The sequence below is a fragment of the Exiguobacterium sp. BRG2 genome (assembly GCF_031844245.1).
In the GTDB taxonomy this organism is placed as follows: Bacteria; Bacillota; Bacilli; order Exiguobacteriales; family Exiguobacteriaceae; genus Exiguobacterium_A.
The window spans coordinates 1-230686 of record NZ_JAUZUW010000001.1 but is presented as its reverse complement, the minus strand read 5'-3'; the positions used below and the strand labels follow the sequence as shown (position 1 = coordinate 230686).

Here is a 230686-nt window from a genome sequence, read left to right as displayed (position 1 = left end):
AAGTTCGCCAGTCTTCGGATCATACGTATACGTCTCCTGATCACAGACGAGGGCATTCGGTTTATCGGCGGTTCCCCGATTGATCGTCTGGAGCGATTCCGGGTATTTTTTCTCTTTCGCATAATAGAGATTGACCTCCGACCGAATGACTCGAATGTTCGCCTCACAACTTACACCTTTCGCCTGATCCTTTCCACTTGTCATCGTTGGAATCAAAACGAGTAGTAATAATGAAATGATCAATAAGACGGCTGCCATCTCCAGTAAAGTGAATCCGTCCTGTCTTTTTAAGAATTGTTTCATCGTATCGTCTCCTCTGTTTAAAATGGAAGCTGCTGTATCGCTAGCTGAATCGGATAATATAAGATGAGAAACAATGTTCCTGTCATGATCGTCAATCCGCCGTACAAAATCGGCTCGATCCATAACAACTTTTTCTCTAACTCCTCTTCCATCGACTCATGCAAGAGCGTCGCTTGTTCAAGCAACAACGGACCAAGATCTCCACTTTCTCGCGCTAAATGGACGATTCCAATCGTCTCGGCTTCGATGATTTCATCTTCGCCAAGCGCTTCTGCAAGTGGTTCCCCCGCCTGTTGTTTAGCATGCAAACGAGCGTACAAATGACCTTTTTTATTCGCTTGTCCTTGCTCTAGATGACGAAAGGTCTCTTCGAGCGAAAAGCCAGCATCGATAAATGATCCTACTTCGATCGTGAATAAATAGCTGTAGTAGAGACGAATCAAACGCTGTAGCGGTTTCAGTCGTAAAATACGGTTTAATGGAAAGAAGCGAAAGAAGAGGTAACCGGAGGTTAACAAAATAACGGGAATACTTGCGAGCATATATTTCGCAGAGGGGTGAAGAAGAAGATGAAGAAATGAGGGGAGAGTTTTCGGGTCCGACATCTCGAGGAGAGATGGAAATACGTAGAGGGCGTAAAAGAAGAACAGCAGGAATAGACTGGTCGCTAGAACAAGCGGATATCGGATCATCTTCCAAAACTTCGATCGCATTTCTGTTTCGAGGTCGAGCAGTTTCACGATTTGGCGAAGAACAAGCAACGGTCGCTCTGTCCTTTCTCCAACAAAAAGAAGTCGTTTTAAGGTATTCGTTAACGCAAGCGGTTCAAGGGATGCTGCAAAGGAGTCTCCTTTTTCAAGACGTTGCTCCATTTCTCCGACCACTTCCGAGAACGGATGACGCTCGAATCGTTTTAAAATGAGTAGTGTCTCTTTCGCGGAAATTCCTTTTGATAACAAGCGATGATATCGTTTTAAGAACCGACTTTGATCGCGGCTTGTAAGTTTCTGACGGTACAGCGGACATCCTCTCCTTTTCGCTCGAGATGAATGATGCGTTGACAGACAGCTAGCTCTGACTCTTCGATACCTAAACTGCGCAATCGTAATCGCGCTTCATCAATACTACCAGCGTGTAGCGTGAACAACACGACGTGACCACTAAGGGCGGCATTCATCGTCAAACGTGCTGCCTCCCTTGTCCGCACCTCACCAAAAGCAATCCAATCTGGATCCGCTCGCAGTATTTCCTCAAAACATCGCGTAGCAGTGAAGCCTGCTTTTTCATTTAGTTCCAGTTGTAAGACGTTTGGTACCGTACATTCCACCGGATCTTCAATCGAGATGATTCGTTTTTCTTCCATTGCACTCATCAAGGAATATAACATCGTCGTCTTTCCTGCACCTGTGGATCCGGAAATGACGATACACCCATGTCGTTGTTCAGCTAACCATGCGAAGTCCAATTGATCATGTAACGTTTGCAAAGCCGTTTCTCGAGAGACCGTCGAACGATAAAAACGCCACGACATCGCATCCCCTTGTCGACTCGGTAACAACGAGACACGCATTCCCTTTTTCCCATGTGGATACAAGCCACTTTGCGGAATTCGTTCATTTTGTTCCTTTAAGTTCGCCTCATAGCGAATATGGCTGACAAGCGTCCGGTAACGTGTCAGTTCTACGTCATCTTGTTCACACAGCCCATCGCTCGTTCGACAAACGATTCGGACGCGAGTCTCGTTCGGAACGAAATGAGCATCTGTTGCACCGAGTGCTTCGAATCGTTCCATGAGTTGTGTCGTCCATTCCTTCATTTCTACTCACCTCCCTACAGCAAACAATACACAAAAAAAAGAAGCCGACCAAACCGGCTTCTTTACGATACGTGTGCTATTGTCCGATGTTTACGCTTCGCTAATGTCTCAAGACCCGGTTTATCATACCCAATAACGAGTTGTTTTCCATCAGTGATGATTGGGCGGCGTAACAATTTCGGGTTATCACTCATGAGGCGTAATAACTCACTGAGTTTCATGTCTTCAATATCAATGCCGAGATCTTTGAAGGCTTGACTGCGTGTTGCGAGCAAACTTTCAATCCCGTCTGTCGATAATTTTAACAGTTCCATGAGTTCATCAACTGTTGGAGCATTTCTGAACAGATGACGTTCCTCTACATCAACATGTTCCTCTTTTAACCATGATTTCGTTTTACGACATGATGTACAGCTTGGATATGTGAAAAAGACTAACTCATTCGCCATTTTTGCTCCTCCTCTCAAAGTGTGGGGTTTCATTACAGTTACTATAGCACGACATTTTGACTTTGTACACCTTTTGTACAACTATTGTACAACTTTTTTTGAAACTTCATCTTTTGTTCACAGTTATTCCTTAACAATCACTAGAACAGGATAGACGAATGATTGTTTGCTTGGTAAAATAAGTACGTATATTGACTATCTGTCGGATTTAGGGGGTTATAGGAATGGGGAGAATGTACCGCGTACTCGGTTTCTGGACTGGTATCATCGCAGTCATGGCATTTATCGGCGCATTGGGTGGCGATGCAAGCTCAAGTGAGCATACGGATTCATTTTTAGTCATGGGCTTCGTCTTCTTGGCACAAACTGTCTTTTTTGCAGCGCTTGGTTACTTGCGTTTAACTGAAAAAACGTATGTCTATATCTTTGGAGCTTACTTAACTGTATTTTTCATCGTCTTTACGTACTGGTCGAACTTCCAGATGTAATGAAAAAACTCGTCATCCTCTTGGATGGCGAGTTTTTTTGCTTATAGAAACGGATTGGTTTTCATCTCTTGTCGAATCGTCGTATTTGGACCGTGACCCGGATAGACTGTCGTGTCTGCTGGTAGTTCCGCAATGAGTCGATCAAGCGAACGCATCAATACGTCTTGATTCCCACCATAAAGATCCGTTCGTCCGACGCCTTGTTGGAATAGGAGATCCCCACCGAATGCGATTCGTTCTCCCTTGAAATAGAACGTCACACTTCCTGGTGAGTGTCCTGGCGTCTCAAGTACATGCATTGAAAAGTTACCGATTGCCAATCGTCCTGGTTGTAACAGATGATCGGCTGGCTTCATGCGCATCGGCGGCATGCCGAATTTTGCCGAACCATTCCATTCTGGATTACCAAGCCAGCCTGCCTCTTCCGCATGAACGTAGACAGGAGCTTCCGTGAAGCGTCGTAACATATCCACACCACCAATGTGGTCAAAGTGAGCATGGGTCAAAAGGATTCCTTTTAAGGTTGCTCCTCGACTTTCAATTTCATCGAAAAAACGCATATCTTCTGTTCCTGGATCAATGACGAGACACTCCTTGTCCTTAAATAACAAGTAGCCATTCTCAGATGCCATACCAGAAGTGATCATGACGATTTCCATTCTATAAAACCCCTTTTCAATAGACTCTTCCCCTACTATACACGAAATTGTCGAAAGTTCCTGCAACGCCCTCTCGACTTTATCCCGAGAGTCGGATAAACTAAAAAGTGAGATTTAAGTGAAATCTTCGTGAAATTCATAATGTGATTGTTTAAGGGGGAGTACGTCATGCATTTGGATCAACCAATCGGTTGGCTTTTCTTCTTCGTCGCACTCGTCGGTGTTTGGGCCGTCGTTCGTTCACTTAAGAAACGCCAAATGTTTCCACTCGTATTCGCGGCCCTAACTGTCGTCTTATTCGGCTGGTTTGGGATTGCGACATTGATTTACGGTGGTATTCCATCGTAATCAGAGTACGCTAAAAGAGAGGTGCCTCGAGCATCTCTCTTTTTTGTTATTTTATAAAAAGAGTAGACCTACTAGAACGTAGACCTACTCTCAGTATTATCTTACTTATTTTGAAGTTTGAAGGAAACGTAGCAAGTCGCCATAGATGACTTTATCTGAGAGTCCTAATTCTTTCTCAGATTGTTTCGTAGATTGTTTACACATTTCCGCTTGTTCCCCGTCCTTCACTTCTTCTCCTGTCTTACGGTCATAACATGTTTCTTGCGTGTAGACCGTCTTATCTGTTACGACAGAACCGTCACGGAACAACGCATAGTCTTTATGTTGTTTTGAGAAGAGATCGGTACCGAACAAGATCTCATTCTTGAAATCATGACCTAACAGGTGAAGCAATGTTGGTTTGATATCGATTTGACTCGCAACATTTTCGTGTTTGACACCTTTCGTTTGACCCGGTAAATGAATGACGAACGGTACACGTTGCAGTTGCGCAACATCATACGGAGTCAACTCATCTTTGTTCATGAGTTCTGCCATCGCAGCATTATGGTTTGTTGAAATACCGTAATGGTCACCGTATACCATGAAGATCGTATCATCCCACGTACCATCTTTTTTGAGACCTTCGATGAACTTACCGAGTGCCATATCTTGATACGCTAGCGCCTGAACGTAGTGGTTCAGTGTCGTAGAACTCGTTTCTAGCGGTGGTACGAGTTCATCTTCTGGTTTTGGCATCTCAAATGGATAGTGGTTCGTTAACGTAATGAATTTCGAATAAAACGGACGTGGTAAATCTTTTAACATCGGAAGTGACTGTTCAAAGAACTTGTCATCGAGTAAGCCCCACTCCGTCAAATCTGCCGGATCCCCTAAATCATAATCCGTCTCCGAGAAGAAACGATCTACGCCGAAACTGTTGTAGACGATGTCCCGGTTCCAGAATGACTTGTTATTCGCATGGAAAACAGCTGAGTAATAGCCATCTTCTTTCAACATCTCAGGTGTTGCACGGAATTCGTTCTCTCCGTTCGTAAAGAATGCAGATCCACGACCAAGTGGATAGATCGAATTCTCAAGAATGAACTCAGCATCTGACGTTTTCCCTTGTCCTGTGTTGTGATAGAAGTTATCCCATGAATGGGATTCCTTGATCAATTTATTCAAGTTCGGTGTAATTTCTTGACCGTTTGGTGCTTTTAAACCAACGGCAAATGATTGAGCTGACTCAAACGAGATGACGATGACGTTCTTACCTTTATACTTGCCGAACATCGCCGGATTGGCTGCAGCATGCTTCGAATCGATGAAGTTTTGGACTTCTGATAACTCAGAGCTATCCGCAAGTGCTTTTTGCGCAGATGTCTTCGACTGGATGAGTGCGTCATACATATGGAAGTTAAATGTTCCGATGTTCTTAACGAGTAATTCCCGGTCAAAGGCACGTGTCAATAATTCTGGACGTTCTGTCTCAGCAAGCGTCAAGTTTCCAAGGAAGACGACGACTGCTGCGACGAATGCAAGAATCGCGCGTCCACGTGACGCGACGTTTTTAGACATATCCATTTTCCGTAAGAAAAATGGTAAGATGATCAAATCGCCGACGATCAGTAAATCAGCCCAACTTAAAAGCGATGCGAGTGAAGCTGAAACCGTCTCCGCATTCGAAGTTTGGAACAATACTGGCAACGTCAAGTAATCATTAAAGAAGCGGAAAAAAATGATGTCCGCATATAAAATGATGGTTGCGACGAACAGTGTACCGTAAATGAACCATTTTTGAACATTTCCTCGGAAGAAGAAGCTAAATCCAAACATGAAGAGCGCTGAACTAATAGGATTAATTAGTAGAATGAATGCTTGCGCGGAGTTCGTTACGGGAACGTTGAAGAAAAGTGTATACGCTAAATACGTTTTTAACCAAATCAATAAGGTCGCAATCCAAAAAAGCTTATGCTCTTTATAAGTACTGCGAACGCCTTGACCCATCTTTAGGCGCATTCGCGACCAGATGTTTGCGTCTTGCTGCATAAAAACCTGCCTCCTAATTTACATGTGCTTTCTGCTTTCAGTTCACACAACTTACATCATAATGTACATATACCCATATCACGTGAAAATTTTACGCTTAGTTTTACAAAAATGCAACCGGAATCCGGAAGATACTTAACAATCACACAATTACTATACGTTTGTAAACAAAAAAAAGATTCGCCGGAGCGAACCTTTCATTGAAATTGAATATTATCATTTTTTCAAGAACATTTGCTTAGCAAGCCATGCACAGCCGATGACTCCAGCATCGTTTCCGAGTTCAGCGATCTTGAACGTCGTTGATCCAAAGACACGGGGTAACGCAAACCGTTCAAATTGCTGACGTAGTGGTGCAAGCAGTGTTTCACCTGCTTTCGAGACACCACCACCGATGACGATGATTTCCGGATTGATACTATTTGCTAGATTCGAAATCGCAAGTCCGAGGTGGAACGTCACTTCCTCTACGACATCCGTTGCGATACGATCGCCTTTCTCATATGCTTCAAATACATCTTTCGCTGTCACTGCTTTAATGTCATTCAGTAGTGTTTCTTGTCCTTTACGTTTCTCAAGACCAAGACGGGCGATACCCGTTGCTGAAGCAATCGTCTCAAGGCATCCTTTACGTCCACATCCACATAGGACGCCACCTTCAGGCAACATCGTGATATGACCGATTTCTCCTGCCATTCCGACCGTACCGTGAACGATTTGTCCGTTCGTGATTAGACCACCACCAACACCCGTACCAAGTGTGACAGCGAGTAATTCTGTTGCGCCACTACCGGCACCTTTCCACATCTCACCGATCGCTGCTGCATTTGCATCATTTTCAAGTACTGCCGGTAAACCTGTCAAACGTTCGAATTCACCGACGAGTTCAAAATTATGCCAACCGATGTTGACCGCCTTTTCGACGACACCTGTATTGAAGTCGATGAATCCCGGCGCGCCGATTCCCGCTCCGACGAAATCCTCTGGTCGTTTATCGCTTTCTTGACACTTCTCAAAGAATGATTTTGCAATATCTCCTGGAATTTGTGCCCCATCATTCAGGATCACCGTCTCAATCTCCCATTTTTCCACGATGATGCCTTGTAAATCCAAAATTGCCATCTTCACTGTCGTTCCACCGATATCAATGCCGAGTAACCATTTCATTGCTCTGTCTCCCCTATGCTCATATAATGTCTACTTGTTCATTTTAACGGACACACTCGTATTGCGCAAAGGGTTGCGCAACCTTAAACATTATCGGATTGTGAACGTTTTAACTCATGTCGTAAGATGAGTTTTGCTGAATCATACTGACGTTGCTCTAAAACGCCTGCTTCTTGCAATTCATCAAGTTCGAGCATCATCATCGCAATATCTGATGCTCGATCTCCTAGATAGATGAATGTTCCGTACGTCTTAAGTAACTGTTGTACATCATACAGTGTCTTCATCGACCATCGGCTCCTTTACATACGCATGTAGCAAATCATAGGTCGCTTGTAATGACGTCTCATGTGTTCGCTCGTAAGAATGGCTCGATTCAATCCCCGGACCAAATAGTCCGTGTCGAACATCATGGCCCGCACGCACTGCTGCCGAAGCGTCCGAACTATAGAACGGATAAATATCAACTTTATATGGGATACTATTGCGTTGTGCTAGACGTGTTAGCTGATGACGTAACCCTAAGTCATACGGACCGGAACCGTCTTTTGCACAAATCGAGACCGTGAATTCGTCAGAGTGCTGACCATCTCCTAACGCACCCATGTCGACCGCGATATATTCTGCGACTTCTTCCGTGAATCCAGCATTTCCACCGAACCCAACCTCTTCGTAATTTGAAATCAGGATCTGGACCGTGTGTGGCAGGTCGATGGTTTTCCATTCTTTAATCAATTCGAGCAACAAAGCAACCGATGCTTTATCATCGAGATGGCGCGATTTCACAAACCCAGTTTCCGTATAGAGGAAACGCGGATCAAACGTCACGACGTCTCCTACTTCAATCCCCGCGACCCGCGTCTCTTCTGCTGTCGTCGAACGAATATCAAGTCGGACTTCGATATTATCAGCGGACCGTTCCGTTTTATTCGTCTCGCGTGACGTATGGACACTTGAATGATGGAAAACAATCGTACCGGAAATCGTTTGACCGTCCATCTTATGAATGAGACAGTTCTCTCCTTCGATCGCTGTCCAAGCATACCCACCTAACTGTGATAAACTGAGTCGCCCCGTTGGCAAAATCTCTTTTACCATTGCACCTAACGTATCGACGTGTGCCGTCAGCAATCGTGTTCGGTTTGAAGCGCCAGGCAAAGTCGCTAAGATCGCTCCCTTTTCAAGTTTGCGATACGTGATCCCGTCTGCAACCAAACGCTTTTCTACATATGTAATCGCTTCTTTCGTCGAACCTGTCGGACTTGGAATCGAGACCAGCTCTTCAATCGTACGTATGACTTCTTTCATGTTCATTCGCTCCCTTTCAATCGGACTACACCGTACTATCCGCTTTGTTTTCATGATAACAAATATTCATTCTTTGTCGGTACTGATATCCTATATGCACTACGCGAAAAAGCTGTAGCACTTTTTTGCTACAGCTTTTTGTCCACACCATATAATGAACTTAGACGTATTTTTTCATCCAAATATCATCGCGGTATGTGCCGTCTTCTAATTTTACAGAGTCTGGATCTTCGGCATATACTTCAAAGCCGAGCGATTCGTAAAGACTTTGCGCTGCTTCATTTCCTGACAATACGGCAAGAATGACTTGCTCAACGTCTGGTAACTTCTTCGCCTCGTCGATCAAGGCCTCCATTAGAGCACGACCGGTCCCTCCACGATATTCAGGCGAAACATATACTCCGGAAATCATCGCTTTGTGCGACTCACGTGACAGTTCGTATGGCTTGACCTGACCAAACCCAAACAATACATCGCCGTCGAACATACCGAGCCAAATCTCATCGGAGTCGGGTTCTCCTTCTAGACCTTCTCGTACTTCGCGGAGCGGGGTTTGCTGTTCATCGTCAAACGAATGACCGAAAGCATCTGGATGATTCTTTAATCCCTCAAGGCGTAGATTCCAGTATTGTTCTGCATCCTCTTTAGTTAATTTTCGAAAAGTATACATGACTGTCGATTCTCTCCTTTTTTGGGTTTCATGACGTACAAAAAATAACGGAAAAACGCTTCTATCTCTTACTTAACCTTTTTCTAGTAAAATAAAACCTAGATTTTTTCTCTTTAATTTCACTTAAATACAGTAGTGATGTTTGCCTCTTCTTTTTTCTCATAACAAAAACTCAAAGGTGGACACTAAGATACAGGATCACCATTTGAGTTTTTAAGCTCTCTATTTATGAGGTTTTCGTCATGCTTCGCGCCGTTAACCTTGCAAGACAGGTTCGAGCGTCTGACGCAATACATCAGCAGAATGATGAAACTTCTTCATTTCTTCTTCCGTCAACGCGACTTCAATGATTTCCCGCACACCTTGACGATTGATGATCGCCGGTACTCCGATGTGAATGCCGGAAATCCCGTACTGCCCATCCACATATGCCCCGACCGTCAACAAACAGTTCTCGTTCCCAAGGATGGCACGCACGATTCGAACAAGTCCAAGTCCAATCGCATAATAAGTTGCTCCTTTACGTTCGATGATATGGTAGGCAGCATCCCGAACGTTGATATAGATTTGATCAAGGTCTGCTTGAGAATAACGATTGTCCTCAGCAAGCAGTTCATCAATCGTTTTTCCGTAAATACGGCTATTACTCCAGGCAGCGAATTCCGTATCTCCATGTTCTCCAAGAATGTAGGCATGGGCATTGCGAGAATCGATGTGAAAGTATTCTCCAAGCATTTGACGCAGACGTGCTGTGTCGAGTACCGTTCCTGATCCAAATACGCGTGATTTTGGAAGACCGGAATACTTCCAAGCCAGATGTGCCATGATATCGACAGGATTGGAAGCCACGACGATGATACCGTCAAAACCGGAATCCATAATCTGACGAATCATTTCTTTCATGATCAATGCATTCTTTGCGACGAGATCAAGTCTCGTCTCACCTGGTTTTTGAGGAGCTCCCGCCGTGATGACGACGACCTCCGCCTCTCGGCAGTCCATATACTCTCCAGCCCAGATTCGCATCGGTGAAGAGCTAAATGGTGTTCCGTGGTTTAAGTCCATTGCCTCGCCTTCTGCTTTGGCTTTGTTGACATCAATGATGACAAGTTCTTCACAAAGTCCAGCTGTTGACATCTGATAAGCAAAGCTTGAACCAACTGCACCAGCTCCAATGAGGGCTACCCGTGTCACTTTCGCATGTAATTCCATATCGTTATGTCCACCCTTTCATTCGTCCTAAAAGTTTGTTAACTATCTCACAAATAAATTGTAACATCTTTCACATTCTTTGTATCATGTGAAATTAATCACATTTGTCCATTTTGTGTCATTGATATCCTAACATAAGGAATTACACACTCATATACTTTCCAGTTACCAGAATCGAATGATGATAAACCCGATTCCACTCGCTAAACCACTTGTTAAGACATTGACAGCATCATTCCCTAAAAGTCGAATGCCTGAAACGTAAACGGTCGGTTGACCATGGTGTTCTCGCTTTTCCGTGTATTCCCCACAAACCGAACATCGGTAAACGCGTTGCCCTACTGCTCCAAATAGTGTATCCAGTAGGCTCCCGAGTACACCGATGCTTGTTACGAGTAAGACGTCTCTTAAAGAAAGAGAAAATATCCAATGCGCTGCTACCGCAATGAATGCAGCTCCTGCAATCGTACCGACCGTTCCAATTAGCGACATCGCTCCACTCGTCCCTGCTGGTACCCGCTGTAACGTTTTGAGCGACCACGGATCACGTCTTGAGAGCGGCCCGATTTCGGATGCCCACGTATCAGCATTCGATGCTGCGATGACGAATAGAAATAACAAGAGATACGCAAAATCCATCGTCATGGCATACGCTAAGGCAGCAACGAACGCTACCCCTCCATTCGCAAGAACCTGCCATCCGTCACGCGCGCCATCTTTCTCAACGATGGAGTCGACCGATTGTTTTCTGGATCGTCCAACCTTCGATAACAAGCTCGAGCTACCAAAGAATAGTAAGAGTACTACTAATCCTTGCCATCCAAATCCAAATGAGACACCACTACCGACGAGCAGGGTCATGATCGCACCACTTGTCGTCAATAAATGAAAAGATCGTCCGGTCCAAGCAAGCAATAGACAAAACAAAATGGTCGCGCTCAGCATCGGATGACCTCTAAATCAGTGACGATCAGGTCAACGGGGATATCAAAGGCTTCTACTTCAAAATCGGAAAGAAGTTGTTCGGAAAAGGCAATCGATACTTTACATCCTGCATAGGTCACGAGTGCACGATCGTAATAGCCTCCTCCCCACCCTAAACGATATCCGTTCCGTCGATAGGCACGACCCGGAACGAGACAAAGCTCTGCTTGAGCAAGTGAAGCCCGACGTGCTGAAGCGGTCGGTTCAGCAATTCCCATCTGATTTGCTTGAAGTTGATCTTCTGGTCCATGTTCATAAAAGACCATCTCGTCTCCCACTACTTTTGGTATCAAGACCGTCTTGCCCTCTTGCCACGCCTGTTCAATCAGCATTCTTGTATCACATTCATTTCGAAAAGCTAATGTGATCGCGACACATGTCGCTTGTTGCCACTCAGGCAACAACAAAACATGTTCGTAAATCAACCGTTCCTTCTCCGTACGATTCTCCATTACATCTAATCTTTCTTTGATCAGACGGCGTACTTCTTGTTTGTTCATGACTGTCTTCCTTTCCACAAAAAAAGCCATCACACGAAGTGACGGCTTCCATCTCAATTATTTCACTTCACGGTGAAGTGTGTGCTTACGGAGACGTGGGTTGTATTTCTTCAACTCAAGACGCTCTGGGTTGTTACGCTTGTTCTTTTTAGTGATATAAGTACGGTCACCAGTTTCAGTGCAAGCTAATGTGATTTTAACGCGCATGGGATTCCCTCCTATCTAGCTCTCGATGTATCAAGTGATTTTGCTTTACATAAGGTTAAGCATACTCAAGTATCGTACCAAGAAAGGAAAGGAATTGCAACTGTTCATCCGTTCTTTTTCGGATTCGTCACGTGTTGATATGGTTTTTCAAGGTTCTCTTCAAAACGCAGTGGCTTCTTTTCGACGTGATACTCTTGTTCCACCCCGTGACGTGACTCTTCTCGTTCTAGATAAACGACCGCTGATTGGCGCAACGCATCTCCTTCAAGTCGTTTTAAGGCAACGACCAGACCACCTGAACGATCAGGAGAACGCTCACTTTCGACATCGTAGACGTTACTTACGAGTGGCAACTCTTTCATCTTCGCGATAGCTTGGGCAGCTGATGCGGTCTCCATGTTGAAGTTGTGGATGACTGCGAAATCAACGATCTTACTCAAGGCTTGCGCTTGGCGTAAGAATGCTAAATTTAGTGCCGCCAGTTGGTTATAGGTCTGAACGAGCGGTAGACCCGTCACTTGCACTCCGTAAACATGAACACCTTCTTCAAATCGATACGCTTCTGGATGTTCCGTGACGACATAGACATTCTCACCAGCAGCAGCAAGTCGTCGAGCGAGCTCCGAAGCCGGCCGGTCTGACGCATCATATTGTCGGACGAACAACAAGATGGCGTCCGTATTCCAAGATTTCTCACGCTTCACTGCCACGTAGTAATCATGTGCTGTCAAGAAGACATCCGGTTCAATATCTGAATCTTGAAGGAAAGGATATTCGCGATATCGATCATCCAACCATTCCACCGTCAGCTCCTCAGCATCCAGGCGACGCTCCGTTTCTTCAAAACGTAGGATGTGCTCCCGGAAACGATTCGCAGCATATTGAGCTGTCGTCTGTCCATCGAGGATGAACGGCCAGTCGCTCGAGACAGCGAGGAGGTATTCTCGAATGAGTTGACGCTTTGCTTTGACAGTCAACGCATCTTGATGACGATTTCGGGCTACGACACCTGCTAGTCTCTTCTCAAGTTGATGGAGATGACGAATCATCCAGTCATTCCGTTCATTGATCCAGACTTCCGCGTAGCCTTTTCGTCCCCACGTTCCCATCGCGACATGTGCCGTGTCGATGTCTTGGAAGTGACGTTCGAGGAAGATCGCCGGTGAAATCGACTCAATTCCTTGATCTTCTAAACGTTCCATCGCTTTACCGAGGAAGTCGGGACCTTCAAACCACCAGTGACCGAACAATTCGGCATCAAATGGTGCTGTGACAAGGAATGGTGGGAAGTTTTGTCCTTGATGCGCATCTAAATGTTCACCGAGTGCTTGTGCGAAGTCTGCTGCGTGCTCACTTGTCCGTTGCCATGCCCAATCACGGACGTAATAGTCTTTTTGATCCGTTTCTCCTGTTACGCGATGTAATTTCAACCCTGTATCATAACGTAGTCCCTCTGGGTGCATGAACTCAGCGATTTGATCCCACTCTCGATCGTACGCAAGGTCACGATAAAACTCGCGGTAATCCGGATGACCCGGGTATCCGATGACAGAGCTCCAGATTTTTCCGGAAATGATTTGATCACGCGGGAAGAGTGCCACACCGTGCGGCGAATAGACGGGTGCTCCGATTCCGTGTTTCGGTGACGGATCCGCGTTTAAGATTGAATGTTCGTCAACGAATGTATAACGAATGCCCTCTTCGTACAAAATACGGTCAAGTCCTGGCGTATACGCACACTCTGGCATCCAAAGACCAGTTGGACGGAATCCGTAATGACGTTCAAAACAGTTCAATCCTGTCTGAATTTCAGAACGTGCCGCTTGTTCGGACAACATGTGCGGACTGAATCCGTGCGTCGCCGTACAGGTAATCAAATCAAGATAACCTTGCTCCTTGTAATGACGGAATGCGCGGTTCAAATCTTTTTCCCAGTGAAGGAACGTATTCAATAAGTCTTGATAACGGTCTTGATAGAAAAGAAGCGCATCTCGTTCCTTTTGAGCAAGCTCTCGTTTTAGTTCCTGGCGAATCAAACGTAACGTATCCTCGATATGCTCGATATACCGCTCTTGAATCAATGGATCGGCAAGCATCTCGATGACGGGTGGCGAAATGCTGACCGTCCAGTCGAGCGGACGTGACAAGCGATCGACCTCCCACAATAATGGGATGTAGGTTTCTGAAATCGCTTCATACATCCACCGTTCTTCTAGACGATGCGCCTCTTCATGACGGATATATGGTAAATGTGCATGTAAGACGAGTGAAAAATATCCTTTTCGCATAGCTTCTCTTCCTTTCCCTCTCTCTAATTCCATTACCGGACGCGATCGAAATAGGAATAAGGACGTAATACCTCGACCCATTCCGGTTGTTCGACCTCTCCGTATTGCCAATGATGCACGACTTCCGCGAACCGTCCATCCGTGACCGGTTCGTCGCGTGGCGTCTCGACTGGTTTTGAACGCAGTACTGGAACAAAGTCCCCGTCGATCGTTTGAATGCCCCATTCAATGATGTATGTAGTATTCGGGGCGACTGGTCGAACGAACCAAGCATTCGTCATTTCCGGTAGCTCGAATTGATACGTCCGATTTGCCTGTCCTTGTTCGTATTCAACAAGCGTGACATCAATGATGCGTAATTCTTTACGAAACGAATCAAACGTCGTGTGATAGTGCGTCTCTAGCAACTGTTTCGACAGTTCAGATAATTCCCAGTAGACGTATAACGCTGTCGGTGACTGAACGATGGCATGGAGGATATCATCCTCGTAATGTGTCGCCATTCCAAACGCGTCGCGTTCGAGCGAAGGTACCACTTGCACAGACGGTACGACGTCTAATACCGGTGCAGTCGACTTTTTCGTCTGCTTGACCGTTTTTGATTTTACTTTCGGCGCTGCTACAGAAGGTTGTTCTGTTAACGATTTACGATATTTGGTCCAAGCATATTTGATTTTTCCTTCAGTCGTATCCAATTGAGCTGCGATTTGTTTTGTTGTCAGCCCTTGTTCCTTCATTTTAATGATTTGCTCAAGCATTCCCATTCCCAATCACCTCTCTGTCATTATTCACTTCTTTCCTATTCTACAAACGTGTTTCGAATCCCTTTACAAAAAAAGTAGGCAGAGGAAATTCCTCCTGCCTACTTGATTCATCCGTTTAAATCATAATGTTTTCCTTTTTCGAGATAGATCAGATGCTCTCCGACGTTCGTCAAATGATCACCCATCCGCTCGATGTAGCGGCAAATATTCGTGAATTGCATGACTTCATCGACGACGATCGGCTGAAGTGACATATGACGCATGTACTGGCGAAGTGCCTTATATGTCGTCTCATCAATGACGTTATCGAGATCAGACAGTGCTTTTGCTTTTTCGACATCTCCATCACGATAGGCGACGATTGCAGTTTCCGTCATATCCAGTAATGTCTCGAACGCTTCCTTCAACAACGAGATATCGATGACATACGGGAATGTTTCGACACGTAGAACCGCTTTTGAGATATTCCCCGCATAATCTGCAATCCGTTCAAGATCCGATGAAATCTTCATCGCCGTGATGATCCGTCGTAAATCCGTCGCAACTGGTTGTTGCTTCGCGATTAAGAGGATCGCATCATCGTTGATTTCGAGTTCAAGATCATCGAGTTCATTGTCGTTCGCAATGACACCACGTGCGATATCTTGATCATATTTTTCGAGCGCCTCTGCTGTCGTTGCGATTTGTTGCATCGTTTTTCGTGCTAGTAAAAAGACTTTTTGATCGAGTATTGCAAGGTTTTCTCCAAAAATTGTACGGTTCGCTGCCATTCGTCTCGTCTCCCCTTCTTATCCGAATCGTCCTGAAATGTAATCTTCCGTCCGTTTGTCGGTCGGATTTCCAAAGATCCGGTCTGTTTGATCGAACTCGACGACTTCACCATTCAAGAAGAATGCTGTTTTGTCAGATACACGTGCAGCTTGCTGCATGTTGTGCGTGACGATGATAATTGAGTAGTCCGATTTCAACTCTTGGACGAGTTCTTCTACTTTTAATGTAGAAATCGGGTCCAGTGCCGATGTCGGCTCATCCATCAAAATGACATCCGGCTCGATCGCGAGGCAACGAGCGATACAGAGACGTTGTTGTTGACCACCCGAAAGACCATAGGCATTTTCATTTAAGCGATCTTTGACTTCATCCCAAATCGCTGCTCGGCGTAAACTACGTTCCACGATCTCATCAAGGATTTTTTTGTTTTTAACGCCATGGACACGTGGACCATATGCGATGTTATCGTAAATTGATTTTGGGAATGGATTCGGTTGCTGAAAGACCATTCCGACAGACGTCCGTAATTCTTCAACACCATACTCTTTTTCAAAGATATTACGTCCGTGATACTCAATGACACCATTCGTCCGCACGATCGGAACGAGTTCGACCATCCGGTTCAATGTTTTGATGAATGTCGATTTACCGCATCCTGACGGTCCGATAATTGCCGTAACTTCATTTTTTTTGATATCAAGATTGACATCTTTAAGCGCGTGATCGTCACCGTACCATAAATTTAAATTTTTAACGTTATAGACGCTCTCGCGTGCTACTACTGGTTGGTTCATACGCTCTGCCCCTTCTGTGACGACTGATTTCGTATTCAGCTTCGTATCCATCATCTGTCTTCCTCCTTAAAAGAAATCCCTTCTATCTCGTTCGATTAATAGCGTTTAGAAAATCGGTTCCGGATCCAGATCGCAAGCGAGTTCATCGTCAAGAGAATGACCATCAAGATGATGATTCCTGCTGCTGCAAGACCTTGGAAGTCCGCTTGTGGACGACTTGTCCAGTTGTAGATTTGAATCGGTAATGCCGTGAACTCTGAGAAGATCCCTTCTGGCGCACGGGCGATGAAAATGGCAGCTCCGACCATGATCAACGGTGCTGTCTCACCGATCGCTCGGGATACAGCTAAGATGATTCCTGTAATGACTCCCGGAAGTGATGCCGGAAGAACGACTTTGAACGTCGTTTGCCATTTCGATGCACCGAGTGCGAGTGATGCATGGCGCATCGCTTGTGGCACGGCGCGAATTGCTTCTTGAGAAGAAACGATGACGACCGGAAGACTCATCAATGCGAGTGTCAAAGCTCCAGCAATCAACGTCGAACCGAAGCCCATATTACGGACGAAGAACGTTAATCCGAGTAATCCGAAGACGATCGACGGAACACCTGCGAGGTTCGAGATATTGACCTCGATGAACGATGTCATCCGACTCTTTTTTGCATATTCTTCTAAATAAATTGCTGCTCCAACACCAATGATGAAAATCATCGGGATGATCAGGAGCATCAAGAAGATCGATCCCATTAACGCTGGATAGATTCCGGCACGTTCCGCACGACGAGATGGTGCGTTTTGTAGAAATTCAAGTGATAACCACGAAGCACCGTCACGGATGACGCCGAATAGGAGAATACCTAAGACGACGAGACCGAAAAACAGACCGACGAGGAAAATGACTTTCGTTACATTGTTGACGACGAGGCGTTGGCTAATGGATTTCTTAACTGCGACCGGGTCGATGAATTTTTTTGTGACAAGTTGTTTTTCTGGTAAGGCCATCTTAATACTCCTCTCTGAAGCGGCGTGTGATCCAGTTCGCGAGTAAGTTCATCAATAACGTAAAGACGAACAAGAGCGTACCAACCGCATAGATACTGTAATATTCAACTGTTCCAAATCCAGCATCGCCTAAAGCGACCTGAACGATATACGCAGTCATCGTCTGGACCGGCTCGAGTGGATTAACAGCAGCTGTCGGATTCGAACCACCAGCGATCGTCACGATCATCGTCTCACCAATTGCCCGAGACATTCCGAGTACGATTGAAGCAATGATTCCGGACAAGGCAGCGGGAACAACGACTTTTAATGCGACTTCAAGACGTGTCGAACCAAGAGCGAGCGCACCGTCACGAATTTTTTTAGGAACAGAGCTCATCGCATCCTCAGAAATCGAGGCGATCATTGGAATGATCATGATTCCGACGACGATCCCCGGACTGAGCGCATTGTAGATTTGAATGCCTGGAATTAATTTAACGAGTAGTGGTGTGACGAACGTCAACGCGAAGAATCCGAAAACGATCGTCGGAACACCAGCTAAGACTTCTAAAATCGGTTTTAAGATACGGCGTGCACGGTCTGACGCATACTCACTTAAATAAATCGCAGACGTGAGGCCGATCGGCACGGCAACTAGCATCGCAATCACGGTAATCTCAAGTGTACCGACGACAAGCGGCCAAATCCCATACTCTGGTTGAGAGTTCAGTGGATACCAGCTCGTACTGCCGAAAAATTCCTTGAACGGAACGACTTCAAAGAAATGCTCGGTTTCAATGACTAACGTGAGAATGATGCCGATGGTCGTAACGACCGAGACGAACGCACACAGAAATAAAACGATCGGCATGATGCGTTCCATGACGTTTTTCACACTGAATTTTTGCTGTCGGTTCTGTTGAATCAGCTCGCGAACCGATTTATTGGGTGTTGAATTCATCCTTCTTCGCTCCCTACTCCTTCTTGACATGAGAACGGGACCCAACCGGTACAGACTTCCCCGGTTGGGCCATCCTCATGACTCGATGATTATTTCATTGCATCTTCGATTGCTTTTGTGTTTTCATCGTAACGATCTTGTGGCATTTTGATATAACCGACTTCTTCAGCTAAATCTCCAGCGTTTTCGTTCGCGAATTTCACGAAGTCTGCCACCTGTTTTTTATCGTTCAATGATTTGTTGTTGACGTACGTGTAGATTTCACGTGACAACGGGTAAGATAGATCTTTGATTGTTTCTGGTGTTGGATCGACAGCATCTTTTCCTTCAGCTGAAAGTGGTACTTCTTTTAACTTATCTTTATTTTCAGCGTAGTAGGCATAACCGAAGTAACCGATCGCACCTTTCGTTCCTTCAACCCCTTTGACGAGTACGTTATCGTCCTCAGACAGTTGAACGTCTTTACGCATGTCTTTCTTCTCAAGTACTTTCTCAGAGAAGAAGTCGAATGTTCCTGAATCTTTCCCTGGGCTGAAGAACTTCAGTGGTTCAGCCGGATAAGAAGAATCAACATCTTTCCAAGTCTTAACGTTTGGGTCGAGCCAAATCTTTTCGAGTTGATCAAGCGAGAGTTCTTTTACCCATGTATTATCTTTGCTGACTGCAACAGTTAGACCATCATATGCAAGTGAAAGTTTTGTATATTCGATGTTGTTTTTCTTAGCTTCAGCTGCTTCTTCTTCTTTAATTTCACGCGATGCGTTCGAGAGATCCGTTTCACCGACGACGAAGCGTTTGAATCCGCCACCCGTACCAGAGACACCGACTGTGACATTTACGTCAGGTTGTTCCGTTGAATATTCTTCACCGACAGCTTCCATGATCGGGAAGACTGTAGAAGAACCGTCGATTGCGATTTTCCCTTTTAAATCAGATGAACTAGCAGAACCGCCTTTATCGTTACCACATGCTGCCCCCACTACTGCGATTGATGCTACCGTTGTAATGAGTGCTGTTTTTTTCATCCAAGACATGATTAATTTTCCTCCTCGAAAGTATGTCGCTGACGATGCTACGACTTTTTATCCGTTTTCCTTACAAGACTTATACTACGGATGAACTATTAAAACGAAATGAATCCAACGTAAAAGAATTGTAAAGGCGTGTTTTTTAGTGTTTACAATTCGAAATCCATTACAAAAAAAGGTCAATACAAACAAAAAAAACGAGAGTGATTGCTCACTCTCGCTTAGTTTCTAGTTAATTTGGCTTAGTTTGCCACGGTACGTCCTTAACGTTGAAGTACGCTTTGACAAGATCATGACCGATTTTCGAGTTAACAGTCTCTTGCTCCATGTAAGGAAGGAACACGGCCCACGCCATCTCTGGATTGTCATATGGTGCCCAACCGACAAGATTCGAGTTCAATGAACGAACCGGTTGCCCGCTTCCGTCACGTAAGGCGATTCCGTCATCCCCATAGACACTGACCTGTGCAGTACCTGTTTTTGCTGCAGCATCGATTCCAGTTTGTGCGATAACTTTGGCTGTACCACGCTCACCTTTTACAACACGGTGCAACCCTTCCCGGACATGATCAATATTATCTTGACTGACTTCAATCCGGTTCAGATAATTCGTTTTAAAGCTGTAATCGACTTTTTTCGTACCCTTTTCAATCGAGTTCGACGCCAATACTTCTTTTAAGAAGTGAGGCTGAACTCGATAACCACCGTTGGCAAGTGTTGAAATGTACTGCGCGACTTGAAGCGGCGTAAAGGCATCGTACTGACCAATGACTCGGTCCATCAACAACGTGACACGGTCTGGCGTCCCTTGAACACCTTTTGCTTCGTAAGGCAAATCAACACCTGTCGTCACCCCAAGACCGAACTGACTATAGTAATTCTGCATGATGGCAGCTGCTCCATCCACGCTCGCACCAGCAATCCCATTGCTCGGATATTTCGCCATCCGCATCGCAATGTTAAACATATAGACGTTCGACGAGCGCTCAAGCGCCGTTAAATCCGTAATCGGTCCCATGTTAACATATGATCCTTTTTTTGTACCTCCGATTGTGATCGGCGCATCGTTGATGACTTCGTTTTGACGAATGACACCTTCCTGTAGTCCCATCGCAACTGTCGCACCCTTGATCGTTGAACCGATTTGAAGAGACGTCAAGACATTATTAATCGCTACATCCGTGAACTTCCCAGTCGAAGGATCAAGTTTTTGACCTGACATCGCTAAAATCTCACCAGTTTGTGGATTCATGACGACGGCATATCCTTCTTTTAAATAACGACTACCCATGCCACGACCCATTTTGATCGCTTGTTGCATGATTTGATCTACTTTTTTATTGTATTCCGCATCAACGGTTAGAACGAGGTCCTTCCCGGACTCGCCTTCTTCACGTTTTGGATCACCGACCGGTTCTCCATTAAACGTTTCGTACACATCGTATGCCGGTTTCCCGCGCAGAAGATCTTCGTACTGTTGCTCAAGGAACGAAGTCCCGACACGATCATTCAAACTATATCCTTTTGCTTTGAACTCCGCTTGTTGTTCTGCCGGAATCTTCGAGTACTTTCCGAAGATATTGCGAAGTGTTCCTTCATACGGATAAGAGCGTTCGTAAAACGGTTCAACCGATACACCTTTCAAATCTTCTAAATTTTCATCGATGATTGCCATCTCTTTTGCAGACGCACCGAGCTTGACGAGTTGTGGATCAAGTGCGTAACCGACTTCCATGTTATGTTTGATCGCAATGACTTCCATTGTCTTGTCATCATAATCAATATCTTTTTTCGTGATCGCATCCAGACGGATTTGATCTTGTTCCGCAATCGAAAGCTTACTTTGTGCTTCCGTTGAAGGATACTTCTTTTTCACTGCTGCTTGATAACGACGATCCGACTCTTCCGTGTTCGTCGCGACCCAAAAATCCTTGATATCACGTTCCGTGACTTTCCAGTCTTTTTTAGGCAGATCAATGATTGCTGCAAGACGCTGCGCGATTTCAATACGTTCATCTACTTTCGTCGATTGTGCGCGACGATATACAATGGAGTATTTAGAAATTGTGTCGACAAGCAGGCGACCATCCCGGTCATAAATCTTACCACGTGGTACTTCATATTTTGATGCAGTCATCTCCGTTTTTTGGACTTCCCGCGAAATTTTTTCACCATTGACGATTTGAACGACTCCTAGACGGAAAATCAAAATCGCAAACAATAAAAAAACGACGAAGAACATTAAATTCAGACGAAGCGGCAGATGATTACGCCGTCTTCCTCGTACGGTGATTCGTTTAGCCATGGCGTACTCCCCTATCGTTCAAAAGTCATCTTGTTTCATTATATAGAAGGAAACTTTCCATAACAACCTATCCCATGATTTTCCGCATTAAAAAAAGTGTATCGTTCACAATTGAACGATACACTTCTTTCCATTACTTCGCGTCAGCGTAAAGCTTCGCTACGTGGTCCCAATCAACGACGTTGAAGAATGCATTGATGTAATCCGGACGACGGTTTTGATAGTTGAGATAGTATGCATGTTCCCAAACATCAAGACCGAGGATTGGCGTTTTGCCTTCCATGACTGGTGTATCTTGGTTTGGAGTCGAAACGACTGCCAATTTTCCACCGTCAACGATCAACCAAGCCCAACCAGAACCGAAACGAGTTGTTGCTGCTTTTGCGAACGCATCTTTGAATGCATCAAATGATCCGAATGCTTCGTCGATTGCTGTTGCAAGTTCCCCTGTTGGAGCAGCGCCATCGTTTTTCTTCAACAACTTCCAGAAGAATGAGTGGTTCCAGTGACCGCCACCGTTGTTACGGACTGCAGTTTGAATGTTTGCTGGGAGAGCATCCAAGTTTTGAAGAAGTTCTTCAAGTGACTTTCCTTCATGTTCTGTACCCTCAAGCGCCGTATTTACGTTCGTGACATACGTGTTGTGGTGTTTCGTGTGGTGAATCTCCATCGTACGAGCATCGATATGTGGCTCAAGCGCATCATAAGCGTAGCCGAGTTCTGGTAATTCAAATTTTGACATGTTCATGTCCCCCTTTGTGCTATTTTCGAAAACTTCAATACCCTTTAAGACTAGCAAAAGTATCTGTGTTGACGCAAGTCAAGACCCTCGGATTCACTCGACTTCTCGCGGAGCAAAAACAGAGACGCCTCCGCCCGGAACCGGGAAGACACCAAATCCTTCTTCGTCGATCACGACTGGATGATCTTGATGGTTCGTATAGTCGAACCATTCTTGACCCGCACGCTCTTCACCGACGAACATGCGTTTCTCGCACATGTCGGCGTTCGAAAGCAACACGGCACAACCTGAGTTCTCGATTTCATCGACACCAAGACGGACCCAGCCTACACAGTGCGGATCATCGAAATAATCCTGTTGTTCTCCGTATGCTTTATGATAGCGCGTATAGAGCAGGGCATTGATCATCTCTTTTTTCCCTTCGACAGGGGTCGGTCCTTGGACGCCATAGTAATCCCCATAAAAGACACATGGATATCCGTCCTTACGTAACAAGATCGCTGCATAGGCATGTTGCTTGAACCAGTCATCCACCCATGATTCTAGCGACTCGCCAGGCTGTGAATCGTGATTGTCGACGAACGTCACGGCATTCGTCGGATGCGACTCGACGAGCGTATCCGCAAACAATGTCGTTAAATCAAATTTTTCTCCCTGCTTGGAAGCTTCATGGAATTTATAATGAAGCGGAACATCAAACAAATCGATCGTGTAGTCGACACTGTCCAGGAAATGACGGCAATCGTCGAGATCTGACTTCCAAAACTCGCCGACCATGTAAAAATCGCCTTCGCTGCTTTCCATCATCGATTTCGCGAATTCACGGACAAATTCATAGTTGATATGCTTGATCGCATCAAGACGGAAGCCTTGGCAATCGATCGTGTCCTTGAACCAGTGTCCCCAACGGATCATTTCTTCCCGTACCGTCGGATGATTGTAGTCGATGTTTGCAAACATGAGATAGTCATAATTGCCGAACTCATCATCTACTTGGTTGTTCCAATCTTTATTGTTTCCGGAAATCTTAAAGATCCCTGTTTTTTCTTCGCGTGCGTCAAAATCCGTTCCATTGAAGAATTCGTGCGTCCAGACGAAATCCGAATACTTTCCATTACGACCTGGGAAAGTAAACTTCGTCCACGCATCGATTTCAAACTCTTCTGAAATTTCTTTCGATCGATCTTCTGGATTGACTTCCACTACTTTAATCGTCTCGAGTTCGTCTGCTGCAGCTTTATGGTTCATGACAACATCCGCATAAACAGCGATATCGTTCTCATGGGCAACTTCGATTGCTTCGACCAGCTCATCCTTTGTGCCATATTTCGTCCGGACCGTTCCTTTTTGATCGAACTCGCCTAAGTCGTAGACATCATAGATGCCGTATCCTGTATCTTCATCCGACTGACCTTTCGATGCTGGAGGAATCCACACGGACGTGATGCCGGCAGCACGCAATTCAGGCGCTCGTTCTTTCAAACGTTGCCAGTGCTTTCCATCATTCTCTACATGCCACTCGAAAAACTGCATCATCGTATGGTTACGTTCCATCTCTCTTCGCTCTCCCTTAGTTACTATAGTATGAATATTATTACAATACCTTTACTATTCCCTGAGCGAACAAAAATAAACGCTTCCCGTTTTTCAACGAGAAGCGTTCCACCAAATGGACCCTGCAGGACTCGAACCTGCGACCGGACGGTTATGAGCCGTCAGCTCTAACCAGCTGAGCTAAGGGTCCTTAAGTAATAGTAGCGGCGGAGGGAGTCGAACCCACGACCTCACGGGTATGAACCGTACGCTCTAGCCAGCTGAGCTACACCGCCATGATGTATGTTTCTTACTCTTATTAGATTACGAGATGTGACGAAACTTGTCAATATGCTATTTCAAAAAAATAAACAGCTGATTTCATTTTTTTCGAAATCAGCTGTTATAAAATACGTCTACGCTTAGTTCGTTAATGCTGTCCGCTGTTCAAGGACGAGATCCGTGATGTTCACAGCGTGATCGCCGATTCGTTCAAGGTTTGAAAGTAAGTCAACGAAGATCATTCCCGCCTGTCCTGTACATTCACCAGCATTCACGCGAAGTACATGATGTTTACGGAATGAACGTTCGAGTGCATCAAGTTTCCCTTCAAGTTCAAGAACTTTTCGTGCAAGCGTGACATCATCTTCTTCGACGGCGCGAATCGCACAAGCGACGATCTCTTGTGTCAGGACATACATCTCATCAAGCTCTCGCTTCGCAGATGTGGTGAACTGAATCCGGTTGACGATCTGGAAGTCGATTAATTCAACGATATTCTCGACATGATCACCGATCCGCTCGAAGTCATTGACAGCATGCATCAGTAGCGAATGATCATTTGATTCACGCTCTGATAAATCATGTGCGGCTACTTTGACAAGATAACTCGTGACTTCTGTATTTAAGTGGTTGATCGCGTATTCAATCTGCTCTGATTCCGATACATCCTTCTTATCATGCGATTGCGTGTAACGGTGCGCTTTCGCAAGTGCGTCTTTCGAGAATTCACCCATACGCAAAACTTCAAGTTTCGCTTGGTTTAAGGCAAGCGCAGAAGATTGATTTAAGATGTTTTGATCGAGATGACGCGGTTTTGAATCGATCGTCGTATCCGTACCTGGTACGATTTTTTGAACGAGCCATGCGATTTGTGCGATGAACCAACATTGAATCAATGTGTTGACGACATTGAACGTTCCGTGTGCAAAAGCAATTTGCATTTTCGGTTCTAAACCAAGCGCGTCTGTAATCCATGCGATGAAGCTTGAGAACACTGGTAATGCGATCAAGAACAAAATTGTTCCGATGATATTGAAGATGACGTGTGCGGCGGCTGTCCGTTTGGCTGCGATCGACGCACCAAGTGCTGCAAGTACTGCCGTAATCGTTGTTCCAATGTTATCACCGAACAAGACCGGTAGTGCCGCTTTGATATCGATCATGCCACCAGCATACAACTCCTGTAAGATACCAATCGTCGCAGATGACGACTGAACAAGAACTGTAAAGATAGTTCCCACGAATACACCAAGCAATGGGTTATCCGACATCGAGACAGTCAACTCTCGGAACCAGGCACTTGATTCGAGCGGAGCCATCCCGTCCCCCATCAATGTGAGACCGTAAAACAATGCACCGAAACCAAAGAAAATCTGTCCGATATACTGAACACGTTCTTTATTGAAGAAGAAGATCAAGAAAGCACCGATGGCGATTGCCGGAAGTGCCGCTTCTTTAACGTTGAAGCCGATGATAAAGGCCGTGATCGTCGTACCGATGTTCGCTCCCATGACGACACCAATTGCTTGTCGTAAATTCATCAGACCTGCACTCACGAGTCCGACGACGATGACAGTCGTACCGGATGACGATTGAATCAATATCGTGACGACGATACCTGCTAAGATACCTAATAGTGGATTCGTCGTATACTTATCGAGGATATAACGTAATCGGTCTCCCGCTGTTTTTTGGAGACCATCTCCCATATACTTAATACCGAAAAGGAAAATCCCAAGTCCACCGATGAAGGTAAAAATCATTTCCTGCAAATCATAGTTCATCTTGCCAGCTCCTTTATTTGATGTGGATTGATGTGTTTGTAAAGTTTATTTTTTCGACTCCCCTATTATGTAAAGGTCCAATGAACTTGTAAATAGTTTTCCCGACATCCAATTATTAAGGTTTTATTAATCTGTACCACTACAATATTTCCTTTATTCATCAACAAAAAGTCAACCAAAAAAACCTGTTATAAAACAACGGAAAGAGTGATATTCTTGTCTTTTTTACGTCAACTAATTAATTACTTACACACTTCGCTAATTCCAAATCGCTCATTTTTACGCCTTCGCCTAGCAGATGTTTCTTTGTATTTTTGTGGATTAGCTTGGATTTCACTGTGGACGACGATTATTGATTCCTTCTTTTTACAAAAAGATATCCCAATCGTGATTTGGTTCGTTCTTCACTTCATCTTCATCGCTATTGCCGTCTTGCTGTATTTGCTCTTGATGGCATATCTGACGAAAGGATTCGTTCGTCTGTTACTCCCCCGCACATGGGCATATCGTCAGACGTTCCCTTACACAGTTGCAACGAATCTATGGACCTTCCCCCTTGGCATGCTTCTTTACCAATTGGGGCATCATCAAATAGGAGTCGCTTTACTTATCCTCGGGCACTTCGTTTACACGTTGGCGCCATTATGGATCGCCCGTTCCCCGAAACCTCGCGCGTCACGTAAATCTCGATGAGTATCAAAATCAGGCGTCCGACGGATTGACGGACGCCTTACTTTCATTAAACAATTGTAAATGTTCGATTTTCGTTCTTGTTTCTCGATTTTTAGGGAATAGTTCGATATGATAGAAAAGGTAAACATAAACAATATGGCGGTATGCCACAAAAGGAGATTTTCGATATGCCGAAAATGGTCCATCGCTCTAAGACTCGTCCCGTTCGTGTAGGGGACCTTGTCATTGGTGGAAATAATGAAGTCATCATCCAAAGTATGACGACAACTAAAACACACGACGTCGAAGCGACAGTCGCTGAAATCCTACGTCTTGAAGAAGCTGGTTGCCAAATCGTCCGCGTCGCTTGTCCAGAAGAACGTGATGCGCTCGCACTTGCAGAAATCAAAAGCCGAATCAACATTCCGCTTGTCGTAGACATCCATTTCAACTATAAACTCGCGCTCATGGCGATCGAAGCTGGCGTCGATAAAATCCGGATCAACCCAGGTAATATCGGTCGCCGCGAAAAAGTCGAAGCCGTCGTGACAGCAGCAAAAGCGAAAAACATCCCAATCCGGATTGGGGTAAACGCTGGTTCACTCGAAAAGCACATTCTCGAAAAATACGGTTATCCAACAGCACGTGGTATGGTCGAGAGTGCCTTGCACCACATCAAGATCCTTGAAGATCTCGACTTCCATGACATCATCGTTTCATTGAAAGCATCAGACGTTCAGTTGGCGCTTGAAGCATATCAACTTGCTTCTGAATCGTTTGACTATCCACTTCACGTCGGGATTACGGAATCGGGTCCACTTCGTTCTGGTTCATTAAAATCAGCAGCAGGACTTGGAGCGATCCTCTCACGCGGAATCGGAAACACGGTTCGTGTATCTCTTTCAGCAGACCCTGTCGAAGAAGTAAAAGTCGCAAAAGAAGTCTTGAAATCATTTGGTCTCGCAGCCAACGCGGCGACATTGATCTCATGTCCAACATGTGGTCGGATCGAAATCGATTTGATGTCGATCGCTGCAGAAATCGAAGACTACATCGAAAATATCCAAGCGAACATCAAAGTTGCTGTTCTTGGTTGTGCAGTCAACGGTCCTGGTGAAGCACGTGAAGCCGATATCGGTATCGCCGGCGCTCGCAACGAAGGATTGTTGTTCCGTCACGGAGAAATCATTCGTAAAGTACCAGAAGCAACAATGGTCGAAGAATTGAAAAAAGAGATTGATGCCATCGTCCTCGAAAAACAGGCTGAAAAAGAAGCCGAAAAAGCAAATCACGTATAAGATAGGGGCTCCTCTTTGATGAGGAGTCTTTTTTCGTATCTCGATTTCGACTATGTTATACTAAGTGAAGAAAAATTCTTAGAACGTGGGTGACTGTAAATGAAAATTGGAATCGACATCGATGGAACGATCACACATCCATCCTCTTGCTTCACTTACATGAATAAACATCTCGGAACGTCGATTGACTTCAATCAGGCGTCTGAATATGAATTGCATACGTATACGGATATGAATCAAATCGAATTTTGGGACTACATGGTGAACTCCGGTCACGAGACAGGAATTTATCGTGAGTCCATCCCTCAAGAACATGTTCGCCACCACTTATGGAATTTGCGGAAGCAATATGATCTCCATTACGTGACAGCACGATCGGAACTCGTTCGTCCTGTAACTGAAGAGTGGATCAAACAACATGAACTTCCTCTTGATTCCTTAATCATGACGGGATCACACGACAAAGTACAAGTCGTCCGTGATTTATCACTCGATTTGTTTATGGAAGATCGATTAGAGAATGCTGTGCAGATCGCAGAAGATACATTCATCCCTGTGATTTTGTTCGACGCACCTTATAACCGTAAAGCCGTACCGAATAATGTTATTCGTGTCGCTTCATGGAATGAGGCCGTTCAAGAGATTCAAAAATTTGCACCGATTCGTTAAAACAGCCGATTAGGCTGTTTTTTCCATTTTTTACGTTATTGAACTCTGAGATATCTTACAATGCTTTTCGTTTTAAATTTTAAACTAGGAAGTGCTTCATGATGCTTGCTACAGTGAATATCTTTTTTATTAATATTTGTATTATTTTTCTCGTTTCTACGTTCGCCTTTTATCTGCTTCGTGATCGTTTACCGATTCAACCCGACTCGATGATGTCTACTCGGCTGTATTTTGGTTTTGCTAATGGGATCACCGGTATTCTTCTTATGCATCATGCGATCGATTTAAACGGCGCACTGATTGACTTGCGTTTGTTACCTCTCGCTTTATCCGCTTTATTCGGTGGTAACATCAGTATCACAGTGACGGAATTAATGCTTCTGATTTATCGTTTGTTAATCGATAATGGCGATTCTATAAATGCCCTACTTAGTTCTGTCATGACGCTACTCGGTTTTTTGATGCTGTCATTTATTTGGCGTCGGTTCATTACACGGCAAGGATATTTTTTTACCGCCATCGTGACAGTCGGTTCTCTACTTGTTCTTTGGCGACTGATTACGAGTAATTCCCCTGTAGATGCCTGGAGGACGATTTATATTCCTTATTTCATCTTAACGATTGGCGGAGCCGTTTTGTTTTATCGTTTGTCACTACTCCTGCAACAACATTTTGTTCTTTACTCTTATCAATCCTATCTCGCTTCGACCGATCAATTAACAAGGCTTGCGAATCGACATGTCATTTTGGAAAAGGTCACGACGCTTGAAAAAAACAGAGCTTCTTGGGGCGTCATCTTGTTTGACTTAGATCACTTCAAGAGTGTGAATGACACGCATGGTCACGCCGGCGGCGACGCCGTCTTGCGCCATTTTTCGATTGTATTGAATGAACGTTGTCCCGCACCTGTTACAGTTGGTCGATATGGCGGTGAAGAGTTCATCGTCATCATTCCAGATTGTGACCTTTACGAACCTATTCATTTAGCAGAAACAATCGTGGCAGCCGTTCAACAAACGCCATTTGTCATGCAGGATCACGCTGTATCGATCACGGTATCTGCTGGAATTGCTTACGCTCATCATCAACCCGCTGAAACGGTCTTCAAGCAAGCAGATGCTGCTTTGTATGAGGCAAAAACACAAGGTCGAAATCAATATCGACTATATCAATCATAAATACTGTATGAAAAAGCCACTTCTCTCCGAAAGATTCGGACTGAAGTGGCTTTTTAGGGATTAATGAATCGTTCCTTCATTCGTTTTTTGTAGCAGACAGATGATTTCTTCGAGTGGTACAGGTTTAGCGAAGAAGTAGCCTTGGAATAAATGAATCCCGATTTCTTTGGCAATGCGTACTTCTTCTCCCGTCTCTACCCCCTCGACGATACATTCGACATGCATTGACTGACTCAATTGAAAAATCGACTCAAGAATTGATTGTCGTTTCTCTGATGCTCCGATTTGTTCAATGAATTGCTTTGGAATCTTTAATTGACGTAACGGTAATAAACGTTCGAGGACGTGATACGAGGCATGACCAGTCCCGAAATCATCAAGAGAAACTGGAAAATCGAGTGTTTTGATGCGTTTGAGCGCTCGATGAATCGATTGACTCTCAAAATCAAGCGACTGACTTTCCGTGATCTCGATCTTAATCTGTTGCGGCTTTAGTGCATACTTGAGTAGCGTTCGTTCAATGAATGGCATGAATGACTCACTCGTCAATTGTCGTGGCGATACATTAACCGATAAGGTAAATTCATCCGGAACGAGACCGATCAATGCTTTACGCGTCTTACACCCTTCCTCAAAAATCCATTCTCCTAGACGAATCATCAAGTCACTTTTTTCAGCAATCGGGATGAAGACGGATGGTCGATCAGCTCCTTGCAACGAGGTCTTCCAGCGAACCAATGCTTCAAGACCAATGAATTGCTCTGATCGAACATCGTACTGCAATTGATAGACGAGGTGAAAGTCCGTTTCAATATTAGCCTGTGCTAATGATTGTGCTGCTTTGACTCGCAATTCTTGATCCTTTCGCCAGGCTTGGTCAATGCACATCACACGTTCATTTTGTTGAGCGGCTTCCTGTAGCGCAGTCAATAACTGCTGTACTCGACGCTTCCGATTGTCCGTCGCCCCTTCTCCATTATCGATGACGATGGATATGTTGACGTAGACATGATGCCCTTCGATTTCGTAAGGTATGGAAATTTCTTGACTCAATTTTTCCATCACTTCCTTACATGCCACCTTGTCCGGCTTTTCCATGACGATCAATAACGTTCCTGCTTCGATTCGAGCAAACGCTTGATATGGAGGTAGTTTTCGCTTGAGCCGTTCGATACATGCCCGTAACACTTGTGACTGAATGTCTTCTCCAAAATACCGTGCCAACTCATAATAATTTTCTAAATGAATACCGACAAAAATGAGCTGTTTTTCAGGTCTTGGGAAATCGACTTCGTTCAATCCTTGACGATTCAAAATACCTGTTTCTTCGTCACAGCGTGCCGTATCGTGTAGTTGTATCGCCAAATCATTCAAACGATTTAAATTACGGATATGCAAGTGATTGATGACAAGGGCGATTGAAACACCAATTATAATCATGCCAATTCGTCCATAATGATCAGTCGGATCAATTTTCACCGTCACGGTATCGGCATTCCACATGACGTAAAAACTAGTTGCGATGGCAATGATGATGGCGTACCACATCATGATTCGTTGATACGAAATCAAAGCGATCATTAAAAACAAAAAACTGCTAACCCAAACGGTGACCGCCGCATAAGGTAAAAAACTAATCGAAGTGATTGGAACAACGAGCAACATCAAGGACAATAAGTGGGTTTGCAACACCACGTCCATCTTACGACGACTGATATAAAAAATAAAAATCCCCATGAGGACTAAAAATGAAATAATGACAGAACGACTTAAATATGCATTCTTTATCGTCTCTTCCGTCGTCGTATAAATGATTAAAGCGCCAACAAGCATCATGAAAAGGGCAAAATTTCCGATCCACCATTGTTGTTTCCGAACAATGTCCTCCATGTATTTCCCTCCTTTCCATTAGTTTTTTCGTATATAGGTTTCGACATCGCTTGATGATACTCCTATCGTATCGAACGTGTCAATTCTTTCCTAAAAAGAAAAGTCTTCCCTCATACGTGTCGCGGAAGACTTTTCTCTAACAATTATTGTCCTATAACCCAAATCGTCCTAACTCTTCGATGACATCCGTTGCTAACAAACTACTTGGATGTAATCGTCGTTCAACTTGTTTTGAAGCACGCGCATACCACTCTGCTCCTAGCGCTAGCGTTCTTTCGACATCTCCTGATGGATGTTGCGCAAGGAGACTCGTTAAAATTCCAAACAAGGTATCCCCGCTCCCTCCCTTTGCGAGACCACTCGATGCACCAGAGATGACAAACCCACCTCCATCTGGTTTAGCGATTAAAATGACATGGGATTTCAAAACGACAGTTACTTGATGCAAGACGGCATACTCAGTTGCTTGACCGAATAGATTATCTTGAATACTTGCAACAGTCTGATTCGTCATCCGAGCGAATTCGCCAATATGCGGTGTGACGATGATCGGCGCGGTTCGTTCTGGGTAACTTTCTTTTATTAGTGCTCCGGCATCTAACACTACCGGTAGATCACTTTCAAGTAGATGATCCACCCATGTTTCGGCTACTTCTTGCGATAAACCAGGACCGATTCCAACTGCTGATATGGAAGATAGCACGTTCTGAATCGCCGGTAACGTCTGGTCCATGACCATCGCTTCCGGTGCTTGAACGATGATCCCCTGTTTCGCAAGTGACGTCGTCGCGACTTGTAGTTTACCGACTCCCGTTCTTAAGGCTGCCCGCGTCGCGAGTTGGATGGATCCCGGCATCGTGTCACTTCCTCCAATCAATAATGCCGTTCCGTATGTCCCCTTGTGACCGTATGGTTCCCGCTTAAACAAGGAAGCCAGATCCTTAGGTGAGACGCGCCATTCACCAAAAGCCGGTAATCCGATATCTAGCGTTTCTGATTCTCCATAAAACGGTGCCGTCCGTATCAAAAAGGTAGATCGTTTCATCGCATGCAATTGAAATGTCGCATCTGCTCGAATCGCTATTTCTTTGAATCCTATAGTATGGTCCGTCGGCACACCGCTCGGAACATCTATTGCATAGATGCGTGCTCCTTGCTGCTTTTGTTCCGATACGAATGCACACTGCGCCTCGAATTCCGGATTAATCCGACCTGGATCAAATCCAGTACCGTATAAGGCATCCAAAATGACATCATATCGACCACATGGTTTTTCGGCTACAAGTCCGAACGCTTCTGCATAATGAGTATGCATCGCCGCACTATCCGAACGACTCTTTCCAAACGGAGTGAATAGCGTGACATCGAATCCGTCACGTATCAGTTCGCGACCAATGACATAACCATCCCCACCATTATTACCGGTTCCACACAAAATCAGTATTCGTTCTGCCTTCGAATGGCGCGTTTTAATCTGTGTTGCGATCTGACTTCCGGCTCGCTCCATTAACACCTCGAGCGGTAGCCCAGATGTCCGTGCCCACTCATCAATTTGTCGTGCTTCCTGTGTATCATAAATCATCATCTCATCACCTCTGTTCGACTATTCCCGTTTTAATCAGGACTAGTCGTATAAAAACAAAAAAGAAACGTCCCGAATGGACGTTCCCTTCTATTTAAGACGTCAAGCGTTGACAATTCGCACAACGTCCATAGATTTCGAATTTATGATCTTCGACTTCAAAACCAGTCTCTTGAGCGGGTGAAATCCACTCCATCGGGCAGACATTCAACGTCTCCGTCTTGCCGCAGATTCGGCATATCAAATGATGATGGTGATGACCGGAAGCACAAGCAGCCCGATATTTCATCTCACCGTCTAATTCCGTCACTTCTAATAAGTCGATTTCCGAAAAATCATTCAAGTTTCGATAAATCGTATCATAACTTAACGAAGGATGAGACGTCCGGAGAGCTTCTGCCACTTCCCGCGCACTGACATACCGATTCACTTCAAACAGATACGATAGCAAATCCAGACGTTTCGGCGTCATTTTAAACCCCGAAGCCTTCATTCGTTCACGCGCTTGTTCGATGTTCGTCTTCATGTGTTTTACCTCCTATCCAAAAACGTTCTAACAGCATGACGATGATCAGTTCGAGCACGGCAAGTAGGACAATCATTCCGCCGGGTGCTAAATCAAACTGATAAGCCAGGATGAGTCCAAGTACTGTTGCAATCTCACCGAAGATGATAGCTAAAAAAATCGTCGTCTTAAAACTTTTGGCAATTCGAAGTGCTGCCGCAACCGGCAACGTGATTAAGCTTGAGACAAGTAAAATTCCGACGATTCGCATACTAATCGCGATCACAAGCGCAACGACAATCATAAAGAGAATGTGAACTAAACGAAGTCGAATTCCCGAGACACGTGCCTGTTCCTCGTCAAATGAGAGGAACAACAATTCCTTATAAAAGGCAAAGACGAAGATGACGACCACGACCGTCACGATAAGAATCGTATACACATCCGTTAAGGCAACAGCCGAAACCGTTCCAAATAAGAAGGAGACGAGATCCATTGAAAAGCCGTTCGCAAGACTAATGAATGTCGCACCGAGCCCCATCCCTGTTGCCATGATGATTGGAATCGCGAGTTCTTGAAAATGCTTATATTTAGCGCGCAACCAATCAATCGTCAGTGCCGCGATGACCGACGTCACGATTCCTAAGTACAGTGGATTTAAGTCCGCTAATTGCGCGACCATACCAGAAATCAAGAGACTGAGTGCAATCCCAGCTAACGTGACGTGCGAAAGTGCATCTGCGATCAGGCTCATCCGCCGGACGACGACGAACGAGCCAATCAATGGGGCCGTGAATCCAATTAAAATGGCAGCTACTAAAGCATACTGTAAAAATTTCAACGTCATGAATGCTTCGATCATTGGACACTCTTCCCTTCGTGAACGAGGACACGTCCCGGAACTGGATAGAGGGAGCGGATCGTCTGTTCATCTAGTTCCCAATACTCTTTAATGCCACAGTTACAACCTAAGCGTCCATCGACCAAATGAATGACGTCCGTGACGAGTTTGCTGACGAAATGGATATCATGTGTCACAAGGACGAACGTTCGCCGTTTATCTCGACGCAGTTCTTCAAGAATTTCATAAAATTCTTTCACGTATCGCTGATCGACACCAACAGTTGGTTCATCTAAAATCATTAAGTCTGGATCGTTGACGAGCGCACGCGCGATGAAGACGCGTTGTTGTTGACCGCCGGACAAGTCGCCGACTTTTGAATCACGGCGTTCCCACATCCCGACTGTTTCAAGGGCAGTCCGTACTTTGTCTCGATCATCGCGTGACAAACGACGAAAAAGTCCTTTTTTAGCATACAACCCCATCTCGACGACTTCTGCGACAGTTACCGGGAAACCCGAGTTAAACGAAGCTGCTTTTTGCGAGACATAGCTGATTCGCCACCATTCATTGAATTGCGATTGGGGTTGTCCGAATAAGCGAATCGTTCCTTTCGGTTGCAATAAACCTAAGATACATTTGATCAGCGTCGATTTCCCAGATCCATTTTCCCCGACGATTGCTAAGAATTGTCCTTGTTGAACCTGAAACGAAACTTGATTCAATACCCGGCGATCTGGATAATCATAACTGACTTGATCAATCTCGATGATTGGTGTTTCCATTTATTTTCACTCCTTCCGTTTTCGTAAAACGGAATAATTACGTCTTAATCAACTGTCTTATTATAGCGTTCGCTAATTATTGGTGCAACTCTAGCAACTTCCTATCCTCCTTTGAAAAAAATCAAGGTACAATAAAGACAGAAACTAGCTGTTTCCGGCTTGTTCAGGAAGGGAAATCTTTTTAATGCACGCATCGCAGAGAGGAGTCGAGGTCACTTGAAACAAGAACTTGCAGTCATCGATATCGGTTCCAACTCAATTCGTTATGTCATCTTCCATCCGATCGCTTCTGGTCGTTACATCGAGAAGATTAACATTAAAGTCGTCGCGCGTTTATCTGCTCATATCAATAAAGACGGAGCACTTGACGACGCAGGCATCTCGTTACTCGAAGAAACGTTACATCGATTTTACGAAGTCGGTGTCACCCATGAGGTCGAGGAGACGATTTGTGTCGCGACCGCTGCTATTCGTAATGCGACGAATCGAGAAGCAATTGTTAAATCCGTTACTGAAAACACACCTTTTTCCATTCAGGTTCTAACAGACGAACAAGAAGCATACTATGGTTATTTTGCTATCATCAATTCTACCTTCCTGACAGATGGGTTTTCTGTCGACATCGGCGGTGGTTCCATGGAAGTCACCTTGATCGAAAATCGCGAGATGGTAGCGTATCATAGCTTTCCATTTGGCGCCGTCACATTGACACGGCAATTCGTTTCCGACGAGACACTTAGTGCAAGTGATAAGAAGAAGTTGGTGAAATTCTTACGGGAACAATTCGAATCGATACCATGGCTAAGTGATAAAAAGCTTCCTTTAATCGGTGTCGGTGGTTCTGCCCGAAACTTCGTTCGTATCCATCAATCCAATCAGGATTATCCGCTTCGGAGCGTTCATCAATATCAAATCAAGGCGAAGGAACTCGCGAAGATGGTCGATGATCTGGAAGGGAAATCAGCGAAACAGCTATCGAAAATCGAAGGGTTATCAAAGGATCGAATCGATATTTTCCTGCCGGCATTGATTGCGATCCAAGGGTTAGCTCAACACATCGAAGCGGAAGAATTCATCATGAGCAATCTCGGTCTTCGTGAAGGTCTTGTTTACGAGTTCGACGTGCAGGACGAAGCATACCGCCGGATTGAAAACGTACGTGAGCAGAGCCTCTATCAGCTTGAAAGTGATTATAAGGTCAATCGTGATCGTGCGTCGTATATCGGAACACTTGCTAAATCGATGTACCGTCAACTCGTCACGTTAGACCTGGTATCAGAACGAGCGTCCGATTTACGCCTCCTCGATTCCGCAAGTCGTTTGTTTTATTGCGGTCAATACATTAATCCGGATACGCGATCAGACCAAACGTTTTATTTGTTGACGAACACCGAAATGAATGGCATGACGCACAAGGATCGCGTTGCGCTCTCCCTTGTCAGCTCCTATTCTTCAGCGAAACGGATGCAACAATTAGCAAAGCCGTTCAAAGAATGGTTCACGGAAGAATCACTGGACCGCTTCGACTTACTCGGTTCTTTACTCAAGTTAAGCCATGCCCTCGACGTGACGGAACGAAAAGCTGTCGATCATTTGGAACTGTTCCTTAAAAAGGACCAACTCCAATTCGTCCTCGATACAGGCGATCACGATTATGGATTTGAAGTCGAAAAAGCCGAAAAACAAAAGAAACACCTGGAACGAATCATTGATTGTACGATTACCTTCGAAACGAAAGGAGATCTTCCTTCATGAAGCTCGACATACCGGAACATTTCAACAATCGTGAGCTCAGCTGGCTCCAGTTCAACGAACGTGTACTGGCTGAAGCTTTTGACACACGCAATCCATTAATGGAACGTTTTAAGTTTCTCGGTATCTTTAGTTCCAATTTAGACGAGTTCTATATGGTAAGGGTCGGTGGCTTAAAGGATGAAGTGCTCGCCGGGTTCAATAAACCGGAAAATAAACAACAGATGACACCTAAACAACAGTTACGTGCGATCGCGTTGAAAACAAAAGAGTTAGTCGATCGGCAATACGAAGCATTTCAAGCAATCAATCAGACGTTATCCGATGAAGGCATTACATTCTTAAAATACGACGCCCTGACTTCAGAACAAACGACCTATGTAAAATCCTTTTTCCGTGAACAAGTTTTTCCGGTACTCACGCCTGTTGCTGTCGATGCCTATCGTCCGTTCCCGATGTTGTCTTCAAAATCACTTAACATCGCAACGGTTCTTGAAGCAGAAGACGGGACGAAACGAAATTTGGCACTCGTACAAGTACCTGCTGTTTTACCGCGATTCGTCGATTTACCGGTAGAAGATGACGAGACGACGGCTGTCATCTTACTCGAAGACGTCATCATCGCCTTCATTGACAGTTTATTTAAAGGCTATCGCGTGTTGTCTGCCATGCCATTTCGGATCACCCGAAATGCCGACCTTCCGTTTCACGAAGAAGGGACACACGATTTATTGAAGTTAATCGAAAAGGAATTAAAAAAACGGCGTTGGGGGGTAGCAATTCGACTTGAAGTCCAAAAAGCTGCCATCAATACTGAACTAGTCAACATGCTACGCGATGTACTTGATTTGCAGGAACGCGATATCTTTGCTGTGGATGGTCCGATTGATTTGACGTTCTCCTTCGCCTTCTACAGTCAAATCGGTGTTGAATATGATCATTTGATCTATCAAACGATCATGCCGGTCGACCCACCCGCACTCGATAGTTCAAAAAATCTGTTCAATCAATTACTCGAACGCGACTATCTCTTGCATCATCCGTATCATACGTTTGATCCGATCGTCCGGTTCATCGTCCAAGCGGCGAATGATCCGAACGTCCTTGCCATCAAACAAACCCTTTACCGCGTATCTGGTGACTCACCGATCATTAAAGCCTTAAAAACAGCAGCCGAGAACGGGAAACAGGTCACTGTCCTCGTCGAACTCAAAGCTCGATTCGACGAGGCGAAGAACATCGAGTGGGCAAAGCAGCTAGAAAAAGCCGGCGCTCATGTCATCTACGGATATAGTGATTTAAAGACGCACTCGAAGATCACGCTCGTCGTCCGACTCCACGAAGGAAAGATTCAGCGTTTCGTCCATCTTGGCACCGGCAACTATAATGATTCGACGGCGAAACTATACACGGACGTCGGATTACTGACCGCTCGAGAAGAAATCGCCGAAGATGCGACAAACTTCTTCAACTGGTTGTCCGGATACGGGGAACAACCGGAATGGAACGTCATCCAAACTTCACCGAACGCGATGCTTGAGAAGTTCCTGTCATTGATTGATGAAGAAATCCATCATCATCAAAAACACGGAAACGGTCGAATCGTCGCCAAGATGAATAGTTTAACAGAGAAAGACATCATTTTACGTCTTTATAAGGCATCGCGCGCCGGTGTACAAGTCGAACTTATCGTTCGTGGCGTCTGTTGTCTGCGTCCTGGCATTCCAGGTGTTTCGGAGAACATTCGCGTCATCTCGATCGTTGATCGTTATTTGGAACATTCACGCATCTTCTACTTCCATCACAACGGGCAGGATTTGATGTATGGGTCAAGCGCTGACTGGATGACACGCAACATGCGAAAACGGATTGAAATCTTGTTCCCGATCATGGACGAAGAACATAAACAATATCTAAAGGATTGTCTCGCCCTCGCCCTTGCTGATAATGTCAAAGCGCGTGAGCAGACAGCCGCTGGATCTTATCATTACGTTAAAGACGGAAAACAGAGGTGTGAATCACAGTTGCTGATTCTAGATTATACGAGTGGCAAACTAAAACAAAAACCAAGTTTTACAGCTCCATTGAAACAAAAGTGGATCACAATCGAAAAGAAGGATGACAAAGTCATTCTTGATCAAAATGCCACCTGACATTTAAGATATACTTTACTTCAAATGCTGATTACAGTAGAAAGGACGAAATGTATGCTTCAGCAAATCTTGTTATCCCTTCTCGCAGGCATCATCTGCGGAGTCGTGTTCACCGCATTGAAATTACCAATCCCTGCTCCACCCGTTTTCCCAGCCGTCGTCGGAATCTTTGGTGTCTTCCTTGGGATGAAAATCTATCTATTTTTAGTAGAACGCTTTTTCTAATCCAAACAAAAACCGTTCTCTGACTGCCCGAAGCAGAAAAGAGAACGGTTTTTAATTATTTTTTTAAGGCTTCTGCGATCACACGATCCCAGTTGACCTCATCGCATGCCGTCTCACACGTCGGCTCTACTTCACATGTCGCACATTTTCCTTTTTTCGCTTTTTTCGTAAAGCGAACAAGTGAAAACCCTGCATAACCAAAGACGATCAGTCCGATGAGTATATCGATGAAATGCATCTGTTCTCCCCCTTAAGCGAATCCTAACCATTGTCCTGTTTGATAAATGATGAACGCCACCCCGTAAGCAACGAATAAGCCATATAAACTAGCAATCCACGTCCACTTCGCACTTCCGACTTCACGACGAATGACAGCGACCGTTGCTAAGCACGGGACGTAAAGCAAGACGAAGACCATGAAACTATACGCGCTGAGCGGTGTGAACTGTTGCGCGATATGACGTCCTAGTTCCGATTCATTGACAGCATAAATGATTGCCATCGTTGAGACAACGACTTCCTTCGCAAGAAATCCGGTAATGAGGGCAGCACCTGCCTGCCATGTTCCGAATCCAAGCGGTACGAGCACGGTAGCAATGATGCCACCGATCATCGCAAGAAAACTATCATTCATATTGACGTCCAGTCCACCTGGCCCAGTATAAGCAAGCAGCCAAATGACGACCGATCCCCCAAAGATGAACGTTCCCGCCTTTCGAACAAACCCTTTTCCTTTTTGCCATGTACTCCGCCACAAAGTCAACCCTTGCGGAATCCGGTATGGTGGTTGTTCGACTAAGAACAAGCTCGTCGCATCTTCTGCAGCTAAGACTTTTGAAAAGACTTTTGCTGCAATGAGGGCTAGTACAATCCCAAGGATATAGAGCGATAAGACGACGAGTGCCTGATTCGTCGCAAAGAAGCTTCCCGCAAAAATAGCGTAAATCGGTAAACGAGCAGAACAAGACATGAATGGCGAGATAAAGATCGTCACTAAGCGCTCCCGTTCTTCTTCTACAGAACGAGCAGCCATGATCCCTGGTACATTACAACCGAAGCCAATGATCATCGGAATGAAGCTTTTCCCGTTTAAGCCGACCATCTGCATGAATCGATCCATGACGATCGCGACACGTGCCATGTAACCCGAATCCTCCAAAAATGAGATGAAGAAGAAGAGGACGAAGATTTGCGGGACGAATACAAGTACCCCACCAACCCCAGCCACGACACCTTCAACAAGTAAATCTTGAATGAACGGTGAGGCACCAAGCGTACTCAATAGACTAATGAGCCCTTTTGAGAGTGGTCCAGCGATGAATCCATCCAGTAAATCCGACATTGGCGATCCAATCCAGTTGAACGTCACATGGAACAAAAGATAAAGAATCGCAAAGAAAATGGGTAATCCTAAAATCGGATGTGTGACGACCGCATCAATCCGTTCCGTCCAGTTCGTTCTTGTCGTCTGTTCCTCCGTGACGACAGCGGCTCTCGTCGCCACTGCCCAGTGCCGGCGACACTCCGTGATATGCGCATGAACGAATCGTCCTAGCTGTTGTTCTAGCTGTTTACGAATCGTTGCGACCTGTGGTGTCCGTTGCTCTAGCGCATCAACAAAAACACGGTTCCCCGCTAAATATTGAACAGCCATCCATCGTTCCATCTCCGGCATGTCGACGATTTCGAGGATATCCTCAATCGCCTGTTCGGTCTCTGAACCGTAATCGATTCGAAGGACGGGCTGTGGTTCCTGTTGTAAGGAAGATAATAATACATCACATCCATCACCCGTTCGGGCGACGATCGGGAAAACATCAACCTGTAACACACTTGCTAAACGTACTGGATCGACTTTCATCCCACGATGATCGGCTACATCCATCATGTTCAGCCCAATTTGAAGAGGTTTTCCGATTTCCAGTAACTGAGCAGTTAATTGTAGATTTCGCTCAAGCTGGGACGCATCGATGATGTTGATCATCGAGTCAAATGAGTCTTCCATTAAAAATCGAGCAACGACTGCTTCATCTGCAGACAATGGATCTAAGTCATATACACCCGGTAAGTCAATCAATTGCCCGCGATTTCCACGCAACTGTCCGATTTTTTTGTCCACCGTGACCCCCGACCAGTTCCCGACATGAGCATAGGAATTCGTCAATCGATTGAACAAAGACGTTTTTCCGGTATTCGGATTTCCGAGTAATGCAATGCGTTGTGTTGTCATGGTACATACACCTCGATTCGTTTTGCATCACTGCGACGGATAGCAACCATTTGGTGATGATCCTGTTGCTCAATCGTCATAGGACCTTGAAATATCGCTTTTCGTCGCACGATGATCGGACATCCTTCATAAAAACCAAGTGCGAGTAATCGCCGACGTAATCGATCATCGATATGATTCATGTTCGTCATCACGACAGGCTGGTTCATTGGAACCGTAGCTAAATCCATCATAGCTGCTCCCCCATCTATCTTTACATTCATTGATAACAATTATCATTCCTGATTATAACACCATCACTTCCTTAGTTACATAGGAATTCACCAAATGAATCAACCGAATGTGTTTGTATCGACAAAAAAGCTCTACTTTCCTGAACAACGTCAGGAGAAAGCAGAGCTTTTCTTTATTCATGTTCTTCCGTCGCGGCCGCCGTATCCACGGCATGGAGCATCTGTTGATGCAACCACCGGTGGCATGTCGGACACACCGTCTGGTATCCTTCTGGTGTCAAATGCCATTCAAGTAATGACTGCCGAGACTCCTCACAATGAACACATTGACGCGCAATTTGTTCTAGATGATTTCGCTCCTTGAAGCGCTCGATTCGACGTTGTTTAGATTGTTCGAGTGTCAGTACATCCGTTTCGAAATACCCATATTGCCATGAATCAAGTAGACGTGTGCGAAACGCGCCTTCGACTGGTCCGGTTTTAATCCCGAGTTGATCGAGTGGTCGTCCAAGTAACGGATGTCGTAAATCCACACTGATGAGATCAAGACATACATAAGATCCTTCCGAATCGTCAGCAACGGTCAACCAAAACGGATCCTCTGGACGTGTCGTATACTCCGTGAACAAGGCTTCTGCATACGCAATGATTCCATCAGACGTCCCAAGAAATACTTCTTCTCCCTCTGCCAGATCTGCCGGCAAATAAAACGGTTCCTTTGTTTCATAATAGTGGACAACAGCTTGTCGTATCGCAAAATTAGTCTCATCGACGACGAGTATATGACACATCACTGACACCCCTTCATGTGTTATTCGACCGGTGCTCCTAGAATCGGTAGACGCCAGTCTGCATCAAATGCACCCGAACGTAACATATCGATTTCTTGTTTATACGGTGCTACTTTTTTCTTTGGATCGAGACCAATGTAAGGTGTCTCTAGAATTTTGGGTAAATGAGCCAGAGCAGGATGATGCACGACACGGTGTAAGGCATCAAATCCAATCTCACCAAAACCAATATTTTCGTGACGGTCCTTCCGCGCACCGCGGACATTTTTCGAGTCATTCACATGGATGACACCAAGACGATCCAGTCCGACGATTCGGTCGAATTGTTCGAGAACACCATCTAGGTCGTGCACGATATCGTATCCCGCATCATGCACGTGGCATGTATCAAGACAGACGGACAGACGATCATGATGTGTGACGCCTTCGATGATCTGAGCAAGTTCCTCGAAGGTTTTTCCGATTTCCGATCCTTTTCCAGCCATCGTCTCAAGCGCGATCTTCACCTGTTCTTCGCCTGTCAATACTTCATTGAGTCCTTCAACGATCCGTTTGATTCCAACCTCTTCCCCGGCACCTACATGCGCACCTGGATGCAATACGATGTGTTGCGCCTTTTCAAGCGCTTCTGCTCGTTTGATCTCAGCTCCTAAAAATGAAACCGCGAGTTCGAATGTCTCGGGTTTTGTCGTATTTCCCAGGTTGATGATATACGGTGCGTGTACGACGATTTCTTCAATTCCATTCGCACTCATATGTTGCAACGCTTCCGGAATTCGTAACTCTTCCATCGGCTTACGGCGTGTATTTTGAGGTGCTCCTGTATAGACCATCATCGTCGTTGCACCATAAGACGCTGCTTCCTCACTGGCACCTAACAGCATTTTTTTCCCCGAAACGGAGACGTGTGAACCTATTTTCATGTTGTTTTCCACCTTTCTCTTTTTACAGTGTACCAAATCTTGAAAACGACAAGACACCCGAAAAATGTTTTTTCATTTCAAGGGTGTCATCAATGGAGTTATTTTGATTTGCGGGCGTTTTCTTTACGTTGCGCGCGACCGACACCACGTTGTTCTTTGATGCGTTCACGTTTTGCTGTTTCTTTCAGCTTATATTGATGTTTCTTCTTATAACCTGGTTTAACACGTTTTTTCGCTTTTGCTGCTTCACCCGAAAGGCGACTATGCGCTGTCTTCGAGACGGCAGTCTTCATGTGCGGTTTCGCACGGCGACGTTCTTTGACTTCGACGATTTGACTGCCTTTGACATCGACGTTCGTAAATTGAATGCCACGGTCCTCTAAGCGATTGATCATACCGTTCTCATGATCTTCAAACAGCGTGTACGCCAATCCATCTTGATCGACACGACCTGTCCGACCGACACGGTGAACGTAGAAGTCCAAATCTTTCGGAATACCATGATTGATGACGTGTGAGACACCTGAAATATCGATTCCACGTGCAGCAAGATCCGTCACGATAACATATTGATACTTCGCATCGTTGATTTCCTTGATCGCTTGTTTACGACGACGTGCTGGAAGATCACCGTGAAGGGAACCAACATTCAATCCTGCTTCTAGGAACAAAGCTTCGACTTCGATTGCTTCTGCTTTTGTATTCGTAAAGATTAGACAGATATACGGATTCAGTGCTTTCGCGACTTTCAACGTCAATTGTGAGCGCTCACGATGCTTGACCGGAATCGTATGGTGAACGATTTTCTTCGCTGTCTGTTGTTTCGGATCCACATGCGCATAACGTGGGTTGTTCATGTATTTTTTCAAGAACGGTTGTAATTTCTCAGGAATCGTTGCTGAGAAGACCATCATCTGTAGCTGTTCAGGAAGAGCTTGAGCAATCCGGTCAACTTCTGGCAAGAATCCCATGTCGAGCATTTGATCCGCTTCATCGATGACGTAGTGCTTCACGAAATGCGGTTTTAAAGCCTGTTCTTTGAATAGGTCTAAAATACGTCCCGGTGTTCCGATGACGATTTGGGGTGAGACTTTCACACGACCGATTTGACGTTCACGATCCATTCCACCTGTGATAAGACTCGTTTTGATGAAATCTGGTTCCTTCACGAGTAATGATTTCAGTTCTTCATGAATTTGCCATGCAAGTTCGCGCGTTGGAGCAACGATGATTGCTTGTAATTCTTGAAGCTTTGGATCGACATTTTGAACGATCGGAAGAAGGAACGATAACGTTTTACCTGTTCCGGTTTGTGATTGACCGATAATATCGCGTCCCTTTACTGCAGCCGGGATGATTCGCGACTGAATATCGGTCGGTTTTGTGATGCGGGCGTCATCGAGTGCTTCGATGACGAACGGGTGTAATTGATAATGGCTGAATCCATTCATGAATTGACACCGTCCTTTCCTTATTTGCTGAGGCATCTGCCTCTCGATTAGTTCAACATGGTTATGGGTCTACTACCGTCATACAGATAGGAGTACGTATAAAAACGAGTTGGAATCTTTTTGTTTTTCGTATGAAGCTTCAATGCACTGAAGGCGACTTTCATCATCTCATCAGCACTCTGGACGACCGTCGCATCCATCGATTTCATGTCAACAGCTTCTAATATAGCACGATTCCCGTCTATGCCGACAATTATTTTTCCTTTAATGCCTGCTTTTTTCAATGCTTCGAGGACACCGAGCGCGATATCGTCGTTATGACAATAGATGGCATCAAACGGAATGCCCGACTCAATGACATGCGTCATGACCTTTTCTGAAGTGACGGGGTCGTAATCCCCATTCACGGATTCGACAATCTGAAGTTCCGGCTCACGCTCAAGACCGGTCAAAAATCCCCGATGCCGTTCATTCGTCGTGTTGACGTTTGCTGTACCTGCGACTTCAATGATGTTGGCGTTAGCTCGTCCTGTCTGCTTGATACGTTCGTGTTTAATGAACGATGCAAGCTGCTCCCCGATCAATTGGTTATTTGAAGTGATTGAACTGACGACTGCATCGGAACGAATCAATCGATCGATGGCAAAAACCGGAATCCCGGCACGAGCCGCTTCTTCTAATGCATTAGCGATATAGACGTCATCTAGTGTCGTCACGAAGATCGCATCGACTTTCATCCGAATGAACTCTTGAATCTGCTCCCGTTCATTGATGCGTGAGTTATGGGAAGTCGTGACGACCGCTTCGTATTTATTGATTTTTGCTTGCGTTTTAAACGCATCTACGAGCCGTTGTGCGAACTCATGCTTATCATTGACGATCGTAAATCCAACGAGATGACGTTGTGGACTAGGATCTGGATTGACGAACAAGTTGGAAATGAACAGAACGGATGAAATCCAGACAAGCAGGACGAATAACCAGGCCTTATTGAATTTCATTCCGTTTGCTCCTTTCGTGGCAAGTGAACTTGAATCGTCGTACCGACGCCCGGCTTACTATCAAAGATCATTTTCCCTTTATGATCACGGACAATCTGTTTCGACATGAAGATCCCAAGTCCATTTCCATCGACTTTCGAAGTTTTGAACGCTTGACCGACATGATCAATTTGATCACCGTCCATTCCGATTCCGTTATCTTGCACAATGAAGACGACTTCTTCCGGATAAACATGGACATGCAGATGACATATCCCGTCCGGTCCTTTAAACGCAACAGCTTGCAGGGCGTTTCGGACACAGTTCGCTAAAATCTGCAAGATTCCCTCTTCCGACGCATAAATCTTCGGCATGAAGGATGGTGTATAGATCTTGCAATCCGCCTCGTAATGATGGGCTTCAGCTTCGAGGATATATGTCAACTTCTTCATTAAATCATTCATATCGATCGTCGTTTTTTGAAGGGCATTATTCTCACCTTTCGACAGATCGAGCATCGTTTGAATCATACCATTTGCTCGATCGAGTTCTGATAAGGCAAGCACAAGCATTTCAGGATCACGATCTTTTTCCGCCGCTAACAACTGTAAGGTCATCTTGACAGGCGTTAATGGATTACGGATTTCATGCGCGATCCCGGCTGCTAATTGACCGAGTGATGCTAATTTTTCTTGATGTAACATCGTTTGTTGCTGACTCAATTGCTCAAGACGCGCATTTTCCATCCGTTGTGCGTACTCGTTATAAGCGGCAACGAGTGTCTTGACCTCATTTGATCCCGCTCGCTCAAGGACGATCGGTTTGGGTGAGGTGCTTTTCTCGATCTTATTCACAAGTTCAAGCATCGGTGCAGTCAACTGCTTCGACATCAAGTAACCGACAATCAGACTGAGGACAAGTGTCAAAGCCGCGATGATCAAATATTGTTGTCGTGTCGTATAGACCGGTTCATAAAAGACGTTGCGCGGCGTTCGAACGAGTATTTTCCAATCCGTCACTTTTAAATCTTTCGCAAAGTAATACATATCTTGATTCGTACTAAAAATCTCGGAAGGTTCTAGCGATTTAAAAGCACGGTCAACCACACTTCTCGATAATACGCGCTCTTCATCTGTCACGAGATTACTGGATGTGGCTAACAATTGTTTTTTACTATTGAAAAGGTAAGCAATGGTCTGATCGTCGAACGATTCAAGTGAATTTCGAAAAACAATCGAATTCATGATGCTTAATCCACCACCAAAGACTCCGACACGCTCATTGCCGTCTCGAATCGGGATGAACATGTACGTGACAGCATCTGACTCCATCGTATATAGCTTGCTCATATGAAAATCCGTACTCGTCAACGTTTGCACAAAATCATCGTCTTTTAGGATGGTACTATTCTCCACTCGACGATCATCGCTTGAGAACCAGGTGATTTGTTTCGTCTTTCGGTCAAAATAAAAGAGACTTTTAAACCCTGTATCAATGTCTAACAATTTAGACTCCTCAATTTTCCGACTCAACTTTTTAGGGTTTTTGACATTCAACTGCAAGCTCATGATTTCTTCATGCAAATTCCCGACATTGTCGCGAATCGCATTTCCAGAGACTTCAACACTTTTTTCACTCTGTTTCTCTGTTTGTTGTTCGACTCGGGAAATCGTGACCCGGTCCGCAGTGAAGGCAAGCGCTGAAATGACAAGACAAATCAGGATGAATAAGACGGCGGTGATTTGGAAAAAATACGACCGCATCATTTTCTTTGACTCCATCCCTTCGCCTCCCTTTTGAATAATTGACAACTTCATTAGTATAGCATGTTCTGTGGCTGAAACAGACTCCTCTATTTTCATTCAGCTTCAATCAATGGTACACTCTAACTAATCATTCTTTTTCACAAAGGGAGAATCTACAACTATGCTAGTAAAAAAAATCAGCCCCCGCGGCTATTGTTACGGTGTCGTCGACGCAATGAAACTTGCACAACAAGCGGCATTGAATAAAGATTTGCCACGCCCGATCCATATTTTAGGGATGATCGTCCACAATGCTCACGTTACACGTGAGTTCGAAAACATGGGCGTCATCACTGTTGATGGTCCTGATCGCCTCGAAGCCTTAGAGACGATTCAAAAGGGAACGGTCATCTTTACAGCACACGGTATTTCACCTGCTGTTTATGCTCGTGCTGCAGAGAAGAACTTACACGTCGTCGATGCGACGTGTCCTGACGTAACGCGTACCCACGACTTGATTCGTCAAGTCGTCGCAGATGATTACGAAGTCATCTACGTCGGGAAACATGGACATCCGGAGCCTGAAGGTGCCGTCGGCGTAGCGCCGGAACATGTTCACCTCATCGAAAAAGTCGAAGATATCGATGAACTTCCTCCTCAGCTTGCTCATAAAAAAATCATCGTCACGAACCAGACAACGATGAGTCAATGGGATGTCCAAGCTTTGATGGAACACGTTCGGAAAAAATATCCGCATGTGGAAGTACACAATGAAATCTGTAACGCAACACAAGTCCGACAAGAAGCGGTAGCGGATCAAGCAGGAGACTGTGATCTCGTCATCGTCGTCGGTGACCCACGTTCGAACAACTCGAACCGTTTGGCGCAGGTATCCTTTGATATCGCAGGAACTCCTGCACATCGAATCGGCGATTTAACGGAGCTTGATTTATCATGGCTTGAAGGTGTACAGCAAGTCGGCGTCACATCAGGTGCATCGACGCCAACACCGATCACGAAAAAAGTCATCGACTTCTTACAACAATATGATCCTACTGATATTAGTACGCATGACAAGACACCATTCCTTGAACTAAGACGGATTTTGCCTAAAGTCAAAGTACTTTAATCCTAACAATCGATACAGCAAAACCGAGTCGCGATCGTCATTCGCGACTCGGTTTTTTATTACTAAATACGACGGTAGCATCGACGTATTCCATTCGATTCATCATAAAAACTGAAACGGATTCGTATTCGCTGTTGAAATCAGCAGTTCGACGTCGATTTTTTTCTGTTCGAATCGACGCTTCAATTCGTTGACGACGCCTTCCTTCATGACCGACTCTACATGATGTCCGGGATCAACGACCGCTAGTCCAAGTGCCATCGCATCATGGGCGACATGAAAATAGAGATCACCCGTGACAAGGACATCGGCTCCGGCAAAAGCTGCTGTCGAGACATATTTATTCCCATCGCCACCGAGAACAGCGACTTTATTGATCTCCCGTGATTCGTCTCCAACGAAACGCAAGTTTTGAACACCAAACACCGTCCGAACATGCTCTGCAAATGCTCGCAACGTCATGGGTTTCGGCAATCGACCTATCCGTCCGAGACCAAGTGGCGCTGCCGGACATTCCTGCTTTATGAGATCATAGGCTACCTCTTCGTAAGGATGTGCCTGCTTCATCGCTCGAATGACTTGTTTCTGATCCAATTCCGTCACGATCGTCTCAATTCGGACTTCAGAAACCCGCTCGAGTTGATTCGCTTCACCGATATATGGCGTAGCCTCAGGCGACGGTCGGAATTGCCCAGTTCCATTGACATGAAACTGGCAGTCACTATAATCCCCTTCTTGCCCGGCTCCTGCTTTTGCAAGTGCTGTCGAGACACGCTCTGCAGCTTCTGTTGGTACAAAAACGCTCAACTTGTAGCGCGTATTTTCAAATGTGGGGGCGAGAACTTCACATGACTCAAGACCGATTGCCTCTGCCATCCAATCATTGACCCCTCCTGGTGTCACATCAAGGTTCGTATGCGCAGCATACACCGCAATATCGTGCTTGATACATTTTGTGACGATGCGTCCTGTTGCGGAACGATCCGTCACATTCGCTAACTTGCTAAAAATCGGTGGATGATGCGCGATGATGAGATCAACCTTTTTTTCAATCGCTTCATCAACGACAGACTCCAAGACATCAAGTGTCACGAGCACACGTTTTACGTCCTTGTTCAACGTTCCAATATGCAAACCGATCGGATCACCCTCGAGCGCGAATTTTTTCGGAGCGAATGCTTCAAACTGCTCAATGACATAATTCCCATTCGCCATCAGCTTGTCACCTCTTCCATCTTTTGAATCAATCGTTCGATCGCTATGATTTTTTCAGATAAGATTTCCGTAGTTTGTCCTTGTTTCATCTGCTCCAAAATATACTGACGTTTTTGTTTTTCCATTTGCCACTTTGCAATGAATTCTGGCGCTCGCTCTCGCATCAACTGAGGACCAAAGAAGAGTTCCCATTGTCGTGTTGTTTCATCTTCCGAATATAAGGTTTCTTCGCCACGTTCCGCGACAAGGATTTCATAAATCTTCCCATTCTCCTCGACGATGGCTTCTGACAATAAGGCATACGAATGTGCGAGTAACCAGTTTCGGACATCGACTGCATCGACATTCGGTTGTAGAATCAAACGCTCTTCTCCCGACAATCGATCTTTCCCTTCTTCAAGGATTGAGGCAATCAATGTTCCACCCATTCCCGCGATCGTGATTGCTGTCGCTTCTCCCGGTTTCAATACCGATAGACCACTCCCGAGACGGACATCAATTTGGGACTCGAGTCCTACAAGTGCCACTTGTCCTTTTGCGGCTTCCATCGGTCCTTCATTCACTTCCCCCGCGATGGCGCGTTCGATTTTATTTTGTTGGATACAAAAACACGGTACGAATGCATGATCCGAACCAATATCTGCAAGGATGGCTCCTTGTGGAATATACGACACGACTTTTTGGAGTCGTTGATCCAATACGACGTTCATTTGCATCTTCTTCATCCTTCCTATTTTCCGAAAAACTCTCTTTTAAAATAGCGGATTTACAGTAAAAAAGAAACCATCCGCCCATAAAAAAACATCCATCTCGTAACGAGATAGATGCTCTTGTTCTTATTTCTTAGCAGCTAACCATTTAGCTAGAACAGCTGCTTCTTCGTCATTCGCAAGACCGCCAGGCATTTGCCCTTTACCGTTCATTGCGATGTCCTTGATTTCATCTTCTTTCAGCTTCGCGCCGATCTTTGTTAAGTTCGGACCAACGCCGCCTTCTAAGTTTCCACCGTGACATCCTGTACATCCTTTAGATGCAAACAAGTCTTCTGGCTTCATTTCTGCAGTTGACGGCCCTTTGCGAGCTTCCTTCACCTGATCGACCCCAAAGTAAGACAATGAAATCATAGCGATGATGGCGATGACTGCGATCGCCGCGAACGGTACTAATGGATTACGCATTTGGATTCCCCCCATATTCTATACCCAACCAAGTTGGTGACTGAATGGTATTCCCCGTTACTATTCTACTGTAAAAAAAACAGGGAAGGAAGAAAAAAACGAAACTTTTTTCTTCCTTCCCACTAAAATTTCATATATTCTTCACACTTTGAATTAATCGAGGAAATCTTTCAAGCGTTTTGAACGACTCGGATGACGTAACTTCCGAAGTGCTTTTGCTTCGATTTGACGAATCCGCTCACGTGTAACGCCAAATACCTTTCCGACTTCTTCAAGTGTCCGTGTCCGACCATCGTCAAGACCAAAACGAAGACGAAGGACGTTTTCTTCACGATCCGTGAGTGTATCTAACACATCTTCGAGTTGCTCTTTTAAGAGTTCATATGCAGCAGCATCCTGTGGTGCTGTCGCATCTTGATCCTCGATGAAATCACCGAGGTGTGAATCGTCTTCTTCCCCGATCGGTGTCTCAAGAGAAACCGGCTCTTGCGCAATTTTCAGGATTTCACGGACTTTTTCCGGCGTGATTTCCATCTCTTTCGAAATTTCTTCCGGTGATGGTTCACGTCCAAGATCTTGCAAGAGTTGACGCTGGACACGAATCAATTTATTGATCGTTTCAACCATGTGAACCGGAATTCGGATCGTCCGCGCTTGGTCAGCAATCGCACGTGTGATCGCCTGACGAATCCACCACGTTGCATACGTCGAGAATTTATATCCCTTCGTATAGTCGAATTTCTCGACCGCCTTGATCAGACCCATGTTACCTTCTTGAATCAAATCAAGGAACAACATACCGCGTCCGACATACCGTTTAGCGATCGAAACGACGAGACGTAAATTTGCTTCCGCTAATCGTTTTTTCGCTTCTTCATCGTTTTGTTCGATTCGTTTCGCGAGTTCGACTTCGTCTTCTGCATTCAACAGATCAACGCGACCGATTTCTTTTAGATACATCCGGACAGGGTCATTGATCTTAACGCCGGGTGGAACAGACAAATCGTTCAAATCTGCCTCTTCTTTTTCGTCCCCTGTACCGTCATTGTTAACCTTGATACCTTCTGTTTCAAGCAATTGAAGGAATTCCTCGAATTGCTGAGCATCCATTGATTCGAAGGAACTCAGTTTGTCTTCGATTTTCTGGTGCGACAATTCACCATTCTTATGTCCGAGCGCGATGAGTTCCTCTTTCGCGAGACGGAGTAATTCAGCTTCTGATCTTGCTTTTTCTGCCATCGAACCATACACTCCTTCCACATCATGCAGCAGGTCATCGATCTTTTAAACGACGCTTTCGTTCAATGATCGCCTGCATCAGTTCCGCTTGGGCACGGATATCTGTTTGTTGATTCAATCGTAATTTTTCTTCTTCGAGCAATCGACGTTGCTGTTCGTTCTGGACGGCACGAATGTAATGACTGAGTAAGTCAGGATCATATTCAGGCATCAGCATGAACTCTAGATCCACTACGATTCGTTGCAGGGAAGCATCATGGAGCATCGTCAAAAAACGATCTGGACTTCCTTGCGTACCTGTCCCATAAAATTCATATAACTTGCCGGCAATCAATTGATGTGCCGGATCATTGAATTGGACACCCAGCTGCTCACGCACTTCTAGACATACTTCTTCGGAACGGATCATGTAGGCAAGCAAGAAGCGTTCAGCCTTTTTCCAGTTCGCGAACGTTCGATCAGGAGGTGCTGTCGGTACAGCAGTCGGGCGATCGGAAACGATTTGTTCTCTTTTCGGTTGTTGGACGGTTGGACGCACTTGTGAGATCAAAGAATCTTTCGAGAGTTTAAATTCCTCAGAAAGTTTTCCTAAATAGATGTCCCGTAACAACGGATTGGATGTTCGACCAATCTCTTCAAGCATAGTTTCAATATATCGAACGCGTTCTCCTTCTAATCGCAAGTTTTTTCCTTGTCGAAAATAAAAAGATTTAAATTCAAGACTTGAAACCCGTTTTTGTTCGATCCAGTGTAAAAACGTCTCTTCTCCCTGATTCCCAATAAAGGAGTCAGGGTCTTCGCCATCCGGTAAGCGGATGACGGAACAGTCGACGGCAACGGCTTCAAGCAACTGTAAGGCTTTTAGCGTCGCAGCGCGTCCTGCTTTGTCTCCGTCATAACAAACAATGACTTCATCGACGATGCGTGCCAGGTTTTGGGCATGAACAGACGTTAACGCTGTTCCTAAAGAAGCTACCGTATAAGGTATACCCGCTTGAGCAACACGCACAACATCAAGATTTCCCTCAACAAGGACGACTTGTTTGATTTTACGCATCGCCCCTCGTGCTTGAGCAAATCCAAATAACAGTTCACTTTTATTGAACAAAGGGGTTTCCGCTGTATTAACATACTTTGGGTCACGACCGTCAATCGAACGGCCACTAAATCCGACGATCGTGCCATCACGATCGGAAATAGGGAACACGACCCGACCGTTGAATCGATCTCGATAATCACCATCACGTCCGATTGAAATCAATCCCGCTTCGACCATCTCATCTAAATCAAACCCACGTCGTGCCAAGGAATCCACTGTAAAACGATCTTGATCCGGTGCATACCCGAGTCGAAACTCACGCATCGCCCCCTCGCGTATACCGCGATTTTCTAAATAGATTCTTCCGGCGTCGCCTGCTTCCGTTTGAATCAGCACCTCGTGATAGAGCTCGGTGACGATTCGATGCGCTTCGCGCATGCGGAACTTCTTTTCCTGTTCAGGCGTCGATTCCGACTGCTCGAATCGGTCCGGTTCTAGCTCTGGAAGTGTGACGTCGCTTCGGTCGGCTAATTTCGAAACGGCTTCCTTGAAACTCATTCCTTCTGTTTCCATGACGAAAGTAATTGCATTTCCTCCTGCACCACATCCAAAACAGTAGTACATTCCTTTATCAGGAGAAACAGAAAAGGAAGGTGATTTCTCAGAATGAAACGGGCAAAGCCCTGAATATCGATTCCCTTGTTTTTTTAATTCTACACGTTCTGAAATCAATTCGACGATGTCCGTTGCTTGGCGGACCTGATCGACGATTTCATCAGGAATTCGCTTCATTCCGTCCTCTCCCCTTTCCTCGAGAACTTATCCTTACATGACCATACCCGCAATGAAACGGAACGATGACTCGTTCCGTTTCATTAGAAAAAGGGCATTATCTCATTTATCAGCTAAACAAGTATACTATGTTCCTGACTGCTTGACTAGTCATGCGCTTTCCCGGAAATTCCGGTCAAAATCAAATTCGCCGTCTCTTCGACTGCTTTATTCGTCACATCAATAATTTGGCATCCGATTCGTTCATATAAATTCCGTGCGTATTCAAGTTCCCGATTGATTCGGTCCATCTGCGCATAGGCTGCTTCAGGTTTGAGTCCTAATGAACGCAATCGTTCCATTCGGATATCGATCAACTTTTCCGGTGAGATGAGTAGTCCAAAACATTTTTCTTTTGGAATATCGAATAGCTCTGCCGGTGGAATCGATTCGGGTACGAGTGGTACATTTGCTACTTTATATCGCTTTAAGGCTAAATACTGCGAGAGCGGCGTTTTAGATGTACGCGACACACCAATCAAGACGATATCAGCGCGTTTAATTCCTTTTGGATCACGTCCATCGTCATACTTAACAGCAAATTCGACCGCTTCGATTTTCCGGAAGTACTCCTCATCTAAGCGATAGATTAATCCAGGTTCTTCCTTCGGTTGCATCTGCAAACGATCTTCCATCGTGTCAAGCAATGGACCAAGTAGATCAATCGCCTTTACACCGTGGGCACGCGCTGTGTCTGCAAGCAGACGACGATGCGTCGCATGAACGATCGTAAAAGCGATCGTCGCTTGTTCTTCTTTCGCATGAAGAACCAAGTCATAAATGACTTGATCATCATCGACGAACGGAATGCGGACCGTTTCGATGGCTTGTTCCGGGAACTGAATAGCAGCTGCGCGGACGACGAGTTCACACGTCTCTCCGACAGAATCACTCACGACATAAATCCGTTGACGCATCAGGAGCCCCCCTTAAATTTCTTCATCACGTGCTAAAGCGACCAACACTTTCGTCATGTTCGTTTTCGTCATTCGACCGACGACTCTCAAGACCCCGTTCTCTTCTTCGACGACTGGCATCGAATCAATCTGTTTTTCGATCAGTTTCATGCCGGCACCAATTAACGTTTCCGATTTTTCACAGACTGTCAAATTTGGCATTCGTGTCATGATGATGTTGACCGGTAACGAGTCTAATTCTTGATTACCGATTGCCGCACGTAGAAAATCCTTACGTGATAGCACACCGACCAACGCATGGTCCTTGCTGACGACGAACAGCGAACCGACATCTTCTAGGAATAAGTGAACGATCGCATCGTATACGGTCATCCCTTCATGAATGACCTTTGCTGATGACATGAATTCGCCGACGGTCAAGGTGTCCAGTTTCTCATGAAGCATGGAAGCATTTTTCTTTCCGACATACATATAGCCGACACGTGGGCGCGCTTCTAGCATGCCGGTCATCGTTAAAATCGACAAATCGGGTCGTAATGTCGCCCGTGTCAGGGAGAGCGCTGCAGCAATCTGCTCTCCCGTGATTGGACCATTCTCTTTGACGATTTGGAGTATCTTTTTTTGCCGTTCATTTAACTTCATCGGCTCATCCGTCCTTTTTCTTTACGCTAAAGTGAGTGCATTGAACCGAGCGACTGATTCGATGGCTTCTGCAAATCGTTTCATTTCGCTAAGACGGTTCGTACGGACCGTTTCGTCATCCGTCATGATCATCGTACCGTCAAAGTAGGCTGTGATCGACGGAACGGTTGCCTCAAGTGCCTCAAGTGCACGTGCATAATCAAGTGACGCGATAGCTTGATCGACCTCTGGTAAGGCTTTCTCAATCGCCTCATGCAATTCGCGTTCCGCATCATTTTCAAAGAGCGCTGGATTAACAGTTGTGACACTTTCTGCTTTTTTCGAGATGTTCAAGACACGGCTTAATTGTTCGACCGTTTTCTTGAACGATTCTTTTTTCGTCGCCTCTTCGAGCATGGCAGCACGCTTTTCATTCGCTTCGACTGTCAACATATGGTCAAGAGCGGCTTCGACGACATCATGACGGAAGTCCATTTCCGATAGACGGTACTTCAAACGTTGCGCAAAGAAATCTTGTAATGCGGCTTGTACTTCTTCGGCATCCTTCGTATAAAGACCTGCTGCCACCTGTTCTGAAACGACGAAGGCAATCAATTCAGTCAATGTCAGATTCAACTTTCGATCTGATAAAATCTGAACAATCCCTTGTGCTTGACGACGCAATGCATACGGATCCGCTGATCCACTCGGAATCATACCGACACCAAAGAATCCAGCGACGCTGTCCATCTTATCAAGGATCGCGTAGAGTGTCCCTGTCGGTGTCTCCGGACTTGCATCACCCGCGAAGCGTGGCATGTAATGTTCGCGAATCGCAGCAGCGACTTCCGGATCCTCGTTTTTCATGTTCGCATAACGTTCACCCATCAGACCTTGTAATTCCGTGAATTCATAGACCATTTGACTGACGAGGTCGAATTTATAGATCTGTCCTGCACGTTCGACACGTGTTTTGTCTGCACCGACACGATCTGCAAGTGCGAGTGCCATCTGACGGACGCGACGGACTTTTTCGCCTGTCGTTCCTAATTTTTCATGGAAGACGATTTTATCAAGACGTTTCGCCTGTTCATCGATATCTGCTTTTTTATCTTCTTCATAGAAGAACTGCGCATCTGCTAAACGGGCACGGATGACTTTTTCGTTTCCGCGTGCGACGTTTTCAAGATGTGTTGCGTTTCCGTTTCGTACCGTCACGAAATAATGGAGCAACGCCCCGTCACGTTTGACCGGGAAGTAACGTTGGTGTTCCTTCATCGTCGTGATCAAGACTTCTTCTGGTAACTCAAGATACGCTTCATCAAATGCACCGAACAAGGCTGTTGGATACTCGACGAGGTTCGTGACTTCTTCAAGTAAAGACGCATCGATCGGCACTTCGAATTGTTCGCGTGCCGCAAGCGCCGCGATTTGTTCTTCGATCAATTGACGACGTGCTTCGTAACTGACGATGACATTTTCTCCTGCGAGCGCTTCGACATAGGCATTCGGACGTAGGATCGTGATGTCCTGCCCGAGGAAACGATGTCCACGCGATGTCCGACCTGTTTCGACGGATGCGACTTCAAACGGGATGACTTGATCGTCAAGCAGGGCAATCAACCAACGAATTGGACGCATATAACGTAACGATTGTGTGCTCCAACGCATGTTTTTCGGGAATGTCATCGCTTCGACGACTTGTTTTAGTCCAGGAAGTAAATCAGCTGTCGCTTGTCCGACTTCCTTACGTGTCGCATAAAGGTATTCGACTCCTTTTTCTTCTCCAAGGAAGAGATCGTCCGTCGTTAACCCTTTACCACGCGCGAATCCTTCGGCTGCTTTCGTCCAGTTACCGTCTTCATCCATTGCGATTCGTTTTGCGGGTCCTTTTAATGTCTCTTCGAGGTCGCTTTGACGTGCTGCGAGACCCTTGACATATACTGCAAGACGGCGTGGTGTCGAGAAGGATTCGACGCTTGTGAACTCAATCCGTGCTTCTTCAAGGAAACGCGTCACGCGTTCCTTGAGTTGTGTTTCGGATTGAAGGACGAATCGAGCCGGCATTTCTTCTAAACCGATTTCAAGTAATAATTCATGCATGTGACTCACCTGCTTTCGACTTGATCAATGGGAAGCCAAGACGTTCCCGTTCTTCGATGAAACTTTGCGCACAACGACGCGACATGTTCCGTACACGATGGATGAACCCTGTGCGTTCCGTGACGGAAATCGCGCCCTTCGCGTCGAGAAGGTTAAAGGTATGCGAACATTTCAAGATGTAATCATACGCTGGGAAAACGAGGTTCTCATCCAAGGCACGATTCGCTTCTTTTTCATATTGATCGAATAACGTAAAGAGTAAAGCGACATCTGATGTTTCAAATGTATACTTCGAATGTTCGAATTCCGGTTGATAGAAGATATCACCGTATTTGAAACCATCTGTCCAAACGAGATCAAAGACGCTCTCGACATCTTGGATGTAAGAAGCGAGACGCTCGATTCCGTAAGTGATCTCTACTGCAATCGGATTACACTCGATTCCACCGACTTGTTGGAAGTACGTGAATTGTGTAATTTCCATTCCATTTAGCCATACTTCCCAGCCGAGACCAGCAGCACCGAACGTTGGGTTCTCCCAGTTATCCTCTACGAAACGGATGTCATGTTCGAGTGGATTGATCCCGAGCAACTCGAGACTTTGTAAGTACAGTTCCTGAATGTTGTCAGGTGATGGTTTCATGATGACTTGGAATTGATGGTGTTGATACAGACGGTTCGGGTTTTCTCCATAACGACCGTCAGCCGGACGGCGTGATGGTTCTGTATAACAAACGTTCCACGGTTCCGGTCCGAGACTCCGTAAAAACGTCATCGGATTCATCGTACCGGCTCCTTTTTCTACGTCGTATGCTTGCATCGTCAAGCAGCCTTGTTCTGCCCAAAATTTTTGTAATGTCAAGATCATGTCTTGTACTGTCATCTTCACGACTTTCACCTCCGAAATGATTAAGGAACGCAAAAAACGCCCCTATGTACAACAATCGTTGCACATAGGGACGAGACGAGCCCGCGGTTCCACCCTACTTGCATGCATCGCATGCCACTCTTTTTGACAAAAAAACACTCCGAAACGCCGTTCGCGCCCCTCTCACTCCCAGCTCACACCACCCTGGAATCGCTTGATTGAGAAAAAAGACGGTACTCCTTTTCGTCATCGTGTTCATTTAGTTACTTCTTCCGCATTCATTCTACCGAACCCGCTTGTTGCTGTCAATCATTGCCGAAATCAATCAACTGGTCGAGGACACGTTTTGAACGCAGACGTAATCCGCTGTAGCGTTCCATATAAGCATCCATGATTTGACGCAATAGACGCTTCGTTTCTGGCTTTACCGTCACGGTACCAATCCGTGAGAAATCATATACGGAAAACACATAGAGCATCTTCGCAACTGCCTCTGACATATAGACAGCATGTTCATCCTCATGGCGATGCCGGCGACAGAGTAGACCGCCATGATGTAACGAAAAAGCGAATGGTGCTTCAGCACTCCCGCAAATCGTACAGCCATTCAAATGTGGAGCAATGCCTAGATGACGCAACAGACGCAATTCGATGATGAAAGAGACGACGTCAGGATCTAGTCCTTCATCCATCGCCTCTAGTCCTTCGACGAATAAATCGTAAAGCGCCGGTTGCGGCACCCGTTCATCAAGCGCTTTATCCGCAAGCTCCAATAGATACATCGCATAAGCCATCAACACGACATCTTGCCGAATATGCGCATGACTTGTAATGACGTCTGCTGATTTTAACTGACCGAGACCCCGTGAACGTGGATAGATATAGACAGCTCGGACGAAAGGCTGACTAGCCGCGTTAAAACGGCTACCCGGCTTCTTCGCTCCTCGCGCCATGACGGCGAGCTTGCCGTATTCACGTGTCAGTAGCGTGACAATCTTATTCGATTCACCATATACGACCGTTCGTAATACAAGCCCTTCCGCCTTATCGATCATCGCTTAATACTCATCATCGCGGAAGCCGAGTTCACGCAATTGACCGGCCTTGTTGCGCCAATCCTTTTGGACTTTGACCCACAAGTTCAGGTAAACTTTCGTCCCGAGTAACATCTCGATGTCCGTTCGTGCTTCAGAGCCGATTTCTTTTAGAAGTGCTCCGCGTTTACCGATGATGATTCCTTTTTGGGAATCGCGCTCGATCAAGATCGTCGCATGGACATCCACCATGTTTCCATTCTCACGTGTCTTGATTTGATCAATCGCGACGGCAATCGAGTGTGGTACTTCATCGCGTGTCTTTTGCAAGACTTTTTCACGAATCATCTCTGAGATGATGAAGCGCTCTGGGTGGTCAGTGACTTGATCCGCTGGATAATACATCGGTCCTTCTGGTAGAATTTTTGCGATTTCTTCAAGTAACGGTCCGACATTATTCCCTTGTAGCGCCGAAATCGGAACGACTGCCGCGAACTCGAGTTCATTTTTGTACGACTCGATGATCGGTGGAATATCATTCGGATGAATCAAATCGACTTTATTCATGACGAGAATGATTGGTGTATCGAGTTCCTTCAATTTTTCAATAATGAAGTCGTCACCTTTTCCTTTTGGTTCCGTCACGTTGACCATGAACAAGATCGCATCGACTTCACGCAATGCGTTCGTCGCGACCTTCATCATGAAATCGCCGAGTTTATGTTTTGGTTTATGGATCCCAGGTGTATCGATGAAAATCGTCTGAACATCTTCTGTCGTATAGACACCTTGAATCTTATTACGCGTCGTTTGTGGTTTATCAGACATGATGGCAATTTTTTGTCCGATGACACGGTTGAGGAATGTCGATTTTCCGACGTTCGGGCGTCCGATGATCGAGACAAAGCCCGATTTGAATCCTTCTTTAAACATGTAAATCTCCTTTCGTGAATGCTCCCGGTAAGAGGGCGCCCACTGTTGTTTCTGTGACATCCCCTTTAAGGTTCGTCAAATAGATTGGCATATCCGCATCACACATCTCTGATAACACTTGGCGGCATTGTCCGCACGGTGCGACCGGTCCTTCTGTGTCCGCAACGACAGCCATCGCTGCATACTCGCGCGCATCTTGTGCCCACGCAGAGAAGATAGCTGTCCGTTCTGCACAGTTACAAAGACCATACGCTGCGTTTTCAATATTGCAGCCATGGAAGACTTGTCCGTCTTTCGTCAAGAGAGCAGCACCGACTTGGAATTTTGAATATGGAACATACGCTTTTTCGCGTGCACGTTTAGCTTGTTCGAGTAATTGTTCTGTTTTCATGTGAGTATCCCCTTTTTAGGAACGGTATTGGCCAAAAAGGCCGGATTCTTATTGTACCAAATATGGGATGAAGATGCATAGCGCAATCGCAACAGATGTAAGCGCCAACACTAAAACAGCACCACTCGCGATATCTTTGACTGCTTTTGCCAGTGGATGCCACTCCTGCGTCACGAGATCCACGACGCGCTCAAACGCTGTATTGAACATCTCGGCACTTATGACGATCCCGACCGTCAGAAAAAGAATCGCTCGCTCGACAGATGTCAACGGTAATAAAAAGGCGACAAGTAATACGATGCCGCCAATGATGACATGAACTTTCATATGCCGTTCTTCTCGAATCGATTGGCGCAACCCATGCATCGCATGTCGAAATGGTTGCCACCAGCTTTTCACAACGTGCCCCGGAATAACTCGAAGTGATGCAGGATTTCCTCCTGTCGCTTCGTCATGATTTCCTCATCTGCCTTTTCAATGTGATCATATCCGAGTAAGTGGAGGAAACCATGGACGGCGAGAAAACCGAGTTCACGCTCGAAATGATTGCCATATTCAGCCGCCTGTTCGCGACATCGTTCCACGGAAATGATCAAATCACCGAGGACGACTGGTTCATCTTCCAATAATCCAAAATCGATTTCATCTTCTCCGAGTTCTTCCATCGCGAAGGAAATGACGTCTGTCGCCTGATCTTTCCCACGCCATTCACGATTAATCTCTTGAATCTCATCGTTTGAGACGAAAGTCACGGACAACTCACTGTTCGGATCGACTTCTTCTTGTTCCGCCGTGTAAATCAAAATCGATTCGACAAGCTGTCGTTGTTCTTCCGTTAGACGATTATTTTCGTCTGTCATATAAATGTTCATTTCGTTGCCTCTTTCTTTAATTCTGGATACTCGATTCGTTCATGGAACAAACCGGATAAGGTATGACACGCACTTTCACCGACGCGATAAATCTCACGTGTCGTGATGTCACATTCCGCAAATTGGTCGTCCATCATCTTTTCACGAATGATTTTCGCGACTAGGTCCCGAATTCCTTCTTCCGAAGGAGCTTTCATTGAACGAACAGCCGCTTCAATCGAGTCGACGATCATGATGACTGCCGCTTCACGCGTTTGTGGTTTAGGTCCTGTATAACGGAACGTATCCTCATCGACTTCACCTTGTTCTGCTGCCTTGACATAAAAATATCGGAGCAACGATGTTCCATGATGCTGGCGACAAATATCGATGATCGCTGCCGGGAGTTTTGCTTTTTCGAGCAATTCAACACCATCCTCTGTATGTGCCAAGATGACACGTGCCGACTCTTCCGGCGTCAATCGATCATGCGGATTGCGTCCATGCTGGTTTTCAATGAAATAAAGTGGTCGTCGTGTTTTTCCTAAATCGTGATAGTAGGCACCGACTCGCGCAAGCAACCCATCTGCACCGATTGCTTCACAGGCTGTTTCTGCTAGGTTCGCGACCATCATGCTATGATGATACGTTCCTGGCGCTTCGACCAAGAGTTTCTTCAACAAGGGATGCGTCGGGTTCAACAGTTCGAGCAGACGCGTCGGTGCTAAGATACCAAATGTCATTTCGAGGAACGGCAATAACCCAATCGCAAGAATGGCACTCAAGATCCCACTAGCAATCGCAAAACCGACTAAAGTCAATGTTTCACGTAATTCGAATGTGCCACTACGTAATAGAACGAATGCAAAGAAAATCGCGATGTTTGCTCCGGCAATCGAAATACTGCTCATGAAAATACGACGACGTGACAAACTGGACTGTAGGAAAAACGTTGCGACTAAACCACCGACTAACAAATAGATCGCGATATTGAAGCTGAAGTTTTGATTCGTACTATAGAAGAACGTTCCAGCAAGCGCCGTAAAAAGAGAACTCGATAATGCAATCCGTTCGTTCAATAAATTGCGCAGGACAAGCGCAGCAAAAGCGGTCGGTGTGAGTAAGTAAAGTGCAGGATTGATGTCGTCTGCTAAAAACGCCATGCCATACATGACAAGCAATTGTAAGCTGACGACGAGGTAGACAAGCCCAAACAACCGGATCCGCCCCATCTGTGCATACCGTAGTTTCGAGCGATGAATGAAGCCGAATAGGAAAGCAGTCATCAATGCACTGACAAGCATCGCTCCAAGTAACGGTTTCAACGACTGACGGTCAGAAATCAAGCCGACGAGTTGTAGCTGGCGGTAAGCATCTTGCGAAATCACTTCGCCTCGTTTGACGATCACTTCACCTTCTGAAATGATGACCGGTTCGACTTTATCACTCGTCTGCTTACGAAGCTGTTCCGTCTTTTCCGGATCATAGACGTAATTCGTCACGATCAGTTGATCGGTCAGCGCTTTAGCGACTGCTTTTAATGAGAAGGAGAGCGGCGAACGTTCGATATCAGTCCGCGCATTCTCACGTGCTTCTGCTACTTCACCACCATCGGACGAGATACGTTGACGCATCGCTTCTTCAATCGCTGTAATGACGACGTCACGTGTCGTATTCCGAAGTGCTGTCGTCGACGTCACAAGCAAGCGTAACTCATCATCCTTCAACAGTGTCGCCGCCTCCGTTCCACGCAGACGCTGTTTGATTTTACCGATCTCATTTGCTTTTTTAATACCGGATAAACTAGCAAAAAGTTGTTCTACTTTATCAATTTGCTGTGCTGCATACTCTTGTTTGATCGTATACTGACTCTCGATTGCAGCAACCGAATTTTCCTTGATTTGATTTGTTGCGACCCGGTCCTCCATCGTCAAGGGTGACCGGATATCTTCTTCTGCAATTGAGAATGGTTCTGCGGACAAGGCTTCTGGTCGAACGCTGACATACATCATCGTCGATACGATGAGATAGAATATTACTGTCAAAAGACCGACCCAGACCCCAACCTTGCGCATATCATCTCCCCCTTTTTCCTCTATTTCCGTAACGGCTTAGGTCAAATCCTGACTATAAGCATCAACGATTTTTCGGACAAGTGGGTGACGTACGACATCAGCTGAGCCAAAGTGCTCAAAATGAATCCCTTTGACATTGCCGAGCAAATGTAACGCTTCTTGTAGACCAGACGTTTTTCCACGCGGAAGATCGACTTGTGTTAAATCGCCCGTAACGATCATCTTCGAATGGAATCCGAGACGCGTCAGGAACATCTTCATTTGTTCCCGTGTCGTATTTTGCGCTTCATCGAGAATGACAAAAGCATGTTCAAGCGTCCGTCCTCGCATGTAAGCAAGCGGTGCGATTTCGATGACACCACGTTCAAGCAGACGAGCCGTATGCTCGACACCAAGGACGTCATGTAGCGCATCGTACAGAGGACGTAGATAGGGATCGACCTTTTCTTTAAGATCCCCTGGAAGAAATCCTAGATTTTCTCCTGCTTCTACTGCCGGACGCGTCAGGACGAGTCGTTTGACGTGACCTTCCTTCAGTGCTTTTGCTGCCATCACGACTGCGAGATATGTTTTTCCGGTCCCTGCTGGTCCAATACCGAATGTCAAATCACAGCGATCAATTCCGCGAACGTAACGTGCTTGACCGAGTGTCTTTGCACGAAGTGGTTTTCCTTTATGATTCGTATGAATGACCGTATCGTAAAGTTCCAGTAGTTCATCCACACGATCTTGACGTGCGAGTTGAATGGCGCTCGTCGCGTCACGTTCCGTTAAAACAGCTCCGCGATTCACAAGTTGTTTCAAGACGCCTACGACCTGTCCTGCTAAGATCACAGACTGCTCCTGTTCGGATTGTGCCAACAGCTCATCTCCTCGATGGGTCAGCTGAACGTCAAGTTCTGCTTCCATCGTACGTAAGACTGCATCATTCGGACCGACGAATGCTTGAATCTGTTCTGAATTCGAAAATGCAAATGGGATTCTTTCGTTGAATATCACGTTGTGAATGGCCTCCTAGTCATGGATAACAAGTTGTCATCGCTTCATATCTAATCTCTTCCACTTTAGCACTTCCGCCGAAAAGATGGAAAGAAAAACCCGTTCCCACCTTTTAGGAAATAAAAAGAGTCGATCCTACGCGTTTCGTAGGATCGACTCACTAGACAAATATTAGCGTTTGCGCTTGGAAACAGGCGCACCAAGAACTTCACTCCAAACGATGGCACGTCGCATTTCATCTTGTGAAATTGTCGTTGCTGATGCTGAACGACTAGACGATCCAATGGCACTATCTGCTACGCTATCTTTGATTTCGCCAATCGTCGATGAGGACATCCCTTTTTTCGAATGTTGCTTTTGACGTTGATCCAAACGTTGTTGCAATTCCGTTCGTTCATGAACTGGTCGCGCTTTCGTTTGCGTTACCCCCGGTTGTTTCTTCGCGGGTGCTTTTTTACGAACGACAGGTGGAGGTAGCGTCTCTTGTCGCATCGTATGGACCTGTTCGGTCATTTGCTTCACATATTCACCGAACTCCTTTGAAGGAGTTCGGTTCGTCTGCTTCGGTTTTTTATCTGCTGCTTTTGAGATGACGGAGATGACACCGAATGCGATCATCAATCCGACCCATATGATATCCATACCGTCTCACCCTTTATTGTGAGTCATTTGGTGATGATTGCCCACCGATTGCTTGGCGCATTTTCGTATCTGCTGTCACGTTCAAGTAGTTCGCATAATCCATGACACCAAAGTTACCGTCACGCATCGCTTCAGCGATAGCAAGCGGCACTTCCGCTTCAGCAGCGACAACCTTCGCACGCATCTCTTCAACACGTGATTTCATCTCTTGTTCACTTGCGATCGCCATTGCGCGACGTTCTTCGGCTTTCGCTTGCGCAATGTTCTTATCTGCTTCCGCTTGATCCGTTTGAAGGACCGCACCGATATTCTTACCGATATCAATATCTGCAATATCAATCGAGAGAATCTCGAACGCCGTACCCGAATCGAGTCCTTTTGCAAGAACCGTCCGTGAGATCATCTCTGGATTCTCAAGTACTTCTTTTTGGTCATTACACGAACCAATTGTTGAGATGACACCCTCACCAACACGTGCGATGACCGTTTCTTCCCCAGCACCACCGACGAGACGATCGATGTTCGCACGTACCGTGATCCGGGCTTTCGCTTTCACTTCAATCCCGTTCATCGCCACACCGGCAATGAATGGTGTTTCGATGACTTTCGGGTTAACCGACATCTGAACAGCTTCTAAAACATTACGACCAGCAAGATCAATCGCCGCTGCGCGTTCAAAGCTCAACTCGATATTCGCACGGTGTGCTGCAATCAAGGCATTGACGACGCGGTCAACGTTACCACCAGCAAGGAAGTGACTTTCCAGTTGGTTCGTATTCAAGTTCAATCCCGCTTTAACTGCCTTGATCAACGGATTGACAATCTTAGACGGTGTTACTCGACGAAGACGCATCCCAACTAATGTAAAGATCGATACGCGCACTCCCGCTGCGAGCGAGCTAATCCAAAGTGGAATCGGAACGAGCGTGAAGAAGATGGCGAGGAAAATTAAGATTCCTCCGGATATGAGTAATACAGTCAATAATTCAGGTGTCATGTGTGGGACTCCTCCTTCGTATGTTGGACTCTAACAATGACGCGTCCGTGCGTCACTTCTTTTACGACGATCGTTTCCCCCGCTTGAATGAAGGTCCCTTCCGTAACGGCATCGATTCGATTTCCGTCGATTTCAATTGTTCCTGACGGACGGAGAGGTGTCAGACTGACTCCTTCTTGTCCTAACAGTTGCACTTTGTCTTGATGAGAAAGATAGCCTTTTTCAGACGATGTGGAATCTGTCAAAATCAAACCTCTCCATAATAAGGATTGATTCGATTTAATTCTGCGATATGCCCAGTATCCGGCCGCAAGTGATAGAAATACAGCAAGTCCAACCGCTATGCCTACTTGACCAACTGTAGCACCTGCCATGATCAGACTAGCAAGGACAGCGCCGATCCCAAGGACGCCAAAGATTCCGAACCCTGTGACGAATATTTCGACCAGTAACATGAGGACCCCGATCATGAAGACCGTCAAAATCATCCCTAAGCTAAACGTCATGCGTACGTTCACCCCTTTTCATTCGTGTCAGAAGCTGCTTCTTTTGCACTTTGATTCGTTACTATAATTATATACGCTTTCAAAACAAAAAGGTTTCATGACTATTCTGAATTCATTAAGAAACTTTTAATTGTGACAGGAACGACAAAAAAGGTGCCCCGAAGGACACCTTTTTCATGTATTAAGCGAGCCGTTGTTTGACGAGTCGATTAATTAACGCACCGTCTGCCTTGCCCTTAAGCTGCGGCATGACGATACCCATTACTTTCCCCATATCCGAAGGAGCAGAGGCACCCGTCTGCGCAATAGCTGCGTCGACGATTTCCTGTACTTCTTCCTCGGAAAGCTGTTTTGGCATATAAGCTTCGAGCACGACAATCTCTGCTTGAATTTTCGCGACGAGATCGTGACGACCAGCGCTTTCGAATTCTCGGAGGGAGTCGTTGCGCTGCTTCATTTCACGTGAAAGAATCGTTAATTCTTCCTCGTCTGTCAATTCTTGCTTACCGAGTTTGATCGTTTCATTTTGCAGCGATGATTTCACCATGCGAATCGTCGTAAGACGATCTTTTTCACGAAGACGCATGGCATCTTTCATATCCGCTGTCAAACGCTCCTGAAGACTCATGAGGATACACCCTCTCTAACGTTAGAACTTCTTACGCTTACGCGCAGCCTCCGATTTAAGCTTACGTTTTACACTTGGCTTTTCGTAGTGTTTACGTTTACGAACTTCTGCAAGCGTACCATCTTTTGAAACACCACGTTTGAAGCGACGAAGTGCGTCTTCAAGTGATTCATTTTTACGTACACGAGTTTCCACTAGTTTTCCCTCCCTCCGATATTACCGACTAAAGGAAACGTGTCAGACACGTCATACAACATTATAGTAGGAATATACAATTTGGTCAACAGTTGATTCAAGCGACTTTTCTGTACCCTACGCTGTTCCTTTTTGTTCTTTTCTATCCTCTCATGCTTGCATCCGTTTGACAACAAAATCTGATCATTCCTGCATCAAAATCCAGAAACTTTTTCGTAAGCGTTATCATCATTTTTTAAAATGTTTTGTCAAAAAGGATGATGATGTGTCAAAATATAGGCAATTATCAAACAAAGGAGTGTGACATCACGTATGAAAGAAGCAAAACGCATCATCTGGGGCTTGATTCTCGGCGTAGTTCTCGGAATCATTCTGGCTAGCATACCGGATAAGTCGATCTATGAAGGATTGAATAAATATGCTTTACAACCAATCGGAACAATCTTCCTGAACTTGATTAAGATGCTCGTCGTACCGATTGTCTTCTTCTCAATCGCCCTTGGTGTCATGGGACTCGGTAATCCAAAAGAACTGGGTCGTGTCGGTGGAAAAGCGATCATTTACTTCATGACGACGACAGCTGTCGCGATCGTCATCGCTCTCGGTTTATCATTATTGATCAAGCCGGGTACATTCGGTAACTTCGAGACGCAAGGTCTTGAATATGATAACGGCAATCTACCAGATACGAGTTTGATCAATACGATCGTCGGTATGTTCCCGACGAACCCGATCACGTCGATGGCGGAAGGCAACATGTTACAGATCATCGTCTTCAGTGTCTTTATCGGTTTCGGGATCACATTTCTCGGTAAAAAGGTCTCGACGTTACGGACTTTCATTGAACAGGGTAACGATTTAATGACATATTTGATCACACTCGTCATGAAGATGGCGCCGCTCGGAGCGTTCGCCTTGATTGCATCGGCAGTCGGTTCACAAGGCTTTGATTCCTTAAAAGCGATGGGACTTTATATGGGTGTCGTCATTTTATCTTTGATCGTTCATTCTGTATTGACATATGGTTCGACTGTCTCACTTCTTGGGAAGATGAATCCGTTCTTCTTCTTTAGAAAATTCGCACCTGTCATGTTGTTTGCTTTCTCGACGTCTTCGTCGAACGCAACACTTCCTGTCGCTATGCAAACGGCTCAAAAAGAGCTGAAGGTTCCACGCTCCGTCTCTAGTTTCGTTCAGCCACTCGGTGCGACGATCAATATGGATGGGACGGCAATCATGCAAGGAGTTGCGACTGTTTTCATCGCGCAAGTCTATGCGGTTGATTTAACACCTGGGCAACTTGCGACGGTCGTTCTGACAGCTGTTCTCGCATCGGTCGGAACAGCTGGTGTTCCGGGTGTCGGTCTCGTCATGCTAACGATGGTTCTTCAGTCGGTCAATTTACCCGTCGAAGGGATCGCTTTGATCATCGGTGTCGATCGTCTTCTGGATATGATGCGTACAGCCGTCAATATCACGGGTGACGCAGCATGTGCCGTCATCGTCTCGAAATCAGAAGAAGATAACCTCAAAGAAGGTAAGGAAACTGATGAACGCTATGCGTAATCGTATGTCTCTTACTCCGACAAAGGACGTTCCGCAAACTGCGGAACGTCCTTTGTCGTTTGTTTGATTATTTTGCTAAGACGAACGAGCTGAGTCCCTCAACACGAACCGTACCTGAAACAGTGCGGATCGTTTTTGTTCCTGCTTGTTTACCATCTACGAGAAGCTTCCATTTCCCTTTCGGTAGCTTCATGTCAACTACCGTTCGATTTGCATTGTGAATGACATATAAATCGTTCTTCTGTTGTGGCGCGTCGTCATCTAGTCGATACGCAATGACTTGTGCCGGTGCTGCTTCAAACGTCAAGTAACGACGGATATCTTTCGCTGTTGCTAAGTGAAGTGCAGGGTTCTTCTTGCGCAATGCAATTAATCCGGTCATATAATCGACGTCTTGTTGACGATCCATCTTCCGTTTCCAATCGAGCTGGTTGACAGAATCCGGTGATTTATATGAGTTATGGTCGCCGCCCTTCGTCCGCATGAAGTCCTGTCCTGCATGGATGAACGTCGTTCCTTGTGACGTCAACAAGATGCTTGAAGCCAAACGATGCATCTTTGTCTTCGTTGCGTCATTGTCTTGCGGATTCGTCAGGTTCAACTTATCCCAGAGCGTATGGTTGTCATGTGCTTCAACGTACGTGATGGCTTGATCTGGTTCTTGCGTAAATCCTTGAATCTCTTTGTCATAAGCAATTTCTCCGACGATTCCGCGTTTGATGCGCGTTTCAAGACCCGTTGTTCCGTTAATGAAACCAGCATCTGAATCGATGAAGACGCTACCTTTAAGCGCATCGCGCAGGTTGTCGTTGAAATGTCCGATTCCTGGCATTTGTTTTGTATTCGTTTGGTTTGCCTTATCCATCTCCGGAAGCGGTGTTCCAAGGCTCCACCCTTCTCCGAATACAAGAATCGACGGATCAATTCGTTTTGTCGCCTGTTTGACAGCATTCATCGTCTTGACGTCGTGAATGCCCATCAAGTCAAAGCGGAATCCGTCCCAGTGGTATTCTTTCGCCCAATATGAGACAGAGTCAACGATCAATTTGTGCATCATTTGACGCTCAGATGCTGTATCGTTTCCAACACCAGTTCCGTTCGCTAAATCGCCGCCTTCTGTATAACGGTAGTAATAACCAGGGACGATTTTATCAAGGTTTGATGCCTTTGCGTCAAACATGTGGTTGTAAACGACGTCCATGACAGCACGAAGTCCATTGTCATGCAGTCCTTGAATCATCTGCTTCATTTCTGTGATTCGGACTTTTGGATCATAGGGGTTTGTCGCATACGATCCTTCTGGTGCATTGTAGTTCTTCGGATCATAACCCCAGTTGTATGATTTAAGCGGATTCGTCTCATCGACGGACGCTGTGTTGAAATCATAAACAGGAATGAACTGGACATGCGTGATACCAAGTTCCTTCAGATGATCTAGTCCTGTCTTCGTTTTTGTTTTCTTACCATTCTTCGTCAAGCGAGTACCTGGTTCGATGACACCAAGATATTTTCCTTTTTGTTTGATACCTGAATCGTAACCCGAGTTCGTCACATCAAACATCGATAGATCACGGACATGTGATTCATAAATGATCGCGTCTGTTGCGTGACGAAGTGGCATTTTCCCATTCGTCCAACGTTTTGGATCCGTCTCGCGTAAGTCGACGACGACACCTTGGTCTCCATTGACAGCGACTGCTGTCGCATATGGATCCACCGCACGCGTCGATTCTTTTGCGTGCTTGACTTCATACGTGTAACCGACACCGTCAAGGTCACCCTTGACCGTCACTTGATAGACACCACGTTCCGTTCGTTCCATCTTGATTTCACGCGTGATATCCTCTGTCGTAGCAGCTTGTTGTTTCGGTAAGCGATATAGTTCAAGTTCAACGGCTTGCGCTGTCGGCGCCCAGACCTTGAATGTCGTCTTCGATTTCTGATAGTCGACGCCGAGCTTACCACCATAGGCATACTTTTGATCGAATGCTTTCGAACGCAGTACCTTCCCTGCTTCAAGAACTGCTTCTCCAAAAACAGGATGCGTCACGCGGACGACTTTTGCTAAATCGATATCAGAAGCGACTTCGACTTTCGCCGTCTTGGCATCGATCGATGATACGACTGGATTCGTCACACCTTCGAACGTAAATGCCTTTAAGTCTTCTGCCGTCATCGGTGTATTCGTTTTAAGCGTCATCGTCCGGAAGTCATCAGCCAAAAAGCTCGTGATTTTTGGCGTGCGATCAATTTCCGGTTTACTGTAGTACACTGTCTGGTCCCCTTCGATCAACCAGATGTCCTTCGCACCTGCATAAAAGAAACGATCGGCTCCGTCTTTTTCCGACCAGCCCTCAAGATGAGGAATGACGCCTGCAAGACGTGCTTTCGTTGGGTTATCAAGCGTTACTTTGGCAATGGCACCAAACTCATCTTGCTGATCGAACTCGAAACGCTTGCCATCTTGCGCTTCCGGCCAAGACCAGACGCCGTATTTATCATAATCATTGTCATACCGATAATAGTGGATGTTCGTGTCGATTTTTTCGACGTCTGCTCCATTAGTCGGATTGACCGTCGAGATGTCCTTGCTTCCCGATTCGATCCAGATTTCAGCAACTCCGTTTTTAATCATGTCTTTCGTGATGAAGCGGTCGTTCTCAGATCCTCCATCCTTGTTCCAGTTATCATCTCGGACGATAAAGCCGACTTTTTCCGGCTGATCGACTGGAAATTCATAAGTTGCCACTTTGCCGTAAGTATCCTCACCGTTAAAAGCGTGGGCTTTATTCGGAAAATAATCCGGACCGTTCGCCCATAACCACAAGTTCCAATCCTTCGTGGCGTTCGGGTCTTCTTTGTAATGAATGATGACCAATGTAGACTTTCCTTTTTCCAATGCTTGACCGGATAAAGACAGTCCACTAAATATTAGTGCAAACGTTAGCGCAACGATACAAACGGATCTTATGCGTTTCATGCGATAGCCATCTCCTTTTGGTATGTAATCGTTTTCATTTTGCATCCGTTTACAAGTCCTGTCAAAGCCTATTTCATCGATTTGATCGAAAATAAGACTTTTGAACCAAGCACTTTTTTCAAAAAGAATGATGCGTTACTTAAGAGAAAGATAGGAAAAAGCGCCTCCACAATCATTTGCTAGAGACGCTCAACCTTGTTTATTTGATGGTAATACTAATTATGACTTATGATCGTGCGAGAAGTTTAGCGATCGTCTGCTTCGTCTGTTCCATTGATTCGTCCGATGCAAAGAAATACCAGACACCATCACTTGCGATATATCCTTCTCCCTCGATTTTCAGCGGCTTCAATTGTTCGAACCCCCGCTGATTTTCCTGCGCTAGTTGCGCTGCGACATCGAGTCCAATATTCGTCGTAAAGTTGTTTTTCATGACGTCCGTAATCTTTTCGAGTTGCGTCAATAACTGTGGTCCAGCAAGCTTCATTCCGACGGCTTCTAGCACTTGACGCTGACGAATTTGTCGTCCCATATCGCCGAGTGGATCTTGCTTTCGCATCCGAGCGTAACCACTCGCTTCAAGACCCGTCAGATGAATTTTCCCTTTCTCATACTCCTTTTGAAGACGACGGTCGTTCCAACTGAAGGCAGATGGATTGTCGACCGTGACACCCCCAACAGCATCGACCAACTCAATCAATCCATCCATGTTGATTTTCGCATAATAAGGAATATCGGTCTCAAACGTCTGCTCCACCGTCTCGACTGTCTCTTTCACCCCCCCATAGGCATAGGTATGATTGATTTTAGTCTTTTCGCCAGACGGCACGGTTACCTGCATATCTCTTGGAATGGACAGGGAAGTCGCTTGTCTTGTTTTTGGATTGAATGAAAGAAGCATGATGGCATCGGCACGTCCCTTATCGTTTTTCCGTTCATCCACGCCCAGTAACAAGACATTGACCGGCTTCATCGATTCGAGTGGCTTCGGCCGCTCTCCATCTAACGGTGTTAAAAACGCGTCTGCCGTTTGCTTCACTTTTAAAAAAGCTAAACCAGCTGATGTACTAGCAATCAGAACGAACCCTAGTAGGAGCGCACTCAATACGCGCCAAACAAGGCGTGGTTTTCTTTTCGCCATTCGGGATCTCATGTCATGAACTCCTTCATAGTGTGTTTTCATACGTCTTCATCAATCCAGCAATGTTCGAGTTATGCAGGAACAGCACGGAGTCGACTTGTTTTTGTTTAGCGAACTGCGACACATCGAATGATTTTGGGACGTAACGAACGTCGACGACTTCGAGATTGGCACTTTTAGCAAGGAACGGTAAGACTGGATTCGCGAATGAATCCTTTAAGACGAGAATCGTTGGTCGATCATTCTTCGTCTGCTCCTTTATCGACATGATGCCATGATTCCCGCGCAAGAATACTTCATACCGATCGACGTAATCTCCCTCTTGCTGAACAAAGGATTCATCAATGACTGGGCGATCGCATGCACCGTCGTAACAGACATTGATTCCTTTGAAAAATGCTGGTTCATAATAGGCTAACTGATCACTAGACGTCGCATACGCAAGCGTCGTCTTTCGCGCTAATGAACCATAATAGGCATGCTCACCTTCTTTACGATTTGATTTTGATGGCATGACTGGTCGTAAGTCCATCCCCTTCGTAATCGTCTGATATGCCGATGCTGCCCCGTCGATATTCCAGTGATGGTCCGTCTTGAAGTAGTCCGTTAGTTTTAATTGATCAAGTGACAAATTCGTCATCCCGGCAGCCTTGAAGTCCCGAATCATTCCTGCGTATCGTGTCCGCGCGTTCGAAGCAACATACGATGGGATCAACTGATCGCGCTCAGCAATGACCGTCTTCGATGGAGCTAGTGCCATATAGACAGGACGATCAACTTCTTGAACGAATTGTCGAAACGCGTTTGGAATCTGAACTTTTGTCGAGGCACTCGGTTCGATCATATAGCCATTTTTAGCTGTATAGATTCCATTACGAAAAGGCTGTCTGAAGACATCCTTCGATAGTAGCGCCTGCATCTCAACGAACGTCCCTCGCAAAAGCAGTTGGTCCGTGAAATACGTCTCCATCTTCAGCATGTCTTTTCCAGTCGCGATTCCTTCAATCGTCGGATCGACCGATTGAGCGAGTGTACGATTTTCTAGCTGTGAACGTACACGGTCCTCTCGGACGAGCGTTCCGACACCAATCGTTAACAAAATGAGTAGAAAACTAATCGTCGTCACCCACATCATGATCCGTTCAAAAGAGGTCGTCCGTTTTTGTCCCTGCTTATTTTCTGTTTCAAGTGGCTGTGCCATCGGTAGACCTCCTTTTTAAAAGCGGAAATAGATGAAAGGGTTAAACGTACTTGCAACAAGTGCTGATGTCGCAAGCAACAGCATCAACATCGCATACCCATACTGCATCGTCGTACCAATTCTTCCGAGTGACACGACTAATCGCTCTCCGATGATTTTCGGAATCGGTGTCGCTGCGATACACGCGACAAACAGTAGAACACCATTTTGGACAAGCTGGTAGCTCGCGCGTTCATCCCAGATCACATCTGGTACGAACATTGCTTGAATGTACGTAACGGCTTCCGGGAACGTCTCGGAACGGAAGAATACCCAACCGACCAAAACGAGTACGAGTGTCCAAACGGTCGAGAAGACTGGAATTTTCTCCAACCATTTCCCGAGAAATGCTTTCTCAAGCATGATCCAGATTCCGTAATAGGCTCCCCACGCGACGAACGTCCAACTAGCACCATGCCAAAGACCCGTCAGCATCCAGACAATTGCTAAGTTACGATACTGTAACCACGGTGAGACACGATTTCCACCAAGCGGGATGTAGACATAATCCCGGAACCACGATCCAAGTGAAATATGCCAACGACGCCAAAATTCAGAAACGGACTTTGAAATGTAGGGATAGTTGAAATTCTCAAGAAAGTGAAATCCGAACATCAAAGCAAGTCCAATCGCCATGTCGCTGTATCCTGAAAAATCAAAATAGATTTGTAAGGCGTAGGCAATGATGCCGATCCAAGCAAGCCCCATCGAGAGATCTTTCATATTGAAGATGGCATCCGCGACTTGACCACATCCATTGGCAAGAATCAGTTTTTTAGCTAAACCAATCGTAAAACGCCGAACTCCTCGGGCAAAATCGGAAACTGTCTCTTCTCGTGACTCGATTTGGCTCGCAATCGTGTTGTAGCGAACGATCGGACCCGCGACGAGTTGAGGGAAGAACGCGATATAAAGGGCGAGGTCAAGCGGATTCTTTTGCACCGCTTCCTTCCCTTTGTAGATGTCGATGACATAACTCATCGCATGAAACGTATAGAACGAGATACCGAGTGGCAAGACGACTTCTGGTACGAACCATCCTAATCCGAATGTCTCGTTGACTGAACGAACAAAAAATCCGCTGTACTTGAACCAGCCGAGTAACCCCAGATTGACTGCAATCATACTGAACATGATCCACTTGACGCCGATTCGGTATCGATACAGATCGACAAACAAGGCGAAGAAGTAGTTGATCGTGACGCTCAGTAGCATCAGCAATGCAAAACGCGGTTCTCCGAATGCATAAAAGAATAGACTCGTCACTAATAACCAGCCATTTCGGAAGCTGCGTGGGAGTAGGTAATAGACGATCAATACAGTCGGTAAGAACAGAAATAAGAATATCGTCGAACTAAATAACATACGTCGCTTCCTCCCCTGCCGTGACATGTTGCACAATCTGAATGTCCCGGAGATGGACTCGGAAGCTCCCCTCTTGCAAGAACTTCCATGCCACCTTGAAATACTTCGCTCCTGGTACTCGTTTCATCTGTACATGAACGACTGTCTCATTCGTCAATGTGACGGTCTCCGTTTCCGATCCCATTCGTTTTTTCTGTCCATATTGCATCTTGAATAACTGAACGACACATGGTGCATCGACTTCGAAATGACAGGTCACCTCGATGATGTCTCCTGTAATCGTGGCGTCTGACCGGTATAACTTTGAAGGCGGATGTTGAAATCCTTGATCAAACAACTGAATGTACAATTTGTCATCTGCCGTCGCTTCTTGAAAATCAAAATAGATACCATCTGTAGCATCCTCAAGCAAGATTTTTTCCTGCGTTCCGAATGGAAAGAACTGATAAATCGCTGGAGGAATACGTTGACTCATACAGGTACCTCACTCATGATGGCATCGACGATTCGCTCTGCTGCCTGTCCATCGCCATAAGGATTCGCGGCTTGCGCCATCGATTGATAGAACACCTGATCCGTCAACAATTGATGACTCATCGTATAAATCATCTCTGGGTTCGTCCCGACGAGCTTCAACGTTCCAGCTTCGACCCCCTCTGGACGTTCTGTCGTCTCCCGTAAGACAAGAACAGGCACGCCGAGCGAAGGTGCTTCCTCTTGAATCCCACCTGAGTCAGTCAGAATGAAGGATGCCCGAGCCGCAAGATTATGGAAGTCAAATACATCAAGTGGTTCGATCAATTGAATCCGCGGATGATGCTCCAAGCGAGCTGCCGCCTCTAGTACGACCGGATTCGGATGAACCGGATAGACGATTTCGATTTCTGGATGTTCATTCGCTAGTCGCTCGATTGCATCAAAAATCGTTGCCAGTTGTAAATGATTCTCACGGCGATGAACCGTCAAAAGAACGAGTTTTCGTCCCGACTTCTCTAGGCGCGATAGGACAGGATGTGTATATGTCGGTGATACAGTCGTCTTCAACGCATCGATGACCGTATTACCGGTTACGATGATTGGCGTCTGCTTGTTCTCAGCACGTAAGTTCATTGCTGCCTGTTCAGTCGGTGCAAAATGATAATCCGCCAACACACCTGTCAATTGACGATTCATCTCTTCTGGGAACGGCGCATACTTTTCATATGTCCTTAATCCTGCTTCCACATGACCGACTGGAATCTGTTGATAGAACGCCGCTAAAGAAGCAGCGAACGTCGTCGTCGTATCCCCATGGACAAGGACGAGATCCGGCTGTTCCTTTTCGAGGACGCGACGCATCGCGTTTAAAATACGCGCCGTCATTTCCTCTAACGTCTGACGCGGACGCATCAAATCCAAGTCATGGTCCGGAGTGATCTCGAACAGTTCAAGGACCTGATCGAGCATCTCTCGGTGCTGTGCTGTAACAACGACGATTGGTTCGACGTCCTGACGATTTTCAAGTGCTTTAACGACCGGCGCCATTTTGATCGCCTCTGGTCGTGTTCCGAATACAAGCATGACACGTTTCATTTACTTCATCCCCTATCTCATTTCATGACGATTGTTCAATCGTCTCGCCCATCATTTGCTGATCCACGGAACCGATCCGTTCCGTTCGTTTCTTAGCTACGTAATGGGAGGCTTGCTTTTTTGATAACTGTTTGTACCAATATAGATATTTATTGTATTCAGCCAACGTTTCGTTCGTCGGACCAAATAGACGTACTTCCCCGTATTCCAACCAAAGGATTTTTGTACAGAAACTCTTTACCTGGCTGAGCGAATGACTGACGAAAAAAATCGTTTTCCCTTGATCGCGGAATTCACGCATCTTATCGAGGCACTTTTCAGTAAACGTTTGGTCTCCGACTGAGAGTGCTTCGTCGATGATCAAGATATCTGGATTAATATGAATCGAGATTGCAAAACCAATCCGAGCGCGCATGCCGCTCGAGTAAGTCTTGACTGGCTGATCGATGAACTCCCCGATGTCAGCGAACTCTAAAATTTCTGGAGTAATCGTCTCGATTTGTCGTTTCGTCAAGCCCATCATCAGCCCTTTTAATTCAATGTTATCTCGCCCCGTCAGTTGACTATTCAATCCACTAGAGATGGCAATCAATGCTGACTTTCCACCCAATGTGACCCGACCGTACGTCGGTGGTGTCACGTTAGCAAGCAGATGCGATAGTGTCGATTTCCCACTTCCGTTGATGCCAACGATACCGACGATTTCTCCCTCTTCCACAGAAAAGGAGACGTTCTTCAGAGCATAGAACGATTTTCCATTCACCTTACCGAACAACACTTCTTTTAGCTTGTCGATCGGTCGGGCATAGAGCATGTACCGTTTCGATACATTCTCAAACACGACATGACCCATCGTTCTCCCTCCTATACGTAATCGATGAAATAGCGTCGGAATCGAATGTGAATCGATGCTCCAACAAGTAAGATTGCAAGCGTCATACACCAGAAGTACACGCCATACCACATATGATCGAGCAGATAGCCCGTTCCGATGAGTGCTGAACGATACCCCTCAATCAAATAAACGAGTGGGTTTAGCATCAACAACATCTTAAATAACGAGTGATCTGGCGGAATCCACATGATTGGCGTTAAATACATCAGCATGCGGATCGCAGATGTCACCATGTTTTGCACATCTCGAATCATCGTCGCAAGTGCGGATAACAATAAGGAAACCGCATAGAGGAATACGACGCCCGCCGGTACGATATATAGGAGTTCAAACGTATGCCATCCCGGGAAGTAACCGAAGGCACACCCTAAAATGATCGTCAAAGCAATCATCGCGAGATGACGGTAGAATTGTGCCAAAATGACATACGCTGGAATCGTACTTAGTGGAAAATGCATCTTCGAGACGAGAGCGACCCGACCATAAATCGACCGGGAACCACTTGGAATCGTACTACCGATGAAGAACCAAGCAATCAATCCGCTGACGAGCCAAAAGACGAACGGAATTCCATCAACTGGATGACCACCACGAATCCCGAAGCCGAATACGACCCAGTAGACACCGATTTGGAGAAGTGGCGTCATGATCTCCCAAAACCAACCAAGGTATTGCATGCTATATTGACTCTTTGTTTCATAAAGCGAGAGCCGAAAGATCAGATATAGATGATCCTTCAACTCTCCCCCAATCGTTCGTATCGCGTTCATATCGCTTTCGCATCCACTTCCGTCACGCGGTGCGTATGCAAATTACCGAAGTTCAGGACTTTGACAGCGTCGAGCGCTTTGACGATCCCTTTCGTATCAAAGAGTAACGGTGTCCGCATGTAGTTTGCGAGACGACGTGAATCAAATTGTTTGAATTCATCGTGGTCGACTAAGACAAGCGCTAGGTCGGCGCCTTGAATCGCCTCCAACTCATCGACGAGTTCGAAACGTGTCGAAATCGAGCGTTCGACGTGCGGATCACAGACAGCGACGTCAAGTCCACGGTCGAGTAATTGTTCAATGACTTCGACAGCTGGACTCTCGCGCATGTCGTCGACGTTTCCTTTATACGTGACACCAAAGACGGCGATTTTTGGACGGACACGCGAACCGACGAGACGAGCTGCTTGTTCGGCAACGAATTGTGGCATCTGAACGTTCGTTTGTCGTGCCGTATGAATGATGCGAGCAAGCGATGGGGCTTTTGCGACGATGAAGTACGGATCCACTGCGAGACAGTGACCACCCACTCCCGGTCCCGGATGATGCAAGTTTACCCGTGGATGCATGTTCGCCATCTCGATCACATCTAAGACGTTGATCTCTAGTTGATGACATACTTGCGTTAATTCATTTGCGAGCGCAATGTTGACATCGCGGAATGTATTCTCCATCAACTTCGACATTTCGGCTGTTTTTGCATCGGTCCGGACGATTTCACCTTGAACGAATGTTTCATAGACGGCAGCCCCTGCCTCCGCACACGCTGGCGTCAATCCACCGACGATTCGGTTATTATGGATAAGTTCATGTAAAATTTGTCCTGGCAACACACGCTCTGGGCAATGGACGACATAAATGTCCTCACCAATCGTAAATCCAGCTGCTTCGATTAAGGGACGGACATGATCATCCATCGTACGTGGCGCAATCGTCGATTCGACGATGACGACATTTCCTTTTTCAAGGAATGGCAGCATGTTGTTGACCGCTGAAATGACATATTTCAAATCACATGATTTATACGTATCGTTCAAGTTCGGCGTTGGAACGGCGATTAAGAAAACATCGGCCCGTTCTGGCGTAAGTGTCGCTCGGAATTTTCCGTTCGCGACGACCCGTTTGATGACATCCTCGAGTCCTGGTTCCTCAATATGAATCGTTCCCGTATTCAGAAGATTGACGATCTGTGGATCGATGTCGACACCTACGACTTCCGTGCCATGATCCGCGAACATCGCAGAAGAAGGTAATCCAATATATCCTAGTCCGATTGTGCAAAGTTTCATTTTGTCATTCCTCCATCGAGTTAGTCATACTAGCCAACGAACGATCTGTGGCTTGGCTGTAACTAGACCATAACGACATTTCCTTTGCTTTCCAATGCTTCTAACCATCTCTTAAACCATTCTTCACAGACCTTACATTTCCAGTGTTTTCTATCGTTTTTGTAAATCTTATGAAGCTTTCGCGAATCCTTCGTGTCTATTCGAATGAAACAAAACGACTCGTCAGGAATCCGCCTTCATTGCACGTGGATTTCCCTTCGAGTCGTTGACTATTTTTCTTATTTTGCGCCCGATTCCATGAAAATCGAGTCATAGACAGCAAGCAGTCGACCTTTTTCTTGCTCCCAGTTGTATTGTCTCCTTGCTACGCTTGCCCGCTCATGCATCGTCCGTCGCAAGCTCTCATCCTTCACTAGACGATTGACCGCCTCGGCGATACTCTGCGGGGATTCGACATCGACGATTAATCCAACTCCTTCTGTATCGACGACACGACGAATTTCTGGTAAGTCGGCCGCGATGACAGGAATCAACGCCGCCATGTATTCGAATAGTTTATTTGAAGAAGCGGAATAATGATTGAAGCAAACGTTCTGGAGGACCTGAAAGCCGACCGTTGCCGCTGCCGTGTAACTGGGTAGTTCAGCAAGCGGAACCTTATCAATGAAGCGGATACGAGACTTTTCCGATGATTGCGTGGCCAGTTGCATCAGTTTCCCTTTTAACTTTCCATCTCCAACGAAAATAAGTGTTCCTCGATCGATGAACGGCATCGCTTCGATGAGTCGCTCTAGTCCACGTCCTTCTTGGATGCCACCTTGATACAATAAAATCGGCTCATCTGGTGCAAGTGCTAATTCTTCGCGTAACGGTCGCGGTTGCGGAATAATCGGTTCGTAAAACGGATAATTGTGCAGGACGGATGGTCGCGTTCCATATAACTTCTGATGGTAATCTGCACGCGTGTCATTTTCAACGATCGTCTGATTGACGAAGTGAAGCAACCAGCGCTCTAATTTCCCTTGCATGCTCCCGTATCCTGTCCGATCGGTCTGGACTTCATGCGAGTCATAGACGATTTGGGCACCACGCGCTGCCCCAATCGCTTGTGGTAACGTATTGACATCGTTCGCATGCATGACGTCATAATCATGCTTTCGGGCAGCACGTGTCATACGAAGAATGCCGAAACTGTTATAGAGGGCGTAACGGATGAATCGACTTCGCATGAGCAAAAAGAGCACGAGCATCACGGGAATAAGCCATGGCGCAAGAAGCGCACCCATCACGCCGATGACAAGTGTCCGTTTTTTCCGTTTACGAAAGAACGGGAGCCACCTCGCAAAAGGTGGCGTCCGATCGATTCGAATGACGCGAAACCCTGACATCGGGTATTCGACTTCTGGAAGTGTGCCGTCATTTAGACAGTATAGGTCCACGCGGTGTCCTGCTTCGACGAGTGCTGTACATTCACGCAAGACACGAGCGTCATTCGTAAACGGATTCCAAACAAACATTCCAATTCGCTTCATTCTGCGACCGCCTTTCGTGACTGCGTTTGTTCGATAGCTTCAAACAAGCGCTGTTCATTTTGTTCCCAATCAAAATGATGTTGGACGTATGCCACACCTGCACGCCCCATCGCTGCACGTTTCTCTGGATTTCGTGATAACTCGAGAATATGATCGACGATCTCCTCTTTTTTTCGCTGGACAGACACGTAACCCGCTCCTGCCTCTTCGATGACATGCGCCGCGTGTCCGGATACCGCTCCGACGATGGCACACCCCATCGCCATGTAGTCGATGATTTTTCCAGGTGTCACCGTATCGAACGCTGTACTTTCGACGAGTGTCGCAAAGGCAATATCACTCTTCGCAAGTTGTTTCAACGCATCCCAGCGTGGCATCGCGTCAAGAAATTCGATGTTCGTCAACCCACGTTCCTTAACGAGTCGTTCGAACGTTTGCTTGTGATAACCGTAACCGACGACTTGAAAACAGATATCTTCCTCTTGTTGAAGTTCCTGTGCGACGTCAAGCAACAAGAACACATCTTGTGCGAGACCGATATTTCCTGTATACACGACGCGGACTTGTTCCGATACTTTTCGGCGTTTGATCAACCACTCATTTTCCTCGATAGAGTTCGGGATATAATGAATTTTTTCCGGTGCAATGCCCCGCCCTTCAATATATGATCGAAACCCCTCACTGTTGATGACCAATTGATCTGCCTGTCGATACATCCACTTTTCAAGCCAGTAGAGCGGCGTCAATAAGAGACGCGAATTCGTGATGCCGACGCCAATCAATGATTCCGGCCATAAATCACGTACATCGAGAATCAAAGGAGCCTTTTTGACGTGTTTCGCGACGACCCCGACGAGTCCCATGAAGATGGATGGCGTCGTCGCATAGATGTAGGCATAGGATTTCGGGTCATGTCGCACTTCTTTTACCGCGAGCACGAATTGTTCCACGAACAAGCGAAGACGCCGCCATAAATTATTCGTCGCCCGGACGTCACGCGGTTGGATACGAGTCACATGTGCCGTATCGAGGCTCGGTTCATCCCAGAACATCGAGTCCGTATAGAGTTCTGCCGTCGGATAGACCGGTTCTGACGTCAACACATGGACGTCACTTCCTGCTTGTTCCATCCGCTTGAAGATATTCTTCATTCGGTTTGCCGCACTCCCGATTTCCGGATAGAAATTTTGACAAATCATCAAGACGTTCATCGACGACTCCGGCGCTGCTTGAGTTGACGTCGGAACTTCCAGTAGCGGACGACGATTTTTCCGAGCTTTGATCGTGCGAGTGAGCGGTATTTTGATTTCCATGATGCATTCGCCTCCAGCAATTCCAGATTTGCCACCAATGATCCTTCGAATCGATCAAGCAGTACGGCATATTGTTCTTCGAGCATCTTATATTGTTCACGCTGTTCCTGTAGTTGCTGTTCATGACGTAGTGATTCCGATTGTACCTGTTCGAATAAATCTGTTTGTTCCCCTAACCGCTGAACTTTTCGTTCTAGATTCTGTTGCTTGCGTTTTAAATCAATGATCGTTGCGAGATGCAATCGTTCCACCTCTTCAAAGGCGTCTTCAAGCCATTCGACTTCCGCCGGTAGAATAGATCGACCGGATCGAGGTTCCGGATAGACTTGAATCGTGATCCCAAGCCACTTGTCAATCCGCTCGATCGTCTCGATCTTACCGAAGGGTGTCAACTGTTCAAGCAGTCGGTTTAAATAATACGTCCGTTTGTGATCCGCATAATCGTTCACTCCAAATGGGACTGTGATGACGAGTCGTCCTTCTGGTGCGATGAACGAGACGGCACGGGCGATAAAGCGCTCTGGCTCCCCGATATGTTCCAGTACTTCCGTCATCAAGACTGTATCGAATTGAATGTCAGGTGTGTACGTCATGACATTTGCTTCATGTAATTCCACTTTTTCTTTTACGGATGCCGGTTCTTCAAGTAATGCTTGTTTGGCCTCGATGATCGCTTCTGGTAACACATCGATCCCGATGACATGTTTCCCTTCGCGTCCGAGCAAAATCGGGACGACTCCACCCGAACAACCAATATCTAAAATGTGCTCTCCTTTTGCTTGTCGAACGATCCAGTGAACACGCGCGCGGACTTTTTTACCGAATCCACCGCCTAACTGATCGTAGTAGGCAGCTCGGATTTGATCCTTGGGGCGTACTGTTTTCATCGATGCCGTCATTTTTGCACCTCCTCGAGTAGTAAGTGTTGAAGTCGATCCGTCTCCTGTCGATCTGCAAGCTCCATGAATCGACGAATCAACGGGTTCGTCAACGTGATTGGTTCATAGAATCCGATAATCGTGCGTAGTAATGCGACACTCGGTGCAAAGTCCTTATCACTGCAGTAGCGTAACTTGACAAGATACCAATGCTCAAAGAAATGCTCGAATCGAGTTTCCTTGTATTCCTCTAGCACTCCATAACGAGCGAATTTCTCAGCTCGTGCCCGCTCTCGGACGACACTTCGTTCAAAGAACTTCACCGTCAATGCATTCACGGTTGACCCTGCAACGGCTGCGTAATAATAATGGATGACTCGATTGACGAGTAAGACACGGTTCGCGCGAAGCATCAATTCTTGGAAGAACAAGGAGTCCTGACCGACCGCACCGACGACTTGTTCCAATTGATGTTCAAGCAGGAAGGTACGACGGACGACGAGTGCTTGAATGCTTTGTACCGCAAACCGATGTTTCAATAGAAAAGCTTTCGGATCCTCACAAACCGTTCGTCCTTGTTTACGAATCGTTGGCAAGGCGATGATGCTCGTCTTCTCGGCAAGCTTTTTCATATGCCCTGCCACAAAATCAAGTGATGGATCTTTTTCTAGTTCTTGAAGCAAAAAGGCATATCGATCACTGAGTACCTCGTTATCCGGATCAAGGAACGTCACATAGTCAGCTCGTGCCATCTCGACTCCTTTGTTACGCGGACGTGAAGCACTACCGCTTCCGCCTGTCTCGAAGAAATAAGTTCTGACATTTCCATAGCGTCGTGCGAGACGCTCTACGGCTTGACGTGTCGCAACATCCGTTGATCCATCATCTACGAGTAAAATCTCCGACTCCATGAATCGATCCATCCGCGTTAGACTGGCGAAACATTTATACGTGAGGTGTTTTCCATTGTTATAGATCGGAACGACGACCGACAGTTGCGGAATCTGATTCGTCGGAACTACCGCCTGCTCGTTCCACTCCAATTGATCGAGCAATAGTGTTTTTCCGTTCAGTTCACCTGCTTGGAACATGTCATATCCGATAGCTGATCGCCAAACAATCGCACCGTTTCGACTACCGCTCATCTCTTGTACATGATACGGATGCTCGCTTCCCTTTCGGACGATGCTGGCATCGCTATATTTAAAGCCATTCACGAGGTCCTCTAAATAATGTTCGCCGTAAGATTCCTCTCCATCCATCCAAGCAACGAGATCGGCTTGATCATAGGTTTGCTCCGTCAACGTATCCGCTGAGACGATTTCATCTGGTGTGAGACTTTGGCGATCGATTGCGTTACGGATGGCTTCCCCATCCTGGGCGACGACGATGAGTAAGCGATGTTTCCGTGTTTCAGGTACTCGTCCAATGAACGCTAGAATCTGATCCATCCGTTCGAAGACTGTATGTTCCGTCATGACGGCACGAAGTCCTTCTGCTCGCAATCGTTCGATTTCTTCTTGCGACGTACGTTCTAAGATCGCCGTCGCCTCCTGTGCGTCATGCACGGTGAAGATGTTCGGAAACTCGTTGTTGACGGCGATACTGTAATTCGACAGGATCAAATTCCCGAGTGCTTGCGACTCATAGACGCGACGAGCACACATCGTTTTACTGTACTTGATGCTATTCAGGTTCAAGACCCAGTCGTAACATTTACTAACTTGTTGTAAAGCATCATAAGGAATCGCTGGTGCGACCCGTGATTGATAGCGCTCCGGAAACTGATAGGCTGGTAAGTCGAGATGATAATTCCGATCCACGATATCGAGTTCGTGCGAAGACTGCATGACCCCATCAAACAACATCTCCGTATCTTTCACGCGCTCCGGATATTTCGCCATCCAGCTACCGGCAAATAAAACGCCTTTCTTACGGCTACGTGTCGCTCCGATTGGATTGTGAATCAATGGATTGATACCAAACGGCATCGCCATAATCCGATCATGACCACATAAGACGCGATATTCAGGAATCATCGCCTCATCTGAAGTCAGGACATAATCGGCAGCTTGCGCCACGTCTTGAAACCGTTCATGATTGCTCGGATCTTCCGTTGATTGAAAAACGACTGGAATTCCTTTGGCTTTGACTTCCTGCATCATCGAAAGCAGTCGTTGGCGTTTCTTTGAATTCGGTGTGGCGACACCTTTCCAATCATCCCCTCGTAACCCCTTCCATGAAGAGACGACTAAAAAGAGATCAATCTCGCGCTCGAAAACTTCTTCGAATGTATGCGCATTGACGTAGTGGAGATGAACGGCATCTTCATAATAGGCGTACATGAATTCCGAGCAGACGATCGCCATCTCGATTGGTCGCTTTTCATAGTAACGCGTCGTCGTCCGGACCGGAATCTCCGAGACATCCAATTGATCTAGTAGTGAAGCTTGGCTATTTTGTCGGTAACGTGTCGTCGTGTTATTAGAAGTTCGAACCGTCGGTAGTCGCAAGACGTCTAGCTGACGGAGTTTTTCGAGTGCATCTTTACTTGCGGTCGTCTCGCTTGTCAGCCGTTTTTTCTCTTCGCGGACCCAGTTCAGTTGTTGCATGATTTGTCGTTTCCATTTTTGATCACTCACACGTAAACACCCTTCCTCTTTTCAACTCTTTCTTAGTCTACGGAAGCAGTTCAAAGGCTACTTGAAGGACTTGCAAGGTTTTTGTAAAGACTTCATGAAGCTTTTTTGGATTTTCCTTACATTCCATTTCAGTCAACCTGTATTTCCTAGGAAATCGACCGGTTTCGCTTTCTTGTCCGTGGAAGTCATTCACATGTTTTCAAAAACGAATCCTATGCACCCTCATTGTTTTGGATTTAAAAAACGGGGAAACATTACTATGTACTGATAAAAGGAGATGACTGGACATGTTAAACGAAAAAAATCATGATTTACCAGATGAAAAGGCAGACGTTGGTCTTCACCCGGACCCTGATCCAGCTGAGACATCAAATCCCGGCATCAAGCCTGCGGAAACACAACATCCGGATCCTGATCCTGAAGAGCTCAAGCGCGATCGAAAAGATTCATGAATCTCACGCCATAGAAAAAGAGGTTGCGGAAATGATTCCGCAACCTCTTTTGGCATGTTTACTTCACTTTTACTAGTAGTTTCCCTGTGTTCGAGCCATCGAACAAGCCAAGGAACGCATCTGGTACACGATCGAACCCTTCAAAGATCGTCTCTTCATATCGTAATTTCCCTTCACTGACCCATTGACCGAGTTGCTCAGCCGCTTCCTTGAATCGTTTGCCATAATCCCCCACTAAGAAACCTTGCATACGCGCACGCGCAATGATTAATTTCGATTGAACACGTGGACCGATGTCCTGTTGTGCGTTATACCCAGAAATAGCGCCGCAGACTGGTACCCGCGCGAATGGATTGAGTCGATCCAGGACCGCATCGCCGATCTCTCCACCGACATTTTCAAAATAAACATCGATGCCGTCTGGACACGTCCGGTCTAAAGCTTCCCGGATGTCTTCCGTTTTGTAGTTGATGACTTCGTCAAAACCAAGATCTACTTTTAAGTGCTGTAACTTTTCGTCACTTCCTGCAATCCCAACTACTCGTGCACCTTTGATTTTAGCGATCTGACCAACGATCGATCCAACAGCCCCTGCTGCTGCCGATACGACAACAGTTTCTCCTGGCTGTGGATTCCCGATATCAAGCAACCCGAAATACGCCGTCATCCCTGTCATTCCGAGAACACCGAGCGCTGTTGAGATTGGAGCGATCTGCTCATCGATTTTACGGACACTTTTCGCATCGACGACTGCTTTCGTTGCCCAATCGAGCATCCCCACGACGACATCACCTGACTTGAACGCCTCACTTTTAGACTCGATGACACGCGCTACGACACCCCCGTGAATCGGTTCATCAATCTCAAACGGTTGCGAATAAGAACGCGTATCGTTCATACGTCCCCGCATATATGGATCGACTGAGATATAGAGTGACTCCAGTGCGACTTGCCCTTCTCGTAAATCTGCTAACTCAAATGATTCATAACGGAATGTTTCCCCTGTTGGTTTTCCGTTTGGTCGTTCCGCTAATACGATACGTTGTTCTGACATGATTCATGACCTCCTCATTCAATGTACTTCTTCACTGTAACAATTCCGTTTCTGAAAGACGAATCCTTTGATCGTTTGGAATTTTCTAACTTTTTCTTGACGTCCTTCTGTTCTTACCGTAAGATAAAACACAATTCACAACTTTTATACTGTTATGCACAAAAGCGTTACATAAGGAGAGGATTTTATGGATTCATCTATTTTGCGTCAGCCACGTCAATTTGCAGTGCATGTTTTAAACGGTCTCAGTATTGGAATTCTCGTTGCCCTTATTCCAGGAGCCTTACTCGGTGAACTCGCTAAGGCATTGTTGCCATATGTGTCCGGAGCCCAACATGTTTTAGACGCAACGACACTCGCGATGCGACTTTTACCAATGGTGATTGGTGTCGCCGTAGCGATGCAATTTAAAGTGACACCGATTGCCACCACGTCGATTGGACTCGCGACGGTCGTCGGCTCAGGTGTTGCGACCCGTGCGGATGCGACATTCGTTTTCGTCGGTACAGGTGATGTCATCAATGCTGGTTTGACGGCAGCTATTGCAACAGCAATCGTCTTATTGATTGGTGAACGCTTCAAAACATATACGGTGCTTGTCATGCCAACGATTTTGATTGTCGGTGCCGGTGGAATTGGTGTTCTGACGTATCCGTTCGTCACACGGATTACGACAGCAATTGGACATGTCATCTCAGACTTCACGGCACTTCAACCCGTCTTGATGGGCATTCTAATTGCGGTCGCCTTTTCCGTTCTCATCGTCTCTCCGCTTTCGACGGTCGGCATTGCAACCGCGATCAGTTTATCGGGTGTTGCTGCCGGCGCTGCCAATCTAGGTGTCTGTGCTGCTGGTTTTGGTCTTGCGATTGCCGGTTGGCAAGCGAATTCACGTGGAACGTCGATTGCTCATTTTCTCGGTTCTCCTAAAATCCAGATGGCGAACTTCATTCGTAATCCATTGATGATTCTACCTGTCATGTGTAGTGCCGCTATCCTTGGTGCATTAGCTGGAATGCTCGGTGTTCAAGGTACACCGTTTAGTGCCGGATTTGGAATGTCTGGTTTAATCGGTCCAATCAATGCGCTACACCTGATGTCAGGAGGATGGACGCTCTTCAATATGACATTCGTGCTTGGTCTTTTTATCGTCTTACCCATTATTCTCTGTTTATTGTTCCATCTACTCTTCCGGAAGTTCCGTCCATGGATGAGCGCAGAACCATACCGACTCGATTTCGAGTAAGTGCATCTTGCTTGATATTTTAACCACAAAAAAGCCAAGCCGACCGTCTGAAAAAATCGACGCGTCTAGCTTGGCTTTTTTCTTCTTTATTTTTCAATCACTGTTAACAAATCAAGCGGTGTCTCGATGACATGATCTGCCGAATTCCACTCGGATGGCGTACCAAAACCATATTGACATAAGACGACCGGCATATGTTCCTTACGAGCCGCTTCGACATCAGAAGACCGATCTCCAATCATCCAGTAAGATCCTTCTCCAAACTCATCGCGGTGAGCGCGTAAGATATCCGATTTTTCTTTTCCATTGACGGATTCTAAGCATTTCGGACTCGTAAAGAACGAACGAATGTCTTGGCTATCCAGCACAAGGTTTAGATAGTGGTTGCCACAATTACTCGCAGTTGAAATGGTATGTCCCGCAGACACTAGCGCTTCTAATAAAGATCGAATTCCGTCGAACAAGACGTTCTGTTCTGCCATCGTCGCTTCTAGATGACCATGTCTTTTTTTACGAATCAACCGAATATCCTCTTCTGAGGCTTCCGGAATCGCCTTACGCCAAAAGGCACTTCCTGCTAAACCATAGCTTGCTTGTACACTTGCTTGAGATGGTTTTGGAAGATGCGGCATGTCCTCCATCGCTCGATGGATTGCTTCTGTCATCTGTTCCGTTGAATCGATCAATGTACCGTCAATATCGAATAAGATAATTGCCATGTTCCCACTCCTTTTAGATCTCTTTTTTTGCTTTTCTCTTTTTTTGAATCAAGTAGCCAACCGTAATCAACACACCTAAACCAATCCAAACTATCGGATGATTGAGATGGTGCAATTTTCGCCATTCATGCCCGACGGCTTTCCCGCCCCAAATGAAGATCGCTGACCAAAGGAAAAAGGAAATCGTCGTCACGACGGTAAACGTCCAGCGTGAAACACCAGTTAGACCGGCACCAATTGCAAATCCGATGCGCCACATTGGAGACAGAAGAAGGATATAGCGTCCCTTCGTCTCCATTTGTGTCTGAAACTGGAGCATTTTTGTTTCCGAAATCCGAAACCATTTGAACAAACGATTCAATAACCGTTCACTCCCGAACTGACCAATCGTAAAGAAGAGGTTCTGACTAATGACGAAGCTCACTACAGCGAGGAACACCATGAATAGCAGATTCGCCTGTGCCGTATGCACGAGATATCCTGCATACGCGAGCGGTACTTCGCTCGGTATGAATGGAAACATGAGCGTCATCATGATCCCGATATAACCGTATGATTCCATCCAGTGGTGTCCCATCTTCGCCCTCCCTCTCTCTTTACCAACTATTTCTAGTGTATCGAACTTTCAAGAGGGCGTACAGGAAACGGCTCTTTTTACATCAGAAAGAGCGACTTCTCATAGTGAAGTCGCTCGAATCATTATCTATTTGATTAATACGCATCCTCACTTTGTACTGGTTGCGTACGGCGCTTTTGTTGTTCATCTTGCCAGTCACTGAAACGTGTCAATTCTTCAAAGACTGTTTTCGTGACGAAAAGGATGACCGCGATATCGTCTGCGAAACCAAATCCGAGTACGAAATCAGGTACGAGGTCAATCGGTGACACGAGGTAAATCAACGCTCCGATTACTTTTAAGATCGTCGTACGACGAATGTTGCGATATTCACCTGACTGGTACGCGCGAATCATATCGACGAACAACGTCAACGGTGAGAAGACGACGGACAAACGAGAGTTACCGTTTACCTTTGCAGTTGCTCGTTGTAACAGCGAGTTCGTCTTTTTCGGGCGATCGATATAATCTTTTGCATCTTCGGCATATTGATTTTGTTGTTTTTCTAATTGTTGATTCGAGAATTTCATTCCTATTTTCCCCCATTCTAAAGTAACTTCAACGCTTTTCTATTTCCCTGTTCCTACGGATGATAATCCTGTCAGGTTTCAGGATATGATGGAACGGTAAAAAAAGGAGAGAAGCGTTACAGAAAGGATGATTTTTATGAATCATGTTAATCAAACCGTCATCATTACGGGAGCCGCGAATGGCATTGGTGCAGAACTCGCCCGCACCTACGCTGCGCATGGCGCAAATGTAGTTCTTGCTGACATCGATCAGATGACAGGAGACGAATTAGTTCAACAAATTGAAGAAGATGGTGGGACGGCTTACTTCTATCACCTCGATATCCAACACGAAAAAGACGTTCAACTGTTGATTGAAAAAGCGATTGAACATACTGGTCGTATCGACATCGTCATCAATAACGCCGGTATCATGATTCGAAAACCCTTACTCGAATTGTCACTTGAGGAATGGGATCGGGTTCATCATACGAACCTGCGTAGTATCTTTTTAACGACTAAGGCCGCTACACCTTATTTGAAACAAAGTAAAGGTGGTGGTCGGATCGTCAACCTGGCTTCGACCCGCGCCTTCATGTCGGAACCGCATACAGAATCTTATGCATCGACGAAAGGTGGCATTTTTGCTCTGACCCATGCACTTGCTGTCTCACTCGGAGAAGACGGAATTCTCGTCAACGCGATTGCTCCTGGTTGGATTGAAACCGGTGACTATCAAGAATTATCACCTGAAGACCACAGTCAACATCCAGCTGGTCGCGTCGGAAAACCAAGTGATGTCGCTCGTGCGGCTCTCTATCTAACACACCCGGATAACGATTTCTTGACGGGCGAAACACTGGTTCTAGACGGTGGGATGACACGAAAGATGATTTATGAAGAATGATTCGGACAGAGTGCCTTTCGGGGCACTTTTTCATTTCACAAAAACTATATTTATACCTTTTTCAAACATTAATAAACGTTCAATTTATACGATGTTACAAAAATATATCTTCTGACATCATTCGGAAATCAATCAATTACATAATGATTATTCCTTTCATATCAACATATTCTATTTATTCTTCTGTTCACGCATCATTATTTTCATAAATTCTTCATACTTTCTGCTAGCTTCTCTTGTATTTTTTTAAAAGAATTGTAAAGTGGATTTTCTGATTTTCTTGTTAGAGTGGGATAGGTAACACTTCACAAGGGAAAGGAATGACGCTTAGTTTATGAAACGACCTTTCGGAAAGTCAATCGGGTTATCGCTCATGACACTTACCTTACTCGCAAGTCCGCTCATGACGACGACTCCCGTCGATGCGGCAAGTTCATATAAAGAGAAACAACAACAAAATCAGCAACAACAATCGAAGCAACGCGAGGCGTTGTCTCAAAAAAAGAATCAATTATCTAAAGCACAGCAACAAGTCTACGCCCTGGATCAACAGATTAATGGGCTGACATTACAAGTCGTCGAGAATCAAAAGAAAATCGACGAAAACACGAAACAGATTGCTCGATTAGAAGATAAGATCGAGAAGTTGCAAAAGAAAATCAAGAAACAAGAAAAAATGCTCGGTGATCGTCTGGCGGTCCGTCAGTCGAAAGCCGATAATGCCCCGCTGCTTGAAGCCGTCTTCGGTGCAAAAGATGTCGGTGATATGATCAGTCGTTTCAATGCCTTCAATACGATTGCGGAAAGCGATGCTTCTTTATTAAAAGATTACGAATCAAACAAAAAAGAACTGGCAGCTGCGAAAGAAGAATTGAAGCAGACACGCCAAGACTTGATTGAAGATCGTAATGTTTTAAAAAAGAAACAACGTGAACTCAAAAAAGAAAAACAAAAACGAACAGCACTCTTGAAACGTCTGACGTCACAAAAGAAAAAAATCGAATCCAACATCCTCAGCCTGAAAGAGGCATCGGCCCAACTGAAGGCACAGGAAGCAGCTGAAAAAGCAGCAGCACGAGCAGCAAAGGCAGCTGCTGCAAAACAATCGGCGGCGCCAGTATCTGTTAGCAAGGCTAGTACGAAAGTCATCTCAAAAGCAAAAGGTAAATTCATCAAACCTGCTCAAGGTTCTATCTCGCAAGGAATGGGGGCAGCAAGCGGAAGTAATGGTTATGCGTACCACAATGGAACCGACTTCGCTGGTCCACTCAACTCGCCAATCGTTGCATCTGCAAGCGGGACAGTCATTTTAGCAAGTTCAGGTGGCCCTTACGGCAACCACGTCTATATCTCTCATAATATCGACGGAAAAACGTATACGACCGTGTATGCCCATATGAATGCCTTGAACGTTAAACAGGGACAACAAGTCAAACAAGGACAGCAAATCGGTGTTCTCGGAAGCACCGGTAACTCGACTGGTCCACACTTACATTTTGAAATCCACGATGGTGGATACAAGTATGATGCGAATGGACGGACGAATGAGCTCGATCCAGAAAGCTTCTTCTAAGTCGATTCAAGAAAAAGGGGCTGACTCAAAAAAGAATGACGCGTCTCTTCACGCCCTTTCCTCAGGCGAGACACAAGCCAGTTTTCCTGCTTCATTTAAGCGGGAAAGCGGGTCTTGTTCGTCTCTGACAACGCACAAATGCGTTTTTCCTGTAGGAGTGGCGTGTGACGCGTCATTCTTTTTATTATGAGATAAGGGGGACAGATTGATGATCTGTCCCCCCTTATCTTTGTAGAGACTGACTTTTGAGTCAGCCTCTTGCTGTGTTCATTAAATTTTGAATTGATGTGTCTGACTGTCAAGCGACGTCGTCGTCGATTCGAGTTCTTGCATCAATTGATGAATCTGTTCGAACGAGGCCTGTTGATCACGCATTGAAGCTGCGATCTCTTCATTTCCGGCTGCAAGTTCTTCCATGACACCACTGACTGTACTGACTTGACCAACGACATGGCGGGCTTGTTGTTTCGAATGTACGAGTTGTTTCGTCACATAATCGAGTGTTTCGGTCACACTCGCTACTTTTTGACGCGTCTCACCGAATGCTTGCTGGACGTGCGTAAAGTTCTCGACCTGGTTCGTCTGCTCCCGCTCCGCTTGCACGAGTGCTTCTTGTAAGACAGCCCCGTCCTGACGAATCGAACGGACGAGTGAGAAGATCGAGCGTGTCGCCTCATTTGTCTCGTCCGCTAACTTTTTGACTTCACTTGCCACGACGGCAAATCCACGACCGGCTTCCCCAGCCCGTGCAGCCTCGATAGCCGCATTGAGTGACAATAAATTCGTCTGCGCAGAGACTCCCGCGACGAGTTGTGCCATCTGCTCGATTTGTTGCGTCTGTTCTAAGAAACCTTCCAGTTTCTGACCGAGTTCGCGATTTTGTTCTGTTGACGCGCGAAGTGACCGTGCTTGCTGTTCCATGACGGAACTACTTTGAACCATCACGTGATCGGCCGCTTGTCCTTCTGCATAAGCGGTTTGTGCACGTTGTTCACTCTCCTCGAAGAGCTGTTGCATATCGGACATCGTACTGACTGTCGTCTGGATATCATCCGACACCGTTTGTGTACCACTCGCCATCTCATTAATCGCATGGGTCATGTTACCAGAAACTTCGACGATGTTCGCGTTCTCCGTCGTCGCTTCCGTACTCATCTGACGAATCGTGTTCGACGAGCGACTGATCGTTCCGATGACCTCATGTAAAGTTCCTTGCATCTGCGCAACAGCCGTCTCGAGTCGACCAATCTCATCTTTTCGACCGGATACGACCAGTTCCTGTGACAAGTCTCCATCCGAAATTTGCTCTGCTGTCCGGACGACACGGCTGATCGGTCGCGTGATACTACGTGCGAAGTACCAATTGTATAAGGCTAGACCAATCAGGAGGAGGAATGTCGCGATTAGGACGGTCCGCGTCAAATTCAATGTCTCCTCTTTTGCCTCACGTTGTAAGACATCATAAAATTCCCCATTTTTCGTATGTAACGTATAGAGATCACTAAGGACACCTTCGATTCGTGCAGCATGGGAGCGAATGTCAATCGGATTCACCGCGTCCGTCAGTTCCGTCCGTTTTGCAGCGAGCGTCTTATACTTCATATCCGCCCGGTTCAACTCTTCTTGAAACGCTGGAATCAAATATGTCTTCTGTAGCTGATTCAAAGCTTGCTCGTTCTTCCTACTAAGAGCCTGAACCTGCTCCGCCTGACTCTCAGACGGTTGGCTTGCCAGTCGGTTCCATGCTGCCTGTTCATATAAGAGCTTCGTTTCGAGTTCTGAAATTTCAACGAGTTGTTTCCCGTAGTCTTCGTTATAGGATTGAATTTGACGGAGTTGGAACAAGGTCCATCCCATCAAGATGACGACACTCAAAATCGTCACTAATGTTGAGAGTAAAAATCGTTTCCGTAACGTCATTGGATCGTCACCTTACCTTCGAGCACGTCTTGTTGCAGCTGCTCTAATTTTTTTCGTTCCCCGTCCGTAAAGTTCGTATTACGGATTGGAGCCAACTGGATTGCCCCTTCTTTGACACCTAGGACGACTTGTCCAGATTGGAGTCCTTTTGCATCCACATCTTGTCCGATTTTCGTAATCGCAAGATCAACTTGTTTTAGCATCGACGTCATGACGGCGTCAGGCGCGATCGGGGTCTGATCGCTATCAACACCGATAGCTTTTTTCCCCTTCGTTTGCGCTGCCTCAAGGACGCCGCTCCCTGTTAATCCAGCAGCTGCATATAACACGTCTGCCTTTTTCTGCATCATTTCGTTTGCAAGCGTCCGTCCCTTTTCGGGCGCCGCAAAGTCCTCCGCATATTCGACGAGTACCTTTGTTTTCGGATTGACGGCTTTAGCGCCAGCTATGTATCCTTTTTCGAACTTCTCAATCAAAGGCGACTTCATCCCACCGACGAAACCAATCGTATTCGTCTTGGTTTGGATTCCTGCAGCGGCACCCGCTAAGTAGCTTCCTTCGTCCTCTTTGAACGTAACCGAGAGTACGTTCGGTAACGTCGAGACGGCATCAATCAAGGCGAATTGTTGTTTCGGATATTTTTTAGCGACGGTCTCAAGATCTGTCTGCCCCATGTAGCCGAGTCCGACGATAACGGTCGGCTTCTTTTTCGCTAACGCTTCGAATGCTGTTTTATAGGTCTTCGTTTCGTTTAATTCCCGGTAATCGATCGACCAGCCTTCCTTCTCCCGTAACAACGCCATACCGCTCATCGCTGCATCGCTGAATGATTGATCGCCAAGACCAACGTCCGATAAGACGACCGCCATTTCCTTTCGCTCCTTGACTGCCCGTTCTGGATCATCGATGACACTACCGCATCCTGCAAGGCTTAGTGTCGATGCCAGTATGATTCCGCTCCACCGTTTCATTCATTCCACATCCTTCCGACATTCTACATCTGATTATCGGAAGCGATGTCTGACTTCTTAATACAAAATTTAAATTCAGAATAGTCCCATAACACAAAAAAACGCCCCTCTAAAAAAGAGGGACATGTCAGATATTCTTAGTAATCGCTATCAGACGTACCACCTGTAACGATTGCGATTCCTGCTGATGCACCAATGCGTGATGCACCTGCATCGATCATTGCTTTTGCACCTTCGAAGTCACGAACGCCACCAGATGCTTTAACACCGATGTCAGGACCAACTGTCTCACGCATGAGACGGATGTCTTCGACTGTTGCACCACCTGTTGAGAAACCAGTCGATGTCTTCACGAAGTTAGCACCTGCTTTAACTGAAAGTTCAGCAGCTGTTTTGATTTCTTCTTTTGTAAGAAGGCAGTTTTCGAAGATGACTTTAACGAGTGTACCGTTTGCCGCTTCGACAACCGCACGAATGTCACGTTCAACTAACTCAAGATCGCCATCTTTTAATGCACCGATGTTTAGAACCATATCGATTTCTGTCGCACCGTTTTGAATGGCATCTTTTGTTTCGAATGCTTTCACTTCTGGCGTGTTTGCTCCAAGTGGGAAGCCGATGACTGTACAGACTTTGACGTCATCATCTGATTTTAAGAGTTCTGCTGCTAACGCGACGTATGTCGGGTTAACACAGACGCTTGCGAATTTGTATTCTAATGCTTCTTTACAGAGTGTCTCGATTTGAGCACGTGATGTTTCTGGCTTCAGTGCCGTATGGTCGATCATTCCTGCTAAATTCATGATTGTTGTCCTCCTTAAGGGTATCCCTTAGACTCTGATTTTATTCTATCACGCAAGAGGTCTGACTTCTATCTTTTTACGCGACTTTTCGAAGCTGTTTTTTTCGAATCCAGACTCCATTGAGCGTAAAGACGATCGCTGCTGTCCAAATACATGTAAACGCCACCATGTGTGTTTTAGTAAACGGTTCATGATAGAGCAAAACACCGAGTCCGAGCGACAAGGTCGGTGCGACGAATTGAAGGAATCCGACCCATGTGAACGGAATTCGTTGTGCCCCGAATCCAAATAACAAAAGTGGCACGGCGGTAACGATCCCGGTCAAGATAAGTCCGGTCATCGTACCGATCGATTCAGTCATCGAAGACGTTCCCTGTACTTGCCAATAGCCGAGGAAAATCAAAGCAAGCGGAAGTGGCGCCATCGTCTCAAGCGTCAGACTGACCGTTGATTCCAGCGGTCGCCGCTTTTTGACGACGCCGTAAAAGCCGAAGCTTAAGGCAAGCGCAATCGAGATCCATGGAAATTCGCCGTAGCCAATCGTTAAAATCAGAACACCGATCGTCGCAAGGACAATCGAGATCCATTCAATCCGTGAGAGCTTTTCTTGAAAGAAGAAGACACCAAAGACGATGCTGACGAGCGGATTGATGTAATAGCCGAGCGACGCCTCAACAATGAATTGATGATTGACAGCCCATATGTAGATGAACCAATTCAAGCTGATGATCAGTCCATTTAAGAAAAAGAGTCGGCGCGTGAACGGATCACGCAATGCCGTCTTCCATTTTCCAAGTGCTTTTTGAAACGACAGTAAGATGAGTAGAAATAGAAACGACCAGATGATCCGGTGCGCTAGTATCTCTTCACTCGGTACATTAGCGAGCATCTTCCAGTAAAGCGGTAAGAGCCCCCAAATGATATATGCGACAAGCGTCGCAAAAAATCCCGATAGATTCACATAATCCCTTCTTTCGTTATGATACCTTCTTCATCCGTATCTTTCCTGCTGATAAACCGCTGATCGTAAACAAAGCAACGGCAATCCAAATGAACAGAAAAGCGATGAAGTGAATCGTCGTAAAGACGTCATTAAATAGATAAATTCCAAGTAGTAGCGTCAACGTTGGTGCAATGTACTGCAGAATTCCGACATAGACAAACGGGATTTTCGGCATCCCGTATCCAAATAACATCAATTGGACTGCTGTTGCGATTCCGAGCATGATGATCGCAATCAGCGCACTCGTCGGCATCGCAAGCGGTTGACTATCTGTCACACCAAGCGTCAAGAGAGCGAACGGGAGCGTGACCAGTGTCTCTAAAAATAATCCGGATAATGGTTCAGCTGCTGCCTTTTTCTTTAGTACACCGTAAAATGCGAACGAGACGGCAAGTGAAAAGGCGATGATCGGAAATTGACCATAACCGAGCGTTAAAATCATCACACCGATGATTGCTGATAAAATCGCAATCACTTGCGGACGCGTCAATCGTTCCTTAAAAAAGATCAAACCGAACAAGACGCTGACGAGGGGATTGATGTAATACCCGAGTGACGACTCAACGATATACCCTTCCCCGATGGCGTACAGATAGAGCGACCAGTTCCCGCCTAACACGAGACCTGCCGCAAGCACGGTATAGCGCTGACGTTTGTTTTGCCATAATTGACGAACGAATTGGAATTTCTTCGTCAGGCGTAACAACAGTGTCACGAAGATGAACGCACTCAAAATCCGAATCGAAACGACCGTCCATGCTGGAATACCAGTTGCAAATACTTTGTAGATCGGCAACAGTCCACCAATCACGTAAGCGACGAATGTCGCACTCATACCCCTTTTATCCACGGTCATCCCCCTTATGTATGAAGAAAGCCGCCAGTGGCGACTTTCATTGAACCTTATTGCCCGTCAAGCGTCGTAAACAACTCGCGTAATTCCTCTTCTGTCAAATCACGCCAAGAACCAATCGGTAAATCGCCAAGCTCGATGTTCATGATCCGAACGCGTTGGAGACGCTTAACTCGGTAGCCGAACTCTTTACACATACGGCGAATCTGACGATTTAACCCTTGCGTCAAAATGATCCGGAATGTCCGTGTCTCAAGTGGTTCAACGATGCATTCCTTCGTTGTCGTACCGAGAATGTCAACACCACTCGCCATCCCTTGAATGAACGTATCCGTAATTGGTGCATCGACGGTTACGATATATTCTTTGTCGTGATTGTTTTCTGCTCGTAAGATCCGGTTAACGATATCACCGTCATTCGTCAACAGAATCAAGCCGTCTGAATCTTTATCGAGGCGACCGATTGGGAAAATCCGCTTCGGATGATTGACGAAATCGATGATGTTTCCTTCGATATCAAGCTCTGTCGTACACGTGATGCCGACTGGTTTATTTAAGACGATGTAGACAGGTTTTGGTTTTGTCTGAAGCGGCTGACCGTCGATTTCGACGACGTCCGTCTCTTCAGCTTGCGAGCCGAGTTCTGCTGTCAGACCGTTGATCGTCACACGACCTGCTTCGACTAATTTATCGGCAGCACGCCTTGAGCAAAAGCCCGTTTCGCTAATGAATTTGTTGATTCGCATGAATGATATCCTCTTTCCTTAATTGAACTGTATTCAGTGTAGCGCATTCCTGAAATGAAAACAAAAAAAGTGGCAAAGAAAACCAGAGGTTCCCTTTGCCCTTTCGATTAGACTGCAGCATCTTTGAGTGTCTGCATGATACGAACGAATTGACCATCATTCATCGGATAGCCCGCTTTCGTGATTTTGACACGAACGAGTTGTCCGATCATTGACTCATCGCCTTCGATTGCAACACGCAGATAGTTATCCGTATAACCGACGAGACGACCGCCTGCTTCTTCCGAGAATTCTTCCGGAATGATTTCAAGCAGTTCTCCCTCATATTTCGAAGCATATTCCTTCGCGAGTTGATCCGATAAGGCGATCAAACGCGCGACGCGTTCTTCTTTGATTGATTCCTCGACTTGATCGTCCATCATCGCAGCTGGTGTTCCTGTCCGTTTCGAGTACGGGAAAACATGCAATTCACTGAACTTATGATCATTGATGAAGTTGAACGTTTCCATGAACTCTTCTTCCGTCTCACCTGGGAAACCAACGATGACATCTGACGTGATTGCACAGTCAGGCAGGACTTCCTTCAAACGCGTAATCCGTTCTCCGAATTCTGCCATCGTATACTTCCGGCGCATACGGCGAAGGACCGTATCGGATGCAGACTGGATCGGAACGTGCAAGTGACGAACGACAATCGGTGAATCCTTCAGGACATCAAGTACCTCGTCCGTGATTTGACTCGCTTCGATCGACGAAATCCGTAAACGTTCGAGTCCATTGACGGATTCGAGTGCTTTAAGTAATTTCGCTAAGTTGTAGTCTTTTAAGTCTTCTCCGTAGCCACCTGTATGGATGCCCGTCAAGACGATTTCTTTATAACCCGCATCAACGAGCTGTTGTGCTTGCTTCAAGACATCTTCTGGTTGACGAGACCTCATGAGACCACGCGCCCATGGGATGATACAGAACGTACAGAAATTGTTACAGCCTTCCTGAATTTTCAGAGAAGCCCTTGTCCGGTCCGTAAAGGCCGGTACATCCAGTTCTTCATAGACTTTTGCTTTCATGATGTTTCCGACCGCATTGATTGGCATGCGTTCTTCACGGAATTGTTCGATGTATCCAATCATTTTATGCCGATCTTGTGTTCCGACGACGACATCGACGCCAGGAATCGCCATGATTTCAGCAGGAGATGTTTGGGCATAACAGCCCGTTACGCAGATGACACTATCCGGATTTTGGCGAATCGCCCGTCGGATGACTTGGCGACTTTTCTTATCTCCGGTATTCGTGACCGTACATGTATTGACGACATATACGTCCGCATGATCAGCAAAATCAACGCGTGCGTAACCAGCGTCCTTGAACAGTTGCCAGACAGCTTCTGTTTCGTAATGGTTGACTTTACAGCCAAGCGTTTGAAAGGCAACAGTTGCCATTTCGTTCACCCTTTCAATTCAAAATGATACGAGACGGCGGAAAGGACATAAAATGGTGCCGTTTCCGTCCGTAAGATGCGGCGCCCTAGAGCGGCTTTTTTAAAACCGGCATCCGTCAAACGTGCGATTTCTGCTTCAGCGAACCCACCTTCAGGTCCGATGACGACAAGAAGAGAATCTCCCTCTTGCAGCCCAGCAAGCGTCGTAGCGAGGACGGAAGCCTCCCCTTGTTTCGCTGATTCTTCATAGGCAACCAGACAAGCCGTATAGTTCGATGCATCCTGTAAGACTTCATCATACGCCACGAAGTCGACCGTCGGCAAGTGGGCACGGTACGATTGTTCCGCTGCTTCCTTGACGATTTTTTCGAGTCGTTCAATCTTTTTCGGAACCTTCTTCTGATCCCATTTCGAGACGGAACGGTCGGCTTCGAAAATCCGTAGATGATGGATCCCGAGTTCCGTTGCTTTTTGGGCAACGAGTTCGATCTTATCACCTTTTGGCAATCCATGGGCGATCGTCACACGAATCGGTAATTCCGTCTCGATCGGTAGAGTCTCTTCGATCCGGGCAGAAGCCGCTTGTTTATCGAGTGCTTCCAGGCGGCACCGGTAAAGACCTGTTCCATCGAGCACGAGAATCTCTCCGCCGACTTCCATCCGCATAACGTTTTTCATATGGTGTGCATCATCTTTCGGGAGATGAAAAACATCTCCCTGACGCATCGAAGGTTCGACGAAATACCGTTGCATGCGCTTATGCCTCCCGTTTCGCGATGATTGCGACCCAGTCCTCAAGCTTCGTCGTCTCGACGATCGTAAATCCTGCTTCTTGCATCGCTTGTACGACCATATCTTTTTTCTGACTAATGATACCGGAAGCGATAAAATGCCCACCTGGTAACGTCAGCGTATAGGCATCCTTGACGAAGAGGAGAATGACTTCCGCTAAGATATTCGCGACGATCAACTCGACCGGCTCACTCAATTCCTTCATCAAATCGCCTTGACGGACCGTGATCTGCTCACTGACGTTGTTCAAAGCGACGTTTTCCATCGCTGATTTGACAGCGACTTCGTCTAAATCGAGTGCAAAGACATCCTTTGCCCCAAGCTTCGCAGCTGCAATCGCTAAGACACCGGATCCTGTACCGACATCGACGACACGATCTTGCTCTTGCAAGTAGTTTTCGATTGCTTGAATGCAAAGAACCGTCGTCGGGTGTGTTCCCGTTCCGAACGCCATGCCTGGATCGAGCTCGATGATCTTTTCATCCGGCTGTGGCGTGTAGTCTTCCCACATTGGGACGACTGTCAGGTGGCGGCTGATCTTGACCGGTTTATAGAATTGTTTCCATGAATGTGCCCAGTCTTCTTCATCTACTTGAGTCAGCGTGACAGCACCCGTGCCAATCGACAGACCGAAGTTCGTCAATTGTTGGATGTCCTGTTCGATGCCTTTGATCGTGTCCGTCAAATCGCTGCTTTCTGCAAGATACGCCTTCACGAGTACACCTTGTGTCGGATACTCGTCTCGTTTCGTCTCATCCCAAATTTCACCGAAGTTATCTTCGCGGTGGGACATCATCTCGAAATCTTCGACGTCCTCGATAACGACTCCGCTTGCTCCCGCTTCATGTAAGATGTTTGAAACTGCTTCGATGGCTTCTTGTGTCGTATGGACACAGATCTCTGACCATTTCATTTCTTGTCACGCTCCTCTGTAGTGATCACCCTGTAAAGAATGTCTTGATCCGGCTGAAGACACCTTCGTGTTGCTCTTCGACACCTTTTTCATCGCTGATTTCATTGAATTCCCGTAAGAGTTCTTTTTGACGTTCCGTCAGATTCTTCGGTGTAATGACGACGACATTGACGTACTGGTCGCCATGGTGACCGGATCGAACGTTCGGCATCCCTTTTCCGCGGAGACGGAATCGTGATCCTGTCTGTGTTCCGGCTGGAATCTTCAGACTGACCTTACCGTGAACAGTCGGCACTTCGATCTCATCGCCCAGTGTTGCTTGCGCGAATGTAAGTGGCATATCCATGACGATATGATCGTCGACACGTTCGAACAGTTCATGTGCTGCGACACGAACGACGACATACAAGTCACCTGCTGGTCCACCGTTGACACCGGCTTCCCCTTTACCTGCTAAGCGGATTTGTTGCCCATTGTCGATCCCTGCTGGAATTTTGACACGGACATCTTTGTTTTTGCGAACGCGACCGGCTCCACGACATGTTTCACATGGCTCCTTGACGATTTGTCCACGGCCATGACATGTCGAACATGTCGTTTGGTTGACGACACGACCGAACATCGTGTTTTGTTCGACGTTGATGTGACCCGAACCACCGCATCGTTTACATGTTTCCGGATGTGTTCCTGGTTTAGCACCCGAACCATGACATGTACCGCAATCTTCTTCGACTGGAATCGTGATCGTCTTCTCGACGCCTGTGACCGATTCCATGAAGTCGATTTCCTCGACGTATTGTAAATCCTGTCCTTTACGTGGTGCGTTTGGATCTTGACGACGTCCGCCACCGAAGAACATGTCGAAGATGTCGCCAAATCCTTCAGCTCCACTGAATCCACCGCCACCTTGTGATGGATCTTGGTGACCGAATTGGTCGTAACGTGCTCGTTTATTGTCATCGGACAACACTTCATACGCTTCCGATAATTCCTTGAATTTCGCATCCGCATCTGCTTCCTTGTTGACGTCCGGGTGGTACGTCCGGGCAAGCTTACGGTACGCGCGTTTGATTTCCGCTGATGAGGCATCGCGCGCGACGCCTAGTACTTCATAATAATCGCGTTTTTCCACGTGCAGTCTTCCTCTCTCGATTCCGATTCATTTCATACTGTTTGATTTTACCGAACTTCGTGCGACATGGAAAGAGCCAAAGCGCGGATACGCTTTGGCTCTCTCTAGCGCCCGAAAAATCGGTCGGATGAATTACTTGTTGTCTTTCTCGTCGACTTCTTCGAACTCAGCGTCCATGACGTTGTCGTCTTGACCACCAGCTTGTGCGCCTTCAGCGCCAGCTTGTTGCTGTGCCATGTTCTCGTAGACTTTTTGTGTCAACTCTTGAACGACTGTCGACAATTCGTCTTTTGCAGAACGGATTGCTTCGATGTCTGTTCCTTCGAGAGCTTTCGTTACTTTTTCTTTTGCAGCTTCTGCTTTTTCTTTATCAGCGTCAGCGACTTGCTCACCGAGGTCTTTGATTGCTTTATCTGTTGCGAAGACGAGTTGGTCTGCTTCATTGCGTAATTCGACTTCTTCTTTACGCTTGTTGTCTGCGTCCGCGTTTGCTTCTGCATCTTTGACCATTTGCTCGATGTCCGCTTCAGTCAAACCGCTTGATGATTGGATCGTGATTGACTGTTCTTTGTTCGTTCCGAGATCTTTCGCAGAAACGTTAACGATACCGTTCGCATCGATGTCGAATTTAACTTCGATTTGTGGCACGCCACGTGGTGCTGGCGGAATATCCGTCAATTGGAAGCGACCAAGTGTTTTGTTATCTGCTGCCATTGGACGTTCCCCTTGGAGGACGTGGATGTCAACAGCTGGTTGGCTGTCTGCTGCAGTCGAGAAGACTTGTGATTTCGAAGTCGGGATCGTTGTGTTACGATCGATCAATTTCGTCATCACGCCACCCATTGTCTCGATACCGAGTGAGAGTGGAGTTACGTCGAGAAGAACGACGTCTTTGACGTCTCCTGTCAATACGCCACCTTGAACCGCTGCACCGAGGGCAACGACTTCATCCGGGTTAACCCCTTTGAACGATTCTTTACCAGTGAAGTCTTGGATTGCTTTTTGAACTGCAGGAATACGAGTCGAACCACCAACGAGGATGATTTTGTCGATTTTGTCTGGTGTCAGACCTGCATCGTTCATAGCACGGCGTGTTGGTTCCATCGTACGTTCAACGAGATCTGCTGTGAGATCGTCGAATTTCGCGCGTGAAAGTGTCATTTCCAAGTGAAGTGGACCTGATGCGCCAGCTGTGATGAACGGAAGGCTGATTTGTGTTGAAGAAACACCTGAAAGGTCTTTTTTCGCTTTTTCAGCTGCATCTTTCAAACGTTGAAGCGCCATCTTATCTTGAGCAAGATCGATGCCATTTTCTTTTTTGAATTCTGCTACGAGATGGTCGATGATTTTTTGGTCGAAATCATCTCCACCAAGACGGCTGTCACCAGCAGTTGAAACAACTTCAAAGACGCCATCACCGAGTTCAAGGATCGACACGTCGAACGTACCGCCACCAAGGTCATAGATGAGGATCGTGTGATCTTCGCCTTTTTCGAGACCGTATGCGAGTGCTGCCGCTGTAGGCTCGTTGATGATCCGTTTTACATCAAGACCAGCAATCGTACCAGCGTCTTTTGTCGCTTGGCGTTCTGCATCGTTGAAGTAAGCAGGTACTGTGATGACAGCTTCTGTGACTTTTTCACCGAGGTAGTCTTCTGCTTGCGCTTTTAGTTTTTGAAGGATGATCGCAGAGACTTCTTGTGGTGTGTAGTCTTTGCCTTCAACTTCTACTTTATAGTCCGTACCCATATGACGCTTGATCGACATGATCGTGTTCGGGTTCGTGATCGCTTGACGTTTTGCGACTTCCCCTACTTGACGCTCGCCGTTTTTGAATGCGACGACAGATGGTGTCGTACGGTTTCCTTCTGCGTTAGCGATGACGACTGGTTCGCCACCTTCCATTACTGCAACACATGAGTTCGTTGTACCTAAGTCAATACCGATGATTTTTGCCATGATCTATTTCCTCGCTTTCAATGATTGGAATAATAAAGTGCAAGCTGATTACTCAGCTACTTTAACCATACTCGGACGAATCACACGATCGTGCAATTTGTACCCTTTTTGAAATTCAGCGATGACGACGCCTGATTCGTGTTCTTCGCTCGCTTCTTGAACGACCGCTTGGTGTAAGTTCGGATCGAACGCTTCACCGACAGCTGGAATCTCGACGACGCCTTCATTTTGAAGCGTTTCGACGAGTTGACGTTTTACCATCTCGACACCCGTCAAGACAGATTTCGTCTCCTCGTTTTCCGTCTCGATTTGGAGCGCCCGGTCCAAGTTATCGACGAGTGGCAACAGCTTTTCGACAATCGCTTGTGAAGAATACTTCGCGCGGTTCTCTGCTTCGACACGGTTACGACGCTTGAAGTTCTCAAAATCCGCACGGAGGCGTAATTCTGAAGCTTTTGCTTCTGCGAGTTGTGCTTCGAAGTCTGGCTTCTCGTCTTCGACGAGATCCGCTTGGATGACTTCTTCTTCTGTGACTTCGACGGTTTCAGTCGGCTCTGTCACGTTTTCTTCTTGTTGGAGGTTTTGATTCTGTTCTTTTTCTTCCACTCTGAATCGAGCCCCTTTCTATATTCAATCCAAATTGTTCTTATGCAATTCGGTTTGGAATGCTTGAAGTAGATGGATGATCGAGTTGATTCCCCGGTTGTAATCCATCCGTTTCGGTCCGATCAATGCCAGTGTCCCAATTGAGACACCGTCGACCGAATAATGGGCCCGGATGACGCTACAATCTTTTAATGCATCCATATTGTTCTCACTCCCGATCGTAATCAAGATTTGATTATCGAGATTCGGTCGTAGGAAATCGAGAACAGCTTCTTGCTGTTCGATCAGTTCGAGAACAGGTCTTAATTTTGCGACGTCCTGAAATTCAGGCTGATCGAACATGTTGGCTTTCCCGCCCAAATAAATGAACGGTCGCTCCTCTTGATCCGTCAAGACGAGATCAAGTGCTTTCGAGAGCAATACCGTCTGCTCAGAATGCTCTGAACGGAAGCGACGGATTTCCTCAAGCAGACGACTGCGTAAGGCTGAGAGCGGCGTACCGCGCAACGTCTGGTTCAGACGTTCCATCAGTCGGCTCGCTGCTTCCTGGGACAACGCTTGATTCAATTGCAATGTCTTGTGTTCAACATGTCCCGTCTCCGTGACGAGAACGATGACGACACGACCTTCGGCAAGAGGAATCAATTCTAGATGATGCAGGCGTTGTCCGTCTTCTTTTGGTCCAAGTACAAGTGTCGTGTAATGGGTTAAATCACTCAACAGGTCTGCTGTGTGCCGAATCAACCGATCATTCTCATTCACGGAATGGGCAAAGAGTGATTTCAATGCCTGTGCTTCTTTTGGTGTGATGTTTTCCGGACGAATCAGATGGTCGACATAAAAACGATATCCGAGTTCAGAAGGAATCCGTCCTGCGGAAGTGTGTGGCTTTTCAATCAGACCCATCTCTTCGAGGTCCGCCATCTCGTTACGAATGGTCGCGGAACTGAACGTCACGTCGTCTCGTTTTGAGAGCGTCCGTGAGCCGACGGGTTGAGCAGTCTTGATATAATCATCGACGATTGCACGTAAAATCAACAATTGACGATCCGTCAGCACCTTCTTCACCACCTTATTTTGTTAGCACTCACTTTTAACGAGTGCTAATTACATCTTTTACTATAAGGAATTGTCCGCCCGATGTCAACTGAATTACGTGTCCCTTTGAACAGTTTCCCATTCTGCGATACAGTGAAACAAAGAATGGAAAGGATGAATCGGATGATTGAATTATTGGCAATGGCGGGAGTCTTTGTCTGGCTGTTCATCGCGGTCATCGGAACGACTGCGTATTTTTTAAGGAAGTCGAAAAAATGAGAGAAGCGGTGTTCCACATTTGGGAAACACCGCTTCTCTCATTTTCATTGATTTCAGTTACTCTTATGTCATTGTACTTGCGCTTCGCCGATGAACTCTGCAAAGACTTCGTTCGCTAGCGGAATTCCGGCTGGCGTCAAACGGATATGTGTCTCCGTCTGCTCGACGAGACCGTTTGGCAACAACCGTTTCATGACGTCACCAAATACATCTTCAAACGCTACTCCATACTTCGTCCGGAAACGCTCGAACGATACGCCATCCTTCATTCGAAGGCCGAGGAACATCTCTTCTTCCATCCGCTCAACGTTCGTCAACGGCGTCTCTTTTCGAACCGGTAACCCTTCTGCCTTGATATAGTGCGGAATCGGTGCAATGTTCGCACGACGCGTCTGATTGATGTAGCTATGTGAGCCTGCACCAAATCCGTAGTACTCATCGTTTTCCCAGTAGACGCGATTATGACGACTCTCTTTTCCTGCTTGCGCGAAGTTCGAGATCTCATACTGTGCATAACCACCTGCTTCGATCGTATCGATCATCACTTGATACATCTCTGCCTCGAGATCTTGCGTCGGTAGCGGTAGCTTTCCTTTTCGCTCTTGAATCGCAAAGACCGTATGCGGTTCTAAAATCAATGAATAAGAAGAGATATGGGTGATCGGCAATTGAAGTGCCTGCGTGACATCGTAGCGGACCTGATCGAGCGTCTGATTCGGTAATCCGAACATCAAATCAACGGAGATATTATTAAATCGTTTCGCTGCTGCGTCGAGCGTCTGGGCGACTTTCGCTTCCCGGTGCGTTCGACCGATGCGTTCGAGCAAACCATCGTCAAACGATTGGACACCGAAACTGACACGATTGACACCACCTGTCTTCATAATATCAAGTTTCTCTTCCGATACACCGTCCGGATTCGACTCGACCGTGTACTCTAAATCATCGCCTGTCAGTGGCAATAAGTGTCTCTGGATGATTTCCATCAAACGTTGCATCTGTGGTTCATTTAAAGCAGTTGGTGTTCCGCCACCGATGAAGATCGTCTCGAGATGGTCCGTCGGGTATTGTTTCAACGTCAATTCGATTTCGCGTTCGAGGGCATCGAGGTATTCATCGACGGGCTGATTCTTTAAAAAGACTTTATTGAAATCACAGTAGTAACAAATATGTTCACAAAAAGGGATGTGGACATATGCGGCGCGTATTCCCATTTCGCCTCATCCTTTCTCTATAAAAACCAAAAAGGGGACGCAAGCGCCCCCCACCTGTTTAATCTTCGTCCATGGATAGAACGGACATGAAGGCTTCTTGCGGTACCTCTACTGAGCCTACCATCTTCATGCGTTTCTTACCTTCTTTTTGCTTCTCGAGCAACTTCCGTTTCCGAGAGATGTCTCCCCCGTAACATTTTGCGAGAACGTTCTTACGTAATGCTTTGATCGTCGAACGCGCGACGATCTTCGTTCCGACTGCTGCCTGAATCGGCACTTCGAACTGCATCCGCGGAATCAATTCCTTCAGCTTATCAACGATGACCTTTCCACGTTCGTACGCGAAGTCACGGTGAACGATGAAGCTAAGCGCATCGACGTTTTCGTTATTAAGAAGGATATCCATCTTGACGAGACGCGACTGTTGGTAGCCAATCAATTCATAATCAAGTGACGCATATCCTTTTGTACTCGATTTCAACTGATCAAAGAAATCGTAGACGATCTCAGACAACGGCAATTCATACGTGATTTTGACGCGTGTCGTATCGATATATTGCATATCGACGAATGTTCCACGCTTCTTCTGACACAACTCCATGATCGCACCGACGTAATCATTCGGTGTCATGACGGCAGCCTTGACGAATGGTTCTTCAATGAATTCGACTTTTTGCTGATCCGGCATCTTCGATGGGTTATCGACATGCAAGACTTCACCTGCTGTCGTCGTCACGTGGTAGATAACGGACGGTGCCGTCGTGATCATATCGATGTTGAACTCACGTTCGATCCGCTCCTGAATGATTTCCATGTGGAGCATCCCGAGGAATCCACAACGGAATCCGAATCCGAGCGCTTGTGATGTCTCTGGTTCGAATTCGAGCGCTGCGTCACTGAGTTGTAGTTTTTCAAGTGCTTCTCGTAAATCATTGTATTTCGCAGCATCGATTGGATAGAGTCCACAGTATACCATTGGATTCATCTTCCGGTATCCTGGCAGTGCTTCAGTAGCTGGCTGTTTCGCGAGCGTAATCGTATCCCCGACACGTACGTCGCCGACCGTTTTGATCGAAGCAGACAACGTCCCAACATCACCGACTGTCAATTCTTGCTGACGTAATGGTTTTGGTGTCGCAACGGCAAGCTCCAGAACCTCAAAGTCCTTACCTGTCGACATCATCCGAATCTTGTCGCCGACCTTAACTGTTCCGTTGACGATTCGAATCGATGCTACGACACCACGGTAAGCGTCATAATAGGAGTCAAAGATCAATGCTTCGAGTGGTGCAGACGGATCACCCGTCGGCGCTGGTACTTTCTCGACGATTTGTTCGAGAATTTCTTCAATGCCGATCCCTGCCTTCGCAGAAGTCGGAACGGCTTCAGACGCATCAAGCCCGATGACATCTTCGATTTCTTGACGGACGCGTTCGACATCCGCAGAAGGTAAATCGATTTTGTTGATGATCGGAAGGATTTCGAGATCGTTGTCGAGTGCTAAGTAAACATTCGCAAGCGTCTGCGCTTCGATGCCTTGCGCCGCATCGACGACGAGGACAGCTCCTTCACAAGCTGCAAGTGAACGTGAGACTTCATATGTGAAGTCGACGTGTCCCGGTGTATCGATGAGGTGAAGAATGTAATCTTCCCCGTCTTTTGCTGTATACTTCAATTGAACAGCATTCAGTTTAATCGTGATGCCACGCTCACGTTCGAGCTCCATGGCATCAAGTGTCTGATCTTTCATTTCACGCGATGTCAGCGCGCCAGTTTTTTCTAAAATCCGGTCAGCGAGTGTCGACTTCCCGTGATCGATATGGGCAATGATCGAGAAGTTACGAATACTCTTCTGCCGCTTTAAACGGTCTTCATTCGTCATGTTTAGAGTCACCTTACCTTATTTTCAAACGTACATACGGTTCATTATACCAAAAAGCGCTTCACTGTACTATCTCGTTTTGCTTTACCCGAAAAACAAAATGTGAAGATTCCCTAGACGTCGTATTGCTTTTAAGAAAAACGTTTGCTACAATTGTGTTTGTTCTGTTGAACGATAACTGCAGATATGCGAATATAAATCTCGAATGAGTTTTATTGGAGGTGAATCATCCATGGCTAACATTAAATCAGCAATCAAACGCGTTAAAACAGCTGAAAAACGCCGCGTCGCTAACGTACAACGTAAATCGGCAATGCGTTCAGCGATTAAAGCAGTCGAAACTTTCGCAGCTGAAGGTAACAAAGACCAAGCGGTCCTTGCTTTCGCTACAGCTTCTAAAAAAATCGACAAAGCTGCTGCTAAAGGTCTCATCCACAGCAACAAAGCTGGTCGTGACAAATCACGTCTCGCTAAACTCGTAAACGCACTTTAATTCTTTCCGAAGAATACGGTGATGGGTCGCCACTAGGAGGTATCTCCAGTGGCGATTTTTTTATATGATGTGAAATGGCGGACGAAGGACTCGTGTGAAACGATTCCTTCGTCCGCCATTTGTTGTCCTATTTGTCGTTTAGACGGTCGATCATGACATAGTGAAGACCGATTCCTTCAATCATGAAAGGCTCTCCGACGCGCTCTAGTCCAAGACGCTCATAAAAAGGAAGTGCCGTAATGCGGGCGTTACACCACCAAGCTGTCACTTGTCGTTCTTCCAAGAGACGACGGGCTTCTTCAATCAGCGCCCGACCATACCCTTCACCACGCACTTGTTCACTCGACGCCATTCCACGAAGTTGGTACGTTGCTCCTGGCGCTTGTGCATGTGATTGTTCCGAGAAACTACCGATCGCGACGATTTGTTGTGCTTTTACCCCGCCGAGATGAAACGTCGAGGCACGCGCATCGTCTGGATAAACACACGCTTCACGTGGTTGATGAGGACGCAACACTTCATGCCGTAATGGGATGACTTCTTCTGCTGTAATGAGCTGAACTTTCATGTTTGATTTCCTCCTCTTATAACGTCGCTAAGCGAACGATCAACGCATCAAATAAAATTTTCTTATCACCGCGCCCCGTCTTCATGCCTTCATCCGTCGTCGTGATGGCGATGAGTGCTTGCTCGAGCTGCGCAAACGTAAACCGCTTCGCAGACTGTAATGCCAATTTGATCGCATATGGATGAGCTCCGACTTTTGATGCGATTTGTCGTTCTCCGTACCCTTGTTCTGCTAATCGTTTCGATAACAGCATCATCCGGTATTGGCGTGCCATCAGTCCAAGAAGTGCCAACACTTCCTGTCCTTGTTTTTCTAGGTCGCGAATCAAGCGGATTGCCGGTTCGAGTTGACGCTTCATCAAGTAGTCCGTTAATTGAAAGACGTTGTCCTCTAATGTCCGCGGAACCAACAAATCGACATCCTCGATTTCGATCGTCGGGCGATCTCCTGCGAACAACATCAACTTCTCCAGTTCGTGCGCTAATGTCCCCCACATCTCAGCAGTCAAGAAAATGAGTCGCTCGATTGCCGGACGTTCCATCCGATATCCTTTGTCGTTAACAGCATCCAGAACGAAGCGGAACAACTCTTCGGTCGTCGGTTTTTTTGCCTCTAGTACCGTCGCGCGCTCCTTCAATCGTTTGACGACGGTTTTTCGTTCATCGAGCTTTTCTGCTTCGACGATCAAGACAACGACCGCGTAGTCTGCCGGTTGTAGGATATAATCTGCTAACCGTTCGAGGTTATGTTGTTTTTTATCTTTCGCTCCTGTCAGAAACGTTGCCGGTTTTGCAACGACGACACGGTAGTCGCTTAAAAAGGGTACCGTTTCCGCTTCATCGAGTACTGCATCAAGCGGTTGGTCGTTCAAATCGATTTTCATATAATCAAAGCGTTCTCCGTCTGGCAGAGCCGCTTTCACGATTTCACGTTCCCATTCTTCTAACAAGTGTCGTTCTGTTCCATATAATAAGTATAAATTCGTTAATTTTCCGTTGACGAGCCAAGGAGTTTTCATCATTCCCACCACATTTCACAGTTTGTTCTTAACTTCATCATAGATAATCCTCTTTTATTCCGCTATACTAGAAGCGGAATCTATTAAGGGGGAATGCAGCATGGCACATTCAGTACGCCCACCAAGTGAAAACGCGTTCGAGAACGATATTCAATCAAAACGCAACGATGCGCTCGACTCTGCCGTTGGTTTTGGTGCATCATTCGGCTTCTTCGCAGTCTTGTTCATCATCGGTGTCGCAATTAAGTTCTTAAGTCTATAATCAGTAAAACAGCAACCTTGGGGGGTTGCTGTTTTTTTATTTTATCATAGGTTCACAGCCCGCTGAAGAACAAGTTACACTCCCATCCTCATCCGTTCGAAAGACGATCCGATTTGTTCCGATTCGTTCGAGGACGTCCGGATGCGGATGCCCGTATCGATTTTTTCGCCCGACTGACAAGATGACAATCTTCGGATTCGTCTTTTGCAAGAGTTCTTCACCGGTCGATGTGTTCGAACCATGATGTCCTGCTTTTAGAATATCGATCGGACCAATCGTTAACTCGTCCTCGATTGCTAGTCCAGCGTCACCAGTCAGTAAAACACGTTGCTTGGCGATCTGCGCAAGTAATATGATAGACCGATCGTTCTCTTCTTCTTTTCGTTCAGTCGGTGCAAGCACTTGCAACCAAGGACGAATCGTTTGCCCCTTTTGTACGAACTCGACACGCGTCCCAGTTGCTTCGATCGAACGAATCAAAGCGTTTCGCTTCTCATCCGTGTTGTCATACGCCCCTAAATAAATGGTTTTCACGCGAACTTGACGCAGTAATCCTAGCAGTCCACCGACGTGATCATGATCAGCATGCGTCACGATGAGACCGTCGATTTCTGCTTCTCCTCGTGTGAATAAAAAGGGCGCGACGATATGACTACCCGGATCAAACGGACGGAGCAGTGGATGCGTCGTTTGCTGATAAACACCACCTGTGTCTACGACGAACGTCTCTCCTGCTTTCTCAAGTACGATACTATCCCCTTGTCCAACATCTAAAAACGTGATTTGTTCAGGTACGCGCCACTCGGTGTAGCCCCATGCCGTAAGTAAAAGAATCAGCGGGAGAGCATGCCCCCACCATCTCCGCTCAGCAATGAACCATGCGATTCCTGTTCCGACAACGACGATTGTCAAGACGATCGGAGAAAATGCTGGAACGGCAACCATTGCTAGCGGCAGATCCTCCGCCAGTCGTAACGCTTGATCCATCCATTGAATCGCGTACTGATGCGCGATTTGAAACGTTGAACGAATCGGTAAGAACGGGAGGGTCGCAAGAATGAACGATCCCGGCAGAATCACCCATTCAATCCAGCTACCAATCAATAGGTTTAACAATGGCGACCAAATTGAAACCGTCGTCTGTTCAATCCCCTGTAAAAAGAGGAGGGTTCCAAACTGTGCCCAAGCACTGATCAGCAGCCAGTTCCAAGGACGACGAACCGAACCCATGAGTCGTCTCGACAGCACAAGAAACAGCGTCAGCCCGACCGTCAATTGAAATCCGATATCGTAAATGACAGTTGGTTGAATCGCTAATTGAAAAGCCGCGACCCCCGCAATGACCTCGACCGGATCTAACGGTTTGTGGAAACGACGACCGAGCAACAGAATGATCGCGACAAGCACAGCCCGAGTGACTGGAGGACTCCACTCCGTCAACCATCCGTAAATCGGCAGTAAGATCAGAACGATATCAAGTCGTTTTTCTTTTGTCATTCTGATTTTTCGTAAGACATACAGCAGACTAAATACTAAAAAAGCGATATGTGATCCTGAGATGACGATTGCATGTAATAAGCCGAATTTCTTAAACCGTTCGAGCGTCACTTGATCCATTAGTCGATCCTCACCAAACACAAGCGCTTCGACGTAGAATGCTTGCTTTTGTGGTAACAATTCTTCGATCCGTTTTAGCCATACTTCACGTACCCGTCTTCCTTCTGCCGCATACCCAGGTGTCCGATGACAGGAATCAAATGAACGGACTTCCCACTTTCCAGCGTAACGATGTGTATGCATGAATTGCTGTTCATCAAACCCTCCCGCATTCGATTGTTGGCGGACATCGAGCGGTTCCGTATTTATGCGACAGGAGTGCCCGATTCGTTCGTATCCCGTCTCTTCTTCTGCAATCGTTGCCGTCAATAGAATCGATTGACCGTTACTCTCTGCCTCATAACGAATTCGATCTCCATTACGCTTCCCTGACAAGATGTCAACAGACGAGACGTCGTGCAGTTCAGGTGACAGATGACCCATTCCGATGAATAGACAACTCAGAATGAACAAGAAGAAAAGACGACCGATTGAAAAAGACCATGACTTCATGATCGCAAAGAGCATCAGGAACACTAACCACCAGATCGATTCTTTGATGGCGACAATGAATAAAAGGACGAACAGCGCATGAAGTGGCATCAGTAGACGATCAGGTAGGATTTAAGCGATTCTAACGTCTTTTCCCCAAAGCCCTTCACATCGCCGAGTGATTCATACGTCGCAAATCCTCCCTTCTCCTCACGGTAGGCCAAGATCGCTTCTGCTTTGGCAGGACCGATTCCCGGAACCTCCATCAATTGTTCCGCCGTTGCCGCATTGAGGTCAATCAATCCTTTCGGTATCTCTGCTTTTGAGCGTTTCGTTGGTTTTGGCTGATCTTTCGTCTTTTTTACCGGCACGATGACTTCCTGTCCATCAATGAGGCGTGCCGCGAGATTCATTTGTCGAATGTCAGATTTCGCAGTCGTCTTTGCTTTTTCGATTGCATCCTTCACTCGATCACCGAGGTGGAATTGATAGGGTCCAGGTGCTTCTACCGCCCCTTTCACATCGACCATGATGAGTTTGTCACGAATCGAGGTATCCTTTTCTGCTGGCTCTGCTTTTGCCTCTTGTTGTTTATCCGTTAAGGACGGTTGATCGACCATCGCTTCATTCGAACAAGAGGGTAATGGTACGAACAATAAAATGATGAGTAGTAGGACGACGACGAGACCTGCGATCTGTTGTAAACGTGGAACGGTCAAGACGAATCCCTCCTTTTCCTACGACTCTAACAGGTCGCTACGGACTTCAGGAAACGAAGGAATACGTACTAACCACTCTTTTACAACACGATACGGTATGTTATGTCGGATGAAGGTCATATCATCCATACCGTTACTTTGAATTAGCCTCTGTTTGACGAACAAAAAATCCGTATCCTTCAAGCAACACGAACGTGTATCGCTTAAAGAAGACGGATGAGATCACTTTTACATTTTTTCAGCAACGAAGAAAATCCGCTCGGCTGTCTCAGAAGGAGCATCCGGTCCAAAATCGCCAGTGACCGCGAGAACCCGGAATCCTGCGTCGCGTAACCATGTTACGTATTGTGCTGGAGGATATGTCCGCTGATGATGCGTTTCATCGACACGCTCATAACGACCGTCCTCCTCCTCGATGAAGAAAGTCAGCTCATGGACGACAGAAAGCGGTGCTTCACCAGGATCCGCGAACCAGATATATGAACTTTGCTCCGCATGTGTCGCGTACGTCTTTCCATTGAACAACGTCTCCATCTTGTAAGGAGAGTGTGTATCAAACAAAAGACGTCCACCCTCTTTGAGGATTCCTGAAACATGTGTAAACGTCTGTCTGACATCCTCTTCCGTCCGGAGATAATTCAAGGAGTCGCATAGGATCGTCACGGCATCGACAGGTGTCGGCAATTCGATTTCGCGCATGTCTTGCGCCCAGAATTGAATAGTCAATCCCTCTTCCATCGCTTTTTCCTGTGCGACTTCGAGCATCTCTTCCGATAAATCGATCCCGAGCATCTCATAGTGTGCCGCTAATGCAAGCGTCGCCGTACCCGTTCCACATCCGATATCAGCAATCGTACTTCCAATCGGAACGTATGCTTTGACCCAGTCAACCCATTGATCGTAAGGGACGTCTTGCATCAATTCATCATAGATGTAGGCGAACTGTTCGTATGCCATTAGTTGACCTCGACTTCAACCTTTGGAGCATCTGCCCATAGTTTTTCGAGGTTATAGTAATCACGATCGTCACGGTGGAAGACATGAACAACGACGTTTTCAAGATCCGCCAACACCCAACGTGCCGCATCGAATCCTTCGAGGCGTTTGATCGGCAGGTTATGTTCGTGCGCGACTTCTTTGAGTTCACGCGCGATCGCCTGTACTTGTTTTTCTGAATTTCCTTCACAGATGACGAAATAGTCGGCAACTGGTGAGATGCTCGACATATTCAGGACGACGATATCTTCAGCACGTTTATCGTCGATGGCATTTACGATTAATTGTAATTCTTGTTCGACTGTCATAGGACGGTCCCCTTTCGTTTGGCCGCGACGAAGGCATTATAGGTCTCAATCGTTCGCGGAAAGATGATAGCTTGTTTCGTACATAAAAAATGAATCGTCTGACTGAGTGTTGCGATGACGGCGTCCGTCAAATCCTGCTCGGCTACTTCACGAAGCGCTTCGACACCCGAATAACTACGATTCGGCTCAATCGCATCCGCCACGAAGATGATTTGATCAAGTAACGGCATACCAGGTGCCCCTGTTGTATGATTCGCGATGGCTTGATAAATCACGTCTGAATCAAGACCAAGTTCTCGACGCACAAGCTCCGCACCCACTGGCGCATGAAGTAGTTCGTCATCATAGTCGAGTAAGATCCGTTGATTCAATTCAACGGCAATCGAACGCATCTCATTCGTATCGCGGTATTTTGCATAATCATGGAGCATGGCAGCAAGTGTTGCTTCTTCTTCGTCAACACCATATTTAAGAGCCAAGTGTCGTGCCGTCTCGACGACACCTAACGTATGCACATAGCGTCGCTCAGGCAATGTGTTTTCAATGATTTGACGTGCTTCTTCAAGGCGCATATAGATTCCACTCCTCAATCCGTTGTCGAACGGCTTCCGGTACAAGATAGCGAATGCTCCGTCCGCGCGCGACCCGTTGCCGGATATCCGTCGAAGAAATTTCTAACAATGGCATATCGACCGCTTTCACACGGGCACCACGCGGAATCAGATACCGACTGCCCGGTCGAGCGACGGCACCAAAGACGACTTCCTCGTATAACCGTTCGGCTTGATACCACGTATCGAGACTCACGAGTGAATCTGCGCCGATTAGAAACAGAAACTCATGCTCCGGGTATCGGTGCTTGAGTGCACGAATCGTATCATACGTATAGGAAGGTTCTTTTCGCTCAAATTCAATCGCAGAGACAGAGAAGGCAGGGTTCAATGCAATTGCTTCTTCTACAAGACGGAGACGCTTAGTTGCGTCTGTGACAGTACGTTGTTTATGCGGTGGTACATTCGCTGGTAAAAACCAGACCGCATCAAGTTCGAGTTGTTCCTGCGCTTGTTCGGCAATCAGGAGATGACCGATATGCGGAGGGTCGAACGTTCCGCCCATCAGTCCGATTTTCATCGTGGCAATTCGAGCGTCTTGTTCTCTTTTGATTCTTTATAGAGAACGATGACTTTTCCGATGACTTGAACGAGTTCAGCATTAGTTCCTGCGACGAGTTCTTGTGCGACATCCTTTGGTGCGTCCGCACAATTTTGTAGTACTTGTACTTTCAAGAGTTCCCGTTTTTCAAGGGCATCCATCAAATCAGCACACATCGCTTCGCCGACTCCATTTTTACCGACTTGGAAAATCGGGTTTAGATCGTGAGCTGTCGCGCGTAAAAAACGTTTTTGTTTACCTGTTAACATGATTAAAACTCCTCCAATTGCTTTCGTATCACCTGCTCGCCAAGTGCGAGATCAGGTGCTTGTCCGGTGAAGCGTTCAAATGCTTCAGCCGCTTGTAAGACGAACATCGGGACGCCGTCGAGTGTGTCGAGACCTTTTTCAGTCGCTTCACGCAATAGACGGGTCGGCGTCGGTCGATAAATAATATCACAAATCAAAGCGTTCGTCTCTGTCAATTCGATCGGACGTGCTTCGACATGTGGCGCCATCCCGACAGAAGTCGTATTGATGATGACGTCGTAACTCGTTAAATCAAATGTTTCGTGCCATGGCAAGACGTGTGTTCCGAATTCATCGGCAACCACCCTAGAGCGTTCTTCTGTGCGGTTCGTGAGCGTCACATCTCCCGGTAGCGCAGCAATGATTCCTCGCGCTGCACCGCCCGCACCAAGGACAAGTGTCTTTTGAAATGACGGACGACGTTCTGTCAACGCACGGACGAATCCGATTCCATCTGTATTCGCACCAATCAACTGCCCATTCTTCCAGTATACCGTGTTGACGGCGCCCGCTTTTTGAGCTGCCGGCTCCAGCCGATCCAGGAACGGAATGATTGCTGTCTTATGGGGAATCGTCACATTGATTCCATCTAGCTGATGTGTACGTAATTTTGTAATGATTCGTGGCAATTCATGCTCCGTTACATCGATAAGGTCATAACAGCCGAAAAGCCCAGCCGCTTCCAGCCAAGCTGTATGCAGCTCAGGTGAAAGTGAATGGGCAATCGGATGACCGATGACGGCAAAGCGCATCAGACGAGCGCCTCACGTAAGGATACAGCGACACCTTTCGGGGCGTAAGCAGCGACACGTCCACCTTTTCCGTGAACCGCAACCCACCCGAGTCCACTGAAGACGATATCCGTCTTCATGTTATCGCGGAGGCTGAATTCATGACGGACAAGCGGCGGTAGCATCTCACGCGTCTTTTCGTTTGGCGGAGACAACAGCTCACCGTTGTGGTTCGCGTATAAATCGTCTGCCTTTTCAAGCTTCGTCCGGTGAACTTTCAATTCGTTCGACATGTAGATGACGAATGAACGCTTGTTCCCTTCCATATAGTCCAATCGTGCAAGACCTCCGAAGAAGAGTGTCTGTTGCGGATGGATTTGGAAGACTTGTGGCTTGATCTCTTTTTTCGGTGTAATCAGCTTCAAGTCCTTTGCATCAACATAGTGAGCCATCTGGTGATGATTGATGATCCCCGGTGTATCATACAGGTTACAGTTATCGTCGAGTGGAATGTCGATCAAGTCGAGTGTCGTTCCTGGGAAGTGACTGACCGTGATGACGGCTTCATCTTCTTCACCGAAGCGTTTGATGACTTGGTTGATCAGTGTCGATTTCCCGACGTTCGTACAACCAACGACATAGACGTCGCGGCCTTTTCGATAATAATCGATTTTTTCAGCGAGTTCATCGACTCCGTGCCCCTTTTTCGCACTGATCAGATGAACGTCGACTGGACGTAATCCAAGTTCTTTCGATGCTTGACGCATCCAGTTCATGAGACGGTTCGGGTTGAGTGACTTCGGTAATAAATCGGCTTTGTTCCCGACGAGTAAGACATCGTTTTTACCGACGAACCGATGTAATCCCGGTAACCAGCTTCCATTAAAATCGAAGATATCAACGATTTTAACGACAAGTGCATCTTTTTGACCGATTCCGTCTAAAATTTTAACGAAATCATCGTCCGATAACGATACATCTTGAATTTGATTGTAGTGCTTTAATTTAAAGCAACGTTGGCAAATGACCATTTCACGATCAAGTGCGGATTTAGGTGCGTATCCTGGTGCTTTCGTGTCTTCCGTTTGAATGGCGACACCACAACCAGCGCAGTGGATTTCTTCGATCATATTATGTTGAGCCGCATGCGGGAACGATATCCCTTCTCTTTTCACCGTAGCGCCCTGCTCGCTACTCCAAGAGCGTAACTTCCGACCTCTCGCCGTACATGTTGCGACTGCTGCCTTCCCTTTCATCTACCGATCTGACAGGGTTATTGTTGCTTATCCTGACGAAGTGTTTCGATCGGATGCTCCAGTGCAGAAGGATCTTCCTTGACGCGTTGTGTCAATTTATAGATTCCTTTGCGTTTCATCCGGTGGAAAATGACACGTTCCATCAGGCGATTGAATTTCGTGACGACACCGTCCGTCTTAACGACGGGTTGAACGTGGATGACTTCGATTCCAACGGAGTTTGCACCGAGTACATCCGTGAAGAGTTGGTCTCCTAAGAAGACGACTTCTTTCGCGTGATAGCCGAATTCCGTCAATGCCCGTTTAAACCCGATAGGAAGCGGTTTTCGAGCAGGCGCAATATAATGCAGTCCGAGTGGATCCGCGAACTTCTTGACGCGGTCTCCGTTATTGTTCGATACGATGATGACGTCAAAACCATATTGATTATTCACCATATCCAGCCAAGCAACCAATTCGTCTGGAGCATCTGCGATATTCCATGCGACGAGCGTATTATCAAGATCGGTCAAAATAGCTTTGACACCGTTTCGTTTGAGCATTTCAAGGTCGATATCGTAGATCGAAGCCACGAAATGTTTCGGATAAAGTCGTTTGAACAAGAATAAAACCTCCAGATAATGGTCTAGCTCTATAGTTAAGTTTAAGAAACAGTTATGCTCTTATCGTTCGATTATAGCACAATCAGGTAGCAAGAGCGACGCACAAAAGAAAACGGAAGGCGAACCTCCCGTTTTCTTAATAATACCGAATCCACAAATAGAGTTGGGATAGGATCAACGTTACGATCGTGATCGGTGCTCCGTAAATCAAAAAGCGCATATAGGTGAATTTTTCACCTTGTCGTGTCGCAAGACCCGCGACGATGACGTTTGCCGATGCACCGATCAATGTCCCGTTACCACCGAGACATGCACCGAGTGCGAGGGACCACCATAAAACATCCACTTTCGCATCTGCTGGTGTAAGTCCGATCCCAGCAGCGACATCATTGATGAGCGGGATCATTGTCGCGACAAACGGAATGTTGTCAATCGTCGCACTCGCGATACCGGACAACCAAAGAACAGCAGTTGCTGTCGTCTGAATGTCACCGCCTGTCAGATCAATCGTCTTCTCCGCAAGATATCGAATGATACCTGCTTCCTGAATTCCACCAACAAGTACAAATAGTCCGGCGAAGAAGAAGATCGTCGTCCATTCAACACGCGCAAAGATTCCTTCCAGCTGATGATCGTTTTCAATCGTTAGCAACATCAGGACGGTCGCTCCAAGAATTGCGATCGCTGGTGCTTCGAGATGGAGTCCGATTCGATCAAGCATCGGATGCAACACGAAGAGTGCAATCGTACTAACGAGTACGACACTACTCCGCGTGACGAGTTTTCGACTGACAATATAACTCTTTTCATCGATTTCCATCAATTTTTGTCGATCTTCTGCCTCGACGTGCAGTTGCTTCCGGAAGACGAAGTACAGAATGCCGATCGTCACGACCGTAATGATCAGGATGATCGGTGCAAGATTCAGCAAAAAGGCATTGAACGTTAAGTGTGGATTCGCGGCACCGATCATGATGTTCGGTGGGTCGCCAATCAAGGTCGCCGTCCCACCGATGTTCGCAAATAATACTTCGGCGAGCAAGAACGGAAACGGCGCGATTTTAAGTATCTTTGTAATCGAGAAAGTGATCGGAACGATCAATAAGACTGTCGTGACGTTATCCAAAAAGGCAGATCCAAGTGCCGTCAATGCGGATAATAGAATCAACACTTTGATTGGGTCTCCTTTTGTTGTCTTCGCCGCACGAATCGCAATATATTCAAACAATCCAGATTGATTGGCAATCGTAACGAGAATCATCATCCCAATTAATAAGACGATTGTTCCCCACTCGATGTATTCAAATAATGCAGTCTCGAGATCCACAATGCCGACGATGACCATCGCGAGCGCTCCAAGCAAGGCGACGATCGCCCGGCTTACTTTTTCACTGATGATGAAGCCATAGGTCACTAAAAAAATGATAAGTGCGATATATGTCTGGACCTGTGTACTTCCGACTTCTGCTAATGCCATTGCCGGCATGATTCATTCCTCCTAAACGTAAGGAGACGCCCCGAACGGGCGCCTCGCTCTCATGAATGCCATTGTCCGAGGCGTTGCCCCATTAAAACTGGTCCAATCGCTTGACTGTCTAACGTCAATGCCTCTTTCGGACAAATCAGGACGACCGTCGAACCGAATGAGAAGTATCCAAACTCATCCCCGCGACGAAGGTCCTTCGACTCGTTCGTCCGAACGATCGAGTTGACGTTCAGTGCGCCGACCATGACATGTTCAAGTGCATGTTTTCCTTGGACGATACGTGTCACGCGACGATAATTCCGTGTCAATGGACGAAGCGCATGTGTGAGACCGATCTCATTCACCGGTGCCGAATCCCGACCGAGCGTATAACTGGTCCGGACCGTTCCGTCCATCGGTACATGGACACGGTGGTAGTTTTGCGGACTCAAGTAAAAGATCATCACACGTCCCCCGACATATTGCTGTGCTTCATGATGGGAACCGAGTAACTCGGATACCGTATACGATTGTCCTTTGACGGTAAAGCGGCTATCAGCCGTCAAGTCGTCAACGACAGACAATATACCGTCACATGGACTGACGAATGCGCCTTCTGATTGATCAATTGGTCGCATTTCCGGTTTGACATGACGAATGAAAACGTCATGTAAACTCGAATACGCTTCTAAATTCCGAGTCGCTTCTGCCATATTCAAATCATATGCCCGAACGAACGGACCGATAAACGGACGACTGATACGGCTCATCGCAAAACGTTTCAGTTGTTTGGCAACAAGCGGGTGTCCATTTAACTCGAACACGCGAGAGTAGAACCATTTTTTAATCATTGAGATCACCGGATGATTCTTCTTTTGAATCCTTTACTTCTTTTCCAGCAAAGAACTCTTTGTAGCTGTCTTCTGTTTGTTCACCAGCTACCCGTCCGACTTCCTTACCGTCTTTAAAGTGAACGACAGTCGGTGTACCCTCGATGCCAAACGTATCCCAAGCCGACTGTTCGACAGCAAGATCGATCTGTTCGAACGGAATGTCTTGTTTTTCACCAAGCGGAACAAGATATGGTTTTACTTTTTCGCAGTGCACGCATCCCGTTTGATAGAAATACGTATAGAATTCGTCACCGGATTTTACTTTATCTGCGACTTGTGTAGCTGTTAGATTGCCATTCTTCGATGCGGAATCATCACGATCCGTGAAGACGAGCAGTAATCCTCCAACCAATACGATCAAGGCGATGACTCCCGCTGTAATCCAGTTCGCCTTGGATTGCGGTTTTTTCGTGTTTTTTCGTTTCGACTTCTTTGACACGTCTATCCCTCCGTCATTCTGGTATAAGCCATTTTTTCTGAATCATTATAGCATGACCATTCGCAAGAATCGTATCGATTTGCAAAGCGTCATCAATCAGTAACAGATCAGCACGTTCTCCGGTCGCTATCCGCCCACCCGAAACGCCATATGCATCCGCGACATGCCGCGTGATCGTCGAGATTGCCTGATCAAAAGCAACACCACGCTCTACTGCATCGCGTACGGCTTGCATCAAGGAAGAGGGTTTTCCTGTATCGATTCGCACTAATCGACCTACATCATCAAACGCCGGAAGACTTGCGCCAGCGTCGCTCGACATCGTGATCTGCTCGGGTGGGATTCCCGCTGCTAAAGCACGAGCAACAGCCTGTCCTGCTGGAATCTCGCCTTCCGCAATGAAAGTTTCCGTCGTACACGTCGTAAAATCGATTCGACCTCCCCGTTTCGCCCAAGCGAGTCCCGCCTCAAAAATCCGTTCACTCCGGTTGATATGCGTCGGAAGGAATTGTCCGATAGGGAGGTCCGTCGTATCAATCACCTCATGTAACAGATCGAGCCCTTGTTTCCCGTCTCCAATATGGACGTTCATCGTTCCCGACACTCCTTTGACCATGCCGGCGATTCGAGCCTCTGATGCTAATCGCGCGAGTTCATGGGCAGTCGGCTGTGTCGATCGGTGATCATTGATGGCAATCTCTCCGATGCCAATCACTTCATTGATGAGGACGATATCATGCCCTGTCGAATGTGTCAGGAAGACGGGTGGCACCATGTAACTTCCGCTCAAGAGAAAGGGACGAATACCGAATGCGGCATATCCTCGTATGTGTGCCAGTAGATCAATTCCGGTTCGCGTCCAGCCATCTGTTCCGAGCAATCCGATGACTGTCGTGACACCGCCTTCGAATATGTCACGAACAGTCAACGGAGCCGTTCGTGTCGCAAATCCGCCTTCCCCTCCTCCACCAATTGGATGTAAGTGTCCGTCGATGAAACCAGGAACTAGCCGTTTGCCGCGACCATCAATTCGGTGTGTAATCAGTGCTTCATCTATGGTGTAGGAACCGATTCCGATGATCTGATTTCCTGCTATGTAGACATTTTGCGGCATCTGTTGCCACATGACCTGTTCGATGACGATCATCGCTCATTCCTCCTTAAGACAAAAAGCGAGCCTATCGTCCAAGTGACGATATCTCGCTTTTCCTTATTCTGCCTTAGTCCCTTGACCAAGACCTAAATCTTCATTGACGGCATCGAGTGCGAAGACGACAAGTGAAGTGACGACAGACATCGCTGTCGCGAATCCAAAGCTATACGATACTGCATCAACCGCTGATACGATGAACACGGCTGTGTTCACGAGTAAGAATGACCAAAAGAATGTAACGAGAAAACGCATGATTTCCCCTCCGTTTCCATAACGTACTATAGAGTTATCCTACGATTTGTAGTATACCATTTTTTAATCTAAGCAACAGCTTTTCTCTAATTTTTTCAAGCGCTTTCTTTTCCTTGAAAAACTTACTCGTTTCATACGAAGGACAATCGCTTCATATGATACAGTAGAATTAACGAAAAGAAAGCGGAGGATTTCATCATGACCCGTCACTTAATTGCTGTCGATCTCGACGGCACCCTTTTAAAGGATGATAAAACGATCAGTGTGGCGAACATCGCTGCGCTTCAACGTGCACGTGCAAACGGTCACGAAGTCGTCATCGCAACTGGACGACCATTTCGTCACGCCAGGAAATATTACGAACAGCTCGGTTTGACGACACCGATCGTTAATTTTAACGGTGGTCTCGTTCATCACCCGCAGAATGTTCATTTTGAAGTCCAGCACCATCCGATTCCACTCAAGACCGTCCAACATATTTTGGAATCCGTCGCTGAAACAAAGACACAAAATATCGTTTGTGAAGTCACGGATCATGTCTATTTTCAATATGATCCAGTCGGTATCTACGAATTTTATACCGATCATGCCTTGTCTGTCACAACAGGAGATTTACGAAAAGTACTTCTTCACGAACCAACGTCACTTTTGATTCATGCTAAAGGAGAACATGTCGATGAGATTCGTTCCGAACTATCTGGTGTCCATGCTGAGACAGTACTTAATCGTCAATGGGTGAAACCTGAATTCATGGTCGAAGTGATGCGAAAAGGTACAAGTAAGGCGGTCGGTCTTGCTCACATCGCGCATCATCTCGGAATTGATTCCCGACAGATCGTCGCGTTTGGTGATGAGGAAAATGATTTAGAGATGATCGAATATGCTGGACATGGTGTCGCGATGGGTAATGCCATCCCTGCGCTGAAACATCTGGCAAACGGCACGACGAAGCGAAACGAGGATGACGGGATCGCGTATTACTTGAGACACGTACTTGGACTCACATGAAAACAGATAAAGAGGCTGACTCAAAAAAGAATGACGCGTCTTTTCACGCCCTTTCCTCAGGCGAGACACAAGCCAGTTTTCCTGCTTCGTTGGAGCAGAAAAGCGGGTCTTGTTCGTCTCTGACAGCGCATAAATGCGCTTGTCCCTGTAGGAGTGGCGTGTGACGCGTCATTCTTTTTGTTACGAGATAAGGATGGCAGATCATCATTCTGCCACCCTTATCTTTGTAGAGACTGACTTTTGAGTCAGCCTCTTTTCATTATCCTTTTCGGAAGTATCCGACGACCGAGTCCGTCGCGACGACGTTGATGAATACTGTCTCGTCCGCTTCCCGACAAATCCGTTCGATATCCCGCAATTCGTGACGCTCAATGACCATCATCAACGTCGCTTTCTCAGCTCGTGAATACGTACCGATCGAAGGAATCTGCGTGATTCCACGAATGATGTGCTGATGCAGAGCCGTCGTGATGTCATCCGCATGATTCGTGACGATAAACATCGTCAAGCGTTGGTTACTTGTATGAATCTCATCGACGACCTTAGAAGTCACGTAGATGAAGACGATCGTATATAAGGCAGTCGACCAGCCGAACAAGGCACCTGCCAATAGCGCGATCAAAAAGTTCAAGACGAACAGATATAAGCCGACACTGCGATCGGAAAAACGGGCAAAGATGAGGGCAACGATATCAAACCCACCCGTCGAAGCACCGAATTTAATCGTGATACCGGTACCAATCGCAAGCAAGACCCCTCCAAACACTGCATTCAGTGTCTGATCACCTGGTATGACAGCATATTGAGGAATAAGGCCAATAAAAATCGTCGTTGCCAGAACCGAAATCAACGTGACGATTGTAAAACTCCGACCTAACATGATCCATGCAAGCACGATCAAAGGGATGTTCAGCGCTAAGAACCAAACGTTTTCACCAAACGCAAACGCTGTATTTTGAAGGACTTGCGTCAAGATTTGGGCAAGTCCTGTAAATCCAGTCGAATAAACACCACTTGGAATCAAAAACCAGTTCATGGCAACGGCAATGACGAATCCTCCAATCGTAGCCACGATCACTTTTAACATACTTTCCTTTACTACTGCTGTCACACGCCGTTCTCCTCTCATTCATAACTATCTTGAAACACTTTAGCACATTCAAATGTCGCCGGATAGTCAAGATTTCCAAAGATTGATGTTCTTTTTCATGATGGCGTTTTCATTTGTGACAAAGGTGTCCTCTAATTCGTGTTACACAAAAAAAGAACCGACTTGGCATCGGTTCTTTTTCATCGTATTTATACTGTCATCGAAGCAGGCACCGTAATCTTTCCTCCTGCCGGAACTTCTACAGTCGTTCCATGAACGTTTAAGCTGAATGCTTCGCCTTCCGTCTGAGTGATTTCGACGGCGTTTGGCTGAACATGGACATGGATATGATGACCGCGCCACTGCATCCGGAACGCATAGCTCGTCCAGCCTTTTGGCAACATCGGCTTAAAGGACAACGTATCGTTCGCTACCCGTAATCCGGCGAACCCGTGGACGATCGACATCCAAGATCCAACCATCGACGTGATGTGTAATCCGTCTTCTGTATCATTGTTGTAGTTATCAAGGTCAAGTCGTGCCGAACGTTGGTACAGTTCGACCGCTTTTTCCTCATAGCCGACTTCCGCTGCAATGATCGAGTAGATACACGGAGATAATGATGATTCGTGAACCGTACGTGGTTCATAGAAATCGAAGTTCGCTTTCTTCTCTTCTAGACTGAAGCGATCCGTCAAGAAGTAGAGACCTTGCAGGACATCTGCCTGTTTGATGAATACAGAGCGAAGGATCCGGTCCCAAGACCAATTCTGGTTCAGCGGAAGATGTTTTGGATCGAGTTCAGCGACCAGGATTTGTTCCTTATCCATGAAGCCATCCTGTTGCATGAAGATACCAGGAGCTGCTTCATCTTTTGGATAATACATCTTCGCGTCGATATCTGCCCACTTCGCCAGTTCCTCATCCGTCAACGCTAATTGATGCATGAGTTCTTGCAAACGTTCTGGTTCTTCTTGTGCCAAATGACGGTGAACGGTCTGCGTATATTCGAGACACCATGCTGCGATCAAATTCGTATACCAGTTGTTGTTGACGTTGTTCTCGTATTCATTTGGTCCCGTCACCCCAAGAATCATATAGACATCCTTATGCGCCACATAATTGACACGGCTTGCCCAATAACGAGCAATCTCGACTAACACTTCAAATCCGTATTGTCCGAGATACGATGTGTCACCCGTGTAGTTCGTGTAATTATAAATCGCATGCGCAATTGCACCGTTCCGGTGAATTTCTTCATGTGTGATTTCCCACTCGTTGTGGCACTCTTCTCCGTTCATCGTCACCATCGGATAAAGCGCACCCTTCATCCCAACATTCTTATCCGCATTTTCTTTTGCTTGCGGTAATTGATTGTGGCGATACTTGAGTAAATTCCAAGCCACTTCCGGTTTCGACGTCGCAAGGTAGAAGTTCAAGCAGTACGCTTCTGTATCCCAATACGTCGCACCACCATACTTCTCGCCCGTGAAGCCTTTTGGTCCGATGTTGAGGCGTGAGTCTTCACCTGTGTAGGTCTGGAACATATGGAAGATGTTGAAACGAATCCCTTGCTGTGCCTCGACATCACCTTCAATCTTCACATCCGCTTCTTCCCAGTGGTGCAACCAAGCTGCTTCATGTGTCGCAAGCAATGGTTCAAAGCCTGATTCGAATGCGACGTGAACCCGTTTCATCGCTTGCTCCAGTAACGCATCGATTTCATGATCGCGATTCGTTACGAGCGCAACGAATTTCTCGACAGTGACACCCTCACCTACTGCGGCTTGTTTCGTGAAACGATTCGCGACGTACTGCGTATTGCCATCGACGACCTCACACCGTGCGCCTTCGACGTCCGTGATCATAGCTGCCGTCACATGCCAATCGAGCTTTTTTGTTTTTGATGTGACATAACCAAACCGTTCTTCAATTCCGTGTTCAACGGGAAGCCAGAACTTCTCATCATAGTTTGAGTCTTCATTCTCAACATCCGCATCGAGATATGATTCAATGATGACCTCTGCTTCGAAATTGACAGGTGTTACCGTATATTGCAAGGCAGCAATTTCTTTATCGACGATCGAGAAGAAACGCTTGGATTCGACTTTTATCTCTTCTTCTCCATGCTTCAACAACATCGCCCGCGTCAACACACCATGTTGCATATCAAGTTCACGTTTGAAGTCGATGACTTCCCACGTATTCAAATCAACAGTTTTTCCGTTGACAGATACTTTCAAACCCATGATGTTGACAGCATTGAGTACTTTCGCGAAGTACTCCGGATAACCGTTTTTCCACCAGCCGACACGTGTCTTATCCGGATAATAAACACCTGCGACATACATGCCTTGATGCGTGTCCCCTGTGTACTCTTCTTCAAACGTTCCGCGCATTCCCATATGACCGTTTCCGATCGATGTCATCGATTCTGCCAATCGATTATCTTCTGGATGAAAACCAAGCTCTGTAATTTTCCACTCATTGACCTCAAAAAGTCGTTTCATCGTCAAGTCGCTCCTTTTTTATGCTACGCATGTCAGTCAATCTGATCATGTAAGCGTTTCATCTATACTCTACATTCTTTATTGTACACATAAAAAGCATCAATGCAATCGTTTGCACGAAAATAAATTTCTTTTTCTGCAACCGCTTCCTTTTACTAGAAATCGACATCCATTTGAATCAAAAAAAGTCTATTTTCAAACCAATCGGTTTAAAAATAGACTTCTGTTTCACGCTTCAGATTTTCCGCCACAAGACTGACGGACGACGAGATAATGTGGAACGATGACGCGCTTCCCATAAGGGGTCGCATCTTCATTGATTTGTTCAATCAAACAATTCGTCGCTTCAAAACCAAGTCCAAAGATATTGATTTCAACAGAAGTCAACGGTGGGCTTGAGAATTCTGCGATGAACAAGTTATTGAAACTGACGACGGCCATTTGATCCGGCACACCGATCCCCATCTCATTCAGGGTACTCATGACACCAAGTGCCATCATGTCGTCACTGACGACGACAGCCGTCGGCGGATGTTCAAGCGACATCAGTCGTTTGACTGCCTCAGCGCCTCCTGTCGTCATGAATGGTGCACTGACGATGTAGGATTCTTGAATCGGGATGCCCTCTTCCATGAGAGCCGTCTTGTAACCCCCGACACGTTCTTGCGTCACAGCTAAGTCCTGTGCGCCTCCGACGAATGCGATACACTCATGCCCAAGTTGATGCAAGTACTTCGTCACTTCGCGACCGGCTAGATAATTATCCGTATCGACATACGTGACATGTGATGAATCACTGAATGGTTTTCCGACGACGACGAACGGAAACTTCGAATCTTGCAGAAATTGAACGACTTTGTCATCCGTACGGGAATACAGTACGACGACACCATCGACACGACGGCCCTGAACCATCGAGACGACACCTTCATATACTTCTTCTTCCGAGACACCTGTTGTCATATATAACGAATATCCATTTTGATGCGCTTTTGTACTGATTCCTCGAATGACCTCCGAAAAGAACGGGTTTTGTAGCGTTTTTGTTGCAGCACTTGGCATGACGAGACCGATCGCTTGTGTCGTTCGATTCGCGAGACTGCGCGCATGAACGTTCGGATAATACCCGAGCTCATCCATCGCCTGCCGCACCCGTTCCTTCGTCTTTTGACTGATGCGTGAACTATTCGCAATGACGCGTGATACCGTCGAGGGTGCGACATTCGCTTCCCGTGCTACATCCTTGATTGTTACCTGCATCCCCTTCACCTCACATTTCTCCTAGTTAAGTATTTTATTTTGTTTGACGTTGCATGCGTTTACGGTGAACGAGAAGAAGTATGAGCGCTAAAATCGGAGCAATCGCACCAATTGCGATGATCGACCACCAGTTGACTTGTGACTTTTCGATGACATAGCTGTTCGCACTATTTGCATCAAGCGTGATCTCATAGGCGTCACCATCTTGACGCACCAAGTCTGAGAATAAAAGTCCTCTTAGACGCTGATCATCACCGACTTCTTTCGCAGACACGCGTAAGCTCGTCTTTTTTTCTCCAAGATTAATCGCGTAAATGACTTTTTGTTGTTTCGTCTCCCGTGAGTAGACTGCCATATGATCGGTTTTTGCGATCAAGCGTTGCTTCCCTGTTGCAAACGCTGGGTAGTCCTGACGCATCTCGTTCAACGTTTTTACGTACTGTTGCATCTTCTTATTTTGATCAAATGTCATCATCATCCGGTTTCCAGGATCCTCACCACCTGGCATCGCCACCTCTGTTCCTTGGTAGACGATCGGCATCCCTGGTGCAGCATAGAGTGCGAACAGCGCTAATCGAAGCTGCCGCTCCTCTTCATCTGCTCCACCAATCTTTGCTTCCGTGATGAAGCGCTTGACATCATGATTATCAATGAAGGTTGCAAGTCCCTTGGCATTCGGATTAAACGTAGTATCTCGATTATAAACTGAATCGAGCTCTTCCGCGGAACCATTTTTGCGAGCAAACTGATCCTTGACTCCATAATAAAACGGGAAGTTCGTCACAGAATCAAAACCTAATTTCGAATAGGACGCGATTTTTCGCGGATCTCCATCGAACACTTCAGCCAACAAGAATAAGTCTGGATGCTTTTCTTTTACTGCTGGGATAAACGTTTTCCAAAATGACGCTGGCACATGGCGAACCGTATCGAGCCGGTATCCGTCTATACCCGTTTCATCGACCCAGTAGTTCGCGACATCAACTAAATAATCCACGACTTTCGGATTTTCTGTATTGAAGTCCGGTAAATCGAACAGCCAGTTATTCTCGACTTCCGACGGGTTATTCCAGTTCATGATCGGTTGATTTTTATGAAACCACTCCGGTTTTTCTTTCACCATTGGATGATTTGGTCCTAAATGATTGACGACAAGATCAAGGACGACCTTGATATCCCGTTTATGCGCTTCTTTGACGAGACGTTTAAACTCTTCCTTTGTTCCGAAGTGCGGATCAATCTCGTAATAATCATCCGTCCAGTATCCATGATAACCATTCGGACGGTTCTTAAAGATCGGCGTCAACCAAATCGAAGTGAATCCCTTTTCCTTGATGTAATCGAGACGTTTCGTCACACCTGCTAAATCGCCACCTTGGAACGCTTTTGGATTTTCGGGATCCGCCTCTCGATCATTACTCGGATCGCCATTCTCGAACCGGTCCACCATGATGAAATACATTCGTTCTTTTTCCCAACCTGCTGCTTCACCCGTCATCGGTTGAAGCCCGATAGACAAGAGAAGCGGCAAGAGGAGAAGCATTATGCCTCGTCTCATGCCGCTGATTTCCCCCTTATGATTATCCTTTCGTTCCACCTGCTGTCAATCCAGACACGAAGAAGCGCTGGAATGCGAAGAAGAGAAGAACGATTGGAACTGCTGATAATACGGCACCTGCCGCAAATAACGTGAAGTTATTGTCGAACTGCTCCGACACCATGTTGTACAACCCGACCGCAAGTGTCTGTTTCTCAGGAGAACGCAGGACGAGCGATGCTAAAATGAAGTCGTTGAATGGTGCCATGAAGTTGAACAATGCGATGACGGCGACCATCGGTTTTGCTAGCGGTAAGATGATTTGCCAGAAGATTCGTAAGTGACCGGCACCATCCATCCGTGCCGCCTCATCGAGTTCTTTTGGAATCGTATCGAAATATCCTTTTGCAAGATACGTATTCATTGGAATCGCGCCACCCGAGTAGAGTAGGATGAGCGCCAGATGCGTATCAAACAATTCTAACATATTAAGCAAGACATAAATCGCAATGATTGCAACGAATTGCGGTACCATCTGCAACACGAGGAACAAGATGAGTGAATTTTTCCGACCGACGAAGCGATAGCGTGAAAAAATGTATCCTGTTAAAGTGATTAGCGCGACGGAAACGACCATCGTGATGACGGCAATCTTGATTGTGTTTAAATACCACATGCCATAATCCGTTTTTGACGGATCAAACAAATCAAAGTAGTGAATCAAAGTCGGATTACTTGGGAAGATATCCGATGTAATACTTTTCCCTGGGTTAAGTGAAGTACCAACGACCCAAAGGAGTGGATAGACGATAATGATGGAGGCGACCGTCAAAATGAGATATGACAACGCCATGTTGATTCGGTTTTGTTTTCTCATATTAGATCATATCCTCATCTTTAAATGATTTTGAACGCTTGAACTGAATAACGGCAATCGTCATGATGAAGAACGACAACACAAGCGTGATCGCTGCTGCGAATCCATACTGCGGGTTCGCGCCAAGCGACAATTTGTAAATCCACGAAATCAAGATATCCGTTCCACCAGCCGATTGACCCGGTACTGCCGGTCCACCGTTGTTGAAGAGATAGATGATATTGAAGTTATTGAAGTTGAACGTATACTGCGTGATCAAGATCGGTGCTGTTGCGAAAAGAATCATCGGTAACGTGATTAAGCGGAATTTCTCTCCTGCTGTCGCTCCATCAATTGTTGCTGCCTCATAGAGATCCTCTGGTATCGACTGCAAGATCCCTGTCGTCAGCGTCATGATGTACGGAAAACCTAACCACCATTGAATCCCGATCAATGCAAGCTTCGTATACGTTGGATCCGTCATCCAGTCGAGACCGTTATCGAGACCAATCGCTGGTAACAATGTCGTATTGAAGACACCGAATGTCTCATTGAACATCGAGCGGAAGATCAAAATCGTGATGAACGCTGGTACTGCCCATGACAGGATCAAGATGGAACGGAAGAACCGTTTTCCTTTGAGTCCCTTTTGGTTCAGTAAGACTGCCAGTCCGATACCGATCGCGATGACACCTGTCGTCGAAGCGACGGTCCAGACAAGCGTCCAACCAAGAACGCTGACGAATGTGTCGCGGAAAATATCAACCGTGAAGATATTCAAGAAGTTTTGAATCCCGATCCAGTCAACCAGCTTTGCTGGCGGCGAGTTGTTGAACTTATAGTTTGTAAAAGCAATCAAGAAAGTAAAAATCAACGGTAAGACGACCGTGAACACTAAAAGTACTAATGAAGGAATCAACATCGCATACGGGAATCCATTATCACGGAAATTCCGAAGTTGCATCTTCAAGGAAGGTACTTCGAGGTTCATGTCGCGCAACTTACCGATTCGATACGCATCGATAAAGTTCCAGACGTAAATGGTGATACCAAAGACAAGTAAAATCAAGGCAATGATGCCCTCGACCATTAGAAAGATCGAGTGATCCCCCCTTACGCCTGGTACCTCACCGAGTGTAATCAAGCCCCAAATCGCTCCGCGATCGCCAGGACCATTTCCGGCTCCTTTGAAGAACAGTTCAAAGTTGACGAGAAAATATGATAGTACGACGACAAAAAATGTCGCGCCTTTAAGGAATTGTTTATTGTATAGTTGTCCTACTCCTGGAATGATCGACATCAGCGCCGCAATCGTGCGGTGGTTCGTCTTTTTTTCAGGCGTTGGATTCGTCGGGTGTGGTGTTGCAATCGCAGCCATCGTCCGTTCTCCTTTCCAAAGGTCATGTCTGACCTCAGGCTTCTCTTCCAACCATAAAGATGAGGGGGAATTCAAGATCCCCCTCTCTTTATCTCTTTTTCATGGATTCACGCGTTCCATTTACGCTTATTGATTGTTAGCTTCGATTTGTTGCTTGATTTGTTTGACAGCATCATCAGCTGATTTTTGTGCATCTTGCTTGTTTGTTGCAACAAGCTGGAGTGCTGCTGCCATTGGTTCCCAAACTTGACCCATCTCAGCGATGTTCGGCATTGGCACACCGTTTTGTGATTGTGCGAAGACTGCTGCTGCGACTTCGTTATCCTTGATTGCTGCATCTTCTTGAAGCGCAGTGACTGGTGGGATCTCATTGTATTTTTCGAACATTGCTTTCGCGTTCTCTTCACCAGTGAGTGATGCCAAGAACTTCTCAGCCCATTCTGCATTTTCCGAGTATGCTGAAATCGCGTATGTTTTTACACCAACGAATGTTTTAATCGGCTCACCGTTTGGAAGTTTCGGAAGTGCTGAAGCTCCGAGGTTGATGCCTTTTTCTTTATAGCTCGCAACTGCCCATGGACCGTTCATGACAGCAACAGCTTTTTTATCGCCGAAGAGTTGGTCAAGTGCTTGACCACCGCCACCACCGATAAGACCTTTCGGGAAGAGACCTTCTTTGTACCACTTGCCGATGTAATCCATACCTTCTACAGCACCTTTGTTGTTCAAGCCAATATCTGCTGGATCCAATTTGCCACCGTTGTCTTTGAAGACATATCCGCCGTAGCCACCGATTGGACCGTGCGCGAAGTAGAAGTTATCCCAAAGCGCGAGGAATCCGTATTTACCGTCTTTCTTTTGCTCAGTTGAGATCTTGTACAGATCATCCATTGAAGCTGGTGCTTCTTTTAATTCATCTTTATTGAAAAGGAGGATTGGTGTTTCAACTGCTTTCGGATATCCGTAGACTTTACCGTCAAACGTTACTGCTGATTTCGCTGTATCGATGAATGGCTCAAGTGCTTTTTCGCCATCTTTGAGTTCTGCGATCAAGCCTTGGTCAACGACTGTACCGATTTGGTCGTGTGGAAGAAGCATGATGTCCGGTCCTTTACCTGCTGGTCCGTCAAGTGCTACTTTCTTCTGCTGATCTGTCATCTTAACTTCTTTGACTTCAACTTTGACGCCTTCTTTTTCTTCGAACGCTTTAGCTGCCGCTTTAGTCGTTTCAGCTTTTTCAGTGTCTTCCCAGATGACGATCTTGCTTGGTTTTTTACTGCCTGAATCTGAAGATGATGATTCAGAATCTGATCCACCGCCACATGCTGCAAGTGCACCGATTGCCATGACAGATACAGAGAGACCTGCTACGAATTTTTTCATTTCCATGATTAAAATTTCCTCCCCAAGTTAACTTATGAATGATAAGTTTTAATGCACAACGTTTGCATAAAGGCACAACCATTTTCTCATGATAACAACCGAGCAATTGTAAGCGTTTTATGAAAACGTTTGCATCACCTTTACATTTTTATTATACAATCTAAAATCCTTTTGACAAGTCCTTTTATTCAATTATTTTCTTACATTTCAAAACTTTTTATTTTTGATTTCATTATTTGAATCAAATGCTGTAGAGAATAAGTACATAAAAAAGAAAACGTTTTCATTTTTATCTTTTGCACAACATGATGCAAACGATTGCATCATACTCTCGACTTTTATCAGGAATCCTTGATTTCACGGGATTGGAATTGACTTTAAGAAAGCGCTTTACTATTCTTAGGTCGAAGACATAATCAATATGATGCAAGCGATTGCGTTAAGGAGTGACTGCCATGTTCAAAGAAGCTGTGTTTCACCGCGCGATGTCTCCGTTCGTCTATAAATATGATGAGCGAACAATCCACATCCGTTTACAAACGAAAAAAAATGACGTTGATCACGTCGATTTGATTTGGGGCGATCCGTATGATTGGCATACCGAAAACCCAGATGCTGCCGATTGGAACTTCGATCCCTCAAAATCCAACTACTGGAATACATTTGAAACACCGATGAAGCGAAGTGGATCAGATGAACTATATGATTATTGGTTCATCGATGTCGTTCCACCCTTCCGTCGTCTACGATATGGTTTCCGTCTCCATGACAGTGCAACAAGCCAAGTCTTTACAGAGCGTGGATGGTTCGATGAAAAACCGCTCGATGATACAGGCTACTATTTCTGTGTTCCTTTCCTTAATGCAGTCGACGTATTCACTGCACCGGATTGGGTCCAGGATACAGTTTGGTATCAAATCTTCCCAGATCGCTTTGCAAATGGCGATGCGACGAATGATCCAGTTGGTACACTTCCATGGAATAGTACGGCACCGACAACGACGAATCTCTTCGGTGGAGATTTCCAAGGTGTCATCGATCATATTGACTACCTTGTTGAACTCGGCATCACTGGTATTTACTTCTGTCCGATCTTCTTAGCAAAATCGAACCATAAATACGATACGATCGATTACTTAGAAATTGATCCACAGTTTGGCACAAAAGAAAAGTTCAAGGAAATGGTTGATTTGTTACACGCACATGGCATTCGCATCATGCTCGATGCTGTTTTCAATCATGCCGGCTTCCACCATAAAGCTTTCGCTGATATTCGTGAACATGGTAGTCATTCGACATACAAGGAATGGTTCCACTTACGAGATTTCCCACTCATAACCGAGCCGCTACCGAACTATGATACATTTGCTTTTGTTCCCGAGATGCCAAAATTCAATACAGAAAACGATGAAGTCAAATCATACTTGCTTCATGTCGCTCGTTACTGGGTCGAGGAATTCGGTATCGATGGTTGGCGACTCGACGTCGCCAACGAGGTTGATCACGCATTCTGGCGTGATTTCCGTCAAGTCGTCAAATCGGTCAACCCTGACACGTATATCCTTGGTGAAATTTGGCATGATTCACAGGAATGGTTGCTCGGTGACCAGTTTGACGCTGTCATGAACTATCCATTTACGAATGCCGCTTTGAACTTCTTTGCCTTAGATAAAACTAAAGCAACTTCGTATGCGAACGATATGTCGCATGTATTGTTCTCAAACACGATGAATGTCAATGAAGTGACCTTTAATTTAATCGGTTCACACGATACACCACGTGCGTTGACGCGTGCTGGCAATAACAAACAGAAGCTTCGTCTTCTCTTGTTATCGATGTTGACGTTCTCGGGTAGTCCTGTCATCTATTATGGTGATGAAATCGGTCTCGATGGCGATCAAGATCCAGGCTGCCGAAAATGTATGCCATGGGATCCAGAGGAGCAGGATCGGAAGTTATTCGCCTATACGCGACACTTGTTACAGCTTCGAAAGCAGCATAAGACACTCGCGAACAAAGGACATATCTCTTTCGTTCATGCGAATGATGAGACGAATACGATCATCATGCGTCGCATGAGCCCGGAAGGATTGTATTATATCTACTTCAACAATTCAGATGTTCCTGTTTCATTGACCGCTCCACAAGCTGGTCGAGGGCTTGATTTATTGACGAACACGCACCAGCAGACACTTGATGTTTCTCTCCCCGCGTATTCTGGAACGATCGTTCAAGTCTTATAACCACCTAAAAGCCTGTATACTCACCTTCTAAAAAAGAAGTTTTGTGTACAGGCTTTTTCTGTATCCGTTCTCCAAGATAAAAACAAGTTAATGAATGCCATCGAATTAGGGTATAGGGTACAGAAAGGAGGACATCCTCTATGGAAATTTTCTTTTACGCTGGTCTCATCCTCATCGGCTTGTTTACGATCAGTTACTTGAGTGAACGATTCCACGTCCCGAGTATTCTGGCCTTCATCTTGATTGGAATCGTCCTTGGATTTTATTACGATCCTCCCGAAGAACTGAAACTCGGAGGAGAAGCGGGCATCATCGTCCTGTTCTTTTTACTCGGTCTAAAATTTTCAGTGGCGGACTTGCTGATTCAGCTCCGTTCCATTTGGAAAGCAGGAGTCATCGATATTCTACTTTCGTTTGGTGGAACAATCCTGTTGACTTTATCGTTCGGTTTTTCTATCGCCGAATCGTTTTTGATCGGCTGTGTCTTGTATGCGACGAGTTCTTCGATTTCAGCTCGACTGCTCGATCGGGAACCGGATAAACATCAGGATGTGAATCGCTTCGTGCTGTCCCTACTCGTCTTCGAAGATTTGATGGCACCGATCCTACTGACGACGGCACCGTTCGTTTTAGAGACTGAGACGTTCTCGGTAGCAAAAATTAGTATCATCTTTCTCGGATTTGGCTTCTTCTTCATTGCTTTAATCATCATGACGTTGTTCATCCGAAGACGGAAACGTCTCGTCGATTCACTCTACCGTCATCCTGATGCCGGCATCGGAATCATCGGGTTAATCTTGTTATTTTCCGGTATCGGTATTTTATTCGGCTTGTCAGAAGTACTTGGCGCCTTCATCATCGGTATTCTGTTAACCGAACTGGATGAGACGCGTTATCTTAAACGACTAGTCACGCCGTTTCAAGACTTATTATTACCATTGTTCTTTATCACGTTCGGAATGTCATTCGAGTTGACTGACGGATTACCGATTGATCTATTTTTCTTCGCTCTTGTCATTTGGGGAGTCGTCTCTAAATTCTTAGTCGGTTACCTCGGCGGAAGGTCCTTTGGTTTATCGAATTATCATGCGATCGAATCTGGCTTTTGTCTTGGTCCACGTGGTGAATTTTCGATACTTTTCATCACGCTCGCTAGTGGTGCATTCGTGACGTTGACCGGGATATACATTTTTGTTTCTGCTTTTCTTGGAATTTTACTATTCCGTATCTCTACAGGATTGACGAACCGTACACATGCGACCGCACGAAAAATCAAAAAGAAATTGAATTAAAAAGACGTCGGTGCCTCGTGCGTTTCCGACGTCTTTCTTCTATATATGTTCTTCGATTCATCGTCCGACAAAAACAGGGCGTTTTTTTTCGATGAAGGACTCAACCGCGTGACGGTGGTCTTCCGTTTTTCCAGCACGTGACTGATAGATGATTTCTTGAGCTAGCATTTCCTCCAAATTATTTTCATAACTCGCTGCTTGCAGCTGCTTAATGTACCCGATCACTTTCGTCGGACGATTCGCTAGCTGACGAGCAAAAGCTGTGACCTCTTCAGCAAATCGTTCCGCTTCAATGCTTCGCGTCGCAAGGTTGAGCGTAACGGCTTCTTCTGCTGAAATCGTATCACCGAGTAACGCAAGCTCCGTTGCTTTTGCCGCTCCGATCAGTCGAGGTAAGAAATACGGGGCACCCGCATCCGGAACAAGACCGATATTAATGAATCCGAGCGACAATTTCGCTTCAGAGTGGACGAGCCGGAAATCACAAGCAAGCGTCAATGATAAACCGGCACCTGCTGCAACACCATTGATGGCAGCAATCGTCGGTTTTTTCGTTTTAGCGAGTGCCCGAACGACAGGATGATAATACTGCTGTAGATATTCACCATGATCGAGCTCAGGCGAGACGTTTTTCAAATCTTGTCCTGCACAAAAACCGCGTCCTTCACCAGTCAAGACAATGACACGTACTTCCTCATCCTGATTCGCTTCTTCTAGAGCGTCTGCCAGCTCTTCTAATAAATTCGACGTTAATGCATTCAGTTGTTTGGGTCGAGCCAGCGTTAGCGTTGCGATTTGATCCTTGACGACATAATGCATTTCTCGTTTCATCAGATTCCCCTACCTTTTAAAAAATGAATGATTGTTCATTATGATGTATTCGTGATATTTTATGAAAATCCTTTTAAATCTCTTTTTTTTCGATGAAAGACAAAAAACCCTCTTTCATTATGAAAATCGAAGGCGTATAGTTTCAAAAAGATAAAGAAACACTATTCGTTTTATGAAACAAAGGGGATTTATTTATGAAAACAGTCAAGCAACCAAGCTTATTCCACATTACGTGGCCATTATTCATCGAGATTGCATTGCATATGAGCCTCGGGATCATTGCAACGTTGATTTTAAGTTATTACTCAGATAGCGCTGCTGCGGCAGTCGGTGTATCCAATCAAATTTTGAATATCTTCATTATTCTCTTTAACATCACCTCGGTCGGTGCAACGATCATCATTGGTCAGTACCTCGGTGCAAGAAAGACGCAAAACGCTCGTCAAACGGCTCGTTCTGCTTTTGCGATTAACTTGTATACCGGTCTAATCGTTTCTCTGACCGTCGTGTTGTTCGGAAGACAACTCCTTGGATTTTTCTCGTTAGAAGGAGAGACACTCGTCTATGGCGAAACGTTCATTAAGATCGTTGGTCTGTTCCTTTTCTTAGAAGCCATCTCATTGACACTGGGTGCGATTCTTCGGAGTCATGGATTCACTAAAAATGCTATGTACGTCACGCTACTGATGAATTTCGTTAGTGCTTTTGGTAACGTCATCGCTGTTCTTGGACTCTTCGGCATTCCCGTTCTCGGTGTTGCTGGTGTCGCTTGGTCGATCGTCATCGCCCGGACAATCGCTGTCCTGGTCTTGTTCTTTGTCGTTTACCGCAAACTTTCTTTACGTTTTACAGTAAAAGACTTGATTCATTTCAATCGTGAGGATGTGAAACGAATCATGAACATCGGAATCCCATCTGCTGGTGAAGGGATCTCGTATCAATTCTCACAACTCATCATCACAGGATTCATCGCAACAATTGGTGAAGCAGCGTTGTCTGCTCGTGTTTATGTATCGAATATCACAATGCTTTGTTTCTTATTCACACTTGCGATCGCGCAAGGAACGCAATTACTCGTCGCACGCCAAGTTGGTGCGCAACAATTCGAACAAGCATACGGACGGGCTGTGAAAACATTGAAGATCGCTGTTTTCGCAAGCTTCATCTCAGCTGTTGCACTTGCTTCATTCGGTTCATCGATTCTATCAGCGTTCACATCGAGTCCTGAAATCATTGCAATCGGTATCCCACTACTTTGGGCAAGTGTCATTCTTGAACCAGGTCGCGCAATGAACATCGTACTGATGGGAACTCTTAAATCGGCAGGAGATGTTCGTTTCCCTGTCGCCATCGGTATTCTATCGATGTGGGGAATCGCGGTCGTCCTCAGTTATACACTTGGTCTTGGTTTCGGTCTTGGTTTACTTGGAATCTGGATTGCCTTCTCTGCTGACGAATGGTTCCGTGGCATTTTCGCCATGAAACGTTGGCACGGACGGAAATGGGTCCAATACTCACTCGTCAAAGGAGAAACACATGAGCAAAACGAACGTCGAGAGGCTTCTGAAGCAGTCTAAGATTGACTTTGAATCCCTCACTTATCCTGTTGATCTTGATGATTTATCTGCTGAAGCTGTCGCTAGAAAGATTAATTACCCCCTTTCGACCATTTTTAAAACCCTTGTTTTGAAAATGGTCGAAAATAAATATGTCTTCGTCGTCATTTCGGGGGAAGAAGAACTCTCTCTAAAGGCAGCGGCTAAAGCATTGCATTCGAAAAAAGTCGCGCTTGTTCCGATGAAGGAGTTAGAATTCCTGACTGGCTATATTCGAGGTGGTGTCTCTGCTATCGGTGCTAAGAAGAATTTTCCCGTTCTTTTATCGGATCGTGCTATCCATGAACCATTCATCATCATATCCGCTGGAAAACGTGGACATCAAGTTCGATTGAATCCTCATGATTTTTTATCTTTCACTCAAGGGATTCTCTTCACAAACGGCTGAATTCCATCTCCTAACTATGATATGATGAGTAGTATCGATGAAGTGGCAGGAGGAATCATTTTGTGGAAAGATCGTGTTCGTAATTCAATACCCAACCTATTTACGTTCGGAAATCTGTATTGTGGTTTTTTAGCCATCGTCATGGCAGCAAAAGGTGATTTTCAAAATGCCACCTTACTAATCGTCATCGCGATGATGCTTGATAGTCTGGACGGACGTCTTGCTCGGATGCTTGGTGTAGCAGGCGACTTCGGAAAAGAACTGGACTCATTAGCAGATATCGTGACATTCGGTGTCGCACCTGCAATGATGGCCTACTATACGTATTTCTATGAATTCGGAGAAGTTGGTTTACTAATCTCTGCTCTGTTCCCGTTATTCGGCGCATTCCGTCTTGCCCGGTTTAATTTATCGGCAACGAATGTGGCATCTGCTTATTTTTCAGGTGTACCGATTACAGCGGCAGGTGGTATTTTGGCCGTCGTGACGTTGTTTAGCGGACGAATGAATGATTTGATGGTTCCACTCGTCTTCACAGGTCTTGCCTTCTTAATGGTCAGTCGTGTCAAGATTCCAAGTTTCAAAGACATTCCCGTCCCGCGCCATACATTTGTCATCACCTTTACATTGCTGTACGTGACGTATGTCATGATTGCTCGTAGTAATGAATGGTCGACTTTTTGGTTCGTCGCTGTTCCGTTATACATCGCGTTTCTCCTTTTCTCATTTATCAAAAAGAAGAAGCAAAAGCAACATTCAAATGGCTGATGACCTCAAGTGGTCTAGTTTCTCGTACGAGAAACTAGACCACTTTTTTTATTGGACCGCTTCTCCCTCGCTCGTTTTCAAGATATATGGGTATACTTATGACAGAAGCTATCACGGAAATGGAGGAATGTCACGCATGGAACAGTTCCATAAACGTCTTTGGATTTTCTTTTCGATTTGGTTTACCATCGGCTTGATCTTAGTCGGATTTTCTATACTACCCCCTTGGCTCGAATGGGCCAACGCCGTTTTTTTATTCGCTTCCGGCTTATACGCTGCCCTCTACTTTTGGCATGTCTTACCGAAGGGACGCCTTGTCATCCCCTTCATCTTCTTTGGTTCGATCATCATCGAGTCGATTGGCGTTCATACCGGTTGGCCGTTTGGAACATATCGTTATGAATCCGACTTTGGTGTGCAATTATTAGGTGTGCCGATTACGATCGGGGCTGCATGGTTGTCGGTCATGGGTGCGAGTCTCGCTTTCTCCCGTTTGTTCTCGTTTCGCTATAGTACACTGATTCTCGTTCCATTGTTTGCCGTTTGGCTCGATTTAGCGATCGATCCTGTTGCTGCTAATGTGAAGTCTTATTGGCTTTGGCAAGACGGTGGCTGGTATTACGATATTCCGACACAGAACTTCTTCGGGTGGTATGGAACGGCGCTCGTCTTTTCCTTTTTTATCAGTCGCTATCAAGTTAAGGCGACGGATGCCTCACTCGAGCAAAACAACCAATATCTCTTTTTAATGTTGCACACCTTATTCGGCGTAACGGCAGGAGTTTCTAGTCTCTATGGCGTCACTTTGATCAGCTTAAGTGCATTCATCATCTACTTCATTGTGAAACGAGGGGTTATCGTTGAAAGAAGCAAACAAAAGCAAATTAGCTGAGACCGTATTTCATACGTATGTCGATCATGCTTTGATTCAGCGTCATTTTCATCGTGTTTTATACCGCGCAGACGATCTACCCGTCCCAGGGCTCATGCTTGCTACGCATAGTTCTTGGTGGGATGGCATGATTCTCTTTCATTTAGATCAAACCTGTTTCCGTCATGATCCGTATGTCATGATTGACCAGGCAGGACTCGCCCGTTTTCCATTCTTCTCCCGTCTCGGAGCTTTCTCTGTCGACCGGACATCGTTCTCTGATATCAAGACAAGCCTTCAATATGCAAAAGCACAACTCCAAAACGGAAGCAGCGTCTGGATGTTTCCTCAAGGTGAGGAACGGCATCAAGAAGAACGACCGATGCATTTAGCAAGTGGAGCAACGCAATTAATGCGTCATGCGGATACCGTGTCTCTCGTCGCCTTCTACTATTCGTACGGACATGAACAGCAACCGGATGTCTATGTAAGGACGCGTCGCTTTTATCCATTGTCTGACGAACGATCCAGTGTCCAAGTAAAACGTCTGACAGTAGAGCTAACAGCACTATATGACGACATACGAGCAGATGCGATGGCAGAGCGTGTTGATTTGTATCGCTGTATCTCAAAACGAAGGGAACCACTCCCTGCGCGAACGGAACGCTGGTTACGGGCACTTCGGTCATGAGTTGGTTCTTTTTTTTCTTCGCTCTAGCTGTCTGTCTCTACACATGGGTCAATTTAGCTTTTTTACCTCGATTAACGGATGCCGTTCAACCAGATAGTCTAGCAATCTGCATCCCGTTACGTAACGAGGAGCGCAATGTACGAAAATTATTAGACGCACTGGAACCAGCTTTGACATCAGGGATGCACGTCTACTTATATGAAGATCGTTCGACCGATCGGACGCGTGAGTTATTGCTCGATCGGATTGGTCAAGACAATCGTTTTACGGTGATTGATGGTCTTCCCTTACCAGTAGGCTGGGCAGGAAAGGTCCATGCGTGTCATCAACTCGCGAGACGAACGACAGAGGACTATCTATTATTTCTCGATGCTGATGTGACACTGACACCTGATGCAATCTGTCGCTTATACGGAACGTTACGAACAGAACGAGCCGTGTTTCTTTCCGGTTTTCCGTCATTTCCTGTACCGACGTTTCTCGGGAAGTGTTTGATTCCGATACAACATGTTCTTATCGCACAGCATCTTCCGATTCCGTTTCGCAAGGTGAAACATCCGGCTTTTGCCGCTGCGAACGGTATGGTCGTCCTCGTCGAACGACAGGCTTACGAACAAGTCGGTGGACATGACAGTATTCGAACGGCTCTTGTGGACGACCTAGAGCTTTGTCGTACATTTAAACGACATGGATGGACAACGACACTTGTCGAAGTCGCCCCAGTTGTTTCTTGCGACATGTACGCCACGAATGAAGAGGTCTGGCAAGGTTTTCTAAAGAATGTCTTTCGTGGGATGAACGATTCCTACACCGTCGGATCATACTTTCTACTCTTTTACTTGATTCAAGCAAGCATCCTTCCTTATCTCATCATCCATCCTTCTTGGCAGATGGGTGCCGCGTTATTCCTTCTCTATATGGCGCGGTTACGGATCGATGGTGCAGCGCGGATTCGACATGTTTGGTGGCTTCATCCACTGGCGGTACTCCTTTATGTCATCTTGCTAGCCAGTGCGATGATTCGAAGCTTTAGGAAACGGGAAATCACATGGAAGGGTCGAACCTATTCATAAGGAGGAATCAATAGTATGAAACATATAGCTGTCATCGGAGCCGGTCTTGGTGGACTCAGCGCCGCCATTTCATTAGCTGCAAAAGGGTTTCGTGTCACTGTCGTCGAGCGTAATGCACATATTGGCGGCAAGATGATGCCGATCGTCACAGAAGGACATCGCTTCGACTTCGGACCGAATACGATTACAATGCCGGAAGTCTTTCAGTCTGTCATTCTCGAATCCGGTGCGGATCCTGATGAATACTTTACATTTACGAAACTCGAGCGCCATACGATCAATCACTTTTCAGACGGACGCACGTTAACCTTTTCGTCTGGGCGCGAAGCGATGCGAACAGAAGTAGATCGTTTCACGAACGGTCAGTTGGCGAAGAACGATATTACCGGTTACCAAGAGGAAGTCGCGAAGTTGCATACGATCGCCAAACGACAATTTTTCACAAATATCGATTCATATGTCCGCCCTTCCCTTTGGCGTGACATGCTAAAAGTGCATCCCTTTCAAAGTCTCCATGGACTGCATAAACACTACTTTAAGGATAAAGAGTTAATTCAGGCACTTGATCGTTATGCGACATATATCGGGAGCAGTCCGTATCAAACACCTGCTACCTTCAGTTTAATCGCTCATTTAGAATTGAATGACGGCGTCTACTTCACGAATGGCGGCAATACAGCAATCGCAGAAGGATTCGCTCGACGTGCAAAAGAACTCGGTGTCGTCTTCCGGCTTGGAGATGAGGTGACCCAGATCGAAGTCGTCGATGGACAAGCAACGGAAATTGAATTGAATCACTTGGAATATCTCCCGGTTGACTTCGTCGTCATGAACGGTGATTTGTTGACACAATATCCACGCCTGATCTCAGAAACCGCACGACCTGATTTTAAAAATCCGACGCCTGCTCAAGTCGAACCGTCCATTTCTGCCTATGTCCGTTGTATCGGTCTCTCACGTCGGATCGAAGGACTGGCTCATCATAACGTCTTCTTCTCTTCAGATTACGAAGCAGAGTTCAAAGCACTTTTTGATGAAAAACGTTATGCGGAGGAACCGACGATCTATATCTCCAATTCTTCCGTCACAGCCCCAGAAATGGGACAAGCGGGTGACAATCTGTTTGTACTCGTCAACGCGCCTGCGACAGATACTGGACATGCGATTGATTTTGATACGTATGATCAACTGATCAATCAACGGTTGCAGTCGTTTGGAATTGATATTTCATCAGATGTCGTCTACGAACAACGGGTCACACCACAGGATATCGAACAAACCTTCTTTGCTTATCACGGCTCGTTGTATGGCTTGTCATCCAATGGCATCCGGTCGTCTTTCCTCCGTCCGAGCAACCGTTCAAAGAATGTTCACAATTTGTTTTTTGCTGGTGGATCAACGCATCCTGGTGGTGGTAGTCCAATGGTGACGCTTTCAGGAAAACTAGCAAGTGAACGAATCGTCTCCGCTGTCGCCGCTACCCTGTGAACGTTATGTGAATTGCATATCAATCACTTGTACGGACAACTAAGATTTGATACGATTACTTCGAGTTCAAGAGGTAGTGATTGACCCCACATCCTCAATCAAGCGCAAGGTGACTTCCCCGAGTCAATAGCGTTGAAGAACTTACTTTTTCTAACCAGCGAAATCAAATGGGACCCACCCATTTCATCACGCGACTCATCGTGTGTCCATTCGCATGACTTACGACGTTCCCCCTTAGATCGTCTCATCCGAATGGTCCACAGATAGCTCGATAAAGAAAAGACCATCCCCGTGGTCAAAATAGACCTATCTCGTAGTCCAGATGTTCGCTCTGGTGTAGAAGTAATCTGAGACTCCCCGGTCTCAGACCATAGAAAAAAGACCTTGGTCCCCGCCAAGGTCTTTTTTCTATAGTCTTGTATTAAATCGTTGCGAGCAACTTCATCTTTTGCCAACGGCTGACGTACGCACGCTTCGTAAAAACGTCGTAATGATTATCCCTTGCCGCATCGAGGATACCACGGTATAAGAAGGCAGCTGCCTTTAAAGCGCGTCTGCTCTCCCGCGGATACCGATCAAACGATGGAATCGCCGCATCATACAGATGCTCTGCTCGAAGTGCAACCTCTTCCCAGAGACCAATGAAGTCTCCTGAAGGGCAACCAGCGAGTAACGACTCCGCTGTGACACCGTATGTCTCCATCCATGAATGGGGCAAATAGATGCGGCCGCGTTTTGCATCTTCTCCGACGTCTCGCAATATATTCGTTAGTTGCATCGCGATTCCAAGATCAATAGCAGATTTACGGAGATCAGGCTGTTGCGGTGCAAGGATTGGCAATAACATTAAACCGACAGTACTCGCTACGTAATAACTGTATTGCTCTGTCTCCTCAAGCGTCTGATAACGATTTTTCTCGATGTCCCAACGCATACCTTCCGCGAGCTCGAGAAAGGGTGTCTCATCCATTTCGTAACGTTCAAATACATCTGCTAACGCAATCCATAACGGTTTATTTAGTACTTCACCATTGCGGAATCGTTTGAATTCATTCAAAAAAGCCATTAAACTTTCTTTTGGTGTATCTGATTCGTCGACGGTATCGTCAAGGAACCGGCAAAATGTATAAATCGCATAAACAGCTTGTCGATCTGCTTTTGGTAAGAGTGAAAAGGCTTTATAGAACGTCTTAGATCCGGACTGAATGACTTCCTCACATTTGATATACGCGTTTTGGATCGCCACTGAATTCATGTTTCCACCCCATCTCTTGTTCCATTCGGTTTACGAGTATCGTTGCGCCCATCATGACGACTGGTACTCCTCCACACGGATGCACCGATGCACCGACGGCATATAGTCGATCGATATCCGAATATGGTTTTGCCTGTGTCTTTAAGGCAGCTGATTGACGAATCGTCGGAGCAATTCCAAAACTGCCACCTTCGTATAGTCCAAATGCCTGTGCATCATTCGGTGTACGAATCTTCATTTCTTGTATCTTTTCCCGAAATCCCGGATGATGATGCTCGATTTTTTCGAGCACGGTCTCGACGAAGTCTACTTTTTCATAATCTTTCACACCATAGCCACGGGGAGAAGGAATTAATGAATAGACGACGCTATCGTCCGTTCCTGTTAAACTACGATCAATCTGACTCGGATGGAACAGATAGACTGCCGGATGTTCAGGTAATCGTCCTTTTTTAAAGATGTTCGTCATGAGTGGTTCCAAGTCATTCGGCATCAAAAATCGATGCACTGGTAAGTCAACTTTCCCTTTCATCTTGAAATACAGCAATAGCGTCCCGCCTGAAGGAGTATATGCTTTAGGTTGTTTACCTTCCACAAGACGTTCCATTAATGGAAACTCTCCATTTAGTACGATTTGATCGAATGCTTCATGTGTTCCACCTTGTAAGACGATTTCCTTCGCCTGTCCTTGGTCAACGACGACTCGTTCAACGGGTGCCTTGAAGACGAATCGGACACCTCGTTCGACTAATGTGTCATACATGCGTTCAGCAAGTGAGAAATAACCGCCTTTTACATACCAGACACCTTCTGCTTGTTCCCGGTATGGAATCAAACCATAGATGGATGGTGTCGTATACGGATTTCCTCCGATATAAAATGTTGGGAAACTGTATGCCATGCGCAAATATTTACTCTTGAAGTATCGCTTCAAATGATCATGCGCTGTCTCTAAAGCGTGCATCTGTAATAATGGACGCATCATTTCTGGATGCAACAGCTCCGTTTTCCGACGATAACCACGTTCTAAAAATTTCGATACACTCGTCTTATAATCCTTTTCTTTTTGATGCATGAATTCATAAAATCCACGACCTTCGCCGAATTGGCGTTCGATCGCAATGGCTTGGTCCACGACATCAGATACTTTCGTAACGACGGTCCCGTCGTCGAAGTGAAGGTCATACAATGGATCCACCCGTTCGAGTTTTACTCCCGTCACGCCTGCTTCTGCCAACTGCTCTTTCAACTTACCTGGCATCAGGACGATTGTCGGACCTTCATCGATGCGTCCACCGGATTCAAAATCGACGGATCGTAATCGACCACCGACATGCGCTTCTTTTTCAAAAATCGTAATCTCGACTCCCGGATGTCTTGCTGTCAGCAAAAGTGCTGCATGCAGTGTTCCGACGCCTGCTCCTACGAATCCTATTTTCATATCCGCACCCCTTCTTTTTTGAGCACGAGTTCTGCCGTAATACGCGCAGATTCGAAGATTGTTGGTAAGCCGCTCCCTGGGTGTGTGCCTCCCCCTACAAGATACAAGTGATCCAGCTCTTCAAACTGGTTATGCGGTCGGAAATACATCATCTGTGTCAACTGATGCCCAAGGTTAAACGTCGCTCCTTGATGGATCCCCATCGCTTCCCAATCGTCCGGCGTGAACATCTCTTCGACTTCAATTGCCGCTTCAATCCCTTGATACGGTGAACGCGTTTCAAGCGTATCCAGAACACGTCGACGTAATTTTGGTCCTTCGATCGACCAATCGAGTTCCGAGTAATTGTTCGGAACCGGAACTAGCACATACATGGCGGACTTTCCTTCAGGTGCTAGTGTCGGATCAAGAACGGATGGATTTTGAACATAAAATGAAAAATCATCGGATAATTCTAAAGTCTGCGTCATCTCGCGAACGTTTTTCTCGTAGTCTTCCGCAAAATAAATCGTGTGATGTGGCGCATCGAATGTCCGATTGACGCCAAGATACAACATAAACGTCGAACACGAGAATTTTTTGCGATCAATTTTTGGTCGGGACCATTTTTTCAGTACTCCTTCCGGTACAAGGTGATTCATTGCATGTGCGAAATCAGCACCGACGATGACTTCATCAAATAACTCATGCTGACCTGACTCAAGGATGACCCCTTCGACGACTTTGCCGTTTAAGATCAATTGCTTGATGCCTGTACCTAACTGAACCGTTCCACCGAGTTCTTCGAGGGCACGTTGCATCGCAAGTGGCACCTGATGCATCCCACCAATCGGATGATGGACACCGTATGCATGTTCCATGTAAGACAAGATGGAGAAACCTCCTGGGCATTCCCAAGCCGACATCCCTAAGTACTTCGCTTGGAACGTAAAGGCATACTTCAGTTCTTCGCTCGTGAAATAGTCGGACAAGACATCATAAAGTGATCGCCCGAGTGAGAGACGCGGAAGTGCTGTTAAGACACGCGGTGACAAGTAGTCCGTTAATCGGTCATGACGTGTCTGTAGAATCGGCATCAACTTACCGAGCTTTAACGCTTGCTCTGCCATGAATCGATCGTACCCTTCCCCATTTCCCGGAAAGTGACGCTCGATCGTCTCTTTCATCCGGTCCCGATCCGTCGTCATCGTAAACTGTTCTGTTCCACCTTTGAAATAGAGTGTATACATCGGATCAAGTGCCTTTAGATCTAAATAATCTTCTAACCGTAGACCAGCTTCGTGAAAGACGTTTTCTAAAATATGCGGCATATTAAGAAAAGTCGGTCCTCGATCAAATGTGTATTCACCTAGCTTGACGGCAGAAGTTCGTCCACCGACTTGCGTCTGTTTTTCATAAACGGTGACGTCTACTCCTTTTCCTGCTAATAACAAGGCACATGCAAGTCCCCCTGGTCCGGCTCCTATCACTGCTACGCGTCGCTTCACCCAAATCTCTCCTTTTTATCTCTCATCGTTTCAACTATTATACTAAGCACATAGTAAGAGCGACAAATTTGAACTGTCTTCCAACTGTAAAAACGCCAGACTTCGCTTAGGAAGTGGCGTTTGCAGTCACGATATACCAAGCACCTTCTTTTAAGAATGGTGTGATCGAAATATTTCCAAACCCAGCTTTCGATAAATCTTCTTTCAATTCTTCCTGACTTGGTAATGGATACAAATTCTCATGCAACGTCATAAAGGCATTGAATGCTGCTGAGAACGGTGCACCATGTGAACTGTCACGAAGTGGAGTGACGAGAATGACTGTTCCATCATCTTTGACGAAACGGCGTACCCCTTTTAGTAAAGCAAGACGTTCCGGTTGTGGGAAGTAATACAAAATATTATTCATCATGACACCATCATACGTTTCTTTTACGTCAAACGTTTTGATGTCTCCGACGACGAAGTCAATCTCTCCACTCGTATCTCGTCGTCTCGCTTCGGCGATGACCGACTCTTCGATATCGATTCCAGCGAGCCGCAATTCAGGTAACGCTTCATGAATTTTGCGAAGATAACCGCCATAGGCACAGCCGATATCAAGCAGTGATGTCAGATTGCGACTCCGAATGATATGACGTACAGCTGAGAAAGCAACGGTCTCGACAAGTGCCGACGTTTCGGCAACGATGTCGCCATGTTCTTCTCCATTAAAGACTTTCTGTTGCCCCTCTTCTAGGAATTGTGGATAAGAGAACAAGGCGGGTAAATGTAGCTCCATCATCTCAGATAACATAAAACCGATACTACGATCGTCTGATTGAGAAAGTTCTGGCAATACATGACGCGTCGCCGTGTAACGTAAATCTTTTTTCTTTAAATGACCGACAGCTACGCCAACCTCAAACCAGCGGGATAACGCTTCCTGTGTCAGCGGACGTCGCATCCGTAGTTGCGCTTCCGCCTGCGTCGCTCCCGATTGAAGAGCATCGAATAATCCATATTTATAACCGATGTATCCATGCCAGAGTGGTAACACCGGTTCTGCGCGTTTCATCCATTTCCGTGCCCGGAAGACCTTCGTCCATTCCTTCAACTGTGCCACAAGCGTTCCCCTCTCTACTGTGTAATACATCCCTTTTCCCAAATAACAACCACTTGTAAACAAAAATTACTAGCAGACACGACAAAAAGAGTCCTTTCAACCCAAAAGGTCGAAAAGGACTCTTTGATTTCGCATGAAATTAGAAAAACTTCATACCGTATGGAAGAGAATAACCAAGGAATATTGTCACAAGGACAAGCACGATGAATCCGATGACGAAACCGGAATAGGCTTTTCCTTTTTTGACACGAACGAGTGTCAATTCTCCGAAGATGAGCGTCAAAAGACCTGCTGTGATCTTCGCATGGTAGAGAGGATCTGGATTTTCAGACACCCCCATGATTTTAATGTACAGGTAAAGACCTGTCGCGAACGTCAATAAAAGCAGAAGACGGAACGCCATATGAATGCCTTTTGCGGCTTTCTTATTGTTCTTGTACATCGAAAACGCGACGAAGAACGTAACCAATAAAAGTACCCAAAGTAAGACGTGTGTGTGAACGAATGCTGTGATTGGCATTTCATTTCCTCCTTTCTTTTCCTATTTCATCGTATCTGATTTCCGTACGAACACCTAGTGTTATTTTGTTGCTATATGATTTTTTCAGGAGATTGTCACATGTGTGGACTGAACGAGTGGGAATTTGACAGTGAAAAGACTCCCTTCCCTTACGACCGATTCCACATGAATTTCTCCCCCATGACCGGTGACGATTTCTTTACAGATGGCTAGACCAAGGCCCGTACCACCAATTTTCCGACTATCCGAGTTATCGACGCGGTAAAACTTTTCGAATAGACGACTGAGTGATTGTTTCGGAATCCCGATTCCCTCATCCCGAACTTGAAGAATGACTTGATCACGTGATGTCGTGAGTACGACATCAATCGCACCACCAGATGGTGAGTATTTCACCGCATTATTCAATAAATTATTGAGTAACTGTCTGATTTTTTCTTCATCTGCTTCAATGACAGGCAACTGATTTCCTTCGTGACGGAACGTAATCCGGTGGGCTTGTGTCGAAGCCGCATAAAAGTGTGTCGTTTCTTCAGCAATCGCATGAATGTTCACAGATGTCTTTTTGTACGATTGTGTACCTGACTCCATGCGCTGGACGTCTAAGAAATCGTTGACGAGATTCGCAAGACGTTCCGTTTCGGAATGGATCGTCCGTAAGTATCGATCTTGGCGCGATTCTTCAATATCTCGATTGAGCATGAGCTCTGTAAAACCATAAATCGAAGAAAGCGGTGTTCGAAGTTCATGAGATACAGTCGAAACGAGTTCTGATTTCAAACGATCCATTTCGGTTTCTTTCGTCACATCCCGCATGACAAGCATCGTTCCTTTATGCACCTGATGAATGTGAATCACCTCGACATAAAATTGAATGAATACCGTTTCGTTTCTAATCGAGAACTGTAGACTCTCTGTCGGTAACTCTCCACGAAGAACTGAATCAACATATCGACTGAAGTTTTCCGGTTCATCGACGACGGATTGAATGACTTCTAAGCATGTTTGAAGTGTTTCTTGTTCCGCCTGGACACCATATCGTAATTCCGGGAATAGATCGTACAGCGGTCGATTGACGAAAACCTCTTCTTTCCCTGGCTCAAGATAGATGACCGCTTCACGAATCGAATCGAGAATCCGTTCCGTTTTCGTTTTTTCTCTCGTCATCTCGTCAAACAAACGCATCCGGAGAAGGGATAACGACAATTGACGAGAGAAGGACATGACATCCCGCATCTGTTCATTCGTAAACTGATCGCGGTAACGGACCAGATAGATATACGCGATGATATCATCTGCGGTTGGATCGAGAATCGGCACAGCCGTTTCATACATATAGTACGGGTACGGTAACGGATGATTGCTCGCGACTTGTTTAGAAGAGTGAACTGGTGTCTTGAGTGATTCTGCTCGTTTTAACAGTGACGCATCGTTTTGAAGTAACCGCTCTGCCAGTTCATCCGTCATACCATAGGTGACGACGGAATAACTCTCTTCCTCATCGACGAATACTAATGCACCAATTTCAGAATCCGTGATCGTGACGAGCTTCTCGATGATTTCCGGATAAGCGGTCAACGATTCACGTGCCGCGAGCGTCTCTGTCAGATCATTCCGGTACTGAAGGTGTTGTTCATTGCGCATCGTCAGTTCCAATGCTTCTTCAAGTTCCTGTTGTTGTGCTTGCAATTCTTCTTGCTGCGCTTGTAATTCTTCCTGCTGGGCTTGCAACTCTTCATTTTTTGCCAATAGATGCTGTTTATTCTCAGAAATCGAACTTGCCATCTGATTAAACGATAGTGCTAAAATACCAATCTCATCTTTACGATTCGGTACTTTGACGCTTAAAACATCTTCACCATTCGCAAGCCGTTGACTGTTCTTAACGAGAGACAGTAATTCAATCGTGATGCGACGAATGAATGGATAGATGAAGAAGATCAAAACAGCGATCAAAACGACGATATTCGCTAACCAAATCAGTTGCGTCGTTCGGATTTCCTGCTCCAATTGATCACTTGTCCGTTGTGCCCAATCTTCCAAAAATTCACGATAACCGCCGAGTGCCAGTTCACTTTTATTAATCTCTGATAATACATCGATGTTTCCTTGACTATCTAACTGAATCTTTCCTTCAGTTATCAACTTCTGACCGAGTGGCAATTCAGCTAGCGTCGTTCCTTTCAAGAAGGATTCTGTAATATCTCCTGACTCTTTCGTTTTGACATAGGATTGAACAAGCGGCAAGATTGCATCGAAATAGTATTGATATAGTTCTCTCGAGGACTGGGCGAATGCCTTTCCTTGATCGTAGATTGCATTTTTTTCGAACCAATCCGTTTGCTGAGCAATCTTATCTTGTTGAGCCATGACTTGGGTATACAATTCTTCATTTCCCATCAAGGCATAGCCACGCATGTTGAATTGAACATCCTGCCATTCTTCCCATAGAGCCCCTGCGCGTGCACTACGATCTCGGATGTCTTCTAATTTCGCCCGTGTCGCTTGCAATTTCGTGTCCGTGTAGTTGTAGACGATCAATGATGAAATCATCAATGTAGCTAATACGACATAAAAGGATGCCATAAGTTGGCGTCCGATTTTTCGATTAATCCACTTGGTGATCACTCAATATTCCTCCTACTACATCAATCAACTCAAGAGGACTAAAGGGTTTCGAAAAGAAGTAGTTTGCACCGATTTCTTCCGCGCGCTCTCGATCAGATTGTTGACTTTTAGCGGTCAACATCATAATTTTCAAGTGTTGCTTATCTGGATGTTGTCGAACTTTTTCGATGACTTCGATTCCTGTCATCCCAGGCATCATGTAATCCAACAGAACGAGGTCATATTCCGTGTTCATGATTTTTTGATATGCTTCGTCTCCGTCCGTCGCTTCATCAATCGTATATCCTTCATCTTCTAGTGTATCAAGTACCAACATACGTAAGACATCTTCATCTTCTGCTAATAAAATACGTGCCATCTATTAAAACCCCCCAAAATTATCCATCGTTAAAGTGACATATCTTCTTTATTTTACACAGTTTTTTCACAATAAGAAACGGAAATCACTCCATACCTTGATTTTATTCCTTTATTCCTCATCCCTCTTTTGACCTATACTAAAACCTCCCTCGCCTCTACCTGAAGTAGGAGGACAAGAGAGGTCTCAGTCGTAAAATTAAACTAAATCAATCGTTTCTCCTAAAGCAAAAGCATAAATGACTTTCCGCGAGATTCGAATATGAAGAATAGCTTCTAATGCTTCTTGGTATAGATTCAATTGAGTCGCATACCGTTCACGTAAAACATCAGCAGGTGTCTGTCCGACTTCCGTCGTAACGATTTGATCCGATTTATAGTCGAGTAAGATATATGACTCCCCATCCTGAATCAAGCAGTCGACGATTCCCTGCATGACTGCGTCATCCACTGGACCCGTCCAGTCTTTCCGAAAACGTGATGCTCCGATTTTATACGTAAACGGTAACTCTCGATAGACGTGGTTTGTCCGTAGTCGTTCGCTGAACAATTGTCCGATCTCGGAGTCTAGGAACTCTTGCAACTGTGGTGTTGCTTCCCGCATCGTCGTTGCTTCGATAGGTGTGATTCGTTCCATTGTTTCCCATTGATTGATCTGTTCTGAAATCGCTGCATCCGGTTTGTATAATTGCATCGCTAGGTGTAGGACCGTTCCTCGTTCCGCTCCACTAAGTACAGGTCCAAGGAATTGTGGCGTTCGGTAATACGTCGTCTGGCGATACGTCGTTTCAAATGCTGCGCGTTCAAACTGTTCCGCGCGCTTCAGTTCCGTGACGGTCTGTTTCGCTGCCGTTTCTGTCGCGAGTAGATGCGGATACTGATACGAAAATGCCGCTTCAACGATTTCTTTGACGTGCGTATTGACGGGCACATCAATTTTTTCAAGCTTTTGGACGTGTTCGAGTTGCTCCACGAGTGTTGAGATTTCTTGATACGGTGCTAACTCCTCTAAAGACATCACGCGAATCGACCAGTTCGTCTCATCCGGACGTAGTAAACTACTGCGTAAGACTGCCGGAACGACCCATTCCGCATAACTCTTCGCTTGGCGCCGGTCATTTTCAGGTAGTAAGACTTCATCGAGTGGCGTCATCTGCCAGGCCACCATTTGATCTTCTAAATCCTTGACTGTCCCGACGAGAATCAACTTTTCCTTCGCTCGAGTCATCGCAACATACAAGACGCGCATCTCTTCTGCCTTCATCTCGCGATCCATTTCCCGACGGATGACTTCCTTCAATAGCGTTCCAGATCGCAAACGACGAATCGGATCAATGGCGTCTAGAGCAATGCCATACGTCTTATGCAACTGGATGGCCTGCATTTGATCCTGTTTGTTGAATTGTTTCGTCAATTGGCTGATAATCGTCACGGGGAACTCGAGTCCTTTTGATTGGTGGATCGTCATGATTCGAACGACGTCCTCGTCTTCTCCAAGCGAACGGGCTTCTGCGAAGTCTTCTCCTCGTTCGATCAACCGATTGATCAGGCGTAGAAAACGATATAGCCCTCGATAACCGGACGTCTCGTATTGCTTTGCCCGCTCATATAAGGCATTTAAGTTAGCTTGACGACTTCTGCCTCCAGCGAGACAGCCGACATACTCAAAATAGCCAGTCTGATCAAACAATGATCGAATGAAGGCAGGAAGCGCACTCCCACGTGCTTCGGTTCGCCATGCTTGAATCTGACGGATGATCTCGTCTATTCGAATACCAAGTGCTGATTCCTCTGTCGCCATCGCGAGTGCCGCCTCATAAAAGCTTCCTTCTTTTTGTTTTGCTCGAATCCGCCCTAGATCACGATCCGCCACACCGAAAATCGGCGATCGTAACAGACTGGCGAACGGGATATCTTGAAGTGGATTATCGATTGTCTTGAGTAACGCCATCATGATTTGAATTTCCGTCGCTTGGAAATATCCGCCCGTCGTATCTGCATAGACCGGAATCTCATACTGTTCGAGTACTTCAACGAGTGCCTGAACACGCTTGCCGCGCGAACGGGCCAAGACGACGATGTCACGGTATTCGCATGTCCGGAATCGGTTCGATTTCGCATCGTAAATCAGATGTGGATGTTTAGAGTCGACGAGTTCTAGAATTCGTGTTGCAATCGCTCGTGCTTCAACTTCTTCTTTTTCACTATCAAGCGGATCAATCAAGAGTAATTCAGGGTCGACTTGCTCTGATTCTAAATAACTTAAATTACCGAGTCGAAGGTGCGCCGCTTCATCGTAATCAATTTCTCCGACTGTCTCATCCATGACTTGGCGGAAGATTTGATTCGTTCCATCCAACACCTCGAGGCGACTGCGGAAGTTCTTTGTTAGATCGATGCGTGTTCCGACGTCGGTCTGATGGAATCGTTTGAATTTCTCCAGGAACAATCCTGGTTCTGCATGTCGAAATTTGTAAATGGACTGTTTGACATCACCGACCATGAATAGATTCCCTGTAGCCTCGTCCGTTTTCGAAACCAGTTGAATGATGCGTTCCTGGACTTCATTCGTATCTTGGTATTCGTCGACCAGTACCTCAACGAAGCGTTCCTTTAGAAGTTTTGCCACATCCGACGGTTGTCCCTCTTCCGTCAAGATCTCTAATGCAAAATGTTCAAGATCCGAAAAATCAACGATTCCACGTTGTTGTTTCGCTTCGAGATAATCGCTTGCGAATTGACGCACGAGTGTAACAATCGTTTCTACATGTCGGAGCTGTGATCGTAAATCTTCCAAGTAATCAACACCTGTTTTTTGGACAAACAGTTCTTTCATTTTCTTGAATTCTGCAACGAGTCGTGTCCGCTCTGTCTGGAACGGTTTGATGCCTTCATCCCCGCGCGGACTTTTCCAACGACCGAATTCTACTGCTTGAAACGCAAGAGCAACCATCGACCATTGCCGTACTGACGTTTCAAGTACTCCAAAAGGAGCGATATCCTGTCGCATCATCTGTCCCATTTCCGTATATCCGGACTGTTCCAATTCAAAAGCAAGTTCTCGATAACGTCCTAATAGATTCGACAACGTCTCCCATTCCAGTTCGACCAATCGTTGCATGAGCGGAGACTCATCCGGATCGATTGGTTGATCGTACTGATTGATTAAATGCGCATAAAACGCTTCCGGATCAGGTAAAGATCGAGAAAAACGGTAGAGATTTGAAATCAGCGAAAGCATCGCTTGATCGTCCCGGTCTGATGTATAACTATCGATCAAATCATAGAATCCCGGATCCTCAGAGGCATAGAACGACTCAAAGACCGCTTCTAAGACATCATCTTGCAGTAATAACAGTTCAGATTCGTCAGCAATCCGAAACGCCGGATCCAAACCGATCCGGTAATAATTCTCGCGTAGAATCGATAGACAGAATGAATGGATCGTCGTAATTTGTGCCCGGTTCATTAATTGACGTTGCTTTTTTAGATACAGATCATCCGGTGCCTCTTTGATACGTTGATCCATGACCTCAATGACTCGCGTTTTCATCTCACGCGCTGCTGCATTCGTAAAGGTAGCAACAAGAATCCGATCCGCCGACAACTCATCTTTGGGATCGATCAATCGTTGCGTCAGCCGTTCGACGAGGACAGCTGTTTTCCCTGATCCAGCAGCTGCTGAGACTAAGATATGTCCTCCTCTTGCTGAAATGGCTTGTTGTTGTTCTTCCGTCCAACGCACGCTCATTCTTCATCCTCCTTCAATCGTTCCAGTACCTCTTTTTCAGACATCGGTTTTAATGGACGATATTGATTTCCGAGTGATTCATCGAATTGACAGACTGAACGATATTCGCAGAAACTACACGGTGTCCGTTCCTGATAATCGAATGGATTGATTGCAATATCCCCATCATAGATATCTTGACTACTGTCTTTTAATGCCTCCCACGCATGATCCATCAGTGCCGATAAATCTGCCTCTTGTACAACACCCTTCGTCTGTGATTTATGCAGTCCATTTTTCGTGAAGGTCACTTTGACGAGTGGGGATTTTTTTCGTTCATCGTATGCAATATGATCCATCGCTCGCAGTACCTCATCATTCTCGAGAATGACGCCTTGCATCTGATAGGACTCGAGTAATAGTCGATTACGTTCTACTTCATCAGCAGATAAATCGCCTCGTAACATCGGATTCTTAACATGGAAATACAGCGCACCAGCAGGTTTTGCCTGCTGTTGATACAGCAACTCTGACTGTTCCACGACTGTTTTCAAATACAGCAACATCTGTATGGCGAGTCCGTAATAGATTTCTGCAAAATCCAGTCCTCGTGCACTCGACTTATAATCTATGATGCGGACGTATAACTGGTCACCGATCATCGCCTGATCAATACGGTCAATGCGTCCTGTGAATTCAATTTCCGTTCCGTCTGGTAGCGTAAAGCGTAAAGGTGGAAACGTCGCATTCCCAAAACTGATTTCAAATAGATCTGGTTCAAAATCCGTTCGCTTCGCCTGCTCGACGAGCATCTTAGCGGTCTGTTCGACGACATCCGTCAACTTTTTCTTGATATAACCAAATCGACTTGAGCTCATCAAAATTGCATTCTGGATTTCTGGTGTCACCTTTTCAACAGCTTCCTTCGCAAGTGTTCCACATGTCTCACTATCGAGCTCGCGCCAGTGCCGTCCGGAAGCTTTGATACTGAGCGACAAATCATTTAATGCGCCGTGGAACAGATTTCCGATGTCCGGCGCTTCGAATTTATAGAGCTTTCGCTCGCGTAAACGAAGTCCATACCGAGCAAAATGTTTATACGAGCAAGCATTATACGTTTCAAAACGCGAAACGCTCGCTTGCAGAGACTCGCCATATAAGCGATGCGCCAACCCTTCCGGTAACGCTTCCGCTTGATTTTGATAGAACAAGGCACTTGAGAATAGACCCATTCGTTCGCGCCCTTGTCCGTTTTCAAGAAGTGAATTATATACTTGAAACCAAATTGGCTGAATCGGATAACGTCGTTGTAAACGGCGGAGTTCAATCGCCGTCGCTGCTGCCGCGCGATCGGGACTCGTCACGAAATCGAGTTGTTCTTGCGGTGCATGTTCGCCAGCCTCCGCAAACTGTGTTTTGATCGGACGATCAAGCAACAGTTGCCGCTTCAATTGTTTCGTGATTGCCGCCGGTTGCAACGCCTTTCCTTCTTCATCGACAAGCGCATAACTGACATATAATGCTTCACTTGGAGCCATCATCCCTTGATACAGATAAAATAGTTCATCATCAAACACATCAAGGGACGCTTTTCCAACCGGAATACCATGTTCATGTAAAAAGTCATGATCATTTTCGGACAGTAACTTCGATTGATCTTGGACGAACGGAATCAGACCATCATTCGCTCCTAGTAAAAAGACGACTTTCACTCGTTGTAATCGTCCACGCACATAATCCGTCGCAATGACTTGATCCAGCGATGGGGGGACAAGTGCAAAACGCAGACTCTCAAGTCCTGTCTCGACCATTTGGACGAACAAGTCCGTCGATAAAGTATGCTCAGGTGCAGCAGCTTCTAGCTGTTCGAATAGGTGAAGAATCGCTTCATACACTTGATCATGTTCCCGAGCAGCAAGTAACTGATCTTGCTCTAATGCTTGCTTGCGCCATTCCATTAAATGTTCTGCAATTTTTTGTTCTTCGAGGAATTGATAAAGACCTTTCGTATACGCGCTCATCGTCTTTGCCTGCTTTAACCGACGGTGTAACGGTTCAATCAAGTCGACGACGAACGTACGGAGATGATTCAATTCCTCTTCTTGCGCGATTTCCTCTTCCGTTAAGCGAACTTCCTCTGCTAAGCGTCGCTTTAATTGCCACGGTTGTTGCCACATTGACCCTTTGATGCCGCGTTCGAGCACGAACGTCTCGAAACGATCGAGCGCTAGACGCGCATCTTCTGCCGGAATCGGTAAGAGCTCCGTCTTCAGTAAACGAAAGACCGTTTCTTCCCGATAACCTGATGTCACGATGTCTAAAGCAGATTGAATCAAGTCAACGAGCGGATGATGGATCATCGACTCACGTTGATCCAAGAAATACGGAACATCATACATGCGGAAGGCTCGTTCCAAGTGATCCGCATACGGCTCTAGATGTCGCACGACGAATGCCATCTCATGAAATCGATACCCTTTTTGGCGAACGAGTTGAATCGCTTTCCGCACGGCTGATTCTGCTTCAACTTGCCGGTTGACTGCAGCTGTCATCTGAAAGCCGTCAATATCATGATCGACAGGAGGATATCCCGGCTTCAACAAGGCCTGCTCCAAATGTCGTAGCCCTTCTGATTGAAACTTGATTGGTTGATCATACAAGATTTCTTCGTATGGAATCGACAGCTCCTGCATTTGCCCGATCAATTGCATGTAGCAACGCTGGGACACACCAAAAGACGTTTGTTTTGCATAAGGATCCGCCGCGTCCATTGTAAAACTAATATGCATTTCAGCCACTTGTTGCATCAAGGCAAGCAGTACTTGTTGTTCCTGAAGCGAAAACTCATAAAATCCGTCGACGATGATCGTCGCTTGATCCAGTCGCGCTTTTGGAAGCAACTCAAGTAACGTCGTATAATAATCATCCGCATGGAGTGCCTTATCGACGATTCGTTCCGCAAAGCGCTCATAAATCAACGCAAGGTCGTTCAATTTTGGTGACCGTTCGAGAGACCGATCACTCACTTGACGCAACATATCCGGCTCGATCAATGAGCGTTTAAACGACGCGATGAGTTCATCAAGTCCTTGGAAAAATCCTGGCATATTTTTCGTACGCTTAAAAATCTTTAACTCGTCTTCTGATTCCTCGACGACCTGTCGGAGTAATAATTGTGTTCCTGTCTCATCGAGAAATGGAATTGCTTGATTTCCGTAATCGCGTAAAATATGAAACGCAAAGCGCCGTAAACTCATGACTTCGAGACGAACAAGACCTGCTATCCGTTCATCTGTCGCAATCCGACGCTCCATTTCAAATGACATCTGATCCGGAACGATGAAATACATCTTCTCGCCTAGTGGTCGTTGCTCGAGTTCTTGTACGACGCGCTCAATCAATTGTGTCGTTTTCCCACTACCAGCACGACCAATGTGCATCTGGTTCATCAAGAAAACCTCCTCTACCTTTTTATGTATCATTATTATCGCACAAATAAGAACAAATGTACTGTTTTCGACGCATGTCTTTTCGATATGGATTTGCTATAATCAGAACACATCCTAATGTAAGGCAGGTGATGATTTTTGTCGCTCTATGAAATGCTTGGAGGCGAGCAAGTACTCACCTCTTTGATTCATTCGTTCTATCATCAAGTCTACCATGATTCCTTATTGCGTCCGTTATTCCCTGATGATCGACACCGTGTCGAACAGGCACAATTCGCCTTCTTGACCCAAATGACAGGAGGTCCACGCGATCCGAATCAACCGCCGACGAGTTTAGCGATGATTCACCGGCTATTGCCGATTCAAAAAGAGCATGCCATCCGTTGGTTGGAACTGATGGAAATAGCTTCTCTTGATACGATTCCAAATGAAGAAGCGCGACTCCAACTCCTCGAGCGATTACGGATTGGCGCAACGAATGTCTTACGTGTTTGCGAAGCACACCAGATGGACTGAGGGATTTTTCTTTCTCATCTGTCCATTTCCATGTAAAATAATAAATGGAGGCGATATAACATGACGGAAGAACAAGAACAACGACCGGAACTCGTAAAGAATGCGATTGAGCAAGCAGAAGCATCGACGAACGAGGACGATACACTCGAAGAAGAACAAACCGAAGAACAAAAAAAATTGGACCATATCAAAGGTCTCGTCACCCTTGAACGCGGTTCTGATTACTACCGTGTCGTTTTTTATGACGATCATAAACACTTGATTTTCAAGGAACTCGATTACGACCGTGTCGACTTTGTAGGTCGGTTCTACAATGATAGCTTTGATCCGACGAACTTGACGGAACTAGAAGAAATCGCAGACAAAGCACTTTCGACTTCTTTACGGAAACGATTCCTTTAAGACATAAAAAGAAGCCGTCCTCCAACTGGAGAACTGGCTTCTTTTTTATTGATCGGATTGTTTTTTCTTCCGACGAAGGACATAGGCAAGAACGCCACCTGCGACAGCGATTCCTGTTGCCGCCAAGATTGGAAGTAAGACTTTTTTATTAGATGCTAGTTTTTGTTTGACTTGTTCGAGTCGCGATTCATTCGTCTCTTTTAAGGCGATCGATGTTCGACGATTCATCGTGACATGCTTCGCAGCATCCGTCACAACGATTCGTTTCGTGACCCAACGGCGATTTCCAGCATCATCGACGACTAGTTGTCGCGCGCGTTTGATTCCTTTGATTCGTTTACCCGGTGTATTTTCCGGACGTACGATGCGAGAACTGATAAAGCGTCTGCCACCTGTCGCACCAAATCCAGGCTGCAATTTTCGGCGATTTAACCATTCATATGATTCATTCATCGTGTCGCGGTAAAAGTTACCGCTTCACCTCCCTATGATTTCTCTCTCTACTTCTTTCTCCTTACATAAGTAAGATTCCTGTTATGTGTTTCCACTTTTCATCGATTCTTAAACTCCGGCAATTGGAAGCGCCGTTGCATTTCATACGCCAGTTCCAACGTTTTGATTCGTTGCCGTTCGATGCTGTATGCGGATGCGTCCGTATCAATACATTGACCTGTCTGAAACTCTACCTGTACTTTTCCAGACTTTTTTTGAACAGTCTTCATTTGCTTGAAATTGATCCAAATGCATTCCGCCTTTTCTTTTGCGGTCGTCGGAAAAAATATCGTTTGTGCCTGCCAATCTACTAAAACAGGTGTCTTTCGGTTCGGACCAAGAATATGTCGCGCTGCTTCGATCCGTCCACGCATCGATGAACCAAAATATAAACAGGATTCTTCAATCAACTTAATCGGATGACCCTCTAAAATACTTTCCGAATGCTCCTTGATGACAAGTGTCTGTGGTTCACCATATTGACCATATCTTGGAATCAAAGCTAACGTTTCTTCCGTAACTGGGTATGACATCTCCTTCACTCCCTTCCTGAATTATATTGGTTATATCAAACTTCCTTTTGCTTTGCATGAACGGAACGATTATTTCCTAATGAAAAAAACGAGATCCTAGGATCCCGTTTTTAAAATTCTTTTGGATTTTTTTCCTCTTGCTCAATGAAATGACGCGGAAAATTAAAAATCACACAAACTTTTCCGATTCCATTTCCCGCAGAACGATTCTCGATTGCAACTGTCCCGTCATGACGCTCGACGATCCGCTTGACGATATAGAGACCAAGCCCAAACTTCCCTTCCTTACCACGTGAGAATTGATGGAACAGTGGCGAGGAGGCGTCAAGCGGTGGTCCATCATTTTCGATTTCGATATGAACCTGATCCGCTGTTCCGGACAGTCGAATATCAATTCGTGTTTCGGCATAACGAATCGCATTGTCCATGACATTTTCGAGCGCAACACGTAACTGCTCTCCTTCACCAAGAACGATTCCTGCTTCTCCACTGACATGCCAGTCAAGTGACTTCGTTCCGGAAAAACGATTTTTCAACAGATGCACCATCCGGTCGATGTCAACATTGTCCCAGGTCGAACGATCGAGCTCGAAATAGTCGAGCTTCGTGACATAGAGTAGAGCCGCGACTTTTTTCTCCAACCGTTCCGCTTCTTCATCAATGACGGATACGGATCCAGTCAAATCACCATCTGGATAAATCCCGTCTGAGATGGACTGGGCATAACTTCGGATGACCATGATCGGTGTTTTCAAATCATGGGAGATGTTTTGAAGTAATGATTTTTGTGCCTTATCCTGCTTTTCAAGATCCATCCGCATCGCATCGACGGATCGTGCGAGTCGTCCGATTTCATCCCCGCGATCAAGCGGAAGTGGTGTATCCCATTTCTGAGCCGCGATTTTACCGACCGCCCCCTCGATTTCGACGAGTGGTTGTGTCAAACGTCGCGCTAACCAGAAGGCAATGAACAGCGTGAAGATACTTCCAATAATGACGACGAATCCGATTTTGGAGAATAATTGCGTAATCAGTTCTTGTCGATACGCATCCCAAACATAAGAGACACGATAGTAGGTTTCACCACTATCCTCGATTTTTCGAATACTGTAGTATACATCTTCTTTATCAAGACGCGTTGTATACTTTGCCGTAACTGTTTTTTGATCAATCGCATCACGGTACATCTGATTGATGAGCTGTTGCGGTGCCCCACCGTAATAGAGCTTTCCGTTTTTAGAAAGGAGTAGGATATTAACAGAACGGGACTCCTGTTTTCGGCGGTCGAATTCAATCGGATTATCCTGAAGCATCTCGATGACGGAGGCGTCCTTCGAGAAGAAGACTTCGCTATTCTCAAGTGTCGCATAGACCTGTTCATCGATGAAATTTCCGATCGATGACCGGATGACCAGGAGAATGACCGCAGAAAGCGTGACGATGACGAGCAGAAACATCGCCCAAATCTGGAATCCGAGACTGCGGTTTTTCATGCAGACACCAAGCGATAACCGATGCCGTAAATCGTTTCGAGCTCGAGCTTCGATAATTTTTTACGGACACGACGAACGAGATCATCGACGACTCGGTCTGAACCGAAATAATCGTCACCCCAGACGCTGACGAGAATCTGCTCGCGTGACATCGGCGTCCCGATTTGAGTGGCGAATAAAATCAACAAATCGTATTCTTTCGACGTCAAATCGATTTCTTGACCATTCTCTTCGATGATTCGTTTCTCTGGATAAATCATATAATCTCCGTATTGGATGACACCACTCTTTGGTGTCGCATACGTTCGTGCCAAAATCTTTTTGACGCGGATGACGAGTTCTCGCGGAAGGAACGGTTTTGCGATGTAATCGTCCGATCCCATCTCAAGACCAATGATTTTATCGATATCCTCATCCCGAGCCGAGATGAAAATGACAGGTGTCGTCTCATCATGTGCCTTGATCCGTTTAATCAATTGAAAACCATCCATATCCGGTAGCATGATGTCTAAAATCCATAAGTCAGGCTTTTCAACGATGGCAGAGGCTGCCGCCTCACCAGACGTAAACGATTTCACCTGCCATCCTTCTTGCTCCAAATATTTCACGAGTACACGATTCAAGTTCACTTCATCATCAACTAAATAGATTGTATGCATGGCTCTCACTCCTCGACTAATGTGCTTTGTTTCAGTGTATCAAAGGAATTCCGCAAAATTATGGGAGAGTGGATAATAATTCAAAAAAACCTTTCTTTTCAAAAGAAAAGAAAGGCGAAGTCGTAAATTTTCTATTATTTGACGAGACGGAGCGCTGGATACGCTACTTGCTCGTTCTTTGAAGTCACAGTTGTTGCCTGTTGACGACGTTCCATTTTTACGACGTGCGTCAAGAATCCAACGCCGCCTCCTAGCAATACCGTTACACCCGTCATTAATAGAATCTCCATTTTCTTCGCCACCTTTTCCATCGCAATTGATAATCAGTATCATCCTCAAACTGACTATAGCATGCTTAAACGAAAATGAGAAGCGTTCTCACAAAATTAATCATCCAAAAACTTTTTTTGTTCTAGTTCATGACGTTTTCGAATGATTTCCTTCCAATCGAATTGTCCTTGTTCGAGTCCATTAATTAAAATTTCAGCAGTTCCGACATTCGTCGCAAGCGGCAAATCGTATACGTCACATAATCGAATGAGTGCCGAGACGTCCGGCTCATGCGGTTGGGCCGTCAGTGGATCGCGTAAAAAAATCACGATATCGATTTTTCCTTGTGCTACCAGCGCTCCGATTTCCTGATCCCCGCCGAGTGGACCTGACTTACAGCGATGGACGTGCAGATCGGTTGCTTCCATGATCCGTTGCCCGGTCGTTCCTGTCGCGTATAATGTATTTTTCTTAAAGAATGCGGCGTAAGCCCGTGTAAAGCCCATCATCTCATCCTTTTTCTCATCATGTGCAATCAATGCGATATTCATTCGTATCCCCTCCTTCTTGTCTATGCACAGAAAAAGAACTTCAGAAACCTGAAGTTCTTGAGACAGTCATGAATTCGTCGGTTGTTTCTTCAACACGGTCCGTAAAATCTTTCCGGTCGTATTACGAGGTAATTGATCGATGAACTCAATCTGTGTCGGACATTTATATTTCGCGAGTGATGTAGCACAGAATGCCTGCGTTTCCTCTTCCGTCATCGTCTCACGAGCAACAACGAATGCTTTGACGGCTTCGCCCATCTCCTCATCCGGTATACCGATGACGGCGGCTTCGATGACGTTCGGATGCTGATAGAGGACTTCTTCGACTTCACGCGGGTAGACGTTGTACCCACCGACGATGATCATATCTTTTTTGCGATCGACGATATAGAAATACCCATCTTCATCTCGACGAGCCAAATCACCCGTATATAACCAGCCATCGCGTAACGTCGCTTGTGACTCTTCCGGCATCTTGTAATAACCGGTCATGACGTTTGGTCCCCGAACGATCAATTCTCCGACTTGACCATCTGGTAATTCCTGTCCGAGTTCATCGACGACTTTGTTTTCGACATCGACGATCGATGTTCCAATCGAGCCTGGTTTTTGAACACCATTGACCGGATTGAAACAAGTGACGGGTGATGCTTCCGATAAACCATATCCTTCGAGGATATGACATTGGAATGTTCGATCAAATGCTTCAAGGAGCGGCACTGGAAGACTCGCTCCTCCTGAGACGAACAAACGTGTTGATTCAAAATAGGTCGCATATTCCGGATGAGCCTTCACGGTTTGCAGTAAGAAATTATACATCGTTGGCACGCCTGCAAAAATCGTCACCTGTTCTTTTTTCGCTAACTCAAACGTCTCTTGTGGTGAAAAACGTGAAGCAATGATGATTGACGCTCCATGTGCGAGTGACGCATTGACGACGACCGTCAAACAAAAGACATGGAACATCGGTAATACGGCAAGTGTCCGGTCGTTACTGGATACATGTAGATAATCCCCAATCGAGCGCGCATTCGACGTCAGATTACGGTGGGATAACATCGCACCTTTTGGTTTTCCTGTCGTTCCACTCGTATAGAGAATGACAGCGATGTCATCCAGTTCATTCGTCACTTCGGTCAAGGGATGTTCGATTTCGAGCCAGCGATCGAGCGTGATGAACGTCACTTGTTGATGTGTTTCGTTTGGTCCTTCCTGATCCGCGTAAGGAACAGAGACGACAATCTTAAGATTCGGTAAATGCACGAGACGATCTTTTGCAGCTTCGACGAGCGGTGCAATCCCTAAAATCCCCTTCACATCACCGTTCATCAGGATATACCCGATTTCATCCGGTGTGTATGTAGGGTTGATCGGAATCGCGATTGCCCCTTGTTTCATGATGGCGTAATATGCCACTAGGAATGCTGGGCTATTCCCTAAAATCAGCGCGACATGATCGCCTTTTCGGATCCCGTTCGCTTCAAGCGCACCGGCTGCCCGGTGAAACTTCTCGACAAACTCACGATAGCTGACTTGCGTGTCCTCAAACACATACGCCGTTGTGTCTGGATGTGTTCGAGCAGTTTCTTCGACGGATTGAATCAATCCAAGCATGAGCAAAATTCCCCTTTCGAATGAATTACTATTCATTTTTTACGTAAAAAAAATCCATACGTAGTCAAAAGCGACCGTATGGATAGTGTAACACTTTTTGGAAACGTTTTCACAGAGTTTCTTTTTAACCGTTGACGATGACGCCACCGTTTAAGTGAAGGACTTGTCCTGTCATATAACTTGAATCGTTACACGCTAAGAAGACATATGCCGATGCCATTTCAGCTGGCTGTCCCGGACGATCCATCGGTGTATTCTTCCCGAATGTCTTGACCGATTCATGTGGGAACGTTTCTGTGATGAGCGGCGTCCAGATTGGGCCTGGTGCGACGGCATTAACACGAATTCCTTCTTTCGCTAAGTTCATTGAAAGACTCCGCGTGAAGCTGACGATGGCTCCCTTCGTCGCAGAATAGTCAATTAAAAGCGCGTTCCCTTCGTATGCCGTCGACGATGTCGTATTGATGATGGCAGAACCGAGTGAAAGGTGCGGTAGCGCAGCACGTGCAAGACGCATCATTCCGAAGATATTCGTCTTGAACGTCTTTTCCATCGACTCGTCTGTGATGTCCTTCAGACTATCTTCAGGTTTTTGCATGCTCGCATTATTGACGACGATATCTAAGCGACCAAAACGATCGATTGTTTTTTGGACGAGTGTTTCACAGTACTCCGCATCTCCGATATCCCCTTGAGAGAGCAGGACTTCGCCTCCTAGTTCCTCGAGACGTGCTTTTGTTTCTTCCGCGCCCTCTTGATCACCGTAGAAAGCGATGACGACTTTTGCACCTTCCCGGACATAAGCAATCGAGACAGCGCGTCCAATCCCAGAGTTTCCGCCTGTGACGATTGCTACTTTTCCTTCAAGCTTACCTGCTGCCTTATAATCATCACGCTCATAATATGGTAACGGTTGTTGATCCTCCGTTTTTGGTAACCCTTCTGAAATCCGTTCAAAATCAATAAAGTCCGTCAACGAACCTTCTAAAAAATTATCTTTATTATAGCCCATGAAAAAAACTCCCCCTATGCAGTTGATAGAAGGAGTTTTCCCATAAAGACTTACGCTAAAACGTCTAGCACCTCATTAAGTTCGACAGCCCCGAAATATTTTTTCAATTCATAGCGACCGAGCACTTCGCGAAGAGACGCACGGTCATAACGTGAACCTTCGAGCGCCCGTGCGATTTCTTCCGCATCTTCGACACCAAAGAAGTCGCCGTAGATCTTCGCTTCTTCAATGATGCCTTTTTTAACGTTTAATCGGAAATCAATCGTCCCGATCGGGAAACGTTTTTTATGGATGACATCGAATTTCGGCGATTTTCCGAAATTCCACTCCCAGTTGCCATAACGTTCTGCCGAGATGGCACGTACTTTATCCCAGTCCTCTTCTGTCAAAATATACCGTTCAATCTCTTTCCCTTCATAGATCGAAGCAAGGAGATGATCGACGAATTGTTCCATCGTCAATGGTTCTGATAGAAATTCCGAAATATTCGCGACACGGCTCCGGACTGATTTAATGCCTTTAGAGCGCATCTTCTCTTCACTGACGACAAGCGCATTGACGACTTCTTCAATGTTTGAATCGAGCATCAGTGTCCCGTGACTAAACATCCGCCCTTTAGTCGTGAACTGGGCATTCCCACTGATTTTCCGGCTTCCGACATGAATATCGTTTCGTCCGGATAACTCCGCTTCGACACCGAGTTTATGCAGCGCTTGCACGACCGGCTCCGTGAACTTTTTATAGTTGTTAAACGAATCTCCGTCATCTTTCGTCAAGAAACTGAAGTTCAAGTTTCCTTCGTCATGATACACAGCGCCACCACCGGAAAGACGACGGACGACGTGGATGCCGTTTTCCTCAACATACTTCAGATTGACTTCTTCGTTCGTGTTCTGGTTTTTTCCGACGATGATCGACGGACCGTTGATATAAAACAAGAAATAGTCTTCTTCATTGACGTTCAGGTTGTTCAAGATGAATTCTTCAACAGCGAGATTGATTCGCGCATCGCGAATCTCAGGATGGAAGATGAATTTCATAAGGGTTTCGTGCTCCTTTGTGATGGAATCATAATTGATCAGTTACAGCCGTCAACACCACATGCGTCACCTTCAGCGATGACTTCAAGTGTTTGTTCTTGGCGAATTTTTGCGAAGACTTGTTCGAATGCCTCTACTGGTTGTGCGCCTGAAATGGCATATTTCCGGTCGAAGACGAAGAACGGTACACCACGAACACCGAGTTGTTGCGCCATTGCTTCTTCTTCTCGAACATCTGTCGCCAGTTCTTCTGAAGCGAGAAACGCTGTGACGTCTGCTTCAGCAAGTCCAGCATCTACTGCAATCCGTGTCAGAATGGTTGGGTCATTTAAATCTTCTCCATTCATGAAATACGCTGTGAACAAGGCTTCTGATACTGCATTCATCTTACCATGTTTTTTAGCGAATTGAGTCAGGCGATGAGCCTCGAATGTATTGGCTGGGATGACACGATCCATCTCATAGTGCAAGCCTTCCTGACGTGCCGTATCAACGACACCTTGCGACATATTCCGTGCTTGCTCGAGAGTCGTTCCATATTTTGAAGCAAGAATTTCGTATAATCCTTGCGTTGGTACTGCTGGTGCATCTGGATCGAGTTCAAAGCTTTTAAATTCGACCTCGACATCCAACTTTTCATTCGCAATCGCTTGTTCTAGGCGACGCTTCCCAATATAACAAAACGGACATGCATAATCCGACCATACTTCTACTTTCATCTGTGTTCTCTCCTTTTTGTGCGATATCATACTTTAAGCATAGTCGCCTCTAGGCAGAGTTGCAATCTTTCCGCCCAAGACCTCCTTGACTTCATACAAAAAAGAACCAAGACATTGCATCTTGGTTCTTTACCATTTTAAAACTTATTCTGTCACGAGTGCATGCGCTGCATCTTCGATCTCAATATCGAGTTCTTTCGTGTAAGCAGCTGTTTGTTCTGCTGTCCAGTTCAAGACAGTTTTCATTTCTTCGATGACCGAGTCTTTTTGAGCACGAGCCCAAGCAATGTCGAAGAAGACAGCACCTGTACGACGGATGAAGAAGTCGATCGGACGAGCGACCATTTCATGTTCGATACCATAGTGAAGTTGTGCGTAGACAGAACGTGGAAGATCTGTCGTAGCAGCATCATATGCTGCTGCATATTCAAGCACTTTCGGTAGGTTCGAACCGTAGCGTTTTGCTAAGAATTGAACTTCCTCTGTTGTTAGACCATTCGTTGCTGTTTGAGCTTTTAGGAATTCAGCAAATCCTTTTGCTCCGCCGACATGTCCACCCGACATTGGCATGTTTTTCGTCGAGCAACGTGCGTACGCGACGTTTTCTTCTTTTTTCAAAAGTTTAGCGACGAGATCAACGACGTGCTCACCCATTTTACGGTATCCAGTCAATTTCCCACCCGCAATCGTGATGAGACCTGACTCAGACTGCCATACTTCATCTTTACGAGAGATTTCAGAAGGATCTTTTCCTTCTTCATAAATCAATGGACGTACACCAGCCCAGCTTGATTCCACGTCTTCCGCTGTCACTTTAACCTCTGGGAACATATAGTGAATCGCGTCTAAAACGTAGTCTTGATCTTCGACTGTGAACTTTGGATGTGCAGTATCTTTATCGAAGAACGTATCTGTCGTACCAACGTACGCTTTTCCATCACGTGGAATCGCGAAAATCATCCGACCGTCTGGTGTATCGAAGTAGACCGCTTGTTTGAGTGGGAATTTCGATTGATCGATGACGACGTGGACACCTTTTGTCAAACGAAGTTGTTTCCCGACTTTAGAGCCATCTTTTTCACGTAATTCATCGACCCATGGACCTGTCGCGTTGACGACTTTTTTCGCACGGATTTCATGCACGTCACCTGTCAAAAGATCTGTCACACGCATTCCGACGACTTTCCCAGCATCATAGATGATTTCTTCTGCTTTTGTATAGTTGACGACACGTGCACCGTGTTCAACCGCTTCTTTCATGACTTCGATCGTAAGACGAGCGTCATCCGTACGGTACTCGACGTAGTATCCGCCACCTTTAAGACCTTGTTGTTTGACGAGTGGTTCTTTTGCCAATGTTTCTTTCGCAGATAACATCGAACGCCACTCAGAACGTTTAACACCTGCTAAGAAGTCATAGACACGAAGACCGATCGACGTACTGAATGGTCCGAACGTTCCGCCTTTATGCATCGGAAGCAACATCCACTCTGGTGTCGTGACATGTGGTCCGTTTTCGTAAACGATCGCACGTTCTTTACCGACTTCCGCGACCATTTGAACTTCGAATTGTTTTAAATAACGTAGACCACCATGGACTAATTTCGTTGAACGACTAGATGTACCGGACGCGAAATCCTGCATTTCGACGAGGCCAATCTTCATACCGCGTGATGCCGCATCGAGGGCGATCCCCGCACCTGTGATCCCGCCACCTACGACGAGTAGATCGAGTTCTTCACGTGTTAATCGATTATAGACATCTGCACGGTTTTTGCTTGAAAATGGTTGGTTAGGCATGAATAGTTCCTCCTGTTTAGGTTCGAAAAAAAAGAGACCACAACAAACACGCTGACTATGTCAACTGTTGCTGTGGTCTCTCCATATTCTCCGACCGATTTATTAACTTGACCTTACTATAACATACCTCACATCATTTGAACAACATCGTAGCTTGAACAGCTTTTTGCCATCCACCGTAGAGCGCATCCGTCTCTTCTTTTGCCATACTCGGCTCGAAACGACGTTCTTTTTTCCATTGCGTCGCAATTTGTTCACGGTTCTCAAAGAATCCAACAGCAAGACCGGCCAAGTAGGCTGCTCCTAATGCCGTCGTCTCATTGATTTCCGGACGCTCAACTGGTGCTTGGATGATGTCACCTTGGAACTGCATCAAGAAGTCGTTTTTAACCGCTCCACCATCGACACGAAGTGTTTTCATCTCGATCCCTGAATCTTGCTCCATCGCAGATAAGACGTCACGTGTTTGATAAGCGAGTGATTCTAATGTTGCGCGGATAAAGTGTTCTTTTTCCGTACCACGTGTCAAACCGAAGACTGCACCACGAACGTCTGATTCCCAGTAAGGTGTTCCAAGACCAACGAATGCCGGTACGACGTAGACACCTTCTGATGACGTGACACGCGTTGCGTATCCTTCTGATTCCTTTGCATCATCAATGAGACGTAAGCCGTCACGTAACCACTGAATCGCAGAACCTGCGACGAAGATACTTCCTTCTAAGGCATACTCCACTTTTCCATCGACGCCCCACGCGATCGTCGTCAGCAATCCGTGCTCTGATTTCACAGCCTCTTCCCCTGTGTTCATCAACATGAAGCAGCCTGTACCGTATGTGTTCTTCGCCATTCCTGTATCAAAACACGCTTGACCAAACAATGCGGCTTGCTGATCGCCCGCTGCTCCAGCAATCGGAACTGATTCTCCGAAGAAGTGATACCCTGCTGTCTCTGCGTACACTTCAGAAGATGGTCGTACTTCTGGAAGCATCGCTTTCGGGACATCTAAGATGTCGAGTAACTCGTCATCCCATTTTAATTCATGAATGTTATACATCAACGTACGACTTGCATTCGAATAGTCGGTCACATGTGCTTTTCCGCCGGATAATTTCCAGATGAGCCACGTATCGATCGTACCGAACAATAGTTCACCACGTTCAGCACGTTCCCGTGCTCCTTCGACATGATCTAAAATCCATTTGACTTTCGTACCAGAGAAATAAGCGTCAATCAATAGACCTGTCTTCTCACGGAAGAGCTCGGCATGACCGGCTGCTCGAAGCGCTTCACAGATTTCAGCCGTTTGTCTCGATTGCCACACGACTGCATTGTGAATCGGTTTCCCTGTTTCTTTTTCCCAGACGACAGCTGTTTCACGTTGGTTCGTGATTCCAATACCAGCAATCTGCGATGGCTTTACGTTCGCCTCCGTCAGACAAGTCGCCACGACAGCAAGGACACTTCCCCAAATCTCGTTTGCGTTGTGTTCGACCCAACCTGGTTTCGGAAAATACTGCGTGAATTCCTGTTGTGCTGAATGGACAATCTCGCCGGCACGATTAAACAGGATCGCACGTGTACTCGTCGTTCCCTGATCCAATGACAAAATGTAGTTCTCCATCTCTTCCCCATCCTTTTGTATCTAAATAAGTTAAGCTGACTTTGACTCCACTGACGTTGTTTTGTTCGGACGAACACCGAATCTATAGCATAAGCCTAATATGACGATTGTCACAAGTCCTACAACCCAAAAAGCCGGTGTATCTTTTCCTGTGAAGACCGAACGATAAAACAATCCGCCAAGACTTCCACCGAGAACTGGTCCGAGAACCGGAATCCATGAGTATCCCCAGTTCGAAGATCCTTTTCCATGAATCGGTAAGATGAAGTGAGCGATACGTGGACCAAGGTCCCGCGCCGGATTCATCGCATATCCTGTCGTGCCTCCGAATGACATACCGAGGCTGACGATCAAGAAACCGACGATCAATGGATTTAAACCATCTGAGAACTTATTCGCTCCGATCGATAACAACCCGATGACAAGTAAGAATGTCGCAATCATTTCACTCATTAGATTGGCAAATGTATGTGGAATCGCTGGTGACGTCGCAAAGACGCCGAGTTTCGTTGCTGGGTCTTTCGTCTCCGCCCAGTGTGGTAAGTAATGAACGAAAACAAGACTTGCACCAAGTATCCCGCCGGCAATTTGAGTGACGATATAGCCTGGTACGTCCGCCCATGCAAATGAACCGTCAAAGGCTAAACCAAGCGTTACTGCTGGATTAAGGTGTGCTCCACTGAATTGACCGACGGCATACGCTGCAATCGCCACGGCAAAACCCCACGCAAACGTGATGACGATCCAGCCTGCATCCTTCGCAAACGATTTCGTCAAACTAACGCCTGCACCAACACCGTTTCCAAGCGCGACAAGCAAGGCTGTACCTAAAAATTCCGCTAGTAAGGGTGACATGTGTATTCCTCCTTTTTGTTATGTGAAAAAAGCAACATAAAAAGGAGATCCACGTCAGTTCATGCTTGAATTTTCTTCAAGCAGGACTCACACGTGAATCTCCCTTTTCTCCGTCACTTTGTATCAACTTGATATCACTATAACAACCAGTGAAAACGCTGTCAAATAATCCGAATGATTTTCCTCACACCCCGATTAGGAGCGTGGTTCAAAATGACGCCACAAATCCTTATTCGATGTCGTGATACTTGAGGCACCTGCTTCAATCGCTTGTTCCACTTCCTCGACCGTATCGATGAGTCCTCCTGCAAAAACGAGACGTCCCGTCTTTTCTTTCACTTCTTGAATGTACTTTGGCATTAACCCTGGTAATACTTCGATGTAATCAGGTTGCGTCCGTTCCATAAGTTGATAACTTTTTTCAAGTGAACTGGAATCGAGTAAGAACATACGCTGCATCGTCTTGACCTTTTTTTGACGTGCCTTCAAGATGACACTCGCCTTCGTCGAAATGACACCATACGGTTTCAGTTCTTGGCAAACATATTCCGTCGCGTACTCATCATTTTTTAACCCCTGGACGAGATCCATATGCAAAAACATTTTTTTGTCGTATCGATGTGCCATCTCATAGACTGCTTTTAAACGCGAGACGTGCATTTCGAGTAAGACCCCATACTCATATGGACTCTTCAGCATCTTTTCAAAGTCTTCTAATTTTCTAACGGAAGGCAGGATCTTCTGTCCAAAATATGTCATGCGTTCTCCCCCTGATTCGTAATGTGTCCTAAGTATGTCGTGAAACTGAGGTATTAGGCAATGCTCTTTTCATGAAAATAAGTGAAAAGAGCGCTACGATTAGGGTATAGCTTAACGAAACGATTTATTTTCAGGAGGTGAATGCGCAGTCCTACCGTCTGTGCACGTCAATGAGTCAGCAAAAACGGATCACTATTTATTTATTCTCGATTTTAATTAATGCCCTAGGTAACAGCTTTATGGTAACCGCCTCGATCGGCAGTGCACCTTGGACATCAGCGAGTGAAGCTGTCGCGGCGATCTCACCGTTAACTGTCGGACTCGCTATCATCGTCTTACATGCGCTTGCCTTGATTGCAGCGCTTTCTCTTGGAAGCCGCTTCAGTTGGTGGACGATCGTCCTCAGTTTTGCACTCGTCGTACTGTTCGGCGCCGCAATTGATTTCTTCTTATCAATCCATCAATTGATCTATACACCACAAGGACTATGGATGCGCGGCTTGTATATGTTAATCGGTATGCCGTTGATTTCACTTGGACTCGCACTTTATCTCCAAATCGGCTTCGTGTTGATGCCGCCAGATTACTTGATGAAATCACTCATCACCCGCTTTAAAAGTACATCAATCGGAGCAACGATTAGTCTCGGGATTCCTTTTTTGATTGCCAGTCTCTTTTCACTGATTGAACGTCAATTGATCGGCATCGGAGTCGGGACTTTTATTTTCTTACTATTGAATGGTCCGCTGATCGAATGGTTTCAGCGACTGTTCCCGATTACGGCTCGTCCGCCTAAACGAACTAGTTCTTAAATACTCAAAGAAAAGAGTTGCTCACGGACGAATTCGTCCATGAGCAACTCTTTTCTTTACGTGTAGGATTTTCTCTGGAAAACAAGAATTGACGCGCCTAATAAGACGATGATATGCGCCATTACGAACAAGACGGAGAATGTTAAAGATGTTCCCATTGCTTCACTGATACCATAGGAAACAGAATCCTTGAAATACATCGACCAGTCCAAGTGCATGAATACGATCCATTTGGCAATCGCTGGTTTAAAGCCGATCAATAGACTTCCCGCAATGCTCGTAAAGAACTGCGCTAATACGGTAAAGCCAATGATCATACCGACCGAGCGGAATAATAATGAGAAGAACAACGTCATAAATATCGTAAAAATCGGACTGACGACCTCAACGATCGTGTCGCGGAACAGGATCGGATCTCCTACCTCTGAAAACACAAATGAGCCTGCGTAGACGATCGCAGCGATGAACACGAATTGGAATAACATGATCAAGATTGAGAAAAGCAGCTTTGAGAAGTAAATCGTCATTCGTGAATATGGGCTCATTAATAGATGTTTCATCGTATCATATCGTACTTCATTCCCGATAGCTTCTGCCGTGAAGACGATCGTGATGATCCCTAATAAGGAGGTCAACAACACAAAAGTTAAGGAATAGTAATCATAGCGTGTGAACTCAAAATCATTTGTCTTCGCCACAATGATAATACCAACCGCAATGACGACATATAGCGCTAAGACGATTTTCGCTTTTTTAGTCGTCCACCATTTCATCCATTCATTTTGTATGAGCGAAAGCATGTGAATCCCCCTCTTTTTTCGTTACTTGCAGGAATTGTTCTTCGAGCGTCAAGCGTTTGACGGTCAGTTCATGCAAGTCAGCAATCGGCACGACAAGTCGGGCAATCGCCGGACACTCACTTTCTGGTGCTGTGATGATGATTTGTTCATCAAGTACTTCTGATGGATAGTTCGCGATGCGAAGGGCTTCAAGTACGTCAGTCATCGCTTCCTTATTGACGCGAAGTGCCACCTTTGCTCCGGTTTCGTTACGAACCGATTCGACTGACTTGATGACACCTTGATCAATGATGGCATATCGATCACTGATTTGTTCCATTTCACTCAGCATATGACTTGAGATCAAAATTGCGATATCCTGCTCACGCGCCATTTGTCGTAAATACTCACGAAGTTCTGCGATCCCGGACGGATCTAGACCATTTGTCGGTTCATCTAAAATCAAGACGCGCGGATTATGTAACAACGCGCGAGCAATTCCAAGACGTTGCTTCATTCCGAGTGAATACTCTCCAACTTTCTTCGAAAGCTTTCCTTCTAAACCAACGAGACGAGCAAGTGCGTCATAGTCGACTTGTCCGAGTCCTGGAATCAGGTTTTTTGCATGTATCAAGTTTTGTTTGCCTGTTAAATAAGGATAAAAAGCTGGATTTTCAACGATTGCTCCGATTTGTGTCAATGCCTTCGAACGCTCTTCTACGACATCATAGCCATTGACCGTGACTCGCCCAGCATCCTGCTCAAGCAGACCCGTGATGATACGAATCGTTGTCGTCTTCCCTGCCCCATTCGGTCCGAGGAAGCCGAACACTTCTCCTGGGGATACCTCAAAACTGACGTCTTTTAGAATTTGCTCTTTTCCGAGACGCTTTGAGATATTTTCAATCTTTAACATCTGCTCTTCCTCCTCATTCATATTTTGTTTATGCTATATAGTGTACGTGAATTCCCTGCGAAAGTTTCTTTTCTTACAAATATGTAATCTGATTCCAAATAAAAATCCGCTAACGCAGAAATTTGAGACTAAATAAGGAATGGAGTCTTCAGATGATTCTTTTTGAAGAAATGACACGTGAACATTTTCCGATCGTTCAATCACTGTACGCAAGCGTTCCAGAGTATGCATGCCTGGAAGAACGGGCGCTACCACTCTCTGATTCGATCTTACAGGAGGAATTCTTGAATCCCGATACTGTATCGCTGATCGGGTATATCGATGGAGAACCTGTCTTACTGATTGACTACCTCCCAAAGCATCCGCAAGACGGTACAACGTGGATTGGTTTATTTTTACTCGATGCTTCTCATCATGGTACCGGAACGGGTAGTCGGTTACTGTCCGCCTTTTTCAATCAATTCTTAAGTCGAGCGTCACAGATTCACCTCGCCGTATTACCTGATAACGTAAAAGCCCGACGGTTTTGGGAAAAACATGGATTCCGTTACGTGCGAACGAGCATCTCGAACCGTGAACAGCAAATAGACGTCTATGTATATGAGTCAAACAAAAAACAAATGAGAAACGTATGAATGGAGTATCACACAATGTCCAGACCCTCACTTCGCTTTGACATCCTGTTAGCGGGATTGATTTCCCTATTATTTTTTAGCATGACGCTGTTGTTGACCTTCTTCATCAGTCAACACGCGACAAGCCGACTCCAATCGGAAGTCAGAATGAATCTGTCAACGACTGCTCATCAACTATCCGACAAGCTCGATCATTACATGTGGTCACGCTATGCAGAAGTGAAGTTGCTCGGCTCTTTATCAACGATTCAACAAACAGATCAAAAAGTAGAAACACGTCGGACACTAGAGGAGTTACAACGACAGATTCCCGACTTTTCTTGGATTGGTCGTTTAGATGCGAACGGTAAAGTCATTGCGTCAACGAACCAGATTCTTGAAGGAACATCGATCAAAGAACGACCTGTTTTTCAAGAAGCATTATCGCAACCATTCATCGGTGATGTTCATGAAGCCGTCCTACTCGCAAAATTATTGCCGAATCCAAGTGGTGAGCCACTCCAATTTGTCGATATAAGTACACCTTTATATGATAAGGGACGATTTTCCGGCGTCCTCGCGACACACCTCAGTTTCGAATGGGCTAAAGCGATTGAACAAAGTTTCCAGAGCGCTACCTCTTCTCTCCAAAAAGTCGATGTCTTCATCGTTAGTCAAGATCGAAAGACTATTTTGCTTGGACCAAACGGATGGAGTGGTAAGACATTGCCTACTAGTGTAACGCTCACTTCGAATGCTCCTGCGACCGCTTTTTGGAAAGAGAAAGAATTCGTCTCTGGTCAAAGTACGAGCCGTGGTTACAAAGACTATGATGGACTAGGTTGGACGGTTCTCGTGCGTCAACCGACATCGATTGCCTTCGCTGATGCCGACGCTTTACGCCAAACGATTTTCATCGCTGGGTTAATTGCCTCTCTCATTACAGCCGTGCTTGGGTGGATGTTAGCGAAACTGCTGACTCGACCACTCTTAAAAATCACGCATGCCGCACAACAAATGCAAGGTGATCCTTCAAAATCACTTCCGAACCATCGTGGAATCCGAGAAATCGAGACATTGACAGATGCCCTACAGCAACTGATTCGTCGATTGCTGCATACCGAAAAAGAAAAACTGACGTTTGAACGATTATCGCAACGTGACAGTCTCACGGGTCTTGCGAATCGAAATGGTCTTGCTCAATACATCGAACAATTACCTATAGGAACGCATTCCATCTACCTTTGTCTCGATTTAGACGGTTTTAAAGCAGTTAACGACACATATGGGCACGCACTTGGTGATCTCCTCCTGATCGAGGTCGGTCAACGTCTCAAACAGTTACTTCCACCTGGTGGCTTCGTCGCTCGTCTTGGTGGCGATGAGTTCATCATCGTCTTAACGAATCAGTCTGTAGTAGAAGCACAACACTTAGGTGAACAATGGATTGCCCATGTCTCGATGCCTTATCATTTAGAAGAACAGACCGTCCATATCGGAATGAGCATCGGACTCGCTGAACAGATAGCAGATGAATCGCTCGAGCAAGTCATGCACCATGCGGATTTAGCGCTCTATCGTTCGAAGCAAGATGGTAAAGGATGTATTTCCGTTCATTGACCTTTTGGAACGGAGGATTGACAAGCGCGTTTCTCCTCCGTAAGGTGAACGAGAAGCGTATAAATTTTCAACAAGGAGCTGTCAGCATGAATCAATGGACACGTGAAGCACGATATCGTCCCCTCTCGGATGTCGATCCGACCGTATACCAAGTGATGAAGGAAGAAGTAAGAACATCTCCTTGGCGATTTTCTTACCATATCCAACCTCCAACCGGACTTTTGAATGATCCGAACGGCTTCGTCTACCACGACGGTCTTTATCATTTATTTTATCAATGGTTCCCACTCGGTCCTGTTCATGGTCTAAAGTACTGGTATCACATGACATCAAAAGACCTCGTACATTGGTTCGATGAAGGGGCCGCCTTGATTCCAAATGACGATCCTGATTCGCACGGCGCTTATTCCGGTAGTGGCTTCATCAAAGATGATCAAGTGCACATCATGTACACCGGTAACAAACGGGACGCGGAGTGGAATCGCCATACGAGTCAAATCGTTGGGCACCTTCGTTCGGATGGACGGATTGAAAAACACTTACCACCTGCTATTCCAACCGTTCCTGAAGGCTATACAGAACATTTTCGTGATCCGAAAGTCTTTCAAGATGCATCGGGCATCTGGTACTGCATACTTGGAGCACAGCGCACTGACTTGACAGGTTGTACTGTCATTTATCTGTCTCAAGATGCAGAGCACTGGACGTTGGTCGGTGAGTTACGGACGAACTACCCGACATTCGGTTATATGTGGGAATGTCCTGATTATTTCGAGCTTAATGGAAAAGGCGTCTTTCTCTTTAGTCCTCAAGGGATTGAGCCAGATGGTACGAACTATCAAAATATTTTCCAGTCCGGTTACTTCATCGGGGAACCGTTAGCTTTACCCAACTTAACATTCACACATGAACCTTTCCAAGAACTCGATTTCGGATTCGACTTCTATGCGCCACAAACAACTGAGGCGGCAGATGGTCGACGGATTCTTGTTGGTTGGATGGGTTTACCGGACATTAGTTATCCTTCTGACATTTATAACTGGGCACATGCTTTGACATTGCCGCGTGAATTAACGATCGAACAGGGACAACTTCGTCAACGACCTGTCCATGAACTGACACAGCTACGAAAAGAAACGTTATTTGACGAAACGATTCTTTTCGAGCAAGATGTGACGGTTGCGGAAGCCGAGATTTTCGAACTCGTGATGACAGACTTGAAGCTGTCGTCGGATTCGTTCCGCTTCTCAATTCGTCAAGACGCTACAGAAGAAACCCTATTTAAATATGATGTCGTTTCGCGTCAATTTACGATTGACCGGAGTCGTTCGGGTGTGGAGGTTCCTGCTGAATCATTTGGTACATCACGATCGACTGTCCTTTCGAAAGACTTGCAGACATTACGTTTGTTTGTGGACCGGTCCTCGTTCGAACTTTTCCTCAATGATGGAGAAGCCGTCGCAAGCGGACGTATTTTCCCAAAAGCAACGAGTCGAGGTATCGGATTCTCTGGTGAGGCGACTGCCCACCTCTCTATTTATGATTTATCTTAAATAGCAAAAAGCATTTTCCTGAATAGAATCAGGAAAATGCTTTTTTACTTCACTGCTTCAATCGTGATTCCTTTTCTAAATCGAAGGCGAGAATATGTTGCTCTCCGATTGGACCCATGACCGATTGTAACGTATCGACATATCCCGTCTTGAAATACAGTGATTTTGCAGCGATATTCTTTTTATTGACCGCAAGTGTAATCGATGTGACTTCCGGGAAATGATGATGGACGAACTCCGGTAACTGCATCATCGCTTCCTTCGCGTATCCTTGATGTTGATGCCGTTCATCAATCGAAAAGGCACGTAACAGGACACTTTGTTCATCCGTCCGGTGTGTTTTAGGGGGATTGAGATGGAGAATAAAAAATCCGACGACGAGCTCGTCTTTTTTAATAACAACCGGAAACTTATCGGGATGTGCAACCGCATCCGTAACGACATCTGTTGGAAAAGAAGTAAACTGAACTTGTTCTTCCGGAAGAATGAACGCCTCACATTGTTCATAATGTTCATTTGTATACATGTGTAATTTCACTACAGACATTCTCATTCCGCCTTCCCTCTTTGTACAGGACAAGAGAGTACTCTCTTACATCTATTCCCATTTTAATATTTTTGAGTCCATTTGCCTAGTCTTTTAAAGTCACTCCTCTTACATTGCTTCCAATAGTCTTTTGTCTCTTTATTCCACGGTTCGTCTTTCAGTAATCCAATCCGATCATTAAAAATGCTACACTAGGGAGAGTTCGATTTAATGGACACGAAATTAAACGCTCGAGGTGAACTGTATCATGCATGAAGATTTTTTCAAACAGATGGAGCGATTGACCGGCATTCAATTGAATCCTGTCCAACAACAGGCAATTGAACATGACCATGGTCCGTTGCTGTTACTCGCCTCACCCGGCTCTGGAAAAACAACGACCCTTAATTTTAAGATTGCCTATTTGATTTTACAAAAAAAAATTGAACCACATCGTATTCTTGGACTGACCTTCAGTAAAGCGGCAGCTCGCGAGATGGCGGATCGATTTTATCATTTATTCCATGAACTAATCGGAACAACAGCGGCTTTTTCGACAATCCACAGTTTTGCTTTTCAAGTCGTCCGGGACCATACGTCCGAGCAACGCCTCTCCTATACGATCATCGAAGGACCGATGGATCAACAACATCCGAATGCGCCACATAAACGGATGTTACTGCGCCGTATTTTCCAGGAAATTAATCGGAGTGTCATTACCGATGATCAAATGGATGAGTTGTTACGGATGATTTCCTTTGTCAAAAATCGCCTTCTTTCTTTAAAAGAAATCAAGGCAGTACCGACGGCGATCAAACACTTTCCTGACATCTATGTCGCATATGAACAATTCAAGTCTCGTGATCCTGTACATCCGTTACTTGATTTCGATGATATGTTGACATATGCTAATACGATTTTGGAACAAGACCGTCGTCTATTGCAACATTACCAACGTCGCTTCGATTATATTCTGACAGATGAGAGTCAAGATACATCACTCGTTCAACATCAACTGGTTGAAAAGTTAGCCTTACCCCATAATCGCCTTTGTGTCGTCGCGGACGATGACCAGACGCTTTACAGTTGGCGTGGCGCAGATGCATCCAAGATTCTCCACTTCAAGGATACGTATCCGAATGCGACGATTCTTTACATGGAACAAAATTATCGCTCATCAAAGGACATCGTCTCAGTCGCCAATCAATTCATCCAACGTAATAAAGCACGTTATCCGAAACAGATGTTCACGGAGAATGCTGCGGTTCGTCCAATAATCTTAGAGACGCTACCGACTTATGAAGATCAGACTCGTTATTTATTGAATCAGTTACGGACGGAAACGAATTACCGCGAAGTCGCCATCTTATATCGCAACAATGCTTCTTCGATCAACGTCATGAATGCGTTAGATCAAGCAAACATTCCTTTTTACATTAAGGATGTTGATCATAAATTCTTCAGTCATTGGATTTTGAAGGATATTTTAAATTTCATGACATTCGCACAAGATCCAACAGATATCGAGGTTCTAGCAACCATCCATACGAAGTTCGCCGGATATATCTCGAAAGCTCAACTGGCTCAATTGCAACAGTTTGGTTCGGGTGAATCTGTATTTGATCTACTCATAAACAAAATCGAAATGAAGTTTTATCAAAAGAAACAACTTCAACAAATGAAGCGCACATTCGCTTCCATTCAGACCGTTCGACCGTCTGCTGCCCTCTCTTTGATTCGTCATGAACTGGGCTACGAAAAGAATTTGCGGAAAATGAGTGAGAGTCTCGGTTTTAGTCTCGACCACCTGCTTGAGACATTAAATACGATCGATAACATCGCAAGTGATGTACCGACGTTACTCGCCTTTCGTGAGCGGATCGCGCATCTCGAACAGTTGATGCGTGATGCGAAACAAAACAAAAATCAAAATGCGGTCACTCTTTCGACCTTTCACAGTGCAAAGGGACTTGAATTTGATCGCGTCTTTATGATTGATCTCGTTGCTGGTATTCTTCCATCGGCTGACACGATCAAGGCGTACAAGAATGGACAACTCGATGATATGGAAGAAGCAGCACGCTTGTTTTACGTCGGGATGACACGGGCACGACACGAACTGCATCTCCTGTCTTATCGTTTTAAATCGAAATCGTTCGATGTCTCACCATTCGTCGAAGACGTTCATCGTCTTGTTACACCGGATTCCGCAAAACGAAAAATAGAACGCCAACGTCCTGCCATTGCAGCGCGAGCTAAAGTTCCTCCACTTCCGATCACTGAGAACATGCGTGTATCGCATACAGCGTTTGGTCCCGGAACCGTCTTGCACCTGGTTGATGACGTGCTAGAAATTTCATTTGATCAAGGAATGAAAAAACAGCTTTCGTTACAAGTCTGCTCCGAAAATGCATTACTCGAAATTTTATGAGACAAAAAAGAGGCTGACTCAAAAGTCAGTCTCTACAAAGATAAGGGGGACAGATCATCAATCTGTCCCCCTTATCTCATAATAAAAAGAATGACGCGTCACACGCCACTCCTACAGGAAAAACGCATTTGTGCGTTGTCAGAGACGAACAAGACCCGCTTTCCTGTTTCAAGGAAGCAGGAAAACTGGCTTGTGTCTCGCCTGAGGAAAGGGCGTGAAAAGACGCGTCATTCTTTTTTTGAGTCAGCCCCTTTTGGTATATATCAGTTTTTAGGTGATGACTCATTTTGACGAATCAAGGCATCTCTGATTTCTGTCAATAGTTTTTCTTCTGTCGTTGGTACCGCTTCTTCTTCGACGACTTCTTCCTTCTTCCGGAACGAAGTGATTCCTTTGACGAAGATGAACAAAGCAAAGGCAATCAATAAGAATTCGATACTCGCCTGAAGGAACTGACCGTACTGTAATTTTGCATTTCCGACCATGATTGATAATCCTTTGACATCAATACCACCGATGATGATACCGATCAACGGCATGAAGACGCTGTCGACGAGTGATTTGATAATCCCGCTGAACGCAGCACCGAGAATGACTCCGACCGCTAAATCGATCACATTGCCTCGAAAAGCAAACTCCTTAAATGCCTTAAACATGAAAAATCCCCCTTACCAAGCACGGGACGCCAATTGCTGAATCGCATATCCGACGCCGTGCTCATCGTTTGTTTTCGTTACGTGATGCGCAATCGCTTTTGCTTCATCATGACCATTCCCCATCGCGATCGCCTTTCCAGCAACCTTAAACATGGGAAGATCGTTCAAATTATCACCGATGACAGCGACTTGTTCGATCGGCACACCAAGGTGGTCCGCGAGGATTTTAACTGCCGTTCCTTTATCGGCACCGACTGCCATGACTTCGATGTTATCGTGTCCTGACGACGTGACATAGACACCCTCGACTTTCTGCTCGATTTCCTGCCAGATTGTTTTCATCAATTCTTGATCAAATGAGAACGAAATGAACTTGAATACTTTTCCCGCTTGATTACGAATGTATGACCGGAATCCATCAATCATCTTGACGTCTTCGTGGACATAATAGCGATCGTGGAAGAAATCAAGCACTTGTTTTGCCCGATCACTTTCTTCACTTAATTCTTTTAACGAATCGTAGGCTGCATCAATCGTCGCTCCTTGCGCTGTCACGAGTCCTTGATCACAGAACATCTCGAAGAAGACTTCGTACTGGCTAATGATGCCGTAAATTTGCTGTGCTTGTTCTGTCGTCAGAGTCGTCGCACTCAACTCTTCTCCATCGACGGTCATCACACGTGCCCCGTTTGAAGCAATGATCGGACAATGAATTCCTGCGGCATCCGTCAATTCTTTAGCATTTAAGTAATTACGTCCTGTTGCAATTGCAAACTCGACACCTTGTTCGCGTGCTGCTTCAATTGCCTGAATCGTCTCCGGTTCTATTCGTTGTTTGCCCGAAAGAACGGTACCATCCATGTCTGATACGAGTAATTTAATTGGATTTGCCATCGTCTTCACTCTCCTCTTTTTCTATTTCCATACCACTATACCATTTTTCACATTTTGACTGGTCGTAAACACAGTTTACAAGATTGGTGACAACAAACGCGAAATACTTTCCTTGAATTTGATCATTCTTGAACGCGCAACATACGACTCGACCGTCATGAGCTTTGATACATCACAATCGGCTAAGAAGAGCCGTTCTAGTTCAATTGCTACTTCCTGATCATAGACGATTGTATTCATTTCGAAATTTAAACGGAAACTTCGTGCATCGATATTCGTCGTCCCGACTGAAGCAATCTCTCCATCAACAACAATCGTCTTCGCATGTAAAAATCCAGGTTCATACGTGTAGACTTTAGCTCCGTACGACAACAACTCTCCTACAGCAGCTGTCGTCGCCCAGTAAACGAATGGATGGTCCGGCTTATTCGGAATCATGATGCGCACCTCCACTCCAGACAGAAGGGCTGCCTTACATGCATCTAAATAACTCGTGTCTGGAATGAAATAAGGCGATTGAATGTAAATCGTCCGCTTTGCCTCATTGATCATCTTGATCAAAGCAAGCTTCAGATATTCTGAACGGGAATCCGGACCCGACGTGACGATCTGCATCGGTAATATATTCTGAACCCTGTGTGTCCCGTAGTAGAACAATGATTTTTCTGTATAGACGTCACTCGCTTGATTCCAGTCAAGAATAAAACGGTCGAGCTGATCGTGAACGACATCACCTTTCAAGCGAAAATGCGTATCCCGCCAATAGCCGAACTTTTCGTCGATACCTAGATATTCCGTACCGACGTTAAATCCACCAATGTAGCCGATTCGACCGTCAATGATACAGGATTTACGGTGATTGCGGTTATTTAAGCGAAAATTAACGAAACCGATCGTCGACGGGAAAAAAGCGAACACTTCTCCCCCGTGTACCAGTAAATCTTTGAAATCCGTCCGTTTGAGACTACGTGATCCGACAGCATCGTATAATAGACGGACTTTGATTCCACGACGAGCACATTCGGTTAATGCATCGATCAACGCTAGCCCAAGGCGATCTTTCTGAATGATGTAGTATTGAATATTCACTTCATGTTCTGCCTGGCGGATATCTTGAATCATCCGATTGAATTTCTGTTCTCCATCCGAAAGAATCTGCAGTTGATTCGAGAGACTGAGTAACGAACCGTTCGACATCAGATTCATCCGAATCATATCCCGGTGCTTTTGAATCATCGGGTGCCGCCCCATCGTCACGAGTTCTTTTTTCTGTAAGGCAATCCGTCTATCGTGTTCTAGTTGTTCTTCTTCCGTAATACGATAAAAATTCGATTTTTTCAACAATCTTCCGAAAAACAGATAGACGAGAAACCCAACGAGTGGAACGAAATACAAGATGAACACCCATGCCCACGTCGCACCAATATCGCGCCGTTCGAGAAAAATAACCGTTAGGACCGCAAAGATATTCATGATGAGCAATCCGTAGACGATGATGATCGTGAACGTACTCCATACTTCCACCATACGATTCCCTCCCGTTTCAACGGTATTGTTCGATTTTGGTCCCTTGTCTCCTATTCCCGTTTCCTTCCGTGTCATTCTTTTGAAGACAAAAAAACCTTTTTAAAGCACGAATGGCTTCAAAAAGGTTTAGGTCTTTCATGATTCTTGACATGGTTCCGGTTGTTGTAACGCCATTTGTTCAAGTGTCGCTTTGACACCTGCTACACAGTCTGGCAATCCAACACCATCATAAGCAAGTCCGGCTAAATGAATGTGTGGATAGTGCGAAGCGATGGTTTCTCGCACTTCTTGAATCCGCTGTGCATGCCCTACCGTGTAGGCCGGTAAGCCGTCTAATAGACGACTGATGACGACACGTTCCGGTTGCAACGGACGACCACAGATGGCTTCAAGATCTTCTAAGACGACCCGTTCAATCATTTCGTCTGATTCACGAACGAGTGCATCTTTTCCGGGACGACCGATGAAGGCACGAAGCACGGTATGATTCGGTGCTGCATGATTCCACTTTTGATCAATCGCCGTACACGCTGTAATCGAATACGGTGCCTGACGGTTGACGATGAAACCTGTTCCATCGATCGGCAACGCTGTTTCCTTATCGAAAATCAACGTGACTGTCGCCGTCGAGTGTGTCGAGAGGTTCGCAAGCCCAGGCAGCGTCGCTTCTGGTAACAGGGACACGATTTGGCGATGCGGAATCGTCAACAAAATATCATCGGCATACTCTGGACCATGATCCGTTTCGAGACGATACCGCCCATCTTCTTCCCGTTTAATCGAGCGAAGTGGTGTCTCAAGACGAATTTCTGTCCGTTCAAGCACCTCTTCTAGCCGCTCGACGAGAGACTCGAGTCCAGTAGCGAGCGATAAAAATTGACCTGTCGCTTTGAGCGTCGGACCTTGTTCTTGGTCAAGCGGACGCATGAGACGCATTCCTTCAAACAAACTTCCTGCCTTTTGTTCATTTGCAACAAATTGTGGGTAGGTCGCAAACGTACTCATCCGGTCGATATCACCAGCATAAATGCCTGAAAGAAGCGGTTCGATCAGCTTCTCGACGAGCGCATCTCCAAGACGCGGACGCAAATACTCTCCTAGTGGGATATCTGTTTCTGGAATCGTCAAATCAGGAGCAGGGTGAAGCAATCGTTCTGACACTTCTGCTTTTTCTTCTTCCGTCAACAAAGAAGTCTTTGCAAATAACTCTAAATCCGTCGGGATACCCATGACGGCACCTTTTGGAATCGGGTGGAGACCTCGCGCATCCAATATATAGGCTTGCGACGTGTTATTACGAACGAGTTGCTCCCCTAATCCAATCTCTTCGATGAGATCCGTCAGTACGTGTTTTCGTGCGACATACGAATCTGGTCCCCGCTCGATCGTCAATCCTTCGTCCCGATATGTTGCCACCTTACCACCGAGACGACCTTCTGCCTCAAGTAACGTGATGTTCATTTCCGGAAACTGTTTCTCTGCATAATAGGCGGCCGCAAGTCCTGAAATACCGCCGCCCACGATGACGAGACGTTTACTGGACATAACTACCCACCTGTTTCGCGACGGCTTCCGTGACAGCTTTCATGAAAGCAGGATCCGCGTTTGGCATGACAGGTCGCGCATAATGGATTCCGAGTTCGTCGCAGACGACTTTACACTCATAGTCATTATCGAATAATACTTCTAGATGGTCCGCAACGAAGCCGACTGGCACGTAAACGAACGCTTCGTATCCTTTTTCTTCGTAAACATCACGTGTCAGATCCTGAACATCAGGGCCGAGCCATGGCTCAGGTGTTTGTCCAGCTGATTGCCAACCTGTGATCATATGCGGTACACCGGCACGTTGTGCAATCAATTCGGCAGTTTCTTTCAATTGCTCTGGGTACGGATCGCCGTTTGCGATGATTTTCTCAGGCAGACTGTGCGCCGAAACGACGAGAACGGCTTTTTCTTCAGGAACTGGTAAAGCGTCGAACGTCTTGCGGATTTCTTTCCCCCACCAATCGAGAAATGCTTCTTCTTTGTACCACGATTCAACGGATGCGAGACGAATACCGTGCTGATCTGCGACTTCCTTCGCACGACCATTATATGAACGAATACTGAACGTCGAATAGTGCGGTGCTAAAACGACCGTGACCGCTTCTGTGATGCCGTCTTTTGCCATTTGCTCGACAGCATCCTCAACGAATGGCTCGATGTGCTTTAGACCAAGATAAAGCTTAAACTCGATTTCACCGGCATATTTCTCAGACAATTGACGGTGCAGCTCTTCTGCCTGGTCAATCGTGACTTGTGCGAGTGGTGAGACTCCACCAATGGCTTCGTAGCGTTCCGTCAACTCTGCCAATGCTTCTGGAGACGGTTTGCGTCCGCGGCGGATATGCGTATAATACCGCTCGATATCTTCAGGTTTATACGGCGTACCATACGCCATGACAAGTAATCCTAACGTCTTCATTTTTCTACCTCCATTTTTTCTTTCGAATAATCATGGATAAATGCAGTCAAACGTTTCAATACTTCTGGATCAACTTCCGGGAAGATGCCGTGACCGAGGTTGAAGATGAACCCTGGTTGTTTCATTCCCATGTCGAGAATCTCCTTCGCTTTCGCTTCAAGGATATCCCATGGTGCTAACAGATAAGACGGATCGAGGTTCCCTTGGACGGGTTTCGTCAGCCCACGTTCACGTGCTTCATCGATCGATAAGCGCCAATCGAGTCCAACGACGTCTAACGGTAAGCTATGCCACTCTTCTGCCAAATGACTCGCCCCTACACCGAACATGATCATCGGCACGCCTGTATCTTTTAGTTCCGTGAAAATGCGTTCCATCGTCGGTTTGATGTAACGGACATAATCTTTCCGGCTTGTCGTTCCGACCCATGAATCAAAGATTTGGAACGCTTGAATCCCTGCATCTACTTGTGATTTGATGTAATCGATGACCATGTCACCTAGTTTCTCCATTAAGGCATGCCATACTTCAGGTTGTCCATACATCAATGCTTTCGTTTTATGGTATCCCTTTGAAGGTCCACCTTCAATCATATAGCTCGCAAGTGTAAATGGCGCCCCGGAAAAACCAATTAACGGCACTTCAAGTCGTTCCCGTAATAAACGAATTGTTTCATAAATGTACGGAATATCTTCACGGTTGAACGGTTGCAGTGCTTCGACATCTGCCATCGTGCAAATCGGATTCGCAATGACTGGACCAATGCCACTCTTGATTTCAACATCAACGCCCATCGACGGAAGTGGCGTCATGATATCTTTATATAGAATCGCTGCATCGACTCCTAGTTGTTTTACAGGTAGTTCTGTCACATATGCGCCTAGCTCCGAGTCATGCGTGATCTCGAAAAGCGTCCGTGTCTTCTTGATTTCACGATATTCCGCTTGATAACGACCTGCTTGTCGCATGTACCAGACGGGAACGTGATCAATCTGCTCGCCACGGATCGCCCGCAAAAACGTATCATTGAATTTCTTCATCATAACTACCCCTTTATACTCGTTCTAACGCCCCAAAAAACGTACGATAAGTTTGTGAACACAGAAACATTATATCTGAAATTAAGAAGTCTGTGCCAATAAATCGTTTACAAAATGACAGTTCTGTTACCAGTTCATGAAATGTTCACTGTTTCTTGTAAAGACCGAATGCAGCGTTTAACTGACCACGAATTAAGTCAGAACGTTGCTGTTCCGTTACCTTACGTTCTTTTTCTCGAATTTCGTGCGTGCGCCAACCATCCTCGATTTTTTCCGCGACTTCGACGAGTCGCTCGACATCCGTAAACGAATATTTTCGCGTCTTTCCATTTGTCCGTTCTGGAAAGATTAATTTCCGTTCCTCATAGTAACGAATCTGACGTTCTGACAAGCCGGTCAATTCACAGACGATTCCGATCGACATCACCTTTTTTTCGCGGTACTTCATCTCCGTCACTCCTTTCTACAAAAATACCATGTCAGATTTTCTGACACAACACGTTTCTTTTAAAGTATTTCCGTCTAAAGTAAACACATACTTTAAATGGATAAAGGAGGAACGATAATGAAACTGGAACAACTCGCAATTTCAGTCGATACGTTTTATGTCTTATTCGCAGCACTGCTCGTCTTTACGATGCAAATCGGATTCTTACTTCTGGAAACAGGGATGTTACGGGCAAAGAACGCGGGGCACGTCGCTGTTAAACAAATTATCAGCTTCTCAGTTGCCGCTCTAGCCTTTTGGGCTATCGGATTCGGATTGACGTTCGGTGATGGTAACTCCATTATCGGAACAGAAGGATTCTTCTTACATGGAGGATTCAGCAGTCTTGATTGGTCGAACATCACGATTGATGTAAAGTTCCTCTTCCAACTCTCGTTTGTCGCCGTCTCTCTCGCAATCGCTTGGGGCGGATTCGCAGAACGTGCTAAATTATCCGTTTACTTGTTGTTCGGAACGTTTTTCGTTGCTATCATCTATCCGATCATTGCTCGTTCCGTTTGGGCAGGTGGATTCCTTGGTTCGCTCGGAATGCAAGATTTCGCCGGGTCAACGGTCGTCCACTTACAAGGTGGGATTGCTGCACTTGTTGCTGCTTTACTGCTTAAGAAAAGAATCGGTGCTGAAAAAACACCGTTGCTTGGACACAATGTCATTTATTCTGTCGTCGGTGCCTTCATCCTCTGGTTATGTTGGTTCGGCTTCAACGCTGGTTCGACATTAACGATTGCCGACGGATTCTTTAGTTACGTTGCTTTGACGACGTTACTCGCGACTGCAGCAGGTGCCCTCGGCGCTCTTGCCATCTCGTTCTGGCACCGTCGCGTCGCAGATATTCCTTCGATCATCAACGGTGTATTAGCTGCACTCGTCGCCATTACTGCAGCCTGTGCCTTTGTGGAACCATGGGCAGCCGTCGTCATTGGTTTCCTTGCTGGTGTGATCACGTATGGAACGAGCATTCTTCTCGCAAGTCGCGTGGATGATCCACTTTGCGCCTTCTCCGTTCATGGCGTCGCTGGTATCTGGGGTACACTCGCAACTGGATTCTTCGCTTCACCACGACTCGTTGAAATCACAGGTATCGGACAAGCAGGACTCTTCTATGGGGGTGGCTTCACGCAACTCGGTGTTCAAGCTCTTGGTGTCGTCTTTGCTATCGTCATCGTCAGCGTCTTAAGTTATGCTTTCTTAAAAGTCCTCGACCTTACGATCGGACTTCGAATCACACGCGAAGATGAACTCCGTGGTCTTGACGTCGCGGAACATGGTCAAGCTTCTTACGATCTTCCTGCTCCTGTCAGCAAGGAATTGCATATGGTTGAAGAAGAAGATCTATCAAACGAACGTGTCAATTAATGGTTCATAACGAATAAGAGCCTATGCGATGAACATCCATCGCGTAGGCTCTTTCTTGTTTATTATTTTCGGGCATAGTATTCACCAATTACAAGTGCTATAGCTGCCCCACCAACGACATACATGGATCCACTTAAGAAGAATCCAAGTAGCGTCAAAACGATGCATTGACTGATTGCTGCGAAGCGGATGATTTTCCGTTTAGCATGTACGGCATTCCCAAATGGCAATAAGCGAGTCAACAGATGCTGATCGACTGCTTTCGTAAACGGCGCCAATTGAAAACTCGTTAATCCACCAAACGCAGGAATCGCAAGTGCCACGAACCAAACGTTACCGCTCGCCAACCACATGAACACAGCCCCGATCAGTGTTAAACGAACAATCAATCCGATGCCGTCCCCACTCCGGATGAACTGTTTGACATACAAATAATCGAATGTCGTCTGGGCTTGGTACGGAATCCGCTCGACCATGTTACTTAAGAGACGACGGTGTTTATACGTTGCCGATAGATGTGGGACATCGACGAACCAGTTGGCTAGTCGATAAAAACGATCACGTGATTCTCGTTCGAGCGCAATCCATTCACGTAATGGGAGATGATCCTGACGCTTCAGATGAAGGACGACCATTAACAGCAAGGCAACGACGATCGACATCCATGCCATATCGATGATGACGAGTAGTGCTGCTCCAAATGCATACAATAACACTGTTCGATGTGCGATGCCTTCAAGCTTGGATAAATTCGCAGCCGCTCCGAACAAAGCAAGTGCTGCTCCAAGTAAAACAAGTTCAAGTGGTGTCGTCTGTTCCGTTCGAACATAGAGAACAACGACAGCTAAAAACGGAATCACGGCACGGATGATACCAAAAATCGCATTATATGCGCGCACCTGTTGCATGAAACTGGATAACTTCGCTAACACGGGTAATAGAAACACTTGATCCGCCTCGACAAGAAACGTTCGACTTGTCCGGTAGAGCGGCAGAATCAGAAATAAGGCTGCCATGACGAATCGACCTGGAAACGATGGATCGAGTTGGTCGAGGAAACGACCGTAGACGACTAATGCGTATAAAATAACAAAGTAGACGGTGAATAACAGTCCACCATTCGCCATATATCGTGTATATTTCACTGTTTCCGTCATCGCCGCCTGATACCGTTCCTTCCATAAGGACTGGCTATTCATCGTTCTGCCTCCTCGATCGCAGCAACGTACAGATCATCCAGCGTTCCATCTTGTAGTCCATAACGAGCTCGTAAAGCAGCCGTTGTCCCTTCCGCTGCAATATGTCCTTCATGTAAGAGAACGAATCGGTTGCAGTGGCGCTCGGCTGTCTCCAGGATATGCGTTGACATTAAAATTCCTTTACCGTCCTGCTTCAGTTCACTAAAAATCTGAAGCAACTCTCGGATTGCCAGTGGATCAAGTCCAACGAATGGTTCATCAACGATCAACAATTCACTCCCCGTGACAAGGGCGCACAAGATCATTGCTTTTTGTTTCATCCCTTTTGAAAAGACACTCGGAAACCATTCGAGTTGTTTCGTCATTCGAAGTCGTTCAGCGTAATGTTGCGCGCGCTCTGTCGCAATCGTCTCTTCGACATCATATCCTTGCGCCATTAAACGAAGATGCTCCCGCAACGTTAACTGTTCATATAACATTGGCTGTTCCGGAATATATGCGACTTGACGACGATACTCGGTTTCATTCGTTGCTAAATCCAATCCATTGATTCGAACTGATCCCGTCTTGACTGGTAGTAATCCAAGGATGTGCTTGATCGTCGTCGATTTCCCCGCACCGTTTAAACCAATTAAACCAACGAGTTCACCCCGATCGACTTCGATATTAATGTCATGAAGGACGGTTTTCGATCCATATCCGCCTGATAAACCTTTGATATCCAATAACATGTTTGCCACTCCCTTTAAGCTCATCGTAAGGTAGATCTTCTTAGACTTTCTAGCTTCGTGCCTCATTTTTTAAAATATAATGTTTTAATACTTGTTTTTTCGGCAATTACTCTAAGTGTAATCGTTACATCAATATATGAAAACGATTTACATGCAAATCGAAAGTGAAAACGATGAATCGTTCATTTAATCTCTATCAAGTGGTCTAATCTTCTAGTCCTTTCAATGAATGATTTCTTTTTTTTCACTTTCACACGTGTTTATAACTGCCTGAAAACAGGTAAAACTAATATGTAGAGGAGTTGTTTAAAAATGGGATTCTTATGGGCATTAATCGTTGGTGGTCTCATCGGTTGGATCGCAAGTTTAATCATTGGAAAAGATGTACCGGGCGGCATCATCGGTAACATCATCGCTGGTTTCATCGGTTCGATGATCGGTCAAGCCATCTTTGGTTCAATGGGACCAAAAATCGCTGGTTTCGCAGTCATTCCGGCTATTCTCGGAGCAGTCATCTTGATCTTCATCGTTTCACTTATTCTCCGGGCAGTACGCAAGTAATCATAAATTTTAAATTGAAAAGGAGTGTTTTAAATGGGATTCTTATGGGCATTAATCGTCGGCGGTATTATTGGTTGGTTAGCAAGCTTGATTTTAGGTAAAGATGTTCCAGGCGGTATCATCGGTAACATTATCGCTGGTTTCGTAGGTGCAATCATCGGTCAAGCATTATTTGGAGATTGGGGTCCAATGGTTGCCGGATTCGCAATCGTTCCTGCTTTACTCGGAGCTATCATTCTTATCCTTATCGTATCGTTCATTCTCCGTGCGGTGAATAAACGATAACCAAAAATCCTCGGACGTTCTGTCCGAGGATTTTTTTAGTCTTTTAATTGTAACCACATGCCGTCTTCTCGCTCGACGACTCGTTTTTCTGCTCGTAAGTTCAACCATTCGAACACACCTTCGAGAAAACTAGACGGATATTCCCAAACGGTACCGACTTGCTCTCGCTTCTTTCGTTCTGGTTTTCCAGCGACAGCTTCCAATTCATCCGGAGTCTTATTCAATCGGATCAACAATTCTTGCACCTGACTCGACTGATAGGTCACTTCATATCCATCGTATCGTGCTCGGTTGGCAACAGTCGAATCAGGCGTACCGAACGTATTCTCGAACGAATCACGCGAACGTCCGAGATAGCCCGTCATCGTATTGATACTTTTTCCAGTTCGCGCTTTCACTTCCGTCTCAAGTAATGTTTTAATATCGACTGCATATTCGTTCGAAACGGTCGTATTGAACCGATCAGCCAATTTAAAGTCGACTGTCGCGTTCGGTTCATCTCCGAGTTGTACAGTCTTTGATTCCTGGACGGTCTGTCCTGATTGTTCCGCACTTACTTGAACATCGTATTCTCCTGGAGAACGCTTGATTTCTAGTGATGTTCCATCCATCGTTCCAATGACTTCCCCGTCTAATGATACTTCTGTTTTAGGGACATCACTTGAAACGGATAATCGTTGAGGATTCACATCGAGAGAGTACCGATCATACCAAAGCCATCCATCTTCTTCTTGTAACGAAAACAGATGTGCCTTTACTTGTTTACCAGAGTCTTGATCCTGTTTGACTTGTGCGATGACCCGGTTCGTTCGTTCTGATTCAGTCGTCAACCAAGTAATGAGTCGTGTCGCCTCACTCATCGGTAGTGACTTACCGTTCATCGTGACTAGTTGTTGGAATCCACGCTGATCCTTTTCCTTCAATAGAGTAGCAAGCCGCTCGTCCGTTTTCTCCATTTTTGCCGCCTCTTGCATGTTGCGCCCAAACCAAAAGGCAACTAACAAAAACAGACAGGCGATAAAGGCGCTACCAATGAGTAAACGTCGTTTTCGTTTTTTCTGTGCCGTTGAGGCTATTCGTGATGCCATGCACTTCGCTCCTTTTTCTCCATTAGCTGTATGGTCTTAAGTGTATCGGGTTCAAGTTGACTGTCAATCGTGCGGAAGGCGGAAACTTTCCGTATACTAATATTATCTTACCCAAAGGAGTGACTGTTCCATGCAAAAAGAATCATGTATCTTCTGTAAAATCGCTCGCAAAGAAGTTCCTGGTCATATCGTATTTGAGAACGAAACCGTTCTCGCCTTCCTCGACTTGTCACAAGTGACGAAAGGACATACGCTCGTCATCCCAAAACAGCATGCCGATAATATGTATGATCTCTCGCCTGAACAGGCACAAGACGTGTTTGCGACGATTCCGCAAATCAGCCGTGCGCTTCAACAAGAGACACAGGCAGCTGGTATGAACCTTCTATCCAATACAGGAAAAGTAGCCGGTCAATCAGTCTCACACTTCCATTTGCATCTCATTCCTCGTCACGATAAGCAAGACGGATTCGGCGCGAAGTGGGAAGTCCATAACGACGAGTATACGGCAGAAGAATTGGCTGAGCTCGCAAATTCAATCGCTTCGCATATCTAAGGCTGTTCTTTTTCTTCTCTCCTTAGAAAAATATTGCCGAAATAGGTTTCTTTCATTCAATTTTCGGTAAAATAATATGAAACAAATATTTTAATATTAAAAAGGAGGTTTATCATGTCGAAGCGTCCCGCCCGTAACTGGGTCGCTTTTGGTGCTACGCTAACACTTGTGACTTTTTATGGTCTGAAGGCGCTTCGCCAAGGTACGAAAAGCGACTCTTCGAACGGTCATCAACGTCGAAATTCTTATTCTACAATCGTAACGAATGTGCAGGATTTGACCCACGAGGGCAAGAACTTAGTAGAGACAGCAAAAGCGTCTGGTATGCACTTCAAGGAAGAAGTCATGCAGAGCGTCTCGGAATACCAAACGGAAGTCCAAGCATCGCTCACGAAGATCCAGTCTCTCGCTGATGAAGCGAAACAGGAAGCAGACCAGCTTTCTCCACAAAAGTAAGATCCGTTGCTTCGATTTGTTTTTGTATAGTTTGCATTTTGCGCGTTTGAGCCATTGTCACCTTTCGAAAGGATGAGTCAGATATGGAACACGAAAAGTTATATCCTGGACAAGAAGCATTATTGTATAGCCATAAAATTGTCCAATTAAGCAAAGCACTATGGAAAACGGTAGAAAAAGATTGGCAAAATTGGATCAAGCCTTTTGATCTGAACATCAACGAACACCATATTTTATGGATTTCGCATGCCCTAGGTGGTGCCTCGATTTCTGAGATTGCGAAGTATGGTGTCATGCACGTCTCGACGGCATTCAACTTCTCGAAGAAGTTAGAGGACCGCGGATTGTTGACGTTCTCGAAAAAGGAAACTGATAAACGAAATACCTATGTCCAGTTGACACCGGCAGGCGAATCGCTTTTACTCGAGACGATCCAAGCATTCCGTCCCGAAGAAAATGGCGTCTTCCGCGCATCACTTCCTCTTCAGGAATTGTACGGTAAGTTCCCAGAACTGACGGATATTTCTGCAATCGTGCGTCGTTTGTATGGAGACAGCTTCATGGACATCTTTGCCGAGACATCGAAGATGATCACGGAAGAAGCAGATCGCCGTCCGCAAGATCCTGTCATGGACTCAATAAAAAAAGCATAAGCATACTATCATCAAAAGCGTTTTAGCCTTCAGCTAGAATGCTTTTTTTAGGTCTTATTTCCTCATGACAGGGACATTACTACTATGTCTCAAGAGTGTTATTTCCCTCACAATTTCCCATAAAAATTATCCTCACCCGACTACCTAGATGTGATAGCATGGAAAAGAGCAAGTATCTCTTGGCATGACAAGATACAGCTGTCAACCAAACGAGAATATGATATGATAAAACGGTTGAAATAAATGGTAAATTAGGGGTGTATGTATGAAAAAGAAATTGCTAGGCGCAGCAGCAGTCGCAAGTGTATTTACGTTAGCAGCATGTGGATCAAATGACGAAGCCGTCATCAATTACAAAGGTGGCGAAGTCAACAAGGCTGACGTCCAAGATGAAGCATACGAAAAAGCTGGTGCTCAAATCGCCTTCCAGCAAACGATGAACAAATTGCTTGAAAAGAAATACGGTAAGGAAGTCACGGACAAAGAAGTCGAAGCAGAAGTCAAGAAAACAAAAGACCAGTTCCCGGATAAAGAGCAGTTCAGCTCAACACTGAAATCTGCTGGAATCAAGAACGAAAAAGAATTCGAAAAAGTACTTCGCACACAAATGCTCTTAACAGAAGCAAAATCTGCGAAATCCAAAGTAACAGATAAAGAAATCCAAGAGCGTTTCGATCAAGAAAAAGTCGAAGTCAAAGCAAGCCATATCCTTGTTGCGAAAAAGTCAGAAGCAAAAGACATCAAAAAGCAATTGGATAAAGGCGCAGACTTCGCGAAACTTGCAAAAGAAAAATCAACAGATACAGGTAGCGGTGCAAAAGGTGGAGACCTCGGGTACTTCACAAAAGGTAAGATGGTCAAGGAATTCGAAGATTACGCGTTCAAGGATGGCGTTGAAGGTAAAATCTCCGATCCGATCAAAACACAGTTCGGCTATCACATCATCAAAGTAGTCGATCGCAAAGAGAAGAAAAACTTCACGCTCGATAAAGAAAAAGCACGTATTAAAAAAGCACTTGCTGAAGAAAAAGCAGCACAAGTCAACCCGAACGATATTTATCGTTCACTCATGAAAGAATACAATGTCAAAGTCGAAAACAAAGATTTCAAAGACGCTTTCGATCTAGACAAACAAGAACAACAACAAATGCAACAACAAATGATGCAACAACAGCAATAATCAAAAAAGGAAGCCATGACGGCTTCCTTTTTTACGTTGTTTTTCATAGAGAGTGAAGAATTAGCGAACCGTCCGGATCGGAGCTCGTTCGTATTGTTTCGGCAAGGCGACCGTGTCTCCTAGTTCGGCTGCCGCATGATAGACCCAATAAGGTTGGCGAAGAAGTTCACGGGCGAGCAGGACAATATCTGCTCGACCGTTACGGACGATCTCTTCTGCATGAGCTGCTGTCGTAATCAATCCAACCGCTCCTGTTGCCATGCCCGTCTCTCGTTTCAATTCTTCCGCATATCTCACTTGATAGCCCGGATATACTTTCGGTACGGCATTGGCGACGACAGCACCTGAACTACAGTCGAGTAGGTCGATGTTACGTGCTGCTAGTTCTTTCGCAAGTGGAATATAATCCGTCGCCGTCATTCCCCCTGTTGCGTGATCCGCTGCTGAAATCCGGACCCAAATCGAGAGCTGTGAGACTGCTTGAATTCCATCAATGATTTCTAACAACAAGCGCATCCGATTTTCAGTCGATCCGCCGTACTGGTCTTCTCGAATATTAGATAACGGAGAGAGGAACGTGTTCAATAAATAACCATGTGCGCCATGGATTTCAACGAAGTCATATCCTGCTCGTTCCGCTCTTAATGCTGCATCGATGAACTGTTGTTTGATTGTCGCGATTTCCTCAAGTGTCAATGCATGTGGATGCATATACGTATCATCAAACGGTAAAGCGCTCGGTGCGACGGGTGGTTCTGCCGTCGTGCTTTTACGCCCGGCATGGGCCAGTTGGATCCCCGCTTTTGCGCCCGCTGCTTTGACTTGCTGTGTGATTCGTTGTAATCCTTCGATATGTGCATCTGACCAGATCCCAAGGTCCCCAGCTGAAATGCGACCATCTGGCGTGACAGCACTCGCTTCTAAAATGACACCACCGACGCCTCCCATTGCACGGGTTGCATAGTGTGTGACGTGCCAATCCGTAACGAATCCATCTTCTTTTGCACTGTACATGCACATTGGCGCCATAATGACCCGATTGCGGAATGTCAACGTTCCGAGTTGAACCGTATCAAACAACTTCGTCTTCATCTTTTTTCCCCCTTATAGCTTCGGACGGTAAAAAGCACGATTATCTAGTGCGAATGATCGTTCCGAGAACTGTCCCGGTTCGACATATTCAAGGAGACGATCCATCATCGTCATCCGTGCATCAAGGTTATCGATCAAGAACAAAACTTCTGCCTCGCGCATCTGTGGTGCGACAGCAGAACCCCATTCCGGTCGTCCATGATGACTTAAGACGAGATGTTGCAAGACCGTCAGTACTTCTGCGTCAATTTGTAATTCTGCTCCGACTTTTTCAAGTTCCGCTACCATCATCGTAATATGACCGACGAGTTTACCAGGCAACGTATATTCCGGTGCAACCGGATCGGATAACTCCTTGATTTTCGCATAATCGTGCAGAATGATGCCACTGATTAGCACGTCACGGTTTAAGGTCGGATAGAGTTGAGCGATTTGATCCGCTAAGCGCAACATCGAAAGGACGTGGTATGACAGCCCCGAGTAAAAAGCATGATGGTTCTTGACCGCTGCCGGATGCGTGAAATAGGCATCAAATCGTGAAGTAATCAAATGTTTAACGAGCTTTTTCATGTCACTGTTTTGAATCGATTCTACGAACGCGAGTACTTCCGTCTCAATCTGCTCTCGTGGAATAGGTGCGGATTGAACATAGTCCTCGACATTCGTCTCCTCTAGGACCGTAATTTGTTTGAGCTTCAGTTGTGTCCGTCCTCGATAGTCCATGACTTCTCCAGCAGCATGAACGATTGACTTTGGCGCATATTTTTCAAGGTCACTCGTATCCCACATCTTCGTCTCGATTTCGCCTGTCTTATCCGTCAAGATGAGCGTCAGGTATGGTTTCCCATTTGCTGCAATTCCTTTGACTGCTTGCTTGATCATCGCTCGTTGATCGAGCGTTTCTCCAACTGCTAACTTCCCGATTCCTTTCATTCTTGAAACACGTCCTTTATCTGTAAAATAGGTGTCTTTTTTATATTCCATTGACTACACTTAAGGCATATACTATTTCATTCTACTATATGGGAGTCATGAACATGGAACTGGAACCTCAATTTAATTGGTCCCGCTATCTCGATTTAACTGACTATGAACAAATATTTCCGACGGCTGCCGTCGACCAATCCGAAATGGACTGGATCACGCAGTTGCGATCGAAAGATATGAACTTCACGCGTTCAGAAAAAGGGGTTCTTTATGGTGCTGTCGTCACATGGCAAAATCCTGTCGACAAAAGTGACCGTCGCTCGATTTACTTTTATGTAACGAAAGAAAAACTGATCACGATCGGATTGTCGGATTCAATCGTGTCCCTAGTCGCACCCTATTCTCCCGCGCATCCATTCGCGGCTTTTTATACGATTCTCGCTTTACAGTTGAATACGTATTTCGCCGGTATCGATCAGTTTGAGACAGAACTGTTTTCAAGACAAGATGAACTACGCGGCAGCATCAATGAAGATTCGCTTGATAGCATCTTCGCGTTACGTGACACGATTGAGAACTGGTCCGATTTGATCGTTCCATTTCAAGAACTCGTCATGGCTGGCGAAGAGTCGTTTCTCGAGGAAGAAACGTATCTTGATGACATTTCCTTGAAACTAGCTACGAAACGTGTCCGCCGTCTGTTGATGCTCATTGAACACTACCAAAAAGACATTGAAGTCCTTCTCGACTTATCAACGACCGTTTCGAACTTCCGAGGAAACGAGATTATGAAGGCATTAACGATCTTTACTGCCGTCGCGACACCGACGATGGCCCTCGGTGCGATTTGGGGGATGAACTTTAAAATCATGCCGGAATTAGACTGGAAATACGGCTACGCCATATCCCTCGGTCTAATCTTTTTATCGACCGGTGGCATCTTCTACTGGATGCGCTGGCGTGGATGGTTAGGCGCTCTTGTACGGATGCCAAAGAACAGTCGACCAAAAAAATAGATATCAGAACATAAGTTCGTTATACTAATTGTATCATATCTACTGAAAGGAGACGCTTGTCCGATGGAACGAAAAATTATTCATATTGACATGGACGCCTTTTACGCTTCCGTCGAGCAACGCGATCGTCCTCGATTAAAAGGTGTTCCCGTCGTCGTCGGTGGACCGCCTCATGCCCGTGGTGTCGTAGCGACCTGTTCCTATGAAGCACGGAAATACGGCATCCATAGCGCGATGCCGTCAAGACGCGCCTTTCAGCTGTGCCCTCGTGCGGTCTTCATTCGCCCCCGCTTTGACGTCTACCGGGCTGTCAGTGCGCAAATCATGGCGCTTTTCCGAGAAGTGACCCCCCTCGTCGAGCCGCTCTCGCTTGATGAGGCGTATCTTGACGTCACGGAAAATTATTTCGATCAAAAAAGTGCGACGTATATCGCGCAATATATCCTGAAACAAATTAAAGAACGAACGGGTCTGACAGCCTCTGCCGGTGTCTCTAACTCTAAGCTCGTCGCGAAGGTCGCTTCCGGATACGAAAAGCCAAACGGGATGACCGTCGTTCCACCAGAAGAAGTTCTCCGTTTCTTGTCTCCATTGAAAATTGGAGATTTACATGGCGTCGGAAAAGTCACGGAACAAGCGTTACGAAAACAAGGGATTGAAATCGTCGCAGATGTCCAAGCAATGCCCGTCGAACAATTGCGGGCTTTGCTTGGACGCGAGCGGGGAACGGAACTACATGCGATGGCGCATGGAATCGATGAACGACCAGTTCGTCCGGAACGCGAGCGAAAATCGATTGGTTCTGAGACTACCTTTGAAGAAGATACGGAGGATATCGATACGATATTTGCGACGTTGATTCGAGAATCAAAATCTGTCATTGCAAGTCTTCAAAAAAAAGAACTCGTCTGCCGAACGATTACGATCAAGTGGAAGACCGACACATTCCAGTCACGTTCGAAACGGCATACGTTTGCAGAAGAGACGGCGGACGAAGAACGATTACTTGAGGAAACAACGAAACTGTTCAATAGCATTACCTTCGATGGACCAATCCGCTTGATTGGTATGACGGTCAGTCACCTCACAGCTCCTCCCGCTGCGAGACAGTTGACGTGGCAGGACTTGGACTTACGCTTGTGAAATGAATATTGATTCATTATACTGAGTACAAGACCAATCAGACAAGGGGGAACAAGTATGCAGTATACGATTACAGTCTTTTCAGATCGTGGTGAAACGTTACTCGATGACGTCTTTGAAGCAGAGACGGATGGTCAGGCACGAGAAGAAGGGATTAGACGCTTGAATGAAAGCGGTTCTGCCCATCATGCAGCTCGCGTCACACGTTCAGGTCGTCTCATTCATTTCGAGCGCGCTTACTTACCACGAATCGTTCCTGCTTCATCTTAAACCATACTAAAAAAGGAAGACGCGCTATATCGGCACGTCTTCCTTTTGTTTACTTATTGCACGTCGTCTTGTTGCTCCATCATCGGCGCGTAGAGTTCTTCTAACGGCTTCATGATGATTTGTGTGACTTCCGTCAGCATCGTATGCATCCGTTGCTCTTCTTGCATCAGCTGACTGATCAATGGATTGTTTTGTACTTCAAGCATCTTTGTTTGTGCAGATGCCATATCGTCTGGTGTAATTTCTTCACCTTGCATCTGTTTTTGTTGTAATTCGAGTTGGATGTTACGGAACGACGCGAACAATTCGTTTGATTCCGGATCTGCGTTAACTTGCGTATACAAATCTTTTAATGTCGTGTACTCCGAAGTTTCGCGTAATGCACGCTCCAGCGTGTACGCGTGATCGTATAAATTTGTTTCTGCCATGAGTAAAACCTCCAATTTGTTTAGACGAGATAAAGCCCCGCCTGTATCAATCCAATTAAACCACCTAACAACCCTCCAAGCCAAGTGATAGCACGGAATTCCCGCTTGGAAATCGATAAGACGATTTCCTCGAGATACGCAGTATCAAGCAAATCAACCTCTTCTCGAACGATTGTTTCGAGATCGAGCGTCTGAAGGATCTGCCCGATTTGATTCGTCGTCCGTTCGAATAGATGATCGATGATGACAGGTACATGTTGCTCGAGTAATTGTGACTCGAGTGGATTCAACCAGACGCGTAGCGGTGTATCAAGCATCGACTCAATCGGTAAACGTGCCATGACTTGTTCTTTGACGGTCTGTCGAATCCGCAACTCCGTCTCTTCCGTCATATAGGATGAAAGCGGACGATCCAGTCCCTTTTGCCATTCCTGACGTAATAAGGCAAGAATGAACTGAGACGTCGACTCTGATTGAAGTACCCTTTTCAGCTCCGGCTGAATCATATCGACGATGTTGACATTTGCGAGCAACATCCCGAACATCCCGCCACCCAGTCGCTGTTGGATGAAACGAGCAACGGTTTCCTCGAGTTGTAGACGTCCTTCTGGTCCGTCAAAGTATGCTTCTGCTTGGTGTAATACGGATGCGACGAGTCGCGGCATGACTTCTTCGATTTTTTGTTCTCCGCTTGCTCCGATCAAGTCGCGTACGGATTGCTCCCGCCATTTATTCATCAGACGCGAAAACTCCTGCTCCAAGTGATAACTGATTTTCCCTTGGATCCGTTGTTTTGGTTCATCAATGAAGCGACTGATCCATGCTCCTGTCGTCTCTTCCGAGCGTGTCCATTTCATGACTTCTTGTTCGACAAGACGCGTGACGGCTCCACGAACAGTTGGTGATGCGAGACGTTTCCCGATCCCTTCTGGCGTCAAGAGATGCTTGACGACCGTCCGTCCGAGATTTGCTGCCAATTCATTCCGTCGTTTTGGAATCAGACCAGGCGTGAATGGTACGCGAAATTTTCCAATGTATTTCGGTTCAAGTGGTCGAAACAACATTCGGATCGCCAAATGGTTCGTGACCGCTCCGATAAGAGCACCGATGATGACGATTCCAACAAGCTTCAACACGATTAACAAAGTGTCTGACATAAGTTATCATTCCTTCCGATTTTCGACTTATGGTAAAGTCGAGATAGTTAGTTATGTACGATTTAGGAGTGATGCCGTGTGTTACGACAACTGATGACTGTATTCAATGACCAGCTTACGACCGATCCGAATCTGTATTGCCAGGAACAGTATAGCGTATATCGTCTTACAGATGGGCTTTGTTTTGGGATCAAGACGACTGCCATATCCGACCGTGAACAACAACTGCTTGATGTATTTGCCGAGCGCATCATCACGACGTCGCGGTCAGATATCGATCTATGGCGAGAACGTCTCCAATCTGCTCATGCTGTGGAAGATCGACCATTTCGACTTGTCCACTTTTTATTTAATCCCACTGATGAACGTACGAGTGAGGAAATTCAACAGCTGCTCTCCTCTTTCTTTTCGCAGACGAGTACGCTCATTCCTTTCAGCACTCATCGTTTTACGATCATCGAACGAGAAGAATTCGTTATTGAGACAGAACTACACGATTTATTTTTAGCACTACAATCTGATTTTGTGCTCGATGGTAAGGTGTTGCTTGGTCAACAGCGTGCTACCGGCGACATTGCCGTTCAATTCCAACTCGAACAAGCAGCGCTCACCTCCGTCCCTTCCATGCAAATCGAACGTTTTTTACCTGCCATGACTCGTCTTGCAAGTCTAGATGACCAGTACCGCGCGACACTCGTCGACCAGTTCGTTCTGTCCCTCGAGCCAGAGTCTCGTGAGACGATCCTCGCTTTTTGCCGAGCTAACTTGAATGTCTCTTTGACAGCAAAACATCTATACTTACATCGGAACAGTCTCCAGTATCGACTTGACCGCTTAACGGAACAGACAGAAATCGATGTCCGGTCGTTTGAAGGAGCTACTTTCCTTTATACCTTGCTACTTGTAGCATGATGCCTAATTAAAAACGTTTGCATTTAGTCAGGTTGTCCATAGGCAGACTACCTGACTTCTTTTATACTATTTCTTGTAAGCGTTATTATTTCATCATTTACATTAGGGGGAACTACACATGGCTGAAATTCGTCTTGAACATATCGATAAAATCTACTCAGGTGATGCAAAAGCGGTTGATGATTTCAATCTGCATATTAAAGATAAGGAATTCATCGTCTTCGTTGGACCATCTGGTTGTGGGAAATCGACGACACTCCGGATGATCGCTGGACTTGAAGAAATCTCAGGTGGAGACTTTATCATCGACGGTAAACGCATGAATGATGTAGCGCCAAAAGATCGCGATATCGCGATGGTCTTCCAAAACTACGCTTTGTATCCACACATGAACGTCTTCGATAACATGGCGTTCGGATTAAAGCTTCGGAAGTTCCCGAAAGATGAAATCAAGCAACGCGTTGATAACGCAGCTCGTATCCTTGGTCTTGAAGAGTATCTCGAGCGGAAGCCAAAAGCACTCTCTGGTGGTCAGCGTCAACGGGTGGCGATTGGTCGCGCCATCGTTCGTGATGCTAAAGTCTTCTTAATGGATGAGCCGCTCTCGAACTTGGATGCTAAATTACGTGTACAAATGCGTAAGGAAATCATTCAGTTACACAAACGTCTTGAGACGACAACGATTTACGTCACGCACGATCAGACGGAAGCGATGACGCTTGCGACACGGATCGTCATCATGAAAGCCGGAATCATTCAACAAGTCGGTACGCCGAAGGAAGTCTATGATCACCCGGATAACATGTTCGTTGCTGGATTCATCGGTTCACCATCGATGAACTTCTTGACAGGTAAACTGGCAGAAGACGGTCTCTTCCAGGTTTCAGGAACAGAAGAGAAATTCGAAGTGCCAGAAGGAAAAATGAAAGTTCTCCGCGACCGCGGTTACACGAATAAAGATCTCGTCCTCGGAATTCGTCCAGAAGACATCCATGCGGAATTGATCTACCAAGACACTAAAACAGCACATCGTTTCCCAGCGCATATCGAAGTTTCTGAATTGATGGGTGCAGAGTCTTATCTCTACTCAAAAGTCGGACAACAAGCATTCACGGCACGTGTCGATTCACGTTCACATGTCGAGATGGGATCACAGCTTGATCTCTTCTTCGATATGACAAAAGCACACTTCTTCGATGCTTCAACAGAAGCAACGATTCGTTAATCACATCATCGATCAGTTATGATGTTTCAGACTGTCCATTTAAGGGCAGTCTTTTTTTATTGACAGACGTTCCTGTAACTTTGTATGATACTGCTTGTAGCTTAAAATTAATCCTATTCGAAAACTAGGAATTGAAATCATTCATTTATAAAAGGAGAGAGCGCTATGAAACACGGTTTGAAATTAGCTGTAGCAGCATTATCGACAGCGGGGGTGCTTGCAGCATGCGGCGCTTCGAACGACAACGCAGGTTCTGGTAAAGAGTCAAAAGTCATTACAGTCGGAACAGAAGCAACATACCCACCATTCACGTACAAAGAAAAAGGAAAATTGATGGGTTATGACGTAGATGTCATGAACGAAGTCGCAAAACGTGCTGGCTATAAAGTCGATTACAAAGCGATGGACTTTAAAGGACTCATCCCGGCACTCGATTCAAAACGAATCGATGTCATTGCGAACCAAATGGGTATCACACCTGAGCGTCAAGAAAAGTACGCTTTTTCTGATGCGTATACAGTCTCTGGCTCAACGATCATCGTCAACAATAAAACGAACGACATCAAAACACTCGACGACTTAAAAGGAAAGACAGTCGGTTCGACACAAGGTTCACTCTATGCCAAAACGGCTGAAGAAGCTGGCGCGAAAGTGAAATACTACAAAGGTGCGAACCAAGTCTTAAAAGATCTTGAAGCAGGTCGTGTTGATGCAGCCATGAACGATCGCCTCTTCGTTTTGACGGAGTTGAAAAAAGCGGGTTATAAAGTCAAAGCTGTCGGTGAGACGTTCGATAAGAACGAATCTGGCTTCATGATGGCGAAAAATAGCAAGTATACAAAAGACTTCAACAAAGCACTCGCTGAGATGCAAGAAGACGGCACTCTTGCAAAAATCGGTAAGAAGTACTTCAACGAGGATATCAGTAAGTGAGTGAATTACTGACGATCGTCCGAGATAACTCGGACGTCTACGCAAAGGCGATTGGCACGACCCTTCTAGCAAGTGGTCTCGCCATCGTCTTTGCGCTTATTCTCGGGTTGATTCTTGCCGTCATGCGTGATAGCCGCGTTGCCGTTTTCAGCGGTTTTGCACGTTTATACGTCTCGTTCTTCCGCGGAACGCCACTCTTGTTGCAAATCTTGATTCTTTATAATGGTCTCGTCACGCTTCAATTGACTGGATTCCAAGCGCTTGCCTTCGGTTTGTCGCTTCACTTTTCCGCATATATTTCGGAATCGTTCCGCGCTGCCATCTCCTCTGTCGATCGTGGACAATGGGAAGCTGCTGACTCACTTGGAATTCCGCGTCGCAAGACATTCAAGGACGTTATTTTGCCGCAAGCACTATCTCGAGCGATTCCACCGCTTTCGAACTCTGTCATCGATATCATCAAGTCGACATCACTTGGTACGATCGTTGCTGTAGAGGAATTAACGTACGTCTCTGACCAGATTTCAGCGACGACATACCTCGTCATGCCGCTACTTTTGTTCTCCGCTGCTATTTACTGGATCATGTCAACACTTATTCAAAGCGTCCAGCATCGTTTAGAAGCACGTTTCAGCATTCCAGAATGAATTTTTCACACTTGGAACCGTTAGGATTTCAAGTGTATTTTTTTAGATTTTTTGAGGTTTAGCACTAGTCAATCCGGGAATAATCAAGTATACTAATAAAAATCAGAATTATCTGACAAATTACAAAGGAGCGTGGCCGAGATGAAACAAGTAATTGAAGCTTTCCGTAGACAAGATGCAGAGCAGCGAATTCCAGTGCTACGTCTCGAAATCGATTATGAGCTCAGTACGCTCTTCGATGCGATTCAAGCCAATGACCAAGCTGGCATGTCAGCAAGTAAAGATCGTTTAGATAAATATCGTCAGGAGATGCTTCGCTTAGAAGCTTAACCTCATAGATCTCCCATCTCTCCTCCCCCTTGAGATGGGACTTTTTTTGTTTTACTGTTATTCTATTCATAAACGAAAGAGAGGATCGTTTCCAGATCGTGTACTGGTCGATCCTCTCGCTTCATTTCTTAAACAGAAAATACTTTATGCGTTTATTTCTGTCTCACAGTCTAGATTAATCGACATCACGACCTCGTGATGCCTTCAAAATCTCAAACCATTGCTCGCGCGTCAACGACAGCTTCGTCGAACGAACAGCAGATTCGATGCGTTCAATCTTACCAGAACCGACGATCGGCATGATACGTGCTGGATGTTTAAGTAACCATGCATATGCGACTTCGTCGATTTCTTTTGCCCCGATCTTTTCAGCGATCTCAGCTAATTTTTCACGTAACGGTGCGTATCGTTCGTCCTTAAAGAGACGACCGCCCGCAAGCGGACTCCATGCCATCAATGGCATCTCATTTTCATGACACAGATCGACGGATCCATCCTCGAAATGTTTCAGTTCCGAAACCGATAACTCGAGTTGGTTCGTCACGAGCATGAACGGTAAGCGTGATTGTATAAGACTCTGTTGCGCAGGTGTATGGTTCGAGAGACCGAATGTCCGTACCTTTCCTGCGTCCTTCAACTCTACGAACGCTTCAGCAATCTCGTTCGGATCCATCAATGGATCTGGACGGTGAATCAACAACGTATCGACATACTCGACACCGAGTTCTTGAAGAGAACGATTGACTTGTTTGATGATATGCTCTTTCGTCGTATCATAGAACGATAATGACTGATCCGAGAAATGGTTCCCTTTCATCTTGATGCCCGTCTTCGTGACGATCTCCATCCGGTCACGTAATTCCGGTTTTAAGGCAAGAGCTTCCCCGAATAAGCGTTCATTCGTATAATCGCCATAGATATCTGCATGATCAAACGTCGTAATTCCTAAAGCAAAGCATGCTTCAATCAATTCAAGACGCTCTTCCTTCGTCATTTCCCATTCATTCAATCGCCACAGACCATGAATGATCCGTGAGAATGATAAATCTTCTGTTAGATGAATCCGTTCCATGTTTCTTCCACTCCTCTATCGTATGAACTCTATCTCGTTTACTGTACCTCAAAATGGTAACGGTTGCACGAATTTCAATTTTCAATGCTCTAAGACAAAAAACAGGATTCCGTCATCGACGGAATCCTGTTTAGGACTTATTGAATTTGCTCGACTTCCTGCATGACTTCATCTTCGATTTGCTGACGTTTTCGTGTCGTCTCAGCAGCATCTGGTGACGTGACGCTGAAATAGAACTTAATTTTTGGTTCCGTGCCCGATGGACGAAGGCAGAACCACGATCCATCACTGAGCGTGAACTTCAAGACATTGGATTTTGGCAGATTGATCGGTGAGGGTTGATGTGTCTTCAGATCGTGAGCGATGCTCGCATCATAATCCTCGAACAAGACGACCTGTTCTCCAGCCACTTGTTTTGGTGGATTCTCACGGAACGTATCCATGATACGACCAATCTGTGCCACGCCATCCTTCCCTTTGAGCGTCAGAGAGCGGAGTGACTCTTCAAAGTACCCGAACTGCTCGTAAATCGACTGTAATGCCTCATAGAGCGTCCGTCCTTCTTTTTTGTGATACGCAGCCATCTCAGCAGCTAACAAGCACGCTTGGACGGCATCCTTGTCGCGGCAGAAGTCCCCGATGAGATATCCATAGCTCTCTTCATAGCCGAAGAGATACTCATATTGACCCGATGCATTGTATTGTTTGATTTTTTCCCCGATGAACTTAAAGCCTGTCAACGTGTTCTCGACATGGAGATCATAATGACGTGCAATCAACGCACCTAGTTCTGAAGTAACGATTGTCTTCGCGACAAATCCGTTCTCTGGTAGTGTCCCCTGCGCCGCTTTTTGTGAAAGGATGTAGTCAAGCAACAATGCCCCCGTCTGATTCCCTGTCAAGACTGTCCATTCTCCGTCTGCATCACGTGTTGCTACTCCGACGCGGTCAGCATCGGGATCCGTCGCAATCAAGATATCGGCATCTGTACGATCTCCGTATTCGATCGCCAGTTTAAAGGCAGCATGTTCTTCCGGGTTCGGTGACGTCACGGTCGGGAATGCACCGTCTGGCTCTGCTTGCTCCTTGACGACTGTCACGTGTTCGAAACCGTAACGTTTCAAACCTTCTGTTACCGGTACAAGACCTGTTCCGTGAAGTGGAGTGAAAACGATTTTTAGTGGATCGGCTAATTCCGATTGGATTGAAGGTAAGACACGAATCGTCTGTAATTTTTCTTGATACGCTTCGTCAAGTTCTTCGCCGACACGGACGATTAAACCGTTCGCACGAAGGACTTCTTCTTGCTCAAGTTCAATCGACAGCTCGTCTTCGATTTGACTGACGTACGATACGAGTTCATCCGCTTCTTTTGGTGGAAGTTGTCCACCGTCGTCTCCGTACACTTTATATCCGTTGTATTCTGGTGGGTTGTGACTCGCTGTGATGACGATCCCGCCCGCTGCTTGTAAAGACCGAACCGCAAACGAAAGTTCTGGTGTCGGACGTAGACCGTCGAACAGATACGCTTTGATGCCGTTACTTGCGAGCGTCCGTGCCGCCTCCAGCGCAAATTCTGGTGAGAAATGGCGTGAATCGTGTGCGATGACGATTCCTTTTGCTGCCGCTTCTTCTCCTGATGCCTTAATGAATGCTGCGAACCCTTGTGATGCTTTTCGAACCGTGTACACATTCATCCGATTCGTTCCGACACCGATCTCCCCGCGCATACCACCTGTTCCAAACTCGAGTTCTTTATAGAATGCTTCTTCAGCTGCTTTTTCATCCGCTGCTAGCGTGACGAGTTCTTCTTTTAATGTACTGTCGAGATCAGCGAACTGATCCCATTTTTGATAGGTTTCTTTCCATGACATAGTAAATCGACTCCTTTTTGAATGAGGGTAAGACTTGCGATGATGCGATACCTTTCATATGATTAACACTAGAAAGGGTAAGGTGATGAGGCATGTTTCCTACGATTCAAATGGCAGACCTTCAACAGCTCGTCCGTACGGATCAGATTCGCTGGTTTGACTGCCGCTATGACTTACAACAACCTGAATATGGACGAAATGCTTTCTTAGAACAACACGTCGAAGGTGCACAGCACCTGGATTTAACGACTGACCTTTCTGGTCCAATCGATGAGGTCGGCGGTCGGCATCCGCTTCCTTCAAAAGAAGCGTGGCAACACACACTGGAACAGCATGGTGTGACCCCGGAAGACTTCGTCGTTTTGTATGACGATGGTTTTCCGTATGCCGCTCGTGCATGGTGGTTATTTAAATGGATCGGACATGAGCGTGTCGTCGTTCTCGAGGGCGGATTCTCCTCTTACCTAGCGTTCGATCTTCCGGTTACAGACGAGACTTTTACTTATGAACCCTCTCAGTACACGCCGCGTTTCCAAGACGAGATGCTCGTCTCGTTCGAAGTGCTAAAGGATCAGCTGACAGAAACGCTGGTCATCGATTCCCGTGCGCCCGATCGGTATCGCGGAGAAATCGAACCACTCGATCATGTCGCCGGACACATTCCCGGTGCCGTAAATTGTTACTTTGAACAAGCACTCTCACCAGATGGTCGTTTACGAGATGCGGAAGATTTGAAAGAACTATACGCCGACATCCTGCCGGTCACGGCACCTATCCTCTACTGCGGAAGCGGTGTGACAGCGTGCGTCAATGTCATCGCTCTCCACTCACTCGGGAAAACCGATGTCCGGCTTTACGCCGGCTCTTATAGTGATTGGGTCAGCCGCGGTGAAGACGTCTCCCGTTCGTAAACATCAGACGCTGACAGAAACATCTGTCAGTGTCTTTTTGTTTAGAGTTGAATTGGTTTGATGTTCCAGATCGCATTCGCATACTCTTTAATCGTTCGATCACTTGAGAACACACCTGACCGAGCAATATTAAGAATGACACGTTTATACCATTCTTCCGGTTGCTGATACATCCGATCGATACGTTCCTGCGCTTGTTGATACGACATGAAGTCTTTCAGGATCAGATACTCATCATTATACGTCAATAATGAATCGTAAATTGCTTGGAATTCACCCGGAGCAAATAATGTCCCGTCGACGAGACTATCGATGATTCGTCGCAACTCGGGTTGGGCACTGTATTGATCATACGCACTATAACCGCCGTATTGCTTATAATTCATGACTTCCTGCGGCGTTAAGCCGAAGATGAAGATGTTCGCATCCCCAACTTCATCTCGAATTTCGATGTTCGCTCCGTCGAGCGTTCCAATCGTCAAAGCGCCATTCATCATGAACTTCATATTGCCGGTTCCAGAGGCTTCATAGCTGGCAGTCGAAATCTGCTCACTGACATCACTTGCCGGGAAAATCTTTTCAGCAAGCGATACACGATAGTTTTCTAGGAAGACGACTTTCAAGTATGGGCTGACCTCTGGATCCTGATTAATTAAGCGAGCTAACGCATTGATATAACGAATGACTTCTTTTGCATAATGATAGCCTGGCGCTGCCTTTGCACCAAAGATGAATGTCCGCGGTGTCATCGTAAAGGAACGGTCTTCCTTCAGACGATAATAGAGCGAATGAATGTGTAACGCATTTAAGAGTTGACGTTTGTACGCATGCAATCGCTTGACTTGAACATCAAAAATCGAGGTTGGATCCACGACGATACCTGTTTCCTTTTCAATGAGCAACGCTAATTCTTCCTTACGCTGAAGCTTGATCCCGGCGATGTCCTTCTGCAGTGCTGAATCCTCTGCCCATTTCGTCAATTTTTGCAAATCGGACGGATGCTGAATCCAACCATCCCCGATCGCTTCTGTCACACGGTTTGCCAGTGCTGGGTTCGATGAGAGAAGCCAGCGACGATGTGTAATCCCGTTCGTCTTATTATTAAATCGAAGCGGAAACATCTCATAAAATAGTCGCATCTCGCGCTGCTTCAGAATCTCAGTATGAATCTGAGCGACACCGTTCGTTGAATGCGTGCCGACGACAGCCAGATTCGCCATGTTGATCCGATCGTCCGCGATGATGGCAATATCTCGCATATGTGCTTCCATGTGTGGATAGTTTGCCAGCACATCTTTACAGAAGCGTCGGTTGATTTCCTCGATGATGAGATAGATGCGTGGCAACAAGCGACGGAACAAATCGACCGGCCAGCGCTCGAGTGCTTCTGACAGTAACGTGTGGTTCGTAAACGACATGACACTCTTCGTGATGCGCCATGCTTCTTCCCAGCCAAATCCTTCTTCATCGACAAGAATCCGCATCAACTCTGGAATCGCGACGACCGGATGTGTATCGTTGATATGGATAGCGATATGGTTGCCGAGTTGCTTCAGTGAATGATTTCGCTTTTTAAAGGACGTTAAGATACTCCGTAATCCAGCAGAGACGAAGAAATATTGTTGCTTTAGACGCAACTCTTTTCCTTCATACGTCGTATCATCCGGATACAAGAACTCTGAAATCGTCTGAATCGATTGTTTATGTGCCAGTAAATCTTTATAGTTCCCACGGTATTGGCTAAGTAATTCATCATCATCAAGTGGGGACTCAGCACTCCAGAGTCGCAGGTTATTGACAACCTTGTTTTGATAGCCAACGATCGGCATATCGTACGGAACAGCACGGACGATTTCCGTCGGTTCATGATGGACGCGATACCCATCATCGACTTCTTCGAGCCACACATGTCCACCGAATGAAACATCGACCGCTTTATCAGAACGTCTAATTTCCCACATGTTTCCGTTCTTCAGCCAGTTATCCGGTAGCTCGACTTGATAGCCGTCGATGATTTTTTGCTTAAAGAGACCATACTGATATCGGATACCGTTCCCATGTCCCGGTAAACCAAGCGCAGCCAAGGAATCAAGAAAACAGGCTGCGAGACGACCGAGACCTCCGTTCCCAAGTCCAGGTTCCGGCTCTTCTTCTGTCAGATCACTGAGCTGATATCCGAGTTCTTCTAGTCCCCGTTCCACATCCTTTAAGACGTCAAGGCTTAATAGGTTGTTATGCAGGAAACGTCCGAGTAAAAACTCGAGTGAAAAGTAATAGACTTGCTTACTTTTTTTATGGGTATATGTTTCCTTTGTCCGTAACCAATCGGTCGTGACCGTCTCACGTACCAGATAAGCAAGCGTCTGATAGATATCGTTTTCTGTTGCTTCCGTTATTGCCTTGCCATGCATCGAAACGAATCGTTCCGTAAACCTCTCCTTGAACTTCTCTTTATCTTTGAACATGACGTAACTCCTTTTCCCAGTGATACGATCAAGTGGCGGACGGTGCAATCAAACGATATAACGCCAAGTATTCGTCGGCTGAACGCAACCAACTGAAATCCTCATTCATCGCCGTCTCAATCAAGTGCTCAAAGACCGGGCGATCATGATAGACCTCGATGGTACGTTTAATCGCTTCTAAAAACTCATGTGCATTATAATTCGCGAACGAGAATCCATTTCCTTCTAACGTAAACTGATTGAATGGCTTGACCGTATCACGAAGACCACCTGTTTCCCGGACGACTGGTAAACAGCCGTACTTCATCGAAATCAACTGACTGAGACCACATGGTTCAAAACGCGAAGGCATCAAGAAGGCGTCACTGCCTGCATAGATTCGTTGCGCGAGACCAACGTCGAACCCGATGTAAGAAGCGATTTTGTCTGGACGAATCGATGTCGCATGATGGAACAACCCTTCATATTCCGCTTCACCTGATCCAAGGATGATGAACTGCGCATCGAGTTCAAACAAATCTGGCAAGATATGCGCGAGCAAATCAATCCCCTTTTGGTCGACGAGACGAGAAACGAAACCAAACAATGGTACATCCGGATTGATGGGGAGACCTAGTTCTTCTTGTAAGGCAGCTTTGTTCTTCGCCTTTCCTTCCGTGACGGTATCGACCGAATACGTCTCAACGAGATGCGTATCATGTGCAGGATCAAATTGACGATAGTCGATTCCATTCAAGATTCCGCGTACGTCGACAGCACGATGTTGTAAGACGGGTTCAAGCGTCTCACCGTAATATGGATCCATGATCTCATCACGATATGATGGACTGACTGTCGTGATTTGATTGGAATGGACGAGTCCTGCCTTCATGTAATTGACGAGACCGTTATGAGCAATACCATCGGCTGTGAAGTGTTCATGACTCAATCCAAGTAAGTCACCGAGTACTTCCTCCGGGAAAACACCTTGATATTGTAGATTGTGAATCGTAAAGACCGTTTTAATGTCTTGATAGCGCTCTAGGTGCTGATAATGGATCCGTAGGAACGCCGGAATCACACCTGTTTGCCAATCGTGACAATGGATGATGTCCGGTACTTCTTTCCGATCGAGATGTTGAATCATCTCAAGAACGGCACGTGAAAAATACGCAAATCGTTCCGCATCATCGTAATGTCCATAAATGACACCATCGCGTTTGAAATAGTACTCATTATCGATGAAATAGAACGTCACACCATCTTGTTTTAATCGGAGCACAGCACCAAATTGCTGTCTCCAGCCAACTGGTACGATGAAGTCGAATAAAAACTCCATTTCTAATTTGTATTGTTCCTTGATTTGACCATAATTGGGTAAGACGACCGAAACGTCTGCCCCTTCCTCAGCAAGCGCTAAAGGGAGCGAGCCGACGACGTCAGCTAGCCCCCCTGTCTTGATGAAGGGTGTCGCTTCCGTGGCAGCAAACCATACCTTCATGAATGACATCTCCTTTAAACGATTGTTTGTTTTTTGATGACGATTGGTTCTTCTACCGTACCGCGAATGACTTGACCGCGTTTGACGGTCACTTCTTTGTCGAGAATCGCGTACTCAACGACCGCGCCTTCTTCAATGACCGATTTTTGCATGATGATCGAGTTTTTGACGCGAGCATGCTTTCCGACTTTAACACCACGGAACAGGATGCTATCCGTCGTCGTGCCTTCTAACTTACAGCCGTTTGCGACGAGTGAGTTCTTAATCGCTGAACCTGGCAAGTAACGTGTCGGCGGTTCATGCTTGATTTTCGTGTAGACATGCTGGAAGTCGTTGATTGCTCCCCACTGTTCAAGCAATAGCATGCTCTCACGGTAGTATGAACGAAGTGAGTGGATGACTTGTGATGTACCACGATATTCATATCCATGTACATGCAAGCGATTTAGCTGCGAGCGGATGATACTTTGTAGTAAATCGTACTCACCACGCGCAATCGCCTCATCAATCAAACGAACGAATAGGTTCTTCGATAGAACGACCGTTTCCATGTAGAACGTCTCATCAGTTGGCTGGAACCCTCGTGATCCGATTGCAGTCACGCGGTTCTGCTCGCCAAAGCGAATTGGACGGCAGTATTTGCAAGGCAGTTCACGTTTCGTATAAACGACTGTGATATCCGCATTCGATTCTTTATGTTCGCGCAAGACATCACGATAATCTACGGCTGATAAGATGTTCGAACCAGAGACGACGACATAGTTCTCCTTGCTGCGCAGGAAGAAATCGCGATGAAGGTGGAAGTTTGAGAGATCTCCCCGGAACTCATTCGCATCTTGTGATAATGCAGGCGGGAAGATGTAGAGTCCACCGTTTGAACGGTCAAGATCCCACTCTTTTCCTGAGCCGAGGTGATCCATCATCCCACGATATTTTTCAAGCGTAAAAACTCCGATGTTCGCGATATCGTTTTGTACCATGTTCGTTAATGTAAAATCGATCAATCGATAACGACCCGCAAATGGCACAGCTGCCAAGTTACGATGCTCTGTTAGTTCTTTGAAAAATCCTTCTTCACCACTTAGATTGATGACGCCTAATAAATCGACCTTCATTCGAATATCCCCCTTATTGAATTGCTTCTTTGATGACTTCGTTCTTTTTAACGATGCTGTCTGCTTCAATGACGAAGACTTCTCCGTCCGGAGATCCAATCGTCGCACCATCTTCAACGATGACACCATCTGCTAAAATCGCCCGGTGAATCGTGACGTCTCGTCCGATTTTAACGTTCGGGAAGATGACTGAGTCTTTGACGAGTGATCCTTCCGCTACTTCTACACCATGGAAGAGGACTGAATGATTAATTTCACCTTCGATATGGCATCCTTCATTGATGATTGATGATTCGACCGTTGCAGTGTTCCCGATATATTGAGGTTGTTGGTTCGGGTTGACAGAATAGACTTTCCAAGATGGATCGTATAAATCAAATTCTGGTTCTGCCGTCAACAAATCCATGTTTGCTTCCCAGAGCGATTGAATCGTTCCGACGTCTTTCCAATATCCTTTGAATTTATACGCACGGATATTCAGATTTTCAAAGAGCATGTTCGGAATGATGTTCTTACCGAAGTCGAAGCTTGATTCCGCATCCCCTGCATCTTGAATCAAATGACGCTTCAATACATCCCAGTTAAAGACATAGATTCCCATCGATGCGAGATTTGATTTTGGATTCTCTGGCTTTTCTTCGAATTCATTGATCCGGAGATCATCGTCGGTATTGAGAATTCCGAATCGTGGTGCTTCTTCCCATGGGACTTCACGTACAGAAATCGTCACGTCAGCTCCACCAAGTCGATGCTCCTCGATCATTTTTTCATAATCCATTTTATAAATATGATCGCCTGATAGGACGAGTACATAGTCAGGGTCGAATTGGTTGATGTAACTCATGTTTCGATAAATGGCATTCGCTGTTCCTTCATACCAGTTCTTTCCATTTTGAGCTTGGTAAGGAGGTAGAATCGTTAAACCACCGTTACGTCGATCTAAATCCCACGCACTCCCGATTCCGAGATAGCGGTTCAATTCAAGTGGTTCATATTGCGTTAACACGCCGACTGTATCGATTCCTGAGTTCGTACAGTTCGAAAGCGGGAAATCAATGATGCGGTATTTTCCTCCAAATGCAACAGCTGGTTTTGCAGTATGTTTCGTTAAAGCTCCCAGACGTTTCCCTTCTCCGCCTGCAAGTAACATCGCAACGACATTCTTTTTAGCCATTTCGTCCCCTCCATTTATGCTCTTTTTTTCAGACAATTTGAGTTATAAAATCCGCAGATACTTCTATATACCCAATCTTTTCTCTTTTTAATATAACATTCCTGCAAAATAGGTTTATTAAAATACAAAAATCTAAAAAAAGTCTACTGATTTCTCCATAAAAGTCCGATAATAGGAATGAAATGGCTTTTTGAAAGGAGTTCTCATGCGAATCACCACCGGATATCTCGTCTTATTTGGTCTTGCGACGATGCTTGTATTTTCCTTATTTTCAATTAAAGATGAGTTGAACACAGCACGTACATTTTTTTTCTGGGCCGACGAACAGACGACACGACATCCCCTGACCTCCTACCAACCGATCACTGTAACGTACGAAAATAAACAGGTCGAGCTTTATGATGGATTACGACGGGATGACTTGACGCCTCAAACATTACCCAAAAAAGTCGAGCAAGCGTTTGTAGCAATCGAAGATCAACGTTTTTATCAACATGACGGTTACGACATCACAGGAATCTTACGTGCATTTACTAAAAACCAGTCTGATTCTAAATCCCAAGGCGGAAGTACGATCACACAACAACTAGCAAGAATGACGTACCTATCAAACGAAAAAACGTATACTAGAAAAATAAAAGAGCTGTTAATCGCTGTTTCTTTAGAACAGAAATATTCTAAAAAAGAACTAATGACGGCGTATGTCAATCAAGCATATTTCGCGAATAATATTTACGGGATCGAACTGGCTGCAAAATCATATTTCAATAAGCCAGCGCGCGAGTTAAATTGGTCTGAAATCTGCTTTTTGACAGCGATTCCGAACAATCCGTCACTCTACGATCCGCTTCGTTTTCCTGAAAATACAAAAAAACGTCAGCAACGAATCGCTCAAGCATTAGTGCGCGATCGTGTACTGACGAAAGATTTTACTATTTCTCATGTGACACCTCGATCCTATAAGCCGCGGGTTCCTTATCCGGACTATATCGATGCAACCGTCCAAGCTGCCATCCGGATGACCGCTCAACAGCACGGATGGAGTGAGAAGCATGCTTCGGAATATCTACATCAACAAGGTGCGATCATTTCGACATATCTCGACTCAGCCGAGCAACAACGAGCTAAAGAAGCTCTTCGTCGTCTACCAGACCCGATTGAGGGAGCCTATGTTGGCATTGATGGACAAACACATGGGGTTACGGCTTTAGTCGGCTACAAATCAAATTTGACCGGTCAGTTCAACCGAGCAGTGCAGTCGTACCGACAACCTGGTTCAGCCATCAAACCGTTACTTGTCTATGGTCCTTATCTCGAGAAGACGAAAGCTCGATTGTCGAGTACGTTAGACGGTAGTCCTGTCTGTATCGATGGATACTGTCCATCAAATAGCGGAAATCGGATCCTTGGACAAGTGACGATTGCCGATGCGATCGCTTATTCTTATAACACACCAGCGATTCGTGCTTTTGCTGTTTCTTTCCAAGAAGGATTGAAGTCCATCCGTCCGTTCCATTTCAGTCAGTGGACACGGAAGGATGATGCCTTCACGAGCGCTTTAGGCGGTTTGCAGTACGGCATTAGTCCGTTTGAACTAACAAATGCTTATACCGTATTCGTGAATGACGGGCTCTATCGACCGGCTTCGATGATTAAAAGTATTACGTTTCGAAACGGAACGGTCGAACGACCGCAGGAAAAGGAACAACGGATTTGGTCCAGTCAGACGAACCGTGAATTACGGGCTGGTTTAAAGAATGTCATGACGTATGGAACAGGGCGCAAAGGATACGATCCTTCCGCGCGCTATATCGGAGGAAAAACAGGAACAACGAATGATAATAAGGATATGTGGTTCGTCGGTATCAAAAATCAACACATCGGGGGTATTTGGTTAGGAGCTGACCGTCCCCGCCCTTTCCCTGCTGAAGCCAATGCAACGTTACAGGTCCAGACGTGGGCGACGATTTTACGTCCTTGAGTCAACTCGGAAATAAAATTGCTTCTCCAAAGGAATTGAATAAGGTCAGACCAACCCATGATAGACCAGCGAGTAGAACGCCCCAGGCTAAGAAGGAGAAGATGATCAACCCAACAGCTCCAGCCGCACTCGTCATTTTACTAATCTGTACCGTGTAAAAGATAAAATAGATGAAGAAGGATACAAGCAATACAATCCCGACGTGCAAGAAGGACGTCATGAAAGCAAAGCTGACACATCCTCCGACGAGCAGGAGAATACTGCCCGGACGTAACATACCGAGTGTCGTTCCCTCTTGTTCTTTGATGAAAAAGGCGAAACCGAGCTGATTGATCGTGTCCGATAGTAGTTTAAGCGAACTAAAGATCATGAAATAGACGATCAAAAAACCAAGCCAAACGACGAGCTTCGTATCACGTGCCGTCAGTAGCTGGAGCAGTTCATCGTACACGCCGACTTGATCGAGCCAATGCAATGCAAGTTCCGTCGTCGCGATCGCAAGGGATGTACTAAATAACAAGATGCTGATCAGTGGGGCATAACTTAATAGGTAAACGTTCGTACGCATGTGGAGTCTCCATTCATAGAAAATTCATATGTAGCACACAATTTCACTTACAGGTATACTATAATAGATTATATCGGTTCAAGAGACTGAAGGGGGAAACAAAAATGGCATTTATCTTAATGGTCGGCGTAAGTCTTGCGTTTTTGACAGCAATCTTCACTGCAGGCTACAACAAAAAACCTGAAGGTAACGAATAACTCATAAAAGCTCCATCCTGAATCAGGATGGAGCTTTTGCTTTACAGAAGACCTGCGTATCCTTGCTGACGTAATGCTTCATAGACGATGATCGCTGCCGTGTTCGAGACGTTCAGTGAACGAACGAGATTCGATTGGGGTAAACGGATACACCGTTCTGCGTTTGAATCGATGACTTCAAGCGGCAATCCTTTTGTTTCCCGACCAAAGACGAAGAAATAGTCCTGTTCAACGTCCGATAAGTCAATCTGACTTGGGTACTGTTCCCCGTATTTCGTAATATAGTAGAAAACACCTTCCGGATGTTTTTCCCACAGTTCTTCTAACGAATCATGATAACGGACATCGACAAATTCCCAGTAGTCAAGACCCGCACGTTTAAGTTGCTTGTCGTCTGTCGAGAAGCCGAGCGGTCGGATCAAGTGAAGGACGGAATGCGTCGCTGCACATGTTCGCGAAATATTACCTGTATTTTGAGGAATTTCCGGTTGATACATAACGACATGAATAGCCATGGTTCAATTCTCTCCTATCTCATGCGCTAAAAGCGCTTCTTTATGGGCAATTCCGCTTGCGAAACCCGTCAATTTACCAGTCGCCCCGATGACACGGTGGCATGGATAAATCAATGCGATCGGATTCCGATTCAAGGCACCGCCAACAGCTCGTGCTGCCTGTGGTTTTCCAATCATTCGAGCCAGTTCACCATAACTGATCGTCTGACCGAACGGAACGGTTCGCAAAGCTTGTAACACTTTCCCTGCAAATGGTGTGACACGCAACTGACAAGGAAGCGCATCAAGCGCTTGTACCTCTCCTTGTGCATAACGATCAAACGCCATACGCCAAGCTTTCGGTAATGTACCCTCGTCTGTCTCTTTTGCTAAATAGGTCCGAGCACGATCTTTATTCAATCCAAAGTCGAGGTACACGATTTGCTCTTTTCCCCATGCGACGAGCAATGTACCGAACTCATAAGTGAGCTGTTGAAATGGCATCTGCTTCCCCCCACTCTTCAATTAACCGTCGTCCTTCTGTCTGAACATCCACTGCAGTATCCGCTAAAAGACGGGATTCGATGTACGACTTCTCATCAATTCCGCCAATCCGACCGACTGCCCAGAGTGCAAGCGCCCGCATGTCTTCGCGGGCATCTGTTTCCGTCATTAACCGTAGCGCGTCAATCGCACTCTTGTCTCGATAATGGACGAGCGCACAAATCGCATTACGTTGAATCGGCTTCTTACCACGCCATGCTCCGGATAATGTTCCGAAACGACTCTTGAACTCACGGTTACTCATTGATAAGAGTGGAACAAGGAGCGGTTTGACCTGCTCCGGATCCGGTTGTAGTTCAACATGATGTGTCGCATTCTTCTTCCGGTTATATGGACATACTTGCTGACACGTATCACACCCATACAGACGGTTCCCAAGTGCCATCCGAAACGGTTCTGGCAGTAGCGTTTTCGTCTGTGTTAAAAATGAGATACATCGTTTAGCGTCGATGACACCAGGTTCAACCAACGCATCCGTCGGACAAGCATCGATACATTTATTGCATGTTCCACATAATTCTTCGACTGGCTGATCCGGCGGCAAGACGAGGTCAGTAATCAATTCACCGAGATAAAGATACGATCCGTGCTCTTCACTGATGATCGAGCAATTTTTACCACTGAATCCAATACCTGCTCGTTCTGCTACTGCACGATCGACGAGTTCTCCTGTATCGACCATCGAGCGCGTCCTTGCACCTGGACTCAACTGTTGAATTTTTTCTTCAAGCAACGTCAAACGTTGTCGCAACGCCTGATGATAATCCAGTCCCCAGGACGATCGACAAAAAATACCTCGCCGCTCCCCTTCCTTGCCACGAGGTGCATTTTTGAGAGTACTTGGATACGCGACCGCAATGGCAATGATCGAAGCCGCATCTTCTACGAGTAATGAAGGAGTCGTTCGTAGATCGAGATCGGGCTCTTCAAAACCAGAAGCAAATCCTTTCTCCTGTTGGGCTTGAAGTCGACGTTTTAAGACAAGAAAAGGGTCAGCCGTCGTCACCTTCAGCTCATCGATTCCAATCTCAACTGCGTACTCTTGTAAAGCCAATTTCAATTGTACACCATCCATTACGACACGCTCCTTTCCTCTTAAGATTCCTTCCTAAACAAAAAGAGCAAGGTGTCAGCGAAAACGACACATTGCTCTTTTAGGTAAGCGGGTGAAGGGAATCGAACCCTCGTCATCAGCTTGGAAGGCTGAGGTTTTACCATTAAACTACACCCGCATGATCAGGTGAAACATCAGATTGTGTAAAAAGTATAAAGCGGGTGAAGGGAATCGAACCCTCGTCATCAGCTTGGAAGGCTGAGGTTTTACCATTAAACTACACCCGCAAGATACCGGTGGTCGGAATCGAACCGACACTCCAAAGGAACACGATTTTGAGTCGTGCGCGTCTACCAGTTCCGCCACACCGGCACAATCTCTTGCAAAACTATTTAATTGAGAAATAGTTGGAGGCGCCAGTCAGAATCGAACTGACGATAAAGGAGTTGCAGTCCTCTGCCTTACCACTTGGCTATGGCGCCACTCATTGGAGCGGAAGACGGGATTCGAACCCGCGACCCCGACCTTGGCAAGGTCGTATTCTACCACTGAACTACTTCCGCTTGAAAAGCTGGGCTGGAAGGGATCGAACCTTCGCGTGCTGGAATCAAAATCCAGTGCCTTACCACTTGGCTACAGCCCAATAATAAGAGGGCGACTGATGGGAATTGAACCCACGAATGCCGGAATCACAATCCGGTGCGTTAACCACTTCGCCACAATCGCCATGGTAAACAGGGGCAGCAGGAATCGAACCCGCGCTGACGGTTTTGGAGACCGTAGTTCTACCGCTAAACTATGCCCCTATGGTGGTGGGGGGGGGCGGATTCGAACCGCCGAACCCGAGGGAGCGGATTTACAGTCCGCCGCGTTTAGCCACTTCGCTACCCCCCCACAAATGGGAAAATCATGTTGTTAATAAAGATGGTGGCTTTGGACGGAATCGAACCGCCGACACAAGGATTTTCAGTCCTTTGCTCTACCAACTGAGCTACAAAGCCTTAACAATGGCGGTCCTGACGGGATTCGAACCCGCGATCTCCTGCGTGACAGGCAGGCATGTTAACCGCTACACCACAGGACCGTATGTAATTGCGGGGGCCGGATTTGAACCGACGACCTTTGGGTTATGAGCCCAACGAGCTACCAGACTGCTCCACCCCGCGACGCTATAAATGGTGACCCGTACGGGATTCGAACCCGTGTTACCGCCGTGAAAGGGCGGTGTCTTAACCGCTTGACCAACGGGCCATTCTGAATTGAAAGTGATGATGGCGGAGAGCAAGGGATTCGAACCCTTGAGACGCTTTTGACGCCTACACGATTTCCAATCGTGCTCCTTCGGCCACTCGGACAGCTCTCCATTGTACGTGGTGAAGAAGTAATAAATGGCTCCGCAAGTAGGATTTGAACCTACGACCTACCGGTTAACAGCCGGTTGCTCTACCGCTGAGCTATTGCGGAACG

217 protein-coding genes, 17 tRNA genes and 1 pseudogene (2 of these 235 running past the window's edge) are annotated in these 230686 nt (G+C 46.0%); 51 read left to right on the top strand and 184 right to left on the bottom strand.

Annotation, left to right across the window (positions count from 1 at the left end; translation table 11 throughout):
* Nucleotides 1–23, bottom strand: partial view of a prepilin-type N-terminal cleavage/methylation domain-containing protein gene (locus tag Q9R23_RS01175; RefSeq protein WP_035409128.1) — the start only. The gene continues 439 nt to the left of window position 1, outside the view; the window shows 23 of its 462 coding nt (coding positions 1–23); it begins with the start codon at nucleotides 21–23; its stop codon lies beyond the left edge, outside the window.
* Nucleotides 1–303, bottom strand: partial view of a competence type IV pilus major pilin ComGC gene (locus Q9R23_RS01170; protein WP_023467559.1) — the 5' portion only. The gene continues 9 nt to the left of window position 1, outside the view; the window shows 303 of its 312 coding nt (coding positions 1–303); the start codon lies at nucleotides 301–303; its stop codon lies off the left edge, out of view. Before Q9R23_RS01170 ends, Q9R23_RS01175 begins: the two co-directional genes overlap by 32 nt.
* 17 nt (nucleotides 304–320) lie before the next feature.
* Nucleotides 321–1262 (bottom strand): type II secretion system F family protein, encoded by a 942-nt coding sequence (locus Q9R23_RS01165; protein ID WP_056060200.1) that lies wholly within the window; start codon nucleotides 1260–1262, stop codon nucleotides 321–323.
* Between the two features lie 14 nt (nucleotides 1263–1276).
* A complete protein-coding gene (locus Q9R23_RS01160; RefSeq protein WP_311246268.1) occupies nucleotides 1277–2119 on the bottom strand; it encodes an ATPase, T2SS/T4P/T4SS family in 843 nt (280 codons plus the stop codon).
* 62 nt (nucleotides 2120–2181) lie between these two features.
* The gene (locus Q9R23_RS01155; protein ID WP_035409130.1) at nucleotides 2182–2568 is read right to left on the bottom strand and encodes a Spx/MgsR family RNA polymerase-binding regulatory protein; all 387 of its coding nucleotides are present in this window, start codon (nucleotides 2566–2568) and stop codon (nucleotides 2182–2184) included.
* 224 nt (nucleotides 2569–2792) lie between these two features.
* On the opposite strand from Q9R23_RS01155, the gene Q9R23_RS01150 reads away from it, so the two are divergent.
* The gene (locus Q9R23_RS01150; RefSeq protein ID WP_023467555.1) at nucleotides 2793–3056 is read left to right on the top strand and encodes a DUF2626 family protein; all 264 of its coding nucleotides are present in this window, start codon (nucleotides 2793–2795) and stop codon (nucleotides 3054–3056) included.
* Between the two features lie 41 nt (nucleotides 3057–3097).
* Here the strand turns inward: Q9R23_RS01150 and Q9R23_RS01145 are convergent, their stop codons facing one another.
* Complete coding sequence (locus Q9R23_RS01145; protein WP_214854904.1) at nucleotides 3098–3715, bottom strand: MBL fold metallo-hydrolase; 618 nt, start codon at nucleotides 3713–3715, stop codon at nucleotides 3098–3100.
* A gap of 168 nt (nucleotides 3716–3883) precedes the next feature.
* Between Q9R23_RS01145 and Q9R23_RS01140 the strand changes: the two genes are divergently transcribed.
* Nucleotides 3884–4063: a DUF2759 domain-containing protein gene (locus Q9R23_RS01140; protein WP_035409134.1), complete on the top strand. Its 180-nt coding sequence runs from the start codon at nucleotides 3884–3886 to the stop codon at nucleotides 4061–4063.
* Nucleotides 4064–4168: 105 nt separating this feature from the next.
* Here Q9R23_RS01140 and Q9R23_RS01135 read toward each other — a convergent pair whose 3' ends face one another.
* The 22 genes from Q9R23_RS01135 to Q9R23_RS01030 form a co-directional block, all read right to left on the bottom strand.
* Complete coding sequence (locus Q9R23_RS01135; protein WP_035409136.1) at nucleotides 4169–6094, bottom strand: LTA synthase family protein; 1926 nt, start codon at nucleotides 6092–6094, stop codon at nucleotides 4169–4171.
* A gap of 216 nt (nucleotides 6095–6310) precedes the next feature.
* Entirely contained in the window at nucleotides 6311–7261 is a 951-nt protein-coding gene (locus tag Q9R23_RS01130; RefSeq protein WP_214854902.1) for an ROK family glucokinase, read from the bottom strand.
* Between the two features lie 83 nt (nucleotides 7262–7344).
* Nucleotides 7345–7548, bottom strand: a complete 204-nt coding sequence (locus Q9R23_RS01125) for a YqgQ family protein (RefSeq protein ID WP_035409139.1) — start codon at nucleotides 7546–7548, stop codon at nucleotides 7345–7347.
* Nucleotides 7532–8569, bottom strand: coding sequence for a M42 family metallopeptidase (locus Q9R23_RS01120; protein WP_290754794.1), 1038 nt, complete (start codon nucleotides 8567–8569; stop codon nucleotides 7532–7534). Before Q9R23_RS01120 ends, Q9R23_RS01125 begins: the two co-directional genes overlap by 17 nt.
* A gap of 160 nt (nucleotides 8570–8729) precedes the next feature.
* A complete protein-coding gene (locus tag Q9R23_RS01115) occupies nucleotides 8730–9239 on the bottom strand; it encodes a GNAT family N-acetyltransferase (protein WP_214854898.1) in 510 nt (169 codons plus the stop codon).
* 255 nt (nucleotides 9240–9494) lie between these two features.
* Entirely contained in the window at nucleotides 9495–10451 is a 957-nt protein-coding gene (locus Q9R23_RS01110; protein WP_214854896.1) for an L-lactate dehydrogenase, read from the bottom strand.
* Nucleotides 10452–10616: 165 nt separating this feature from the next.
* Nucleotides 10617–11396 carry a DUF92 domain-containing protein gene (locus Q9R23_RS01105; protein WP_290754790.1) on the bottom strand — a complete coding sequence of 260 codons (780 nt, stop codon included), beginning with the start codon at nucleotides 11394–11396 and terminating at the stop codon, nucleotides 10617–10619.
* A complete protein-coding gene (locus tag Q9R23_RS01100) occupies nucleotides 11390–11935 on the bottom strand; it encodes a 5-formyltetrahydrofolate cyclo-ligase (protein ID WP_311246267.1) in 546 nt (181 codons plus the stop codon). The genes Q9R23_RS01105 and Q9R23_RS01100 overlap by 7 nt, the downstream gene beginning before the upstream one ends.
* A gap of 57 nt (nucleotides 11936–11992) precedes the next feature.
* Nucleotides 11993–12142 (bottom strand): 50S ribosomal protein L33, encoded by a 150-nt coding sequence (rpmG, locus tag Q9R23_RS01095; protein WP_012369771.1) that lies wholly within the window; start codon nucleotides 12140–12142, stop codon nucleotides 11993–11995.
* A gap of 104 nt (nucleotides 12143–12246) precedes the next feature.
* On the bottom strand, nucleotides 12247–14430 hold the full coding sequence (locus Q9R23_RS01090; RefSeq protein WP_311246266.1) for a 1,4-alpha-glucan branching protein domain-containing protein: 2184 nt from the start codon (nucleotides 14428–14430) through the stop codon (nucleotides 12247–12249).
* A 32-nt stretch (nucleotides 14431–14462) separates the two neighbouring features.
* Nucleotides 14463–15194, bottom strand: coding sequence for a DUF4912 domain-containing protein (locus Q9R23_RS01085; RefSeq protein WP_290754784.1), 732 nt, complete (start codon nucleotides 15192–15194; stop codon nucleotides 14463–14465).
* Nucleotides 15195–15301: 107 nt separating this feature from the next.
* Nucleotides 15302–15964 carry a phosphate signaling complex protein PhoU gene (phoU, locus tag Q9R23_RS01080; RefSeq protein WP_035409154.1) on the bottom strand — a complete coding sequence of 221 codons (663 nt, stop codon included), beginning with the start codon at nucleotides 15962–15964 and terminating at the stop codon, nucleotides 15302–15304.
* 18 nt (nucleotides 15965–15982) lie between these two features.
* A complete protein-coding gene (gene pstB / locus Q9R23_RS01075) occupies nucleotides 15983–16759 on the bottom strand; it encodes a phosphate ABC transporter ATP-binding protein PstB (protein WP_052019099.1) in 777 nt (258 codons plus the stop codon).
* A 95-nt stretch (nucleotides 16760–16854) separates the two neighbouring features.
* A complete protein-coding gene (gene pstA / locus Q9R23_RS01070) occupies nucleotides 16855–17763 on the bottom strand; it encodes a phosphate ABC transporter permease PstA (protein WP_311246265.1) in 909 nt (302 codons plus the stop codon).
* A 1-nt stretch (nucleotide 17764) separates the two neighbouring features.
* Complete coding sequence (pstC, locus tag Q9R23_RS01065) at nucleotides 17765–18706, bottom strand: phosphate ABC transporter permease subunit PstC (RefSeq protein ID WP_035409160.1); 942 nt, start codon at nucleotides 18704–18706, stop codon at nucleotides 17765–17767.
* An 89-nt stretch (nucleotides 18707–18795) separates the two neighbouring features.
* On the bottom strand, nucleotides 18796–19740 hold the full coding sequence (locus tag Q9R23_RS01060; RefSeq protein WP_290754778.1) for a PstS family phosphate ABC transporter substrate-binding protein: 945 nt from the start codon (nucleotides 19738–19740) through the stop codon (nucleotides 18796–18798).
* A 226-nt stretch (nucleotides 19741–19966) separates the two neighbouring features.
* Nucleotides 19967–22039 (bottom strand): peptidoglycan D,D-transpeptidase FtsI family protein, encoded by a 2073-nt coding sequence (locus Q9R23_RS01055; RefSeq protein ID WP_056060174.1) that lies wholly within the window; start codon nucleotides 22037–22039, stop codon nucleotides 19967–19969.
* A gap of 133 nt (nucleotides 22040–22172) precedes the next feature.
* Entirely contained in the window at nucleotides 22173–22781 is a 609-nt protein-coding gene (locus tag Q9R23_RS01050; protein ID WP_035409166.1) for a superoxide dismutase, read from the bottom strand.
* 93 nt (nucleotides 22782–22874) lie between these two features.
* Complete coding sequence (locus Q9R23_RS01045) at nucleotides 22875–24335, bottom strand: alpha-amylase (RefSeq protein ID WP_311246264.1); 1461 nt, start codon at nucleotides 24333–24335, stop codon at nucleotides 22875–22877.
* A gap of 116 nt (nucleotides 24336–24451) precedes the next feature.
* Nucleotides 24452–24525 (bottom strand) — tRNA-Ile (locus Q9R23_RS01040).
* An 11-nt stretch (nucleotides 24526–24536) separates the two neighbouring features.
* A tRNA-Met gene (locus Q9R23_RS01035) sits at nucleotides 24537–24610 on the bottom strand.
* 126 nt (nucleotides 24611–24736) lie between these two features.
* On the bottom strand, nucleotides 24737–26380 hold the full coding sequence (locus Q9R23_RS01030; RefSeq protein WP_311246263.1) for a Na/Pi cotransporter family protein: 1644 nt from the start codon (nucleotides 26378–26380) through the stop codon (nucleotides 24737–24739).
* A 207-nt stretch (nucleotides 26381–26587) separates the two neighbouring features.
* Here Q9R23_RS01030 and Q9R23_RS01025 point away from each other — a divergent pair, with 207 nt between their 5' ends.
* From Q9R23_RS01025 to Q9R23_RS01010, 4 genes are all read left to right on the top strand, one after another.
* Nucleotides 26588–27073, top strand: a complete 486-nt coding sequence (locus Q9R23_RS01025; protein WP_290754772.1) for a hypothetical protein — start codon at nucleotides 26588–26590, stop codon at nucleotides 27071–27073.
* Nucleotides 27074–27240: 167 nt separating this feature from the next.
* Nucleotides 27241–28350 carry a flavodoxin-dependent (E)-4-hydroxy-3-methylbut-2-enyl-diphosphate synthase gene (gene ispG, locus Q9R23_RS01020; protein WP_035409173.1) on the top strand — a complete coding sequence of 370 codons (1110 nt, stop codon included), beginning with the start codon at nucleotides 27241–27243 and terminating at the stop codon, nucleotides 28348–28350.
* Nucleotides 28351–28449: 99 nt separating this feature from the next.
* The gene (locus Q9R23_RS01015) at nucleotides 28450–29019 is read left to right on the top strand and encodes a 5' nucleotidase, NT5C type (protein WP_251137900.1); all 570 of its coding nucleotides are present in this window, start codon (nucleotides 28450–28452) and stop codon (nucleotides 29017–29019) included.
* Between the two features lie 98 nt (nucleotides 29020–29117).
* Nucleotides 29118–30197 (top strand): GGDEF domain-containing protein, encoded by a 1080-nt coding sequence (locus tag Q9R23_RS01010; protein WP_290754768.1) that lies wholly within the window; start codon nucleotides 29118–29120, stop codon nucleotides 30195–30197.
* A gap of 60 nt (nucleotides 30198–30257) precedes the next feature.
* Here Q9R23_RS01010 and Q9R23_RS01005 read toward each other — a convergent pair whose 3' ends face one another.
* From Q9R23_RS01005 to Q9R23_RS00985, 5 genes are all read right to left on the bottom strand, one after another.
* Nucleotides 30258–32087: a bifunctional diguanylate cyclase/phosphodiesterase gene (locus tag Q9R23_RS01005; protein ID WP_290777390.1), complete on the bottom strand. Its 1830-nt coding sequence runs from the start codon at nucleotides 32085–32087 to the stop codon at nucleotides 30258–30260.
* Between the two features lie 151 nt (nucleotides 32088–32238).
* Nucleotides 32239–33669 carry an NAD(P)H-hydrate dehydratase gene (locus tag Q9R23_RS01000; protein ID WP_311246262.1) on the bottom strand — a complete coding sequence of 477 codons (1431 nt, stop codon included), beginning with the start codon at nucleotides 33667–33669 and terminating at the stop codon, nucleotides 32239–32241.
* Nucleotides 33670–33763: 94 nt separating this feature from the next.
* The gene (locus tag Q9R23_RS00995) at nucleotides 33764–34195 is read right to left on the bottom strand and encodes a Fur family transcriptional regulator (protein WP_035409180.1); all 432 of its coding nucleotides are present in this window, start codon (nucleotides 34193–34195) and stop codon (nucleotides 33764–33766) included.
* Entirely contained in the window at nucleotides 34167–35036 is an 870-nt protein-coding gene (locus Q9R23_RS00990) for a metal ABC transporter permease (protein ID WP_035409182.1), read from the bottom strand. Before Q9R23_RS00990 ends, Q9R23_RS00995 begins: the two co-directional genes overlap by 29 nt.
* Nucleotides 35033–35800 (bottom strand): metal ABC transporter ATP-binding protein, encoded by a 768-nt coding sequence (locus tag Q9R23_RS00985; RefSeq protein ID WP_035409184.1) that lies wholly within the window; start codon nucleotides 35798–35800, stop codon nucleotides 35033–35035. The genes Q9R23_RS00990 and Q9R23_RS00985 overlap by 4 nt, the downstream gene beginning before the upstream one ends.
* Before the next feature lie 216 nt (nucleotides 35801–36016).
* On the opposite strand from Q9R23_RS00985, the gene Q9R23_RS00980 reads away from it, so the two are divergent.
* From Q9R23_RS00980 to Q9R23_RS00970, 3 genes are read left to right on the top strand one after another with little or no spacing between them, the layout of a single operon-like run.
* Nucleotides 36017–37555: a Ppx/GppA family phosphatase gene (locus Q9R23_RS00980; protein WP_056060152.1), complete on the top strand. Its 1539-nt coding sequence runs from the start codon at nucleotides 36017–36019 to the stop codon at nucleotides 37553–37555.
* A complete protein-coding gene (locus Q9R23_RS00975; RefSeq protein ID WP_311246261.1) occupies nucleotides 37552–39705 on the top strand; it encodes an RNA degradosome polyphosphate kinase in 2154 nt (717 codons plus the stop codon). The genes Q9R23_RS00980 and Q9R23_RS00975 overlap by 4 nt, the downstream gene beginning before the upstream one ends.
* Nucleotides 39706–39759: 54 nt before the next feature.
* Nucleotides 39760–39930: a XapX domain-containing protein gene (locus tag Q9R23_RS00970; protein WP_311246260.1), complete on the top strand. Its 171-nt coding sequence runs from the start codon at nucleotides 39760–39762 to the stop codon at nucleotides 39928–39930.
* Nucleotides 39931–39985: 55 nt separating this feature from the next.
* Here Q9R23_RS00970 and Q9R23_RS00965 read toward each other — a convergent pair whose 3' ends face one another.
* From Q9R23_RS00965 to Q9R23_RS00930, 8 genes are all read right to left on the bottom strand, one after another.
* Complete coding sequence (locus tag Q9R23_RS00965) at nucleotides 39986–40168, bottom strand: FeoB-associated Cys-rich membrane protein (protein WP_087679837.1); 183 nt, start codon at nucleotides 40166–40168, stop codon at nucleotides 39986–39988.
* Nucleotides 40169–40180: 12 nt separating this feature from the next.
* Complete coding sequence (gene feoB / locus Q9R23_RS00960) at nucleotides 40181–42160, bottom strand: ferrous iron transport protein B (RefSeq protein ID WP_311246259.1); 1980 nt, start codon at nucleotides 42158–42160, stop codon at nucleotides 40181–40183.
* Nucleotides 42157–42393 (bottom strand): FeoA family protein, encoded by a 237-nt coding sequence (locus tag Q9R23_RS00955; RefSeq protein WP_290715567.1) that lies wholly within the window; start codon nucleotides 42391–42393, stop codon nucleotides 42157–42159. The genes feoB and Q9R23_RS00955 overlap by 4 nt, the downstream gene beginning before the upstream one ends.
* Before the next feature lie 173 nt (nucleotides 42394–42566).
* A complete protein-coding gene (locus Q9R23_RS00950; protein WP_311246258.1) occupies nucleotides 42567–43184 on the bottom strand; it encodes a hypothetical protein in 618 nt (205 codons plus the stop codon).
* A 20-nt stretch (nucleotides 43185–43204) separates the two neighbouring features.
* Entirely contained in the window at nucleotides 43205–44107 is a 903-nt protein-coding gene (locus Q9R23_RS00945) for a deoxyribonuclease IV (RefSeq protein ID WP_311246257.1), read from the bottom strand.
* Nucleotides 44108–44205: 98 nt separating this feature from the next.
* Nucleotides 44206–45558, bottom strand: coding sequence for a DEAD/DEAH box helicase (locus tag Q9R23_RS00940; protein WP_064300313.1), 1353 nt, complete (start codon nucleotides 45556–45558; stop codon nucleotides 44206–44208).
* A gap of 47 nt (nucleotides 45559–45605) precedes the next feature.
* Nucleotides 45606–46559: a sugar ABC transporter substrate-binding protein gene (locus Q9R23_RS00935; protein WP_290754753.1), complete on the bottom strand. Its 954-nt coding sequence runs from the start codon at nucleotides 46557–46559 to the stop codon at nucleotides 45606–45608.
* Nucleotides 46556–48319 (bottom strand): two-component system sensor histidine kinase NtrB, encoded by a 1764-nt coding sequence (locus Q9R23_RS00930; RefSeq protein WP_311246256.1) that lies wholly within the window; start codon nucleotides 48317–48319, stop codon nucleotides 46556–46558. Before Q9R23_RS00930 ends, Q9R23_RS00935 begins: the two co-directional genes overlap by 4 nt.
* A gap of 145 nt (nucleotides 48320–48464) precedes the next feature.
* Between Q9R23_RS00930 and Q9R23_RS00925 the strand changes: the two genes are divergently transcribed.
* Entirely contained in the window at nucleotides 48465–49412 is a 948-nt protein-coding gene (locus tag Q9R23_RS00925) for a 4-hydroxy-3-methylbut-2-enyl diphosphate reductase (protein ID WP_214854854.1), read from the top strand.
* A 102-nt stretch (nucleotides 49413–49514) separates the two neighbouring features.
* Here Q9R23_RS00925 and Q9R23_RS00920 read toward each other — a convergent pair whose 3' ends face one another.
* From Q9R23_RS00920 to rpsU, 21 genes are all read right to left on the bottom strand, one after another.
* A complete protein-coding gene (locus tag Q9R23_RS00920) occupies nucleotides 49515–50627 on the bottom strand; it encodes a Nif3-like dinuclear metal center hexameric protein (RefSeq protein WP_290754750.1) in 1113 nt (370 codons plus the stop codon).
* Nucleotides 50627–51343, bottom strand: a complete 717-nt coding sequence (locus Q9R23_RS00915) for a tRNA (adenine(22)-N(1))-methyltransferase (RefSeq protein WP_056060136.1) — start codon at nucleotides 51341–51343, stop codon at nucleotides 50627–50629. Before Q9R23_RS00915 ends, Q9R23_RS00920 begins: the two co-directional genes overlap by 1 nt.
* Nucleotides 51344–51463: 120 nt before the next feature.
* Complete coding sequence (gene cccA / locus Q9R23_RS00910) at nucleotides 51464–51805, bottom strand: cytochrome c550 (protein ID WP_056060134.1); 342 nt, start codon at nucleotides 51803–51805, stop codon at nucleotides 51464–51466.
* A 153-nt stretch (nucleotides 51806–51958) separates the two neighbouring features.
* Nucleotides 51959–53044 carry an RNA polymerase sigma factor RpoD gene (rpoD, locus tag Q9R23_RS00905; RefSeq protein ID WP_023467512.1) on the bottom strand — a complete coding sequence of 362 codons (1086 nt, stop codon included), beginning with the start codon at nucleotides 53042–53044 and terminating at the stop codon, nucleotides 51959–51961.
* A gap of 34 nt (nucleotides 53045–53078) precedes the next feature.
* Nucleotides 53079–54875: a DNA primase gene (dnaG, locus tag Q9R23_RS00900; protein ID WP_311246255.1), complete on the bottom strand. Its 1797-nt coding sequence runs from the start codon at nucleotides 54873–54875 to the stop codon at nucleotides 53079–53081.
* A 146-nt stretch (nucleotides 54876–55021) separates the two neighbouring features.
* The gene (locus tag Q9R23_RS00895; protein ID WP_035409206.1) at nucleotides 55022–55831 is read right to left on the bottom strand and encodes a pyruvate, water dikinase regulatory protein; all 810 of its coding nucleotides are present in this window, start codon (nucleotides 55829–55831) and stop codon (nucleotides 55022–55024) included.
* A gap of 12 nt (nucleotides 55832–55843) precedes the next feature.
* On the bottom strand, nucleotides 55844–56473 hold the full coding sequence (ccpN, locus tag Q9R23_RS00890; RefSeq protein WP_311246254.1) for a transcriptional regulator CcpN: 630 nt from the start codon (nucleotides 56471–56473) through the stop codon (nucleotides 55844–55846).
* Between the two features lie 21 nt (nucleotides 56474–56494).
* A complete protein-coding gene (gene glyS / locus Q9R23_RS00885) occupies nucleotides 56495–58555 on the bottom strand; it encodes a glycine--tRNA ligase subunit beta (RefSeq protein WP_214854846.1) in 2061 nt (686 codons plus the stop codon).
* Entirely contained in the window at nucleotides 58548–59438 is an 891-nt protein-coding gene (gene glyQ, locus Q9R23_RS00880) for a glycine--tRNA ligase subunit alpha (protein WP_029341034.1), read from the bottom strand. The genes glyS and glyQ overlap by 8 nt, the downstream gene beginning before the upstream one ends.
* 290 nt (nucleotides 59439–59728) lie before the next feature.
* Nucleotides 59729–60478 carry a DNA repair protein RecO gene (recO, locus tag Q9R23_RS00875; RefSeq protein WP_214854844.1) on the bottom strand — a complete coding sequence of 250 codons (750 nt, stop codon included), beginning with the start codon at nucleotides 60476–60478 and terminating at the stop codon, nucleotides 59729–59731.
* Nucleotides 60479–60481: 3 nt separating this feature from the next.
* A complete protein-coding gene (era, locus tag Q9R23_RS00870; protein ID WP_023467500.1) occupies nucleotides 60482–61390 on the bottom strand; it encodes a GTPase Era in 909 nt (302 codons plus the stop codon).
* Nucleotides 61383–61781, bottom strand: coding sequence for a cytidine deaminase (locus Q9R23_RS00865; protein WP_023467498.1), 399 nt, complete (start codon nucleotides 61779–61781; stop codon nucleotides 61383–61385). Before Q9R23_RS00865 ends, era begins: the two co-directional genes overlap by 8 nt.
* A 48-nt stretch (nucleotides 61782–61829) precedes the next feature.
* Complete coding sequence (locus Q9R23_RS00860; protein ID WP_035409213.1) at nucleotides 61830–62180, bottom strand: diacylglycerol kinase family protein; 351 nt, start codon at nucleotides 62178–62180, stop codon at nucleotides 61830–61832.
* Nucleotides 62177–62653: an rRNA maturation RNase YbeY gene (gene ybeY / locus Q9R23_RS00855; RefSeq protein WP_056060122.1), complete on the bottom strand. Its 477-nt coding sequence runs from the start codon at nucleotides 62651–62653 to the stop codon at nucleotides 62177–62179. Before ybeY ends, Q9R23_RS00860 begins: the two co-directional genes overlap by 4 nt.
* The gene (locus Q9R23_RS00850; protein WP_311246253.1) at nucleotides 62650–64707 is read right to left on the bottom strand and encodes an HD family phosphohydrolase; all 2058 of its coding nucleotides are present in this window, start codon (nucleotides 64705–64707) and stop codon (nucleotides 62650–62652) included. The genes ybeY and Q9R23_RS00850 overlap by 4 nt, the downstream gene beginning before the upstream one ends.
* Before the next feature lie 36 nt (nucleotides 64708–64743).
* Nucleotides 64744–65706: a PhoH family protein gene (locus Q9R23_RS00845; protein WP_023467492.1), complete on the bottom strand. Its 963-nt coding sequence runs from the start codon at nucleotides 65704–65706 to the stop codon at nucleotides 64744–64746.
* Nucleotides 65707–65877: 171 nt separating this feature from the next.
* Complete coding sequence (locus Q9R23_RS00840; protein ID WP_311246252.1) at nucleotides 65878–66348, bottom strand: hypothetical protein; 471 nt, start codon at nucleotides 66346–66348, stop codon at nucleotides 65878–65880.
* A 13-nt stretch (nucleotides 66349–66361) separates the two neighbouring features.
* Complete coding sequence (floA, locus tag Q9R23_RS00835) at nucleotides 66362–67345, bottom strand: flotillin-like protein FloA (protein WP_023467489.1); 984 nt, start codon at nucleotides 67343–67345, stop codon at nucleotides 66362–66364.
* The gene (locus tag Q9R23_RS00830; RefSeq protein WP_214854839.1) at nucleotides 67342–67851 is read right to left on the bottom strand and encodes an NfeD family protein; all 510 of its coding nucleotides are present in this window, start codon (nucleotides 67849–67851) and stop codon (nucleotides 67342–67344) included. Before Q9R23_RS00830 ends, floA begins: the two co-directional genes overlap by 4 nt.
* A gap of 181 nt (nucleotides 67852–68032) precedes the next feature.
* Nucleotides 68033–68479: a GatB/YqeY domain-containing protein gene (locus Q9R23_RS00825; protein ID WP_214854838.1), complete on the bottom strand. Its 447-nt coding sequence runs from the start codon at nucleotides 68477–68479 to the stop codon at nucleotides 68033–68035.
* 21 nt (nucleotides 68480–68500) lie between these two features.
* Entirely contained in the window at nucleotides 68501–68674 is a 174-nt protein-coding gene (rpsU, locus tag Q9R23_RS00820) for a 30S ribosomal protein S21 (RefSeq protein WP_012369719.1), read from the bottom strand.
* Nucleotides 68675–68986: 312 nt separating this feature from the next.
* Between rpsU and Q9R23_RS00815 the strand changes: the two genes are divergently transcribed.
* Nucleotides 68987–70240: a dicarboxylate/amino acid:cation symporter gene (locus tag Q9R23_RS00815; RefSeq protein WP_311246251.1), complete on the top strand. Its 1254-nt coding sequence runs from the start codon at nucleotides 68987–68989 to the stop codon at nucleotides 70238–70240.
* A 67-nt stretch (nucleotides 70241–70307) separates the two neighbouring features.
* Here Q9R23_RS00815 and pulA read toward each other — a convergent pair whose 3' ends face one another.
* From pulA to Q9R23_RS00750, 13 genes and pseudogenes are all read right to left on the bottom strand, one after another.
* Entirely contained in the window at nucleotides 70308–73220 is a 2913-nt protein-coding gene (gene pulA, locus Q9R23_RS00810; RefSeq protein WP_290782343.1) for a type I pullulanase, read from the bottom strand.
* A gap of 226 nt (nucleotides 73221–73446) precedes the next feature.
* The gene (locus Q9R23_RS00805) at nucleotides 73447–74373 is read right to left on the bottom strand and encodes an LCP family protein (protein WP_023467480.1); all 927 of its coding nucleotides are present in this window, start codon (nucleotides 74371–74373) and stop codon (nucleotides 73447–73449) included.
* A 13-nt stretch (nucleotides 74374–74386) separates the two neighbouring features.
* Nucleotides 74387–75562: a DHHW family protein gene (locus tag Q9R23_RS00800; RefSeq protein ID WP_311246250.1), complete on the bottom strand. Its 1176-nt coding sequence runs from the start codon at nucleotides 75560–75562 to the stop codon at nucleotides 74387–74389.
* A 15-nt stretch (nucleotides 75563–75577) separates the two neighbouring features.
* Nucleotides 75578–76966, bottom strand: a complete 1389-nt coding sequence (locus tag Q9R23_RS00795) for an MBOAT family O-acyltransferase (RefSeq protein WP_311246249.1) — start codon at nucleotides 76964–76966, stop codon at nucleotides 75578–75580.
* Nucleotides 76956–77441, bottom strand: a complete 486-nt coding sequence (locus tag Q9R23_RS00790; protein WP_050678364.1) for a hypothetical protein — start codon at nucleotides 77439–77441, stop codon at nucleotides 76956–76958. The genes Q9R23_RS00795 and Q9R23_RS00790 overlap by 11 nt, the downstream gene beginning before the upstream one ends.
* Nucleotides 77438–78538, bottom strand: coding sequence for a non-hydrolyzing UDP-N-acetylglucosamine 2-epimerase (gene wecB / locus Q9R23_RS00785; protein WP_050678363.1), 1101 nt, complete (start codon nucleotides 78536–78538; stop codon nucleotides 77438–77440). The genes Q9R23_RS00790 and wecB overlap by 4 nt, the downstream gene beginning before the upstream one ends.
* Before the next feature lie 112 nt (nucleotides 78539–78650).
* Nucleotides 78651–79391: pseudogene (gene tagH, locus Q9R23_RS00780) on the bottom strand (teichoic acids export ABC transporter ATP-binding subunit TagH); the annotation flags it as partial.
* An 11-nt stretch (nucleotides 79392–79402) separates the two neighbouring features.
* Nucleotides 79403–80203 (bottom strand): ABC transporter permease, encoded by an 801-nt coding sequence (locus Q9R23_RS00775; RefSeq protein ID WP_311246248.1) that lies wholly within the window; start codon nucleotides 80201–80203, stop codon nucleotides 79403–79405.
* The gene (locus Q9R23_RS00770) at nucleotides 80200–81492 is read right to left on the bottom strand and encodes a nucleotide sugar dehydrogenase (protein ID WP_214804385.1); all 1293 of its coding nucleotides are present in this window, start codon (nucleotides 81490–81492) and stop codon (nucleotides 80200–80202) included. Before Q9R23_RS00770 ends, Q9R23_RS00775 begins: the two co-directional genes overlap by 4 nt.
* A gap of 278 nt (nucleotides 81493–81770) precedes the next feature.
* Nucleotides 81771–83024 carry a glycosyltransferase gene (locus tag Q9R23_RS00765; protein WP_311246247.1) on the bottom strand — a complete coding sequence of 418 codons (1254 nt, stop codon included), beginning with the start codon at nucleotides 83022–83024 and terminating at the stop codon, nucleotides 81771–81773.
* On the bottom strand, nucleotides 83021–84337 hold the full coding sequence (locus tag Q9R23_RS00760) for a glycosyltransferase family 4 protein (RefSeq protein ID WP_290754729.1): 1317 nt from the start codon (nucleotides 84335–84337) through the stop codon (nucleotides 83021–83023). Before Q9R23_RS00760 ends, Q9R23_RS00765 begins: the two co-directional genes overlap by 4 nt.
* Nucleotides 84232–85236, bottom strand: coding sequence for a class I SAM-dependent methyltransferase (locus Q9R23_RS00755; protein ID WP_311246246.1), 1005 nt, complete (start codon nucleotides 85234–85236; stop codon nucleotides 84232–84234). Before Q9R23_RS00755 ends, Q9R23_RS00760 begins: the two co-directional genes overlap by 106 nt.
* Entirely contained in the window at nucleotides 85233–87857 is a 2625-nt protein-coding gene (locus Q9R23_RS00750) for a glycosyltransferase (RefSeq protein WP_290754725.1), read from the bottom strand. The genes Q9R23_RS00755 and Q9R23_RS00750 overlap by 4 nt, the downstream gene beginning before the upstream one ends.
* A 287-nt stretch (nucleotides 87858–88144) precedes the next feature.
* Here Q9R23_RS00750 and Q9R23_RS00745 point away from each other — a divergent pair, with 287 nt between their 5' ends.
* Nucleotides 88145–88309 (top strand): hypothetical protein, encoded by a 165-nt coding sequence (locus Q9R23_RS00745; protein WP_214854816.1) that lies wholly within the window; start codon nucleotides 88145–88147, stop codon nucleotides 88307–88309.
* A 58-nt stretch (nucleotides 88310–88367) separates the two neighbouring features.
* Here Q9R23_RS00745 and Q9R23_RS00740 read toward each other — a convergent pair whose 3' ends face one another.
* Nucleotides 88368–89363, bottom strand: a complete 996-nt coding sequence (locus Q9R23_RS00740) for an NADP-dependent oxidoreductase (RefSeq protein WP_290754724.1) — start codon at nucleotides 89361–89363, stop codon at nucleotides 88368–88370.
* 187 nt (nucleotides 89364–89550) lie between these two features.
* Here Q9R23_RS00740 and Q9R23_RS00735 point away from each other — a divergent pair, with 187 nt between their 5' ends.
* Nucleotides 89551–90609: a PTS sugar transporter subunit IIC gene (locus Q9R23_RS00735; RefSeq protein WP_056060085.1), complete on the top strand. Its 1059-nt coding sequence runs from the start codon at nucleotides 89551–89553 to the stop codon at nucleotides 90607–90609.
* Between the two features lie 86 nt (nucleotides 90610–90695).
* Here Q9R23_RS00735 and Q9R23_RS00730 read toward each other — a convergent pair whose 3' ends face one another.
* The 3 genes from Q9R23_RS00730 to Q9R23_RS00720 form a co-directional block, all read right to left on the bottom strand.
* The gene (locus Q9R23_RS00730; protein WP_290754721.1) at nucleotides 90696–91328 is read right to left on the bottom strand and encodes an HAD family hydrolase; all 633 of its coding nucleotides are present in this window, start codon (nucleotides 91326–91328) and stop codon (nucleotides 90696–90698) included.
* Between the two features lie 13 nt (nucleotides 91329–91341).
* Nucleotides 91342–91905 (bottom strand): DedA family protein, encoded by a 564-nt coding sequence (locus tag Q9R23_RS00725; protein WP_290754719.1) that lies wholly within the window; start codon nucleotides 91903–91905, stop codon nucleotides 91342–91344.
* Nucleotides 91906–92039: 134 nt separating this feature from the next.
* Entirely contained in the window at nucleotides 92040–92474 is a 435-nt protein-coding gene (locus Q9R23_RS00720; protein WP_029341012.1) for a YkvA family protein, read from the bottom strand.
* A 136-nt stretch (nucleotides 92475–92610) separates the two neighbouring features.
* On the opposite strand from Q9R23_RS00720, the gene Q9R23_RS00715 reads away from it, so the two are divergent.
* Both Q9R23_RS00715 and Q9R23_RS00710 read left to right on the top strand, forming a co-directional pair.
* Nucleotides 92611–93360 carry an SDR family NAD(P)-dependent oxidoreductase gene (locus Q9R23_RS00715; protein ID WP_290754717.1) on the top strand — a complete coding sequence of 250 codons (750 nt, stop codon included), beginning with the start codon at nucleotides 92611–92613 and terminating at the stop codon, nucleotides 93358–93360.
* Between the two features lie 334 nt (nucleotides 93361–93694).
* Nucleotides 93695–94933, top strand: a complete 1239-nt coding sequence (locus tag Q9R23_RS00710) for a murein hydrolase activator EnvC family protein (protein ID WP_290754715.1) — start codon at nucleotides 93695–93697, stop codon at nucleotides 94931–94933.
* Between the two features lie 270 nt (nucleotides 94934–95203).
* Here Q9R23_RS00710 and Q9R23_RS00705 read toward each other — a convergent pair whose 3' ends face one another.
* From Q9R23_RS00705 to lepA, 15 genes are all read right to left on the bottom strand, one after another.
* Complete coding sequence (locus Q9R23_RS00705; RefSeq protein ID WP_214854804.1) at nucleotides 95204–96853, bottom strand: methyl-accepting chemotaxis protein; 1650 nt, start codon at nucleotides 96851–96853, stop codon at nucleotides 95204–95206.
* Nucleotides 96850–97824, bottom strand: a complete 975-nt coding sequence (locus Q9R23_RS00700; RefSeq protein WP_056060078.1) for a BMP family lipoprotein — start codon at nucleotides 97822–97824, stop codon at nucleotides 96850–96852. The genes Q9R23_RS00705 and Q9R23_RS00700 overlap by 4 nt, the downstream gene beginning before the upstream one ends.
* A gap of 137 nt (nucleotides 97825–97961) precedes the next feature.
* Entirely contained in the window at nucleotides 97962–98627 is a 666-nt protein-coding gene (gene deoC, locus Q9R23_RS00695; RefSeq protein ID WP_023467449.1) for a deoxyribose-phosphate aldolase, read from the bottom strand.
* Between the two features lie 76 nt (nucleotides 98628–98703).
* Nucleotides 98704–99588 carry an EamA family transporter RarD gene (gene rarD, locus Q9R23_RS00690; RefSeq protein WP_214854802.1) on the bottom strand — a complete coding sequence of 295 codons (885 nt, stop codon included), beginning with the start codon at nucleotides 99586–99588 and terminating at the stop codon, nucleotides 98704–98706.
* 16 nt (nucleotides 99589–99604) lie between these two features.
* Entirely contained in the window at nucleotides 99605–100486 is an 882-nt protein-coding gene (rarD, locus tag Q9R23_RS00685; protein WP_290755126.1) for an EamA family transporter RarD, read from the bottom strand.
* A 47-nt stretch (nucleotides 100487–100533) separates the two neighbouring features.
* Complete coding sequence (gene rluF, locus Q9R23_RS00680) at nucleotides 100534–101229, bottom strand: 23S rRNA pseudouridine(2604) synthase RluF (RefSeq protein WP_223041446.1); 696 nt, start codon at nucleotides 101227–101229, stop codon at nucleotides 100534–100536.
* A gap of 107 nt (nucleotides 101230–101336) precedes the next feature.
* On the bottom strand, nucleotides 101337–102671 hold the full coding sequence (gene mtaB, locus Q9R23_RS00675; RefSeq protein WP_023467445.1) for a tRNA (N(6)-L-threonylcarbamoyladenosine(37)-C(2))-methylthiotransferase MtaB: 1335 nt from the start codon (nucleotides 102669–102671) through the stop codon (nucleotides 101337–101339).
* A gap of 5 nt (nucleotides 102672–102676) precedes the next feature.
* A complete protein-coding gene (locus Q9R23_RS00670; protein WP_214854793.1) occupies nucleotides 102677–103423 on the bottom strand; it encodes a 16S rRNA (uracil(1498)-N(3))-methyltransferase in 747 nt (248 codons plus the stop codon).
* Between the two features lie 4 nt (nucleotides 103424–103427).
* On the bottom strand, nucleotides 103428–104375 hold the full coding sequence (gene prmA / locus Q9R23_RS00665) for a 50S ribosomal protein L11 methyltransferase (RefSeq protein WP_290782364.1): 948 nt from the start codon (nucleotides 104373–104375) through the stop codon (nucleotides 103428–103430).
* Nucleotides 104376–104400: 25 nt separating this feature from the next.
* Complete coding sequence (gene dnaJ, locus Q9R23_RS00660) at nucleotides 104401–105507, bottom strand: molecular chaperone DnaJ (protein WP_023467442.1); 1107 nt, start codon at nucleotides 105505–105507, stop codon at nucleotides 104401–104403.
* A gap of 132 nt (nucleotides 105508–105639) precedes the next feature.
* Nucleotides 105640–107466, bottom strand: a complete 1827-nt coding sequence (gene dnaK / locus Q9R23_RS00655; protein ID WP_035398411.1) for a molecular chaperone DnaK — start codon at nucleotides 107464–107466, stop codon at nucleotides 105640–105642.
* Between the two features lie 48 nt (nucleotides 107467–107514).
* Nucleotides 107515–108072: a nucleotide exchange factor GrpE gene (gene grpE, locus Q9R23_RS00650; protein WP_023467440.1), complete on the bottom strand. Its 558-nt coding sequence runs from the start codon at nucleotides 108070–108072 to the stop codon at nucleotides 107515–107517.
* Nucleotides 108073–108096: 24 nt separating this feature from the next.
* Nucleotides 108097–109131 carry a heat-inducible transcriptional repressor HrcA gene (gene hrcA / locus Q9R23_RS00645; RefSeq protein ID WP_035409289.1) on the bottom strand — a complete coding sequence of 345 codons (1035 nt, stop codon included), beginning with the start codon at nucleotides 109129–109131 and terminating at the stop codon, nucleotides 108097–108099.
* Between the two features lie 326 nt (nucleotides 109132–109457).
* A complete protein-coding gene (gene hemW, locus Q9R23_RS00640; protein ID WP_483867089.1) occupies nucleotides 109458–110603 on the bottom strand; it encodes a radical SAM family heme chaperone HemW in 1146 nt (381 codons plus the stop codon).
* Nucleotides 110604–110661: 58 nt separating this feature from the next.
* Complete coding sequence (gene lepA, locus Q9R23_RS00635) at nucleotides 110662–112485, bottom strand: translation elongation factor 4 (RefSeq protein WP_214854783.1); 1824 nt, start codon at nucleotides 112483–112485, stop codon at nucleotides 110662–110664.
* A gap of 232 nt (nucleotides 112486–112717) precedes the next feature.
* Between lepA and rpsT the strand changes: the two genes are divergently transcribed.
* Nucleotides 112718–112978 carry a 30S ribosomal protein S20 gene (rpsT, locus tag Q9R23_RS00630; RefSeq protein ID WP_023467434.1) on the top strand — a complete coding sequence of 87 codons (261 nt, stop codon included), beginning with the start codon at nucleotides 112718–112720 and terminating at the stop codon, nucleotides 112976–112978.
* A 127-nt stretch (nucleotides 112979–113105) separates the two neighbouring features.
* Here rpsT and Q9R23_RS00625 read toward each other — a convergent pair whose 3' ends face one another.
* The gene (locus Q9R23_RS00625) at nucleotides 113106–113546 is read right to left on the bottom strand and encodes a GNAT family N-acetyltransferase (protein ID WP_311246245.1); all 441 of its coding nucleotides are present in this window, start codon (nucleotides 113544–113546) and stop codon (nucleotides 113106–113108) included.
* A 16-nt stretch (nucleotides 113547–113562) separates the two neighbouring features.
* Entirely contained in the window at nucleotides 113563–114564 is a 1002-nt protein-coding gene (gene holA / locus Q9R23_RS00620; RefSeq protein WP_214854778.1) for a DNA polymerase III subunit delta, read from the bottom strand.
* A 100-nt stretch (nucleotides 114565–114664) separates the two neighbouring features.
* On the opposite strand from holA, the gene Q9R23_RS00615 reads away from it, so the two are divergent.
* Entirely contained in the window at nucleotides 114665–114826 is a 162-nt protein-coding gene (locus Q9R23_RS00615; protein ID WP_023467431.1) for a YqzM family protein, read from the top strand.
* Nucleotides 114827–114862: 36 nt separating this feature from the next.
* On the opposite strand, the gene Q9R23_RS00610 is transcribed toward Q9R23_RS00615, so the two are convergent.
* The 15 genes from Q9R23_RS00610 to Q9R23_RS00540 form a co-directional block, all read right to left on the bottom strand.
* Complete coding sequence (locus Q9R23_RS00610; RefSeq protein ID WP_311246244.1) at nucleotides 114863–117025, bottom strand: DNA internalization-related competence protein ComEC/Rec2; 2163 nt, start codon at nucleotides 117023–117025, stop codon at nucleotides 114863–114865.
* Entirely contained in the window at nucleotides 117025–117633 is a 609-nt protein-coding gene (locus tag Q9R23_RS00605) for a helix-hairpin-helix domain-containing protein (RefSeq protein WP_290755112.1), read from the bottom strand. Before Q9R23_RS00605 ends, Q9R23_RS00610 begins: the two co-directional genes overlap by 1 nt.
* Before the next feature lie 228 nt (nucleotides 117634–117861).
* Complete coding sequence (locus Q9R23_RS00600) at nucleotides 117862–118590, bottom strand: class I SAM-dependent DNA methyltransferase (protein ID WP_214854775.1); 729 nt, start codon at nucleotides 118588–118590, stop codon at nucleotides 117862–117864.
* Nucleotides 118590–118937, bottom strand: coding sequence for a ribosome silencing factor (rsfS, locus tag Q9R23_RS00595; protein ID WP_023467427.1), 348 nt, complete (start codon nucleotides 118935–118937; stop codon nucleotides 118590–118592). Before rsfS ends, Q9R23_RS00600 begins: the two co-directional genes overlap by 1 nt.
* The gene (gene yqeK, locus Q9R23_RS00590) at nucleotides 118934–119509 is read right to left on the bottom strand and encodes a bis(5'-nucleosyl)-tetraphosphatase (symmetrical) YqeK (RefSeq protein ID WP_035409306.1); all 576 of its coding nucleotides are present in this window, start codon (nucleotides 119507–119509) and stop codon (nucleotides 118934–118936) included. Before yqeK ends, rsfS begins: the two co-directional genes overlap by 4 nt.
* Nucleotides 119499–120068, bottom strand: coding sequence for a nicotinate-nucleotide adenylyltransferase (gene nadD, locus Q9R23_RS00585; RefSeq protein ID WP_035409307.1), 570 nt, complete (start codon nucleotides 120066–120068; stop codon nucleotides 119499–119501). Before nadD ends, yqeK begins: the two co-directional genes overlap by 11 nt.
* Nucleotides 120065–120358 (bottom strand): ribosome assembly RNA-binding protein YhbY, encoded by a 294-nt coding sequence (yhbY, locus tag Q9R23_RS00580; protein ID WP_023467424.1) that lies wholly within the window; start codon nucleotides 120356–120358, stop codon nucleotides 120065–120067. The genes nadD and yhbY overlap by 4 nt, the downstream gene beginning before the upstream one ends.
* A gap of 2 nt (nucleotides 120359–120360) precedes the next feature.
* On the bottom strand, nucleotides 120361–121149 hold the full coding sequence (gene aroE / locus Q9R23_RS00575) for a shikimate dehydrogenase (RefSeq protein ID WP_214854769.1): 789 nt from the start codon (nucleotides 121147–121149) through the stop codon (nucleotides 120361–120363).
* Entirely contained in the window at nucleotides 121149–122258 is a 1110-nt protein-coding gene (gene yqeH, locus Q9R23_RS00570) for a ribosome biogenesis GTPase YqeH (protein WP_023467421.1), read from the bottom strand. The genes aroE and yqeH overlap by 1 nt, the downstream gene beginning before the upstream one ends.
* Nucleotides 122259–122401: 143 nt before the next feature.
* Nucleotides 122402–122986 carry a YqeG family HAD IIIA-type phosphatase gene (locus Q9R23_RS00565; RefSeq protein ID WP_290715730.1) on the bottom strand — a complete coding sequence of 195 codons (585 nt, stop codon included), beginning with the start codon at nucleotides 122984–122986 and terminating at the stop codon, nucleotides 122402–122404.
* Between the two features lie 136 nt (nucleotides 122987–123122).
* The gene (locus Q9R23_RS00560; protein WP_214855936.1) at nucleotides 123123–124463 is read right to left on the bottom strand and encodes an ArsB/NhaD family transporter; all 1341 of its coding nucleotides are present in this window, start codon (nucleotides 124461–124463) and stop codon (nucleotides 123123–123125) included.
* Between the two features lie 59 nt (nucleotides 124464–124522).
* On the bottom strand, nucleotides 124523–125302 hold the full coding sequence (locus tag Q9R23_RS00555; RefSeq protein ID WP_311246372.1) for a phosphatidylserine decarboxylase: 780 nt from the start codon (nucleotides 125300–125302) through the stop codon (nucleotides 124523–124525).
* On the bottom strand, nucleotides 125295–125783 hold the full coding sequence (locus tag Q9R23_RS00550) for a thioredoxin family protein (RefSeq protein WP_214854767.1): 489 nt from the start codon (nucleotides 125781–125783) through the stop codon (nucleotides 125295–125297). Before Q9R23_RS00550 ends, Q9R23_RS00555 begins: the two co-directional genes overlap by 8 nt.
* Nucleotides 125784–125796: 13 nt before the next feature.
* Nucleotides 125797–126930 (bottom strand): beta-aspartyl-peptidase, encoded by a 1134-nt coding sequence (gene iadA, locus Q9R23_RS00545; RefSeq protein ID WP_311246243.1) that lies wholly within the window; start codon nucleotides 126928–126930, stop codon nucleotides 125797–125799.
* A gap of 63 nt (nucleotides 126931–126993) precedes the next feature.
* Nucleotides 126994–127188, bottom strand: coding sequence for a YjzD family protein (locus Q9R23_RS00540; RefSeq protein ID WP_035409317.1), 195 nt, complete (start codon nucleotides 127186–127188; stop codon nucleotides 126994–126996).
* Nucleotides 127189–127386: 198 nt separating this feature from the next.
* Here Q9R23_RS00540 and Q9R23_RS00535 point away from each other — a divergent pair, with 198 nt between their 5' ends.
* On the top strand, nucleotides 127387–128196 hold the full coding sequence (locus Q9R23_RS00535) for a Cof-type HAD-IIB family hydrolase (RefSeq protein WP_214854762.1): 810 nt from the start codon (nucleotides 127387–127389) through the stop codon (nucleotides 128194–128196).
* Nucleotides 128197–128455: 259 nt separating this feature from the next.
* Here the strand turns inward: Q9R23_RS00535 and Q9R23_RS00530 are convergent, their stop codons facing one another.
* From Q9R23_RS00530 to Q9R23_RS00500, 7 genes are all read right to left on the bottom strand, one after another.
* Entirely contained in the window at nucleotides 128456–129307 is an 852-nt protein-coding gene (locus Q9R23_RS00530) for a YitT family protein (protein WP_311246242.1), read from the bottom strand.
* 188 nt (nucleotides 129308–129495) lie between these two features.
* Complete coding sequence (locus tag Q9R23_RS00525) at nucleotides 129496–131796, bottom strand: glycoside hydrolase family 65 protein (protein WP_214856709.1); 2301 nt, start codon at nucleotides 131794–131796, stop codon at nucleotides 129496–129498.
* A gap of 228 nt (nucleotides 131797–132024) precedes the next feature.
* Complete coding sequence (locus tag Q9R23_RS00520) at nucleotides 132025–133056, bottom strand: LacI family DNA-binding transcriptional regulator (RefSeq protein WP_035398727.1); 1032 nt, start codon at nucleotides 133054–133056, stop codon at nucleotides 132025–132027.
* 34 nt (nucleotides 133057–133090) lie between these two features.
* Nucleotides 133091–134614, bottom strand: coding sequence for an alpha-amylase family glycosyl hydrolase (locus Q9R23_RS00515; protein ID WP_214856711.1), 1524 nt, complete (start codon nucleotides 134612–134614; stop codon nucleotides 133091–133093).
* Between the two features lie 22 nt (nucleotides 134615–134636).
* The gene (locus tag Q9R23_RS00510; protein ID WP_023467409.1) at nucleotides 134637–135470 is read right to left on the bottom strand and encodes a sugar ABC transporter permease; all 834 of its coding nucleotides are present in this window, start codon (nucleotides 135468–135470) and stop codon (nucleotides 134637–134639) included.
* A gap of 1 nt (nucleotide 135471) precedes the next feature.
* Nucleotides 135472–136827, bottom strand: a complete 1356-nt coding sequence (locus tag Q9R23_RS00505; protein WP_214856712.1) for a carbohydrate ABC transporter permease — start codon at nucleotides 136825–136827, stop codon at nucleotides 135472–135474.
* A gap of 126 nt (nucleotides 136828–136953) precedes the next feature.
* A complete protein-coding gene (locus Q9R23_RS00500) occupies nucleotides 136954–138210 on the bottom strand; it encodes an extracellular solute-binding protein (protein WP_174316741.1) in 1257 nt (418 codons plus the stop codon).
* Between the two features lie 455 nt (nucleotides 138211–138665).
* On the opposite strand from Q9R23_RS00500, the gene Q9R23_RS00495 reads away from it, so the two are divergent.
* On the top strand, nucleotides 138666–140453 hold the full coding sequence (locus Q9R23_RS00495) for a glycoside hydrolase family 13 protein (protein ID WP_290755097.1): 1788 nt from the start codon (nucleotides 138666–138668) through the stop codon (nucleotides 140451–140453).
* A gap of 140 nt (nucleotides 140454–140593) precedes the next feature.
* Nucleotides 140594–141745, top strand: coding sequence for a cation:proton antiporter (locus tag Q9R23_RS00490; protein WP_214856715.1), 1152 nt, complete (start codon nucleotides 140594–140596; stop codon nucleotides 141743–141745).
* A 57-nt stretch (nucleotides 141746–141802) separates the two neighbouring features.
* Here Q9R23_RS00490 and Q9R23_RS00485 read toward each other — a convergent pair whose 3' ends face one another.
* Nucleotides 141803–142576, bottom strand: coding sequence for an enoyl-CoA hydratase/isomerase family protein (locus tag Q9R23_RS00485; protein ID WP_214856716.1), 774 nt, complete (start codon nucleotides 142574–142576; stop codon nucleotides 141803–141805).
* A 194-nt stretch (nucleotides 142577–142770) separates the two neighbouring features.
* Here Q9R23_RS00485 and Q9R23_RS00480 point away from each other — a divergent pair, with 194 nt between their 5' ends.
* The 7 genes from Q9R23_RS00480 to Q9R23_RS00450 all read left to right on the top strand — a co-directional run bounded on the left by Q9R23_RS00480 (nucleotide 142771) and on the right by Q9R23_RS00450 (nucleotide 149471).
* Nucleotides 142771–144153 (top strand): MATE family efflux transporter, encoded by a 1383-nt coding sequence (locus Q9R23_RS00480; RefSeq protein ID WP_035398439.1) that lies wholly within the window; start codon nucleotides 142771–142773, stop codon nucleotides 144151–144153.
* A complete protein-coding gene (locus Q9R23_RS00475; protein ID WP_035409337.1) occupies nucleotides 144113–144580 on the top strand; it encodes an aminoacyl-tRNA deacylase in 468 nt (155 codons plus the stop codon). The genes Q9R23_RS00480 and Q9R23_RS00475 overlap by 41 nt, the downstream gene beginning before the upstream one ends.
* Before the next feature lie 21 nt (nucleotides 144581–144601).
* On the top strand, nucleotides 144602–145348 hold the full coding sequence (pssA, locus tag Q9R23_RS00470) for a CDP-diacylglycerol--serine O-phosphatidyltransferase (protein ID WP_174316042.1): 747 nt from the start codon (nucleotides 144602–144604) through the stop codon (nucleotides 145346–145348).
* A gap of 136 nt (nucleotides 145349–145484) precedes the next feature.
* Entirely contained in the window at nucleotides 145485–146240 is a 756-nt protein-coding gene (locus tag Q9R23_RS00465; RefSeq protein WP_290755092.1) for a carotenoid biosynthesis protein, read from the top strand.
* On the top strand, nucleotides 146209–146910 hold the full coding sequence (locus tag Q9R23_RS00460) for a lysophospholipid acyltransferase family protein (RefSeq protein WP_251138018.1): 702 nt from the start codon (nucleotides 146209–146211) through the stop codon (nucleotides 146908–146910). The genes Q9R23_RS00465 and Q9R23_RS00460 overlap by 32 nt, the downstream gene beginning before the upstream one ends.
* Complete coding sequence (locus tag Q9R23_RS00455) at nucleotides 146907–147983, top strand: glycosyltransferase family 2 protein (protein WP_214856718.1); 1077 nt, start codon at nucleotides 146907–146909, stop codon at nucleotides 147981–147983. Before Q9R23_RS00460 ends, Q9R23_RS00455 begins: the two co-directional genes overlap by 4 nt.
* Nucleotides 147984–147998: 15 nt before the next feature.
* Nucleotides 147999–149471, top strand: a complete 1473-nt coding sequence (locus tag Q9R23_RS00450; protein WP_035409346.1) for a phytoene desaturase family protein — start codon at nucleotides 147999–148001, stop codon at nucleotides 149469–149471.
* Between the two features lie 421 nt (nucleotides 149472–149892).
* Here the strand turns inward: Q9R23_RS00450 and Q9R23_RS00445 are convergent, their stop codons facing one another.
* The 9 genes from Q9R23_RS00445 to addB all read right to left on the bottom strand — a co-directional run bounded on the left by Q9R23_RS00445 (nucleotide 149893) and on the right by addB (nucleotide 165443).
* Complete coding sequence (locus Q9R23_RS00445) at nucleotides 149893–150726, bottom strand: phytoene/squalene synthase family protein (protein WP_311246241.1); 834 nt, start codon at nucleotides 150724–150726, stop codon at nucleotides 149893–149895.
* On the bottom strand, nucleotides 150686–152167 hold the full coding sequence (locus Q9R23_RS00440) for a phytoene desaturase family protein (protein WP_214856720.1): 1482 nt from the start codon (nucleotides 152165–152167) through the stop codon (nucleotides 150686–150688). Before Q9R23_RS00440 ends, Q9R23_RS00445 begins: the two co-directional genes overlap by 41 nt.
* On the bottom strand, nucleotides 152164–153654 hold the full coding sequence (locus tag Q9R23_RS00435; RefSeq protein ID WP_214856722.1) for a phytoene desaturase family protein: 1491 nt from the start codon (nucleotides 153652–153654) through the stop codon (nucleotides 152164–152166). The genes Q9R23_RS00440 and Q9R23_RS00435 overlap by 4 nt, the downstream gene beginning before the upstream one ends.
* 106 nt (nucleotides 153655–153760) lie before the next feature.
* Nucleotides 153761–154759: a class I SAM-dependent methyltransferase gene (locus Q9R23_RS00430; RefSeq protein ID WP_214856723.1), complete on the bottom strand. Its 999-nt coding sequence runs from the start codon at nucleotides 154757–154759 to the stop codon at nucleotides 153761–153763.
* Nucleotides 154760–154898: 139 nt separating this feature from the next.
* The gene (locus Q9R23_RS00425) at nucleotides 154899–155279 is read right to left on the bottom strand and encodes a DUF1516 family protein (protein ID WP_214856724.1); all 381 of its coding nucleotides are present in this window, start codon (nucleotides 155277–155279) and stop codon (nucleotides 154899–154901) included.
* Between the two features lie 84 nt (nucleotides 155280–155363).
* Nucleotides 155364–157907, bottom strand: coding sequence for a sensor histidine kinase (locus Q9R23_RS00420; RefSeq protein WP_214856725.1), 2544 nt, complete (start codon nucleotides 157905–157907; stop codon nucleotides 155364–155366).
* The gene (locus Q9R23_RS00415) at nucleotides 157888–158265 is read right to left on the bottom strand and encodes a response regulator (RefSeq protein ID WP_035409361.1); all 378 of its coding nucleotides are present in this window, start codon (nucleotides 158263–158265) and stop codon (nucleotides 157888–157890) included. The genes Q9R23_RS00420 and Q9R23_RS00415 overlap by 20 nt, the downstream gene beginning before the upstream one ends.
* Nucleotides 158266–158463: 198 nt before the next feature.
* On the bottom strand, nucleotides 158464–162015 hold the full coding sequence (addA, locus tag Q9R23_RS00410) for a helicase-exonuclease AddAB subunit AddA (RefSeq protein WP_311246240.1): 3552 nt from the start codon (nucleotides 162013–162015) through the stop codon (nucleotides 158464–158466).
* Entirely contained in the window at nucleotides 162012–165443 is a 3432-nt protein-coding gene (addB, locus tag Q9R23_RS00405) for a helicase-exonuclease AddAB subunit AddB (protein WP_311246239.1), read from the bottom strand. Before addB ends, addA begins: the two co-directional genes overlap by 4 nt.
* Nucleotides 165444–165581: 138 nt before the next feature.
* On the opposite strand from addB, the gene Q9R23_RS00400 reads away from it, so the two are divergent.
* Together Q9R23_RS00400 and Q9R23_RS00395 are read left to right on the top strand one after the other, a co-directional pair.
* The gene (locus tag Q9R23_RS00400; protein WP_231496881.1) at nucleotides 165582–165959 is read left to right on the top strand and encodes a truncated hemoglobin; all 378 of its coding nucleotides are present in this window, start codon (nucleotides 165582–165584) and stop codon (nucleotides 165957–165959) included.
* A gap of 60 nt (nucleotides 165960–166019) precedes the next feature.
* On the top strand, nucleotides 166020–166361 hold the full coding sequence (locus Q9R23_RS00395) for a hypothetical protein (protein WP_029340963.1): 342 nt from the start codon (nucleotides 166020–166022) through the stop codon (nucleotides 166359–166361).
* 45 nt (nucleotides 166362–166406) lie between these two features.
* On the opposite strand, the gene Q9R23_RS00390 is transcribed toward Q9R23_RS00395, so the two are convergent.
* The 14 genes from Q9R23_RS00390 to Q9R23_RS00325 form a co-directional block, all read right to left on the bottom strand.
* On the bottom strand, nucleotides 166407–166814 hold the full coding sequence (locus Q9R23_RS00390; protein WP_023467385.1) for a hypothetical protein: 408 nt from the start codon (nucleotides 166812–166814) through the stop codon (nucleotides 166407–166409).
* 98 nt (nucleotides 166815–166912) lie between these two features.
* Nucleotides 166913–167386: a competence protein ComK gene (locus Q9R23_RS00385; protein WP_035409368.1), complete on the bottom strand. Its 474-nt coding sequence runs from the start codon at nucleotides 167384–167386 to the stop codon at nucleotides 166913–166915.
* A gap of 110 nt (nucleotides 167387–167496) precedes the next feature.
* Nucleotides 167497–168879 carry a HAMP domain-containing sensor histidine kinase gene (locus Q9R23_RS00380; RefSeq protein WP_133207918.1) on the bottom strand — a complete coding sequence of 461 codons (1383 nt, stop codon included), beginning with the start codon at nucleotides 168877–168879 and terminating at the stop codon, nucleotides 167497–167499.
* The gene (locus Q9R23_RS00375) at nucleotides 168876–169538 is read right to left on the bottom strand and encodes a response regulator transcription factor (protein ID WP_023467381.1); all 663 of its coding nucleotides are present in this window, start codon (nucleotides 169536–169538) and stop codon (nucleotides 168876–168878) included. The genes Q9R23_RS00380 and Q9R23_RS00375 overlap by 4 nt, the downstream gene beginning before the upstream one ends.
* A 134-nt stretch (nucleotides 169539–169672) precedes the next feature.
* The gene (locus Q9R23_RS00370; RefSeq protein ID WP_167507527.1) at nucleotides 169673–169828 is read right to left on the bottom strand and encodes a hypothetical protein; all 156 of its coding nucleotides are present in this window, start codon (nucleotides 169826–169828) and stop codon (nucleotides 169673–169675) included.
* A 96-nt stretch (nucleotides 169829–169924) separates the two neighbouring features.
* Nucleotides 169925–170359: a methylglyoxal synthase gene (gene mgsA, locus Q9R23_RS00365; protein WP_029340960.1), complete on the bottom strand. Its 435-nt coding sequence runs from the start codon at nucleotides 170357–170359 to the stop codon at nucleotides 169925–169927.
* A 66-nt stretch (nucleotides 170360–170425) separates the two neighbouring features.
* Nucleotides 170426–171973, bottom strand: a complete 1548-nt coding sequence (locus Q9R23_RS00360) for a fatty acid--CoA ligase family protein (RefSeq protein ID WP_290755080.1) — start codon at nucleotides 171971–171973, stop codon at nucleotides 170426–170428.
* Between the two features lie 124 nt (nucleotides 171974–172097).
* Nucleotides 172098–172985, bottom strand: a complete 888-nt coding sequence (locus tag Q9R23_RS00355) for a glucose 1-dehydrogenase (protein ID WP_029340958.1) — start codon at nucleotides 172983–172985, stop codon at nucleotides 172098–172100.
* 50 nt (nucleotides 172986–173035) lie between these two features.
* A complete protein-coding gene (gene lplA / locus Q9R23_RS00350; RefSeq protein WP_311246238.1) occupies nucleotides 173036–174025 on the bottom strand; it encodes a lipoate--protein ligase in 990 nt (329 codons plus the stop codon).
* A 38-nt stretch (nucleotides 174026–174063) separates the two neighbouring features.
* Entirely contained in the window at nucleotides 174064–174744 is a 681-nt protein-coding gene (locus Q9R23_RS00345; RefSeq protein WP_029340957.1) for a DsbA family oxidoreductase, read from the bottom strand.
* Nucleotides 174745–174888: 144 nt separating this feature from the next.
* On the bottom strand, nucleotides 174889–176544 hold the full coding sequence (locus Q9R23_RS00340; RefSeq protein WP_311246237.1) for a glycerol-3-phosphate dehydrogenase/oxidase: 1656 nt from the start codon (nucleotides 176542–176544) through the stop codon (nucleotides 174889–174891).
* 133 nt (nucleotides 176545–176677) lie between these two features.
* Nucleotides 176678–178168 carry a glycerol kinase GlpK gene (gene glpK / locus Q9R23_RS00335; protein WP_311246236.1) on the bottom strand — a complete coding sequence of 497 codons (1491 nt, stop codon included), beginning with the start codon at nucleotides 178166–178168 and terminating at the stop codon, nucleotides 176678–176680.
* Nucleotides 178169–178198: 30 nt separating this feature from the next.
* On the bottom strand, nucleotides 178199–179023 hold the full coding sequence (locus tag Q9R23_RS00330) for an MIP/aquaporin family protein (RefSeq protein ID WP_311246235.1): 825 nt from the start codon (nucleotides 179021–179023) through the stop codon (nucleotides 178199–178201).
* Between the two features lie 195 nt (nucleotides 179024–179218).
* Nucleotides 179219–179782, bottom strand: coding sequence for a glycerol-3-phosphate responsive antiterminator (locus tag Q9R23_RS00325; protein WP_023467370.1), 564 nt, complete (start codon nucleotides 179780–179782; stop codon nucleotides 179219–179221).
* A 170-nt stretch (nucleotides 179783–179952) separates the two neighbouring features.
* Between Q9R23_RS00325 and Q9R23_RS00320 the strand changes: the two genes are divergently transcribed.
* The gene (locus tag Q9R23_RS00320; RefSeq protein ID WP_313533171.1) at nucleotides 179953–180594 is read left to right on the top strand and encodes a YczE/YyaS/YitT family protein; all 642 of its coding nucleotides are present in this window, start codon (nucleotides 179953–179955) and stop codon (nucleotides 180592–180594) included.
* A gap of 56 nt (nucleotides 180595–180650) precedes the next feature.
* Here Q9R23_RS00320 and Q9R23_RS00315 read toward each other — a convergent pair whose 3' ends face one another.
* Nucleotides 180651–181394 carry an ABC transporter permease gene (locus Q9R23_RS00315; protein WP_311246233.1) on the bottom strand — a complete coding sequence of 248 codons (744 nt, stop codon included), beginning with the start codon at nucleotides 181392–181394 and terminating at the stop codon, nucleotides 180651–180653.
* Nucleotides 181372–182289 (bottom strand): ABC transporter ATP-binding protein, encoded by a 918-nt coding sequence (locus Q9R23_RS00310; protein ID WP_035409389.1) that lies wholly within the window; start codon nucleotides 182287–182289, stop codon nucleotides 181372–181374. The genes Q9R23_RS00315 and Q9R23_RS00310 overlap by 23 nt, the downstream gene beginning before the upstream one ends.
* A 152-nt stretch (nucleotides 182290–182441) precedes the next feature.
* Between Q9R23_RS00310 and Q9R23_RS00305 the strand changes: the two genes are divergently transcribed.
* From Q9R23_RS00305 to Q9R23_RS00295, 3 genes are all read left to right on the top strand, one after another.
* Nucleotides 182442–182924, top strand: coding sequence for a GNAT family N-acetyltransferase (locus Q9R23_RS00305; protein ID WP_311246232.1), 483 nt, complete (start codon nucleotides 182442–182444; stop codon nucleotides 182922–182924).
* Between the two features lie 15 nt (nucleotides 182925–182939).
* A complete protein-coding gene (locus Q9R23_RS00300) occupies nucleotides 182940–184523 on the top strand; it encodes a diguanylate cyclase domain-containing protein (protein ID WP_290782417.1) in 1584 nt (527 codons plus the stop codon).
* An 86-nt stretch (nucleotides 184524–184609) separates the two neighbouring features.
* Complete coding sequence (locus tag Q9R23_RS00295; protein ID WP_311246231.1) at nucleotides 184610–186076, top strand: glycoside hydrolase family 32 protein; 1467 nt, start codon at nucleotides 184610–184612, stop codon at nucleotides 186074–186076.
* A gap of 49 nt (nucleotides 186077–186125) precedes the next feature.
* On the opposite strand, the gene Q9R23_RS00290 is transcribed toward Q9R23_RS00295, so the two are convergent.
* Nucleotides 186126–186623 (bottom strand): GNAT family N-acetyltransferase, encoded by a 498-nt coding sequence (locus Q9R23_RS00290; RefSeq protein ID WP_035409789.1) that lies wholly within the window; start codon nucleotides 186621–186623, stop codon nucleotides 186126–186128.
* Between the two features lie 247 nt (nucleotides 186624–186870).
* On the opposite strand from Q9R23_RS00290, the gene Q9R23_RS00285 reads away from it, so the two are divergent.
* Nucleotides 186871–189033, top strand: coding sequence for an ATP-dependent helicase (locus Q9R23_RS00285; protein WP_311246230.1), 2163 nt, complete (start codon nucleotides 186871–186873; stop codon nucleotides 189031–189033).
* 263 nt (nucleotides 189034–189296) lie between these two features.
* Here the strand turns inward: Q9R23_RS00285 and mscL are convergent, their stop codons facing one another.
* The 7 genes from mscL to Q9R23_RS00250 form a co-directional block, all read right to left on the bottom strand.
* Nucleotides 189297–189689: a large-conductance mechanosensitive channel protein MscL gene (mscL, locus tag Q9R23_RS00280; protein ID WP_035409394.1), complete on the bottom strand. Its 393-nt coding sequence runs from the start codon at nucleotides 189687–189689 to the stop codon at nucleotides 189297–189299.
* A gap of 12 nt (nucleotides 189690–189701) precedes the next feature.
* Nucleotides 189702–190583, bottom strand: a complete 882-nt coding sequence (locus Q9R23_RS00275) for a Cof-type HAD-IIB family hydrolase (protein ID WP_056059977.1) — start codon at nucleotides 190581–190583, stop codon at nucleotides 189702–189704.
* 75 nt (nucleotides 190584–190658) lie between these two features.
* The gene (cls, locus tag Q9R23_RS00270; protein ID WP_311246229.1) at nucleotides 190659–192110 is read right to left on the bottom strand and encodes a cardiolipin synthase; all 1452 of its coding nucleotides are present in this window, start codon (nucleotides 192108–192110) and stop codon (nucleotides 190659–190661) included.
* Nucleotides 192111–192245: 135 nt separating this feature from the next.
* A complete protein-coding gene (hemG, locus tag Q9R23_RS00265; protein ID WP_290755135.1) occupies nucleotides 192246–193655 on the bottom strand; it encodes a protoporphyrinogen oxidase in 1410 nt (469 codons plus the stop codon).
* Entirely contained in the window at nucleotides 193645–194577 is a 933-nt protein-coding gene (gene hemH / locus Q9R23_RS00260) for a ferrochelatase (RefSeq protein ID WP_023467355.1), read from the bottom strand. The genes hemG and hemH overlap by 11 nt, the downstream gene beginning before the upstream one ends.
* Nucleotides 194574–195620 carry a uroporphyrinogen decarboxylase gene (gene hemE / locus Q9R23_RS00255; RefSeq protein ID WP_311246228.1) on the bottom strand — a complete coding sequence of 349 codons (1047 nt, stop codon included), beginning with the start codon at nucleotides 195618–195620 and terminating at the stop codon, nucleotides 194574–194576. The genes hemH and hemE overlap by 4 nt, the downstream gene beginning before the upstream one ends.
* Before the next feature lie 142 nt (nucleotides 195621–195762).
* On the bottom strand, nucleotides 195763–196065 hold the full coding sequence (locus Q9R23_RS00250) for a MerR family transcriptional regulator (protein WP_035409401.1): 303 nt from the start codon (nucleotides 196063–196065) through the stop codon (nucleotides 195763–195765).
* 117 nt (nucleotides 196066–196182) lie between these two features.
* On the opposite strand from Q9R23_RS00250, the gene Q9R23_RS00245 reads away from it, so the two are divergent.
* Nucleotides 196183–197481, top strand: a complete 1299-nt coding sequence (locus tag Q9R23_RS00245) for an ammonium transporter (protein ID WP_035409402.1) — start codon at nucleotides 196183–196185, stop codon at nucleotides 197479–197481.
* A 62-nt stretch (nucleotides 197482–197543) separates the two neighbouring features.
* Here Q9R23_RS00245 and Q9R23_RS00240 read toward each other — a convergent pair whose 3' ends face one another.
* Together Q9R23_RS00240 and Q9R23_RS00235 are read right to left on the bottom strand one after the other, a co-directional pair.
* Complete coding sequence (locus tag Q9R23_RS00240; protein ID WP_214856748.1) at nucleotides 197544–198680, bottom strand: ABC transporter permease; 1137 nt, start codon at nucleotides 198678–198680, stop codon at nucleotides 197544–197546.
* Entirely contained in the window at nucleotides 198677–199411 is a 735-nt protein-coding gene (locus Q9R23_RS00235; protein ID WP_214856750.1) for an ABC transporter ATP-binding protein, read from the bottom strand. Before Q9R23_RS00235 ends, Q9R23_RS00240 begins: the two co-directional genes overlap by 4 nt.
* Before the next feature lie 312 nt (nucleotides 199412–199723).
* Between Q9R23_RS00235 and Q9R23_RS00230 the strand changes: the two genes are divergently transcribed.
* Together Q9R23_RS00230 and Q9R23_RS00225 are read left to right on the top strand one after the other, a co-directional pair.
* Nucleotides 199724–199972, top strand: coding sequence for a GlsB/YeaQ/YmgE family stress response membrane protein (locus tag Q9R23_RS00230; RefSeq protein ID WP_087679753.1), 249 nt, complete (start codon nucleotides 199724–199726; stop codon nucleotides 199970–199972).
* Nucleotides 199973–200005: 33 nt separating this feature from the next.
* On the top strand, nucleotides 200006–200257 hold the full coding sequence (locus Q9R23_RS00225) for a GlsB/YeaQ/YmgE family stress response membrane protein (RefSeq protein WP_087679752.1): 252 nt from the start codon (nucleotides 200006–200008) through the stop codon (nucleotides 200255–200257).
* A 35-nt stretch (nucleotides 200258–200292) separates the two neighbouring features.
* Here the strand turns inward: Q9R23_RS00225 and Q9R23_RS00220 are convergent, their stop codons facing one another.
* Nucleotides 200293–201345: a TcaA second domain-containing protein gene (locus Q9R23_RS00220; RefSeq protein WP_311246227.1), complete on the bottom strand. Its 1053-nt coding sequence runs from the start codon at nucleotides 201343–201345 to the stop codon at nucleotides 200293–200295.
* A gap of 130 nt (nucleotides 201346–201475) precedes the next feature.
* Here Q9R23_RS00220 and Q9R23_RS00215 point away from each other — a divergent pair, with 130 nt between their 5' ends.
* From Q9R23_RS00215 to Q9R23_RS00200, 4 genes are all read left to right on the top strand, one after another.
* Nucleotides 201476–201901 carry an HIT family protein gene (locus Q9R23_RS00215; RefSeq protein ID WP_311246226.1) on the top strand — a complete coding sequence of 142 codons (426 nt, stop codon included), beginning with the start codon at nucleotides 201476–201478 and terminating at the stop codon, nucleotides 201899–201901.
* A gap of 114 nt (nucleotides 201902–202015) precedes the next feature.
* A complete protein-coding gene (locus Q9R23_RS00210; RefSeq protein ID WP_214856756.1) occupies nucleotides 202016–202357 on the top strand; it encodes a hypothetical protein in 342 nt (113 codons plus the stop codon).
* Between the two features lie 83 nt (nucleotides 202358–202440).
* Nucleotides 202441–203010, top strand: coding sequence for an HTH-type transcriptional regulator Hpr (locus Q9R23_RS00205; protein WP_035409411.1), 570 nt, complete (start codon nucleotides 202441–202443; stop codon nucleotides 203008–203010).
* Nucleotides 203011–203275: 265 nt separating this feature from the next.
* Nucleotides 203276–204190 carry a peptidylprolyl isomerase gene (locus tag Q9R23_RS00200; RefSeq protein ID WP_290755147.1) on the top strand — a complete coding sequence of 305 codons (915 nt, stop codon included), beginning with the start codon at nucleotides 203276–203278 and terminating at the stop codon, nucleotides 204188–204190.
* Nucleotides 204191–204250: 60 nt separating this feature from the next.
* On the opposite strand, the gene namA is transcribed toward Q9R23_RS00200, so the two are convergent.
* Nucleotides 204251–205282 carry an NADPH dehydrogenase NamA gene (gene namA / locus Q9R23_RS00195; protein WP_311246225.1) on the bottom strand — a complete coding sequence of 344 codons (1032 nt, stop codon included), beginning with the start codon at nucleotides 205280–205282 and terminating at the stop codon, nucleotides 204251–204253.
* Nucleotides 205283–205294: 12 nt separating this feature from the next.
* Nucleotides 205295–206215 (bottom strand): HD domain-containing protein, encoded by a 921-nt coding sequence (locus Q9R23_RS00190; RefSeq protein ID WP_029340932.1) that lies wholly within the window; start codon nucleotides 206213–206215, stop codon nucleotides 205295–205297.
* Nucleotides 206216–206319: 104 nt separating this feature from the next.
* On the opposite strand from Q9R23_RS00190, the gene Q9R23_RS00185 reads away from it, so the two are divergent.
* The 3 genes from Q9R23_RS00185 to Q9R23_RS00175 all read left to right on the top strand — a co-directional run bounded on the left by Q9R23_RS00185 (nucleotide 206320) and on the right by Q9R23_RS00175 (nucleotide 208638).
* Complete coding sequence (locus Q9R23_RS00185; protein WP_311246224.1) at nucleotides 206320–207225, top strand: magnesium transporter CorA family protein; 906 nt, start codon at nucleotides 206320–206322, stop codon at nucleotides 207223–207225.
* A 63-nt stretch (nucleotides 207226–207288) separates the two neighbouring features.
* A complete protein-coding gene (gene dinB, locus Q9R23_RS00180; protein ID WP_290755157.1) occupies nucleotides 207289–208368 on the top strand; it encodes a DNA polymerase IV in 1080 nt (359 codons plus the stop codon).
* A 57-nt stretch (nucleotides 208369–208425) separates the two neighbouring features.
* A complete protein-coding gene (locus tag Q9R23_RS00175; protein WP_311246223.1) occupies nucleotides 208426–208638 on the top strand; it encodes a YhzD family protein in 213 nt (70 codons plus the stop codon).
* Nucleotides 208639–208691: 53 nt separating this feature from the next.
* Here the strand turns inward: Q9R23_RS00175 and Q9R23_RS00170 are convergent, their stop codons facing one another.
* Both Q9R23_RS00170 and Q9R23_RS00165 read right to left on the bottom strand, forming a co-directional pair.
* Nucleotides 208692–209066, bottom strand: a complete 375-nt coding sequence (locus Q9R23_RS00170; RefSeq protein ID WP_023467337.1) for a YlbF/YmcA family competence regulator — start codon at nucleotides 209064–209066, stop codon at nucleotides 208692–208694.
* Between the two features lie 20 nt (nucleotides 209067–209086).
* Nucleotides 209087–210223, bottom strand: a complete 1137-nt coding sequence (locus Q9R23_RS00165; protein WP_290755160.1) for a DUF445 family protein — start codon at nucleotides 210221–210223, stop codon at nucleotides 209087–209089.
* 78 nt (nucleotides 210224–210301) lie between these two features.
* Between Q9R23_RS00165 and Q9R23_RS00160 the strand changes: the two genes are divergently transcribed.
* From Q9R23_RS00160 to Q9R23_RS00140, 5 genes are all read left to right on the top strand, one after another.
* Nucleotides 210302–211135 carry a helix-turn-helix domain-containing protein gene (locus Q9R23_RS00160; RefSeq protein ID WP_214856768.1) on the top strand — a complete coding sequence of 278 codons (834 nt, stop codon included), beginning with the start codon at nucleotides 210302–210304 and terminating at the stop codon, nucleotides 211133–211135.
* Nucleotides 211136–211253: 118 nt separating this feature from the next.
* The gene (locus Q9R23_RS00155; RefSeq protein WP_214856770.1) at nucleotides 211254–212360 is read left to right on the top strand and encodes an ABC transporter ATP-binding protein; all 1107 of its coding nucleotides are present in this window, start codon (nucleotides 211254–211256) and stop codon (nucleotides 212358–212360) included.
* A gap of 165 nt (nucleotides 212361–212525) precedes the next feature.
* Nucleotides 212526–213293, top strand: coding sequence for a transporter substrate-binding domain-containing protein (locus Q9R23_RS00150; protein WP_214856772.1), 768 nt, complete (start codon nucleotides 212526–212528; stop codon nucleotides 213291–213293).
* Entirely contained in the window at nucleotides 213290–213940 is a 651-nt protein-coding gene (locus Q9R23_RS00145) for an amino acid ABC transporter permease (protein WP_035409432.1), read from the top strand. Before Q9R23_RS00150 ends, Q9R23_RS00145 begins: the two co-directional genes overlap by 4 nt.
* Nucleotides 213941–214081: 141 nt before the next feature.
* Nucleotides 214082–214270: a hypothetical protein gene (locus tag Q9R23_RS00140; RefSeq protein ID WP_035409434.1), complete on the top strand. Its 189-nt coding sequence runs from the start codon at nucleotides 214082–214084 to the stop codon at nucleotides 214268–214270.
* 175 nt (nucleotides 214271–214445) lie between these two features.
* Here Q9R23_RS00140 and Q9R23_RS00135 read toward each other — a convergent pair whose 3' ends face one another.
* Nucleotides 214446–215342, bottom strand: coding sequence for an aldo/keto reductase (locus tag Q9R23_RS00135; RefSeq protein ID WP_311246222.1), 897 nt, complete (start codon nucleotides 215340–215342; stop codon nucleotides 214446–214448).
* Between the two features lie 137 nt (nucleotides 215343–215479).
* Nucleotides 215480–217216 carry a phospho-sugar mutase gene (locus tag Q9R23_RS00130; RefSeq protein ID WP_056059933.1) on the bottom strand — a complete coding sequence of 579 codons (1737 nt, stop codon included), beginning with the start codon at nucleotides 217214–217216 and terminating at the stop codon, nucleotides 215480–215482.
* A 92-nt stretch (nucleotides 217217–217308) separates the two neighbouring features.
* Between Q9R23_RS00130 and Q9R23_RS00125 the strand changes: the two genes are divergently transcribed.
* The gene (locus Q9R23_RS00125) at nucleotides 217309–218127 is read left to right on the top strand and encodes a sulfurtransferase (protein WP_290782437.1); all 819 of its coding nucleotides are present in this window, start codon (nucleotides 217309–217311) and stop codon (nucleotides 218125–218127) included.
* 41 nt (nucleotides 218128–218168) lie between these two features.
* Here the strand turns inward: Q9R23_RS00125 and Q9R23_RS00120 are convergent, their stop codons facing one another.
* From Q9R23_RS00120 to Q9R23_RS00105, 4 genes are read right to left on the bottom strand one after another with little or no spacing between them, the layout of a single operon-like run.
* Nucleotides 218169–220592 (bottom strand): glycogen/starch/alpha-glucan phosphorylase, encoded by a 2424-nt coding sequence (locus Q9R23_RS00120; protein ID WP_311246221.1) that lies wholly within the window; start codon nucleotides 220590–220592, stop codon nucleotides 218169–218171.
* A 28-nt stretch (nucleotides 220593–220620) separates the two neighbouring features.
* Nucleotides 220621–222072 carry a glycogen synthase GlgA gene (gene glgA, locus Q9R23_RS00115; protein WP_311246220.1) on the bottom strand — a complete coding sequence of 484 codons (1452 nt, stop codon included), beginning with the start codon at nucleotides 222070–222072 and terminating at the stop codon, nucleotides 220621–220623.
* Nucleotides 222073–222086: 14 nt separating this feature from the next.
* Nucleotides 222087–223187 carry a glucose-1-phosphate adenylyltransferase subunit GlgD gene (gene glgD / locus Q9R23_RS00110; RefSeq protein ID WP_214856778.1) on the bottom strand — a complete coding sequence of 367 codons (1101 nt, stop codon included), beginning with the start codon at nucleotides 223185–223187 and terminating at the stop codon, nucleotides 222087–222089.
* A gap of 13 nt (nucleotides 223188–223200) precedes the next feature.
* Nucleotides 223201–224361, bottom strand: a complete 1161-nt coding sequence (locus Q9R23_RS00105; protein ID WP_311246219.1) for a glucose-1-phosphate adenylyltransferase — start codon at nucleotides 224359–224361, stop codon at nucleotides 223201–223203.
* 205 nt (nucleotides 224362–224566) lie between these two features.
* Here Q9R23_RS00105 and Q9R23_RS00100 point away from each other — a divergent pair, with 205 nt between their 5' ends.
* A complete protein-coding gene (locus tag Q9R23_RS00100) occupies nucleotides 224567–226342 on the top strand; it encodes a transglycosylase domain-containing protein (protein WP_311246218.1) in 1776 nt (591 codons plus the stop codon).
* Between the two features lies 1 nt (nucleotide 226343).
* Here Q9R23_RS00100 and Q9R23_RS00095 read toward each other — a convergent pair whose 3' ends face one another.
* From Q9R23_RS00095 to Q9R23_RS00005, 19 genes are all read right to left on the bottom strand, one after another.
* Nucleotides 226344–226910 (bottom strand): DUF5366 family protein, encoded by a 567-nt coding sequence (locus Q9R23_RS00095; protein WP_035409453.1) that lies wholly within the window; start codon nucleotides 226908–226910, stop codon nucleotides 226344–226346.
* 238 nt (nucleotides 226911–227148) lie between these two features.
* Complete coding sequence (gene trmL / locus Q9R23_RS00090) at nucleotides 227149–227622, bottom strand: tRNA (uridine(34)/cytosine(34)/5-carboxymethylaminomethyluridine(34)-2'-O)-methyltransferase TrmL (protein WP_290782445.1); 474 nt, start codon at nucleotides 227620–227622, stop codon at nucleotides 227149–227151.
* Nucleotides 227623–227625: 3 nt separating this feature from the next.
* Nucleotides 227626–228105 (bottom strand): methylated-DNA--[protein]-cysteine S-methyltransferase, encoded by a 480-nt coding sequence (locus tag Q9R23_RS00085; RefSeq protein WP_311246217.1) that lies wholly within the window; start codon nucleotides 228103–228105, stop codon nucleotides 227626–227628.
* Nucleotides 228080–229240 (bottom strand): tRNA epoxyqueuosine(34) reductase QueG, encoded by a 1161-nt coding sequence (gene queG / locus Q9R23_RS00080; RefSeq protein WP_214856786.1) that lies wholly within the window; start codon nucleotides 229238–229240, stop codon nucleotides 228080–228082. Before queG ends, Q9R23_RS00085 begins: the two co-directional genes overlap by 26 nt.
* An 86-nt stretch (nucleotides 229241–229326) precedes the next feature.
* Nucleotides 229327–229397: transfer RNA gene (locus Q9R23_RS00075), tRNA-Gly, on the bottom strand.
* A gap of 38 nt (nucleotides 229398–229435) precedes the next feature.
* Nucleotides 229436–229506: transfer RNA gene (locus Q9R23_RS00070), tRNA-Gly, on the bottom strand.
* A 4-nt stretch (nucleotides 229507–229510) separates the two neighbouring features.
* A tRNA-Leu gene (locus Q9R23_RS00065) sits at nucleotides 229511–229591 on the bottom strand.
* Nucleotides 229592–229627: 36 nt separating this feature from the next.
* Nucleotides 229628–229701 (bottom strand) — tRNA-Cys (locus tag Q9R23_RS00060).
* A 6-nt stretch (nucleotides 229702–229707) separates the two neighbouring features.
* Nucleotides 229708–229782, bottom strand: a tRNA-Gly gene (locus Q9R23_RS00055).
* 8 nt (nucleotides 229783–229790) lie between these two features.
* Nucleotides 229791–229862: transfer RNA gene (locus tag Q9R23_RS00050), tRNA-Gln, on the bottom strand.
* Between the two features lie 10 nt (nucleotides 229863–229872).
* Nucleotides 229873–229945: transfer RNA gene (locus Q9R23_RS00045), tRNA-His, on the bottom strand.
* A gap of 9 nt (nucleotides 229946–229954) precedes the next feature.
* Nucleotides 229955–230025, bottom strand: a tRNA-Trp gene (locus Q9R23_RS00040).
* A gap of 4 nt (nucleotides 230026–230029) precedes the next feature.
* Nucleotides 230030–230113, bottom strand: a tRNA-Tyr gene (locus Q9R23_RS00035).
* Between the two features lie 31 nt (nucleotides 230114–230144).
* Nucleotides 230145–230220 (bottom strand) — tRNA-Phe (locus tag Q9R23_RS00030).
* A 7-nt stretch (nucleotides 230221–230227) separates the two neighbouring features.
* Nucleotides 230228–230303: transfer RNA gene (locus Q9R23_RS00025), tRNA-Asp, on the bottom strand.
* Between the two features lie 8 nt (nucleotides 230304–230311).
* Nucleotides 230312–230385, bottom strand: a tRNA-Met gene (locus Q9R23_RS00020).
* Between the two features lie 10 nt (nucleotides 230386–230395).
* A tRNA-Glu gene (locus tag Q9R23_RS00015) sits at nucleotides 230396–230470 on the bottom strand.
* Between the two features lie 21 nt (nucleotides 230471–230491).
* A tRNA-Ser gene (locus Q9R23_RS00010) sits at nucleotides 230492–230582 on the bottom strand.
* Nucleotides 230583–230608: 26 nt separating this feature from the next.
* Nucleotides 230609–230683 (bottom strand) — tRNA-Asn (locus Q9R23_RS00005).
* Between the last annotated feature and the right edge of the window lie 3 nt (nucleotides 230684–230686).

Bases quoted from the DNA above. Each gene is read 5' to 3' on its own strand.
- Q9R23_RS01160 (WP_311246268.1), bottom strand. From the start codon at position 2,119: ATGAAGGAATGGACGACACAACTCATGGAACGATTCGAAGCACTCGGT.
- Q9R23_RS01155 (WP_035409130.1), bottom strand. From the start codon at position 2,568: ATGGCGAATGAGTTAGTCTTTTTCACATATCCAAGCTGTACATCATGT.
- Q9R23_RS01150 (WP_023467555.1), top strand. From the start codon at position 2,793: ATGGGGAGAATGTACCGCGTACTCGGTTTCTGGACTGGTATCATCGCA.
- Q9R23_RS01145 (WP_214854904.1), bottom strand. From the start codon at position 3,715: ATGGAAATCGTCATGATCACTTCTGGTATGGCATCTGAGAATGGCTAC.
- Q9R23_RS01140 (WP_035409134.1), top strand. From the start codon at position 3,884: ATGCATTTGGATCAACCAATCGGTTGGCTTTTCTTCTTCGTCGCACTC.
- Q9R23_RS01135 (WP_035409136.1), bottom strand. From the start codon at position 6,094: ATGCAGCAAGACGCAAACATCTGGTCGCGAATGCGCCTAAAGATGGGT.
- Q9R23_RS01130 (WP_214854902.1), bottom strand. From the start codon at position 7,261: ATGAAATGGTTACTCGGCATTGATATCGGTGGAACGACAGTGAAGATG.
- Q9R23_RS01125 (WP_035409139.1), bottom strand. From the start codon at position 7,548: ATGAAGACACTGTATGATGTACAACAGTTACTTAAGACGTACGGAACA.
- Q9R23_RS01120 (WP_290754794.1), bottom strand. From the start codon at position 8,569: ATGAAAGAAGTCATACGTACGATTGAAGAGCTGGTCTCGATTCCAAGT.
- Q9R23_RS01115 (WP_214854898.1), bottom strand. From the start codon at position 9,239: ATGTATACTTTTCGAAAATTAACTAAAGAGGATGCAGAACAATACTGG.
- Q9R23_RS01110 (WP_214854896.1), bottom strand. From the start codon at position 10,451: ATGGAATTACATGCGAAAGTGACACGGGTAGCCCTCATTGGAGCTGGT.
- Q9R23_RS01105 (WP_290754790.1), bottom strand. From the start codon at position 11,396: ATGCTGAGCGCGACCATTTTGTTTTGTCTATTGCTTGCTTGGACCGGA.
- Q9R23_RS01100 (WP_311246267.1), bottom strand. From the start codon at position 11,935: ATGAACAAACAAGAAGTACGCCGTCTGATCAAAGAAAGATTAGATGTA.
- rpmG (WP_012369771.1), bottom strand. From the start codon at position 12,142: ATGCGCGTTAAAATCACATTAGCTTGCACTGAAACTGGTGACCGTACT.
- Q9R23_RS01090 (WP_311246266.1), bottom strand. From the start codon at position 14,430: ATGCGAAAAGGATATTTTTCACTCGTCTTACATGCACATTTACCATAT.
- Q9R23_RS01085 (WP_290754784.1), bottom strand. From the start codon at position 15,194: ATGGGAATGCTTGAGCAAATCATTAAAATGAAGGAACAAGGGCTGACA.
- phoU (WP_035409154.1), bottom strand. From the start codon at position 15,964: ATGGCAGCGAACCGTACAATTTTTGGAGAAAACCTTGCAATACTCGAT.
- pstB (WP_052019099.1), bottom strand. From the start codon at position 16,759: ATGAACCAACCAGTAGTAGCACGCGAGAGCGTCTATAACGTTAAAAAT.
- pstA (WP_311246265.1), bottom strand. From the start codon at position 17,763: ATGGCCTTACCAGAAAAACAACTTGTCACAAAAAAATTCATCGACCCG.
- pstC (WP_035409160.1), bottom strand. From the start codon at position 18,706: ATGAATTCAACACCCAATAAATCGGTTCGCGAGCTGATTCAACAGAAC.
- Q9R23_RS01060 (WP_290754778.1), bottom strand. From the start codon at position 19,740: ATGTCTTGGATGAAAAAAACAGCACTCATTACAACGGTAGCATCAATC.
- Q9R23_RS01055 (WP_056060174.1), bottom strand. From the start codon at position 22,039: ATGGCTAAACGAATCACCGTACGAGGAAGACGGCGTAATCATCTGCCG.
- Q9R23_RS01050 (WP_035409166.1), bottom strand. From the start codon at position 22,781: ATGTCAAAATTTGAATTACCAGAACTCGGCTACGCTTATGATGCGCTT.
- Q9R23_RS01045 (WP_311246264.1), bottom strand. From the start codon at position 24,335: ATGGAACGTAACCATACGATGATGCAGTTTTTCGAGTGGCATGTAGAG.
- Q9R23_RS01030 (WP_311246263.1), bottom strand. From the start codon at position 26,380: ATGAACTATGATTTGCAGGAAATGATTTTTACCTTCATCGGTGGACTT.
- ispG (WP_035409173.1), top strand. From the start codon at position 27,241: ATGCCGAAAATGGTCCATCGCTCTAAGACTCGTCCCGTTCGTGTAGGG.
- Q9R23_RS01015 (WP_251137900.1), top strand. From the start codon at position 28,450: ATGAAAATTGGAATCGACATCGATGGAACGATCACACATCCATCCTCT.
- Q9R23_RS01010 (WP_290754768.1), top strand. From the start codon at position 29,118: ATGATGCTTGCTACAGTGAATATCTTTTTTATTAATATTTGTATTATT.
- Q9R23_RS01005 (WP_290777390.1), bottom strand. From the start codon at position 32,087: ATGGAGGACATTGTTCGGAAACAACAATGGTGGATCGGAAATTTTGCC.
- Q9R23_RS01000 (WP_311246262.1), bottom strand. From the start codon at position 33,669: ATGATTTATGATACACAGGAAGCACGACAAATTGATGAGTGGGCACGG.
- Q9R23_RS00995 (WP_035409180.1), bottom strand. From the start codon at position 34,195: ATGAAGACGAACATCGAACAAGCGCGTGAACGAATGAAGGCTTCGGGG.
- Q9R23_RS00990 (WP_035409182.1), bottom strand. From the start codon at position 35,036: ATGATCGAAGCATTCATGACGTTGAAATTTTTACAGTATGCTTTAGTA.
- Q9R23_RS00985 (WP_035409184.1), bottom strand. From the start codon at position 35,800: ATGGAAACACCAATCATCGAGATTGATCAAGTCAGTTATGATTATCCA.
- Q9R23_RS00975 (WP_311246261.1), top strand. From the start codon at position 37,552: ATGAAGCTCGACATACCGGAACATTTCAACAATCGTGAGCTCAGCTGG.
- Q9R23_RS00970 (WP_311246260.1), top strand. From the start codon at position 39,760: ATGCTTCAGCAAATCTTGTTATCCCTTCTCGCAGGCATCATCTGCGGA.
- Q9R23_RS00965 (WP_087679837.1), bottom strand. From the start codon at position 40,168: ATGCATTTCATCGATATACTCATCGGACTGATCGTCTTTGGTTATGCA.
- feoB (WP_311246259.1), bottom strand. From the start codon at position 42,160: ATGACAACACAACGCATTGCATTACTCGGAAATCCGAATACCGGAAAA.
- Q9R23_RS00955 (WP_290715567.1), bottom strand. From the start codon at position 42,393: ATGATGGATTTAGCTACGGTTCCAATGAACCAGCCTGTCGTGATGACG.
- Q9R23_RS00950 (WP_311246258.1), bottom strand. From the start codon at position 43,184: ATGTGTCATATACTCGTCGTCGATGAGACTAATTTTGCGATACGACAA.
- Q9R23_RS00945 (WP_311246257.1), bottom strand. From the start codon at position 44,107: ATGAAAATAGGTTCACACGTCTCCGTTTCGGGGAAAAAAATGCTGTTA.
- Q9R23_RS00940 (WP_064300313.1), bottom strand. From the start codon at position 45,558: ATGAATGGATTCAGCCATTATCAATTACACCCGTTCGTCATCGAAGCA.
- Q9R23_RS00935 (WP_290754753.1), bottom strand. From the start codon at position 46,559: ATGAAATTCAATAAGGCCTGGTTATTCGTCCTGCTTGTCTGGATTTCA.
- Q9R23_RS00930 (WP_311246256.1), bottom strand. From the start codon at position 48,319: ATGGAGTCAAAGAAAATGATGCGGTCGTATTTTTTCCAAATCACCGCC.
- Q9R23_RS00925 (WP_214854854.1), top strand. From the start codon at position 48,465: ATGCTAGTAAAAAAAATCAGCCCCCGCGGCTATTGTTACGGTGTCGTC.
- Q9R23_RS00920 (WP_290754750.1), bottom strand. From the start codon at position 50,627: ATGGCGAATGGGAATTATGTCATTGAGCAGTTTGAAGCATTCGCTCCG.
- Q9R23_RS00915 (WP_056060136.1), bottom strand. From the start codon at position 51,343: ATGCAAATGAACGTCGTATTGGATCAACGACTCCAAAAAGTCGTGTCG.
- cccA (WP_056060134.1), bottom strand. From the start codon at position 51,805: ATGCGTAATCCATTAGTACCGTTCGCGGCGATCGCAGTCATCGCCATC.
- rpoD (WP_023467512.1), bottom strand. From the start codon at position 53,044: ATGGCAGAAAAAGCAAGATCAGAAGCTGAATTACTCCGTCTCGCGAAA.
- dnaG (WP_311246255.1), bottom strand. From the start codon at position 54,875: ATGAAGCGAATTCCTGATGAAATCGTCGATCAGGTCCGCCAAGCAACG.
- Q9R23_RS00895 (WP_035409206.1), bottom strand. From the start codon at position 55,831: ATGCGTCAACGGATTTATGTCGTGAGTGATTCTGTCGGAGAGACGTGT.
- ccpN (WP_311246254.1), bottom strand. From the start codon at position 56,473: ATGAAGTTAAATGAACGGCAAAAAAAGATACTCCAAATCGTCAAAGAG.
- glyS (WP_214854846.1), bottom strand. From the start codon at position 58,555: ATGCATGAATTATTACTTGAAATCGGTTTAGAAGAAATGCCGGCTCGA.
- glyQ (WP_029341034.1), bottom strand. From the start codon at position 59,438: ATGACAGTACAAGACATGATCTTGACATTACAAAAATTTTGGGCAGAA.
- recO (WP_214854844.1), bottom strand. From the start codon at position 60,478: ATGATCGATAAGGCGGAAGGGCTTGTATTACGAACGGTCGTATATGGT.
- era (WP_023467500.1), bottom strand. From the start codon at position 61,390: ATGTTTAAAGAAGGATTCAAATCGGGCTTTGTCTCGATCATCGGACGC.
- Q9R23_RS00865 (WP_023467498.1), bottom strand. From the start codon at position 61,781: ATGAAAACAGAACAATTACTCGAACAAGCTAAACGTGCACGCGAAAAA.
- ybeY (WP_056060122.1), bottom strand. From the start codon at position 62,653: ATGAACATTTATATGACAGACGAAAATAATCGTCTAACGGAAGAACAA.
- Q9R23_RS00850 (WP_311246253.1), bottom strand. From the start codon at position 64,707: ATGCGCAAGGTTGGGGTCTGGGTCGGTCTTTTGACAGTAATATTCTAT.
- Q9R23_RS00840 (WP_311246252.1), bottom strand. From the start codon at position 66,348: ATGGATATCATATGGGTCGGATTGATGATCGCATTCGGTGTCATCTCC.
- floA (WP_023467489.1), bottom strand. From the start codon at position 67,345: ATGACACCTGAATTATTGACTGTATTACTCATATCCGGAGGAATCTTA.
- Q9R23_RS00830 (WP_214854839.1), bottom strand. From the start codon at position 67,851: ATGACGTTTAGCTTAGGGATGATTTTGACGGTCTTCATGATCGGGGTC.
- Q9R23_RS00825 (WP_214854838.1), bottom strand. From the start codon at position 68,479: ATGAGTCTTCAGGAGCGTTTGACAGCGGATATGAAAGATGCCATGCGT.
- Q9R23_RS00815 (WP_311246251.1), top strand. From the start codon at position 68,987: ATGAAAGAAGCAAAACGCATCATCTGGGGCTTGATTCTCGGCGTAGTT.
- pulA (WP_290782343.1), bottom strand. From the start codon at position 73,220: ATGAAACGCATAAGATCCGTTTGTATCGTTGCGCTAACGTTTGCACTA.
- Q9R23_RS00805 (WP_023467480.1), bottom strand. From the start codon at position 74,373: ATGAGATCCCGAATGGCGAAAAGAAAACCACGCCTTGTTTGGCGCGTA.
- Q9R23_RS00800 (WP_311246250.1), bottom strand. From the start codon at position 75,562: ATGGCACAGCCACTTGAAACAGAAAATAAGCAGGGACAAAAACGGACG.
- Q9R23_RS00795 (WP_311246249.1), bottom strand. From the start codon at position 76,966: ATGTTATTTAGTTCGACGATATTCTTATTTCTGTTCTTACCGACTGTA.
- Q9R23_RS00790 (WP_050678364.1), bottom strand. From the start codon at position 77,441: ATGAGTCAACGTATTCCTCCAGCGATTTATCAGTTCTTTCCATTCGGA.
- wecB (WP_050678363.1), bottom strand. From the start codon at position 78,538: ATGAAACGTGTCATGCTTGTATTCGGAACACGACCAGAGGCGATCAAA.
- Q9R23_RS00775 (WP_311246248.1), bottom strand. From the start codon at position 80,203: ATGAACGCGATACGAACGATTGGGGGAGAGTTGAAGGATCATCTATAT.
- Q9R23_RS00770 (WP_214804385.1), bottom strand. From the start codon at position 81,492: ATGAAACTTTGCACAATCGGACTAGGATATATTGGATTACCTTCTTCT.
- Q9R23_RS00765 (WP_311246247.1), bottom strand. From the start codon at position 83,024: ATGAAGCGAATTGGAATGTTTGTTTGGAATCCGTTTACGAATGACGCT.
- Q9R23_RS00760 (WP_290754729.1), bottom strand. From the start codon at position 84,337: ATGGAAATCAAAATACCGCTCACTCGCACGATCAAAGCTCGGAAAAAT.
- Q9R23_RS00755 (WP_311246246.1), bottom strand. From the start codon at position 85,236: ATGACGGCATCGATGAAAACAGTACGCCCCAAGGATCAAATCCGAGCT.
- Q9R23_RS00745 (WP_214854816.1), top strand. From the start codon at position 88,145: ATGTTAAACGAAAAAAATCATGATTTACCAGATGAAAAGGCAGACGTT.
- Q9R23_RS00740 (WP_290754724.1), bottom strand. From the start codon at position 89,363: ATGTCAGAACAACGTATCGTATTAGCGGAACGACCAAACGGAAAACCA.
- Q9R23_RS00735 (WP_056060085.1), top strand. From the start codon at position 89,551: ATGGATTCATCTATTTTGCGTCAGCCACGTCAATTTGCAGTGCATGTT.
- Q9R23_RS00730 (WP_290754721.1), bottom strand. From the start codon at position 91,328: ATGGCAATTATCTTATTCGATATTGACGGTACATTGATCGATTCAACG.
- Q9R23_RS00725 (WP_290754719.1), bottom strand. From the start codon at position 91,905: ATGGGACACCACTGGATGGAATCATACGGTTATATCGGGATCATGATG.
- Q9R23_RS00720 (WP_029341012.1), bottom strand. From the start codon at position 92,474: ATGAAATTCTCGAATCAACAATTAGAAAAACAACAAAATCAATATGCC.
- Q9R23_RS00715 (WP_290754717.1), top strand. From the start codon at position 92,611: ATGAATCATGTTAATCAAACCGTCATCATTACGGGAGCCGCGAATGGC.
- Q9R23_RS00710 (WP_290754715.1), top strand. From the start codon at position 93,695: ATGAAACGACCTTTCGGAAAGTCAATCGGGTTATCGCTCATGACACTT.
- Q9R23_RS00705 (WP_214854804.1), bottom strand. From the start codon at position 96,853: ATGACGTTACGGAAACGATTTTTACTCTCAACATTAGTGACGATTTTG.
- Q9R23_RS00700 (WP_056060078.1), bottom strand. From the start codon at position 97,824: ATGAAACGGTGGAGCGGAATCATACTGGCATCGACACTAAGCCTTGCA.
- deoC (WP_023467449.1), bottom strand. From the start codon at position 98,627: ATGAATTTAGCAGGAATGATCGACCATACGGCACTGAAGCCAGAAACA.
- rarD (WP_290755126.1), bottom strand. From the start codon at position 100,486: ATGACCGTGGATAAAAGGGGTATGAGTGCGACATTCGTCGCTTACGTG.
- rluF (WP_223041446.1), bottom strand. From the start codon at position 101,229: ATGCGAATCAACAAATTCATTAGCGAAACGGGCTTTTGCTCAAGGCGT.
- mtaB (WP_023467445.1), bottom strand. From the start codon at position 102,671: ATGGCAACTGTTGCCTTTCAAACGCTTGGCTGTAAAGTCAACCATTAC.
- Q9R23_RS00670 (WP_214854793.1), bottom strand. From the start codon at position 103,423: ATGCAACGGTATTTCGTCGAACCTTCGATGCGTCAGGGAGATGTTTTT.
- prmA (WP_290782364.1), bottom strand. From the start codon at position 104,375: ATGAAATGGTCAGAGATCTGTGTCCATACGACACAAGAAGCCATCGAA.
- dnaK (WP_035398411.1), bottom strand. From the start codon at position 107,466: ATGGCAAAAATCATCGGTATTGACTTAGGTACAACGAACTCATGTGTT.
- hemW (WP_483867089.1), bottom strand. From the start codon at position 110,603: ATGGGAATACGCGCCGCATATGTCCACATCCCTTTTTGTGAACATATT.
- lepA (WP_214854783.1), bottom strand. From the start codon at position 112,485: ATGACGAATGAAGACCGTTTAAAGCGGCAGAAGAGTATTCGTAACTTC.
- rpsT (WP_023467434.1), top strand. From the start codon at position 112,718: ATGGCTAACATTAAATCAGCAATCAAACGCGTTAAAACAGCTGAAAAA.
- Q9R23_RS00625 (WP_311246245.1), bottom strand. From the start codon at position 113,546: ATGAAAGTTCAGCTCATTACAGCAGAAGAAGTCATCCCATTACGGCAT.
- holA (WP_214854778.1), bottom strand. From the start codon at position 114,564: ATGAAAACTCCTTGGCTCGTCAACGGAAAATTAACGAATTTATACTTA.
- Q9R23_RS00615 (WP_023467431.1), top strand. From the start codon at position 114,665: ATGGCACATTCAGTACGCCCACCAAGTGAAAACGCGTTCGAGAACGAT.
- Q9R23_RS00610 (WP_311246244.1), bottom strand. From the start codon at position 117,025: ATGCCACTTCATGCGCTGTTCGTCCTTTTATTCATTGTCGCCATCAAA.
- Q9R23_RS00600 (WP_214854775.1), bottom strand. From the start codon at position 118,590: ATGGCATACGAACAGTTCGCCTACATCTATGATGAATTGATGCAAGAC.
- rsfS (WP_023467427.1), bottom strand. From the start codon at position 118,937: ATGACAGTCGAACAAGAATTACAATTAATCGTAAATGCCATCGACGAT.
- yqeK (WP_035409306.1), bottom strand. From the start codon at position 119,509: ATGCGCCTTGAAGAAGCACGTCAAATCATTGAAAACACATTGCCTGAG.
- nadD (WP_035409307.1), bottom strand. From the start codon at position 120,068: ATGAAAATCGGACTGATGGGCGGAACGTTCGACCCTCCGCATATCGGT.
- yhbY (WP_023467424.1), bottom strand. From the start codon at position 120,358: ATGTTAACAGGTAAACAAAAACGTTTTTTACGCGCGACAGCTCACGAT.
- aroE (WP_214854769.1), bottom strand. From the start codon at position 121,149: ATGCGCTTTGCCGTCATCGGTCATCCGATTGCCCATTCACTTTCACCT.
- yqeH (WP_023467421.1), bottom strand. From the start codon at position 122,258: ATGATCGAAGAAATCCACTGCGCTGGTTGTGGTGTCGCCATTCAAACG.
- Q9R23_RS00560 (WP_214855936.1), bottom strand. From the start codon at position 124,463: ATGGCATTAGCAGAAGTCGGAAGTACACAGGTCCAGACATATATCGCA.
- Q9R23_RS00555 (WP_311246372.1), bottom strand. From the start codon at position 125,302: ATGATTAAAAAATGGTTCTACTCTCGCGTGTTCGAGTTAAATGGACAC.
- iadA (WP_311246243.1), bottom strand. From the start codon at position 126,930: ATGATCGTCATCGAACAGGTCATGTGGCAACAGATGCCGCAAAATGTC.
- Q9R23_RS00540 (WP_035409317.1), bottom strand. From the start codon at position 127,188: ATGCGTTTTCTCGTTACATTCTTTTGGTCATTCTTACTCGTGAACACA.
- Q9R23_RS00535 (WP_214854762.1), top strand. From the start codon at position 127,387: ATGACCCGTCACTTAATTGCTGTCGATCTCGACGGCACCCTTTTAAAG.
- Q9R23_RS00525 (WP_214856709.1), bottom strand. From the start codon at position 131,796: ATGAAACGACTTTTTGAGGTCAATGAGTGGAAAATTACAGAGCTTGGT.
- Q9R23_RS00520 (WP_035398727.1), bottom strand. From the start codon at position 133,056: ATGCAGGTAACAATCAAGGATGTAGCACGGGAAGCGAATGTCGCACCC.
- Q9R23_RS00515 (WP_214856711.1), bottom strand. From the start codon at position 134,614: ATGAGACGAGGCATAATGCTTCTCCTCTTGCCGCTTCTCTTGTCTATC.
- Q9R23_RS00510 (WP_023467409.1), bottom strand. From the start codon at position 135,470: ATGAGAAAACAAAACCGAATCAACATGGCGTTGTCATATCTCATTTTG.
- Q9R23_RS00505 (WP_214856712.1), bottom strand. From the start codon at position 136,827: ATGGCTGCGATTGCAACACCACACCCGACGAATCCAACGCCTGAAAAA.
- Q9R23_RS00500 (WP_174316741.1), bottom strand. From the start codon at position 138,210: ATGAAAAAATTCGTAGCAGGTCTCTCTGTATCTGTCATGGCAATCGGT.
- Q9R23_RS00495 (WP_290755097.1), top strand. From the start codon at position 138,666: ATGTTCAAAGAAGCTGTGTTTCACCGCGCGATGTCTCCGTTCGTCTAT.
- Q9R23_RS00490 (WP_214856715.1), top strand. From the start codon at position 140,594: ATGGAAATTTTCTTTTACGCTGGTCTCATCCTCATCGGCTTGTTTACG.
- Q9R23_RS00485 (WP_214856716.1), bottom strand. From the start codon at position 142,576: ATGAAACGAGAAATGCATTATGTCGTCAAGGATCAAATCGCAACGCTA.
- Q9R23_RS00480 (WP_035398439.1), top strand. From the start codon at position 142,771: ATGAAAACAGTCAAGCAACCAAGCTTATTCCACATTACGTGGCCATTA.
- Q9R23_RS00475 (WP_035409337.1), top strand. From the start codon at position 144,113: ATGAGCAAAACGAACGTCGAGAGGCTTCTGAAGCAGTCTAAGATTGAC.
- pssA (WP_174316042.1), top strand. From the start codon at position 144,602: ATGATGAGTAGTATCGATGAAGTGGCAGGAGGAATCATTTTGTGGAAA.
- Q9R23_RS00465 (WP_290755092.1), top strand. From the start codon at position 145,485: ATGGAACAGTTCCATAAACGTCTTTGGATTTTCTTTTCGATTTGGTTT.
- Q9R23_RS00455 (WP_214856718.1), top strand. From the start codon at position 146,907: ATGAGTTGGTTCTTTTTTTTCTTCGCTCTAGCTGTCTGTCTCTACACA.
- Q9R23_RS00450 (WP_035409346.1), top strand. From the start codon at position 147,999: ATGAAACATATAGCTGTCATCGGAGCCGGTCTTGGTGGACTCAGCGCC.
- Q9R23_RS00445 (WP_311246241.1), bottom strand. From the start codon at position 150,726: ATGAATTCAGTGGCGATCCAAAACGCGTATATCAAATGTGAGGAAGTC.
- Q9R23_RS00440 (WP_214856720.1), bottom strand. From the start codon at position 152,167: ATGAAAATAGGATTCGTAGGAGCAGGCGTCGGAACACTGCATGCAGCA.
- Q9R23_RS00425 (WP_214856724.1), bottom strand. From the start codon at position 155,279: ATGCCAATCACAGCATTCGTTCACACACACGTCTTACTTTGGGTACTT.
- Q9R23_RS00415 (WP_035409361.1), bottom strand. From the start codon at position 158,265: ATGGCACGTATTTTATTAGCAGAAGATGAAGATGTCTTACGTATGTTG.
- addA (WP_311246240.1), bottom strand. From the start codon at position 162,015: ATGAGCGTGCGTTGGACGGAAGAACAACAACAAGCCATTTCAGCAAGA.
- addB (WP_311246239.1), bottom strand. From the start codon at position 165,443: ATGAACCAGATGCACATTGGTCGTGCTGGTAGTGGGAAAACGACACAA.
- Q9R23_RS00395 (WP_029340963.1), top strand. From the start codon at position 166,020: ATGACGGAAGAACAAGAACAACGACCGGAACTCGTAAAGAATGCGATT.
- Q9R23_RS00390 (WP_023467385.1), bottom strand. From the start codon at position 166,814: ATGAATGAATCATATGAATGGTTAAATCGCCGAAAATTGCAGCCTGGA.
- Q9R23_RS00385 (WP_035409368.1), bottom strand. From the start codon at position 167,386: ATGTCATACCCAGTTACGGAAGAAACGTTAGCTTTGATTCCAAGATAT.
- Q9R23_RS00380 (WP_133207918.1), bottom strand. From the start codon at position 168,879: ATGAAAAACCGCAGTCTCGGATTCCAGATTTGGGCGATGTTTCTGCTC.
- Q9R23_RS00375 (WP_023467381.1), bottom strand. From the start codon at position 169,538: ATGCATACAATCTATTTAGTTGATGATGAAGTGAACTTGAATCGTGTA.
- Q9R23_RS00370 (WP_167507527.1), bottom strand. From the start codon at position 169,828: ATGGAGATTCTATTAATGACGGGTGTAACGGTATTGCTAGGAGGCGGC.
- mgsA (WP_029340960.1), bottom strand. From the start codon at position 170,359: ATGAATATCGCATTGATTGCACATGATGAGAAAAAGGATGAGATGATG.
- Q9R23_RS00360 (WP_290755080.1), bottom strand. From the start codon at position 171,973: ATGCTTGGATTGATTCAATCCGTCGAAGAAACTGCTCGAACACATCCA.
- Q9R23_RS00355 (WP_029340958.1), bottom strand. From the start codon at position 172,985: ATGGGCTATAATAAAGATAATTTTTTAGAAGGTTCGTTGACGGACTTT.
- lplA (WP_311246238.1), bottom strand. From the start codon at position 174,025: ATGAAATTCATCTTCCATCCTGAGATTCGCGATGCGCGAATCAATCTC.
- Q9R23_RS00345 (WP_029340957.1), bottom strand. From the start codon at position 174,744: ATGAAAGTAGAAGTATGGTCGGATTATGCATGTCCGTTTTGTTATATT.
- Q9R23_RS00340 (WP_311246237.1), bottom strand. From the start codon at position 176,544: ATGCCTAACCAACCATTTTCAAGCAAAAACCGTGCAGATGTCTATAAT.
- glpK (WP_311246236.1), bottom strand. From the start codon at position 178,168: ATGGAGAACTACATTTTGTCATTGGATCAGGGAACGACGAGTACACGT.
- Q9R23_RS00330 (WP_311246235.1), bottom strand. From the start codon at position 179,023: ATGTCACCCTTACTAGCGGAATTTTTAGGTACAGCCTTGCTTGTCGCG.
- Q9R23_RS00325 (WP_023467370.1), bottom strand. From the start codon at position 179,782: ATGACATATTTTGGACAGAAGATCCTGCCTTCCGTTAGAAAATTAGAA.
- Q9R23_RS00320 (WP_313533171.1), top strand. From the start codon at position 179,953: ATGAGTCAGCAAAAACGGATCACTATTTATTTATTCTCGATTTTAATT.
- Q9R23_RS00315 (WP_311246233.1), bottom strand. From the start codon at position 181,394: ATGCTTTCGCTCATACAAAATGAATGGATGAAATGGTGGACGACTAAA.
- Q9R23_RS00310 (WP_035409389.1), bottom strand. From the start codon at position 182,289: ATGTTAAAGATTGAAAATATCTCAAAGCGTCTCGGAAAAGAGCAAATT.
- Q9R23_RS00305 (WP_311246232.1), top strand. From the start codon at position 182,442: ATGATTCTTTTTGAAGAAATGACACGTGAACATTTTCCGATCGTTCAA.
- Q9R23_RS00300 (WP_290782417.1), top strand. From the start codon at position 182,940: ATGTCCAGACCCTCACTTCGCTTTGACATCCTGTTAGCGGGATTGATT.
- Q9R23_RS00295 (WP_311246231.1), top strand. From the start codon at position 184,610: ATGAATCAATGGACACGTGAAGCACGATATCGTCCCCTCTCGGATGTC.
- Q9R23_RS00290 (WP_035409789.1), bottom strand. From the start codon at position 186,623: ATGTCTGTAGTGAAATTACACATGTATACAAATGAACATTATGAACAA.
- Q9R23_RS00285 (WP_311246230.1), top strand. From the start codon at position 186,871: ATGCATGAAGATTTTTTCAAACAGATGGAGCGATTGACCGGCATTCAA.
- mscL (WP_035409394.1), bottom strand. From the start codon at position 189,689: ATGTTTAAGGCATTTAAGGAGTTTGCTTTTCGAGGCAATGTGATCGAT.
- Q9R23_RS00275 (WP_056059977.1), bottom strand. From the start codon at position 190,583: ATGGCAAATCCAATTAAATTACTCGTATCAGACATGGATGGTACCGTT.
- cls (WP_311246229.1), bottom strand. From the start codon at position 192,110: ATGGTGGAAGTATGGAGTACGTTCACGATCATCATCGTCTACGGATTG.
- hemG (WP_290755135.1), bottom strand. From the start codon at position 193,655: ATGTCCAGTAAACGTCTCGTCATCGTGGGCGGCGGTATTTCAGGACTT.
- hemH (WP_023467355.1), bottom strand. From the start codon at position 194,577: ATGAAGACGTTAGGATTACTTGTCATGGCGTATGGTACGCCGTATAAA.
- hemE (WP_311246228.1), bottom strand. From the start codon at position 195,620: ATGATGAAGAAATTCAATGATACGTTTTTGCGGGCGATCCGTGGCGAG.
- Q9R23_RS00250 (WP_035409401.1), bottom strand. From the start codon at position 196,065: ATGAAGTACCGCGAAAAAAAGGTGATGTCGATCGGAATCGTCTGTGAA.
- Q9R23_RS00245 (WP_035409402.1), top strand. From the start codon at position 196,183: ATGAAACTGGAACAACTCGCAATTTCAGTCGATACGTTTTATGTCTTA.
- Q9R23_RS00240 (WP_214856748.1), bottom strand. From the start codon at position 198,680: ATGAATAGCCAGTCCTTATGGAAGGAACGGTATCAGGCGGCGATGACG.
- Q9R23_RS00235 (WP_214856750.1), bottom strand. From the start codon at position 199,411: ATGTTATTGGATATCAAAGGTTTATCAGGCGGATATGGATCGAAAACC.
- Q9R23_RS00230 (WP_087679753.1), top strand. From the start codon at position 199,724: ATGGGATTCTTATGGGCATTAATCGTTGGTGGTCTCATCGGTTGGATC.
- Q9R23_RS00225 (WP_087679752.1), top strand. From the start codon at position 200,006: ATGGGATTCTTATGGGCATTAATCGTCGGCGGTATTATTGGTTGGTTA.
- Q9R23_RS00220 (WP_311246227.1), bottom strand. From the start codon at position 201,345: ATGGCATCACGAATAGCCTCAACGGCACAGAAAAAACGAAAACGACGT.
- Q9R23_RS00215 (WP_311246226.1), top strand. From the start codon at position 201,476: ATGCAAAAAGAATCATGTATCTTCTGTAAAATCGCTCGCAAAGAAGTT.
- Q9R23_RS00210 (WP_214856756.1), top strand. From the start codon at position 202,016: ATGTCGAAGCGTCCCGCCCGTAACTGGGTCGCTTTTGGTGCTACGCTA.
- Q9R23_RS00205 (WP_035409411.1), top strand. From the start codon at position 202,441: ATGGAACACGAAAAGTTATATCCTGGACAAGAAGCATTATTGTATAGC.
- Q9R23_RS00200 (WP_290755147.1), top strand. From the start codon at position 203,276: ATGAAAAAGAAATTGCTAGGCGCAGCAGCAGTCGCAAGTGTATTTACG.
- namA (WP_311246225.1), bottom strand. From the start codon at position 205,282: ATGAAGACGAAGTTGTTTGATACGGTTCAACTCGGAACGTTGACATTC.
- Q9R23_RS00190 (WP_029340932.1), bottom strand. From the start codon at position 206,215: ATGAAAGGAATCGGGAAGTTAGCAGTTGGAGAAACGCTCGATCAACGA.
- Q9R23_RS00185 (WP_311246224.1), top strand. From the start codon at position 206,320: ATGGAACTGGAACCTCAATTTAATTGGTCCCGCTATCTCGATTTAACT.
- dinB (WP_290755157.1), top strand. From the start codon at position 207,289: ATGGAACGAAAAATTATTCATATTGACATGGACGCCTTTTACGCTTCC.
- Q9R23_RS00175 (WP_311246223.1), top strand. From the start codon at position 208,426: ATGCAGTATACGATTACAGTCTTTTCAGATCGTGGTGAAACGTTACTC.
- Q9R23_RS00170 (WP_023467337.1), bottom strand. From the start codon at position 209,066: ATGGCAGAAACAAATTTATACGATCACGCGTACACGCTGGAGCGTGCA.
- Q9R23_RS00165 (WP_290755160.1), bottom strand. From the start codon at position 210,223: ATGTCAGACACTTTGTTAATCGTGTTGAAGCTTGTTGGAATCGTCATC.
- Q9R23_RS00155 (WP_214856770.1), top strand. From the start codon at position 211,254: ATGGCTGAAATTCGTCTTGAACATATCGATAAAATCTACTCAGGTGAT.
- Q9R23_RS00150 (WP_214856772.1), top strand. From the start codon at position 212,526: ATGAAACACGGTTTGAAATTAGCTGTAGCAGCATTATCGACAGCGGGG.
- Q9R23_RS00140 (WP_035409434.1), top strand. From the start codon at position 214,082: ATGAAACAAGTAATTGAAGCTTTCCGTAGACAAGATGCAGAGCAGCGA.
- Q9R23_RS00135 (WP_311246222.1), bottom strand. From the start codon at position 215,342: ATGGAACGGATTCATCTAACAGAAGATTTATCATTCTCACGGATCATT.
- Q9R23_RS00130 (WP_056059933.1), bottom strand. From the start codon at position 217,216: ATGTCATGGAAAGAAACCTATCAAAAATGGGATCAGTTCGCTGATCTC.
- Q9R23_RS00125 (WP_290782437.1), top strand. From the start codon at position 217,309: ATGTTTCCTACGATTCAAATGGCAGACCTTCAACAGCTCGTCCGTACG.
- Q9R23_RS00120 (WP_311246221.1), bottom strand. From the start codon at position 220,592: ATGTTCAAAGATAAAGAGAAGTTCAAGGAGAGGTTTACGGAACGATTC.
- glgA (WP_311246220.1), bottom strand. From the start codon at position 222,072: ATGAAGGTATGGTTTGCTGCCACGGAAGCGACACCCTTCATCAAGACA.
- glgD (WP_214856778.1), bottom strand. From the start codon at position 223,187: ATGAAGGTCGATTTATTAGGCGTCATCAATCTAAGTGGTGAAGAAGGA.
- Q9R23_RS00105 (WP_311246219.1), bottom strand. From the start codon at position 224,361: ATGGCTAAAAAGAATGTCGTTGCGATGTTACTTGCAGGCGGAGAAGGG.
- Q9R23_RS00100 (WP_311246218.1), top strand. From the start codon at position 224,567: ATGCGAATCACCACCGGATATCTCGTCTTATTTGGTCTTGCGACGATG.
- Q9R23_RS00095 (WP_035409453.1), bottom strand. From the start codon at position 226,910: ATGCGTACGAACGTTTACCTATTAAGTTATGCCCCACTGATCAGCATC.
- trmL (WP_290782445.1), bottom strand. From the start codon at position 227,622: ATGGCTATTCATGTCGTTATGTATCAACCGGAAATTCCTCAAAATACA.
- Q9R23_RS00085 (WP_311246217.1), bottom strand. From the start codon at position 228,105: ATGCCATTTCAACAGCTCACTTATGAGTTCGGTACATTGCTCGTCGCA.
- queG (WP_214856786.1), bottom strand. From the start codon at position 229,240: ATGGATGGTGTACAATTGAAATTGGCTTTACAAGAGTACGCAGTTGAG.